We start from the raw sequence: 179,674 nt of genomic DNA on the forward strand, positions 1-179,674 counted from the left end.
CATTATTGCGATCATAAAGCACCCCGTGCGGATGGATACTAAAAGGAAAAGAAGCTTTGTTTTTAAAGACAACTTTAATACTATCACCAACTTCCGCCCGGATTACGGGCCCGAGCAGCCCCATGTCTACTGATTCCTGTGGTTTCAGTCTTGTGAAAGTTGCATCAGTGTATTCCCGGTAAATGGCTTTGATATTCTTTTTACCTATACGGTCTGTATCGTTTTGAAGATAGGTATTTTCTTTACTGCCAAATACATTCCCGGTGATTTGGTTCAAGCCCGTCGGCGCATAATCCCATTCCACTTCTTCGGCAGCAATATAATAGGTACGAAAGATTATCGGGCTGTTTAAAGTTGAGGTCGTTAAAATATCCTTATCTTTTTTGCAGGCTGCAAAGAACGCAATAAAAAGCAAAAGGACGGATATATTGAGTTTAGGGAGTATTTTTTGAAATAACATATATAATTGTTTAATAAATGACTAAAATTTTGCGCCGATCCCAAAGTAGAAACTTCTGCCTATGGCAGGGATAATTCCCGGCCCCGGATATTCATTCGTGCGAATGGTAAAATATCGCTTGTCCGCAAGATTATTTACACCGAACTTAAAACTATAGCGATACAGGGTCAATTTGCCGGACCAGTCTAATACCTGATAGGCAGGAATCAGGCCTACAGCGGGATCAGTACTGGTTAAGGCATTAGTGGCATCAGCATAAGATTTCGCCGTGTTACTGATTAAAAAGGTCGTAGAAAATGGTTTGTACGCATAAGTGATACCCAACCGGTTAATGGTCCGCGGGGCGTACTCGACATACTTGTCTTTAAATTCGCCTGTCGTATAGCGCGCATCTACAAAAGAAAAAGAATTAAAAAAACTGATCTTGCCAAAAGTAGTACCGGGGAAGAAGGCCCTGGTCACATTCAACTCTAGATAAGTTTCCAGTCCCCGGTGAACGCTATTGGCCACGTTAGTGCGCAAGGTATATTCATTTCCCTGCGTATCTGTTTTTTGTATGATCCCAATCCGGTTATTGTAGCGCAAATAAAAACCGCTAACATCAAAATTAAAATAGCTTTTGACCGACCCGCGCCAGCCCAGATCAGTGTTATAACCGTCAGCGTCTTTCATATTGGGGTCTATAACCGCGGTACTTGCAAATGGCGTAAGCTGGTCGTAAGTTACCGGTCGGTAAGCCTGAGAGATATTACCATAAATATTGGTGCTATTGGTGGTTTTATATTGAAGACCTATTCCGAACAAGGCTATATACCTGCTTTTAGACCGATCAGAAGTCAGCACATCATTTCCGTCTGTAACATAGCCTTTCGCCGTGGAATTGATATATTCGTAACGAAGTCCTGGTGTTATGTTAAATCTTTCGCTGAGCTTAAAGGTGTTTTCAACAAATGGGGCGATATTTAAAGTGGTAAAATCAAGATCATATTCATATCTTGGATCTAATAAGGTGAGGTCAAAATCGCTACCTGTCGTTCCTTCTCCGCCGCCTTGCCTTTTCATTTTACCGGTGAACACCCTGATTCCTGCTGCGAGTATATTTTCTTGTTTAAATAATTGATAAGTATGCAATAAGCGTACCTCGGTCGTCCAGTTTGTAAACCGCTCCCTTTGGACTTCACGGTTTACATAATTATTGGTTATCGGACTGATGCTGTCTAACTCGCCGGGCCCGCCATCCTCATTTTTCCAAACAAGGTCGCGGGCACTTAACAAGACGGAAGATTTTAGGTACAGGGCGGTATGACCCGTAAATTTATATTCCCCGGTTGCAGCAAAGATATTCCACGGACTGCGCAGCCAGTTCCTGGCACGGTAAGATGCCCGGCTGTCAAAATTGAATTGCATATCATCGAAACCACCCGGCATTTGGATACGGTTTCTCAAAATTGAATATTCTAGTCCTACTTTTAGCTTGGCATTAGCCTGGTAATTAACACCTGCAAGGCCTGAAACCTGCTGTACTTCGGAATTTGGCCGCCAGCCTTGTATATTTTTATATTGGATAAATCCATAATAATTAAATTTCCCGATAGTACCCCCTGCGGAGGTAAATGCATTAAATAATCCGAAGCTTCCGCCGGTCTCCTGAACATTGATCTCCAGTGGTTTGTCTTTTACTCCCTGTTTGGTGATATAATTGATCACTCCGCCGAATTGCGGCCCAAATTGCAAAGACGAAGCGCCTCTCGTAACCTCTATCCGTTCTACAGCTTCTAAAGGAGGCAAGTAATAAGCCTCCGGATAGCCATAAATATCCGCGGCTACATTATAGCCGTTCTGTCTTGTGTTGGTTTAAACAGATTGTGTTGGGTTTAACCCCCGGAAACCTATACCGTTCGATGGGAAACCGCCGCCTTCCGTCTCCGAATAATTGGCACCAGGAATACGTCCGAGAACCTGCCGCGGATTATTTTGCGCGGTATTCGCATCCAGACTGTCCAGCAAGATAACCTCCGTTTTTTTACCGGCATAAATTACCCCGTTATGCACATCATTCAGATATCCCATACCGGTTATCGCTTTATAGCCCTTAACGATTACTTCTGTTAATTGCCTTGTTGCCGCTTTAAGCTGGAAATTAAGGTGTAATCGTTCCATCCCCGTGACTGTAAATGTCATTTGCTGGGGTAAATATCCTTCCCGGCTTAATTTGATCAGATGACTTCCACTCTGAATTTGATCAAACGCAAAAAATCCATTTTTGTCAGTCGTAATTGTTAGCGTGTCCAATTGAACAGTTACGGTGGATAGGCCTACCTCATTTTCACCGGTAACCTGCCCATAAATCTGATGCCGTATGGTTTGGGCAGAAATGGAAAATTGGATTATGAAAGAAAACATAAAGAGGACTGATGATTTTGTTTTAAAAAGGAAAAAATTTAGAAACGCTGGATTCATTTTTATTTAGACTAATTATAAATAAGTCGCAATGATACAAGGAATCCCATAGAAAGTAAAATTTAATTTAAAAAATTATGCTATGGGTTATAAAGAAATGAGTGAAATGCTGTTATTTGACTATTTCAACACCATTAAATATTCAACAGAAATATTTCCATGAGGTTGAATTGAGACAGGTTTTCTATCTTAAAAGTAAACTTATTCATAAAAGCTGGTGATAAAGTCGTTGTTAGACTTGCGACCTAATTGTTGAAATTAAGTGGGTGTTGCTTAATCATCTATGTGTTTGCTAAGTCTTTAATACGATTAATCAGAAAAGTTATTTATCAATAATCCTGTGTCCTTAGTCGATGATCATCTTAAAGAATTATATTGCTGTATCGTTTTTCTAATGACCTTAAAATTGTATTTATTCTGTTGCTTGAAAGCAAGGTAAACCGCCTGTTTATCATTGATCAGCTCAGTAAAGTGCCGGACTAATTGTTTGTCTGTTCCAAACAAACGATTTTGACTATAAATTTCAACCAGGGGCATATTTTCTTTATTTGCATACCAATACCTGGTAGTAGCTCTGTAACGATGAGATATCAATTCATATAAATTAATTTGCCCTCGTTCCAGCAGGCCAACGAAAGTAGGCTTATCGTCACCCGGTAAAACTACGGCCATAAATGTCTGGGGGTCCATTTTTGACCAACGATATTCCTTTATCTTACCTTCCCGTACGGATGTAGCCTTCGTACTTCCGGGTAATTCATATACAATATTTCCCAACCAGTTATATTTTAGTTTTACGGCAATGGTATCACCTTGTTTTGTAATAATATAATCGTTGACCAGCTTTTGAGCGTGAACAATGTTTAGCGACAAAAAAAGCACAACAAAGAAAGCGACGATCCTGGTCATGATCAAAAGAGCTTAATAAACGAAATTATTATTTAATAGTAACGTTATGAATTTGGCCATATTGTAGATGGCGGTGTACTTATTCAGGACGTTATGAAAAAAAAACAATTCGGGGACTTGCCGTAGATGATGAATATGCCTCTTTGGAATCGTATACATTATACCAAGGACATTCTTTTCTCGATTTGATAGGTACTTTTAATAATGGAGCAGATTCTTTGTTTTTTTTAATCAATACTCGGTTGATCTCGTGTTTACTGACCTGGACATACCGAATATGTCAGGCGCAGAGTTGATCCTTCAGTTGCCTTCAGAATTGGCCAACTGGCTAAAGCTGTATTCTATTAAGTTAATCGCCATCAGCACCCTATTTATAGTTTCTTAATAAGCATTGCGCGATCTAATATGAAAAGAAAAAACGATGCGGCAATCATATTGCCCGGTTTAAAACCTTTATTGTGGCGGCTTTTAGATCCGCTCTTACCTGCAATACCGGTAAAGCCGCGATCGCCCCAATTTCTTCCTGGTCGAATAAGCCCTGCTGTTTTAAGGCCAGGATGATCTGTTGCTCAGTCGACAAATCGTACAGGACAGCTTCCGGGTGCCTTTTTAAAAAGGCATGGCTGCGCTCAACCGCCAGCCGAAATAGTAACAGGTCAAGCCGGTCGCCCGGTTTTAGCGTATTTAGTTTTTTCCAGAATCCTGCAAACAGGTCCTGTACATATTCATCCGCATTCTCATGCGCTAAATTTATGGCCCGCAATAAAAAATACATTTTACGCAAGTATTTCTGAAGCAATTGTTGGAAAGCCTCCTGCCTGGTCGCCACGTTCAATAGCCCTACTACAATCTCCCGGTCATCCGCGGTTTCCGTGTACATGTTCATTGCTAATTAGGTTCTTTTTTTATTTATTATTACCAGGCTAAGTTTAATTATAACGCCGGAAATAAAATGAAAGTATTCATCTGATCTAACACATGACCGATAACCAACTATATTTCAGTAAGTTTTGGTAATTTACTTATCGTCGAAGATGAGACGGGCACGATGGTAAATGGCAGTGGCTTATGCTTGTAAAATTCTTTGTATCTTGGTTAAAGCAAAAAAATTTGTAGCCAAGCACGAATCTGATGACCAAAACAGGCAACTTTTCCGCCTTCAGCGCATTCGGCCTGCCCCTGGCCGGTTTGATTTCAAAGGCAACCCGGCGGGTAATAATTGTTACGCTGTCCCTGTACGGTATCCTGATCTTCGGGTTGAACCATATACCTGCACTGCAAAATATTTGGACTGACTGGCCGATCAGTGCCACAAAAATAAATATTATATGCGAGGGTACGGCCCTGAACAACCCGGTTCGTCAACCCGCAAGTGCCTTTAGCGGGATCGTTTACTTGTTGTTGGCGATCATTATTTTCAGCAACGCCGGATACAAAAAGAGCGTGGCCGGTGACCCGCTACGGAAAACCCGCTTGTTTTATGAATTGCTTTTGGCCATTGTACTTGTTTATGTTTTTGGGTGCAGTTTATTTTATCATGCTTCCCTGACACGGGTTGCGGTTCAGCTGGATTACTCGGCCGTCTATGCCATTGCAGCTTTCCCCTGCCTGTATATCGGGCAAAGCATTTTTTTAAAGGCCAACGGAACAGCGCAGTCCCGGCTGCAATTCATCTATTTCCCTTTAACTATCGCTATTTTAGCTGCAATCGCAGTTTTTGTCCCCTTACGGGAAAAGGGACTGGCGGCCTTTATCTTTATCATGCTGTTTTTCGCCTTTTCTTTTGTAGCGGAGATGGGCAAAACCGGCAGTCAGGCCCGGAAATGCCTGGCAATAAGCAATATATCTGTTATGTTGGCGTTAATCTGGTTTGAACTGGATAAATATAGGATATGGTGTATTCCCGGAGATTACTTATCACTACATTCCCTGTGGAACCTGTTTATCGGCCTGTCCATCTTTTATTTTTATATTTACATGAGCGGATATGTTCAGCCCGTTACGGTAAAGGGATGACAGCTCTTGTTAAAATATGCACTTAAAAACAAACGCCCATGAAAACCAAAATCATTATTCCAGCCCTGTTGCTGTTGATCGTTATCGGTTGCGGCACAGCTTATAAGCTAGCTTACAGCGATGCAGACCAGACGGTAGATTTTCGCAGATACAAAACTTTTTCATGGCTGCCCCACCAGGATAACGATAATACCCCGTATCATAACCAGATCATTTTTAATAATACAATTAATTATTTTTCGCATGAGCTTTCCGCAAGGGGCCTGAGGGTTGACAACGACAACCCGGATGTCCTGCTGGAGCTGAAAGTGACCGAAAGCAAGAAAAGCCGCACTGAATCTGTGGCGTCGGCCGCACCTGTTTATAATTATAACAACGCTTACCAGTACCGGGCGATCTCACCGCATAATCCCTACTATAATGTAAACCCACGGGCCTACTATTATAACCGGCCTTACAACTATAACGCCTATACCTATGGTTATACGAGCCGTGTGGTAGAATATACAAGGGGAGGGATCACACTAAATGTGATCGATAAAAATCAGAATAGATTTGTTTACACCGCTACGGTAGAAGCAGACTTATACGATCCCGCTACCATTCAAAAAGACCTGCACCCGGCGGTACATTCCCTGCTGGAAAACTTTCCCGTGAAAGCGGCAACTGCGGCTAAATCGTCCCGGTCGCAAGACACGGAAGTCATCAGAGGCAATACTAATCACTAATACTTGATAAGAGAAAACGGAGTTTATTAAATATCAATTTAGGCAAGTTTGACATCCTTGCAATCACAGCAATCAATTTGGTGGCATTGGATGTATTTCGAAGGCTCCGTCTTTGGGTCAAACAAATTTTAGCGGGTAATCTTATAAGATATTATGGAAAATCATTTTTTTATTAAAGCGCCATTGTGTTTTAACACGCTGTCCAAAACCCTCGAAATCCATCACGAAGGGGAAGTTTTCAAGGTTTCTCTGAATGGAACAACAATAGGCGCTGTTACCAGTAACGAAGATAAAAGCTGGGATTTGGCCGGGGGTGAACTTGATCAGGAAACAGTGAATTTGATTGGCGAAGGCATTGAAAAATATTATGATGAACATTACAGTTAATTTTTAACTTCTTCTTGCGCTCTCAACCGGAAATGCCCCGCCTACTTTCGTTTCATAGGAAAACCCTTTTAAGAAGCTGCCTTTTCATTACCTGTCAATATCCGTTCCAGTCGGGTAATTACCCGGCTTAATAACAGGATAACAATGAAAAAAAGGAAGTTGATCCCGAGTAAAACGTATACCATCAGGCTACTTTCGCTTTCATCTTTCGCCCTCGTTTTATTAAGGGGCGCAGCCGGCACCTTTCTTCCGCCTTCCTGAATGGTTTTATATTCCGATCTGACGTAAGCGAGGATATTTTTTACATCCTGATCAGCGAGGTTAGTAAAAACAGGCATGGGCTGCTGGTTAAATTTCTGATATATTTCCATCGCTTCAGGATCTTTCTTTGCGATCAGCGCTTGGTTATTTTGTATCCATCGGATTAGGTATTCCTCTTTATGTCCCATGGTAACCATCGGCCCCAGGGCGGGCCCTACCAGCTGCCGGTCAATTTTATGACAGGTGCCGCAATTATTGGTCACATATAAAGCTTTTCCTTTAACCGCATCCTGCCCATTTACAATGCCAGTTATCGTGGTCATTAAAACGGAAACAATTAATAAAGCTTTTAGCTGTGGCCTAATTTTAATAGGTTTCATTGTTACGCTTTGTGCCATGGTGCCGCTGTTTAAAAAATATATCGGTTAAATGTTCCGTATTTTTCCTCTACCCTCCCTTTCGGTAAGCTAAAGGCGATCAGTATCAGACCGGACACAATGGCGTTCCATAAAGCAAGAGCCGGTACGCCCTTTATCAAAAGAATGGCTGCGATCAACCAAAGGGCGAAAATAAAATTAACGAACCGTAAAGTCCGGCCCACTTCCGCGATAGCAATCACCGAAAAGGTGATCACCAAGGCCCCAAGCGTTGTAAAGTAATTAGCGGCTTTACCGGTTATATTGAAATTTCCCGGATAAAACATCCACCACAACCCTATAGCTGTACACAACAGCAAATTCCAGGGCAGGTTCATTCCCCAACCCATAGCCGGAAGCGTTTTAAAAATGGAATCCGTAAATAGCGGAGTGCGCACATCTTTACTGCCGCCTTTAACCGTGTCCCCCATCCAGAAAGTACGCCAAAACGGTTTTCCTTCCTTTACACGCCTGCTCAAAAACTGGATCATAGCTACCACTTCATCCAGTGTAAGCGGTATCATAATGACCATAGCTATGGCAGTTATCAAACAGATGGTGCACCAGTGTCCGACGGAAACCGGCTGTAAAGTGATCAGCACGATACTGATCACACCCAGCGGAATGACCAGTATACCAAAAAAGCTGACCATCCAGGGCATCGTACGCCAGCGGTTGGACATACCCATATATCCCATTAGCGCTTCGATGGTATAGGAAAGGTTACCCAGACCCGCATCAGAAATAGGAAATGACTTGGAAACAGCGGAGGTTAAAACCTTTTCAGTTCCCATGCTAAAGAACGGGTCCCAGGCGTGATGAATATAGCCTAACTGATAAGCGGTCAGATAGCGGGAACAAAAAAAACCGATCCAGCCCAGTATGATAATGGGGGTGCGTTGCAGCCAGGTAGAAGGGTTGTACGACCAGCCCGGAGGAGTATCGGGTCCGGAAGGCATCGTCATCATCATCTGCATCATGCCGGGCATCTCCGGGATAAGCACCGATAAACCAATAGCAAAGATACCGGCTATACTGTCGGTTATATAAGCTGAGGCATCCGGTGACCAGAAAAGCAACGGGGCGAATAAGAGCCATAAACCAACCATCGTAGAAGCCCAGGGTGCCCAAAGCCGGAAAGGGTTGGCCGACAATAAACTAAATACAACCAATAACACGCCGCTCAGGAGATCGCTATAGGTCATCGCGATACTTTGATAGCCAAAGGTAAAGGGTGCTGCAATAAGAAAAAAACCGAGCAGTATGTTCGTAGCATGCGTCCAGTACAGGCCATTGTAATGCTCAATGATCATTTTTCTTTGATCTGCCACTTGTTTTTTGGAGGATGGTTCACCTTGCGGTGACATAGAAGAGTGATCGTGCTGATTCATATAAATTGGATTTGGTTATAACATTTGACCCGCTATTATTTAAGTTTATTCACCTTATAGAATTTCTCAGGATTCGCTTTCAGGTTTTTGACGATTTCAGGTAAAGTTTCCCTTAGTCCATGTCTGGGCTTCCAGCCGAGTAATTTTTTTGCTTTGTCACTGTCCAGCTCAAAATGATCGTCGGCTAAATCGATCATCCAGGGTTTGATAAATGCTTTACCAAAAAGATTTAACATAAATGCCCCGGCTTTGGCAAACCACTTTGGTATCGGGATAATCTCCGCTATTTTTCCGCTAAGCTGTTTACTGATGATATCCTGCAATTCCTGGTAGGACAAGGTTTCATCATCACCGATATTTAAGGTAAGCTCCGCAGGCAATTCTTTCCTGTTGCCAATCGTATGAACAATAGCATTTACCAGATCGTCAAGGTGAACATATGTACTTCCGTGTGTAATATCACCGGGATACAGCCTTGCGGTAATTTGCTTCTCATAAATGCGCTGTATCTGGTTGACTACAGGTATAGAATTACCTTGTCCATTGTATACACCCGCAATACGCATAGTCACGACCGGGATTGTACCTCTCTTGTCATGCAGTATTTTTTCCGTGGCTACTTTCGATTTTGGATAGTCCCACTTGGGTTCCAGCGGCCATTCTTCATCTATCTTTACCCCCGGTGACGAGGGTTTGTAGACAAGCATGCTGCTTGAAAATATAAACTGGTCTACCTTAAACTTTTGCAGGTTCTTTAATAACCTTTCCGTCCCCTTAACCGTTATTTGATCATATAAATCGGAAGGTTTTCCTAAAAAATCGTAGTACGCAGCCAGGTGTACTACAGAGGCGATCCGGTTTCCATAGGCATAGCGGATCCGATCCAAAGCAAACTCAACACTATTGTCGCTGGTCAGGTCCACACAAATACATTCCGCTTCAGCAGGGGGAAAAGGATAACCCGCATTATCCAGTCCTGCAATAAGAAATTTGGACGCCAGCTTTTCAATCAGCGCAGTCCCTATCAAGCCGCTGGCACCTGTTACCACGACCAGCTCTTTTTGTGCTCCGCGGGATCTGCTTTCGGGTTCTCTTTTTTCCATTTTTAGATGATTTATTACCTTACATCCTTTATAAACAGTTCTTTACCTAATGCATCAAGTCAATGTGGCCATCTGCTGACAGGCTTCTGCGCATTCATAACAAACCTCACTGCATTCACCGCAATGTGCTACGCCGATACCGGCAAGTCTTTCAAATTCTTCCCCGCAGGACCTGCAAATAAACATACATACCGGTCGCAAATAAATAGCATAAATGTCGTCTGACGTCAATTCTGCCGCCATTGCGCGGCATACCGATACACACTCCAGGGCCAACCGGATGCTTCTTTCAGTAAGGCCATTAAAATTGTGTTTTAGATTTTCAACAGCACAGTATTCGCAAGCCGTTGCACACTTTTCAAGTTCCTGAACTAATTCATGGTCATATATATTTTCCATCGTTTGCATCTAAAACATTAAAAATTGCAGCTGAACAATGTCACTTTTGCTGCGTATTCGTAAATATGACTACTTGTCTTTAGCAGATAGATTTCGTCTTTTAATAGTAGGGAATGCGGAGAATTAACACTGTGTTGCAAAGGCCTGCGTCTTCAGCAGGCCTTTGCAACAAATCAAACGGCAGTAGCCATCTGTTCACAAGCTTCCGCGCATCTGCGGCAAGCGTCCGCACATTCTTTACAGTGCTCCATACCCATCTGCGCATGTTTCTCGCATTCTTCTGCACAGGCCTTACAGGCATCTGCACAAACACGGCAAAGATGCTCACTATATTCACTGCCTAAACTCATGAGTTCGGTGGCCGCTCGGCAAACGGCTGCACATTCCAGGTCCAGTTGAATACACCTGCTCATCATTTTTACATTTTCCTCTTTTAAACATTCAGTAGCACAATGGCTACAGGCAACTGCACAGGCCACGCAGGCATCGATGCAATCTTTAAATTTTTGATGTGACATAATTTACTTTTAATAGTTAACGTTCGGTGATTTTCTATTTATTGCCATTAGCAAGCAACCAATCCTGGAACTGGCCTATCTCTTTGGTTTGGCTGTCAATGATACTTTGCGCCATGGTTTTCATGGCAGGTTCCGAGCCTTTTAGCAGTTCCAACCTGGCGTTTTCTGTCGCGGTCTGATGATGGCCGATCATCAGTATAGCGAAGTCATGGTCAATTCGCCCATTAATGATTTGAAGATCAGCTTGTTTCATCCCTTTTTGCATAGCCATCATTTGTTGCATATCAAAATCTGGGTCGTTCCCATGAGCGGGATGAGCCTTTAAAAACGCGTTTAACTGGGCGATCTCCGCCTGTTGTGCTGTAATAATGGACTGTGCCATTTGTTTCATGGTTGCATCACTTCCGCTTTGCAGTTCCAGGTTGGCCATATCAATAGCGCCCTGGTGATGAATGCGCATCATTAAAGCAAAATCATTATCAGGGTCTTTGGTCATTTTCAGGGTGTCCATTTTCGCCATCGTGGCGTGCATAATAGCCATCATCTGGTTTTGATCATGTGCCTGCAATTGTAATTGGCTGCTGTCTTTTTTGCATGCGCTGAATATGGCCACAAAGGCCGTTAATACAGTAATTTTTAACACATTTTTCATGGTAGTCTATTTTTTGTTTATGTATTTATTAGCCTTTGTGTTGGCTCGTCCATTGTTTAAATTCCCTAATTTGAGTGCCTTGTTCAGGAATCGATTTCTGCGCCATCGACCGTAGTTTAACGGCCTTGCTGTAGGTGATGATACTTTTGGCCATTATAATCCCATCGCTATGATGTTTGATCATCATATCTGCAAATTCATGGTCGACTGAGCCCATGGACATATGCCCCATTTTTTTCATGGTCATCATATTATCCGCCATCGCTTTCGCCGGCCCCGCAGTTTTATTCATCGGGTCATAATTTTTAGGGGCACTTTGCAAAGAAGCGATCAGTTGATCCAGGTTGGCAACCTCTTTGGTCTGCATATCAATGATTTTTTGGGCCATCTTTTTCATCGACCCATCCTTGCCATCCTGCAGTTCAAATTTTGCCATATCTATAGCGCCCTGATGATGAAGCTTTAGCATAGAGGCAAAGTCAAGATCCACATTGCCTTTCATGGGTTGTGCTTCCATGTCCTTCATCATTTTATTCATGATCTCCATGAGCTCGTCCCCATGAAAAAAATCACTCCTTACCGGGTTTGTAAAAGCAATAGCGGATACGCTGTTTGAAATTTCGGAATGCCTGGCCATCCCGGTGCTGTTGTTGATGCCGGTCGCACCCAGTGCGATCAGCGGGATCATTAAAATTGTTGTTTTCATAGATTCATTGATTATTATTTATAATTTATTTTAGTAAATGATGGTCAGTCCGCCGCCGAAACCATACTGGTTGTCATAACTTGCGGAAACAGCAAAGTATTTCGTAAGAATATAACGCGTATCCACCTGGAATTCATTATCCGTATTGTACGATGCCCCCATATATAACCTGGTAGAAAGCGGGATATCTTCGCGGCTGACCGTCAACCGAAATTGCCCTTTACTGCTGATCCTGGCATCGGTTTGCACAAAGAGCGGAAGAAGGTAACGCAGCCCGACTACGGCACTATTATCTCCCTTTCGGCTAAAGAGCCGTCCCTTTTCGGTTTGCTCAAAATTTCCGCCGACATAAGCTGCCAAATATTGATTGTTGTCCAGGTAGCGCTGAAAGCGGGGATCAATTTCATACCGCCCGTCATAGCTGAACCTGTAATTGGCATTGAACTCATACCGAGTATTGGATATAAAAACAGAACCTACACTTGTTTGTGAATGAAAAGCCGCCATTCCCCAAGTGTACCATTGGCGGTCATCTTTTAATAAAGGATTGTTTTTTTGATATGGTGCGACCTGCGGATTGCTTGGAGCATCCTCATACCGTACGACCCTTGCCATTCCGGACATCATATGGTATAAGGTATGGCAATGGAAAAACCAGTCATGCGCTTCATCGGCTAAAAACTCGATTGTTTTTACCTGCATGGGTTCGATGCTGACCGTGTGCTTTAAAGGCGCAGAATCGCCTTTTGCGTTTAATACCCTGAAAAAATGGCCATGTAAGTGCATAGGATGCTCCATCATGGTCGTATTATGTAAAACGAAACGGACAATTTCGCCTTTTTTAATCAGCAGTTTATCGGCTTCTGATAACGCTTTATTGTTAATCAGCCAGGTATAACGGATCATGCTTCCCGTCAGGTAAAGGTGATAAGTTCTGACCGTGTGTGTGCCTTCAATCGCCGTCGAACTATTGGCCTGAAGCATATCGTACGTTAGTATTTTGCCTTCACCGCCTAATCCCAGCAACATGGAACCTCCGGGCCCCATTTTCGTGCCCCTACCGTCATCTGTCATATTCATTCTCCCCATGCCACCCATATCCATATTGCCCATATCTTTTTGCTGGTCAGCCATATCAGGATTCATTCCCTTCATGGACATTTTTTTTGATTTGCTGCCGCTCATTTTCATACTGGAATCGCCTTTCATGTCCATTCCCGCCATTTTCATGTCTCCTTTATCCGGTACAGGTTTATTTTCTTTCCCATCCATTTTCATCCCGCCCATATCCATGCCATCCATTTTCATTTTACCCGTACTTTTGCTGAATTCCAAACCATCGTTCTTCACTTTCGAGCTGGGCACTGCATTCATGGGCATATTCATCTGGCCCATCATCCGGTTAAAAGTATGGGTCAGTTTATAATAGGGGACGGGGGGAATGTCTTTAGCTTTGACCTCGGCACCTGAACCCAGCCAAGCCGACACTTTCCCGGATACATCCTGATAGGTCGCCCGGAATTCATATTTGCCTTTTAAGGGTATTTTGACGAGAACATCATAAGTTTCTGCTGTGCCAATCAGGATCTTGTCAACTGTTACCGGCTTTACTTCCAGGCCATCTGCCGCGATTACCGTCATTTGACTTCCGGCGTAGTTTAACCAAAAATAGCTTGATGATGAACCATTAATGATTCGCAGTTTTACTGTCTGCCCCGGCTTAAATTTCGATAGTTGCTGATCCGTATAACCGTTGACCAAAAAACGGTCATATTTAACATCCGCCAGGTCCATGGCCGGCATCCGCCTCCAGTCCAGCTTTAATTTATCGCCCAAATAGCCTTTTGAAATAGCTCCGCCATAACTGAGCACGCTTCCCTTTTGTATGGAAAACCAGTCTGTACCACGCTTTAGCATCCGCTGCACCTCTTTCGGTTTATAATCGGTCCAGTCAGAAAAAAGCATCACTTGCTCCGGATAGTCATTTTTCTTGATCTGCGGGTTGATTACAATTGATCCATAAAGCCCCGACTGTTCATCCAGTTCGGTATGGGAGTGATACCAGAACGTTCCGGTTTGCCTCAGCGGAATGATAAATAGGTGAGTTGAATCAGGCAGGATAGGCACGGTAGTCAGATAGGGCACGCCATCGTACTGATTGGGTACCAGAACACCATGCCAGTGGATGGATGTTTCGGTATTCATCCTGTTATGAACTTTTATATATGCCGTGTCGCCCTCAGTGAACGTAAGCGTAGGGCCCGGTATATGGCCGTTGATCGCCATCGCTTTTACCGGTTTGCCCGTATAATTCGCTACGGTATCCGTTATATAGAGATTATAGGTTACCCGTTTGCCCGCATGTATAAAATGATCATTAAGCGTTGAGGACGTGCTGGCAATGGTGTCTTTCCCGCTTTTCGCCATTCCGCTCATATTCATCCCGGGCATCATACCTTCCTTGTTCATATCCATTTTCATCCCGCCCTGCTTTTGCATGTCCATAGGTTTCGTGCCCGTATCCGGCATTTTCATTCCGGGCATAGCATCCTTTTTTCCATTCATATCCATTCCCTGCATCTTCCCCTTGTCCATTTTCATTCCTGGCATGGCCGAATTGCCCTTTTTTTTCATCGGCATTTTTTTAACAGCCTTGCCTTTCATTTTCATTCCGCTCATTCCCGAAGCAGCTGTAGCGGGCATTCCCTGTTTGGTTCCCTCTTTTATAACCATGGGTGAGGTTTTCTTTTGGTTTAAATGGTCAGGTGAAGTTGCTTTTTTATTTTTAACCAAAGGTTTCTTCGTGGCGGGCATTTTCATTGGCATGGTGGTATCGCCCATTTTCATTTCTTTCTGCTGGCCATAAGCTGAAAGGCCCCATCCGAGCAGCATGATCATTATTATGGTGATGATGTTTTTCATAGTTGATTTATATTTTATCCAGCGGCCTCCTGCCATTTTTATCAATCAGTTTATATTGACTTGGGGTGAAACCGGTCACACTCTTAAATTGATTAGTCAGATGGGCGTTGCTGCTATATCCCATAGCATACGCGATCTCATTAACATTCAATTCACCATACTGAAGGAACTCCTTTACCTTTTCTATCTTCTGCTGTATGATGAATTTTTCGATGGTCATATCCTCGTGATCGGAGAATATTCGGCTGAGATAAGTATAATCCTTTTGCAGGTACTCGGCCACCAGGCTGCTAAGGGTCTGACGAAGGTCCGTTAGGTCCGAATGATGAATTAACTGAATCACCGTTGCTTTGATCTGTTCTACAAGCCGGTCACGTTCTTTATCGATAATTTCAAATCCCAGTATTTTTAAAGAGGAAGAAACTTCCTGCAACTGTTCCGGGGTTGGTTCAGGATGAAATTGAACAGTGCCGAGCGTGATATCAGAGACGAGAAAATTATGGTTATCTATCTGTTGTTTCACAACCATAATGCAACGGTCGCAAACCATATTTTTTATATGAAGGATCATAAGTAAATTTTAAGCTGTTGATTAATAAAAGAGCAATCCGTCCGCAGGTTGCGGCAGCTTAAATCAGATAAGGAAAGAATTATTTAAAATGTATAAAAATGGTTTTGAAACACCAGGCGGTCCTTTAGCTATAGGCCATTTGAATTGATCTGTGCCTACCTGGATAGCAAAATCCTCGTAATATGCAAGCCGATGAAGTGGAGGTTGGTGTGCCTCTAACTGGAACTCTGACGATGCGGCAATATTTTCCTTGATCACCGATAAGTTCTGCTGGTTGCAGCAAGAACAATGTTGACTTTTTATTTGATAAGCGGAATCTTCCGAAGACTCGTTACAGCAATGATCGTCGTCACAAGAATCTGTTTTAGACAAAGCGGACCCATAGTTAACATGGCCGGCTTCGGCATCAGTACAACAATGAAAAAAGCAGGCTGATACCCCTGATGTTAACATCAGGTATAAGGCCGCCAAAATCAATGCACTAAACTTTTTCATTCATTATTACTACATAAAAAAGTTACAATTGTTCTTGAGTATATATTTTTCCTTAAAATTAAAATCCTGCTGACATCGCAGCAGGATTTCTGTCTATAAATTTGCTAATCAATTCTTTGTGCAAAATAGCCTTTTGCCGTCACGCTTTCGATGATCTGTTCGGCAGTCAAACCCTCTGCCTGTACGGTAAGCACCTTGTCGCGGTTTTTCGTATCTACCTCCCATTTATCTATGCCCTTTAAATTGTCTAATGACGGGGTTACAGCTGCTATGCAGCCACCACAGTTGATATTGGTTTTGAATTTGAAAGTTTCCATGTTGTTTGATTTATACTAAATATTAATTTTTGATAATTTCAGCCTAAGGCTATTGCTCACCACAGATACGGAGCTTAGTGCCATAGCCGCCCCGGCGATCATTGGATTCAATAAAAATCCGTTGATAGGATATAGCAGTCCCGCCGCGATAGGTATGCCGATCAGGTTGTAAACAAATGCCCAAAACAAATTTTGTCTTATCGTACGTACTGTCAGCCGCGAAAGCTTCAACGCTTTTGCGATCTGTGTAAGGTCCGGGGATATCAGTGTGATCTTAGCAACATCCATTGCGATATCTGAACCGTGCCCCATCGCGATGGAAAGATTAGCTTGGGCGAGTGCCTGGCTATCATTGATACCATCGCCGACCATTGCTACGACCTTTCCGCTGGCTTGCAATTGTTTCACAAAGTCTGCCTTATCTGAAGGTAATGCTTCTGCTATGACATGATCGATTCCTGCTACAGCTGCAATGTGGTTCGCCGTTTGCCGGTTGTCACCCGTGACCATATAGACTTCAATGCCTTGTTTTTTCAACTCTTCTACTGCCTGTGCAGAATTGCTTTTAAGCTTGTCCTGAATGCCGATAATACCCAGTACCGACGTATGATCTGCAAAATAGATAACAGTTTTAGCGGAATTCAGCCACAAATCCTGTTGCTTTTTCAAATCATTTGGTATTTTGATGTTAACGCTGTTAACCAGTTTGGGGCTCCCGGCCAAATAAGGCTTTCCATCCCGCAAGCCTTCTACTCCGCGTCCGGTAAGACTTTTAAAATAACTCAAGGAAACAGGCTTTACGTCAAGTTCTTTAAGGTGTTCAACAATAGCCGCCGCCAAAGGATGTTCTGATTCCTGTTCTAATGACAGCAAAATTCCTGCAAGAAATGACTTGTTCTCTTCAGCCTGTTTTGTCCAGAGCAGATCTGTTACTTTTGGTTTGCCCTCTGTTAATGTTCCGGTTTTATCAAGAATAACAGCGTTCACACGGTAACCAAGTTCCAGTGCTTCAGCATCTTTAACAAGGATGCCGTTTTCCGCTCCTTTACCGATCCCTACCATAACAGCGGTAGGTGTCGCCAGTCCTAAAGCGCAAGGGCAGGCGATCACCATCACCGTTACCATAGCTAATAGGCCCTGGGTAAGGGCGTGCTGCCCGCCAAACAAGAGCCATGTTCCGAAACTCAGCAGCGCAATTAACATGACAACCGGCACAAACACCCCGGCAATTTTATCGACAAGTTTTTGAACCGGCGCTTTTGATCCTTGCGCCTCCTGAACCAATTGAATGATCTGGGCCAACATAGTGGCGCTTCCCACTTTTTCAGCCGTAAAACGAAAACTGCCTTTTTGATTTATTGTTCCTGCAAATACTTTATCACCTGCTTTTTTTTCAACCGGAACAGGTTCACCGCTGATCATACTTTCATCAACAAAAGAGTTCCCTTCAAATAAGGTGCCGTCAACGGGAATTTTTTCGCCTGGACGAACCAGCAAACGGTTACTTACCTGAACTGCTGCAATCGGCGTTTCTATTTCTCCCCTTTCAGTGATCAATAAAACGGTTTTTGGTTGCAACCCGATCAATTTTTTGATAGCTGAAGATGTATTCGATTTTGCCCGCTCTTCCAGTAGCTTGCCCAGCATAATAAAGACGATCACTACAGCGGCGGCTTCGAAATAAACATGGGGCATCAGCCCCTGACGATACCAAAATTCGGGATATACCGTATTGAAAAAGCTAAACGCAAAAGCGATTCCCGTGCTCATCGCGACAAGCGTATCCATATTGGCCCTGCCGTGCCAGGCCTGTCTCCAGGCATTGCTAAAAAAACTCCTGCCTGCTATGAATAAAACGGGCGCTGTCAGTATTAGCATGATGTAATTTCCATAAGGTACATTCATGAACAACATCCCAATCAATACAACCGGAACTGTTAATATCCCGGCCCAGATGATATTCTTCTTTAATTTTTTCAAATGGCTTTGCTGGGCGTCTTCTTGTTTTTTTCGGCCGTTGACCGTATCAATAATTAAATCATACCCTACAGATTGTACAGCCTGTTGCAAGCTTGATGGTTGTACCAAAGCTGGATGAAAGGCTACTTTTACCGACTGTGTAGCATAATTAACTTCCGCCTTTTCTACACCTTTCTGTGCATTGATCATTGATTCTACACTAGCTGCGCATCCGGCGCAGGTCATGCCGGTCACTGGGAAAATAAGTGTTTGGGTTGATGCCGTCATTCTTAAATTAAATATATTGTTACAAAGCTACGCCTCATTATTTTATCACGATTACATAATTCCGGGAAAGAATTACATAATTAGTTAAGTCCAACTCACTACTTTTGTCATAACGGCCTAAAGGAATTGGTATCGTCCCGCCATAATTAGTTCTCTTTAACGCAAGTGCGTATGGAATGCCGCCCATAAAACAGCAATAACACCCGCCAGGCTTAACAAGAATACAAGCGTATAGATAACTTCTTTAAATATTCTGCCGGCCGTCCAGGGCCTTTTCTTTTTAGGGGCAGACTTTTTAAGTCTTTGCTTTTTAGGAATTGGCATAAACAGTAATTAACAGGGTAGTGTAATTGAATTGTCCTTGTCTGTCACTTTAACGAATTATGCATCAATCAAAAATGTTCCGGTCTGGTTACGGCAGGTCTGCCGCTACGATGATAATAACCTAATAATTCAACCATTTCGGCACGTAGTCGCTTTCTAATTATTTTGGAAAAAGCGACCAGTTCCTTATCAGTCCCATACTTCGATAATGCCTTTGCCATTTTTAAGCCTTGTTGGTCTAGATCAATCATCTGCAGCACAAATTCCTCGTCGGTTGTTGACCTACTTGGGAAAGTCGTTTTTTTATGTTGGGACAACAAAGCAATTTGACGGCTTACACCGGTTTCTTTATGTATGAGATCATAGTTTACAGGGAAATTCACTTTGACCAGGAAATTATTTAACTCTAAAGTTTCATGGATACGGACAGTTATCATTTTTCGGACATTCCGGGCCAACCGGTTATGTTTTCCCTTTTGCATCTCCAGCATTTCCATGTCCACAGCACCAAGATTGTTCACGATAATTAACATGACGATATCCCGGTCAGTATTACCCGTCATGAGCAACTGACCGAGTTGCACATTCATCTTATCAATAATACTATTGAAACTAACCGTGGTATCCTGATTGTCGAAAAAATTGGACGAAACGTATATATTCCTGCCATGACCATGAACGGTCACGGCAAAAAATAAATATAACGCATAAAGTCCAAGTGTCTTGCGCATCATGGGAATTGATATAGTTAGTTAGAGATTCTGCATAATTACCGGAAAAGCCGGTTATTTCATGGTGGAATCCATTTTCATCAGGCTATCTGGTTTGCCAGGTTTAGCATGCTCTTTACCCATATCATCCTCTTTCATCAAATATCTGCCCATTGGCCCTACGCCGGCGATGTGCGTTAACCGTGCGCCGTGATGACCGGCAATTGATAAACAGACGGCAGCAAGCGTAGCGGACACCAAAACTAAAGCATTATATGACCTGGAATAAAATTTTGCAAAAACGCCTATTGCTTTTAAAAGCAACGTGATGCCCGATAACCATAAGGTATACCGTGCATACTTCTCGTGCTCTGCAAATATCGCCATAGCAGCCTTAGGCGTGTTGTCTGCCGGATCAGCATGAAACAAAGTGCTGGCCGCTAATGCGGAAAGAAAAGCGGCGGCCATAATGGCCAATGTGGCCCATCTTATTTGATGCCATTGCGGTTTGGCTACGATAATTACCTGGAAAGCAAATGCCATTAAAATCAATACAATAGGAAAATGTATAATTAATGGGTGTAAAGAGGGAAATCCTGAAAGCATAGTCTTAATATTAAAGATTTGATATTTGACCGGTACAAAACCATACTAAATTTCATAATAAAACAAGCAATGCATTTTTAAATACAATGATGGTTTACTAATACCCTTCTCGGCATTCTATTAAAAATCAACTGTAACCTAATGGACCGTAAAATGGTCAAAAATGTCACGCGTCAATTATTCCTTTGAATGATGAAAAGGAAGAAAAAAAATATTGGAATTGATCAAATCTGGAAACGTTGAATAGCTATGCGCATCGTCCAGGATGGTGGCCACTGGGAAACCTTTTTACTATTCTTAATCCCGGTCAAAAAATGGGTAAACTTGACGATATGTGGATTACAAGAAAAAAATATATTTTGAGGTGCCTCTAATGAAACCCTGTTACCTTGGGGTGTTTCTTTGGCCAGGGAATTAAAATGAGTTGTACTGTTCTGACAGCATGCCTCATCCTCGTTTTGCAGAATAGAGTGATTGTTGTTTTTTTCGGTAAAAGAGGGGGTGGCATCATCATAATTAACCAAGGTATGAGTTATAAATTGATGTTCATTATGATGAGATAGAATATTAGGTTGGTCTTGAAAACTCTCGTGCAAAGCACAACCGAGCCCGATCAAAGAGTTGAGCAAAAAGATAAATAACAGAAATACCGCTTTTTTTCTCATTGAATATCAAAGTTAACATTTTTATTATTATTTTGTTTCGTGAACCTATATTATATCGGTATTTGCTGTAGCTGCTGATTATCAGTTGTTAAAGGTCGGGCAATTCACACTCATGTTAACACTTATTACTGCTCACAAATTAGCCTCATTTCAGCCAAGCATCTAAAGGCCTGCTTGGTTAATTTAAAGCATTAGAGCGCAGTACTGCAAATTATTATATTAAGCTAATGCTGGCATTGTAAATCGGCAGATAGTTGTTACTTTACATACAGCGAGTAATACAGGTGCACTTTAGCGAATAAATAAATATATTTACATTTAACGTTTATTTTACGAAGCATGAAGAAAAAAATCCTTGTGATGGAGAATGACCAGGCCATAATCGAAATTGTGTCCCTGATACTGGAAGATGAAGGCTATGAAGTTAAAGCATTAAACACGGAGAGCCGGATATTAGATGTGATTAATGAGTATAAACCGAATGTCATTATACTGGATATCATCAGGCCGAGTGAAGCAGGTACACTTTTATGCCTTACGCTAAAGGAAAACCCCAAAACAAAACACATCCCCGTAATCGTATTTTCGACCCATCCCAAAGTCCTGACCGCCCTTAAAGAAGTTTGCGCAGATGACGTTGTACCAAAGCCCTTTGATGTTGCTGAATTGATAAACGCGGTTGAAACGCAATTACATTGATAACACCAGGGATAGGCTGATTTTACAGACACGAACTTATTAACCTGTCTGGCAGCTCAATAAGTTATATATTCTTAAACTTGATCATATTATCCTGCTCCCAGACACAGATGACTTTGTTGTTTGGCAGGATGGCAGATTTCAAGAAGCTGCCATTTCCTACTATTTGTGTTTTTTTAGTTTGTAGCGACACTAATTTTACGGTATCACTGTTTTGGTAAGTAATAAAGCTGCTGGTACCGCTTATGGCGATAGCGCAGCTTCTGCCGTTGCCGACATACATTTCAGGCTGGCCCGGCTGGCAATAATATACCGCACCCTTTCTCTGCCAGGTGGTTTGAACAGTATTTGAAGTGTCGATGACAAGTCCGCCGCCATCCATCGGGCAGCCGTTCAACTTCCAGGTATCCAGTCCTAACTTTTGTGCGGCTGAAAATGTCTGCCCGCTGTTTGATGATCTGGTTACATACAGATCCCTGGAACCATTCAGCCAATTCCTGAACATGATAGCGACTGAAGAACCATGTACCGCTATGCTTGGTTTACAGCATTCGCAAACATGCTGATCAGGTGACTGGTAGGCCAAGCTATTTTTTGACCACTTAAGGGACTTGCCTGATAAGGAGGAAAAATAGATCTGGTTATGTTTGCCGGTTCTGATGTCCAGCCAGGCTGCATAAAAATGATCCTCATCATCAGCCGCGATACTCATCAGCCCCTCTGGAGCGGAACCTTTCAGATCATTGATAATCCCCATATCCTGCCATTTCTGGCTGGTGTTACGAAGTTTAAACCAATGGATATTCCCTGCCTTGTCCATAGCGGAGATCACCGAATAGTTTTTAGAGCTGGCTAATTGAGGGCCTCTTGACATCCCCAGGTGCATGTCCTTTACTTCAGCGACCATAACCGGTTTGGAAAAGGTCAGGCCATGGTCATTTGAGGTAACACACCATATTTTATCGGCCGTACCATAGACGATCCGCGCTACCCCGCTTTTGTCCACGCTGATCTGTGGCTGCGCTCCTGCACCAATTACGCCCGTGACGCTATTCGATAGCGAGGTCAAAGAAAAAAAAATAAGGGTCAATAGCAGAACGGGTAGTATGCGCTTCATGTTTATGATTTTTTAATGCTTGAAAATTAACAAAATTAAATGATAATCATTTCAAAAGTTGCCTGTCAGCCATTGTTACAAAGAAACTTTCCCTTTATCGGGTGATGTTTATGCCCGATTTGGCACATCAGTGAACCGATCACTGCGTTACTACAATTTGTAGCCGGCAGATAATTTTTATACTTCCAATAATTATAAAGACCTTTAAATAAATAGGCAGTTAAAAGATGAAAGAAAATAAAAAAGCACATTGGGACCAAGTTTACCGGAATAAAACTGAGGAGCAGTTAAGCTGGACACAATTCATTCCCCGAACATCGCTTAACTTCATCAACAGCTGTAATGTATCAAGAAACGCCAGGATCATCGATGTCGGTGGCGGTGACAGCAACTTGGTGGATTTTCTTTTAGCCGATGGTTACCGGAATATAACCGTCCTTGATATATCGGAAGCGGCTTTGGAAAAAGCAAAAAAAAGATTAGGCAGAAAGTGTAAACAAGTTAAGTGGATCGTTTCAGATGTTACGGAATTTCAGCCTGCAAATCAATACGATATCTGGCATGACCGGGCCACCTTTCATTTTTTAACTACGCAGCATCAAGTCTCTGCTTACCTTCATATTGCAGCGGGGGCAATTGCGAACTATATGATCATTGGAACCTTTTCAGAAAACGGGCCGCAGCAATGCAGTGGCTTACCCGTGAAACAATATTCGGAAAAGGAATTACAAAGCCGGTTCGACAATGGTTTTAGAAAGATTCGCTGTGTCAATGAGGATCATTTAACGCCTTCTCAAACTAAACAGAATTTCCTCTTTTGCAGCTTTCAAAAACTTTCTGTCAGCCAAGTTTAACTCGGTGAATTAAAGCGTGAAATGAATGGAAACATAGCCGACGAGCCGGTTAATTTTAGCACGTCTTGTAGCGGTTTTTGCAACTCCTGTCCTTTGGCCCCCGCCCAATAAAAAAATGCAGTAAGCGCCGGGTACTCCTGGTAAGATCGCCGGAACTTACTGCCCACATATTTTCGATACATCCATAGATTTCCTGATCAGTCTTTTTTCAGAAAACTACCGTTTTCATCAAAGATCAGGTCACCACCTTTTATTTCAGCTTCGTACATGGTCTTACCGGCCGCATCTGTCACCCTTCCTGCTTCTTTGATCCTGGCGCCTTTATAATGTGCCGCGACATACGGAGCGATGTTTTTGGGAAGGTCGCTCACAGCGATAGCCTTTACGATTTCTACAAATGTTCCCGAGGGAGTAAACACCACTGAATTGTCCTCCCCGGACTTTCCGCCCCAGTTGGCTTCATAATTTCCTTTTTCTTTCTCCCAGCTAACTTTAGCAGCTTCCGGATATTTTTTTTCCAACGCGGTTTTAACCACCGAAGGTACAGCGGAACTTTTTAAGTCCTGTGCCATGACATTGCCGGTGACCACCAGCGCAATGCCTGCAAATACTAATTTCTTCATCATGATTTCTATTTTTTTACCAACGTTAAAAAATCATTCTGTAGGAAAATGGTGCGATAAAGCGTTCAGAAAAAAATGGTATTGCAGCCGGATGCCGTGGCCCTGTTCCTGCCAAAAGATCAGTTCTATGTATATTTTATTAGAAATGGCCAGGCCTGCTCTTTTCTTTTCCAGCTGTTGGTTTTATTCTTCTTTACCCAGATCCGCTTTTAAGGACAGATAAGCGATAATATTGCCTGTTTGGGAGTTAACAAATTCGTAATAAATAAATTCCTTTTTCATGAACTTGTCTTATAAAAGGAGCATTTAGCGGATTCGATACCCGAAGTAATGACGGCTAATAGTTTTTCATCCATAACTTCACCCAAAATCAGCCGCCAGCCCTGCGGCGAGGGCATTAGCCAGTACATGCAGCATTGATCGGGGAGCATCACTTTATAGAGGCAGCTTTGGTCCCTGTAGGTAATTTTCAATACTTTGATGCACCAGGATCGCTGCGAATAGTGAATAGTTATAGCGAATATCTCCGGCAAGCAAAAAGAGTTGGCGTTTTTTACCCGTGCGTTTTCCGGCATTAAAGCATGTTCCGTTTCTATGACAGGTTTTGTAAATGCGCCATTACCAGAAGATGCGAACTTCTTTTGATGACTTGCCGACCGCGCCATAGGTGGTTTGCGGGCTATTTTAAGCGGGGTGGTAATTTCTTTTTCAGAAATGGCAGTTGACATTTTAAGATAATTTAGTTTACCAGCCGGGACCAACGGAATGACCTGATTGTAAATTTCCAATATGGCCACAGAACCTCCATAACGTCGATGCCCCACTATAAATTAAGAACTCATTTTTTTTCAATTGGTTTTCTGAGGAGTTAAATAATTGCCGGGCCTGAAAAACACAAGCCGTCTGCAGATATTTGTTTAGACGGCCTTTTTATCTATATATCGGATCGCGAAGGCGATATAAAAAATCTTATTGCGGTTAACTGCGGATTTTTATACTCCTGTACTTTTTTCTGGAACTTCCGGTCTGATAAAGGCAAAATAATAAATAAACAAATGCTGCAAGTGACAGAAGTCCCATCAGTATCGATGCGGGTAGATACAATACTATTTTGCGGGATAATTGTGTAACCCGCATCATAATTCAAAAATTTGAAATAAACAGCAAAAACAATTTGCTGTTTATTAGCTTTTAACTTGATTTTAAAGTATTTATATATTTGAAGTCAAATTGAATGTTCTAATTGACTTTATACTACAGTTTTATTAAAATTATTATTTCATCATTGATCACACGAACGGCTGTGATTTAATGATTTTGGAAGGCGAAAACGGTTACAGGAATGGATATGTTTTCTTCCCATTTTTAGCAACGAAATACCTAATTCTTCCTGTTAAACCTAAAGAATGACCATACAGCAATACATAGAAACAGACTACCAGCTTGTGTCTCTCCATGACAAGGTAGAACAGATCCGCGCAAGGTTGAACCTTTGCGGGTTTTTGCTTGTGTTAAACTTACAGGCTATTCCTGTTGGCCTGATCACTTGCCATGATATTCCGGGTGGTGCTATTATAGTCGGCGATTGCCAGTACCAAAAACCATTTGTAGCCCCTGGGCAAAAGATAATTGACATTGCTAACCTCATGCAAAAGAATGGTTTTGAAGCGTTGCCGGTAAAAGAAAATGACAAGGTCATCGGGGTAATTCGATCCAAAGATCTGCTATATGCCCTTGCTAAAGAAGTAAAAAAATACCGGTTACTGTTTCAGCATGTCGTCCATGACCTGAGAAACCCTGTCGGTAACATTTCCGGGATACTGACATTATTGAAGGAAACGCTGACTGATGCGGAAAACCTGGAAATCGTTGGTTTTGGGCATGAGTCCTGTAACCAGGCGATGGATATGCTCAATGAACTTCTACTGATCGAAAAAAAGGAAAATCACCACACTGGCTTCCAAATTATTGAATTATCGCATTTTATACCCAAATGCATCAATTTATTGAAAGGTACAATTGCCATTAAAAATATCAGCTTTCAATGTGATCTATCTCCGCTTGAATTTTTCGCAAAAATCGATCAGAACCATTTCAAAGGGTATTGCACAATATCCTGTCAAATGCTGTAAAATTCTCACCGAAGAACGGATTGATAAGAATTTCCAGCAAGATTGTAAAAGGTGAGTTTCACAAGCCTCAGTGGCTTCTAGCTATCAAGGACGAGGGGATTGGCATCCCGTTTGAAATTCAGGGTTTCGTTTTTGACCAGTTTTCAGAAGCGCAGCGGCCAGGTACTGAAGGCGAAACGCCGACCGGCCTTGGTTTATATTTCGCAAAGAAAACTATCGAACAGCATGCCGGCAGGATCTGGTTTGAAAGCGTTGAAAATAAAGGCACCACTTTTTTTATCGAACTCCCATCTTATTAAGTCGTCTATTTCTTAATGGTCAAGCTCATCCAGCTTTTTTTGCTCTTCAGGTGAAAATTGAACATGTTCGGACAAGTCTTTAACCATTTTCCTGGCAAAAATGGCACCTTCTGAATTACTTTTCATGACGTCATCGTCCCCTAAATCAACGTTTTCTCCATATATCGCTTGCTTTAACTCTTTCCGGTTATTGAGTTCGTCCATCTTTCCCCTTAATTTTTCGACCATGGCGAAATCCGGCTGACCATGCGCCATCAAATCCGCAAAATCCTTATAAGGCGCAAGATTGACTTTGATCACTTTTTGCATCACTTCTCCCCATTGCAATACCTCCCGCACTGAAAATTCCTTGTTATTTCTCGATTGCATTTCCATAACCATCGCCAGGAACATCTCCGGCGTTCCGTTCCATATTGGCTTAAACTTGAACAGCTTTATAAAAAATGACAGTAATCCCATCGCTTGCTTAATTGCATTCGTCCCACTTATGGTAAATATAAAGAATGCCCGCGCTTTTTGTCAACCTCAATACTAAAATCTCACGCTAAATGGCATCCCCTGCGGGCCGGGCTTTCCGCTGTATCTTCTATCGAAGGATGCCGCTGCAATCCCATGATGCGGAAAAGTGGATGGTGATCATTTGGTTATTGTCGGAGATCATTTTACTTGTTGATTTTTTACTCCTTCCTGTTGCCGGAGGTCTTTATCGCCTGCGGCTCCAATGGCATTTTTTTATTTAATCAATGAATATTTTTAGGCGAAACGGGTAAAAAGCGCAGCTAAAATCAATCCCGGAGTTGTCGTGGGATTTGCAAAAGACTACGGCATAAACGGTTTCCTCCCCGCCTCCTGGGCGGGTCCCCTCCAATTATTCCGTTTCCTTTTGCCCGCTGCCGGGCTTTACGATTTGCTTTCTTTTTTCCCTTTTTCTTTTAAAAATAATCAATCAGGGCAAGGCGGCGAAAGGAAAAGCAAACAACAAAATTATTCATTATTAAACATTTAAAATTATGCTATTCACAGGAAGATTAACCGCAAACGCAACAGTAAATGCGATCAAAGGGGACAAACAGGTAATCAATTTCACCGTGGCCATTAACCAAAAATGGAAAAACAAGGCGGGCGAAAAAAAGGAAAAAACAGCGTTCGTTGACTGCGCTTACTGGCGCAATTCCGGCATTGCCGAATACCTTACCAAAGGCGCAGTAGTGGAAATTTCGGGTTGGATGGAAGCGCAGGGCTACCAAAGCAAAAAGGACGGAATCCGTGCAAGGCTGATTTGCACCTGCGACACCATCAAGCTTTTTTCATTGGTCGCAAAGGCAGCCGACCCCACCGACAGCGCAGAGAAAAGAGCAGTAACCGCAGGAGCAAACGCAAAGGATGACGACGACCTGCCATTCTAAGCAAACCCATTCATTAACAAATTTCAAAACACTTAAAAATTACCATCATGGCACATAATATCAATTTCAACGAGCAAACAGGACAACACAGTTTCTTCAGCGTAAAGCAAAAGGCATGGCACGGATTAGGACAAATCGTAGAAGATTACCCCACCAGTAAAGAAGCATTGCAATTTGCAGGGCTTGACTTCAATGTAGTAAAAATGCCGAATATCCACCGCTTGCAGGATGGCACAGAAACCATATCAAAAAGTTCATTTTTTACCTACCGTACCGATAACGGCGCAATATTAGGCGATAAAGTAGGCACTGATTATAACATCGTTCAGAATGCTGATGCATTCGGCTTTTTTGATGCCATCGTAGGCGGGGACGGGATGCAGTACGAAACTGCAGGGGCTTTAGGCAATGGCGAAAAGATTTTCATCACCGCAAAACTCCCCGGCTATATCAAAGTTGGCAACGATGATTATATCGAAAAATACCTTTTCCTGACCACCTCGCACGATGGTTCGGGCAGTATCACCGCAGCATTTACCCCCATCAGAATTGTTTGCCAGAATACACTAAGCGCTGCACTCCGTAACAGCTCCAATACGATTAAAATACGCCATACTGCAAGCGCAGAGGACAGGTTAAAGGAAGCCCACAAGGTAATGGGTATATCCAACAAAATGGCTGATGAACTGGACGGCATCTTTAACCAATGGACAAAAGTGCGCATCACCGATAAGGACGTCATGAAGCTGATACAACAGGCAATGGCACCGAGCAAAGAAGTTTTAAAGAGCCTGAAAACTGGCGAAGAACTGTCAACCGTGTTCAAAAACATCTGCGATAACGCCTTTATGTACGCCATGTCAAGCCCGACCCAACAGACCGAAACCACCAAAGGCACTTTGTTCGGAGCGTTCAACGCCATAACAGGCTATTTCCAGAATGTAAAGGAATACAAGGACGATGAAGCCAAAGTAAAATCCATTATAGGCGGTACTGGACAGTTACGCACACAGGCTGCATTTGATTTATGCCTCGGCTATGCCAAAAACGGAACAGAAGCATTAACCCTCAATTAATCACCAACGGGGGGAGCAATCCCCCCTTAAATTAAAATCAAAGAATATGACACGCTCAAATCTTTATATCACCCTATCCAATGGCGAGGCCATTATCTGCGTTTCCGACAGCAGTAGCTCACCTGAACAAGGCTACATTGTAGAAGAACTATTGCTCCCGCTTTTAACGCTGAACGATGCGGATGAGGAACTGGCGTTATTAGGAGCGCATTGCGCCATGAATGAACTGCGCACCAATGCGACCTATCGCTATGAGATTGATCTCCAAACCAAAACGGTAGGCTTTTTTGACGAGATATATTTCTATAAAACGGACATTTTCCGTAAAGGCGAAAACCTTACCCGCAGGTACACCGCCTATCTATCGTCAATTGAAAATAAAACCCTTTGAAGCCATGAAAACGATAACACTCAAATTGTACAGTTTTAACGAACTGGAAAAAACAGCCAAAGAAAAAGCCCTGACAACGTATCGGGATTTGAATGTGAATTTTGATTGGTGGGACGATGAATTTGAAGACTTTATAGAACTGTGTTCCTATTTAGGTATAGCGGTAATAAAAGACAGTATCAAATTCAGCGGGTTTTACTCACAAGGGGACGGTAGCGGTTTTTCCGCCACGGTTGACCTACCCAAACTGCTTATCGCAGTTGCCAACCAGTCATGGAAAGACTATGCCCCGATGCAGGAATTTCAATTCAGCGTCCCGCCGATTGACCGCAAGGTAATAGCATTGGTTGCGGACGGAACGTTGCCCGCCGAACCGCAAATTATCAGCAGGTCAAGGCAATTCGGCATAGTGACCGATTTGGGCATTTCGGAAGTTATCAAAAACGGCAAAACGCACGATAACATCTTTGAAGAACTGGACAAACTCGAAGAATGGCTACGCTCGGTTGCTGAAATTCTAAACCGCCACCTGTACAAATCCCTCGAAAATCAATACGAATTTCTGACCAGTGATACCGCTATCAAGGAAAGCATTTTAACCAATGAATACTTGTTTACCGCAGACGGCAGGTCGGCGAACCACTTAATTGAATTGAACAAACGCACATCAAAAAAATAAACATCATGACAACGAACTTTTTTCAAAATATAGCAAGCCTTAATCTTCCCGGTACGTGGAAGTTAGTGATACAAACTGATGCAGACGGCAATATGACCGTTTCCGAATTATTTAACGCCACCTGCGGGGACAAAGCGGTAAAGCTGATTATTCCTTATACCCTTACTGGCACGGCGCAGGATTTAGATGAAGCTTTTTTTACGAAGATTACCGAGCCTGTAGCAAAAACCGCAGAACTGCAAACCAATTTGGAAGCCCACTTAAAGAGTGTGGAACAGGCAAAAGCAGCTTCTAAAATGGAACAGGACAAAAAGAACAAAGAAAAACTGCAAGCCACAGCCACGCCCAAAAAGACCGAAGATGCGGAAATACCTGAACCAAAAATCAGTAAGGAGGACAAGAAAAAAGCCTACGATACCGCAATGGAAAATGTAACCGAACTGATTAAAAAGTTGAAGTTTTCCGAAGCCCTTGCCATCCTGCCCGATGTTGCCGAATATCCCAACAAGGAAAACGAACTGAAAAAGAAGCGCCAGTATTTGGAACAGCAAGCCAACTTCTATGAAAAAGCACTTCAGAATTTTAACGCAGAATAAAACATAAAGCCATGTTAGAAACGAAATTATTACCAAGAGTTTTTGTCCATACCGAGAACGGACAAAAGATACGCCTTACCGACCCCAACGAGGATTTTAGCCCCGAAGCGGTATGCAACTATTACAGCAACCTGTACGCCATATTGACCACCGCCAAAATCACAGGGCCGGAGTTTGTAGACGACCATAGGGAATATGAATTTGTATCCACCATAGGAGTGAAAGGTTAAGTTATGAAAGCGAATAAGGAAAAAGGATTAATCAAAGAACGAAATCAACAGCAATGGAAACTACATCAGCAACTCGCACACTTTATAAAAGACCTCGACAGGCTACCCGATGCACAGGAAGCAAGGCTCAACCGCCCCAAGTCATCACCACAGAGCCTGTTACCAATGATTTTTTAAGGCACAGCTTTATGCCCATGTACCAGCCTGCAACAGAATTGCCAAAGCGGTCATCGGTAGAGGGGGATTTTTTTAAATCCCTCTCCCACCTGACGAAACACTATGGTTTAACCCTGACCAATTACCGCTCCCTGCCATACCCCTACAATATCCTCATGGCGGAAAGGGAAGCGAACCGCAAGCTGAAAAAAAAGGGCAGGTACAGGGAACTGCTGATTGTTGAACAGGAAGATAATCATACCTGTCTGACCGTTAAGGAAACGTTTAAAAACGACTTCGGGCTGTACTATATCCCTGTAATGCCGATTTATGACCTGTGGCAAAGGCCGGATTTTGCGCATTGCGCCGAATTGATTACCGCTGTTTGTGCTTACCTGTATATCGAAGCGGATGTAACCTATTACCGTGATGAAGAAACCTATATGTTTTATAACTATGAGATTTTGGAAGAATGGATAACCGAGGGCAGGGACGACATGGACGAAGAAGATTATACGAGGCAAAAAGCCGCTTATGATAACGCCCTGTCACAGGGTGACTTTATACAGGAAAAAATGATGGCGACAGGTTTTCGGCAACGCTTGGATAGCCTCATAGCCAATTTTAATGCGAAAAGCGATTTTGAAAAGGAATGTCTCAGCGTAGCCCAAGACTGTTGGGGATTATGGCAAGCTTTTCCCGGTATGAACCTGTTTAAACACGCCAGTTTGCAGGATTACGAAGTGGAGGACTACGAAGATAATTATGTGGCCATGCACGAGTATTTTTCTTTTGTCGGGAGCGTAAACGACAGCGTTAGCGACACGTTGCGGGATATGGTGAACAACGATTTTAACGAACGTGCCCGTTATCAGGAGCCGGAAGTCATTACCTTTTTTAATGAAGCCAAACCACCCTATGCCGATGAACTGGCCTATGAACACAGGCTGTTCGCCCTGATAGATGATTTATGTACCCTTTTATACCACAAGCCATGAAAGACTTAACCACCACTTTTGGGAATTTATACCAGCCTGTAAAAGCCCTGCTTATCCTGCAAAAAACGGGAAGCGACTATCAATCCGATTTTTACATCGAAAGCTATGATATGGATAGTACGGGTTGCCCCATCAATGGCCATCCCTTGTCCATTACCGAAAGCCATAAGTTAGCCAAAGCATTGCAGGTGAATGAAAAAAAGGCGCAGGGGTTTTTAAATCCAAAGGGCTTAATGCCGCCCAATGTTTTAACCATTAACAGTGGTTCATCAGGCTATGCGATATGGCATACGCCACCGCAACAAATCAAATTGTTATTTACGGAGAACCTCGGTATTCCATCAGGCATAGCTGCTATTCCTGCAATGGTTTGGAAAGCAGGGAAAAACAGTATTCAGGTTTTTGCGGTGGCCGATAATAATTTTTCCGAAAATACGCCCTTGTATCATGCGCCGTTTTTTAATGTCTATCCTGACGGCAGGGTATGTATGGGCAACGTGCGTATCAGCATACCCAAAGATTGCGGACTGGAGCAGTTTATGGAACTATGGCAAACCTATTTTTTTAACAGCTATTTCAGTCACCTGTTTGGCGGTCATCAGCCCGTTAAAGGAGATATCGTTCAGCTATGGCAGCACCTGACCGTCAGCGGGGAGCAATTCCCAACCGATGTATTAATTCCCAACAACTATCAAATTAAAAATCTACTCAAATGAAAACGCTCACCCCCATACATATCACAGACAATTACCTGATCAATCCGACCAATCCCATTACGGTTAACCTCATTGGCTGCGGTGGAACGGGTAGCCAGATGCTCACCAACCTTGCCCGGATGAACCAGGCTATGCTTGCGCTTAATCATCCGGGCTTAATGGTTATGGCCTACGATGATGATACGGTAAGCGAAGCCAACCTCGGCAGGCAGTTGTTTGCCGAAGCAGAAATAGGGCTGCACAAGAGTGTCGTACTGATTAACCGCATCAACCGTTTTTTTGGTACGAACTGGAAAGCGGTCACCCAACGTTATGATACCGACTATGCAGAGGCACAGCCGAACGATGGAAAAGCCAATCTGTTTATCACCTGCGTGGACAATGCTGTTTCAAGATTTGAAATTGGTACGATACTGGCAGATTTTAGGGACTATCGTAGTTACGAACGTAACCGCCCCTTATACTGGATGGATTTAGGCAACAGCAAGGACACCGGGCAGGTGGTTTTATCAACTATTGGCGACCACAAACAGCCGGAATCCAAAAAGTATGCGCCCGTAGGAAACCTGCCCTTTGTTACCGAAACTTTTAAGGAACTATTGGAAACGGCAGACGCCACCGACAATACGCCAAGTTGTTCATTAGCCGAGGCCCTGACCAAACAGGATTTATTTATCAATTCCACCTTAGCCAACATGGGTTCATCCCTGCTATGGCAACTGTTTAAGGAGGGCTTATTGTTTCACCGTGGTTTTTTTATGAACCTGCATGATTTTCGGACACAGCCCTTAAAAGTAGCGTAAACAACCATGACAATAACAGATCAAAACGGTAAAATAATTACCATCGAAAATTTGGAGTTGGCAATTCTGCAAGCAGATGATTACCGCCATTACAGGCACATTGACCCCTCATTAAAACTATTGGATGAGGGCTTGCAAGCCTATTGGGAAGATGTCTATCAAAAATTATTGGAGTTAAGAAGCGAATAAAAATTCGCGCCAGCCGGCCACTTGCTGCTTTCATCCGCAACAGGCCGTCTGGCGTGTTGGGTCGCCTGACTTTCCTAAAATCAACGCCTGTCTCCGGCCACTGTTGCTTTTAGGAAAAACAGGCCTGTTTCAAATCAAGATTATGGTAAAGATCAAAGAGGGCTATGTGATGAACGCCCGTGAAAAAGCTGAATTTGACAGAGTCAATGCACTGTCACGCAAAACATCCGGGGTGGTGGCTTATTACTTCAAACCGCAAACGAAATACCCGCCACGCATTTATGTTTTTATGCACGCTGAAATTTGGTGTGACCGTAACCGCCGCCCAATGGGGTTGTTTCACGCTATTTCGTTTTTATCCCGGCCAATGAACCGCGAGGAAATAGAATACCATCATTTTGACATCCGGCTTTGCTACCACCAATATGAGGATTGGGATAAGCTCATTTATGCTGAGGAACAGGAAGCGGAAGAACTGGATAAGGAAAATCCCGGTACAGGGAGCGCTTTTTTGGAGAAGCTAAAAAGTTACAGGAATGATTACCCCGTAGGACAGCCTAAAAATTCGCAACCCCGAATTAAAGAGCAGTTAACGGAAAGCGGGGAAAATATTTTAATGGCAGAACTGATTACCAACGGGCAGCACTATTCCGTTCAGCAAATCAGCGAATTATTGAATATAGAGCAGCAGGGTGAAAAAAGGATGACCATTCTTATTCTTTTGCGGGAGCTCTACAAAAGCAAGGCAACAGGGCAAACTGGAGGCTTTAATGTTACCATTGCGCAAATAGAACGTAAGGCGTTGATGTCACAGCAACTTACCCGCAGGAATTATGTTAGGAGGGTTTACCGAAAAAACAAACTATTTGCGTTGGAAGAGGTAAGCGCCAAATATCCTGACTATACCGAAGCGATGCTTCAAGCCGACCTTTTGGTAACGAAAACAAAATTACGGAAGAAAAAACGTAAGCCAATTGTGGATTTGCGCCGCTGTCAGTTGGAGAAACTGGCTCGAAAACTTAGCCTTGAAGATTTAACCGAACAGGACTATCAAAGTACCTGTTGCCGGATAGTAATGCTGCAAAACGCCCACAATCTGAGATTACCGATCCCGTTAACCGTGACCTTAAACAAGAAAACACTTGTCTACTCCTTTGGTTGGCGCACCAGGGAAAGCGTGGTGAAGTCCTTTGTCGACCTGGCCAATACACCGGGAATTACCCATGAATGGTTAGGGCAACGTTATAAAGAAATGTGTTCCTCAAATTATAGTTTTTGAAAATCCTTTGGGACGGCCCGGGCTTTGCCGGGGCTCATATTGCCGACTGTTTATTTATCCTTTAGGATTTTTTGAACAGCCGGTATTTTTATAGTGAAAAGTAAAATTACTTTTAGAGCCGAAAAAAATTCCCTACATTAAATAAATTCATATAAATATTATGTTCAAAGAGATTCAACAGCAATCTGTACTAACCTGCCCGAAATGCGGCCATCAGAAAGAAGAAACAATGCCTACAGATGCTTGTCAGTTCTTTTATGAATGTGAAAAGTGTCATATCAACTTGAAACCACTCGCTGGTGATTGCTGTGTATTTTGTAGTTATGGAACGGTAAAATGTCCTCCTATACAACAGGGAACTTCTTGCTGTAGCTAACTTTGTGCTGTAATTTTGTAAAATTGCGTAGGTGATAATAATATAAAATATCTTCCCGGCCTTTTACGGGACAAGCCTGGTTTGTTTCTTAATCTAATTCATAATTAAATTCCTGTTCCTTTTTAGGCGTAATTTATGCTGTAATAAGTGTATATCTTGTTTTTTTTAAGATCAAATTTGCATGAATTTTAAATAAATATTCTTGCATTTTATAATAATTTTATACCTTGATTTAATCAATGTGTTATGGCCAAGCTGGATGAACTAAAGAAACACCTGAAAAGAGGAAAAGTATATCGCCGGACGGACTTAGTCGAATGGTCTAAATCGGTTGACCGGCATTTGGATATATTGACCAAAGACGGAACGCTGCAAAAACTTTCGCAAGGGGTATATTACTTTCCGAAGGAATCCGCATTTGGTAAAACGCCGCCAAAAGAAGAAGACCTGGTGCGCACTTTCCTGAAAGACGACCGCTTCTTGCTCACTTCACCGAATGCGTATAACAGCCTCGGGGTAGGTGCTACCCAACTCTATAACAAGAGAGTGGTTTATAACCATAAACGGCATGGTGAATTTAAACTGGGCAACCGCAAGTTCGATTTTCAGATCAAACACCATTTTCCTGAAAAACTGACTGAGGAATTTCTGCTGGTGGACATGGTGAATAACCTTGATAAAGTAGCAGAAGACCAGGACTGCCTTTTGAAAAATATAATGTCTAAAGCGTTTTCCATGAACAGGAAAAAACTCCAACAGTCTTTGGTTGCCTATGGCAATGCTAAAGCCAAAAAAATGCTCAGTTCCATATTAGCACCTAATATGTTAAATGATTATGCCGGATAAATATCTTCATGACCATAAAGATTTTCCTGACCTGCTGCGTATTTTGGAAGCAGAAAAAAGCATACGCAGGACTAATTGAAAAAGATTACCGGATCATGTACATTTATTGCACAGTAATTAAAGAGTTGCAATGGATAATAGGCAAATAAAGAACAGGAAAATCAGCCCTGAAGAGGCGGTTCGGATTCTTGCACAAAGTGGGATGGAAGTGAGTATAGAAGAAGCTAAAAACATCTTGGAACTGCTATATATTTTTGCTAAATTAGAGGTGGATCATTATGTAACACAACGGGAATAGCCGATTTATTATCAGGGTGAGTGGGACCGCTTCAGCAGGAATGCCGGTGATGCCTAAAAGATGAGTAGTATACTGGCTGATTTAAGGATTGAAGCGCAAGCCATCTTATAGCCACTTGATATTACTATACCGGAAAATAAATTAATGCGGGCTATTTATCTTACGCAGGCGGAAGTAGAAAATGACCGCAGGGCGTTAAATCCGCGCCCTAACCATCTGAGCTACCCCGACGTATATGTTCTGCTTTATTTCGGTTATATTTTTATGGTTCCCAAAAGAGGTTTGCAAAAACAGTAGAAATTCGTTTCCTTTAAAAAATGTTAACTTTTACACCCTGATGGTTGCTAACGATTCAAAATAAAAAAGCGATTTAGTTAATAAAGTTATGAAGAAACCGGCCATTGATTACCTGAGATATCTGACTGAAGTTAGGATCAAAGGAAAATTTTCAGTCCAGCAAATCTATGCAGCCCTGCTTCTGTTATTGTGGCTTTTGGTTTTTTTAGTAAAGAGTTAAAAGCAATTATTACAACTGACAGCAAAGTCCGCTATACCTGATTAGTTGGATACTCAGTTACTGCCATATTTTCTGTCGAGCCACTTTATAAAAATCAAAGCCCTTACTGGGATTGAAAACCCTTGAACGCCTATTAAAAAATTACAACAATAAATTAAATGAAGAACCGCGCCGATAACTTAAGGGACTTTTATCTCTTCACCCTTCTTTTTGTCTTTGACCCACTGTAAAGCCCTGTCATAGTTTTTCTAAAGTAAATGTCATGACCGGGTTAGTCGTAAGGCTTTTCACTTAACTGGGTAGTATTAGCGCTGTTAATGAGCTTGTTCTTGACCTCTTCTTCGCACCCATGAAAACCAATGATCAGATTTGGCCTGGAATCATAATTAGGTGGATTTAACAAGTTTATTTAAGATGGCATAAGGTTCGGTGAACTCCCCTTTGTCGTTCTTGATGCCTGCCGAAATAAAGGATTGAAGCGCCTGTTCCTTTGTAGGAATGGTTTTAAGTTCTTCTTTAACTAAGTCGGTCAATTTTTTTAAATTTTTAGCGCTCATGATTGCAATAACTGATAATAAATATCGAAAAATTATTTTAATAACCCAATGATTATAACACATACACCAAGCCTGGTAATATTTATCGACATATATAATGGTAAATAACCAACTAACCTTAATGGTTAGCAACATTGTTAATTAGCAACGTTATTTGTAGGAAGAAGACCCTTATTGCTTCTCGGGCGTTTAAATATTTAATACAAATCCTCCAAGTTAAAGGTCATGTTTCCGAATTAAATGGACGGTACAGATACCGCTTAAATTGGCAGTATCTAATCAATTCTTTTTTTTGATGCTCGTCAATTCCCCGGTATATTTCTTTTGCATTAGCCCTGAAATCTTTGACATTGACGTAAAACCCGTTTCGCTCGTCCTGATCTGTTAAGCCTTCGTCAATCAACAATTGTATCAGTCCAATAATTGTCTGATAAGAGAGCGTACTAAATATAGCTAGGTGATCATGAACGCCACCGCTATCCTTGTCGATTTTCTTTTGCATCGCTGAAATTAAAATTACTTATAAAATCACTTCTTGTTGTGCTATCAGACAACAGATTTTTTTATACTAACTGGGGTATAGGGGTAGTAGTAAATTACGCCGAAAGAATTATTTAATAAGCAATATAACGTACGGCTTCGGTTCACTGCTTGCTTGCATCGATCTATTTTTCTGATAAACGGTTTAATTCTTAAGAAAAAAGTTACTATCCTTTTACTACTGTTTTAGAGCTGCTGGTTGTGTTTACTTTGCTGGTGTATTCCCATAATAATACGATTACCATGAAAATGATTCTGACCCAAATTTGTCTATTGCTTCTTTGTCTGCTTTTTGTCTATACATCGGCCAGTAAATTTTTAGATTATGATAAGTTTGTCTTTCAAATGCGTCTCGCCCCTGTGCCGCTGGTGAAAATAGTGGCACCCGTTTTAGGGTGGCTGGTACCTGCGGTCGAATTTACTCTTTCCATAGTATTAGCTGTAGGAATGTTTGTTCCATCGATAAAAATTAAAGCGCTTAAGGCATCTGCTTTCCTGCTGGTTGCTTTTGAAATTTACATAATTATTTTGTTGTTGTCCGGATCTCATCTTCCCTGTACCTGTGGAGGTATAATCTCTACAATGGGCTGGAAGCAGCATTTATTCTTTAATGCATTTTTTATTCTGGCAGCTTACTTTTCAATCAAATATTTAAAAAAACATAAAACATCCCCGGCCATTGACCGCGGCGATGATGAATATAAAATACTTTCACGCGCGTAAGAACAGGTAGTGCCGTTGCCTGTAATTTTAATCAATGGCGTAACTATTAAACTTAATACATTAATATCATGAAAAAATTAAAAATTAGTATGTTAGCCTTAGTCTTCGCCGTTGGTGTTGGCGGAGCGTTTGTTCAAAAAATCCAGGCCGCGCCTAAGGCTAATGATCCAACTTATAATTGGACACACTTTAACCAATCTGGATCTCCAATAGGAAGCCTTCCAAATGCAACAGTGGATCAGGCAAGAGATGATTTGGGTTGTCCTGGTTCAACTTCTGTTAAATGTGCCACCGCAACAGGTGCTCCTACTATTTACTACAATTAACACAGTATAAGCAACAATCAGAATTAACATCTGATTGTTGCCTTTTTATTGGTCGGCAAGAATCAAAAATGGATAATTGTATTTATTTAAATTTATATCAAGGCCTATGCGGTTAAAATAATCTTTTAACATGGACACTTTCAATCCTTCACTTAGATCGGCAAAATCTTTCTTCAAACTTATCCTTTCTTTAATTCCGGTTAAATTTATAAACGGGGGCTCGTTACCGTACATTTCTGAAAGTTGCTCCGCAATTTCCTTTAATGTCTGATTTTTTACAACCATCGAAGTTCCAACAATCTGTAAAGGTTCTCGATTCGTTTCTTTAAAATCACTCCCTTTAAATTTCGATGGCAATTGAGTAATGATCCAACAATCCGTTGGTTTCATTTCGACCCTTGCTTTAACATTAAAATATAGCGATAGTTCATTTGCCATTAGAAGATAGAACTGTGATATATTAATTTTTTTTGAAAATGATAATTCATAGCACAATAGATTCCTTTCAGACCATTCATTAAACATTGTCATCCCATATCTTTTCGTCCAATTGAGCTCGTTAGTATAAGCCGGGTAGAAGAAACTAGAAGAATCTTTCGTGTGAATTTCTACAAAATTCCAATCTCTTTTTTGCATTGGTTTTTTCATGTATGCAGCCCAAAATAAGTCTGTTTTACTTCTGTTCCATGCAAGAAACCTGGTTGAATTCGCATTGCTGTCAGGCAGCAATACTCCGCCATTACCTATACTGCCTTTTTGCGGTGTAATTATTGATCGATGAACAAATTCTGTATCCGCCACTTTTAAGGGCTTTCTCCAATCAAATTCCAAATCGTCATGCTTGGTAGCCAGACTTGTGTTACCATTAATAAAGGAAAGAATGTTTTTTTCATTGAGTTGTTCATCATCAGTTATTGCTTGAACTATTCCATTTTTATCTATCCAAATATTGTGCGGCACAATGGTATGAGGAAAGTATTTTTTAAGTAAAGTGTCACGTGCCGAAAAAGTCAGATAGGCAAGTTCCTTATGATTTCCCAAAAATGTAGTCAAAACCATATCTGATTGATTAGTGATGCTAATAATATGTAACTTATCGCCATATTTCTTTTGGAGCTCATCCAAACTAGGCATTTCTCTGACACATGGGACACACCACGTTGCCCAAAAATTAATGATCAATAGGCCGGAACGATACAAATCAGATGCCTGTTGAGTAGACTTAGCAGTGTTTTTTAGGTTTTGGAAAAGAAAGTCTGGTACATGGTCCCCGATCTTTAGAGGTTTAACAGTTTTTTGCTGACCAATAACCAAAAAATGATTGCCGGCAAAAAGATATATTATTATTATAATTATTTTAAGTTTCATACTAATTGTTTTAAAAAAGGATTAATGATACCCCGGATTTTGCACAAGGTTGTGATCGTATGTTAGTTCGTTAAGAGGAATTGGTAACAGCGCGGCAGTGGACAGCCATGTAGTTTTATACATTCCAATCACCGGGTTTAATTGTCCGGTCCGTTTTAAGTCGAGAAAACGACTTCCCCATTCGTCGAACAATTCAACTCGTCGTTCTTGTAATATGGCAGTGAGCATTCCACTTTGAGTAGTAGCAGTGGTATTTGCTATTCCTGCGCGTTTTCTGATAAGATTTAAATCATCCGCCGCGCTTCCTACTCCTGTGACTTTTGCTTGCTGCGATCTTGCTTCAGCTCTGATCAGGTAGGTTTCTGCCAAGCGCAGCGCCATTAGATATTCAGGGCTGGTGGTATTTGGTACACGGTTTTTATATTTGGATAAATAGTGATAAGTTGTTGTAAGACTTCCTGATTTCACATTGCTGGTGCCGATCCAGGCATTTTTTCTTAGATCACCACTTTCGAAGGCATTAAATAAATTTGTGGACATCGGATATCTCGGTAATGAAGTATTTGACGATGGAACGAGATTTGTTGCACTGGTAACAAACCCGTTTTGTGTCCAGACCTGCAATATTGCCTCGTCACTCCCTGCTAAAAAAACATTATTGGGCGTACTTAATAAGCTATAAAGGCCGCTGTTTATTACCTCGGTAGCTTCAGTTTCTGCGGCGGGCCAGTTTTTTTGAAAAAGATAAACCCTTGATAACAGGGCGGCAGCAGCCCACTTATTTGCTCTTACCTTGCCATTCCCTGGATAGTTAGCAGGTAATCCCTGTTTGGCATCGGCTAAATCTTTGATGATCTGCTGGTAAATGGCTGAGATCTCACTTTGCGGCGCTTGTGAGCTTAAGTTAATATCCGTGCTCAATACTAGTGTAACCTTGCCGTATAGGTTAATCAGGTAGAAATAAGCATAAGCTCTTAGAAACTTGGCTTCGTTGCTTAATAGGTTAATATTAGCCACAGGCAGTTTAGTGGATTTTGGCAGGTGTTCTATAAGGTCGTTGCATTGGTAAATAATAAAGTAAAAGTTTTTCCAGATCGCCAGATCTGTTGAATTGCTGACAGAAATAGTACTTTTAAAAAATTCAAGATCTTGTGGAGTGGAGCCTGTGTAATCCAGATTATCAGTATACATATCCAAATATTTTGAATAATTGACCTCAATTGTTCTGTCCAGTTGCGCATAGATATTACCCAATGCAGCAACTGCCGATGTTGTATCCGAAAATACATCAACCGTGGTTAATTGATTTTTAGGACTATTCACCTCGATTAGCTTTTTACAACTGGAATAGACCAGTGTAATAAATAGCAGAATTATAATTTTTTTCATTTTTTCGATCTAAAGGGTAATTTGAAAGCCGATAGTTATTATTCTTAGTGGTGGCACATTAGCAGATGCGCCACTTTCTGGATCATATAATGCTGTATTATTGCTCCACCATGTTGCTATATTCTCTCCCTGGGCATATATCCTTAATCTGTCGATCTTTCTATATTTTGTCCAGCTCTCAGGGAACGTATAGGAAAGCGAAACATTTTTTAACCGGATATACGAGGCATTAAAGAAATTAGCAGAAGAAAGTGTATAGTAATAATCGTCTGTCCCGGTTGTAGCTTTAGGTATGTTGGTGCTGTTGCCGGGCGTTTGCCAACGGTTTGAAGCAACGGCGAAATTGTTGGACAAGGAACCTGGTGGAATAAGACTACCTGGTAAAGATTGTCTGGAGAACTGCGCAAACAGGTCCAACTGAAAATTCTTATAGGCGATAGCATTATTCATTCCTCCATAATAGCTGGGGTTTGTATCGCCCATAGTATAATAGAAGTTTTCGAATGCCGGAGAAGAACTCGTTCCTCCCGTTTTAACCTGATATAAAGATGCCCCTGTTTGTGGATCGGCACCAGCGAATCTGAAACCGTATGCCCTTGATATACTTTCACCAATAATATAAACGTTCGCATAGCTGGACGTGGCCAGGTTAGGAAAGCTTTTTAGTATATTTTTACTGGTGGTAATATTAAAATTAGTGGACCAAGTAAAATTTGGCTTTTGAATATTTCTCGTGCTTATTTCCACTTCCCAACCCTGATTTTGGATTAAGGCAGGTAAGTTTGCCTGGTAACTGTCAAAGCCCGTAATAAACGGAATAGCGTAATTCACCAGTTGGCTGCCACTGCGATTTTGAAAGCGGTTTATGGTGAGAAGTACCCTATCCCCAGCCAGTCCAATATCTAGACCGATTTCAAATTTCTTATTTGATTCCCAATGAAAATTATCGTTCGCAATTCTTGCAGGAGTTAGACCTGTGATATTCTGATATACATAATTTGAGGCCTTATAGGTTGAAAGGTATTGATAATCTGCTATCTGATCATTTCCTGTTATGCCATAGCTTGATCTGATCTTACCAAAACTAAGCCAGTTTAAATTACTTTTAATCCAACCTTCATTACTAAAGATCCAGGCCGCACCAACGGCACCAAAATTTCCAAATTGGTTCCCTGGCCCGAACCGCGATGATCCGTCCCTGCGGACACTCGCGTTGATCAGGTATTTTTCATCCCAGTTATAAGTTACTCTTCCAAAAATAGATACGTATTTATAATCAATATAGGAGTTTGACGGTCTTAGCGTCGCGGCAGAAGCAAGATTTTCGAGTTGGCTTTCGCTATTGAAGTTGGTCGCATAAATGATCTCGCTCTTATTTTCTGTTTTTTGAAATGTCCCGCCTAAAAGCACATCAAAATTTGATTTATTCTTCTTTAAAGAATAATTGATCTGAGGCTCGACAATGAAGGATTTGGTGGAGTTATTGCCAAAGTAGGTAAAACTTTGCGGAGAGGTACTTGGGTCCTGAGCTGATTTTGGATTAACCATTACTTGATTCATATTTAAATAATTCATTCCAGCGCTGGTTTTGATCTGTAGGCCGGGAAGAATTTTATAACTGACAACCGCGTTAGTAATAATGTTATTAGTTTGAATATCTGACGTGTTCTGCACAGATGCCGTCGGATTAATCCCATTTAAAAAGTTGAAGTTTCCATTTTGGTAATAAATAGGAAAATTGGGAGGCAACAAAATATTACTGGACAATGCTATTGCCGGGTTAACAAGCTTATTATTATCCTGGGTATATGAAGTTGACATCAGGACATTAAACTTACGGTTTGAGGAAATATGTTGGACATTCATATGTATACCACCGCGTGTATAGCGGTTATTTCCGGGTAACACACTAGTCTCCGTTCTGTAATTAGTTCCTAAAGCAAAAGTAGTTTGCTCGCTCCCGCCGGAAACATTTGCCTGGAAATTGGTTACATGTCCGGTACCCCCTAAAATATATTTTGCCCAATCTGTTGATTTGTTGGGGTCCCACACTGTTAAGTCAGGCGCATAGCTTGGTGATGTTGGATCTGATGATGGAATCAGTCCGTCATTTTTAAAGGCTTCTTTGCGGATCGTTAAATAATCCTGCAAATTTAAAAGCTTTGGCAGGTTAGCTACTTGCGATATACCCTGATATAAATTAATGTCTGTTTTAACTTTTCCAGATTTGCCTTTTTTAGTGGTGATGAGCACGACTCCGTTTGCGCCGCGACTACCGTAAATTGCGGTTGCGTCAGCATCTTTTAAGATACTTATATTTTCAATGTCATTAGGATTTAAAGAGTTCAGGGGACTAATTGCTCCGTTAATACCTGCCGCAAGTGCTGTGTTATATACTAATGAGGTAGACGCAAATGGAACGCCATCAATGATGTATAAAGGATTCGTACCCGCTGTTAGAGAGCCTTTACCACGAATCTGGATGCTAACATCACCTCCGGGAAGCCCGTTTGTGCTTTGCACATTAACACCAGCAGCCTTACCAGAGAGAGCCGATAAAATATTAGTAACAGGTTGTTTCTCAATATCCGTAGCAGTTATTGTTGATACGCTACCGGTGTTAAGCCGTTTAGTTGTCGTTCCATAGCCAATAACCTGCACCTCATTTAATGAATTAGCATCTGCTTTTAATTGGATGATAAACTCGTTATCTAAATTGAGTGGTATGGGAATATTAGTTGTTTGAAAACCAATAAAACTTACCGTTATTACACCATTTTTGGGGGTATTGGTCAGCGTAAATTTGCCATCTTTATCAGTAATACTTATACTGCTTTCGTTTTGAATTTTAACTGTTGCACCTGGCAACGGTAATCCTTGTTCATCGGTTACTTTCCCGGTAATTTTGATGTTAGGTGGCCGTGAATTAATTTGAGCCGAAGCATTAAAAAAAAAGCAAAGTGCGGCCAGCACTATAAAAAGTATAGTTTTTTTCATTTAAAATCTAATTAAGTATTCGTTAAAAGACCAGTTAGTAAGAACTAAAATGGAAAACGGCAACCGAAAATAAAATTAACTACAACTGATCTTGGGTTGCCGTTCCATTAGCAATCAATCGGGGGACTTAATAATGTTTTTAAAGCGATTTTTGAAATTGAAAAACCAACCGAAAGTATAAAGATCATAGTATGCCGAGTCTGTTGGAAAAACAGTTTGGGATGCTATACTGATTATATTATTTTTTCGCGGTTTCATTACTTGTTCTATAAAACAAGTCTTGGGAGGGATGAGCTTTTTATATTCAATAAGTGTGGGAGCTGCATCACGTGACCCCATATTGGTTCTCAGGCCTTATGTTACCACGTGTAAACAGCAGCGCCCCACACTTATCAAATTAATGCTAATGTAGCACTTTTTTGAAAGTGATGGGGTATCAATCTGCTGCCCTGCGGTAACGGCCTGAGATGGGTCGCAAGACTTTTTATTAATACCTTTTAAATATTTTTTATTCTATAATTTATTAATTGAACGACTTTACTATCACAAATATAATAAATCACTTCAAAAAAAGCAAATACTTATTGAAAATGTCACGATTTGTCGGTGTCCATTTGTTTTATGGACAAATCAAGTTTAATTATTAGTGCCAACATTATTGAAATTAGGGATGCATTGGGGCTTTCACAAAAAGATTTTGCATTGTTAGCGCACCTGTCTACATCGACTTTAGTTAACATTGAGTCTGGAAAAAAATCGTTTAGAATTAAGTCCTTAGATGGGATTATCAATTTTACGACAATTAAATTAGAGGATTTGAGTAAAAGTAATTTTGCCCCTCCTAATAATTTGCGTGAAATACTTACCAAAAAATACAAGGCGGTAACTTCGGTATATGTTCTTTTACGACAGGAACCTTCAATTCCATATTGCATTAAGTACAAAATGTTACCCACTAATTTTCTCAATACTCCTAAAGAAACAAATGAGGTTAAGCGTTTCTTTTTAGATATGGGCTGGAATTTCAAGGCTAATTCACTTCATACGGCTTTAAAAAGGATGTCCCATTTAATTAAAATCAGCCCTCATCCGGAAAAGAATGGTACAAATTTGTATTCTAAAAAATAATAATATTACCGTAAGGCTTGCGGAATACCAAGTCATTATTATTCCCAAAACCGAGTGGGATGAATTTCTTAACGCCACTATTATGGCCCGCCACTCCATCAACAGATCCACTCTATTTATGATTTGATAGGATAGTCGCCTTCTACTTTTAGTCGTTGGTAGTCCCAGGCATTGTTTTCGTCTTCCTTTGCCAATTCATCATAGTATTTGTTTGCCAGGTCTTTATAGGTATTATACAATGTTTTTCGATCAGCAACCTGCTTTTTATTAAACATCCATGATTCATCGCCGGTATATCTATAGGCAATATCACTATATATTTGAGCACGTAAGACTCTTGTTTTGAAACTCGACATGCCCAGACTGATCGCTTTTTCAATTTGACCTTTCCCAATGAGTAGATTTTCCAGGGGGGCGTTTTCTTTTTGGTAGGGTTTAGCCATTAAATTATTACTATGTGAATAAAATAAAGCGCGATAGAACAAACTGGTGGTGTCATTGGGATTAATTTTAAGAATTTTATCCAGGCTATTTATCGTGGATTTATATTTTGAGGCCGTAAATATCATGCTCCCATCATTAATCAATACTTTTCCGGCAATAATCCTGATCGGTGGTTGAGCCATCACGGAAACTTTTACAAAAAATAAAGATGCAAGTATAAATAAGGAGGTTACAAATGCTTTCATAATTGGTAATGTTATAAAAAGTTAAACGCCCATCGTTGATAATAATTATCAATTGTTCCTTAAAATTTATTCAATTGATGATTCGACAATGTTACGCTTAATGTGCCTGATTTTGCCAGGTATCTAATAATGCCTAAGTTTGTCGCTTTGCCGTAGATGAAAACCAATATAAAACAAAATATTGTAAATTAACTTATAAGTGAATATCTTTGCATTGGAAATTTGGGATGATGAAGGAAAAAAGTGTACTTTTTATACAGTACGCTGGGAAGATGCCAGGGAAAGTGAAACAGATAAGTTCTTTAATAAATACGATGCCATCCCTGAACTAAAAACAGCAACCCAGCAAATGTTAAGTTTTGTGCTGGATAGCTTGGGGGATGATCACGGGGCTATTGACGCTTTGTTTAACCGGCCGGAAAATGCGGTGACCGGTTTGCCTAACACCGGTAAGGTAAAGGTGAAACAAGTAATGTTTACTTATCCTAATTTTCCGCTTCGCTTATATGCGTTGCGAATTAATAACCGGAACGATATCGTTATATTATTTAACGGAGGTGTTAAATCCTCCTGGACAAATCAGGAAAGTAAAGATATTCATCTTAAATGGGTGGAAGCCTGCCAGTTTGCAAAGCGTATTGAAGAAGCACTACGAGATGGTGAAATCATAATTGATGAGGGTAAAAGAAAAATGCTGTCGGCTAATAACGGCGAAGAAATTTTTCTATAAATAAGTACGGTCATGAGAAGTAAAGTTGCACAAAGGATACAGGATGAAACGCCGCAAGAGGTTCGCATTTTCGTTCGCCAGTACACCGATATCGTAGTTCGGATTAACGAGCTTATGCAGGAGAAGGGTTATAGCCAGAAAGACCTGGCAGCGAAAATGAATAAAAAACCTTCCGAAATTAACAAATGGCTAAAAGGAAATCATAATTTAACCCTTAAAACATTGGCAAAACTGGAAGCGGAATTAGGTGCTCCATTAATTTATACCGCCCGTGAGCATGCACATGCATAACATTCCCACTTTTAATCTATATATAGATCATGATGCAAGAAGTCTTTAACGAACATTATATTATAGGCAACGATACTTTTAAAGTGGTATTCCTGATCAAAGAGGGAGATAAATTGGACGGAGGTATGATGCCTTACCATGTTTTTGAAATACAAAAGCTGGGTGACAGCGTTAAATTCTCCTTTCACAAGGCCGAAGTGGGTTTTGCGGGGAAATACGGCCTAGTCAAAGCCGATGATAAGCAACAGTTAACCTGGTCTTCAGAAATTCATAAAGAGCTGTTGAACAAAATTTCACATCAAAAAATTCCAAATAGTTTCTATCTCTGGCCTGAATTGGGAAGCCGTTTTATTGAATAGCAATAGGATTGATAATAAGTATTACTGCCAAAATCCAATACGTTTGGATATAAAACTATCGCGAATAGATATCATTCTTTTTTAATGAATCATCACGTTTAGTAATAATCGTAAAATACTCCTTTTTTGCGTCCAATAGTGTCAGGATCATGTAACCAGGCCTCCAATAGCCAATGCCAAATATTTTGACTGGTTGAGAATGTGCTTGAATCACCGAGGAATCTGTGACGATAGATTTTTGTGTCGAACAGCCAAACGGAAGAAAACAAAGAAATAACAGTAATCTTCTCATCTCATGACGCAATTGTATGACTTTGTTGATAAATCAACACGCTTTAAAATTATATATTATTCTGCTCCTTTACCTGAAAAACTTTTAAATTAAATATATTAATTTCAATTAAACATTATTGGCAAAGCATAATCCTAAATCGGTGGAGAATTCTCGTTTCCTTTCTTAGAGGATAGTAATTATTAAGGATCAGGATTTAGAATGGACTTAATTACAATCAGATCTATTAAACTAATACTATATTTGATAGTTAATAACGCTATAATTTACCCCCCTCTTATTAACTGAATTTGCAATTTTAACAATTACCCCATTAATTTGACCAACAATAAACAGGTCTTCACCGTAGTTTTGTTTTTTGATCAACAGTTGTTTTAACTTAAATTTAATGGTATAATCTACAATTTGATTTCGCGGTACCCATTGGAATATTTTTATTTACCTAAATACCTACCGCGATGAATGATTATGATTTTTTAAATGATCTGTTACTCAGGTGCCCGCTTTATGATTATGATCAATACTCGCCTGATCAACGTGCGAAGATTCTGCTCGATTCCTATTTTCAGGTTGCATTGTATCTGGCCAGTCCTCAATTGTTCGAAATAGTAGCAGCAAAAGGGTTTGATTTTAAAGCGCTTAATTCACGTGAGCGGTTAAGCTTCATGCGGTACTACAACCGCATGAGTTTCCGGCCGACACCCTTTGGAAGCTTCTCTTCTTTTTCTATGGCTGTATGGGGGGGAGCGGCGGCAATTATCTTAGGCAATAAAAAGGATGCAAAGTTACATTTGAACATTGACCAGGAAGTTACCTTACGTTTATCCGAGGGTTTAATGGGCAATAAAAAAGAAGATTACACTTATATCTGTAACCCGGCATTATATAAATCTGGCAAAGACTTCCGATTTATTAAAACATCTTATTCGCAAAATAAAAAAAACATCTTTTTTGACCTGGAATCTATCGAAGGAAATACGTTAACCAACGCATTATTCGGTTACTGTGCGGGAGAAATCAAGCAAGGAAAAGAAATTATTTCCTATATGGTAAAAAAAACAGGATGTGACTGGGAAACCGCCAGTGACTATCTGAATTTCCTGATAGATGCGAATATTGTTATACCGCACACGAACACAAACATCATTGGGGAAGATTATCTGCAAAGACTTTTGCATCACCCTGAAACGCCATTGACTGCAATTCGGCAGGACCTGTCGGCGATTCAGGATCAACTGATAGCCTACAATTTCCCTGATGCAAGCCAATTGGTCAAAATTTCCGGGCAGGTAAATAATTTATTATTTTCCTTGAAACATGAAATAGAAAAACAGGTATTTTATGCTGGATTGGAAAGAAAAGCTGTTAATGGTAATCTTTCAATACAGCGCCAGCAGCAAATTAAGGAGGGGCTCAGGGTTTTGGAATTGCTTGTCACGCCTGTGCAAACATCACTACTACAGCAATTTATTTATGATTTCAAAGCGAGGTATGATTTGCGAAAAGTTCTCCTTTTAGAGGCTGTTGATCCAGAGATCGGCATAGGATATGGCCCCTTGGTCTCTACAGCTGCTGAAACCGATTTGTTGCGTCATGTGAAATTTGCAGATCAGCAGAACAAGAAGGTAAACCTGGAATGGTCAATGGTTCACCGGTTATTATTTAAAAAATGGAATGAAAATTTTAAAAGTACTGCCCCGATCCAATTGAATGACTCCGATTTATCACAACTTTCACCCGACCAAACTTTCACATCCCCGCCTACGTTACCTGTCGTTTTTCGAGTACTTGGTGATCATATCTATTTGGAAACCATTGGAGGAGCTTCAGCAACAGCCTTAATAGGGCGCTTTACAGCCTGGAGTAATAAGGTCCATGAGCTTGGTCGTGAACTTGCTTCAAAAGAACAATTAGCAAATCCAAACGTTATTTTCGCTGATATCGGGCAGTTGTCCGACACACATGCAGATAATATCAATAGAAGGCAGCATATCTATGATTATGAAATACCTATAAATTCAATCTCTACCTTTCCGGTTGAACAACAGATTGCCCTTTCTGATCTTTGGATTTCAGTAGTTGGGAATGAATTGGTATTGGAATCGAAGTCACACGACAGAGTAATAGTACCCCGCTTGACCTCTGCTTATAATTTCAGCCGCAACAATCTGGCACTTTTTCGCCTGCTTTGCGATTTACAATACCAGGGTTTAAACGGGAATTATTCCTTTGATTTGGAACAATACTTTCCGGGTATGGCCCACTACCCCCGTGTGGTTTATAAAAACACTATCCTGTCTGCGGCAAAATGGTATCTATCCGCTCAGAATTTAAAGGAATTAAAAGAAGCAGCTGAAAGTGAAGCTATTATTCGATTTAAAATAATGCGGGAAACGTTACAGCTTCCGTCACTTATTGCACTAAGCCAATTCGATCAACAACTCATTTTCAATATCGATAAAGAAAATGAGATCGTCTTTTTATTGGATTGTCTGAAATCTATGGTAACCGCGGTTTTCCAGGAGTTTTTTTTACCCGCTGAACCAATTGTCACCAGTGAAGGAAAACCGTTGGTCAATCAGTTCATTGCTTTTTTATATAAAAATCAGGAGGTTTATAAAGGCAACCGAATACCAGATGTGATGATTAGGCCCAAGGTTCAGCAGGATTATATCTTAGGCGGCAAATGGCTTTATTTAAAATTGTATTGTGCCCCTGCTATTGCTAATGACCTGCTCGTTAAAAAGCTGCTTCCTCTGTTAAACCAGTTAGGCGAAACAGAATTATTATTATGGTTTTTTATTCGTTATAGGGATTCCGGCTATCACATTCGTTTGCGCCTAAAAATCAACGAATCCGCTGTTGGTAATATTTTAGCACGCTTGAAAAAGCGCCTTGCTGATACTGTGCATTATCATTTGATCAGGGAATACCAGGCAGATACCTATCGTAGGGAGATGGAAAGATACGGTCCGGACATCATCACATTAGTAGAATCCTTTTTTTGTGGTAGCAGTGAACTTGTCTTGCGGTATATTAGAATAGCAACCCTGAAATCCCTACCCTACAGTTATCATAGCCTGGCCTTTGTTTCAGTTGCCTGTTTGTTAAACTGTTTTATACCGGAAATTAATGATCAGTTAATTTTTCTTGAACAGATGGTCAATACGTTTTATGCTGAATTTTCAACTGATAAATCGTTAAAAATAGACCTCGACCAGAAATTCAGGGAGTTGAAAACAGAGATAAGCAGCCTGCTCACCAACGAGGAGTATTATTTGTCTTTAAAATTGACTGTATGGGCAAATCTTTATAAAATGAGAATTGATGCGCTACAAAAAAAAACAATCCCTTTTCCAACTAAACGTCGGAATCAGCTCCTCGCTGACTTAATACATATGCATTTGAACCGTTTATTCATTGACCGGCAACGCAATCAGGAACTGATAATTTATTATTGTTTTTATAAATACCAGCTATCGGTGAAAGCTAAAAAGAAAATGAGTGGTTAAAACTTTCTTCTCGACCTCAACAACAATTCATTCATTTTTTCAAGAAAAGCGTCCTTGTAAAACCGGCCTAAGTTTAAAGTAATATCTTTTTCTAAGGTAACCCGTGTTTGCTCAACAGATTTAATCCGGTCATTGTTAATGATGAAGGATTGATGAATTCTCGAAAACTGGTCCATCGGAAGATATTGTTCTGTTTCATTAATGGTCAAATAAGGCATAATATCACCGGAGGTCAAATGGATCTTGATGTAATTTTGAGCACCTTCTACATAAAGAATTTCATTAATAATCACTTTGACCATCTTGCCTCTGCTTTCTGTTTTCACAAAAAAGAAATCTCTTTTTTCTTTTTGAGCCGGCCGAGCTGCAATTCCCGTCCGTTGTATGTGCTGAATACATTTGCGAAACCGTGCATAGCTGATCGGTTTTAAAAGAAAATCGAATGCCTCCTTTTCAAATGCTTCAAGTGCAAATTCCTGGAAAGAGGTGGTAAATACAATCGTAGTATGCAGGTTTACTAATCCGGCAAACGCCATGCCTGATAATTCAGGCATTTCTACGTCTAAAAAAGTAATATCGGGCGGATTAGGTCCGGTCACTTCGTTAAGCGCTGTAAGCGGATTGGTAGAAAATCCCTGTAATTCAAGTCCATCAGTCCGTTCTATATATTCAATCAGCATTTCTATAGAATGATATTCATCATCTACAATATAACATCTTAAATTCATAATTTCACCCTCAGTTCCAATCCGTAACTTTCTTTCTCGTCTTTGATAATTAAATTATATTGATCTTTGTAGCTGAATTCTAAACGTTTGATTACATTTTTTATTCCAATTGACCTCGTTCGTTTGTAATCTGGTTGATCTCCTTTTAAATTCCAGCTTATAAAACTTAACTCATTTTGGTCGTTGAGCGTAATATGCAATTTGGCCGCGCCCTGCTTTTTTTTAAGGTAACCATGTTTAAAAATATTTTCGGTAAGCGTTAACAGCACCAAGGGAATAATTTGATAAGCTTCAAAATCACCTTCAGCTTCAAAATCAATAAACAATGCGTAGTCATAGCGAAGCTGGTTGATTTCAATGTAATTTTGGATTTGTTCGATTTCCTTATCCAATGATGTTTTGCCATTAATACTGACCTCGTTTAACGAAAAACGCATTATATCAACCAATAGTAATACACATTGAGAGGCCTCGCGTGAATGTTTAGCATAAGTATTGTGAATAAAGCTTAGCGTATTAAAAAGCAAATGTGGATTGATCTGTTGCTGTAAATAAGCATTCATAGCTTCGGCCAGGTTTCTTTCTAACTCCGCCTTTTCCTTGAGTGTTACTAACTGCACCGTTTCTGTTTCATGCACACGTTTCCTGAACGAAATAACACGTAGAACAGACCAATAAAGGGTGCTAAAGCCTATAAAAGAAACTCCTCTATAAATATTCGGTACAAGCAGCTTTTTAACGTATACAATTTGGCTTGGAACAGCATTTTGGGGAAATGCCAGAAAAAAATCAAGTAAATATTTCAAAATTAAATATACCAGCACTTCGAATAACATCAATACAGGAATCACCAGGTATGATCTGTCCGATTTAATTGCTGATGCAAGCAATACATGCGCATTGAAATAAAATAGTAAAATATTTAATCCATAATAACAAATGTAATTCTCTAATGAAGCGAAAGTGTCAATGCTAAACCATACAAAGCTAATTTCATAGGCTATAAAAATAGCCCAGCCCGCAAAATGCTTAAAAAGCAATTTGCCATCCAACTTGCTGAAAAATGCGAATTTGGATTGTAATCCCATTGTCATAGCCGGTTATCTTTCTACCGCAAACTGTCGTGCGTGTAACAAAGTTGTTGTGTACCCTTTTGTACTCCTAATTTGACTGAAAAGTTATCGCTATGAAAAATTTAATTGTAAAAAACTTCAAAAAGAAAACAAATAAGCTATACAGCTTTACTCATTTGTCGGGTATCAATTCAACCGGTACTCCAACTGATACCATAATTGGAGATCCTACCAATACGACAATCACGGTACTGACTACTGTCAGCGGGCCAACACATTTTAATAACCGACAAAATGGGGATAAGCTAAGAGTGTAAAGGATGATATTTTTTAGATAATCAAAGTAATATGCTAAAGGATGAAATGAAGCTCTTGGCGCAATTGGCGGCTGAGTATCTATTGGAGATGGAAAATGGAAGCGGACGGTCTTTGGAATACGAGAATGAGCAGAAAGCTCGCATAAGTACGGAATGCTTTCGGATAAAAAAAAGCTGGACTGACCTGTTGTTTAGTCCGGTTAAAGATCATGTCATGAGACGCTATATCGGGTTTCAACAACAGATCATATTGGAACTAGCAGACAGCCTGTATCAGCAGATTGAAAACAGCAGAAAAACATCAGCGCAGGAAATTTATCCTTTACTAAATGTTTCTGCTTTTATGCTGGAATGCCTGTTGGGATTAAAAGATTTTCAGCTCCAATATTTTAATAATTATATTGATGATGAGGGAAAATTACCTGACGCAGCTATTCCCACCGAAAGAAAGAGAATGACCGAAGCCGCAGAAAAGGTCAGCGCCACACTGCAAAATGTGGAATTGGATGTTAAATTAAGGGCTTGCATCTGCGATTATTTAGGGGACATTATTATGATGGAGCCTGATTCTCGCCTTAGGTACCGATCTGTCGAATATCTCATTTCTTTTACCGAAACGATAGCGGTAATGGCTAATTTTTCAGACAACCGGGATCTAACCCAAATTGTTACAGAAGCGCTATTCTATATGAATTTCAATCATCACAATTTTTGTCAGTGGTACCAGGAAACTATTGAAGTGATAAAATCATCACTTCGGCCAAAGGATCAGCTGCCCATGCTAATGAAACAATTGCTGGTCCTTAAATCCATGCCGGTAATGACATCTATGAGTTTCGATCCGAAGGTGCAACCGATAAATAGCCAATTGGAAAGCTGGCTAAGTGAATATATCAGGCACGAAACGGTCCATCTTGAGATGTGTGAGATTGAGCCACCAGATAAAATCGAGTTAAAGCTGACGGTAGCCCAACTGGCATTACTAGTAAGACTTTTGTATGAAGAGGATGTTTTTGCTATGAAAAACATTGCCGCGTTACTAAGGTTTTTTTCAAATCACTTTATGAGCAAAAAACAAGAACATATTTCCTATGGAAGTATGAACAAGTTATATTACAGTGGAGATCAATTTACAGGCTATGCAGTCCGGGAACTTTTATTAAAAATGGTCGCAAAAGTCAACAAGATGTTTTTCCCAACGTAATATAGAATAATAAAACAAATCAGCTATGATTAAAGCAACAAGCAAGGAAAAATCTTTGGTCGTTCGATTACTGACACAATCTTTCATAGACAACCAAAGTGTAAATTATATCATACAGCAAGATGATTATAAAATAAAACGCGTTCGTGCGCTTATGGAATATTCTTTTGAAATGTGTTTAAAGTTTGGAGACATTTGGATAACTGAACAAGAAAATGGCTGCGCTTTAGTTTTATACCCGCATTTAAAGAAATTCTCTCTTTTAGCGATTTGGTTAGATGTTAAACTAATCTTCCAGGCTATTGGCATCGCTGACATTTTCAAAGCGCTGAAACGTGAAAGCCTGATCAAAAAGGTCCAGCCAAAAGAGCCCATGGCTTATTTGTGGTTTATTGGCGTTGATCCAAGGGCACAGCATGCGGGGCAAGGGAGCCTGCTTTTAGATGATATTATCGAATCGGCAACAAAAAACGGTCTGCCTTTATTTCTGGAAACGTCCACAACTAGCAATCTTGCCTGGTATAAAAAATTCGCTTTTGAGATTTATGACCAATTGGATTTAGGTTACACGCTGTATTTTCTTAAGCGAACAATCCAATAATATTGACATGCTGGTATTCGGGACGCAAATTCATATTGTTACTTTCCTATTTATCGTCCTGGAAACGGGCATGTTCTTTTTTCAACTGTTTTATTATCTCTTCCGTCCGCAGGACGAGCAGCGCAAATGGTACCTGATCTTGCTTTTCCTCATGCTGTTTTATAATATCACAGGCGGATTGTTTCCTGACCCTAACATCGGTTTTCCGGTAAGCGTACAACTCATGATAGCTTACGGCAGTGGGTTCCTGATGGCCTCTTATTTCCCTTTTTACTTTTACAAGGCCTTTGCATTGCCTTCCCTTCGCTGGCATGCTTATTTTGGAGTGCCCCTGTTTCTTTTTTTGCCTTATATTATTTTTTTTATCGTTGACTTCGCCATAAAAGGCCATCTTAACCTAAAATATGGGATGATCGTACCTTTCATTTATGCCATGGTTCTGCTATATGTCATGTTTTGGGCGATCAGGCGTAAATACAATCAGGAACGCAACGCGCATCAATACCTGGAAGAAATAGCCATGTATTGCGCCATAACACCATGGGCATCGTTATCGTTTTTTGGCCTGGTCGAAAGCAGTCAGTTGGTAGAAGTCGTGTGTACCAATACAGGAATAATCGGTATAACCATCCTGGTCATCTGGCGTTCTATTAAAAATGCCCGTCTGGAATATACTCGTTTGTTAGAACTGGTGAGGGTTGGTGAGGGCACACAGGTTTTTGAGGAAATGTGCTGCTATTATAAATTGACCAGCCGGGAGATCGAGATTGTGCTGCTCGTTCGTCAGGGACTAACCTACAAAGAGATTTCCACCAAGCTCTTCATCGCAGGCAAAACAGTTGAAAACCATATCCAACACATCTTCGAAAAGACAGAGGCTAATAACAAGATAGCGCTGCTGCATAAACTATTTAATGCCTGATATTTTAGTATAGTGGTTTCTACTTATTATGCCAAATGAGGGAATTTACCTATTGTTAGCCAGCCACTTTTCTGCCCAAATTTGCGGAACAAATAATAATTTTTGCAATGAGCTAGAATAGAGCGTGGTTATGGAAAAGGCATTATTTACAAATAAATACCCATATGCGTGGTTAGACGAGATCATCGATTTTACCCTCAACCCGCAGCAAACTGATGTTGCTGCTTTACAGGTTCAGCAATTGATCACGATAGAATTGCGATTCCGGGAAGATCTCCAGGAAGTGTTTCGCCAATTAAAAGCGGGCACATTTTTCCTTTTATCTTCCAAAAAATTAAACGTTGTTGTCAACCATTATTATGATGCGCTCCTCTTACTGGAACGCCAGGCAATGGTTAACCTCGCCGCCTATCCGGGCGATCAGCCCTTAACGGTTACCGGCGAAAATATCCTGATGGCTATACAGGATTTGAAAGCTGCCATTATCAAGCGCTTTGGCTTGATTGTTACTGGCGATGGAAAAGATAGCCCTGCCGCTGAGGGCAATGTGCTAACTAAAATATTCTGTAAGTTGAGCGTCGACCAGATCGGCATCATTTTAAAAGCTGCCGACGACACCCGGCTGATTATTGCAAGCTCGCTAAGTCTGATCTTCCGTTCAATTGTTCCCTTTCTCTCCACCGAGAAGTCCAAACGTATCTCCTGGAACAGCATGCGAAAAAGCACCTACCACATGGAACAGCATGATAAAGATGTTGCCATCGAAGCCCTTGAAAAATTGATTGCCACAATCAGGGGGTATTAATTAACCACTACATTGACAGGATAGGTCAGCGAGAAATCGCTGGCCTTTTTTTGTAAAATATACATTGGTAAATATCTGATTATCAATAGAGTGCAAGGGGTGCAACAGGGGTGCAATAAAAAGTTGAACTTTTTGGCCATCCCAAAACGCTGTTGTTTTGCTCTCACCAAATCATTGATACTATAATCAAAATGAGATGGCACGAACGTTATTTGACATACAGGAATGAAACATTATCCGGCCAACAACCGGAAATTTCGCGAAGGTGAGCGTAAAGCCGCAATACCCGAAAGCGCGAAGGCAGGCGAGGGCCCGGATCGTAGGATCCGACGCGAGTAATTCCGACTCTTTACATATATCGGCAGAAATGAATTATCGGGATCGATACCCGCTGCCGGTACTCAGAAAAATTATTCCTGGACTATTTTCATGATTTTTTTGTAATCGTCTTTTATTTTTTGCCGGCAAGTGTGATTTTTTTCTAAAGCACCGCTTACCTCCGGCTACTTTTTTTACTTCAAAATAATCATTTATGGCTAATTTATTAACAGCGAAAGAGCTCAAAGAGCAGGCCTCCCTGGTTGACCTGCTAAGCCGTTTGGGCTACCAGCCCGTTCCCAAACGCGGGCGGGAAAAAATGTACATCAGCATGCTCAGGGACAACGATACCCAGCCATCTTTTAGTGTAAATGACGACCTGGGCGTATGGTTTGACCATGGCGCAGGGAAAGGCGGCAACATCATTGATTTCGGCCTGGCCTACTGGAAAAACCTGGGGTTTAACGAGGTCGTTAAAAAGATACAGCAGGTTTGTTTACTGGAACAGGTTCAGCATAGATTGCCACGTCCACGAAAACCAATGAAAGTTCATCATGTCGTCGAACGGGTAAAACCTCTAGGTGTTCATCCGGCCATAACAGATTACCTGAAAAGCCGTGGTGTTTACGATGTAGCAAAATTCTACCTGAGCGAAGTATATTACTACATAGAAGATGATAGCGATGTCCGCAAGCATTATTTCGCAGCGGGCTGGCTCAACGAAAATAACGCATGGGAAGTGCGGAACCGCTACTTTAAAGGGTGCATGGGCCACAAAGGAATAACTATTATACCCGGTCACCCCAAAAAGGCAGCTGTTTTTGAAGGTTTTATAGATTTCCTAAGCTGGCGTTTTGAAAACCCGGACGCTGACCACAGCATTATTGTGCTTAACACCTTAACTTTATTACAGCAAGGGATCGTCAGGGCAAAAGCCTTTTCATCGCTTGATATCTATTTTGACCGGGATAAGGCGGGTAAAGCGGCCAGCCGTGATTTTATCAAAGCACTGCCTTATGCGACTGACCGTTCGGCGATTTATGAGGGCTTTAATGATTATAACGATAAGATCAAGGCACAGCTAAAAGTGTCTGAAATGCCGCAAAGAACTCAAGTAGATTTCTTTGCAAACGTTAGAGTTCCTTTTGAAAGGTAAGTTTCATGAGTTTAACGCTTGACCAATACCTGAATACTGTAATTGAGGGCGATTGCCTGGAGGTCATGGGTTGGTTTCCCGATAATTCCATCGATCTGATATTATGTCACCTACCATATGGAACAACTATTAATCCCTGGAATGTCTCGATTAATTTTGATCGTCTATGGCAACGTTATCGGCGCATCATCAAATCTAATGATCTTATCGCAGCATTGACCGGGGCAGAGCTACCCAATCTACGGTGTCATGGGTGAATCACCGATTTGCTTATGGATAATTCCGTTGCTTTTGCAACGGCAAGATGTCTTTTTGTTTCACAAAAAGTCTCTTGCCCTCCCGGGGGGAGTTAAAAAAATTCGCAACTCATTTTTTCATGGAACGCAAAAAGAAATTGATGGGCAGGCCACAATTGGCGGCAGGTAAGCGAACTAAGTTCATCAATGTCAGGTTCACCGAAGGCGAGTTCAGGGAGGTAACTGCACTGGAAAAAGAGTTGGGTGTCTCCAAAACCGAATTGATCCGTATGCGGGTCCTGTCTAATGCGAAAAAAGCGGTAATAAATGCCAGGGAATTGATCAAAAATATGGACGGGGTCGGCGCCGAGATGGGTCGAATCGGCAACAATATCAATCAATTAGCCAAGCATGCCAATACTTTGAAACTAAAAGGCCAGCTATCACCACAGGTCATCCAAAACTTTAACGACCTGTTTGAAGAATATATCCAAATCCAGCAATCCCTGGAAGCCGCACTTCGAAAAATCATCAGAGCTATGGCAATTTGATGGGACGGTGATATAGGGGTAGCGTGTTATAGTGTTATAAAGAACTAAAGATATCGGGTTATGAGGTTACCGTGTTAAGCCGGTATAAAGTTATTCAGTTAGAACGGTACATCGTTATCTTGTTCAGGTGGTGTTATAATGTTACCGTGATATCATGTTACGTCGTTATAATGTTACAACGTTAGCGCGTTATCCGGATCGGTCGATCCTTTGGTATTGCGTTATACAGCCCGGCTGATATCGCGTTATCCAGTTCCCCGGTAATAGCGTTATACTGCTAGCCGTTCAGCCGTTACAGCGTTATAAATGCCCGCAGCCATGATCGCTCATATTTTTAAAAAACCTTCCAGGGTATTTGCCGGCGTAAAATACAATACGAATAAAGTTGACCGGAATACCGGGGAGCTGATGCTGATCGCTAACTTCGGAATACTTCAGGCGCTAAACAACCCGCGGCCGCAGGACCTGGTCAACTACCTGCTCATGGTATCCGCGCAAAAAAAAGGCATTAAAAACACGCAGTTTCATGCAACGATCTCCGCCCGTGGCCGCAATTATAACAAGCAGGAATTAACAAAAGCTGCTGTAATGTGGTTAAAGGAAATGAAATATGGCGATCAGCCTTATCTCATCGTCTTTCACAAAGATACGGATAACAATCACGTGCATATTGTGAGTTCGCGTGTCGGAAAGGATGGCAAACAGGTAGACCGGGATTATGAACAGGTCAGAGCGGTCAGAAATATCAACAAGGTATTGGGCTACACTTTCGCCATGCAGTACCGCTTTAGTACCAAAGCACAGTTTTATCTCATCCTGGAGAACCAGGGTTATCTCGGCAGGGATTACGTCGAGGAAGAAAAATTACAGAAAAAGCTTAATGCCTTTATGCCTGATAAGGTAAGGATAGCCGAGATTCGAGACCTTTTCAATGACCTCAAGTCTGACCCGAACTTTGTGAAAATGATGCGGGTAAACTATCAGCTTGATCTTGTTTTTCATTCCTCCGAAGGTAAAAAGCCTTACGGTTATTCGGTCATAGATCATGCCACCAAACAGGTATTCAAAGGAAGCGAGATCCTCAACCTCAAGTACCTGCTTAATGAAAACATCAAAACTGAAAATAATTACCAACCTCGAAGCATCGAACTGAATGATTATTTAGCCGAAAATGCGATCACTTATTATTCAGAATACGCGCCGGAGCCCGTGCATATAAGCCCTGTGATGATCGCCGACGATGTCGATGACCAGCAGGTACTGGGGATGAAACGCCGCCGGCAAAAGAAGGCCAGGACAAATACCCGTTAAGAAGCTGGCAATACGGTTTGGTTCGCCATTCATAATGGCTCTCTATCATCTTTAAACTAATAACTCCATTGCAAAATTATGATCTGTTTATATGGCAACCAAAAAGGCGGCGTCGGAAAAAGTACGCTCACCGTTTTATCCGCGAATTACCTGAGCCTGGCTAAAGATTGGCCCGTGACCATCATTGACATGGATTACCAGCAATCCATTTCACAGAAATTTGAAAAGGCCAAGGTGCTTGAAAATGATGAGCCCTATGATGTATTACCGGCAACCCTGGAAAACTTCCCGATGCTGGCCAATGTCCTGACCAAAAATAAGAAGGATGTTGTACTTATCGACCTGCCGGGTAAATTGGATGATGACGGGTTGATCCCCGTCTTTAGATACGCCGACCTGGTGATTTGTCCTTTTGCCTATGATGAATTCACTTTTGAATCGACGGTATTGTTTACGGTGGTTCTTGAAAAGGTAAACCCAAACGTGCAGGTGTTTTTTATCCCTAATCGGATCAAAGCCAATGTAAAATTTGAGATCATGAGTGAGGTCAACGAACAGCTGTCAAAATTTGGCACCATCACCGCAGCCATCCCGGACCGCATCGACTTTCAACGGATCACCACCTTTCAAACGCCCTTATCGCTTTACGGCGTGATCACCCCGGTATTCGAACAAATATTTGCCGACCGCTTATGGAAAAAATGAAAACCTTAGCCGACCAGCTGCGCGAGCAAATGAGCAAGCCTGCCGACAAGTTGACAAAAGAAGTCAGGATTACCGGGTCAAAGAAATCAAAAACGACGGCCAAGAAAGCGGCAAAAACAACAGAGGTCGCCATTCTCACCGCTTTGATCGGCTATGATAACAGCGGCAACAAAAGCATGGTGCACGCCAGGTTCGATAAGCAGACGGTAGATGTCATGAATAAATTCAAAATGGCTACGGGTATCGAGGTCACGAAGTTCGTCTCGTTTGCGGTTAAACATTTTCTGGAAACCTATCCTGAACTCAAAACGATTATCAAAGAATACATTCAAAATACTGACTTATGAATTTAACAAAAGTCTCTGCTTTACTGGTTGGCGGCTTACTGACCCGCTATGCGTTCCGCAGGTGGCAAGACCATTTGAACCGGACTCAAAAGACCGTTGGGTCAACCTGCTTTATGTTGAATAAGTCGGTGGCACCTGTGCAATCAATCCATAAAAGTGCTAATGATCAGGTGCCTGATCGCGGCATCAAAAAAGCACTTTTTGCCTATGACACCAGCGATCACAAAACGCTGATGCATGTAAGGTTCGACCGGCAAACGGTCGATACGCTTAACAAGTTCAAACTGGCTACCGGTGTGGACATGTCCAAGTTTGTGGCTTTTTCCGTCAGGCATCTTTTGGATACCAATCCCGATTTTAAAAACATCATTAATAACTATTTAAACAGAACCCAATTATGACCTGGATGAAATTCGCCTTGTGGCTGCTTGGAATTTATAGTACCTATTATGCTGCCCTGATCCTTTGGGACTACCTGCGACTAAGTCGCGGCGAACCCGCAAACGATAAACATGAACTCACCTTTGTGGAGGACATTGAGCCCGTAAAATCATATTTCGAAGAAATAGTCGGGTCCGGCAAGGAATCGCCGGTCGCCTTTTCGGGGGGTGTCAGCCTTAAGCAGCTTTTTAATCTCGCCCGTGAAGAATCGGTCGAGTACATCAAATCTGTAAGCTTTTAAAAGCATGAAATTTTTACTGTCTGTTGGTTGCTGCCTGTTAACGGAGGTAACTTTTGCCCAACCCGGCATTGCCGAAATGCAGCAGGCCAAGCAAGACCTTTCAAGGTCGTTCTTTTCCGCCTTTGACTGTTGCATGGTGCTGGCCGTCCTTTTCGGCCTCTTTGGCGGACTGAGGATATACCACAACTGGCAAATGGGCAAAGACCATATCGATTCGGCCGTTGCCGGCTGGTTCTTTGCTTCGTTTTTTATGATCCTTGCGGGTCCTTTCCTGCGGGCATTGTTCGGAATCTGAATGCCTGTTTTTTATTGTTGCTTCCTCCCGGAAGCCATAAAAGATTCCTGTCTTAACCTTCTTCAATTTACACATCCTTATAGGATTTGTCAGGCAGTCTTTAAACTGCCACCCTAATGGGTGAAATAATCGGGGCGTTGTTCGTGATCTGAACGCTCTTTTAGCATAACCGGCCTGCACTCAGCAGGCTCTAAAAGATCTCCGCCTTTATTTTTTCTCCAAAATTAATGTTCTCAAAAACAAAAAAGTTATGGGCTTCAGCCGTATTGCTGGCGCTATCCATTCCTGTGTTCGCTCAAAGCGGGGTTAACGGCCTGAACACAGCAACCTCCACCTTAAAAACCTATGTGGCACCCGTAACCAATATTACATTGGTGATCGGTGGCATCGTTGGTATCGTAGGTGCCATCCGGGTCTACTCCAAGTGGAATTCGGGTGACCAAGATATCAATAAAGAATTGATGGGCTGGGGCGGCTCCTGCGTCTTCCTTGTCGTTTCCGCGTTGATCATCAAAGCGTTCTTCGGCTTGTAATTATGGCCAGGAAGTATCCTGTTTATAAGGGGCTCCAACGGCCCCTTATATTCAAGGGGTTTAAAGGCAAGTTCATCTATTGGGGAATTGCCTCCCTCTTAACCGGTCTGGTTTTCGGCGCGTTGACGATGTCATTAGTCAATATGTGGCTTGGCGCCATGGTATTGATCGGCTTTATTGTCGGTGGTTTGCTTTTTACCGCCAGCAAACAAAAAGGCGGCCTGCATTCTAAAAGCCGCACCTCAAACATTTACATCCTTAATCATTATGGCCGTAAAAACCTTGTTTAACATTCCCTATGCGGGCGTGGATAAAGATGGGGAATACGACCTGCTCATCGGACTGAATGGCGAATGCTCCGTGGTCATCCAATTGATAAACCCGGTCATCCGTTATTCCGCTTATCCTGCAGGCTACGAAGAATTTCACCATCTGCTCAATAATGTAATCAAGATCCTAGGTGATGGTTATCTTCTGCAAAAACAAGATATCATTAGCCGATCACCTTATAAAGGTCCACCTGCCAGCGAATATCTCCAAAAGAAGTATAATGCCCACTTCAATGGACGGGAATGCCTGCAGGTTGTCACTTATTTAACTGTTACACGCCAAGTAAAGAAAGGGGCATTTTATGTATACGATGCCCGGATACTGCGGGATTTCAGGCAAGCGATCGGCAAGGTATTAGACGTGCTTCCTTCAGCAAGCACACTAAGCGAGGGGCAGCTCAACCGCTTGATCTTACAGCTGCTCAGTATGGACTTTGGCAGGTCCAATATCGTTTTGAACAACCTGTCCCCATCCGATACAGAGATCAGGATCGGTGACCGATCGATACGCAATATCAGCCTGGTCAATATTGACAGCATCGATCTTCCCGCCGATGTTTCTACCCATATAGAATTGAACGACAAGGAAAGTATGCGTGGGTTCCCGGTTGATTTCCTGTCCTTTCTCTTTAAGGTACCCGGCGTGGAGGTAATCGTTTATAACCAGGTCATTGAAATACCAAATCAGGTCGTAACACTCCGCAAGCTGGAGCAGAAAAAGAAACGGCATGCAGGTATCCCTGATCCGGCAAACCAACTATGTGTCGAAGACATCGACCAGCTTTTGAATGACGTCGCCCGTGAGAACCAGTTACTGGTTAATTGCCACTTTAATATTCTGGTATCAGCACCGCATAACGCGATTCAAAAGGCGGTCAATTTTATAGAAAGCTCCCTCTTTCAGTTAGGGATTATCCCGAGCAAAAACGCTTATAACCAACTGGAGCTATTTCGCACAGCCTTACCCGGCAATGGTGTAGAATTAAAAGAATACGATTGGTTCCTGACCACCTGTGATGCCGCGATCTGCTTTTTTTTTAAGGAGTCTCTGCCAAGGGATGAACCCTCCGATTTTTTGCTGCGGTTTACCGACCGCCAGGGCATTCCAGTTGGCATGGATCCCGCTGACCTGCCGCTTCGAACAGGTCGCATCAATAACCGGAATAAGTTTGTTTTAGGACCCAGCGGTTCGGGGAAAAGTTTCTTTATGAATGCCATGATCGAGCAATACATGCTCTACAATATGGATATGGTCATCGTAGACACGGGGCACTCATACTCAGGACTTTGTTCTTATTACCAGGGAAAATACATCACCTACACGGACAAAAACCCGATCACGATGAACCCTTTCCGTATTACCGAAGCGGAATACAACATTGAAAAAAAGGACTTCCTCTGCACGCTGATCGGTGTGACCTGGAAGGGTGCCGAAGGAACGCTAAGCCCCGTTGAACGGGATGTGGTCGCCAATGTAATCTCGGCTTATTACAGCAAATTCTTCGCTGAAGATGGTGATTTAAGCTTCAATAGCTTTTATGAATTCGCTTTGGAGAAGATCCCTGAAATCAAGGTCGAAGAAAAGATCATGTTTGATTTCGACGAGTTCCGTTATGTTCTGAAAAAGTTCTATAAGGGCGGTGAGTTTGCCCCCATTTTAAATAAGGACGCTGATAAATCTTTATTCTCGGAACGCTTCATCGTCTTTGAAATTGATTCCATCAAGGAGAACAGGACCCTCTTTCCAATTACGACCCTAATTATTATGGATGTATTCATCCAAAAGATGCGGTACCGGTCCGACAGGCGAAAAGCCCTGGTGGTCGAGGAAGCATGGAAGGCCATTGCCAGCCCATTGATGGCCGGTTATCTTTTGTACCTCTACAAAACTGTTAGAAAATTTTGGGGTGAGGCAATTGTAGTTACCCAGGAACTCGGGGATATTATTGGAAATGCGGTAGTTAAAGATAGTATCATTAACAACTCGGATACCATCTGCCTGCTTGACCAAACCAAGTTCAAAGACAACTATAATGATATAGCCGCATTGCTTTCCATCAATGAAACCGAGCGAAGAAAGATATTTACGATCAACCAGCTGGATAATACCGAAAATCGCGGCCGGTTTAAGGAGGTGTATATCCGTCGCGGGGCAGTTGGTGAAGTTTACGGTGTTGAAGTTTCGCTTCAGCAATACCTTACTTACACCACCGAAAAACCGGAAAAAACTGCGGTAGAAAGTTATACGGATCGCTTCGGTTCTTACCAGGACGGTCTGGATGCCTTTGTCCGGGATTTTGACGAAAGCGGCAAGTCTTTGCCTGCTTTTATTTCACAGGTTAATCAAAACCAGCAATCATGAATATCAAATTTATCGCAAGATCTCTATTCCTTTACATGTTTCTGACCCTAACCGTTGGTCATTCCTTCGCACAGACGTTAACTGTTGATCCACTCGTATCTGGTGCGATCGCCATCAATGCCGGCGTTATCAACGGTCAGCTGAATACCACTAATAATAAACTGGACCTGATACAAAAAGGCCAGCTCGCCGTTACCGGCCAGCTCGTTATCGTCAATAACCTGCAAAATAAGATCTATCAAGGCCTGAGTCAGGTCGCATCCGTGATCAATAACCTGAACACGGTAAAGGAGATCGCACAATGCGGCGTCGATATTATAGGCGACGTCGAGGAATCTGTCAGGCTGGCTAAATCCAACCCGGCACTGTTACTGTTTGCAGAGCGAGGCGCAAGGGATTTTCAAACAAGGGCGACAACCCTCGCCGCCGAGGTCAGCGCCTTTGTCCTGCAAGGGGGAACCAAAAATCTCATGGATTCCGGCGAGCGGGGCAAGCTGCTCAATCATATTGCCGATGAGATGCGTATCCTGCGTGGAATCGCCTATGGCATGAGCCGGGCCATGTACTGGGCAAAGATCAACGGCATTTTTCGTTCGCTCAATCCCTGGGCAGAATGGCAAAACCAGGATGTCAGGATCGCCAATGATGTAATAACGAATGCTAAATACCTGAGACAATGAAGTATGAACTATTCATGATCTGTCCGCCTTGGAGACAATACAGAACTTATAAAAGATATCAACAGGTACTGACCGATAGTATTCCTGCCCGGATGTGGCGGGCATTGCGGGCCTTTAACTTTATGGAATCATGTTTGGCCGAACTGGCCTCAAAAGAACATGTTATTGTGGTTTGGGTCACTGATAAATTTACCGAAGAATGCCGGGAATACCTGGCAGGCCTAGGTTATCAGTATGACACCTTTCTTCTATGGAAACGGGCAAAATGGAAGCGAGGCGATACAAAGGCGGTTTTTGAATATCTGATGGTGTTTCAAAAAGATGGGTACAAAGTACCTGCTACTGATTTTCCAGCCCCTTTAAAAGCACCCTTTTTAGGCAAAGTAAAGTTTCGGGGCCAAAAGCCGGATGACGCATATGCCATGATCGAAGCATTATATCCCACCCGGTCGAAGGTACAGATATTCGGCACCTGCCATCGTCCGGGCTGGGACATTTTTCAACGTAATGACACTTAATCTATTATTTATGAAAAATATTATTGCCATTTTTCTCATATGGGCAGGCTTCAGCTTTTCCGCTTTCGCCCAGCAAAAAATACTGAATATTCCGGCACTGCATCAATTGGTGAACGAATCGGAATCAGAAAACAAACTACAGGTGAAAGCTAAAAACCAACAGGGTCTGGCTACCTCGAATGAACAGGCGAACCTGACCTTACTGGAAAAGACGAAATCGATGTACCGGACCTTGCAGCAGAGATACAATACTTTAGGAGCCGCTATCAATATCGCGGAGATAGGCATCTATGCGACACCGATGGTAGAACGTATCGTGAGCAACCAGGCGCAGATCGTTCAGTTGGCTCAGAAAAATCCCGCATTAATTGCGATTGGTTATCAGTCTGCGTTGCAATTCACTTCCCAGGCAAAAAGCCTCGTAGCTTATGTAACAGGACTCACGCTTTCGCTTGGCGATATAAACCAGATGAGGGCATCCGACCGGAAAATGCTGTTCGACTACGTGATCTCCGAATTAAGTAGCATCCAGGATCTGTCGGGAAATATGCTGAACATGATGCAATATTCCAGCCTGGGTTCACTGTTAAAGGCGGCAAACCCCTTTCAGAATTTTATTGACGCCGATAAGGCTATCGGTCGCGAGATCATTCAAAACGCAAAATATTTAAAATGAAATGGATTTTTATTATTCCGCTATTGCTCATACAATGTTACCGGGCAAAAGCACAGCAATATGTGATCGACTACCAACACCTCATCGCGGTTTCACAGAATGCCGCTGTCAGGAGCAGTGCGGAGCTGACCCATGACCAATACCTGGGTAAGATCAATTCCAATATCAATGACCTCAACACCAATGTTGGTTCCGTGGTATTGGCACAGACAATGATCTATGAAGGGCTTTCCAATGTGAACTCTGCTTTAAAGGATGGGTTGGCTGTTAAAAACATGGCAGTCATTATCGCTGATATGACCGGTTATATTAACCAGGCACTTGCCATGGCGAAGAACCAGCCCTACTTGTTATTATTTGCTGAAAGTATCGCTTCTGAAATGCGGGAGCGCTCGCTTGCTTTGGTTTCGGATGTGTCCGGTTATGTGCTTAAAGAAGGCAATAATGTATTAGCCGACTATAATGCGCGGGACCAGTTACTGCGCAAAGTCATCACGCAATTGCACATACTGGATGGGTTAGCCTATGGCACCTGGAAAGCGATGTATTGGGCGAAGGAACGCGGAGTGATTGCCTCGCTAAACCCCTTTGCAAATTTTATCAGTCAGGATACCCGCCTGGTCGGCGAGATCATTCAAAACGCAAAGTACTTACGACAATGAAATTTCTAATTCCGCTACCATTTATATGGTTCTCCCTGATGCAGCAATGTTTTAGCCAGAGCCTCGCACAGGATAAAGCTGTTAGATATCAACAGGAACGTATGGTTTACCTCCAATGGGATAAAAATAAATTTGAACCCAAAGCCGGCTTTCTTAGCCTCAATCCCTATTACTGGCTAACCTGGGGTTTGTTTCACCCCAGTTATCACAAAAATGATCTACGGCCGCTTAGTGCAACCGGGCCGCAGACACAGCGTCTGGCATTGGTTGGTGTGATGAACAACACGGATAATAAATACAAGCTTCAGTCCGATACAGTACGCAATACAGCATTATCTGAAATAGCCAATCAATCCGGTTTTGTTTCCGTATTAGACCCTTTATGGCAGCTCTATTACAGTAAGGAACTGAACCCAGTACTTGATCATTCTATGTCCTCTATTCTGGCAGGGTTATCACCACAGGTGAGCGCCAGGCTAGTTAACGAAGGTTTGTACAGTTGGTACAAAAACGAGTTGGACATGCTCAAGGAGCGGCTCGATGCCGCGCTTAACACGACAATGGACAGGGGCTCGCGTATTATCGCTTATCACCGTTTGCTGATGGAATACCGAACCCTTGCCAGTGTTTGGGCGATCAGGACCTCTTCAGCAAAAGCCACCATAGATATGACTGCCCGGCAGCAGAGATTAAAGGCTGGCGAAGTAACGGTCAGCAACTGGACACCTCAGTCGGATATCCAGATCGCCAAAGACGTTTTAAAAAATCTGCAATGAAAAAGAAATTCATATTAGTCATATTGTTGTGCTTTTGTTTAAGCAACTTATTCGCCCAAACGGCACCCGCACCTGACAATGGAAAAACTTTGCAGTTTCTACAGGGTGACGGCGTTTACGAAACTGGCGTGATGGTGTTTTTAAAAGAGCTGAAAGGGTCGGTATGGACACACTTTGACATGTTTATCAATGATGCGAAGGCGCTTGCTGCCATTTTTATGATCATCTTCTTCGCGATCAAGTCGTACGAAATGATGGTCGGCGACAAGCAGCTGGAGATCATGCCGTTGCTGCGTCCCTTTGGTTTGGCCATGGTGATTCTCTGGTGGGGTGTTTTCGTACAAATGATCGCATTTCCAACGGAGGTAGTGGCTAACCGTACCGAGCAGATGTTTAAGAGTGAGCAGACCATCGTTAACAACTTACGGCTGAACAGGTCCAGCCTGATGCTGGCTGTTGCCAATTCGTTATACACTTACCAGGCACAGGCGGAAGTCGCAGAAAAGGAAAGCGATACATGGTACGGGCAAGCCTGGGATTCTGTAACCAGCACCGTTAAGGAGGGGATCAGCTCGGTAGTCTCGCCATTGCTGGAATTAAAAAACCGGCTGACCGTGGGCATGCAACTGCTATTTACGCAGTTGCTGGAATTGTTAGGGATCTGGATTCTGCGCATAGCCGTTTATATTATCTTTATGATTCAAATCATCTATTCCACCATACTGATCATTCTCGGGCCTTTCGCCGTTGCCGCGAGTATTTTACCGGCCTTCCGTGATAGCTTCAGTACCTGGATCGCCCGGTTTATTTCCGTTAATCTCTACAGCGGCATCGCTTACCTCATCATGTACCTGTGCGGTTTGATGCAGGAATATGCATTAAAGTCGGAGATCAGTAAATACAAGGAGCTAGTCGGTGAGAACGGCTTGAGCGCCAATTTAGAAAAAATGGCCTGGTTTGCAGGCAATGGTGTCCTGTCCTTTGGTACCGTCATCATTGTATTCCTGATCGGTGCCATCTGTATGTTCACCGTGCCCAGCATCTCCACCTGGATCATCTCAACTTCCGGTATCAGTTCGGCAACATCAACGTTTGGCCGCAGCGCCGGAACAGTGACCAGTATGGCCCGGAAAGCAGCCGGAAGCTTCTTTTAGTTCCTTTTTCTTTTCTTCCTTTTTATGTCAGGCTGACCCGTAAATGCGGGCCGGCCATTTTTATTTAATCGATAACCATGATCATCAAAAATATTGAAGCAAAGGTCAGGCTGGCAACATTTATCGCGGCCGGTAGCCTGCTGACATCGCTGGTCATCGTAGGCATGAATTGCCTGTATGCTTTTAAGCTGGTATCCAATGCCCAGAAAAACATTTATATCCTGGATAACAATGTTCCCATACTGGCCAGGCAGACGGACGTGCAGATCAACCGGCCGGCCGAGTACCGGGCCGATGTCAACCTCTTTCATTCACTTTTTTTCTCCCTCACACCCGATGATAATTACATGGAGTATCAGATGAAAAAAGCCATGTATCTGGTAGACGAATCGGGCATGCAGCAATATAATAACCTCAAGGAAAATGGCTTTTTTAATTCCATTTTATCCTCCAGTTCTGTGCTAACACTGCAAACCGATTCCATTTCGGTAGACGTCCCCAAACATTATTTCCGTTATTACGGAAAACTGAAAATCGACCGGCGTAGCTCAACTGTCGTCCGCTCCCTCATTACCGAAGGTTACCTGAAAGACATCCCCCGAAGTGATAATAACCCGCACGGCGTATTAATCTGTGCCTGGAAAACCCTTGAAAATAAAGACCTCCAAGATGTGGAAAAGAATTCATTCTAACAGGGATCCCAGGGATACCCTGTACAGCGAGATACAAAAGGAGTTTAGTAGCTATTTCACTGTTGCCGGTAACGCCTTTAAGAACCTGGCATCGGCATATCCAAAATTCTTGTTCGGGTGCATGATCTTCTTAATGGCACTTTCGATCGTACTGTCGTTCACCATTTTTCGCCACCCGGATAAGAAACAGCCTGCCGAGGTTAAAAAGGTCAGCCCGGTGGAAGATGGCTTCAGCCAAATATTGCAAGCTGCCGGCAATATCCGTGCAACGATGCAACTCAAACAAATGGTAGACAGCCTCACAGCTAAAAAACAGCTATCAGGCCGGGACAGTATCCTGCTGGACAGCGCGCTCAGTCGCCTAGCGAAAATCCATCAAACATTAAAGTAAATATGCTATGAAAATTGATTTTAAACAGCCAAAATATGTGCTGCCGGTCATCCTATTGCCGTTTTTGTGCCTGTTCTTTTATGCCTGGCAAAGCGGGTTTTCTTCCAAGCCAAAGGAAACGGTCAAGGAAACAGTAGGTCTCAATGGTTCGGTTGGGCAGGTTTCCGCCGATGTACGAAAAAAACAGCTTGTCGATAAGCTGGACGCCTACCGCAATACCTATAAGGAAGCCGATGGTTTAACCGCGGTTAATGTGATCCCGCGCGAGAATTCCAGTAACCCGGCCTTCAATAATGATTATTCCGACCCGCAGAAAAAGAAACTGGATTCCATTCGCCAGGCGATGAAGCTGAAATTCTGGACGGGTAATAACCTGGTTATCGGGAAGGGGCGGACGGCAGGTAAGTCACATGACCAGCAAGTCGCGATGGCCGTTGAAGCGATGAGCCGCCGGCAGGCAAACGCCGTTCGTCAGGTTGAGCCTATGCCAAAAGAGAAAGACCCCATGGACGTATTCAGACAGCAGATGGCGATCATGGATAGTGTCAGTAAGCAGAACGATCCCAGCTACCGGGAAGAGCTAAAGAAAAAAGATCTTGCCGACAAAGCTGCCAAGTTGAAGGCCAGCCAGGTTAAACTAATTGTTGAGAAAGCGAATGCCCTTTCTGATGCTTTTAATACCATCCTTCCCGAAAAGAAACCGGCTTTTATCAGCGCGGTAATAGACGAGAATGTGACGGGTTACGCGGGATCCAGGCTGCGGCTGAAATTGCTGGAGGATATCAATGCTGGGAATAACCTGGTCAAAAAAGGTACTTATGTATTTGCCCAGATCAGTGGCTTTTCAGAACAACGCGTAACGTTATCCATTACTTCTATCTTATTTGAAGGGAAGATCCTTCCGGTCAAACTCGATGTGTATGATATGGACGGATTACCGGGCCTTTATGTACCCTCATCTGCCTTCCGGGATTTCACCAAAGATCTGGGCAGCAATTCAGTTCAGGGCGTAACGATCGACGGCAGTTCAGGCAACAACCAATTTATCATGAGCTCCCTCGATAAAGTTTTTCAATCCACGTCCTCTGCCATTGCCTCGCTGATCCGCAAAAACAAGGCAAAGCTTAAATACAACTCTTACCTCTATTTAATCGACACCGATGCGTTGCAAAACGCTCAAAAAAACTATTAACATGAAAACGATTTTTTTCTTTTTATTGGTGCTCTGCGCCCCAAGGCTTTATGCCCAAAAGCCATTACCGGTTGTTTACCTGCCGGAGAATCTGACCATACACTTTATTTCACCCGAGCCGATCCAGTACGTGGATATTTCCGCGAAAGAACTGACTGGTGACCTTCCGTTAAAAAACGTACTCCGGTTAAAGTTGCGGGATTCGCTTCAGTCCTTTAAGGGATCGGTCATCACTGTTGCGGGTGAAAAATTTATTGCACAGTACCGACTGCTTCCGGGTTATACCGGAGTTGCGACAGAGATCAATATAATGCCGGAGGACATGCACCCGCTTGATATTTCTAATATTGGACTTTCCCAGAACCAGTTGAAGGGCCTGGCACTTAACCTGATCGCCAAAAGCCCTGATAAACGGATGGAAAAGGTAAAAGCCTTTGGTATAAAAGGGCAATTGAACCATGTTTACACAGTTGGCGACTATATTTTTCTCGATATCAGCTATCGCAATAAAACCAACCTGAAGTATGATATCGCTGAACTGCGGTTCAGGATAGATGATAAAAAAGTAACCAAAGCCGCCAACAACCAATCCGTGGAGATCAAGCCAGAGTTTGTGCTATTTACACCACCAGCATTTACAAAGAACTACCGGAATATTTTCGTCTTTAAAAAGATGTCTTTCCCGGGTAATAAAGTGCTTCGTATTGAGCTGAGCGAGCAGCAGCTTTCCGGCCGGATCATAACGTTATCGATCTCCTACCAGGATATCCTTGATGCGGATATCCTGCCAAATTAATACTCAACCCATTTTTATGACTGATTCCATAGCCTATGATTACGTAAAGCTGGTGTTGGAGGAGGAATTCATCCGGGCCTATCTCCGCTTTTCCAATCATGGGATACTCCACTACGAGCTTACTAATATCCTCGAACTCTGTGCGCCTTTGATCAAGGGACTCGACGAGGACGACCGCTTCCTAAAATACGAAGTGATCGGCACCATAGCAGATTATTTACAAGAGGTGTGATATGGCATTTAATCCGGTAAGGAAGATGGCAGATAATATCGCGGCCATCCGGCTCGCCCTGGACTTTAACGGGCAAAAGTTTTCCGATGCAGAGCTGCAAAAATTAAAAAAATACGCGGGCTTTGGGGGGCTTAAGGCTGTACTATTCCCGCCCGGGGAATTAGCCTCCTGGGAAAACTTCGGGGCCTCAAAGGCAGACCTTAAGCTCTATCCCCAGGTAATGGAACTGCATGAACTGTTACAGGAGAAACTGACTGCAAAAGATTATAAAGCGGCCATCGATGCCTTGAAAAGCAGCTCTCAAACGGCTTATTATACGCCTGATTTTTTACCAAGGGCGATCTATACCGCCATGCTGCAAAGCAACATTCTGCCAAAACGCCTGTATGAGCCCAGTGCCGGGGCCGGTGTTTTTATTGAAGAAGCCTCGCTCGCTTTTCCGGGATTGGAGCAGGTTACGGCCGTGGAAAAGGATATTCTAACAGGAAAGGTTCTGACCGCTATCTGTTCAACTTATGATGCGCCGATCGATGTGCAGATCAAAAGGCTGGAAGAAACGGCAGCAACCGAGAAGGGGCAATCGGATCTTATAATCAGCAATATCCCCTTTGGCAAGATCGCCGTTCATGATCCTGCTTATAACAAAAGCGGAATTTCCGCCAAGGTACATACCTACTTCTTTGCCAAAGGATTGGATAAGATCAAAGACGGCGGAATCCTGGCTTATATTGTTACGGATGCTTTCCTGAACAACCCGTCCAACGCCACCGCGCGGAAATATTTATTTACCTCTGCCGATCTTTTGACCGTAGCCGTTTTACCTGCTAACCTGATGAAGGAAAATGCCAACGTCGAAGTGGGTATGCACCTGATCCTGGTACAGAAAAATGATACCAAAGAAACCCTGACCGAAGCAGAAAGCCTGCTGTTGGACACCGTAGAAGTCGAAAACTCATTTGGGAAATATTATATTAATGCCTGGTTGGCCGACAAAAACGAACTGGTTTATGCTGATGAGATCATCGAGGGTACCAATTCACGGGGCAAAGCATCCAGAGTGGCCTGGCAAAACGGTGACATGCTGGACATCATTCCCCAACTCAAAGAACAACTGGTTGCCGGATTCGGTAGCTTTGATTATGCGAAGTGGGAAGCTATTTCTTTTGACAAAAAGGGAAGCCAACTCAGGCAGTTCACTTTTTTACCTGTTCCGGAAAAAGAGAAAGCCACGGAAAAACCCGGCTTAAATTTCGGCCAGTTAGGTTTATTTGACGCCCCGGTTCAACCCGAATCGGACAATAAGGCGCTGGCTTACCTGGATGATCTCGACCGGCAATTTGTCGATGCGGAAACAGCACGTGTTGTAAGTATTATCCGTACTACGCAGCGGCCGTTACATGACAGCGTAGTATTATTGACTGCCCGTGCCAAAGCGAGCAACAGGTTTAGTTATAAACTTTATAGTAACCTTTCAGAGTTATCTTTCCCCGCTAAATGGATGACCGGCGTAGCCCTTGGCCAGGAATTGGATGCCTTATCTGTTAAGCTGAAACAATATGGACATGATTACCGCTATGAAGGCGACAGTACCTTAGAGCCTGCCTTTAGATTAGTAGCCGACCGGCCAAAAGCTTTTACGGACATCAAACCGTTCTACCAAAAAGATACACTGGTAATCTTCGAAGGTAAGGTCGGGCTGATCGGTGAGCCACATAATTTTGAGGCGAAATTTGAGCCCCTTGATCCGCAGCCGGAATTGTTCTTTTTCGAGGACTACCTGACCCTGCGGGATATTTACCTGGAGCTATCCGGCTATGAAAACGAGCACGCTATCCAATTCCCCGAACTGCGCCAATCACTGAACTTTTATTACGAGGCCTTTGTCAGTAAATACGGGGAACTGAACAATTCCGTCAACCGTACCCGGATCCTCAGCGATGCGGCATTAGGCTTTAAGGTGCTCTCCTCCCTGGAGATCAGGGAACTGGATAAATTTGTCCGGTCTGACATCTTTTATGGCCCGCTTTTTCAACAAAAAGAATTGCTGAAGACCGATGATCCTTTAGAAGCGCTCGCGCGATGCCTTAATGATACAGGTCGGGTCGAACTTTCGGTCATTGCCCAGGTCACCGGTTTAACGGAGGACGAGATCATTATTCAGTTGGATAAACAGATCCTGTTAAACCCGCAAACGCTCGGCTGGGAAACTATCGACAATTATTTGTCGGGCAACGTTGTAGAAAAGTTAAAGATCGCGGAAAAGCTTGCCGTTGACGAACCGAATAATTTGCAATTTGCCAGGAGCCTTGCCGCGATCCGCCGGGTTCAGCCCGAACGGATACCTTTCGAACGGCTGGATTTCAACCTCGGGGAGCGATGGGTTCCCATCGCATACTATGAGCGGTTTGCCACAGACCTTTTTAAGCTGGATACGAAGATCAACTACCTCGTTTCCGTGGACGACTATAAGGTAACCTACGCTAAAAAAGGAAACACCATCACCAATGAGGAGTTCGCGGTCGCGCCCAAAGAAAGTAATAAAGTTACCGGCCGTACGCTGCTGGAATATGCACTGCTCAACACCAACCCACACTTCACCTACCCGGTTGAGCAGTACGGAAAGGTTGTAAGAGTGCCTGATACCGAGGCGATTCAAAATGCGCACCGCAAGATCGAACACATCAGGACGCGATACCTGCTTTGGTTGCTGGAGTTGCCTAACGAGGAAAAGCAGTACCTGGAAAAATTATACAACGATACCTACAACTGCTATGCCTTACGCGAGTTTGACGGTAGTCACCTCTCCCTTCCGGGCTTTGATTTTAAAGCATTAAAGATCGAAGATCTCTACCCTTCACAGCGAAATGCTGCCTGGCGGGTGATTCAAAATAACGGGGGGGTGATCGATCACGAGGTGGGACTGGGCAAAACACTGACGATGATCATTGCCGCCATGGAAATGAAGCGGCTCGGTATCGTCCACAAACCAATAATATTGGCGCTAAAAGCTAATGTGCAGCAGATCACCGATACGTTCCGGCTGGCTTATCCCAAAGCAAAGCTGCTGGCACCCGGCGAAAATGATTTTGAACCCGCCAAGCGCAAAAGGATCTTCCACGAGATCAAAAACAATAACTGGGACTGTATCATTCTGACGCATGACCAGTTTGGTAAGATTCCGCAGGCGCCGGAAATTCAACGGCAGATCCTGGAGATCGAGCTGGAGAACACTGAACTGGATTTGTTGACTATCCAGAACGCCGGGGAAGAAATAAGCCGGGAGATGCTCAAAGGGTTGGAGATCCGAAAGGAAAATCTGGAAGCCAAACTGAAAGGTGTGATCGAAGCGATAGAACAACGCAAGGACACCGGTATCAATTTTCGCGAGATGAACATTGATCATTTGTTCATTGACGAATCGCATAAATTTAAGAACCTCACTTTTACCACCCGGCATACTAAGGTAGCCGGCTTGGGTAATATTGCTGGAAGCCAGAAGGCACTCAATATGCTCTTTGCTATCCGCACCTTACAGGATAGGTACAATACCGACCTGTGCGCGACCTTTCTTTCCGGCACCCCAATTTCAAACAGCCTGACCGAGATGTACCTGATTTTTAAGTACCTCCGTCCGAGGGAACTGGAGCGGCAGCGTATCTCCAACTTTGATGCCTGGGCTGCGGTTTATGCACGAAAGACCGTGGATTTTGAATTTACGGTTACTAATGAGATCCGGGCAAAAGAGCGCTTTCGCCACTTTATCAAAGTTCCTGAACTGGCGCTGTTTTATAATCAGATTACCGATTACAAAACAGCGAAACACATCAACCTGGATAAGCCCGAGATCGATGAAACTCTGGTCAATATTAAACCGACACCTGACCAGCAGGATTTTATCAAAAGGTTGATGGCTTTTGCCAAAACAGGGGATGCAACCCTGATAGGCAGGCGTCCGCTGACAAGGGATGAAGACAAGGGCCGGATGTTGATCGCCACCAATTATGCCAAGAAAATGGCAGTGGACATGCGCTTGGTCAACCCGGAAAAATATGATGACCATCCCGAAAACAAAGTCAATGTCTGTGCGCGGAACGTAGCATCGATCTATCATGAAAGTACACCGCATAAAGGAACGCAGATCATTTTCAGCGATATCGGCACACCAAAGCCCGGTGAATTCAACGTTTATGATGCCCTGCGGGATAAGCTGGTAACTGATTTTGATATTCCCGCAAACAAGATCACTTTTATTCATAATTGGGCGACGGACAAACAACGCAAGGAACTGTTCAGAAGGATGAATGCCGGAGAAATCCGGATCCTGATCGGCAGTACTGAGAAAGCCGGAACCGGATTAAATGTGCAGGAGCGCATTGTTGCTATGCATCATTTGGACATTCCCTGGAAACCGTCGGAACTGGAACAACGCGACGGCCGAGGTGCCAGGCAAGGAAACTGGCTTGCCAAAAATTTTTACGGCAATAAAGTCAGGAACTTTATTTATGCCGTGGAGCAATCTCTGGATAATTACAAGTTCAACCTGCTCAAAAACAAACAGATCTTTATTAGCCAGATGAAGAACAATGAGTTGTCCGTGCGTACGCTCGATGAAGGCGCTATCGATGAACAAAGCGGAATGGGCTTTTCTGAATACATCGCGATTTTATCAGGAGATACTTCATTACTTGAAAAGACCCGTTTGGAAAAAAAGGTGGCCGAACTGGAAGGTTATAAAAGTGCGCATTTCAAGGAAGTGTCCAGGAACCGTTACCTATTAGAGGATTTGGAAAAAAAAAGCCGGGAAAACGGACAAACGCTGGAACTGGTGCGTAAGGATGAGCAGGCATATAAAGCTGTCCTAAAAAAAGACGCTGATGGCGTTAAACTCAACCCCTTAAAGCTTCCGGATTCCGTTCAGCCACAAGCCATTGCCATTGGGAATTATTTTATCGAACTCTACAAAACCTGGCAACCTCCTGAACTCAGCAAGCCTGAACTACATTTGGGCGAACTGTACGGCTTTGATCTCTTTATCAGGCGAAAGATACAGTCGGTTGACACCGGGTTTTCCAGCCGTATCGAACACGTTACCTCTTTGTACGCGGAAAGCCGGACTACTGGAATCAAATACCTGCAAAACGGGGGTGCGCCTAATATCGATAATCCCAAACTGGCCGCCCGGTACTTTCTGGAAGCGATCAACCGGGTGGTTGGCATGGCGGAACGTTATGAAAAGGAACTGGCGGGTATCAATCAGCAGATTCCGGAAGTGCGGGAACTCACCCAACGTCCGTTTGAACAGGAGTATGAACTGGCATCCCTGAAAAAGGATTTGTCAAAGCTGGAAATGGAGATCAGCAATAAAATTGCTGAACAGGATAAACTGGCGCTGGCGCAGCAGTCGCTTGATGTAGATCCCACACAACAGGAAGAGGTTGTTGAACAGGAGGCGGAGGTTGTGCCTATTATAGTGAAGCGCTAGTAACGTTTAAACCGGATAACTCAATAGTGTTGCCGATTTATCAAGCCACCCGCAAAAGCCGGTGGCTTTTTCATTTCAAACATTCCTGATTATGGAAGAAACCAGAGAGCAGCAAAAACTCCATGGGTTTCTGCAATGCGCCATCTATATATCCATAGGCTTAGAAGCTGCCATTTTTATTTACCATGATGCCCCTTTCTGGGGCATTTTCTTTACCCCACTGGATAAGATCAGCCACCTGGTCATTTACTCCGCCCTGGTCTATAGTAAGCTGGCCACGTTTGGCCTGATCTGCCTGGTCAGCATCGGTACGCTGGCAAAAAAGAAAACAGACCTCGACCCTAAAAAACATATCATCTATCCGCTTACCATCGGTCTGTTTTTATTTTTCGGCAGCCTTATTTTTGCGGGTCGTGCCTCCCCGGTAGCATTTGCCTATACCACCTGGTATAACCTGCTTTACCTGGTTTGCTCCTTCGCCGGGGCGCTTATGGTAAGCGTGTCTATGGATAATATTTCCAAGTTCATCAAATCCGGTTTGGGCAAGGACAAATGGAATACCGAGGCCGAGAGCTTTATGCAGCCGGTTAAAAGGGTAGATACACCTTATTCGGTCAACATTCCCATGCTTTTCTATTACAAAGGAAAGGTGAGAAATGGGTGGATCAATATCTGCAATGTTTTTCGTGGTACGATGGTGATCGGTACACCAGGTTCCGGAAAATCGTTTAGTATAGTCAATCCCTTTATCCGTCAGCTGATTGCTAAAGAGTTTGCAGTATGTCTGTATGATTTCAAATTCCCGGACCTCGGCCATATCGCTTACTACCATTATTTGCTGGCCAAACAAAACGGCAAATTGAAAGGCTTTGCCTTTCATGTCATCAATCTTAATGATATTGAAAGAAGCCGCAGGATCAACCCCTGGAAGGCGGATTATATCCGCTCACTGGCCGATGCGGCAGAAACTGCCGAAGCTTTGGTGGAGGCATTGAAAAAAGGCGACCGCTCAGGTGGCAGTGACCAGTTCTTTACACAATCTGCTATCAATTTTTTAGCCTCATGCGTTTACTTCATGAGCAAGTACAAAGGGGGCACCTATTCCAGTTTTCCCCATGTGTTGGCCTTGCTTAACCGCTCTTACGAGGAAATATTTAACGCGCTGACCTCCGAGCCGGAACTGCGTTCCCTGCTATCACCCTTTATGACCGCGTATAACGCTAAGGCATTCGACCAGTTGGAGGGACAGATCGGCACCCTGAAGATATTTATAAGCAGGCTGGCCACAAAAGAAACCTATTGGGTCTTTTCCGGCAATGACTTTGACCTGAAAATTTCAGCAAAGGAAAATCCCGGAATGCTGGTATTGGCAAACGACCCGAACACCCAAAATATCAATTCGGCCTGCTATTCGATCATCATCAACCGCCTGACTAAGCTGATCAACACCAAAGGCAATTTGCCTTCGGCCCTGATCGTGGATGAGGTGCCCACCTTATTTGTTCACCGGGTGGAGAATCTCATTGCAACTGCCCGTTCAAATAAGGTGGCGGTGTTAATGGGGTTACAGGAATTACCTCAATTCAATCAGCAATATGGTAAAGATACCGCTGCCACCATCACGGCCGTAGTAGGTACCGTGCTTTCTGGCTCTGTAAGAAATAAGGACACATTGGAATGGTTGGAGCGCCTATTTGGTAAATCCAAACAGATCGGTGAAGGCCTGTCTATCGACCGCAATAAAACTTCTACGTCCCTGAATGAAAAACTGGAAGCCCTTATCCCGGCAGGGAAAATCGCATCACTCAATTCCGGCGAGATGGTTGGCGTAATTGCCGCCGATGCACAGGAAAAGTTTACCGGCCAATTTGAAACTTCCGCCATCAACTGCCGGATCAATCTCGATATGGAAGCCATTAAAAGGGAGGAAAAAGGCTATAAAACTTTGCCGTCCTTTTATGATTTTGGCGGGAAGCTCGATGAAAAACTCCGGCAGAACTTTAACCATATCAGCCAGGAAATACAGGAAATGGTATTGGCATTCAAGCCACCTACACCGGTTATACCAGTTAAAGCCACCATGAGAAAATGAAAGAAGAACCTAATGAAATACAATTACCCCACTATTTGCTGGTACACCCTGATTTGAAAGATGACCCAGTACAAAAACAAGGTGAGATCGGGTTTATTACGGCAGCGATCCTGAACACCGATGAGTTTTATGTGGGTTTTGACGACCACCTGATTGGTTTCTATGGTGCTGACGCGCTGCTCACTTTTAAAGAGCCGAGCGAAATCTATGATTTTATGCATCAAAATGCGCTGACCTTATCCGTGGATGATTTTAAAGACTTGAAAAACATCGCGCTGTTGTTAGATCATGGAACGCAAAAACATATCCGCACTGCCATGGAATTGGTTAAAAAGAACGGTAACATTCACGATGCGGTAACCATTGGTTTAGACAAGTTTCTTGGAATAGATCAAACCAGGGGCTTGAAAAGATAGCGACTTACAGGCAGAACGGCCATTTATAAATCAAACAAACATTTAAAGCAATAAACATGAAACAGGAAGAAACCATGGGATTAATGGTCATGGTCAGCCCGGTCCTCTGGACTTCTGACCATTGTGGCAAAATCGGCCTCATTGAATTTACAAACTTTGAGGCTGATAAAATATGGGTAGGATTTGAGGACGAGGAAGTAGGTTCTTTCAGCGCTAAAACACTGTTTGTCCTGAAAACTACCGAAGAATTAAAGGAATTGGCGGAAAAGTTCAAGTCTGTGCAATGGCCGCCTGTAGCTCAAAATCTGCAAACCCTGGCTTTGCTACAGGCATCCGGGGCACCCGAGCAACTGAAAAAAGCCTATATACTTATACAGGATGACCCGGAACTTCATCGCGAAGCTACCATCCGGTTAAACGAGGTCATGGACTTAACGCCGACACGAAAAGTTGGCAGGTAATCATTAAACAATTAAACATCATGGAAAATCAAACTTTAGCCGGTACACTCGTTTTGGTGAAGCCGGATTTAGAAATTGGCCCCGATGCAAAACGGGGCCAGATTGGCGTGTTAACCTATGCCAGGTCTGAAACAGAAAACTATGTAAAGTTCCCGGAAGGTGGGGAGGCCTATTATCCTGCGGAGCAGGTGTTGATGCTCAAGGATAAACAGGAGATCTTTAATGACCTGACCAGCAACGGCTCGTCCATGCCGCTCAATGATTTTAAGGGTATGTATAAGATTATGCTGTTGCAGGACAGGGGCACATCTCAGGCCCTGTACGCTGCTTTAGCTATCGCCAATGATCATCCCGGTTTACAGGAAAAAGTGTTGGACTCCATCAGTCCAGCACAAAAACAGGAACTGGCCAAAACGTATAGCCGATGAAACTACTGATCAGCTTTTACCTGGTCTGCCTGCCCCTCAAACATCTTAAAATAAATTCAGAATACGGTTGCCGCATCCACCCGCTTACCGGCAAATATGCCATGCATGCGGGTGTTGATCTCAAAGCCCGCCATGATACCGTCTACGCTATCCTGAGTGGTTTGGTCAGATCCACCGGCTATGATAATGGCCTGGGTATAAACATTCGGCTGACCCATGGCGCGGTTGAATCCATATACGGTCACCTCAGTCAAATTTTTGTAATACCCACCGATAGCGTAACCGCTGGTGAGCCTATCGGCATCACCGGGGCTACCGGACACGTGACCGGCGAGCACCTGCACTTCAGCATTTGCTACGGGCATCAATACATCAATCCAATCAAATTTTTATATGAACTGCTAATTAAACAAGAACATGAGCAAAAATTTCAAAGCACTTCCCGTTCAGCTTTCAGATAAGCTGATCGCGGAGATCAAGGAGGGTAATTCCCTGTTTCAAAAATCGATTAAAGATAATGGCATGCCCGCTTTTGTCAAGCCGATAAATCCAACCACCGGGAAAGGCTATAGCGCAATGAACGCGCTGATCCTGGGCATGCAACGTCACGACGACCCGCGCTGGATGTCGGCCGATGCTGCCCGCTATGCAGGTAATTGGGTAAAAAAGGACGAAAAGGGCACCCTAATCGAGTTCCCGAAAACAAGCGATATTCAGGCCATCCGTACAGCGGAAGGAAAAACGATCAAGGATGATCAAGGCGTCACCCAAACTAAAACAGTAGAATTTGACAAGCCACAGCGCGGCCAGGCCTTCCTTTTTAACGCGGAACAGATGAAGGACATCATGCCTTTAGACGAATTTTTTCAGAAACAGGAAGCGGAACAAACGCTGGACCCGACAGAGCGGGCCATGAAACTTGTTCATGATAGCAAAGTGGAGATCATTCATGGCGGTCAGGAGGCTTATTATGATAAACAACATGATGTGATCTTCCTGCCCGAGCCTGAGACTTTTGGCAACGAGGTGAAATATCTGCAAGCCGCTATTCATCAATTAGCCCATGCGACCGGGCATGAAAGCCGTCTGAACCGCCCTATGGAAGGCAAGTTCGGTTCAATGGAGTATGCACGCGAAGAATTACGCGCGGCGATTGCCGGCGTTCTGATTGGCGGTGAGTTAAAGATCGGCCACAATTTCGGACACCAGGCGGCCTACATGAATAGCTTCGCCAAGATCTTAAAAGATGAGCCTTTTGAAATCGCCAAGGCTTCCAGGGATGCGCAAAAGATCGCGAATCTCCTGTTAGGTGTAAATCAGAAAAGGGAGCAGAAGCAGGGTGCGGAAGCGGGTTTTAAAAAAGGGGACGAGATCGCCTATATGGATACAACCTACAAGGTGCTGGAGACATACAAAACCAAAAGCATCAAAGTGGAAGATGCCGAAGGTACCCGCAAAGTATTAAAACCCGAATATGGTCTTTATAAATCCTTGCTGGAAGCCAAAACAAATCCGCGCGAACCAGAGATGGTGCTGGAAGAAGAACAGGGCCAGTCCGAGGAGCAGGGTCAGCAACATAAAATAGGCCGTTAGTATGAATCCGATAATGTTTCAAGAAAATGAACTCCCGGTCAAGGACCTGGAGACTATAGGGCTGGCAACAGGCGGTCAACTCCTGTTAAACGTCGATGACCTGAAGGCTTTGCTTTCAGGTCGCCGCACAAGCTTAATGGAACTGCATGACCTGGAAGCCGAAAATGTCAAAATCAAATCGATCAATGCCAAAATATCACTGAAGCCAAATGAAAAGGGTCAGCTGGATCTTTTGATCCACCCGATTTACCGGAATGCGGAGATACCTGATCTGTTGACCAATGATGAAGCCCTGCAACTGCAAAAGGGTGAAGTTGGCAGCGTGCTGAGAATTGCCCTCGATAACCATGGCAATAAGAAGGAAATGCTGGTCGAATATGACCCGGAAACAAAGGAGTTTATTGTTTCGGATACAGAGAAGATCTTAGCCCCTGATATGGTCAATAATGAATTCCTGACCCAGGCTCAAAAAGAGAATTACCGGAAGGGCAAGGAAGTGCAGATACCTGATGGCACCCGCTTCAGCTATTCGGCAACAGATAAGCACGGCATCCGCTCCAATAAACTGGCACTGGTTGCATCCATCCTGATGGATGGCGGTTTATCCTATATGGTATTTAAGGGGCTGAATGCCTTATTCAACCAGAAGCGTGACCAAAAGGCTGCTGAGAAATTGAGTCCCGGTTATTACCAGGCGATCAAGGATATTGAAAACCAGCATGGGTTCAAGCCGCATGAGTTTGAGCGCTCGCAATCCCGAAAAGGACGGTAAGGTCAATGAATCCACTTTTAACAGGGCTTGGCATTTCTTTGGAGATCCAGGCTTTTTTTGGGGCAGCAAGTGAAATAACCTTTAGCTATGGCGATCAGTTTGAGCGATATGGCTCAGATTATCATATTGTGCCCTCCACCCATAACCTTTGGGTGGCCGGCCTGCCTAATGCAACCCATCTGATCATTACTTATTCAGTTATGGAAGCGATGGCGTTTATCACGCTTAATCGCCATCGTTTTCCACGGCTGGAGCAACTGGCATTTGTGGCTATCGGCAATAGGCTGCATGTAGAACAGGGAGATTGGCTTAGGGAGAATTTTCCTGGGCGAAAAGTTACCCTGGTTTTCGGCAAAGACATGATCGGGCATATTACCGATATCAAATTAGCTGCGGCTATCAAGGGTATATTGCTGAGGATAACTTCTAAGGATAACGAAATCCATATTTACCGTGATAAATGGTTACAGATATTTACGCAGGAGCAAATTTCCCTGCATGCTTTTCAGGAAGCTTTCGGTATTCGCCCTCGCTTCCGAACCGGCAAGCCGGTTCAATCATTAACTTTTTTAGACCAATTAAAATATGACTCAGAACGATGATATTTTATTAAGGCCGGCCATGCTGTTCGCCTTTTTCAAAGCGTTCCCGCTTATCCTGTTAGCGCTGACTTTTCTACTGCTGGCTTGGTACCTCTCGCCTTATTTTGTTCTATTTAGCCCCGCCGTATGCGGCGTTGCCTGGTACCGTCTGCTATACATCCGGAGTTTTAAGTATTTGGTTAGCGCGGAGTATATCCTGATCACAAAAGGAATATTCTTTAAACGCATTGACCAGGTGGAAATGTTTCGGGTGAAGGATTACATTATCACACAGCCTTTCATTTTACAAATTTGCAGGCTAATGTACCTCACCTTAAAAAGTACAGATGAAGAAAACAAGGTTATCCGTTTGGAAGGTATTCCTGAATCCGGCATCCTTGATACCATCCGCGATAGGGTTTTGAGCGCCCGTAAAAACAATAATATTTACGAAATAAATTAACTAAACGCTTGGATATTGCTAACTTATTTAGTAATTTTAATTAATAAATGAATGTCATGAAAGCGATTGTACGTAACATCTTATTAGCCTGTATCATTTCCATGTTTGCCTTTTTTGGGGCAGTTGCACGGAAGCATACCAAGGCTGAAATGACTGAAGCACAAAAGGCAGAGGCGAGAAAGGAGACTTTAACCTGTTTGGCGGTTGCCTTCATTGCCTGCGGTGCCTGTGCATGGAGGTGTAACGTTCTTTATAAAAGAATTAATGAAGAGCGGGAGTACCAGCGCAGGTTTAACGATTACATGCGTAATTCTGCGTTTAACAGGCATTATTAAATTTAATTATTAATTTAGCAGCATCTTAAAAGCCGGCATTCCTGCCGCGCAATTGTGATAAGGTTTAGGTTGAAAGTCTCCGGCAGCGAGTGTTTGGGGACTTTTATTTTTAGCCCAATCCCAATTATCCCGGCCATACAAGTCCCGGCCAGGACAGTCTATCCCATTAATTGACCCTTTAATTATCGTTATGAGAAATCCATCGATGGGTATCGTGCCGTTAAGGCCGTCTATCCGATATATGTTAATTTGTACAGCCCCCTGGCTTATTCTGTTTTATGGACTTCTACTTGCCACTCTTCTGGTAAGTCCTTTTGCCCTGATCGTATGCTGGCTATCATTGCTGGCCTTCTTTTATCACCTGTTCTTGCTTTGCGCGGAATCTTATGTGATGAGCCCCGATCTTTTTATAGTGAACAAAGGCTTGTTGCAAAAATCGGTAACCTGCCTGCCGCACCTTCAATTAAAAGATTATCGCGTTCATCAAAGCAGGCTGATGAACTATCTTGACATTGTTACCATTTCCTTTGTTACCAAAGATGATCAGCAACTGATGATCAAATTAAAAGGTATTGATCGAACCGCTTTACAAAGCGCTTATCGAAATATCATTGATCAACTCGAAAGCAGGCAGGCCGGTTGTAAATATCTCCTTGATTTATTCGAAAAACTCACACATCATCAATAGCAGTATGGAAACGTTATCAGTGCTATTGGTCATTGGTTCGACTCCCTTTATGATTGAACCGGAAAATTTACAGCTGAGGCAATTTAACAAACAGGATAATGTTATCGCCTTCGATAGCCTCACACAGCAGAAAGGGTATTATTCCGCTACGTTTGATACAAGCCGCCACAAGGTCATCGTGAAGGAAAAAAAATTTGGCGAACATCATGCGGATACGATCGACGTTGTTCTTCCATCACAAATACTCCATTCACCGAACTCTTTAACCGACGATCAGGTGAGTGATTTGAACCTGTTAAGTAAAGGCAAAGAACTCGGATTTTTTCTTGCTGATCGGGATACGGCGCTTAGATTATCGGGAGTACTTCTGAATATTGACTTGGCAGGTACAGATTTTACCATTGACTGGCGTCTGAAAGAGCTGAGAGAAACGGAATTTCCATGGAAGAACATCAGTTTACGGGATATGGAAATGTCGGATAACGGAGAAGAATATCTTTGCTTTTATCACATAGATACCCACGAGCTGTATATACCCGGCGAAGACCTTTTTGAACTTCCTCAAAACGTAGTGCTGCTGGAAATACCCAACGAAATCAAGCTCGATCCGGTGGCCGTGGCCAGGGAATTTGGTATCGGTGAAACAGACCTTTTACCGGATCATCCCTTTCAGATGAACATTGCTGCCAGGGTAACCCCGCTATCTGAAACCGGGTTGTCCGCTTTTATTGCAGAATACATCAAAAGGCGAGACCATTTAACAGCGGATGATAGTCTTGTTCGCAGACGGGGACGATAATGCGTCACTTTTGTTAACCGATCTACACGACAGTCGGCTGCCGCATTCGCAGCTGCACATCTTTATTAAATCTTACCCAATCATGGCATTACAGGTATTAACCGTTGATGACCTGGAAAAATTCCGGGTACAACTTTTGACCGATATTGAAAACCTGCTCAACACCAAACAACCTAAAAAATGGCTTAAGACCCAAGACGTCATGGAGTTGCTTGGAATATCAGAAATCACTTTGCAGAATTTAAGAAACCGCGGCCAGATACCCTTTAGAAAATTAGGCGGCACCTGCTATTACAGTGCGGAGGAGATTGACGATTACCTGACTAAATCAAAATATACATCTTTGTGAGCTACCCGAATGCAAAACTGAATGGTAGATCTGCACTTTAACTTGAACCGGACTCAGCTGCTTCAGTTTATAGGAAAAAGCCTCAGATCTTTAGGTCTGAGGCTTTTTCCGTCATCAAGCTATTTGCAATTGCTTTTCATAATCATATTTGTTGTATTTCTCATCAGCTTCTTTCTCTCTTTGTAACGTCAGCAATTCATTCTTGATCTGTATTTTTAACCACAAGTCGGCCGAAGTATGGAAGAAATGCGCAAACTTTAAAGCCAGTTCAGTATTAAACCGCCGGTCACTACGATAATACTTATTTAAGTTTGCTCCGTCCACTTCTATAAACCGCGCAAAAGCTGTCTTATTGATTCCCAGTACTTTAAGAAAATCATTTGCGAATTGTTCGATCGTACAAATATTTTCAAATGAAACGAGATCGTCCTGTAGATAATGATCCATGCGGTATTGCACAGCCAACATGGCATTTTTCAGTAAACGCCCGGGCGAGCGTTTACTGTGATGTAATTTGGCTAATTCAGCCATTTCTGCCTTCTTCTTCGGATCCCTGTTATACCCGTCATTAGGCCCTATAGTCAGCTCTGCTGACAACGTGCCCCGGCGTTCCCTAAGTTGTTTAACTACTTTTGTCCTGTCCATCTTTACTATCTTTTGGTGGTGTAAGGTATTCCGCAATAAGTGCGTCCCCGTCTTCATCTGCAATTACCATGGTCGTATCTCCAAAGCGCTTCGCATAATATTTGGATGAATAAACACTCATCAATTTCTTCTCATCTTCTTTCTTCTCTTCCATGACATCAAATTGAAGGTAGCCTTTAAAATGTCCCACCCCTTAAATAAGGCTGAGCTGATAGGCATAGGCTATCAGGCAACCCGCCACCCGGTCATATTTCTTTTTATCTTTTCTATTATGAGGGGCAACCTCAACAAAAGCCATATACGGCTCTTTTTTATCTATCAACTGGAAAATCATACATCCTTCGATAACCGAAGGAGTCTCTTCCGTTATTAAAAGGTAACCTGTTGCATTCGGTAGCCTTTTTAACTCTTTATCGAAATTAAATCTCCAGCCCTGTTGTATGGAGGGCAACTCTGCAACCTTGCCTTTTTTAATCAGGGCAGCCACTTCTTCCATAGTAGCAGCCTTTATTATTTTAACCTTCATGCTACCGCATATACTTCATATCGTTCCGATTTTATGATCTTTAATAAAGATACGAAAATTATTTTATTGGTACAAATCGTACCAGCTCTCGTTTTTTAATGTTAGCTCTAACTAAGCAACCTCTTTATTTATGGCATTGAATTTGGTCACAGGCTGATCTGCCGGCTCTTTCTTTTTGCCACCCCGCGTAATAAGCGCCCCGTTTATAGCATTGGTGATGATACTATCCTCTAAGTCTGCTAAATATATACGGGTATCAGCCTGTGTTTCGTGCCCCATAGCTTCCTGGATGATCTTGATATCGACATCCGCCTCATTTAAATGGCTGGCGAATCCATGACGCAAGGCATTTGATGTAAACTGTTTATTCCATCCCACAGCCTCCGCCATAGCTTTTGCATCTTCGTTGAAATCCTTTAACGCGGAATCGATTCTCACATCAATTTTCTTTGCCGAATCATGTTCTTTCATGACGAACGGAAAGATGTAACCCGCATCTGACTGCTCGTGAAAGTCTTCAAATAAATTAATGATCCGTACAGCCTCCGGGTGCAATTCGAAATCATAATTTCGTTTGTTCTTGGAACGTTTATAAACAATGCCGTTATTGACAAACTGTTCTTTTTTCAGCTTGATCATGTCATTGAAGTTCATTCCCCTTGCATAATACATAAATTGCATAAGCAGGTGGGAGCGGTAAATCCGCGTATCCTTGGCAGGCTTGAGGTTAAGCAACCGTTCCCAATAATCCGATTTGATCGACCTCTTTTTTGTTCTGATCCTTTTATAGGCTTTAAATTTAATATACTTTTTGGGATGGTGATCCTTGCTGCACAATCCATCCTCAATGGCTAGGTTCCAAACCCGGTAATAAGTTCTTAGATAATGACTTCTGGTCGATTCGCTTGTTCCGGAGATCTGCCGTTCATAAGCTTCGTGATCTGCTTTCGTAAAAGCAAGAAACATCTTATCCTTATCCTTCAGCAATTTTTTTACGGTGAGTTTGTTGTTATAAAACACATTTGCATATCCCGGATTGTCAATGGCGTCATAATGATCAACAAGGGACTGGATATAAGCCAGTATCCTATTTGGCTTTTCAGCAGCAGGGGTTAAGCTTACATTGGAAGTAAGGGCGGCTTTAATCTCTACATGGGTGATCAAACGACCAGCCTTTTCAGCGGTTTTAATCTCATAATGTATATCATCCTCCATCTTTTTGATCTTGGAAACTAAGGCTTTGTACTTAGGATGAGACGATCTTGGGCTATTGTTTTCGCTATTCCAATTTGCAATAGAACTACTATAACCCGTAGACATGTATTTAGTATCACGGTTCTGCGTCATTCTGATCCTAACTTCATGCTCACCCATGACGTAGTTATTTTCAGTGTCTAAAATTGTCCGATACGTCCATAGTACCGCTTTAACTGCAATTTCCATAGCAATGTATTAGATATATTATCTTTAAAATGCATGCTACCCTGCATGCAAGTGGTCAGTTAAATTCACAGCTGTGATAAACCTGTGATAAAACAAATGTAGTGATATCGGGTCTAAAATACCAAATAAATTAGTAAATAAATTTTGATAAAATGTTTATTATCAGACATTTGATTGAAATGTATAATTATGTATAATTAGTAAAAAGCCGTATGGCATGCAAGAGGTCATCGGTTCGACTCCGATATTCTCCACTTAAAAAACCGTTTACTGTAGTAAACGGTTTTTTGCTTTTCCGGCACCCAACAAGCATCAATTAAAGCAGGTTTTGTATTAATACTAATGATACGTATTAGCTAAATTAATTGATACCGTTACTCAGTATTCGCTTGCATCTTAAAAAAATGTAATACACAATAATACAATGTTTTACATCATAAAAATTTATATTACCGGGCTGCATAAACAGTATAAAATTCTTGTTTAAGCAATTTATGTGTACTAAATTTATCTTAATAATTTTTTACCCGATACCTGCTTAAAACTGGTGTTGGGAAATTAAATATTCATCTAAACCACACACACATGAAACCTTTTGCAAAAGCCTACGCAAACAACGACGTAGCAATTATCAGTTGGAAGTATTTTTCAAAAATTGAATCATGCCTCGGTTTTGGAATTCAACGGGAAGACCAACAGACCGGAGAAAAAATAAACCTCCCTGCATGGGTAGGTTTTGAAGGACAACAAAACCCCGACTGGGAAATGAAGGACACCTTTATCTGGCCTATTCAAAAATTTAGCTGGAAAGACCTTACCGCCCCTAAAAATAAATCTTATTTGTATCACATCATTCCACTTATTGGCACCGTGGACAATCTGGCCCCTACCCAGGATACTTCCCTCCACCTAAAAACCAACGCCGTGCAGATTTCGCCGGGAACAAGACCAATAAAAGTGTATTTTAACAGGGGTATTCTTTCTACCCAATTTATAGCAAGGCAATTACCACATAATAGCGCCGAAAGCCCTCAATTAGGTACGCTTAAAGACCACATCGCTACTCCCGGCGACGCTTTGAGAAACGCACTGTCGGGAGATATTAGAACAGCCTTACCCTCATTGTTAAGAAAAGCAGTTGCTAAAAACGGCAAATGCTACCTGGCTTTATACGAACTTACCGACCCTGAACTCATAAATGAGTTAAAATTAGCCAGGAACAACATCGAAATAATATTATCCAATGCCGACGGATCTAAAACTACGACCGATGCAGACGGGAAGAAACATACCACTAAACTTCTTGATGACGAGAATAAGCAGTTCCGCAAAGAGCTAAAAAATGCCGGGGTTATTGTTCATGACCGTTTTGTTCCGGCAACACATATTGGCCACAACAAATTTGTATTGTATGCAGACCATACAGATAAGCCGCTAATTGTACTCACGGGCAGTACCAACTGGACTTCGACCGGATTATGTGCACAATCTAACAACACAATTATACTGGAAGATGCTGCCCTGGCACAATCATACAAAGATTACTGGAACCGTTTATTAAAAGACACTAACGATAACAATAGCCAACAAGGTAAGGAACTCAGGCAATCCAATCAGAAACGCTTCCCATCAGCCGATGCCAATCCCGGGGTATGGTTTTCACCAAATACAAACAGTGCAACCAAACCACCTGCAGGTACAATAAATGTAAACAACGACCCTACCCAACCATTGGACCTAAAAGAAATGTTTGATGCGATAGAAACAGCTGAGAAAAGTATTTTATTCCTGGAGTTTCAGCCGGGCTCGCCAAGCGTACTGGACAAAATCCTTAGTGTTCAACAACGCAAACCCCATTTATATATTCGCGGCGCAGCTACAGATTCTAAAGCTATAGAAGACTATAATACAACGTTATATAGCGGTAGATCTGCCGAACCAGACTTTTATAGCGTTGTTGCCGCATCGGCAATAAAAGATCAGTTTTCCTACTGGGAAGCTGAATTATTGAGTGCCGGTCACGCTATTATCCATAACAAGATCGTAGTAATAGATCCTTTCACTGATAATTGCAAAGTGTTTACAGGCAGTCACAACCACGGTTATCGCGCATCAGCATTTAACGATGAAAACCTGCTTTGCATTAAGGGAGACAAGCAGGTTGCAGCTGCTTATGCGGCGCACGTTATTGATCTGTACGACCATTACAGGTGGCGATACACGATCATCGCTCAAGGTAAAGACGATGGAGGGAACAGGGCTTTTCGGGGTTTAAAAACCACTGACGTATGGCAAGACAAATACTTTGATAAAGCTACAGGGCAGGCGTTTGAACATATTACCGTGCCGCACCCTTAAAACACTGAAGATTAAAGAGCAGATAGAAGCAAAACCGCTTATCTTCAAGTAAGCGGTTTCCTTTTTATTCCATCTTGAAGCATTATTTTCATCTCGCAAATGTCAACTTCAGTTTTTATTTAGAATTGATACTTTATTTCGCATAAAAAATAGAGGATGTTGTACGCGCTTTTTTTTATAGTTGCTATAGTGGCTTTTGGCCTTAGCGCCGTATGCGGTGGCGGCGCCAGCTTTATATTGCTACCTTTTCTGGGCATTATTTTACCTGCGGCCCAGGTGCCGGCTGCTATGTCTGTAGGGTCGGCGGCAAGCAGCGTTTCGCGGCTTTTGATCTTTAAAAAGCACATCCGGTGGGATATTGTTATGCGTTTTGTACCGCCTGCATTACCCGCTGTTTGGTTAGGGGCCAAATTGTTAAGCAGCATTAACCCCGCTTGGATGGAATTTGTGATCGGGCTGTTTTTGGTCATCAACATTCCGTTTATATTTAAAAAAGACGCCCCATCCCAAAAAAAGCGATCTAAGTGGATACTGCCTGTAATTGGTTTAGCCACAGGTTTTATTTCAGGATTAACTGGCGCTGTCGGTCTATTATTTAATCGCTTTTATCTTAATTACGGCCTCAGTAAGGAACAAATTGTTGCTACACGCGCGGCAAATGAATTATTACTGCATTTGGTTAAAATTATATTGTATGGAGCTTTTGGCCTGCTCACCCCGCAATCGGCCTGGGCAGGCTTGCTCATTTCTGTTGCAGCGGTAGTTTCGGCATGGTGCACAAAAAAACTCTTGCTGCTGTTTACTGAACAAAGTTTCAGGCGTACAGGCTTTACAGCCATGGTACTATCTGGTGTATTGATGCTTGGCAGTTCGGTAAAAACTTTGCGCACCAAAGAAAATGTAAAACTGGGGTTTACCTGGATTGAACATGGGATGGAGGCCCAATTGGCTACAAAACAGCAGCGCTACGCTGTTGAACTGGGCCTTGATGAAGGGATAGAACTGGAACGTGCTGTTAAACTTACAGACTTGCCTTACACAAGGCAATTACATATTTCGCGACTCGCACAAAACGCGCACATACTTCTTATAGAAGAAGTTTTGGGCTGGGGCAGCCGCTCCTATGAGCTATATGTAAAGAGAAACGGACGATTGCTCAAATATGAGTTTTAATAACCAATCTTTTGAAAAAGAAGTGCTTAGTTTAGCATAATCTTTTCGAAATAAATTTCGGGCAGCATTAGGATGCCTTTCTCCCCGCAGTCTGTTTCAATAATATGGATGTACTGATAATTATTACATAACTGGTCATAAATCTGGTCAACCAGTTTAACGGTAAAGGAAGTTTTGTCGGCAATGGCGTTGCTTTGTAAACACATTACTGTGTTTTTACCTTTAAGGGCAAAATCATAAATATAGCCCTCAGAATGCAATTGGGTAAGCCTGCTGGTGAGCATACCACTCACTCTTTTCTTTGTACTGTTCATGATGTAAAACGGATTTATTAAGTATCAGCAAATATCAATCCAATAATACATTAACGAGCTAACAATCAAACTATTGCCGTATCTTCCAAAAAGCCCCTATTTTTTATTTTCTCTGTTTTATAAAAAAAGCCATCCCTGCTTGGATGGCTAAGAAAAATTATAATTTATATTTCAAATGGACTAATGACAATTCAATATATAATTACATATTGCAAAACTTAACACCGCCATTTTCATCGCAAACATGCGACGCCGGGTCACATGCAGGAGATTTCATTTCAATTGTCGTCCCGTCATTACAGGTATAAATAACTGTATGAAAGGCACCGCCTGTTACATTTTTCATTTCTTCCCTGGTAAGTTTTTTTAAGTCTTTCATGTTTTTAGTTTTATTTTTAACTGAAGTTAAATGTATTTATCAAGAAACGCAAATGTTTATTTTCGCATAACTACATCTTTACCAACAAGAAAGGGCGCTAAAAGCGCCCTTTCTTGTTACTTAAATATTAGCATCAGGATTGTATAAACGCTAAAATATCAGCGTTAATAGTAGCAGCCTCCGTAGTAGGCATGCCATGCGGAAAACCCGGATAAGTGATGAGCTTACCGTTTTGTAATAATTTGATCGCTTTTTTTGCCGAGTTATCAATAGGCACTATCTGGTCGTCTTCGCCGTGTAATACTAATACCGGGATATCTACGCTTTTAAGGTCTTCGGTAAAATCAGTTTCGGAAAATGCCTTGACGCCATCATGATGAGCAAGCACGCTGCCCATCATACCCTGTCTCCACCAGTTTTTACGGATACCTTCAGAAACCTTTGCTCCTTCGCGGTTATAGCCATAGAACGGGATGGTAAAGTCTTCAAAATACTGCGGTCTGTTAAACGCGGTACCCTGGCGTATCTCATCAAAAACCGACATCGGTACACCATCCGGATTGGCTTCCGTTTGCAGCATCAGCGGGGTAACCGCGCTGATCAATACAGCTTTACTTACAATGCCTTTACCGTATTTGGCTACATACCTGATCACCTCGCCCCCACCTGTTGAGTGGCCTACATGTATGGCATCCTTAACGCCCAAAAAATCATAAAGCTCGGCCGCGTCATTCACATAAGTTTCCATATCGTTACCGGTTGCCGTTTGTGTTGAACGGCCGTGACCGCGGCGGTCATGCGCTATTACCCGGTAACCTTTTTGTGAGAAGAACATCATTTGCGCGTCCCAGTCATCGCTGGATAATGGCCAGCCGTGGTGAAAAACAATAGGTTGCCCTTTGCCCCAGTCTTTGTAATAGATCTCGGTGCCGTCTTTAGTTGTAAATTTCATAGTTTTTTGTAGTAAGTGAGTGGAAAAATAAACTGATTGAGGTGATAGATAAAGTTTAAAACTTCTGGCAGCAACATATAGTATACATGCTTACCTCCTTTAACTATCCCTTAAAGGTTCTAATTTAGCGAAAAAAAAGAAAGGCCTTACGACCTTTACATTATTAAATTATAAACTTTTTAACCAGTCTATTAATCCCTCACGGGTTTTGCCGGTTTTTTGCTGCAGGCGCCCAAGCGTTTCGTCGTCCTTACCTTCTTCCCATTTCAGATCATCATCAGTAAGATCTGCATACGCTTGTTTAACTTTTCCTTTCAGCTCATTCCAGCTGCCTTTTAATTCTAATTTATCCATGGCTTGTTTCTCCTTAATTTAGATGTATAAAAGGAACGCTAAATGGGCTATTTGGTTTGAAGGTAATAAATAAGAGAGGTACTAAATCCTGATTCTTTTCTACAGTGCCCCCTCTTTTATTTCATCTACCACTCCTGGGTCAAGCAAGGTTGAAGTATCGCCCAAGTTAGACGTATCGCCCTCGGCTATTTTCCTTAATATACGGCGCATGATTTTACCTGAGCGCGTTTTAGGCAGCCCGCTTACAAACTGGATCTTGTCCGGCTTGGCAATTGGGCCAATAATACGCGACACCGTCATGATGATATCCTTACGTGTTAAATCCTCATTGCCATGTTTATCCGGGCTCACCACAAAGGCATAAACGCCCTGACCCTTAATATCATGCGGATAACCCACCACAGCGCTTTCTACCACAGAGCTGTGCATGTTTATAGCATTTTCTACCTCGGCAGTACCTATACGATGGCCCGATACATTCAACACATCATCTACACGGCCGGTTATGCGGTAGTAACCATCCTCATCGCGCAGGCAGCCGTCGCCGGTGAAATATAGGTTTTCATAAGTAGCGAAGTAAGTTTGTCGGCAGCGCTCATGATCGCCATAGGTGGTACGCAACATGCCCGGCCATGGGAATTTGATACACAGGTTACCGCTAACGCCATTACCTTCAATCTCTTTACCGTTCTCGTCTACCAAAATTGGTTGTACGCCCGGTAATGGCAGTGTGGCATAACCCGGTTTAGTTGGTGTAACACCTGCGATTGGTGATATCATAAAGCCACCCGTTTCGGTTTGCCACCAGGTATCCACAATAGGGCAATTACCGTGACCAATCTTTTCATCAAACCAGTGCCAAGCTTCCTCGTTAATGGGCTCACCTACCGAGCCTAATTTAGTTAACGAGCTCAGGTCCTTACCCGCAACTACTTCATCGCCAAAACTCATTAGCGAGCGGATGGCTGTAGGTGCTGTGTATAATATATTTACTTTGTATTTCTCAACAATGTCCCAGAAACGGCCGGCATTAGGCCATGTGGGTATACCCTCAAACATTAGCGTAGTAGCACCCTGGCTTAGCGGACCATACACAATGTAAGAGTGACCGGTTATCCAGCCAATATCGGCCGTACAGAAATAAACCTCTCCCGGCTGGTATTGGAAAGCATTGCTAAAGGTATATCCGGTGTACACCATATAGCCTCCGCAAGTGTGTACCACACCTTTCGGCTTACCGGTTGAGCCCGAGGTATATAAAATGAACAGCATATCCTCTGCATCCATCTCCTCCGCAGGGCACTCAGGGTTGCCTTGCGTTTCTACTTTCTTCACTTCATCTTCCCACCAAACATCACGACCTTTTATCATGGATACCGGGGTATGGCTACGGGTGAGTACAATTACGCGTTTAACTGAAGGGCACTGTACCAGGGCATCGTCAATGGTTGATTTTAGTGGCACCTCTTTAGTACCACGGTAACTGCCATCGGCCGTAACGATGATATTGCAATCAGCATCTTTTATACGATCAGCAATGGATTGCGCTGAAAAGCCCCCGAACACCACCGAGTGGATGGCACCTATACGGGCACAAGCCAATACAGCTATGGCCAACTCCGGCACCATAGGCATATATATACATATGCGATCGCCACGTTTAGCGCCATTATTTTTCAGCACATGAGCAAATTGGCAAACCTTGTCATGCAACTGCCGATAGGTTAAAATACGATGATCTTCTGTAGGATCATTAGGCTCCCAGATAATGGCAGGCACATCGCCATTTTTCTCCAGATGGCGGTCTAAACAGTTCTCGGTTATATTCAGTTTGGCGCCTTTGAACCATTCAATTTTAGGTTCCTTAAAATTCCAGTCCAACACGCTATCCCACTTTTTGCGCCATTGAAAGTTGCCGGCTATTTCTGCCCAAAACTGCTCAGGCTGCTCCACGCTTTTGCGCCAGGCCTGCTGGTACTCCTCAAATGATTTAACTTGCATAATATGGTTATAATGGTGGCGTAAATTAATTATTTTTGATAGATGATACTACCCTTAACTAAACTTTTAAAAAAAATTTAATAAGTATATTCAACCAGATGCCCATACTCACGCAGGGCCGTGTATAAATTATGTTGATAATATTTTTAAATATTTTATTTACACTATTGCCTTTTTCACTTAAAAGCCTGATATTTGCAAACTCTTTTTAGAAGAAGGGTAAATAAAAAATATTTGTCATGTCAAGAATTTGTGATTTAACAGGAAAAGGCTACATGAACGGTCATAACGTTTCTAACTCAAACGTTAAAACCAAACGCAAGTTTTATCCTAACTTAAAACTTAAGAAGTTTTATATACCTGAAGAAGATAAATGGATCACTTTAAAAGTATCTACTTCTGCTATTAAAACAATCAGCAAAAACGGTATAACTGCTTGTATCAACAAGTTTGTAAAAAAAGGTTCAATATAATTGCAGCCAGCGATTCGGAGAGCAGTGATGTTCACCCCGAGACCTGTAGCAGATTAAAAATACATCAAGATGGCTAAGAAAGGTAACAGAGTTCAGGTAATTTTAGAGTGCACAGAGCACAAAACCAGCGGCATGCCAGGTATGTCTCGCTACATTACCACCAAGAACAAAAAAAATACAACTGAGCGTTTAGAGTTGAAAAAATTCAACCCTGTATTACGTAAAGTAACAGTTCACAAAGAGATTAAGTAATTTGATTGAAGTATAAACGTTATAGATTTACTATTTCGATTTACACTCCAACATAAAAACATAATAACATGGCAAAGAAAGTAGTTGCAACCCTGAAAACAGGTAAAGGAAAAGAATTTTCAAAAGTTATTACAATGGTTAAGTCGCCACGTACAGGTGCTTACTCATTCAAAGAGCAGATCGTTCCAAACGATAACATTAAAGATGCTATTGCAGGTAAACTGTAATCACTTTTGATAAAAATATAAAAGCCGTCTTGTTTAAAACGAGAGGGCTTTTTTTGTTACAGGCAGATTGGTGTGCGAATATGCAGATGTGCAAATGTGCAGATGCTTTTTTTCGGGTATTAGGACAACAATCTGCACATTTGCATATATACACATCTGCATATTAACATGGGATTATTTGATTTTTTTAAAAAGAAAGAAACCACTCAGGAAGAGAAGCAGGTATTGGATGCCGGCCTCGAAAAAACCAAAGACAGTTTCTTTTCTAAAATAACCAAAGCTGTTGCAGGCCGCTCTACCGTTGATGATGACGTATTGGACGATCTTGAAGAAGTGCTGGTAACGTCAGACGTAGGTGTAACCACTACTCTAAAGATCATTGAGCGTATACAGGCACGTGTAGCACGCGATAAGTATGTAAGTACTTCGGAGCTTAATTCGCTGTTAAAAGACGAAATACAAAAACTGCTTGCCGAAAACAACAGTAACGACTTCCGCACCCTTGAGTACGGCGACCACAAGCCTTACGTAATTATGGTGGTGGGCGTAAATGGTGTAGGTAAAACCACTACTATTGGCAAACTGGCGCACAAGCTTAAACAGGCAGGCAACCAGGTGGTGTTAGGCGCGGCGGATACCTTCCGTGCGGCAGCTGTTGACCAGATCAAACTTTGGGGCGAGCGAGTTGGTGTTAAGGTTGTAGCCCAGGCTATGGGCAACGACCCTGCTTCGGTAGCTTATGATACCCTTCGCTCCGCAGTAGCCAATGGCGACGATGTGGCAATTATTGACACCGCCGGCCGTTTACATAATAAGGTAGGCCTCATGAACGAACTCACCAAGATCAAAAACGTGATGCAAAAGGTAATACCTGGCGCACCTCACGAGATATTACTGGTACTGGATGCATCAACAGGGCAAAACGCCATTGAGCAATGCAAACAGTTCACAGAAGCTACCGCGGTAAATGCCCTGGCTTTAACCAAACTGGACGGCACAGCGAAAGGCGGCGTGGTAATAGGTATATCAGACCAGTTTAAGATACCGGTAAAATACATCGGCGTTGGTGAAGGTATAGATCATTTACAGCTGTTCGACAGGCAGGAATTCGTCAACAGTTTGTTTAATTGATATAAAATATAAGGTTGTCATCGCGAGGAGGTACGACGAAGCAATCTCGTCGCTTGTAGATAATAAACGCGAGGAGATTGCCACGCTATCGCTCGCAATGACATAGTGAGATATAATGAGGACTAAGGAAATAAGTAAGCAAGTAAAGCCAACAGCAAAACCAAGAGTAAACGTTGTCACTTTAGGTTGCTCAAAAAATATTTACGACAGCGAAGTACTGATGGGCCAGCTTAAGGGCAATGCCTTTGATGTGGTACACGAGGCTGATAAAGTTGGCCAGAACGACATCGTAGTGATCAATACATGCGGGTTTATCGATAACGCCAAGCAGGAATCTATTGATACCATACTTCAATATAGCGAGCTTAAAGAACAGGGTAAGGTAGGTAAGGTGATTGTTACCGGCTGCCTTAGCGAACGTTACAAGCCCGAGCTGGAAGCTGAGATCACCAACGTTGATGCTTATTTTGGCACTAACGATCTCCAGAATATCCTGCAAAACATTGGCGCCGATTATCGCCACGAGTTGATCGGCGAACGCTTACTAACCACTCCTTCACACTTTGCTTATTTTAAAATTGCCGAGGGCTGTAATCGTCCCTGCTCTTTCTGCGCTATTCCTTTAATGCGCGGCAAACACGTAAGCACACCAATAGATCAACTGGTTAAAAATGCCCAAAGCCTGGTTGCTAACGGCACCAAAGAATTAATATTAATTGCGCAAGACCTCACCTACTACGGTTTAGACCTATACGGCAAACGTAATTTGGATGAGCTGCTTCGTCGCCTGAGTGATGTGAACGGTGTGGAATGGATAAGACTACAATACGCCTACCCTGCAGGCTTCCCGATGGAAGTTTTGGACGTGATGAACGAGCGTGATAACATCTGCAAGTACCTGGATATGCCCTTACAGCACATTACTGATAACATGCTGAGATCTATGCGCCGTGGTACTACCAAGCAAAAAACTATCGACCTGGTAAATGAGATAAGGGATCGTGTGCCGAACATCGCTATGCGTACCACGCTGATAACCGGTTACCCCGGCGAAACCCAGCAGGACTTTGAAGAGATGGCACAATGGGTGGAAGATACCCGGTTTGACCGTTTGGGTTGTTTCACTTACTCGCACGAGGAAAAAACCCACGCCCATACTTTAGTTGACGATGTACCTGAAGAAGTAAAGCAGGAGCGCGCCGATGCTATTATGGAGATTCAGCAGGGCATATCTTATGAAAAAAACCAGGAAAAGATCGGCAACACCTATAAAGTATTGATCGACAAGAAAGACGGAGGCTATTTCGTAGGTCGTACCGAGTATGACTCCCCCGAAGTAGATAATGAGGTTTTGATAGATGCCAGCGTGAATTATGCGGCAACGGGTACGTTTGTTAATGTAAAGATCAACAGCGCGGAAGACTTTGACCTTTATGGACAAATTGTAAAATAAAACCGTTTGCAGCGGCTCCGTGTTGCTATTCAAATATTAAAATCTAATTTCGACATTGTTATTTTAGAAATTTCGATGTTCGTTATTCGAAATTCAATGTTCGATATTACTCAACAATAAATGGAAGCTGCCTGTATTGACTATAAAGACACGGGATTCTTTTCCCAAACGGTGATCGATTACCTGGAAGATGTTCCGGAATTACGTTCCTTTTACTGTTACAGGCCAACGCTTCAAGGCTTCGCTGAGTTTTTCAATAATAAAAAGATTGTAGCAAACCGCCCTCTCCTTACTCAAGTTTTAACCGAACAATACTTTGGCAAAGGCGCTGATTTCCCGCAATTAGAATCGCAGGAGTTTGTTAAAGCGCAAATAGAGCTGCTGAAAAACGACAACACCTTTACCATCACTACCGGCCATCAGCTAAACATTTTTACAGGGCCTCTTTACTTTATTTATAAGATAGTAACCGCCATAAAGCTTTGCAGGCAGCTTAAAGAAGCCTTCCCTGATAAAGACTTTGTACCGGTATACTGGATGGCCTCTGAGGACCATGATTTTGCCGAGATCAACTACACCAATATCGGTGGTAAAAAAGTGCATTGGTGGTATGAAGCTGCCGGTGCTACAGGCCGTATTAATCCCGATACTATGCGCCAGGCGATTAACCAATACAAAGGTGTTTTGGGTATTGATGGGCACTCGTCTGAACTGGGCGAAATGGTGGAGACTGCTTATACCAAATTTGATAAACTGGCTGATGCCACCCGTTACCTGGTAAATGCCTTATTCGCGCAGTATGGTTTGGTGATCATAGATGCAGACGACCGCAGGCTAAAAGCCGAATTTGCACCAATTATAGAACGCGACATTATTGAGCAAAACAGCTTTAAAAACATCAGCGAAGCCAATTCCAAATTGCAGCAGTTGGGCGTACACATACAGGTTAATCCGCGGGAGATCAACTTTTTTTACCTGAAAGATCAGCTTCGTGAACGTATTGTGTTTGAAAACGGCCGCTACGCCGTGATGAATACTGACATATCGTTCACCGAAGATGAGCTAAAACAGGAGATACAAGCAGCGCCCGAACGCTTTAGCCCCAACGTAGTGATGCGCCCTTTATACCAGGAATGTATCCTACCCAATGCGGCTTATATTGGTGGTGGTGCCGAGGTAGTTTACTGGCTGGAGCTAAAATCTAACTTCGACTTTTACGGCATTGATTTTCCGGTGCTGATACTGCGCAACTCCGGTTTAGTGGTCCGCAAGGAAACCGCTGCCAAGATCAAAAGCATGGAGCTTTCTCCGGCTATGTTGTTTAAAAGCACCGATGAGATCAAGAACGACTGGGTGAAAAAACATAGCAACCATGATTTGAGCCTTACCGAAGAATGGCGCGAATTTGAGCGTACGTTTGAAAAAATAAAACTCGCTTCGCATAAGATAGACCCTACCCTGCCACCATCGGCAGCAGCCATACAGGCAAGGTTAAAACATGCCGTAGATAATTTTCAAAAGAAACTGGTAAAAGCCGAAAAGCGCAATTATCAAACCCGTCTTGAGCAGATAGAACATATTAAAGAAGACCTTTTCCCCAAAAACAGCCTGCAGGAACGTAATGAAAATTTTGGCCTCAGCTACGTAAAATGGGGACAGTTATTTATTGACGAACTGATACGTAATTTTGAACCGCTGGATTTTAAATTCACGGTATTAACAGAATAGATATTTGCAAGAAATCTAATCTTATGCATACTCAAAAAATCACCTTCGGCAGTGGTTGCTTCTGGTGTACCGAAGCCATTTTCCAAAGTGTTAAAGGAGTACTCTCGGTAACATCGGGCTACATGGGCGGTACGGTTCAAAACCCTACCTATATGGAAATTTCCAACGGCCAAACCGGTCATGCCGAAGTGGTTGAGATAGAATTTGATGCCGATATAGTTTCGTTGGATGAGCTGTTGCTCTTTTTCTTTAAAACTCACAATCCAACCAGCCTTAACCGCCAGGGCGGCGATATCGGCACCCAATACCGTTCCGTTATCTTTTACCATACCGATGAACAAAAACAAAAAGCGGAGGCTATGATCAAACGGCTTACCGATGAAAAACTTTTTGATAAACCCATCCTGACCGAACTCAGCCCTGCATCAGCATTTTATAAAGCTGAGGACCATCATCAAAATTATTACAGCACCAACCCGCTAAAGCCATACTGTAACGTTGTTATTCATCCCAAATTGAATAAGTTTGTGAAGGAGTTTACAGACAAAATAAAGCCCGAATTATTGTAAGGGCTAATTAGCTTTCCTTATGAAAAAAATCATCGGTATCATATTCGCAGGCACCGCTTTATTGGCTGCCTGCTCTGCGCCAAAACAAACGCAGCAAAGTGTTTCATTAGCAAACGGTGGCAAGGTATGGGCCTCGCTGTGGCAGCAGCGCGCGGCAGAATATAAAGCGCTTTGTTTCCAGGCATATAATTTGGCTAAGTTAAGATTGGATGAAGCACTGGCTAAACCATCAGCAGATGCCAAACCCATGGCCGTAGTGACTGATATTGACGAAACCCTGCTCGATAACAGCCCTTACGATGCTATGCGTGCTTTAAATAATCACGAATACACCTTAGATACCTGGAAGGCCTGGACGCAAAAGGCCGAAGCGGATACCGTACCCGGCGCGCCTGCGTTTTTTAAATATGCGGCATCAAAAGGAGTACAAGTCTACTATATTACCAACCGCGACGAAAGTGAACGCGAAGGCACCACTAAAAACCTGCAGAGATACGGCCTGCCATTTACCGACGCGGCACATATCTTTTTAAAGAATGGCCCATCGAGCAAGGAATCCCGCCGCCAGCAGGTATTGGCCAAATGTAATATTGTTTTGCTATGCGGAGATAACCTACCCGATTTTGACAAGGCTTACGATAATAAACCATCCGAAGCAGACCGCACAGCTGCAACCGAGCGTTTGAAAAAGGAGTTCGGGAGCAGGTACATTGTAATACCTAACCCCTCCTACGGAGATTTTGAAGCCGCACTTTTCAAGTACAATTACAAACTTAGCGGCGCTCAAAAGGATTCCGTGATCAAAGCGAACATTAAGACAGATAAACAATAATTCCTTTTTTAATATAGCCTCGGGCGATTTCAGCAAATTGAAACCGCGCGAGGCCTTATTTGTTAATAGCTCTTAAACGCTCATACCAACATGACCATTCTTGAAAATGAATACCTAAAGGCAACCATAGATGCCAGGGGTGCACAATTAACGTCAATTATAAATAAGCAAACCGGCGTTGAACACCTATGGCAGGCCAACCCGGATATTTGGGCTTATCATGCACCTAACCTTTTCCCTATTGTTGGTGGTTTACTAAATAATGAGTTGCATGTAGATGGCAAAACCTACAACATGAACAGGCATGGCTTTGCCCGCCAATCTGAGTTTTTGGTATTGGAAGGCGATAACGAGCATGCCGGATTTTCTCTGCCATATTCAGACCATACTTTGGAGGTTTACCCTTATAAATTTGATTTCCAGGTACTGTACACGCTGATCGAAAATGCCCTGCGTATTACTTATAAATTGATCAACCGCGACACCCAAACTGTATATTTTTCGGTAGGCGGCCATCCTGCTTTCAACGTTCCGTTTAACAGTGGCGAAGCCTACGAAGATTACTACCTTGAGTTTGAAGGCCAGGAAGACCTGCACTCACACTTACTGAACAGCGACGGCCAGTTTACCGGTGAAACTACACTTATCCCGTTAAATAATAAACAACTGCATTTAAACCGTGATTTGTTTGCGAATGATGCTTTGGTATTTAAAAATCTAAAATCGAGATTGGTGACCATTAAAAGCACTAAGCACGACCAGACATTAGCCGTAGAATTTCCGCATTTTAATTACCTGGGTATATGGTCAAAACCCGGTGCCGATTTTGTTTGCATAGAGCCCTGGCTGGGTTGCGCCGACAAAGCCGGTGAGCCTGTAGACATTAAAGAGAAAGAGGCTATACAAAAAGTAGCCGTTGGTCACGTGTTTGAAGCATCGTACTACGTAAGTATCTGATTAGGATTTTTTTAATATTTAGAAAACATTTACATCACTTTGGCACTTTAATACATACTCAACAATAATTAAAGCTATGAAAAACAAATTTTATCTATTCGCCATCGCTCTTTTACTAACTGTGTTTTCTTTTAACGCCAATGCAGCTACCGTTATCGACACTAAAGATATGTACAAAGAGGCGGCTGCCAATATGACCAAAGAACAGCGCATTGCCCGTTGCGAGGAAATTAAAGAACGCGTTGAAGAAATTAAAGCGATGGACAAATCTCAGCTTAACAAAGCCGAGAAAAAAGAGCTTAAATCTGAGCTTAAAGAATTGAAAAAAGAAGCTCAGGCTATGGGTAGCGGTGGTATTTACCTTTCATTAGGTGCTATCATCATTATTATCCTGGTTCTTATCCTGATCCTGTAATCAGCGATAACACCAAAAAGTAAAGCCTCCTCATGTACATGAGGAGGCTTTACTTTTTAAGGCTGTACCATATTAGTAATGGTAACGTACAAAAGCCTCCATAGCGGCATATTCGGCCATACCTAATTTATCGTAGGCCTGTGCTGTTTCGCGGTTGCGGTCTTCGGCACGTACCCAAAACTCGCGCGCGTCGTCACCAGGGAAAACAGGGCGGTCTTTTTGCGATTGATGTTTAAAGATAGCGTTGCGTTTGCGTAACACCTCTGCCGGTGATAGCGGAACCGCCATCTCAATTTCGTGCGTTGGGAATTCCTGCCATGCACCACGGTACATCCATACCCAGCAATCCTTTACCCAGTCTTCTGTCTGGCGCAAGCGGCGCAACGATTCAATGATGATATTGAAACATACTACGTGTGTGCCATGCGGATCGGCAAAGTCACCTGCGGTAAATACCTGGTGCGGTTTCACTTTTTGCAGCAACTCCATTGTCAGCCTGATATCTTCCTCGCCAACCGAATTTTTTTGCGTTTTACCGGTTTCGTAAAAAGGCAGCGCCTGAAAATGTATATTACTATCAGGTACCCCCGCGTAACGCGCACCGGCAATCGCTTCGGTTTTACGTATAAAGCCCTTTACATCACGTATCTCCGGCGTATCTATCTGGTTAGGCTTTTTGGTGACCATAAATTTGCGCATATCTTCATATATGCCTTTCATTTTAGCAGTGTCCTCTCCTACGCTTTCTTTAAAGTCTATAGCAAATTCCATAAAGCGTAACACATCATCGTCCCAAACAGCAGTATTGCCTGATGTTTGATATGCCACATGCACATCATGCCCTTGGTCAACCAGGCGGATAAACGTACCACCCATTGAGATCACATCATCATCGGGGTGCGGAGAAAATACAATAGAGCGTTTGCGTGCAGGTTCTGCGCGTTCCGGGCGCTGGCTATCGTCAGATCCTGGTTTACCACCCGGCCAACCGGTAATAGTATGCTGTACCTGGTTAAATATATCAATATTGATCTGGTAAACCGGGCCCTTTTCTACCGCCAGTTGGGCCATACCATTGTTGTTATAATCCTCTTCGGTAAGTTTAAGAATAGGCTTACCTACCGCGGTTGATAACCATATCACCGCTTTCTTGATCAGTGTTTCATCCCAAACACAGTCTTTAACCAACCATGGCGTATCAAAACGGGTTAAGCCCGACGCGGCATCAACATCCAGCACAAACTCTACGTTGTCTGATAGCTGCAGGTAAGTAGCAGGCACATCACCTGATATTTCGCCCTCCACAGCCTGACGAATAATAGGCGCTTTTTTAGCGCTCCAGGCCATCAGGATAATTTCGCGCGCTTTAAAGATGGTGCCTACCCCCATTGTAATGGCCTTAGTAGGCACATTTTGCTTACCACCAAAATCACGCGAGGCATCGCGGCGGGTAAGGTCGTCAAGGGTTACCAGGCGTGTACCCGAGTTTGGCGCTGAGCCCGGTTCGTTAAAACCGATGTGACCGGTACGACCTATACCTAATATTTGCAGGTCAAGCCCGCCCAGTTCTTCTATCTGTCTTTCATACTCCAAACAAAACGCGGCTACATCATCAGCCGCGAGTGTACCATCAGGTATGTGTACATTGGCCTTGTCAATATCTACATGGTTAAACAGGTTCTCATTCATGAAGGTCACGTAGCTCTGGTCGGCATCCGGCTTCATGGGATAATACTCATCAAGATTAAAGGTGATCACATTTTTAAAAGATAACCCCTCCTGTTTGTGCAGCCTTACCAGTTCGGCATACACCTGTATAGGGGTAACACCTGTAGCCAGGCCCAACACTGCCTGCTGTCCTGCTGCCTGTTTGCTGCGTATCAGATCGGCTATGCGCTTAGCAACAGCCACCGAAGCCGCTTTCTGGTCTGAGTAGACCGTTACCGGCAGCTTCTCATACCGGGTTTCTTCTAATAAATTTAATCGTGCCATAAAAGGTTATTTAATTGTTCAATATCTAAAAAAATCAGGGCAAAAAAAATCCCCACCTAAAAAGTGAGGATTTACAACCAATTAACTAAATAAATTAACTCCCTATGCAGGAGCAAGTTTGATTTTATATCTGATGTACCTAAAATCATTACACAAACTTAGTAAATAATTATTCAGTAGCAAAATACTTTTTAAAATTATTTAAAAAGATAATTTATCAAGTGCCTGCTTAATATCGTCTGTCAGGTAACCGGCATCCTCCAGCCCAATGTACATCCTTATCAGTTGTTGGCGTTCATTTGAAGTTTCATAATCAGACGGCTTAACACCGGCAATAGCCGGGATAACCAAACTCTCGTGCCCGCCCCATGATACGGCCATTAAAATATGTTTCAGGCTATCACAAAAGCTTTCTATACGCTGCCATGTGGAGTTTTTTAGTGTAAAACTGAATAGCCCCCCGCAGCCACTCATTTGCCGCCGGGCTAACTCTGATTGTTTAAAATCTGCATCAAAAGGCCATAAAACCTTATCAACCTGCGGTTGCTGTTTTAACCACGCTACCACCTGTTTGGTTGTTTCAAAACTCCTGCCCAGGCGTAATGGTAAGGTACGTAAACCGCGTATGAGCAACCACGCCGAATGTGGCGACAATGCCGCGCCGATATTGAGGAATTCCTGTTCGAATATGCGTTTAATAAGCGATTTACTACCTGTTACTACCCCGGCTACCACGTCAGAATGACCACCTATGTATTTAGTGGCTGATTGCGCCACCAGGTCTATCCCCAGTTGAATAGGCTGCTGGTAAAGCGGTGTACAATAGCTATTATCAATCATGGTAATGATACCGTGTTGCCCGGCTATAGCTGCTACAGCAGCCAGGTCCTGCAACTCGTAGCTAAAGGTGTTGGGGCTTTCAAGGTATATCAGTTTGGTGTGGGGCTGTATAGCTTTCGCTATATGCTCAGCATCCGTACCATCGACAAAAGTAGTGCTGATGCCGTATTTAGGCAGCAGGTGGTCAAATAACTTCACTGTCCAGCTGTAGGGGTTACGTACCGATATTACATGGTCACCCTGCTTAAGCAAAGCCAGTACCGGTATAGTTATGGCGGCTATACCGCTGCTAAAAACCAAAGCGTCTTCTGCACCATCAAGGGCGGCCAATTTTTGCCGTAAAATGTTAAGCGTTGGGTTTTGCCCCCGCGAATAAAGTGTAGCTTCAAACTCATCACTGAGCGCCTCGCGAAAATCATTTACCGTATTAAAGGTAAAATTGCTGCTTTGCATAATTGGCGGCGATACCGAGTTAAAATATTGGTCGCGCTCTTCGCCAAGTTCGTTCAGGATGTAAGATAAGTCCATTGTTTACTCAGGTTGTATAGTTTTGGGTTTACGCGCACCGAGATAATAAATACCTAAACCCAAAGCGTAAGCCGCAAGGCACCAAAAGGCGGCAAAAGGATCTTCCTTAAAAGTTATAAAGATGTTAACGGTAACAAACCAGTAAGCCAGTATAAAAATCACCGGGATAAGCGGGAACCATTTAATGACATAGATGCCACTGGTGTCCAGGTCTTTTGTACGCTTTCGCAAAATAAAAATGGTTAAAGCGCAAAGCGAAAGCCCGATAGTATCAAAAAACATTACGTACTTAAGCATCTGGCTAAAAGAATCTACAAAGAACAAAATGATAAGTGCGGCCGCCACAAACACCGTCATCCCGAGTTCCTGTACCTGCGTTTTGGGGTTTACACGTTTAAATATCGGTGGCAATATACCGTCTTCGGCCATGGCATAGTATACCCGCGGGTTAGCCAGGATGTTCACGTTTACATATCCCAGTACCGATACAAACATGAGTATTGAAGTTACCTTGTAACCCGTAGGACCAAAAATTACACCTGCCAGTTTTGCCGCCAGTGTGTGGGTTTGCTGTATGCCCCCTATGCCTAAGACCGCGTAGTACGCGTAATTAATGGCCAGGTAAAGCGCAATAACGGTGCTTATGCCAAATACGATGGCTTTAGGAATATTAGCTTTGGCATTAATAATATCGCCGCCAAAGTTGATGGTTTGCTGATAACCGCCGTAAGTAAAAAATACCGCCACCAGGCTAAGGCCGAAAGCTGATATCATGTTACCACCCTGTGCAGGAACCGCGGTAGCTACATGGGCTGTAGCATCGCTTTTAAATATAGCCGTACACAAAACCAGTATGGCCACTACTTTAAATATAGTGAGTACGTTTTGGGCGCGTGCACTCAATTTTATGCCTAAAAAGTTAATTACATATAAGATAAGCACGGTTAAAATGGTGGTAATTTTAGTACCCGCCTGGTTTTGCAAACTTGCAGGCAGCAATATGGGGTTAATGTACTCGGCACCCAGCAGGGCAACAGCCGCAACTGATGAGGCGTTACTGATCACCAGCACCCAGTTGATCATGAATGCGAAAGCAGGGTGATAGCAATACGAGAAAACTTTATAAAAGCCACCTGTAGTTGGGTAACGCGCGCCTATCTCGGCAAAAGTTAGTGCACCGCACAAAGTAACCAATCCGCCAAATATCCATGCGCCAAAAAACACCCACGTGTTACCGGCCTTAACTGCTACATCGCTTGGGCTGCCAAATATGCCCATGCCTATAACCAGGCTAATCACGATCATGCTGAGGTCGAAGCGGTTTAGGCGGGGCTGTATACTCATGTTATATTTTTAAATAAAAATTGTATTTTAAACTTGTTGTAATTGAAATAGAAAAGTGTTTAATTCGTTTGGAAAACTAAACCGCCCTATTAAAATTATTTTGAAGCAATTTAAACAAATATTACTTACAGGTATATGGATGTTTGCTTTTGTACCGGCTCTGTTTGCGCAAAGCGGTAAAGAGCACAAAGCTTCGTTAAAAACCCGTAAAGTAAAATTTGCTTCCGCGCAGAAAAACCTTATAACAAGCCAGCAGCTTAAAAATTTTTTACAACTGGTAGCTGATGCCAATGCCACATTCAGCTTTCCCAAAGGCTTTAAAGAAATAAAGGCGCCCAATAACGAGGATGTTTCTTTCGATTATGCCATGGAGATGCCTGGTAAAGATTTTGAGTTATGGCTGCAGGTACGCTCACAAAAAGAGAACTGGGCAGCCTATGAAAAAACGCTTAACGATAAGGCTAACCAGCAGGCTAATCCCGATTCATTATACTACGAAATAGGAAAAGCGCAGGCGCTGGCCTTCTCGGGTGATAACGCTCCGCTTGAGCGGGTACTACCCGCCAGCATAGCCGACCGATACAACGCCGATGCCGGCCGTTCCTTTATGATTAACCTGCCCGACGAGAAAATAACCAAGCATTACCGCTATGCATTGCTTATAACGCTGCAAAAATTCCACACAGGTACCATAATGGCTGTTTGCTTTTCTAACCAAAAAGGACCCGAGTTTTTCCGGAATATTGTTGGCGCCAGCAATTGCATAAAGTTTAAGCCCTGATAATAAGTGGTGTGGATATGTTAAGATTTTTAAATGCTCATTTAAAAATCAGTATGTTTATTTTTGCAAATAGGGCCTTCCGCGCCCGTAAGTACTACTGAGAAATTATGGCAGAGAATATAAATTACAACGACGATAGTATCCGTTCGCTCGACTGGAAAGAACACATCCGTTTAAGGCCGGGTATGTACATTGGTAAGCTGGGTGATGGCTCGGCTTATGACGATGGTGTATACGTGCTGTTAAAGGAGATAGTAGATAACTCTATTGACGAGTTTGTAATGGGATCGGGCCGTACCATTGATATCAACATGAGCGACCATAAGGTTTCTGTACGCGATTACGGCCGTGGTATACCTTTGGGAAAGGTGATCGATTGTGTATCAAAAATTAACACTGGTGGTAAATATGATAGCAAAGCCTTCCAGAAATCTGTTGGTTTAAATGGTGTGGGTACCAAGGCAGTTAATGCTTTGTCGACCTCTTTCACGGTGCAAAGCTACCGCGATAACCGCACTAAAATTGCCGAATTTGAGAAAGGCGAACTGGTACGCGAAGAACCTGAGAAAGATACTACTCAGCGTAATGGTACAGCCATCAACTTCACGCCCGATAACAGCATTTTCCGTAACTACCGTTTTATACCGGAGTTTGTGGAGAATATGATCTGGAACTACGTGTTCCTCAACTCGGGGCTTACCATCAATTTTAATAACCAGAAATATTTTTCGGAGCGCGGCCTTTATGACCTGCTTACCCGTAACGCTGATGCCGAAAACCTGCGCTACCCTATCATCCATCTCAAAGGCGAGGATATTGAAATAGCCATGACACACGGCCAGTCATACGGCGAAGAATATTACTCATTTGTAAACGGGCAGCACACTACCCAGGGCGGTACGCACCAGGCGGCCTTTCGCGAAGCAGTGGTTAAAACCATAAGGGAATTTTATAAAAAGGAGTTTGACGCTGCTGATATCCGGGCATCTATTGTGGCCGCCATCGCAGTAAAAGTGCAGGAACCGGTTTTTGAATCGCAAACTAAAACCAAATTAGGATCACAAAATATCGGGCCTGATGGGCCGTCGGTACGTGGGTTTATCAACGATTTCCTGAAGAAAGAGCTGGATAATTACCTGCACAAGAATCCCGCTACCGCTGACGCCCTGCTGAAACGCATCCTGCAATCGGAACGCGAACGTAAAGATATTGCCGGCATTAAAAAGCTGGCTAATGATCGCGCCAAAAAAGCATCTTTACACAACCGTAAACTGCGCGATTGCAAGCTGCATTTTGATGATAACCACGAACGTAAACAGGAAACCACGTTATTTATTACCGAGGGCGATTCGGCCAGTGGTTCTATCACCAAATCGCGAGATGTAATGACCCAGGCTGTATTCAGCTTAAAGGGTAAACCGCTTAACTGCTTTGGCTTAACCAAAAAGGTGGTTTACGAGAATGAAGAGTTTAACCTGCTGCAACACGCCCTGAACATTGAGGATGGCATTGATACGCTACGATACAACAATATTGTGATAGCTACTGATGCCGATGTGGATGGTATGCACATTCGCCTGCTGCTCATGACCTTCTTCCTGCAGTTCTTCCCTGACCTGGTAAAGGCCGGTCACGTATCTATACTGCAAACACCATTGTTCCGTGTGCGTAATAAAAAGGAAACCATTTACTGCTACAGCGACGAGGAACGCCGCAACGCCATAGCCAAACTGGGTAACAAGCCCGAGATAACCCGCTTTAAAGGTTTAGGTGAGATATCTCCGGAAGAGTTTGGTTTGTTCATTGGCAAGGATATGCGACTTGACCCGGTGATATTAAAGAACGCCGACATAAAATCATTACTGGAATATTTTATGGGCAAGAATACGCCAACCCGTCAGCAACATATTGTAAACAACCTGCGCGTAGAGAAGGACGACGAAAGCGTTAACCCGCTGGTTGCCGAAAAACTTGATGATGTAGAGCTCCCGGTAGCTGTGTAACAGAAATGATAGTAGCTTGAACCCGTAGTAACTATTGTTTTTTAATAAATTAAACTTACCTTGTATCCCCCGTTCTAAAAAGTGCGGGGGATTTTTGTTTATTACTAAAATAATACCCTCTCATTTGGAGAGGGTTGGGAGAGGCTTTATGACAAACCACGAGATCAACATATCCTTCAAAGAATATAATACTGTTGAAGATTTAAATATATCGGATAAACTGCTTTGCGAAGAAGCCGTTAAGGCTCTTGAATCATCACATTCGCCCTATTCAAAATTCAAGGTTGGTACCGCAGTATTACTGCAAAGCGGAACCATTTTACATGCCAGCAACCAGGAAAATGTGGCCTACCCATCCGGGCTTTGTGCCGAGCGGGTGGCGCTGTTCCATTGGGGAACGGCACATGCCAACGACCCTATTGTGGCTATGGCTGTTACCGCCCATACCAACGAATTTGAGTTAACAAAGCCCATTACCTCGTGCGGGGCCTGCCTGCAGGTAATGGCCGAATGTGAGAAAAGGCAACATCAACCTTTCAGAATATTGTTACATTGCAGTAATGGTCCAATTTGGGAGGTTAATGGTGTACAAAGCTTTTTGCCTTTCATGTTTTTTGAGGACCGACTTATACAACAACCATTACTATGAAAAAATTAATTCTGCTTTTTGTACTTGCACTGGCAAGCTTAGGTGCCTACGCCCAGAAAGGCTTTCCGTTTGATAACGAGATCCGCGATTTTAAACACGAGGATAGCCTAAAATTTCCACCTAAAAACGGCATTCTTTTTATCGGCAGTTCATCCATCCGGAAATGGACGGACCTGGAACAACGCTTCGCCGACAAACCCATCATTCGCCGTGGCGTTGGCGGTTGTACTATTGAACAACTGGTTAACTATTACATGCCTTACATTATGTACCCATACCACCCGCGTAAAATATTTATTTACGCCGGCGAAAATGATATAGCCGCAGGCAAAAGCGGGGAGTTTACAGCACGTGAGTTTTACCAGCTATGGGCCATGATCAAACAAAACCTGCCCAATGCCGAGATTTATTACCTATCTATAAAACAAAGCCCCAGCCGTGCTAAGTTCCTGCCTGAGGTACTTAGAGCTAACAGCCTTATTAAAGCGTTCATCAAAGGCAAACGCAAAACCCATTTTGTGGATGTAACTACAGTAATACTTGACCCCAACACGCAAAAACCTGATGCCAGCCTCTTTGAAAGCGATATGCTGCATTTGAACAGTAAAGGCTATGACAAGTGGCAGGCGGTACTTACGCCTTTGGTTAAATAAACTAATTGATGTCATTGCGAGGTACGAAGCAATCTTACACTACAAGCATTCATGCAACACGCCTGTGAGATTGCCACACTATCCCTCGCAATGACACTATATTTCCCTAAAACAGAAAAGCCCCTTTACAGGGGCCCATCTCACACTAAACACTAAAATAAAACTATTTGAAAACGCTGTAAACGTTGGTTATTTTCCAGCCTTTGCCGGTGTTGGCTATGGTTACGTAATTGCTGCGTGTAAAGTCGTGATATTTCATATCAACTTTTACTACCGCTATATTCAGGTTGCTTTCAACCACCTCTGTGTTAGTGGTGCAGGTCTGTTCAACGTTTTTTTCTGCTTTTAAAAAGTCGGTCATTTGCTTTTTATCAAAGCTCATTATAGTGTTGCCGCGCAACATGTTAAACTTGGCCGAAGGATCAACCACCTGGTTTAGTCCGTCAACTTTGCCGCGCGTCATGGCATCAAGATATACGTTTATGGCATGTACACGTGTAAGGTTTGCGGTAGGTTCATCGGCGGCTTTTGCAAAGCTGCAGGTAATTAACAAGGCTAATGCTATGGTTACTGATTTTAAGGTTTTCATGGTATTGATTTTTTTGATTTGAAGATTGTTTATTTATCTATAAGATGCAATAACCATATCGCGCGTTACAGCCTGAAATGTTAAAACGGCTCATTTAACAAACATTTAACATTTGGCGCTTCAAAAGATATCTTTGATACATGATCGATTACACCACCATTATACACCAATACGGAGAAAACGGTGAGAAGACCGGTTGGACGTATGTAATGGTTCCGTTTGATGTGGCGCAGGAGATATTACCCGGCAACAAGAAGGCCATGCGTGTGTGCGGATGGCTTGATGATCTGCCTGTTTCAGGCATGGCCTTACTCCCTGCCGGCGAGGGCGATTTTATACTGGCGTTACGTGCAGAAATACGAAAAGCTCTGCGTAAAGAAAAAGGTGCTATGCTCCGTTTAAGGCTGGAACATGACAAGGACTTTAAACTGGAAATGCCGGCCGACCTGCAGGAATGTTTTGAGTATGAACAACCTGAAGCACTTGCTTGGTTTTATAGCCTGTCTAAATCGCACCAGGGTTATTTCTTTAAGTGGATAAATGGTGCCAAAACCGAACAAACACGCGCTAACCGCATAGCGGCTACCATTAACGCAGCTAACCAGCGTATGGATTACGGGGCAATGATAAGGGAATTGAAAAAATTGAGGGAGTGACAATTTAAATCATTGCCATCACTTACAAATACCGTTGCCTAAAGGCATCGGCAATGATAAAGCAATCCCAAAAGAACAAGTTAGATTATATTAATATCATTAATTTCTGTCAATGGGTTACAGGCAATCCTATGGAACCAAGATAGGAACATACCCAATCATTGCTGTTGACTTCAGTCAACGGATTACAAAGCAGTACTGAAAAGATCAAGTTAGCATATCCCAATCATTGCCGTTGGCATCAGCCAACGGATCACAAAGCAGTACTAAGGAAACTCAATTACAACAAGCCCAATCATTACCGTTGGCTTCAGCCAACGGATCACTTACAAACACCGTTGCCTGAAGGCAACGGCAATGAGAAATCAGCCTGTAAAAAGTCGAAGCCTTGCAAATCAATAAAGTGTTAAAATGTGCATAAAATATGCTAATTCGCACCTTATCATATCTGCACATTCTCTTATCTTTACCCATCCGCATTAATTTTATAGCTGTATAAATGAGCGAAGATATTAGCCACACTGATACTCCCGAAAACAACGAAGATAACGTACTTCATAATGTAACCTCACTCAACGGGTTATACGAAAATTGGTTCCTGGATTATGCCTCTTATGTAATTCTTGACCGTGCCGTGCCGCACATTAACGACGGCCTAAAACCCGTGCAGCGCCGTATATTACACTCGCTGAAAGAGATGGACGATGGCCGCTATAACAAAGCCGCCAACGTTATTGGTAACACTATGAAGTACCACCCGCATGGCGATGCCTCCATTGGCGATGCCATGGTACAGATAGGACAGAAAAACCTGCTGATAGATTGCCAGGGTAACTGGGGTGACCCCATAACCGGCGACTCCGCAGCGGCACCGCGTTATATTGAGGCCAGGCTTTCAAAATTTGCACTGGATGTAGTGTTCAATCCTGACACTACGGTTTGGCAGGCCAGTTATGATGGCCGTAACCGCGAGCCTATTACCCTTCCGGTTAAGTTCCCTTTATTGTTGGCGCAGGGTGCCGAAGGTATTGCCGTAGGCTTGGCTACCAAGATTTTGCCACATAATTTTGTGGAACTACTGGATGCTTCGGTCGGCGTATTGCGTGGCGAACGCCCGAATTTATTTCCGGATTTCCCTACTGGTGGCATGGCTGACGTATCTGCTTACAATGACGGGCAGCGCGGCGGCAAAGTGCGTGTACGCGCCAAAATTATCGAGCGTGACAAAAAAACACTGATCATTAATGAGATACCTTTTAGTACTACCACCGGCAGCTTAATTGATAGCGTAATATCGGCTAACGACAAGGGTAAGATCAAGATCAAGAAAATAGAAGATAACACCGCCAAGGATGTAGAGATTGTAGTGCACCTCGCGCCGGGTATTTCTCCCGATGTTACCATCGATGCTCTTTACGCATTTACCGACTGTGAGGTTTCCATATCGCCCAACACCTGCGTAATACAGGACGATAAGCCACGCTTTATGAGCGTGAACGATATGCTTACCGAAAGCACACACTTTACCAAGGACCTGCTGAAACAGGAGCTGGAGATAAAGCTGAAAGAGCTGATGGAAAAGATATTCTTTAGCTCACTGTTAAAGATATTTATACAGGAAGGGATGTATAAACACCCCGACTATGAAAGCTCTACAGATTTTGAAACGGTGGTTGGTGTGCTTAATCGCTTATTCGAGCCGTTTTTCCCTCAATTCTATCGCCCCATTACGCCTGAGGATTATAAAAAGCTCATTGATAAGCCAATGAGCAGCATCACCCGCTTTGACGTAAAGAAAACGGATGAACAGATCAAAAATCTCGAGGCGGAAATAAAAACAGTTAAGCACCATCTTAAGCACCTGGTTGATTATACCATTGCCTGGTTTGAAAAACTGAAAGAGAAATACGGTAAAGGCCGAGAACGTAAAACCGAACTACGCACTTTTGACCGTGTTGAAGCGGCGCAGGTTGCGTTGGCAAATGTTAAGCTTTATGTAAACAGAGTCGACGGCTTTATCGGCTCCGGCTTAAAGAAAGACGAGAATGTAGAACTCATTGGCGAATGCTCTGATATTGACGACATTATCGTGTTCCGTAATGATGGCCGCTTTATTGTAACCAGAATGCAGGATAAAGTTTTCGTAGGTAAGGATATTGTACACGTAGCCGTTTTCAAGAAAAACGACGAGCGCACCGTATACAACATGATCTACAAGGATGGGCAAAGCGGTGTAGCTTATATTAAACGTTTCTCGGTTACCGGTATCACGCGTGATAAGGAGTATGACCTCACCAAAGGCTCAAAAGGCTCCAAAGTATTGTACTTCACTGCCAACCCTAACGGTGAGGCCGAAGTAGTGAACGTGCAGCTGAAACCTCATTCCAAACTTAAAAAGCTCCAGTTTGATGAAGATTTCGCGCAGATAGCTATCAAGGGCCGCGCCTCAATGGGTAATATCGTTACCAAATATCCTATCAAAAAGGTTTTACTGAAAAGCAAGGGTATTTCTACCCTTGCCGGCAGAAAAATATGGTACGATGATATCCTGAAACGCCTCAATGCCGATGGGCGCGGCAAATACCTGGGCGAGTTTGATGGCGACGATCGCATCCTTACCGTGATGGCTAACGGCGTTTACGAGCTTACCAGTTTCGATCTCAATAACCACTTTGATGATAAGATGATCCTGATCGAGAAATATGACCCTGCTAAAGTATTCGCGGTGGTACATTATGACGGGAAATCTAAGAATTACATGGTAAAACGCTTTGTGTTCGAGGCAATAGCTATAGGTAAACAATCCGGCATCATCAGTGATGAGAGTGGTTCTAAACTGGTCATTATATCCGGCGCGGCACAGCCGGTGGTTAAGGTAGAGCAATTAAAGGGCAAAACCGCAGTAGAAGAAACGGTAGAGCTTAACCTTACCGATCTGATAGATGTTAAAGGGATGAAAGCGATGGGTAACCGCCTGTCGGTACACCAGGTAAAAGCTGTTGAGCTGATTGCCGAACATGATGATGAGGAAGACGTACCCGACCCTGCACCCGATTCTGTTGAAGATACCGAGATCATCATTACCCCTGAAGAAAAAGAGGTAAAAGACGCGGCTCCCGTAACTGAGGAGACCGAAAGTAGTCCTGAGCCGGCAGAGCAGCCCAAGAAAAAAATAGACCTGGAAATCACCAATCCGGACGATATAGATATAGATGATAAAGGCCAGTTAGGATTATTTTAAACTAAATTATATATGCTGAAACGTATTGTACTATGTGCCATGCTTGCTTTTGCCGGCAGCGTCACTTCTATCGCTCAAACTGCTACTCACACATTCGCCCTGGGTGATAAAGACTTTTTACTGGATGGAAAACCGCTGCAAATGATATCCGGCGAAATGCATTATGAGCGCATTCCGCGCGAATACTGGCGCGAGCGTATCAAAATGGCCAAAGCAATGGGGCTTAATACTATTGGCACCTATGTTTTTTGGAACGCTCATGAGCCTTTACAGGGGCATTATGATTTTACCGGTAACAATGATGTGGCCGAATTTGTACGCATATGCAAGGAAGAAGGTATGTGGGTAATTATGCGCCCCAGCCCTTATGCCTGTGCGGAATGGGAATTTGGCGGCTACCCATGGTGGCTGCTTAAAGACCGGAACATGAAGGTCCGCAGCAAAGAGCCCTCTTTTATCAATGCTTATCGTGCTTATATGATGGAGGTGGGTAAACAATTAGCCGCACTCCAGGTGAACCACGGTGGTAATATCCTGATGGTGCAGATAGAAAACGAGTACGGCTCATACAGTAACGACAAAGAATACCTGGCACAAAACGAAAAGATCTTTAGGGATGCCGGTTTTGATGGTTTGCTGTTTACCTGCGATGGACCAAGCCAGATGCCTGCCGGCTACCTACCCGGTTTTTTACCTGCCGTAAACGGCGAGGATAACCCGGCCAAGGTTAAAGAACTCATCAACAAGTATCATAATGGTAAAGGGCCTTATTACATAGCTGAATGGTACCCGGGCTGGTTTGATAGCTGGGGCAAACCGCACAGCGGGAGTAATGCCGATGAGGATGCTAAAAAGCTGGATGAGGTATTAGCGGCAGGTATATCTATTAACATGTATATGTTTCATGGCGGTACCACGCGCGATTTTATGAATGGTGCCAATATGAGCCGTAACGAGCCCTATTCGCCGCAAACCTCCAGCTATGATTATGACGCACCATTGAACGAAGCAGGCGACCCTACACCAAAATTCTACAAGCTGCGCGATGTAATTGCCAAACATTTACCGGCAGGGCAAACCTTACCGGAGATACCGCAAAAACGCCGTCGCACCTATGCGCTGGAAGTAACAAAGGTTTCGGGCGTGGCTAATTTGTTCAATAACCTTGGCCTGCCTACAGAAAGCGAACACCCTAGGAGCTTTGAGGATCTTGACCAGGGCTATGGCCTGGTGCTTTACCGTACTACTTTAGCGAATGCTTCAAACGGCCTGCTTAAAATTAAACAATTGAGAGATTACGCTACTGTTTATGTGAATGGTAAACGCTTAGCCGTTTTAGACAGACGCCTGGGCCAGGATTCGGTACAATTAGCGGGTGTTAGCCCCAACAGTACCCTGGATATTTTGGTAGAGAACAATGGCCGTATTAACTATGGTCCTTATTTAACCGATAACCGCAAAGGTATAACCGAAGCGGTAATCCTTAACGGGCAGGAATTGCTGGGCTGGAAGATGTATAAATTCCCGCTTAACAGCACATCGGGCTTTAAATATATCACATCACATGGAGAGGCTATACAACAACCGGTATTATACCGGGGTACTTTTTCGTTACGCGGTGTGGGTGATACCTACCTGGATATGCGCGCGTTTGGTAAAGGTATAGCATTTGTTAACGGACATAACTTAGGCAAATACTGGTATATCGGCCCCCAGCAAACCTTGTTTGTACCGGCTGCATGGCTCAAAAAAGGCACCAATGAGATCGTGATATTTGATGAGCTGCATAATACAGATGTCAAAGAGATCACCACCATTGACCACCCAATATTGAACGAATTACATAAATAAACACTTAAAAACAAGAAGAGCCGCATATGCGGCTCTTCTTGTTTTGCTCTCTGTGTCATTGCGAGGAGGAACGGCGAAGCAATCTCATAAGCATGTTAAGGTGCTTGTTCTGTTAGATTGCCACGCTATCGCTCGCAATGACATATATTATTTTTTCACTGCAGCCTGTGCTTTTTCAGCAGCTTCTAAGTGATGTTGCAGTATAGGTACATGTTTGGCGGCAAAGGCTTTAATTTCCGCGTCCTTGCCATCCTGCGCTTCCTTCTTAAACTCTTCGATATCCTCTTTATGGTCTTTAACCATGTATTCGGTGTATTTTTTATCGAACTCTGCACCGCTTAGTTTAGCCATATCGTCAACGTCTTTTTGCTTATCGTTTGACAGAATGGCCGGCAGGGTGATCACTTTAGTACCTGCCAGCGTTTTTAATTCAGCGTTGGCCTTTGAGTGGTCGTTAACCATCATCATACCAAACTCTTTCACTTGCGGCGATGAAGCTTTTTGCTGAGCCAGTTTGCCCAACGTAACTTCCAGCATGCCACCATTTGCGGCGTTCACCATAAACTTAGCATCATCCTTGAGTTCAGTAGAATCTTTAGATGCCAGTTCCTTTTTGTTGCTGTCAATAGCGGCATCGGTACTATTGCTCATTACGCTTTTTGAGCTGTCGGTATCCGCACCGCCTTTGCTTCCATTGCCGCTACATGCCGCGGCGGCAATCATAATTGTTCCTAATAGTAATTTTGTTACGTTTTTCATGATAGATTTTTTACTTATTAGTTAACCAACAATTATGCCACGGAGTTTGCTTAAGTATCAATTTATCAGTCACGCAAATATTTGAATTTAGACTTTATCCCTTTGAGGATAATCTTCTCATTTGCCATGTATACAATCTATTGTACGCTTCAATTGATGTTGCATGATACCAGACCTTCTCTTATTCGTAAAATCACACATTAAAAGACCTGGTATCAGCTTTATTCTTTAACAAATATTCAATAATCCTTTCATGCGGATTAAAGGGCGCCAGCTCATCTAACCCCATGGATTTAATGGCAATTTTAATTAACTCACTTTCGCTTACGCCTACCGATCTCTTTTGCTTACGCAGAAAGTATTTACCTGCCTCCAGCATTGCTTTTAAGGGTATCAACCCTATCAGTTCGCTGCCGGTGACACGGATGCCGCGTTCATTGGCTTTCTTGCAAACCTCGTCGAAGGCCACATGTACCGGCGTAACTTCAATGTTGGTTATATTCATGGACACCTGGGCAATGCCGTATTCCTTAATAAACCAGCCTATCGCCTTAACACTTTTGAGTGAACCGGCGATTCTCTTTAATTTACTGTTATTATCGGTTAGTACTTTACCTGTTATGGGGTCGTTTTCGCGTAAGCTGCGGCCGCTTTCGCGTACATCAAATGCTATAGCATTGGCTAGTTGGGTAGAGGTGGTATTTAGATTAATATTGTAAGCAACTAAAAAATCGCGTGCACCAATAACGGTAGCCCCACGCTTAACGTCATTCTCCGCCGGGCCAAAATCAGGTACCCATTCCGGCTGTTTTATTTTCTTAAAGAAACCTTCGTACTCACCTGCGCGGATTACAGATAAATTGCTGCGGCTTTTATTAGGCTGTGCATGTTCGTACAAGTAAGCGGGTATCTGCAATTCTTCCCCAACGCGCCTGGCCAGCTTTACGGCAAATTCTGCTGTTTCTTCCATACTGATATTGGCAATCGGTATCAGCGGACAAACATCTGTAGCGCCCATGCGTGGATGTTCGCCTTTTTGCTTACTCATATCAATCAACTCTCCGGCTTTTTTTATGGCCCGAAAAGCGGCCTCTATCACCTGCTCCGGTTCGCCCACAAAGGTTACCACTGTACGGTTGGTGGCCTTGCCGGGGTCAACATTTAACAAACGTACACCATCCACAGCTTCCACCACATCAGTGATCTGCTTGATAATACCCATGTTTACCCCTTCGCTGAAGTTGGGTACGCATTCAATTAACTTCTTCATATTTTGATTCCATTGAGTCAGCTTATGTCATTGCGAGAACGACAAAGCAATCTCATATACATCAATACCTGACCATTAAGATTGCTGCCGCTGCTAATATAACACGGTTACAAAGTTTTCAGAGCTTATAATAAGGGTATATTAAATTAATAGTAGCAAAGGCAGCTTATTGAATGCAGTTAATTACCGCAGGTATCAATATATCCCGAACTGGCCATCGTTATTTAAATTGATGTTGTGGTTTTGGGCGGTTTGGTTAGCTAAGGCTAAAAACTGCCCGCTGGTGATCAGTTTATGCAGGGCATTTATATCCGTAGCAAATATCCTGTCTTCCTTTATGGCTGGGACATGCTCGCGTACCAATTGATAGCAAGCCTCTATCATACCGGTAGATTGTAAAGGCCTGCGGAACTCCAAAGCTTGTGTGGCATATAGCAATTCAATCGCCTGTATGTATTCAATGTTATTGATGATCTGGTGAAGTTTTCGCCCGCTGATAGATCCCATGGAAACATGATCTTCCTGGCCTAATGATGTTGGCACACTATCGGCACTCGCCGGGAAACAAAGCGTTTTGTTCTCGGTAACCAATGCCGCTGTGGTATATTGCGGTATCATGAGGCCGGAGTTCAGGCCTGCATCGCTGGTCAATAATTTAGGCAATCCGTAACGCCCTTCACTCATCAGGTAGCAACGCCTGTCGGCAATGTTGCCCAGTTCTGCTGCCGCTATGGCTGCATAATCGAGCGGGATGGCCATTGGTTGCCCGTGAAAGTTACCACCGCTAATAGTATCATCAGCGTTAAAAACAATAGGGTTATCAGTAACAGAATTAAGTTCGATCTCCGTCATTTCCTTTAAATGTAGCCAGGCATTGCGAGAAGCGCCGTGCACCTGCGGCATGCAACGTAACGAGTATGGATCCTGCACTCGGTCGCAGTCGGCATGTGAGCTGCCTATCTCCGATCCCTGCAACATAGCTGCCAGGCGTTTGGCTACATGTTTAGTGCCTTTATACGGACGAATCGTATGCAAACGCTCATCAAATGGTTTCGCGGAACCCATCAGCCCTTCTAAGGATACCGCACCGATAATATCAGCTGTATCCAAAATATTTTTGAACCGCTCCACACCATTTACGGCGAAGGCAAGTATGAATTGCGTTCCATTAATTAAAGCCAAACCTTCTTTTGGTCCCAGCGTAAGTGGTTTAAGGTTATTGTCTTTTAATACCACATCAGCGGGGTGGTGTTGCCCATTAACTGATACCTCGCCCAAACCTATCAACGGCAGGAACAAGTGCGACAGCGGCGCCAGATCGCCCGATGCACCTACGGAGCCTTTCTCCGGCACAACCGGTATCACATTATTTTCGATATGCCAGATAATACGCTCTAAAGTTTGTAACGCGATACCGGAGAAGCCCTGCGCCAAAGCGTGCACTTTGGTGATGAGCATCAGTTTGGCAATTTCTTCTGGAATAGGGTTACCTATGCCCACGCTATGGCTTTTCAGGATGTTACTTTGCAACATGCTGGTATCCTGTTCAGATATACGCGTATCGCACAGCGGACCAAACCCGGTATTGATGCCATAAACAGCTTCAGTTCCATGCGCTATCTTCCCCACTTCGCGCCATGAGGTATCAACACGATTTTTGGCCTCTTCATTAATAATTCCTTTTACTTTACCCGCAGCTATGTCAAGGCATAGGCCAACACTTAAATGATCTGTACCGTAATTAAATGTTTTCATTAGAGGTGGCGGCTTTAAGTTTATCTCCTACACGTCCAGACAGGTTGTAAGCGCGGAAAGTATCTTCCATAGCGGTAATGGCAGGCAGTAATTGCTGTAACTGTTCATTACCGCCGGCAAGCTCAGTCATGCTGGTGCTGATAGCATCCCAAATAGGCAGTATTTGTTGCAGCAAGGCTTTGCCCTTCTCTGTGAATTGTACCATTTGGCGACGGCCGTCATCTGCACTTACGGTAGTCTCTACCAGGTTGCGGTTCTTTAAATTAGTGATCAACTGACTGGCGGCAGGGTGCGATACTTCTGTTTTATCGCTCAACTCTTTTATGGATAGTGAGTCGTTCTGCGAAAGCAGGTAAAATACCGGGAACCAACTGGCATCAAATTCGATCCCCTCATTCTGATAAATGCGGTTGATCTCACTCAGGAAAGCTTCACTTAATCGCCTTAACCGACTACCTAATACCAGATAGCCTAAATTTTGATACAAATTCATGTATGCAATTTATATAAGTGCTTATATAAATGCAAGTCACATTTTTTCTGGTTAATTTCTCAATGTAAATGTATCAGCCTTTTTACGCAGTTCGGAAGCATTTATACCTGTATCTTTTACATTTGCGATATGAAAAAACTATCATTACTATTTCTAATAAGCCTTATCTGCGGTACAAGCTTTGCATCTGCGCCGGATACAATTAAACGTGCCGGCTATACACTTATCATATCCGGTAACGATGAGCACTTTGATAAGGCTATCACTGATAAACTGATCAGCACCTTTTTTACGGTTTATCCTAAAATTGTGAACGAATACAACAAGAAAAGCCTAAAAACGGTTAACTTTTTTATTGATACCGCTTACCATGGCGTTGCTGCTACTGATAATGGCCGTGTAGTATTCAGCCCCGCTTACATGACTACTCATCCTGATGATATCGACGTAGTGACCCATGAGGTGATGCACATTGCCCAGGATTACGGCGACTTTGATGGCCCCGGATGGTTAACCGAAGGTATTGCTGACTATGTACGTAACGAGCATGGCGTAGCAAACGCCGCTGCCAAATGGAATCTGCCGGATTTTAAACCAACACAAAACTATAATAATGCTTACCGCGTTACCGCCCGCTTTTTAGTTTGGGTAGAAAAAAAGGTAAAAAAAGGAACTGTTAAAAAGCTTGACAGCCAAATGCGTGGCCGCACCTACACTGCTGCATCCTGGAACAAACTCACCGGTAAATCTGTAGATGACCTGTGGAGAGAATATGCGGCTAATCCCGCGCTGTAAGTTTCAAAGCAATTGCCATAAACAAGAAAGGCTTGCCAATTGGCAAGCCTTTCTTGTTATTATATTTGAACAGATTACGAGCCGCTTAATGCTGCCGCACCGCTTACAATCTCGGTTAATTCTGTTGTAATGGCTGCCTGGCGCGCCTGGTTATATGAAAGCTTAAGTGATTTCAATAACTCACCAGCGTTTTCAGTCGCCTTATCCATGGCGGTCATACGTGCACCGTGCTCAGAAGCGTTTGAATCTAACACTGCGCGGTATAACTGTATTTTAATATTCTTAGGGATCAGTTGCTCTACTATCTCTTCCTTTGAAGGTTCAAGAATATAATCCACCTGGCTTTCCGGAGTAGCGTCTTTTTTAGCAGCTTCTTTCTCGTTCTTTTCAGGTTTTGGCACAGGTAGCAGCTGCTCAGTGATCAGGAACTGCATTGCCGCGTTCTTGAAGTGGTTGTACACCAGTTCAACACGGTCATACTGGCCATTAACAAAACCTTTCATTATCTCATCAGTAATTTTTGATGCGTTAATGAAGTTAAGGTCAAGGTAAAGATCATTATGGTTACCTACCACATTAAACTTGCGGCGGGTGTAAAAGTCATGACCTTTTTTACCAATAGCTACGATAGATACATTACCCGCTTTCATTTGGGCGCTGTATTTTTCACTAATGAGGTTATTGGCAGCTTTTATAGCATTGGTGTTAAATGCACCGGCCAAACCACGGTTTGAGGTTACTACAACTACCAGTACACGCACGGGCTCACGCTCCTGCAGGTAAGGTGATGCACCATCCTCAAGGCTTGCAGAAAGGTTAGCCAACAAGTCCTTCAATTTACTGGCGTAAGGGCGCAATTGTACAATAGCATCAGTAGCTCTGCGCAACTTTGCCGCCGAAACCATTTTCATGGCCTTGGTGATCTGTTGCGTTGAGTTCACAGACGCTATCCTGTTTCTTACTTCTTTTAAATTAGCCATTCGTTGTTTTGAGTATCAAGTCTCGAGTATCAAGTATCAAGATTTTTGCCTTGCTGCTACCCTACTTTCAAAAAGTTTATTTGTATCAGGTATCAAAAACGGGTCTTGATACCTGATACTTGCTACTAAGTACTAATTAATAGTTCGCTGATATTTCTTTAGCTACGGTTTCTAACACACCGGTTAGCTGATCGTCAAACTTACCTGCTTTAAGGGCTGCAAGCACCTCAGGGTGGCGCACCTCTAACTGGCTGGTAAATTCTTCTTCAAACTGGCGTACTTTGTTAACCGGTACGTTACGCATTAAGTTCTTGGTACCAATGTAAATGATAGCAACCTGCTTTTCTACTGATACCGGAGAGAACTGACCTTGTTTAAGGATCTCAACGTTACGTGCACCTTTATCAATTACTGATTTGGTTGAAGCGTCAAGGTCCGAACCGAATTTAGAGAAAGCCTCTAACTCGCGGTACTGTGCCTGGTCAAGCTTTAAGGTACCTGCTACTTTCTTCATTGATTTGATCTGCGCGTTACCACCTACACGAGATACCGAGATACCTACGTTGATGGCCGGGCGGATACCGGCAAGGAACAAGTTAGACTCCAGGAATATCTGACCATCGGTAATGGAGATTACGTTCGTTGGGATATATGCTGATACGTCACCTGCCTGTGTTTCAATAATAGGCAGCGCGGTTAATGAACCGCCACCTTTTACGATGCCTTTGATAGACTCCGGCAGATCGTTCATTTGCTGAGCGATGCTGTCGTTAGAGTTGATCTTAGCGGCACGCTCTAATAAACGGCTGTGCAAGTAAAATACGTCACCAGGGTAAGCCTCGCGGCCTGGTGGGCGACGAAGTAACAATGATACTTCGCGATAAGCAACAGCCTGTTTTGAAAGGTCATCATAGATAATCAAAGCAGGGCGGCCGGTATCACGGAAGTACTCACCGATAGCTGCACCCGCAAACGGAGCAAAGAACTGCATGGTAGCAGAGTCTGAAGCGTTTGCAGCAACTACGATAGAGTATGGCATAGCGCCGTTCTCTTCTAATGTACGTACGATGTTAGCTACGGTAGAAGCTTTCTGGCCGCAGGCAACATATATACAGATCACAGGTTTACCTGCGTCATAAAATTCTTTCTGGTTGATGATGGTATCGATACAAACCGCAGTTTTACCTGTTTGGCGGTCACCGATAACCAACTCACGCTGGCCACGGCCGATAGGGATCATCGCGTCGATAGCTTTGATACCGGTTTGTAATGGCTCGGTAACCGGCTGGCGGTAGATAACGCCGGGTGCTTTACGTTCCAAAGGCATCTCGTAAGTTTGACCGGTGATTGGGCCTTTACCATCAATAGGAGTTCCTAAAGTATCAACAACACGGCCAAGCATACCTTCGCCTACGTTGATAGATGCAATACGGTTGGTACGTTTAACGGTGTCGCCTTCTTTAATATCGTCTGATTTACCTAACAATACCACACCCACGTTATCTTCTTCAAGGTTAAGTACGATACCCTGTAAACCGTTACCAAACTCAACCAGCTCACCTGATTGTACTTTGCTTAAACCGTAAACACGTGCAATACCGTCACCCACCTGGAGTACAGTACCCACTTCTTCTAATTCAGATTCTGACTTAAAGCCGGCTAATTGCTGACGCAGGATAGCTGATACTTCGTCCGGTCTTACCTCTACCATTTTAAATTTATTTAGAGTTTATTTTTCTGTTATTAAACTGCCTTAGCGGCAAAATCTTTTCTTAATTTATTGAGGGCGCTTTGTACGCTGGTATCCAGTTGTCTGTCGCCAACGGTAAGTACAAAACCACCTATTAAAGCTGCATCAACCTTAGCGTTAAGCTGTATGGTACCGCCAATGGCTTTCTGCAACTCATCAGTAATAACCTGTTTATTAGCGGCAGATAGCGGTGTTGCTGATACCACGGTAGCCTTAGTGATGTGTTTAGCTATATTGTACAAATTGATATACTCTTTAGCCGTTACATACAAAACATCGCCGCGGCCTTTATTCACCATCAACTTAAAAAAGGCAATGGTTAATTTATCAACCTTACCGCCAAATACGCCATCCAGTATCTGCACTTTTTTGTGTTGCGGAACAATTGGGTTGCTCAATACCGCTTTAAGTTCAGATGATGCCTTAACTGTTGCAATAAAGGTATCCATATCTGCTTTAATGGCATCAACAATATTTTGTTCCTGCGCAAGCTCTATAAGCGATTTGGCGTACCTGATCCCTATGGTTACTTCTGACATAGTATTTTAGTAGTGAGTGGTGAACAGCGAGTGATGATCAGTTAACTAATCTCTAAACTCTGATCACTAATCTCTAATTATAATTTCACTTCTTTTAACAGTTGCGATACAAGCTCGTCCTGCTTTTGCTGATCTTGCAGCTGGTTTTGTAAGATCTTTTCGGCAACCTGTATAGATAGCGTAGCCACCTGGTTTTTAACATCAGCCATCGCTATAGCTTTCTGGTTGTTTATTTCAACACGTGCAAGCTCAATCTGGCGCGCGCCTTCTTTATGGGCAGCATCTTTAGCATCAGCAATGATCTGCTCTTTTATTTTCTTGGCTTCAGAAAGGATCAGGTCGCGCTCGGCACGGGCTTGTTTTAACAAGCTTTCGTTCTCGTTGGTAAGGCGGCTCATTTCCTCTTTAGCTGCTTCAGCTTTCAGCAAAGCATCTTCGATAGAACGCTCACGATCATCAATAGCGCCCATGATGGGTTTCCATGCAAATTTAGCAAGCAGGAAAAACAGCACTAAGAACGATACGGTGGTCCAAAAAACTAAACCAATCTCAGGAGTTACTAATTCCATGTTTTGTTTTATATATGAGTTTAAATGTCAAATTTTAATAACCTTACCTGCCGCCAACCGCTGCAGGTAAGGTTAAAATTTTTCTCCGGGTTGAGATTATTTCAAGCCCAGGAATGATACCACCACACCGAACAGAGCAGCACCCTCAATAAGGGCGGCAGCAATGATCATCGCAGTTTGGATTTTTGAAGCAGCTTCAGGCTGGCGAGAGATACCTTCCATCGCTTTACCACCTACCTGACCGATACCGATACCAGCACCGATAACCGCTAAACCTGCACCTAATGCAGCAATACTTCCAATCATTGTTTTAAATTTAAAAGTGAATATATATTATATGGTTATTTACAATTATTAATGGTGATGCTCTTCAATAGCAGTACCAATGAACAGGGCGGTCAACAACGTAAAGATAAAGGCCTGCAACGCGGCAACCAGCAACTCTAACACATCCATAAACACTACGAACGCTACCGATACAGGTGCAATAGCTACGCTCTTGAACACAAATATCAATGATATTAAGCTCAGTACGATAATGTGACCTGCGGTGATGTTAGCAAACAAACGGATCATTAACGCGAAAGGCTTGGAGATGATACCCACCAGCTCTACCGGCCACATAATTGGATACAACCAAACCGGTACATCCGGCGCGAAAATGTGTTTCCAATAGTATTTATTACCGTTTACATTTACAATGATCAGGGTGATAACTGATAGTACAAAAGTTACCGCGATGTTACCGGTTAAGTTTGAACCACCCGGAAAGAACGGAACCAAACCTATAAGGTTGTTGATCCAGATAAAGAAAAACACGGTTAACAGCAACGGCATAAAGCGCTGGTATTTGTAACCAATGTTTGGGCGGGCAATATCATCACGTACAAACAGGATGATAGGCTCCATAAAAGACTGCAAGCCTTTTGGCGCTTTACCTACACGCTTTTTGTAAGCGGCAGAAACGCTAAAGAAGATGATGATCAACAACAAAAAGGAGATCCACATACTTACCACGTTCTTGGTGATAGAGAAGTCGATCAGTTTTTTGTGCATATTAAGCATATTAGCGCCTGCAGTAAGCTCCTCACCCGGGCCTACAATACTAATTTTGTCCTTTACCAGGCGATAAGTATAATATTTACCGGTATAATCGGCATGGCCGTGCTCAAAATGAGCCGAAGAGAATACTTCAAAACCTTTGTCGGTATATAAAATAACCGGCAGCGGGAAAGTGGTAGTACCCCACAGATGCCAGCTATGCGAATCGGCAATGTGTTCAAGTATTACCTCACTTGGGCTAAACTCCTCCTTATTGTGGCTTTCTGCACCGGTAGCGGCATGTTCCTCATGTTGTATAGCAAAACTTTTACAAGTGAAAAACGTGAGAAAAACGCCTAAAATGAGGCTTAAAGCTATTTTTTTGAATTCAAAATATGGCTTAAATACATTGAATGGGTGTTTTTTGCTTTTAATTTTGGTTGCGCAAGTTACACAACAAAACGTAAACTTCAAAGGCGGTATTTAAGAAATATAAATAACAGAAATTGGCTAAAAAAACGCCGTGATCCGGGTGTATTTTTGACACAAAAACCAAGGCGAAAGCCATGCATCCAAGCATCTTTACCACGGTTGTGGCCAGGAAGGTTTGGGCATATAAACCGGGTTTAATGCGCTGTATGACCCCTAACGCGGCAATTACCATAAAAGTGAACAGGGTGATCAGGAAAAAAAGCGCCCAGAATTTTGGCACCAGCCACGCGGTTTTTCCAATACTTTGCAGCACATAAGGTGGCGCGGCCAGCAGTAAAATAAATACTACAAAACGCAGGTATACAGTTATTTTTTTCAATTTCTTACCGCCCTTATCACCAGATATAATGAAACAAAAACACCAATTAATGATAAAACGGCAGTCACCCACTTAGTGGCATGGCCCGCAGTTTCATCAATTTTGTAACCGGCAAAGGCAAATACACCTATAACCACAATCATCTGGAAGGCCACGCCGGTATACTTAGCATAGGCGTTTACTTCAGTTTTACCACTGGTATTTTCCTTTTGTTCATTTTGTGCCATGGGGCAAATTTATTAAACCTATTGCATTATGTTTAGTATTTTAGCGAGGCATTTATAAACAGCCTGCAACCTTGTCTAAACCATTAACGAATAACCGCCAATTGAGGGATATTTTCACTTTAAACAGATGGGTATCGGCCCAGTATACGGTACTTGCCACTATTTTAATAATGGCAGGATGCTCGCTTGAAAAAAAAGCACCCTTAACCGGGGGCTGCAAAACCTTACCGCTAAATATAATATCCTGTTTAATGCTAACGAGCTATTGCGGCAAAAGCAACAGGCATATGAGCAAGCCTATGTAGACGATTACAGCGAATTGTTGAGTGTTTACCGCGATACTATTGCCGGTATGGTAGACCAGCCAGACAAAGACCTTGACGCCGTTAAGGCACGTGCTAACACCATCATCAGCGTTAAGGAGCAAAGCCACTATCTGGGTGATGCTTACCTGCTGCTATGCAAAGCCGATTTTTATGATGGTGATTATTTTGATGCGATTGAATATGCCAATTATGTGGCACGTTCTTACGGCGATAAGCAACCCGATCTAAAACAGGAAGCACTGGTATACAAAGCCCGCGCGCTATTGTACATTAAACAACCCGCGGATGCCAAAGTAACCTTAGACACCGCGCTGCAAAACATCAACCCAAAAAAAAGTATAACCGCCGATGTGTATGCCAGCAAACTGCAATATGACATTAATGTACAGGATTACGCCGATGCCGAAAACATGGCCAAGCTGGCCATACAGTATGCCAATAGCACCGAGCGAAAAATAAGATGGACGTTTATACTTGGGCAGTTGCAGGAACTTAACAACAAGCCCGTTGATGCCATACAAAGTTATAGCCGGGTGGCCAAAAGCAACGCGTTGTTTGATATGGCTTTTAATGCCAACCTTAACCGCATACGTATTGAGGAAGGCCGCAATGGTGTTAAACTTACCCGCCTGGCCCGGCTGCGATCGTTATTAAAGAACCAGAATAACCGTGAATTTAATGACCAGATCTATTACCAGATCGCGGAGCTGCAGTACACCGGCGGCGATATAGACGATGCTTTAAAGAGTTACCGGCAGTCTGCAAGAGCGACTACGCGTAACCAAACGCAGAAAGGCCTTGCTTACCTGCGCATGGCCGATATTTATTTTAAAGATAAAGCGGACTATATAAAGGCCAGTAACTTTTACGACAGCACGCTCGCTAACCTGCCCCCTACTTACCCCCGCTACGCCCTTATCAGGAAAAAAAGCGAGAACCTGCAGGTACTGGCCGATAGGTTACAAATAATAGCCCATGAAGACACGCTCCAAATGCTGGCCCGGATGGATGAAGCTACACGCATGGCCCGTATAGATAAAATGGTTGAGGCTCGCACCCTGCAGCAATCCCAGGCCGCCAGCATAGTAACGGCCGCTCAGGCGCGTACTGCTGTAAATGTGAACGAGCCGCCTGCGGAAAGCCTGCCAACCGGCAGCGCCTTCTATTTTAATAATGCAAACGCTGTAAGCCAGGGTTTCAGCAGTTTTAAACGGGTATGGGGCAACCGTAAACTGGAAGATAACTGGCGCAGGGCCAATAGGGCAAGCAGTAACATCACTCAAAACAACAGCATTCCTATTACCGCTACCGACCCTGACCTGGTAACAACCAACTCCGACAATCCTGCTAACCCTGTAAATATTAACGCCGCCAGCTATCGCCAGCAACTCATGCAGGACCTGCCACTTACACCACAGCTAATGGCACAATCAAACAAACGCATGTTTGATGCCTACATGGATATCGCCAATTTTTACCGTGATATACTGGAAGATAAAAAAGAAGCAATTGCCGCATATGAGAAGATATTGATCCGTTTTGAGGGTAATGATAATACACCGGCCATCTACTATAATCTGTATCGTCTGTATACAGATTCAAATGAACCAGCTATGGCTAACAAATACAAGGATATGCTGGTGAAAAATTATCCTCAAACGCCATTCGCCAAAACCATACTTGATCCTGATTACGCAAGGCATATGAATGAGGAGGATACCGGTTTCAGCAATCTGTACAATAATGTCTATCAACTTTACGCTACAAAGCAATACCCACAGGTGGTTACCGCGGCCGATGCATTGATAATGCAGTACCCTAACAATCGTTATGCGGCCAAGCTATATTACCTGCGTGCCTTTGCTGCGGCGCATAGCGAGCCACTGGCTCCTTTTAGCGCCGAATTGCGGCAGATCGTTTCCCGCTTCCCTGACGACAAACTGATCACCCCGCTGGTTAACCAGCATCTGGCCTACATCGCCGCTAACCAGCAGGAACTGGCACAACGCAAGGTAGTACTTACCGACCGCGACGCTACAGAGCCTTTATTTACCATACCTGTGGTTTATCAGCAAAATACAGAGTATCGCGTACCTGCCGAAAAAATTGAAATTGTGCCCGATGTACGCAAGCCCGAAGAAAAGCCGCTGATTGCGCAACAACCCGTGGTAAAAGAAACGCCAAAAGCAGAAACCAAAGCGGTTGATATTCCCGCAACTGCACAGCAGCCAGTTTTAACCAAACCTGCTGACGCAGGAGTTAAAACTGCTCCCGAGGAGCCAAAGAGCACTACAGTTATAACCGAAAAGCTAACGCCATCCATATTTAACCTACGCGATAGCACTAACTATTACTTTGTTATTAATGTGAGCACAGGCACAACAGATCTGGCTTCTTCACGTTTTGGCATTGGGCAATTCAACAGGGTTAATTTTGAGAAGGGCGCTATCAAACATCAGCTAAAAGCGGTGGGGGCTAACAACCAGTTAATTTATGTTGGCCGCTTTACCAGCCTTAGCAATGTTAAGGACTACGCGAGGGCCATTATACCGCTGCTGCCTGATATTATGAACATCCCAAGGGATAAATACAGCTTTTTTATCATAACAAAGGAAAATCTGGATAAATTAGCCGACCGAAAAACATTGGATAGTTACATTGACTATTATCAGAAAAATTATTGAAAAGCATGAAAGCTAAGCTATCGCAACAAGATATAAAACGTTACAACTGGTACATATGGCGCTTCTTTATTGCCTGCTTCGCTATATTCGCGGTTATTCTTTTCCTCATAGCCTTCCAGGTATTCGGGCCGCTGCCCTCATTCAGGGAATTGGAAAATCCTAAAAGCGACCAGGCATCAGAAGTAATTTCATCTGATAAGCAGGTTATAGGAAAATACTACATAAAAAACCGCACCAGCGTTACCTATAAGCAAATTTCACCCAATGTAATTAACGCGTTGGTTGCTACAGAAGACGCGCGCTTTTTTGAGCATTCCGGTATTGATTTCCAGCGTACGTTTACCATTGTATTGTATAACCTGGTAGGTAAAAAACAAGGTGGTAGTACCATAACGCAGCAGTTGGCACTTAACCTGTTTTCCGAGCGTTCGCACAACCCCTTTAAACGTGTTGTTCAAAAATTACAGGAATGGATAACTGCCGTTAAGCTCGAAAGAAATTATACCAAAGAGGAGATCCTCACCCTATATTTAAATACCGTTGATTTTGGCGCTTACAACACCTTTGGTATTAGCTCGGCATCGCGCACGTACTTTAATGTCACACCAGATAAGCTAACACCCGACCAGGCTGCTCTGCTCATCGGCATGATCAACGGCCCGGGCATCTACTCGCCTATCAATCACCCGGATAACGCGCTTAACCGCCGTAATTTTGTTTTACGCCGCATGGCTGAGGAAAATTACCTGAGCGCAGGGCAGGCCGAAGAATTTAAGGGCAAACCACTTGGGCTTAAATTTAATCCCATTGACCACAATGACGGTATTGCCACCTATTTCCGAGCGGTATTAAAAAAGGAAGTGCAAAAGATAATGGTAGATAAAGCCATTTTTAAACCGGACGGCGTTACCCCTTACGACCTTGACCGCGATGGACTGAAGATCTATACTACTATTAACGCTACTATGCAGCAATACGCCGAAGATGCTCAAAAAGAGTATATGCGTAACCTGCAAGCTCAGTTTAACGCGCACTGGAAAGGTATCAGCTTGTGGAAAACCATCCCTACCTTTAAATCACTGCTGGATAAGGGTATGAAACGTTCTGACCGTTACATTGCCGCCAAGCAGTTAGGAAAATCTGACGAGGAAATAAGAGAAGAATTTAATACGCCGGCCAAAATGAACCTGTTTACCTGGCGTGGTGACATTGATACGTTGATGAAACCCATTGACTCTATTGTGTACTGCAAAATGATGCTGCGCAACGCTATGATGAGTATGGATCCTACTACGGGTTACATTAAAGCCTGGGTAGGCGGCACCAACTTTGAACACTTTAAGTACGACCAGGTAAAAATGGGTACCCGGCAGGTAGGCTCAACTGCCAAACCGTTCACGTATACAGTAGCTGTGGAGAATGGTTTTTCGCCATGTATGCAGGTACCTAACGAGCCTATTACTATTACGGGTTATGGTACACCATGGTCGCCCCGCTCATCCCCGAGCGAAACCGTACCCGGGGTAATTACCTTACGCACCGCGCTGGCACGTTCACAGAACTGGGTTACCGCCTATGTAATGAACGAGGTTAAACCACAGCCCGTTGCCGACCTGATCAAAAAGATGGGAATCACCAGCCCTGTGCCGCCATACCCATCCATCTGCCTGGGTACTTTTGACGCCTCGGTATTTGACATGACAGGCGCTTACTCGGCATTTGCCAACCAGGGTGTTTGGACCGAACCTACTTACCTGTTACGCATTGAGGATAAGAACGGTAACGTATTATACAACAATTCGCCCCGTGTAGTGCAGGCTATTAACGAGCAAACCGCTTACGTAATGACCTACATGCTAAAGGCCGTTATTGACGAAGGAACCGGCTGGCGCATGCGCGGTACTTATAAGCTTATGAACCCTATAGGCGGTAAAACCGGTACCACCAATGATAACTCTGATGGGTGGTTCATTGGCATTACCCCACAATTGGTAACCGGCGTTTGGACTGGCTGCGAAGACAGGGATATCCACTTCCGCTCTACCCGCCTGGGCGAGGGTGCCAATACCGCGCTGCCTATATTTGCGTTGTATATGAAGCGGGTATATGCCAACCCTGAACTGGGCATCAAAAAGAACGTCGACTTTGTTCCGCCAAAGTCCGGTTTATCTATCACGCTTGATTGCAACGCCTACAGCCAGCAACAAACCGGGCAAACAGAAGTGGAGAAGAAGTTAGATTTTTAAGAATCTGTTGTAACGTTTGAGTGTTGTAAGGTTTAAAAGTTTTGCTTTCTAACAAATCCAACATTACAACATTGTAACGTTGCAACCTTCCAACAACAAATGGAAAAATTCGATTACCGAGAAGCGTTAAAAAATATCCCGCATAAACCCGGTGTATACCAATACTGGGATGTGAATAACGAGCTGATATATATTGGCAAGGCAAAGGACCTGCGCAACCGCGTGGGCTCTTACTTTAACAAGGATACGCAGATAAACGCCAAAACACGCGTGCTGGTATCTAAGATACGCAAGATCACCTTTACTATTGTTGATACGGAGGTGGACGCCTGGCTGCTGGAAAACAGCATGATCAAGAAGCATCAGCCCCGTTACAACGTAATGCTTAAGGATGATAAGACCTACCCCTGGATCATCATTAAGAACGAGAATTTCCCGCGTATTTACTGGACCAGGCGCATTATCAAAGACGGCTCAAAATACCTTGGCCCTTATGCCTCAGTAAGCATGATGCATACCATATTAGGGCTTATCAAAGAAACCTATCCGCTGCGCACCTGCAACCTGGCACTCACGCGCGAAAACATTGATAAAGGCAAGTTTAAAGTATGCCTGGAATATCAATTGGGCAACTGTAAAGGCCCTTGCCAGAATTTTCAGTCTGAACAAGATTATGACCGCAACATCAGCGAAATTACCGATGTTTTGAATGGCAAAATAGGCAATGTGGTGCGTAACCTTAAACGCGATATTGACGAAGCCGTTGCCGACCTTAACTTTGAACTGGCCCACCGTCTTAAACGCAAATCGGACCTTTTAGAAAACTACCAGAGCAAATCAACAGTAGTAAACTCGTCAATTACCGATGTGGATGTATTCAGCATCGCATCCGAGGAAAAATATGCCTTTGTTAACTACTTAAAGGTGATGAATGGCACTATTATCCAAACGCAAACCATTGAGCTTAAAAAACGGCTGGATGAAAGCGACGAGGAACTGCTGGAGATAGCCATAAGCGAGTTCAGGAGCCGGTATAATAGCACGTCGAAAGAGATCATTGTGCCGTTTAACATCGACCTGGAAGATACCCGTATTAAATTTACCGTACCAAAACTGGGTGAGAAAAGGAAACTGCTGGATCTGTCGCAAAAGAATGTGCAGTTCTTTAAAAAAGAAAAGATAGACCAGTACGAAAAACTTAACCCCGAAGTGCGTACCGAGCGCCTGCTTTCGCAGATGATGAAAGATTTGCGCATGAACCAGTTGCCCCGCCATATTGAGTGTTTTGACAACTCCAACTTTCAGGGTAAATACCCGGTATCGGCCATTGTGGTTTTCAGGGATGCGAAACCTTCAAAAAAGGATTATCGCTTTTTTAACGTAAAAACGGTTGAGGGACCAAACGACTTTGCCACCATGGAAGAAGCCGTTTACCGCAGGTACCGCCGTGTACTGGATGAAGATACCGGCCTGCCCCAACTGATCATTATTGACGGTGGCAAGGGCCAGCTTTCATCGGCTATGAAAAGCCTTAAACTGCTGGGTATTGATAAACAGGTAACCGTGATAGGCATTGCCAAGCGCCTGGAAGAACTATACTATCCCGGCGACCAATACCCGATGTACCTGGACAAAAAATCTGAAACCTTAAAGATCATACAGCAACTGCGTGATGAAGCGCACCGCTTTGGTATTACGGCCCACCGCAAAAAACGAGACAAAGGCACTTTAGCCACCGAACTGGAACTGATAGACGGCATAGGCAAAACCACCGCCGAAAAGCTTTTAAAATACTTTAAATCGGTAAAGAAGATACGGGAAGCTTCTGAATCGGAATTACAGGAGGTAGTAAATCTGAAACAGGCCAAAGCCATAACCGCCTACTTTAATCCTGCTGTAAGCGAGCAAAAAGCAGGCGGCTTATTACCTTAAAATTTCATTATAACAAAAGACCCGCTTATTTCGGTAAGCGGGTCTTTTTTATTTCTAACTGATGCGATTATTCACCGTATCTCCAAAGATTAAGTTCGTAATCAAGCAATGTTTTCTTGATACGATCCGATTCATATAGCTTATCTATGCCTTGCATGTAATCACGTATACGCTCATCCTTATCGTTTGATTGTTTTACAATGTAGCTGGTAAAAATGCGCTTTACAAAGCAATCATCAAAGCTTAATCCAGTAGCATCATTATTACGGCTCACCGCCTCTTTGGTAGCCAATATGGGGCGGGCTTTAGGGAAGTAAATCCAGAAAGCAGGCTGATACTCGAGGTCTAAACCTGCGGCTTTAGGTTTAATAAGCGGCGCTATACCAATAATACGCGGCTCAAAAATAGAGCGTTGCTTATCAAACACCCAGTCTTCCTTGATCCTGAATTTAATTACGCTATCGGGGTTAAACTCTCCGGCACGTACTTCAGAGCCTATCTTGTTACCGTCCTTATCAAATTTATCTACCACAGCGCTGTCAGCCATTCTGCTTTGAGCTTGTGCGGCCGAAAGCGGCTTGCTGAAGCTGTCGCCGTTAGGATCATCTTTGCTCGGAGTAGGGTCGTAAGCGGTCAATTCACCATCGGCAATAGCCGCCATCAGCACATCTATAAGGCGTTGTTTAGGCGAAGCCAGATATTGGTTCATTTTCTCGCGGAGGTCAATCTCTCTCCATATACGCCTTGCAAACATTACGTCGGCCTCGCGCAGGTTAGCATAAGGTGTTACGCGCGCGCTCAGGATATTATTTTTTTTGTAATAGCCATCAAGCGGACGGTCAAAAGCCTTACGAGAAGTATCGGGCTGTACTACAGCACTTGTAGTTGCACCGGCCTGCGAAACACCGCTGTTAGGGGCGGCCTTTACCGCCGCAGGTTTAGCAGCTCTTTTTGTGGTCCTTTTCCTTTGCGCAAAAGTAACGCTGCAAGCCAGGCAAAGTAAAATGATCAAATAGCTCTTTTTCATAATCTCTATTAATTAGCCGTTAACACAATAGCGTCCAAACCGCGCTGTGTACCATCAGGGCCAACAGCCACAATATCTTTAAACACTACGGTTGAACCCGGCGTTATACCGTTCATTGCCGCTTTCATTGCGCCTGAAAGTTCGCCGCCTGTTGTTGTGTTGATAATAGCGTCCTGGCGGGGCTTTATAACGATCAGCGTGAAGCGTGTTACGTTAAATTTAGCGTCAAAATCAAAGTTCTCCAATTTGGCAAATACCCTGTCTTGAGCGCGCAGGTTAGCCGCGCTGGTGTTACCACCGCTTTTGCCCGCGAACATGGCTTTAGGGTCAGGTATACGCTTCACACGGAACTCTGATGTGCCGAGCACCATACCTTTATCACCTGTTACGGTAACTTTAGCCGTACCTACAGAACTTACTGTAGCCGTATAGTGCCCGTTAGAGCCGCTAATAGAACCGCCGCTCATGCTCACCTTCATGCTTTCTTTGGAAACACCCGGTGCAGATACCGATAGCGGGTTAGGCACACCGATATACAATACATTCATTTTATCAGGCGATACTACTGCCGATGGTTTGGCTACCATATAGCTGCCACTTACAGGATAAGTTTTTGGCGGCCCATCAACCTGTTTTACAGATAAGGTACCTGTCCAGGTGCGTAAACCCTCACCACTGGTTGTCACCGTATAAGTACCTACACCATTTGAAGTTGGCACCGTGGAGCCGCCTACCGTAATACTTGGATTAGAATTGGCGTCATAAGCAGTAAGGTAAATTTCTGCTTTGTAAGGTTGCCCGGCCAAAACATAGCTGCTTGGCGCAACCGCTACAGCCCTGAATTGGTTAAGCGTTACCTGCGCTTCATCAACTTTACCTAATAGTTTTTTAACCACTTCGTTTTCGGCATTCTTGTTATCAGCCTGTATTTTGGCTAATGTAGTTAACGCCGCACCCAGCGGGATGCCCTCACCGAAGTAAGCCTCCTGCCAGGTCTTTTTGACATATCCCGGGCGAGATGGCAGATCATCAGCATTAAGCGAGAAATTAACACCCTGGGCATCCTTACCCAGTAATGCCAATAACTTTTCTTTGGTTGCCTTTATCTTTTCTTTCAGTACATCGGCCTTTTTACCGTTGATCATCACTTCTGATGATATATCCAAGCTTTCGCGTGCATTTACATCATCAATGTCCGTGTTAATGCCGCCGCCTTTCTTTATCAGCTCGGCTTTCAGTTCTTCTACGTAACTGTTCAGCTCATCTGTAATTTTAGTAGCTTCTTTAGCTTTGGCCAATAGCTGGCTCGCCTTTTCGGGCTGTTCTTTTAATTTGGTGGCCTCAAATGCGCTGTAAGTAGTTTTTAAACTGTTGGTTACATTGCTTCTTGAGGCATCTAAACTGCGCGTAATATTCTTAAATGAATCAAGCAGACTATCCGGTACGTTAAGGGCTATTAACCCTAATAATACCAGGTAGAGTATACCTATCATTCGCTGTCTTGGGGTTTCTTTACCTCCGGCCATCCTATGGTGTATTTATTGCCTGGTTATTAAAATTATTAGCTAACGCGGGGTTGGTTCATAGCGGTAAGCATGTTACCGTAAATTGCATTTAATGATGCAAGGTTTTTAGCCAAGCGGCCCACTTCGTCTTTAAATTGTTTTGAATCTTCAAGCGACTCATTGAAATTACTCATGGTTAATGACAGGTTCTGGTAAAACTTGTTCATTGATTTTAAGTGCGCGCTTGAATCCTGCAATTCCAGTTCATACACCGCATTAAGTGATGACAGGTTTTTAGCCAGGTTATTTACCTGCTCATGATAGGCTTTGGTATCAATATTAGTGCTGGCCATTTCGGCAAGATTAGCTGATGCACGATCAAAAGCGTTGCTCAGGTTATCGTAGCTGGCTGTTGCCTGTTTTACCTTGTTGGTAAAAGCAATGGTAGCATCGCCCGCGTCAGTAACACGTGAGATAGCGTTCACTTTATCGCCAAATGTTCTTAAACCCTCGCCAAGGCTACCGATAAGTTCGGGGCCTATTTTAGCGTCTTCGAGCATTTTATCCAAAGCAGCTGTGTTTGAAAAACCTGCGCTCACCGGAGCGGCTACAGGGCGTGCAGATACTTTTGGCAACTCGCCGTTGTAATCTTCATTTAATTCAGGATACGCACGTGTCCAGTCGATCTCTTTTTCCTCTCTCTGGAAACCAAGTATAAAGAATAACAGTGCCTCGGCCAATAAGCCTATTGAGATAAAGGTACCACCATATGGCCAGTGCTGTATTTTAAATAACAAGCCTATGATAACCACCGTTGCTCCCCATGACACGATATTACTAATTCCGAAGGGTTTCTTTTTACCAGCCATAAATTTGTTGAGATATTTGTTTTAGTATTTGTTTTTAGCGTTTGTCTCTGATGTCTCTGCCCATATAATCTGTTACGCAACGGAAACCGATGTATGATTTGGCAGTGTCCTGGTACTCAAAAGTACGGGTTGAGTTTTGAAGGAAGTAGCCGATATCTTTCCATGAACCGCCACGTACCACCTTGCGTTTCAGCACTTCAGGGTCGGTAGCTTTGGCTTCATAGTTAAAGGTTGGGCTAAGATCGTGCACAAAGGTTGAAGCGGATTCATCATAGGCTGATGAGGTCCACTCGGCCACGTTGCCTGCCATATTGTATAAACCAAAATCATTAGGAAAATACGAGCGTACGTTAACGGTATATGCGCCACCATCATCGGTATAGTTACCGCGGCCGGGTTTAAAGTTGGCCATCAGGCAGCCTTTGGCGTTTTTAATGTAAGGGCCGCCCCATGGGTAATCGGTACCTACACGGCCACCACGTGCAGCATATTCAAACTGCGCCTCGTTAGGTAAACCGTAAGGGTTATTGTGTGGTAACTTGCGTTTATCTTTTGCGCCATCGCTAAGGCGTGTACGCCATACGGTAAAGGCACGTGCCTGGCGCCAGGTAACCCCAACCACCGGGTAATTACGGAAAGCCGGGTGAGAAAAATAACCCTCAACCATAGGCTCATTTGCTGCGTACGAAAAATCGCTCAACCACACCAGCGTATCCGGGTATACACCCACGGTATCGCGGATAATGAAATCTGAACGGCGTTTGTTTTTATCATTACGGTAATTGGATGCCTCACGTAACGACATTACAGAGTAATTATATTTAAGCAAACGGATATCGATCTCGTTGCGGTCAAACACGCGGTCATCACCCTGGTAGTACAGTCCCTGTAGTTTTTGCTGGTTGGCCGAAGCATTTTTACCACGGGTACTGAAAACAGGATTTTTAGCTACATAATCCCAATTAATGTATTTACGGCCGTTTGGATCAGCCGCTGCACCCTTTTTAGGCTGATAGTAATACTTAGGATCGTTAAGGTAATTGGTGATGGCTATTGAATCGCGTACCCAGAATACAAACTGTTTGTATTTGGTATTCGATATCTCCGTTTCATCCATAAAAAATGGCGGAACAGTCACCTGCTTGGTTTGCGCGGTTTGCGAAAAGGTAACATCCTGGTCGGTTTGCCCCATTAAAAAGGTACCGCCTTTAATGTATACCATCCCATAAGGTACTGTAGATCTGAATGAACGTTGTTTAACACCGGTTACCTCACCGCTGTTGCCTCCTCCTCCAATTCCACAGCCGGTTAATACAGTACCGGCCAAAACTGCTATTACAAAGTAAATTTGTTTCATTGTATATACCAATCAGTAATATGCTTCAATCTTCAAGTAAACGAAACGCCCCGAATATATTAATTTTTAACGTATACAAGGCCAAATATTCAATTTTAAAGTGAGCAAAATATCCGCGTTGATCGAATGAATTCCAAGTCGTTACACTCAAAAAAAACGGTGAAATATTTAATCATTTTGATAAAATATTTCACCGTTATACGCTTGATGAAACAGAAAGTTGCAATTAACTACTGTTTATTTTATTTATTCGCTTGTTTTACGTACTGCTCAATGGCCATTGTCATGGATGGTGCGCCGGGTGTAGGTGCGGGTATGTCCAGTATAAGACCGGCTTCAAGCACGGCTTTATGAGTGGTTGCGCCAAATGCGGCTATACGGGTATTATTCTGCTTAAAGTCAGGGAAGTTCTTGTATAATGATTGTATGCTCGACGGACTAAAGAACGCGATGACATCATAAAACACTTCAGCAAGGTCGCTCAGGTCGCTACAAACTGTGCGGAACAATACCGCCGGGGTAAAATTATAACCGTTGTCCAAAAGGAACTTTTGCGTTTCCTCGGCGGCTACATCAGAGCATGGATAAAGAAACTTTTCGGATGAGTGCTTTTTTAACACTTCGGCCAGATCGGCAGCGGTTTGCTTTCCGAAAAATATTTTGCGCTTACGGTACTGGATATACTTTTGCAGGTACAGGGCAATGGTTTCTGAAAGGCAGAAATATTTCATCTCAACAGGTACTTCAAAACGCATTTCTTCGCAAATGCGAAAAAAGTGATCGGCTGAGTTGCGGCTGGTAAAGATAACAGCAGTAAAATCGGCCAGGTTGATCTTTTCTTTGCGAAAGTCTTTCGCGGGCACCCCTTCAACATGAATAAAAGAACGAAAATCGATCTTTAAGTTCAGTTTTTTTGCCAGTTCGGCGTAGGGGTTTTTATCACTTTCAGGTTTGGGTAAGGTAACCAGTATACTTTTTACCTTTTTCTTTCTGTCTTCCAATGCCATTTTATCTACCTAAATCCAATATTAAGCGCCTTTATTAGTATTAATATAGGGCAAATTTCGAGGGCACAAAGATACATAAATAAATAAAACTTATGAAACCTGAAATTTGCTACGATGCTTACACTGCTGCGCAGATATTGCCAAATAAAAATAATAATGACCAGCAATAACGTTACAACCAGCAGGAATGGAATAAATTTATCTGCTATGAGGCTAAAGCACACAGCTACAGGCAAAAACACAAATGTGATGTTAAAGTAAGTAAGCGCAAGTGTGTTGATATATTCGTTAACCAGTTTGTTGATATCAAACACGAAACCCAGGAACTTAATTACAAGAAATTTAACAGCAAATAACGCAATGATGACAAACGACAGGGTTAAAAACAGTTGAAAGCCTGCAATGGTATAATAAACCTTGTAATAACCGGTGGTAAGCAGGTAAAGGAACATGCCCGATGTTAGCCCGAACAACCCGAAAAGGCCGATAAATGTCCAGGCGTTTATGGGGCTATCTTCCTTACCGGCGGGACCGGCACTGCGGCGCTGGTAAAATGACTGGAATACATTACTTACATCTTTACTGGAAGCAATGTTTAAGCCTGCCGCGAAGAGCAGCAAAACAAAAATAACCCCTATTACCCAAATATCACGTGAGGGGCGGTTGCGCCCGTAACCTTGCTGAATGGTTGTTTTTGATGATAGGCTCAGAAAAAAATCGCCTTTGTAACGGTTCGTCCTTAATATGCTGTCAACAAACGCATTAGGGCGGTTAGGGTCGGGCTTGGCTATGTAGCGCTTAGCCAGCGAGTCGGAAACAAACTGTTCATGCAGGGCCGTTGCGCGGGCTACCGAGTCGAGAAACGGCAGTGGGCCATTATATCGCGGCCGGGGCTTTACTGCTGTAGTATCCGTTGTTGTAACGGCGCTATCCTGCGTTACCTGCGCCTGCGCCATTGCGCAAGTGCAAAAGGTAATTAATAAACATACAATCAGCCAGCGCGTTTTTGCCATCCGCCGCAAAGTTATTGTATTTGGGCGAAGTTTAAATAACAGATATTTACACGGCAATTAAATTATAACCTACTTTATCAAGTTAAATCCACCACTTATATTTGGAAGATACGTGCAGTTAAAAACTACAGCGATGACAAGACGATATTTATTAGTTCTTATTTGGTTTATACCTGCCTTTTTGTATGCTCAAAAAAGAACATTAACCGCTAATCAAATCATAGATTCTTCGATAGTTTTTTGCGGTGGCGAAGCAAATATTTCAAAGATTAGTTCAATTGAAACTACTTACAAAATCAACGAACCAAATGATTCCACTGGAGTGGTTGACATTAAAATAAAGGCCGGAGAAAAGTTTGTGCAATGCATTTTATCAAGAGTATATGTTCCACAGACCACATTTTTCAACGGAAAAAAATTTTGCAGAGTCAACGGAGATTCAGTGACTAACATAACAAACATTGATAAAATAGAGGAAGTAAAACTTAAAACCTACAGTCTGGTCCAATATGGTTACAAAAAACTTAAATATCAATTCTCGCGACTTCCTGACCATAAATTTACAAACTTTGACTGCTTTGTGATTAATGCAAAAGCGAAAAACGGATATACTACTAAAAATTTTTTTGACAAAAAAAACTACAGGCTAATAATGGTGATATATCCTAACGGTAACAGGTCAATCATGATGGATTATATTTTTAAAAACGGCGTTCTTTTCAATTCCAGAATAGGGAATTCGTCAGCTAATTCCGATAGCGTACAAACATTAGACTTAATATCAGTTAATTTGAACAAGAATATTTCTGACACGTGGTTTAACTCACCGTATACCAACAAAGTCTTTGTACCCGAATATATTAAAACTGGAAAGTTTGTTTCAACGAATGGAGAACAAACTACATTTATCAGGGATAAAATATCAATGAATTATATTGATAATAACGGAAAAGTTGATTTAAGAAGATTTTTAGCATGGTTTTCGCCAGATACATTTGCCTTAATTGATGAAAAGGCATATAAAAGCAATAACCAGTCTTCTTCGGCACAAATAATTGTTCGAGTAGTGTCTTGGGATGACCAAGGATATGTATGTCAATGGATCACTGACCAGGATACCGATACTCAAGATTATAAAGTCATTAAATAATATCAACTTCGGCCTACAACTATCTATTAACTTTGCTTTTTATTCACTCATGGCAGGTATTTACATCCATATCCCTTTTTGCAAGCAGGCCTGCCATTATTGCGACTTCCATTTCAGTACTTCCTTGAAATATAAGGATCAAATGCTGGAAGCTATACACCGCGAATTGGAACTGCAAAAAAATTATCTGCAAGGCGAAAGTATCGAAACTATTTATTTCGGTGGCGGCACACCATCTGTTCTGTCACCAATAGAAGTAAATAAAATAATTGATCATATAACTCAACTGCATACGGTAAGTAGCAACTCGGAATTCACCCTTGAGGCCAATCCCGACGACCTGGACCGTGAAAAAATTAACGGTCTAAGGCAAACGCCCGTTAACCGTTTCAGTATCGGCATACAATCATTCTTTGATGAGGACCTTGCGTGGATGAACCGGGTACACCGCGCCCAGGAGGCAGAAGCTTCCGTGAAACGCGCGCAGGACGCCGGCTTTGAAAATATCACCATTGATCTCATATACGGCTACCCCCTGCTTACCGACAGCAAATGGAAACACAACCTTGATACCGCATTTGCACTTGGCATCCCCCATATATCTGCCTATAGCATGACGGTTGAGCCACAAACAGCCCTCGCAGCGTTCATTAGCAAAAAGAAACAGCCGCCCATGAATGAGCAGCAAAGCGCCGAACAATTTGCCATGTTGCTTGATACCATGCAGTTACATGGGTTTGAGCAATACGAAATATCAAACTTTTGCAAACCGGGGCATTACAGCCGTCATAATTCTAATTATTGGAAAGGTGTAACCTATTTGGGTATTGGCCCATCGGCACACTCATTTAATGGCGATACCCGCCAGTGGAATATAGCCAACAATGCCAAATACCTGGAACATTTAAGTAATAACCACATCCCCGCCGAAACGGAGATACTTACCGAGGCCGACCGGCTTAACGAATACATCATGACCTCGCTCCGCACTATATGGGGGCTCAACCTTGGCAAACTGAATAGCATCGCCAAAGGTTCGTCATCTATTCTGATGAAAACAGTCGAAGAATACATAGCGCAAGAGAAAGTGGTTTTAAGCGGGAACACACTTACCCTAACCGCAAAGGGTAAACTTTATGCTGATGCTATAGCAGCAGCATTATTTTTTGACTGATTGCACGGCCTGTATTATCCGCCTAATTTTCTGAGAAGAGAGGCAGGATATCTTCTGCACTAAAGCCACTCATTTATAAACCGCTTGTAATCAAATACTTTATCCTCATAACAACTTTTAGTTGTTTAAGATAGCTATTGGTTGTTCAAAACAAAGCGTTGTTTAAAAACCGCTAAAGCACCACGGGCGTATTTCTTATAAATAAAAACTTGCAGAAATTTAAAATGAAAAAATTAATCATCGCGGCCTTAGCTATAGTAGCTACAGCTATTGCCCCAAGTACTTTCGCTCAAACTAAAATGGTTGGCGGTGCGCCAATGTATCCAACAAAAGACATTGTTGATAACGCTGTTAACTCTAAAGACCACACTATCCTAGTAGCTGCTGTTAAAGCTGCCGGCTTGGTAGAAACTTTAAAATCAGCTGGTCCGTTCACTGTATTTGCGCCTACCAACGAGGCTTTTAACAAACTACCTAAAGGTACTGTAGAAACTTTGTTAAAACCAGAGAACAAAGCTACGCTGACCAAAATTTTAACTTACCACGTAGTTGCAGGTAAATTAAACGCTAAAGACATAGCTGCCGAAATTAAAGCTGGCCATGGTGTTGCCGAACTTAAAACCGTTAGCGGTGGTACGTTAAAAGCCATGATGAAAGGTAAAAAATTATACCTGGTTGATGAAAAAGGTGGCAAAAGCTGGGTAACTATTGCTGATGTTAACCAAAGCAATGGTGTTATCCACGTAGTAAACACGGTGTTAATGCCTAACTAATTTGATTGGCAGAAATTAATTTGCAGATACTTTAATGAGCTTAAGCCGTTACTGAAGACTGCTAATTCAAAGATGAGCCCGGATGGTTTGACCATCCGGGCTTTTTTGTCAGCCGAATTTAAAATTGAGTTAAGCTGATGTTTGCTCTTTATTAAATAATTAATTTTGCGTGAATTATTATAGTAAGAAATGAGTTTGTCCCTTACCCCTATAGACAGAGTTGACAATATCTCTAAAGAAGATTTTGTTAACAACTACCTAAAGCCCCGTAAGCCCCTGGTAATTAGCAAAGCTACCGAAACGTGGCCTGCTCTGCAAAAATGGACCTTTGATTACCTGAAGGAAGTTGTTGGCGATAAGGTAGTACCGCTGTATGACAGCTCTAAAGCCGACCCGTCAAAACCTATTAATGCATCGGCCGCGCAAATGAAGTTTGGCGACTATATTGACCTGATACAAAAAAGCCCCACCGACCTGCGCATCTTTTTATTCGACCCTATTAAACATGCGCCGGGCTTGCTGGAAGACTACCGTTCACCATCTGACCTGATGGGCGGTTTCCTGGATAAATACCCTAATATGTTTTTTGGTGGCCAGGGTTCGGTGACTTTTCTGCATTACGATATAGATCTGGCGCATATCTTCCATACGCACTTCAACGGACGTAAACATATTATCCTGTTCGACTATAAATGGCGCGAAAGACTGTATTGCATACCTTTTGCCACCTACGCACTGGAAGATTACGATATTGCCAATCCCGATTTTGAGAAATTCCCCGCACTTAATGGCATTGAAGGGCAGGAAACCATTTTGGAGCATGGGGAAACACTATTTATGCCTACCGGCTTTTGGCACTGGATGAAGTACCTGGATGGTTCTTTTTCCATATCGCTGCGTGCCTGGGATAAATCATGGGCCATTAAGGCGAAAAGCCTGTATAACCTTACTATACAACGTAAGTTTGATGATATCATGAAAAAGAATTTTAAGAGCCGCTACATGGACTGGAAAGAGGAACTGGCCATTAAACGCGCTAACAAGGCTCTTGCCGAAGGTAAACCGTATTGATTTAGATTTAAGATTTTAGATTTACTTAGCCCCTGATGCTTTGCATTGGGGGCTTTTGTTTTACCTTCTTTTCGTATGGTTAGGCACAAGGCTAACAAACTTAACACGCTTTTAACTGCAACCCAACATTTAAAACCGTTATTTGGCCCATTGGGATGAGGTGTCTCGCTTCATCATTGTATTTCAATGCCAGCATTATGAGCTTTAAGCTATCCCCAATTGATACTGTTGATACCATTAGCGCACAGGATTTTCAAAACAACTACCTTAAACCCCGCCGCCCGCTCATCATCAAGGGGCTCACAAATAACTGGCCCGCCCGTGAAAAGTGGACACCGGAATATTTAAAAAGTGTAGTGGGCAATAAAATTGTCCCCCTATATGATAATTCCAAGGCCGATCCGGCGAAGCCTATTAACTCTGCAGCTACAGAGATGGCATTTGATGAGTATATCGATCTGATCCGCTCACAACCTACCGAACTGCGCATTTTTTTCTTCAACATATTTAAGCATGCACCCCAGCTGTTAAATGATATTATTTTGCCTAAAGACCTGATGGGTGGTTTCATAGAAAGCATGCCGGCCATGTTTTTCGGCGGTTCGAATTCCGAAACGTTTTTGCATTACGATATCGATCTGCCGCATATTTTCCATACTCATTTTGGCGGCCGCAAGCATGTCATACTGTTTGAATATAAGTGGAAAGAGCGCTTGTATTGCCTGCCTAACGCCACTTATGCACTGGAAGATTATGATGTTCTTAATCCGGATGTAGAAAAATACCCATCGCTAAACGGCATCCCCGGCACAGAAGCCTATTTGGAGCACGGGGACACCCTGTTTATGCCCACCGGCTACTGGCATTGGATGAAATACCTGGACGGCTCCTACTCGCTTAGTTTGCGCGCATGGGATAAGTCGTGGGCCATTAAAGCCAAAAGCCTGTACAACCTTACCATACAGCGCAAATTTGATGATGTGATGAAAAGGAGCTTTAAAAGCCGCTACATGGATTGGAAAGAAAGCGTAGCCATTAAACGCGCTAACCAGGCATTGGCAGAAGGAAAACCGTATTGATTTTAGATTTTTTGATTTTAGATTTTAGATTTACTTAGCCCCTCTTTTAGTAAAGCGAAGAGAGAGGGGTTAAAAAGCGTAGCGACGGACGTCTGAGCCTATCTCCCATTCCTGCAAACCGCCCTTCCAAAATGGAAAGCTTTTCATATACACCTTTCCTAATTCAAAACAAAAAGCAGTCCCTACACTGTTTAAAACCGCTTTTTACAAAAATTATGCGATAAGGCATCCTTTTAGTGGCATAGCTAACAACGGGTATAACCGTTTGTAAACAATACTAAAATGGAAGATGAACGAATAATTGTGAGACTTGCCCAATCGGCTGATTGTATTTACGCGCAACAAATTTCTGAAGAAACCGAACGCTCTGCCATCGCGCGGGGTTCCGGTATCTCTAAAAGATCAATAGCATCCATACTTGATAAAATGAACAACGGCCGTGCCGTGGTGGCCGTTTCTGCCGACGGCAAATGGGCGGGTTTCTCTTACTTCGATGTTTGGGATAACGGCAAATTTGTATCAAACAGCGGCCTCATTGTGTCGCCCGAGTTCAGACAGCATGGCGTGGCACATCAGATAAAAGAAATGGTGTTTAACCTTTGTCGCGAGGCTTATCCCGAGGCTCAGGTATTCTCCATTACATCCGGTTTGGCTATCATGAAAATGAATACCCACCTGGGTTTCGAGCCTGTAACCTACGCCGAAATAGCACAAGAAGAAGCTTTTTGGCAGGGCTGCAAAAGCTGTGTTAACTACAACATCCTAACGAGCAAACAAGGCCGCAACTGTTTGTGTACCGCTATGCTTTACAACCCATCAAAAAACTAAACGCTAACCAATCATGATCTCAGCATTAACAGACTATACCGGCAAAAGCGCTCACGGCGATTTAAGCCATCAGGCCATTTTGCTGCTTAAAAAACTCATCAGCATACCATCACCAAGCGGCGACGAATTTGAAACCGCGGATATTATACAAGCTTATTTAGAAAACTATGATATTACTACTCACCGCCTGCACAATAATGTTTGGGCTTTTAACCGCTACTTTGATAAAAGTAAACCAACTATACTCCTTAACTCGCACCATGATACCGTTAAGCCAAACGGCGCATACACTAAAAACCCATATTTCGCGCAGGTAACAGATGGCAAGTTATATGGCCTCGGCAGTAATGATGCCGGAGGCTGCCTGGTTTCGCTAATGGCTACCTTTGTACATTTTTACAACGAGAAAGACCTTTGCTATAACCTTTGCCTTGTCGCCAGCGCCGAAGAAGAAAACTCCGGCAAGCATGGCCTAAGCGAGGTACTGCCACATTTAGGCGACCTTAGTTTTGCCATTGTTGGCGAGCCTACCCAAATGCAAATGGCCACTGCAGAAATGGGTAATATGGTGCTCGATTGTACGTGTTACGGCGTTGCGGGGCATGCCGCACGAAACGAAGGGACCAATGCACTCTACAAGGCTTTAACCGATATACAATGGTTTGCCAGCTATCACTTCCCTAAGCAATCGGCATTTATGGGGCCGGTTAAAATGACGGTAACGCAGATCAATGCCGGCATGCAGCATAACATCATCCCGCATGAGTGCCATTTTACCGTTGATGTTCGTTTGAGCGACTGCTACCAACCCAACGAAGTTTTAGCCATCATTAAACAAAACACCACCTGTAGCGTGTGCGCCCGCGAGGGTATTTTAACCGCATCCTGTATAGATAGCATCCATCCCATAGTACGTACCGGGGCAGCAATGGGGTTACGTAGCTATGTATCGCCCACCAGCAGCGACCAGGGTTGGCTGTCCATCCCTTCACTCAAGATAGGGCCTGGCGATTCGGCCCGCTCACACATGGCCGATGAATATATTTACCTGGATGAGATACATCAGGGTATCGACACTTATATCAACCTACTTAACGGGATGATCTATTGTTTGGTGAATAACCCTGCTTAATGTTTTGCGTAATTGTGAGTACGAGGCAATCTCCGAACTATAAAGGTTCGTTCTGTAGAGCAAAGAGATTGCTTCGGCCTTTGCAATGACGTATTATTTGAAAACTTATATGGAGTAGAAGATTCTATCGAATCCTACAATATTGTCGATCTTGATTTAGCCTACTCAACTCGAATGGTCGCAAACGATTAACCATTTGCCATTTATCTTTTTAAACCAGAGCGTAAAATAACCACTAGGGTTATCCTTTTCGCGAGCAAGGTGCCAGGCACCCATTACAAAAGCGTCGGTTTTGCCGAGCAATTGTATCTTATCCAGCCTGAAGGTGAGCTTCCCCATAGCGGCCTTACCCGGGTAACCTTTCTTATAATTATCCAACGCCTGCTGCCACCCATATACCGGGCCGCGCTTGCCAATAAAAACCAGCGAGTCCGATTTCCAGTAACTTTGCATAAAAGCATTGAGGTCGCCGTTGCTCCAGTCTATCTGCTGTTGGTGCATCACTTTGGCAATAGCTTGTTTGTCTTGCGCAATGCAGTAAAAAGATAAAAAAAGCAGTAATGATAAGAGGGTAAGTTTCTTCATAGCCTAAATATAAGTTTTACCATGAACTTTATTGGAATGATAACAAATAATGATTAAGGCTTACAGGCTTTAAACAATTGTTAAGTATTTATTAAGTCAATTATCATAAATTTAACACTGCATACGGTAAATCCTTTATAGCTTTACGCAAAATTTCAAAATCACGATATGAGAAATAAGGTATTATGCTTTGGTGAGGTTTTATGGGATGCTTTCGGCGAAGAAAAAAAGGCCGGTGGCGCACCTATGAATGTGGCCAGGCATTTGGCACAACAACATGTAAGTGTGGTATTTGCCAGCCGTGTGGGAAAAGATGAATCGGGTAAAGGGCTTATCAATTTTTTAAAAGAGAACAAGCTTTACACGGCTAACCTTATCCAAAAAGATAACACCTTACCCACCTGCGAGGTAACCGTTGAACTGGATGAAAAAAACCAGGCCACTTACATTATACCTGAACCGGTATCATGGGACAATATACAATCGGATAAAAACCTGCTGGAAGAAGCTAAGACAGCTACCATAGTAGTATTCGGAAGCCTGGCCAGCCGTGGCAAAACCACCCGCGATACGCTATTGAACATGCTGGAAGAAACACCTGCATTAAAGGTTTTTGATGTAAACCTACGTGCGCCTCACTACACCGTAGCTGATATTGAAACCCTCGCTGCACGTGCTAATATTATTAAAATGAACGAAGAGGAAGCGGAATTGCTGATACATGGCAGCAATGGCTTACTCAGAGAAAAAATGGTAGAATTCCAGAAAAAATACCATACACAAACCATTTGTGTTACCCGCGGCGAAAACGGCGCCATTGTATGGCATAACCACGAGTTTTTTGAGCACCCGGGCTTTTCTGTAGAGGTGGCTGATACCGTTGGTGCCGGCGATGCCTTCCTAGCTACTTTTATAGCCGGTATTATTGAAAAGCAGCCTATGCAAAAAATATTGGTTGATGCCTGCGCTATAGGTTCATTTGTGGCAAGTAAACGTGGCGCTAATCCTGTTTATGTGAGAGATGAAATTACCGGCATAAAAGAAAGCGTACAGGTATAATTGTCATTACAGCCTAACAATTGCGCTTTATTGGTGTAGTTATTAAACTTTTAAGCCGGATAATCCGTTACTTTATATCAGAAAGGGTATACTATGCGTGGTTTCGGATTTTCGAAGTTTACACCAAATCAGATCCCAAAAGGCGGGTTTGAAGAATTGCTAAAACTATTTCTCGAATTATTAAATTATACGGCCGGCGATGCCGGAGAAGCCTTGGCATGGCTCAACGAACTGGATAAGCAATATAATATCACCAATGACAATTATGGCATGGGCGATTTTATTGATGAATTGAAGCAGAAAGGCTATCTGGACGAAAACAAGCAGGATGGTAGTTTCAATATTACGGCGAAGGCTGAGCAAAGCATCAGGCAATCAGCACTGGAAGAGATCTTCGGTAAGTTAAAGAAATCTGGTAAGGGTAACCACCGCTCGCCGCAAAGCGGGCAGGGCGATGAGCGCAATGCCGAACGCCGTGAGTTTGAGTTCGGCGACAGCCTGGACCAGATAGACATGACACAGTCTATCCATAACGCGCAGATCAACCATGGCATCGGTGGCGATTTTATGATGACCGAGCGCGACCTCGAGGTAGAGGAAATGGACTATAAAACCCTTACCTCAACTGTACTCATGATCGACATTTCGCACTCCATGATCTTATACGGTGAGGACAGGATAACACCCGCTAAAAAAGTAGCGATGGCCCTGGCCGAGCTTATTCGTACCAAATACCCTAAGGATACTTTAGATATTGTGGTTTTTGGTAATGATGCGTGGCCTATATCCTTACAGGATTTGCCTTACTTACAGGTTGGCCCCTACCATACCAATACCTACGCGGGCTTAGAGCTGGCTACTGACATGCTGCGCCGCCGCAAAACGCATAACAAGCAAATTTTCATGATAACCGATGGTAAACCTACCTGCTTAAAGGAAGGCACCAAGTACTATAAGAACAGCATAGGGCTGGATAGAAAAGTGGTGAATAAAACGCTGAACATGGCGGCACAATGTAAGCGCTTAAAGATCCCTATCACCACGTTTATGATAGCCAAAGACCCTTACCTGCAACAGTTTGTACGCAAGTTTACCGAAACAAATGGAGGCCGGGCTTTCTACAGTTCCCTTAATGGTTTGGGCGAATACATTTTTGAGGATTACATAAAAAACAGAAGAAGAACGGTACGTTGATGAGCTGATGTGCTAATTTCAGATATGCATATAATGTACTCACAGATACCCATGAATAATTGAACAAATGAACCATACAGAAATAAAAACCCTTGGTCAGCTCAAAGAATCAGGCTATGTAAGCCGCTCGGTAAAGGATGAATTGAGGGCCAACCTCATCAAACAATTACAAAAAAAAGAGGGCGGCTTTGAAGGAATAGTTGGTTTTGAAGATACCGTTATTCCCGATCTGCAAACGGCCATCTTATCGCGACATAATATATTATTACTGGGCTTGCGCGGCCAGGCAAAAACACGTATTGCCCGCCTGCTGGTAAACCTGTTGGACGAGTATATACCTTACATAGAAGGATCAGAACTGTTTGACGATCCCCTGGCGCCCATCTCCTGGTATGGCCACGAAACGGTGGAAAAACACCGCGATGCCACACCTATTGCCTGGTTGCACCGCAGCGAGCGCTATACCGAAAAACTGGCTACGCCTGATGTTACCGTTGCTGACCTCATAGGTGACGTTGACCCTATAAAAGCAGCCACCCTGAAATTAACCTACAATGACGAGCGCGTTATCCACTTCGGATTGATCCCGCGTGCGCACCGTGGCATTTTTGTGATCAACGAATTGCCCGATCTACAGGCGCGCATACAAGTATCGTTATTTAACATACTACAGGAGCGCGACATACAAATACGTGGTTTTAAACTACGTTTACCGCTTGACCTGCAATTTGTATTTACGGCTAATCCGGAAGACTATACCAACCGTGGTTCTATAGTTACCCCGCTTAAAGACCGTATAGAAAGTCAGATATTAACGCACTACCCTCGTTCTGTAGAGATCTCGCGTAAGATAACCCAGCAGGAGGCTTTGCTCACACCTGAGCAACGTACTACTATTGAGGCAGATGGCTTAGTGAAAGACCTGGTTGAACAAATAGCCTTTGAAGCACGTGCATCAGAGTACATCGATAAAAAGTCGGGCGTATCTGCGCGTTTAACCATCGCGTCATATGAAAATTTGATCAGCAACGCCGAGCGCCGCATGATCATCAATGGTGAAAAATCAACCTTTGTACGCATCTCCGATTTCCTGGGTGTAATACCAGCTATTACCGGTAAAATTGAGCTGGTGTATGAGGGCGAACTGGAAGGCCCGGGCAAAGTAGCCAACATCCTTATTGGCAAAGCTATTAAAAGTCTGATGCTGCAATTTTTCCCTGATCCGGAGAAAGCTAAAAAGTCTAAGGCGCCAAATCCTTATGCCGAGATCGTCAACTGGTTTGGCGATGGTAACACCATTTCGCTGATAGATGACCTGCCACTTGAGCAATATAAAAAATTGCTTAACAGTGTGCCGGGCCTTAAAAATTTGGTAAAAACTTTCCATCCGCGCCTAAGCGAAAACCAACACTTGTTATTAATGGAATTTGTGCTGCATGGCCTGGCAGAGTTTTCGCAATTAAATAAAGGTTTCCTGGATAACGGCTTCGCCTTTTCAGACATGTTCAACAGTCTGTTTAACCTGGAGCCGGACGATGATGACGAAGATTTTGATATTGACGACAGATATTAACCCCAACCAAACCCTCCCCTAAAAGGGAGGGTTTTTTGTTTGTAATATGAGCCTGTCGAAGACCTTTACACGACGGGTGAGTGGTTCGATAAGTTCATCATGACAGCGAAGTGAGGAAATTTAGAGAAGCTACAGCCATTTAATTAATACCTTTGTCATTTCTATGCTGCAGGCCTTTTATATCATTACCCTACCACTGGTACTTTTAGCCATTGACTATTATATATTGCAAGGGCTGCATGCGGCTTTCCGCAAACGGCCCTTTACGCGTAAAAGGTGGTTTGCCATTATCTATTGGTTTTATTCGATTTTCCTGATCACCATTATGATGCTCAGCATCTATGGCAACCTTTCCGTTGGCGCACGGGGAGCCTTTTTGTTCCTGTTTTTTATTACCCTGCTCTTTAAGATATTTTATGCGCTATTTATTATAACTGACGACATACGCAGGGCAATAAAACGTATTATCAAAAGGCGAAAAAAACGTCCTGAGCCAACTCAATCAACATCTGATGATTGGTATTTCGAAGAAATCCCACGCTCAGATTTTTTGATGAAGGCAGGCATATTAGCAGGCGCCGTACCCTTGTATTTGCTAAAACATAATATGTCTAAAGGCATTTACGATTATCAGGTTAAAAATGTAAAACTTTATCTGCCTAATCTGCCTAAAGCGTTTGATGGATTACGTGTTGGCCAAATTTCTGATATACACTCCGGCAGCTTTCATAGCGTACATAACATGCGCGGCGGTGTTGACCTGCTGATGCAGCAAAAAGCGGACATGATTTTTTTTACCGGCGACCTGGTTAATAGCCGTACCGAAGAGGTAAACCGGGTAGTTGATGTGTTTAAGAAAGTACGTGCGCCATTGGGTGTATACTCCATATTAGGCAACCATGATTACGGCGACTATGGCAACTGGCCAACCCCTGCTGCCAAGGAAAAAAACATGCAGAATATGTATCAGGCGCATAAAAACCTTGGCTGGGACCTGTTGATAGATGAACACCGCCGTATTAAAATTGATGGGCAGGAACTGGGCGTACTGGGTATTGGCAACTGGGGCGAGTTAAGCCGTTTCCCCAAGTATGGCAAAATGGAAAAAGCTGTTGCAGGTACCGATGATTTGCCCGTTAAGCTGCTCCTATCACATGATCCTTCTCACTGGCGCGCGGAAGTAATACCTAAATATCCGCAGATAGATGTGATGTTCTCGGGCCATACGCATGGCATGCAGTTTGGCGTACGCACAAATGATTTTCAATGGAGCCCTATTGAATATGTTTACCAGGAATGGGCAGGGCTTTACCGCGAAAAGCACCAGCAAATTTACGTAAATGTAGGCTACGGCTTTTTAGGTTACCCCGGCCGAATTGGAATATTGCCGGAGATTACGATATTTGAGCTCAAAGCTGCGACCGATCCGAATTACAAAGCCTGAAAAGCGGCTGCTAAAAAATGAAGAAAACACTTTTAAGCGCTTTTGATTTTTTGCTTTTTAGCAACCTGTTTATGGCGATTTGCGCGGTAGCGCAGGCGTTGGTTACTTTTCATTTAATTGATACCAAACCCATCCATACGGTTACCGGCCTGTTGTTTGCCTCAACACTGGGTATATACAATTTCAGTATTTTGCTTAGTAAGCCTAAGCACCCCGAAAAGTCGCCATACCGCCGGGTAAGATGGTTCTTTGCACACTACCGGCTCATGGTTACCTTTACCATGATATCGCTGCTCTCTCTGATACCGCTTTTCTTTTTGCTCTCCATGGAATCGCGCATATTGCTGGTATTCCTTTCGGTATTATCATTTTGTTACAGCCTGCCACTGTTTACCGTTGGTGAACAAAAGTTCGGATTAAGAAATATTCCGGGGTTGAAGCCTTTTCTCATAACCCTGGTATGGACATTAAGCTGTGTTTTACTTCCCATATTGGAGGCCCAGGATATGCACCTGGCAGATATATCCACCCGTGATATTACCATTTTAATTGCTAAACGTTTCCTGCTCATTGGCGCGCTAACCGTACCCTTTGATATTCGCGACCTTTTCCAGGACAGGCAATATGGCTTAAAAACCATCGCCGTTTCATGGGGCGAAAAAAATGCTTACCTGTTTTGCCAGCTATTACTTGCAGGCTATATTGTGCTGCTGTTCATGTTCAGGAACAACGGTTTTAATGTAGATTTCTTTGCCTTGGCGTTAACCGCTGTACTGATGGGCTGGCTCATCTTCAGGTCTAAATGGGAAAAGAACGAATATTACTACTTCTTTTACCTTGATGGCGTGCTGGTGTTGCAATATGTAATGCTTATCGCGTTTACCCTGATATTTGGTAACCACTAATGGCAAAAGGTAATTATGATAACGCCGCGCCATTTTATGACCGGCTCTCCCGCCTGGTATTCGGTAAGGCGCTTGTTAACTCGCAGGTCTATTTACTAAGACATATCCCGCCTAATGCCACAGTATTAATAGTTGGCGGCGGTACCGGCTATATTCTTGAAGAAATTACTAAACAGCACCCTGATGGTTTAAAGATTACCTATGTAGAAATATCGGCTAAAATGATGGCTTTATCCCAAAGACGTAATTTCGGCCACAACGAGGTTAACTTTATCAACAAGCCTATACAGGAAGCCCGGCTTTCTCAAGCATTTGATGTGGTGATCACCCCCTTTTTGCTGGATAATTTTACCGATAAGAACCTGCCGGCAATATTTACGCTCATACACCAGGCACTTAAAATTGGCGGGGTGTGGCTCTATACCGATTTCAGGCTTACAGGAAAACTTTGGCAAAACCTGATGCTGAAAAGTATGCTCTTGTTCTTTAAAATTTTGTGCGGGGTAGAATCATGGCGATTGCCTAACGTGGCGGGGCTTTTTGCACGGCATAAGTACTCCATTATAGATGATAAAGGCTTTTATGGCAATTTCATTATCAGCAGAGCTTATCAAAAATAAACGGGGAGAACATAGTTAATACTATACCTCTCCCCGGTAAAAGATTTTCCTTTTTATCGACTAATAAACAAAACGGTAGCCTATTCCCCTAACCGTTTGCAGGTAGGTAGGCGAGTCGGGATTGTTCTCTATCTTTTTACGCAGGCGTACAATGTGCATATCAAGTGTACGCGTATTTACGTCGGCATTGTAGCCCCAAACTTCCATCATCAGTTCCTCACGGTTAATTACCTTGTTCTTATTTTTCAGGAAGTAAAGTAAAATACGGTTCTCCAATATGGTAAGCTCGGTTTTACGCCCATCACGTATAAGCAGGTGGGTGTTGGGCTGGTGCTCCATATTGCCAAACCTGTGCGATTCGGTTTTCTCGCTATTCAGCGAAAACTTGATCTTGCTTTCTATCATTGCTACCAGCACATCCATGTTAAAAGGCTTGGTGATATAATCGCTTACGCCAAAATTATAAGCGTCGATCTTATCAATGTCCTGCGCCTTGGCTGTCATCATAATCACCAGCTTATCAAAACCGTTTTTACGCAATTCTGCGCATACTTCGGAGCCTTGTTTACCGGGCAGCATCCAATCCAACAGTACTATATCAGGCTGTTCTGCCAGTATCATTCTTTCGGCATCATCGCCATTATTGCTTTCCAAAACCTTATAGCCCTCACTTTGCAGGCGCTCTGCCACCAGGAACCTTAGATTTTCATCATCCTCAACCAGTGCTATCTTAATTTCCTTATTCATTATTTAATTATAATTGCTAATTGTCAAAAGGCAATATCACGGTAAAAGTCGATCCTTCTTTCACCTTACTGGTCACCGTAATTTCGCCACCCATAAAGTTAACCAGTTCTTTACAAAATGCAAGGCCTAAACCCACGCTTCCGTTTTGGTTATACTGGTTCTCAATCCGGTAAAACTTTTTAAAAACATCACCCATTTCAGGCCGTGCAATTCCTATGCCTTTGTCAGCAAACTTAAAAATCAAATTGCGTTTCTCCGGCCTGATGTCGATATGCAACTCCTTACGGCCCGGGTGCGAATACTTATACGCGTTTTCCATCAGGTTCTGGAAAACGCTCCCTAACAATACAGGATCGGTATTAAATTCGTTTACACCAGTGGCGATGGTATGGCTCAGTGCAAAATCCGGATATTTTATTTTAAACGTATTTACATAGCCCTGAACAAAATCGCGTAGCGCCACATTTTCTTTATTGATGTTGATAGACCGGTTTTCGAGTTGGGTAAAGGATAGCAGCCTGTTCATCAGATCGTTCAGTTTATCTGCTTCTTCATCCAGTATCTTTCCGTAATGCTTGCGCTGCCTTTCGCTGAGTTCGGCATCGCCTCGAAGGTTTGAGCCTGCTATTTTTATAACACTTACAGGCGTTTTAAACTCATGCGTAAAATTGTTAATGAAATCATACTGTAGCTTAAAAATCTTAAGGTTAACGTTTAGGTTACGGTAAATAAGCCATATGATGAGTATCATAAACAAGTAAACCAGCATCACTATAGCGCCTATGGGCAAAAATCGTCGGTCTATCTCCTTTTTAAGATGCTCGTTGCTTGAGGTAAAATACAGTTTGTAATTAGAGAACGCGCCGGTTAAAGCGGCTTCTGTCACCTTTCGGCTTCCGTCAACATCAAGCGGGTCATACACCACCGGCTCTATGCTTACCTGCTGGTAAAGCTCGGGGTGGGTATTTTTTACCCGCAGAAAATGTGCGTCAAGCAAAAACGTCATCATATTTTGCTTGTAAAAGGTTTTACCCGCGCTGTTGCGCAATAACGACTGGTAAATCTTTACATCCTCTCTTCGGGGTATATTCAAGTAGCTGATCTTATCAGGGCTTACATCGTAAAACGTGCGGAAAATCTCATCCTGCGTGGGTAGTTTAGTCGTATCTGCTACGCTGATGAAATTACTAAGCTTGTAAGCCATGCGTTTAAAGTCTTCCTGGTTGGCAAAAGCCATATCCTTTAATCCCCTAACCGTGTTACGCTTTAATTTATACTGGTAAATAGCCTTTACAGATATACCACGGCTATTGGTAAAATGCACATTGGTTGGCTTATTGCCTATCTGCAAGTCGTAAAATAATATGCGCCGAACAAAGGGGTACGTTTTAAATACCGTTGCCGAATAGTTAGCGGCTGACGCGGAGTCCAAAAAACCCTGGTAAGAGGTGATCTCGGGTATCTTGAGCGAAAAAAAATCGTTATAGGGTTTTGAAGTTTGATCGAGCACTTCCACCTTTTTGGATGAGAACTCGTTTTCAACATACTTGGCTGTAAGGTTGTATGAAATAATAACCGCTATTACAAAGCTTACGGTGATCAGCACCAGGAAAACCGTTAAAAGCGTAAAGTTTTTGCGGTAGATATTCTTGGGCGCTTTCATAACAGGCTAAGGTTTAACCTGCATATTAGTATTCAGGAATTTCTCTATCTCGGCGTACATTTCCATACGGTTATGCTCACTCTTAAAATAGGCTCTTTCATTTTCCTTAAGGCGATAGATAACGGGCACGTTCCGTTTTTTTAATTCGCGCACAAACTGGTTAAGCTCGCTAATATTTGCCCGGGGGTCTTTAGCTCCCTGGAATATCAATAAAGGGCTTTTGATCTTATCGGTATGGAAAACCGGCGAAATGGCCCGTAGCTGGTCGGCATCTGTTTCAGGGTTGCCCACCATTTCATACGTCATTTTCAGAAAAGGTTTAAAAAACGGCGGCGCATCTTTTAAGTAGGTAAAGAAATTGATGAGGCCATATTTTACAATAGCACAGTTATACATTTCCGGATGGAACGATACACCATAAAGCGCCGAAAAGCCTCCAAAACCACCGCCAAATATGGCTATCTTTTTGGGGTTGGCCACTTTTTGGGCAATGAGCCATTTTACACCATCGGTAATGTCCTGCTGTATTTTGCCGCCAACCTGTTTAAAGCCCGCCTTACGGAAAGCCTTGCCATAACCTGCGGAGCCGCGGTAGTTCACCTGGAAAACCGCATAACCCCTGTTGGCCAAAAATTGCACCTCAGCATCGTATCCCCATGAGTTACGGCCCCAAATATTATCATGCGGCATTACTACCACCGGCAGGTTTTTTGCCTCTTTGCCTTGCGGTGTGGTTAAATAACCATTGATCAATGTACCGTCGCTTGCGTTAAAGGTAACAGGTCGCATATCACATAATTCTGTGCTATTGATCTCGGGGTTAACATCACCCAATTTGGTTAGCTTGTCCTTATTACGCTCATACAAATAGTAAGTGCCGGGGTTCTTATCCGTATAACCTACAATAACAAACTTGTTCTCGTTACTATCACGGTCAACAATATCTACCTTATAATCTTTAATTACAGCTTCCAGTTTGTTATACATGTGAGCAATAGCCGCATCCAGATAATGCTTTTGCGGCTTGGCCTCGTCCCAGCCAACATACTCAATACGCTGCTTGTTTTTTGAGTAGCCTACATCCATCAGGTCGGCCTTGTCGCTGGCAAAAACAACCCGTTCCTGCTGTCCGTTCTCGGCATCCATCTCTACCAGGGCGGTCTTATCGCGATTAACGTTTGACAGTGCGTAAAAACTGTTGGTTTCGCCCGCGAAAGCTATCGGTTCCACCCTATCGTTAAAATTATTAGTGATGATGGTTTTAAAAGGCGAGCTATCATCAGGCCTGAACATCAGGCTCTCATTAACCCCGTCAGATACCTTTACCAGTCTGATGCGCCCGTCGGCATCAGGGTACCATTTAATAATATTGCCGGGATTTGGCAAGTATAACTTCAGCTCACCGGTTTTCACGTTAAGCCTGTACACATCAAAATTCACAGGGTCGCGCTTATTCATAGCAACGGTAACCATATCAGGCTGCTGGCGGTTACGGTTAATGATGCGCATACGCGTATTGTTGAGCGTAAGCAGGCTATCATACTTCATGGTAGCTACATCAAGCGTGTACACCCTGAATTGGTCTATAGCGATGATATCCTGGGTGAATACAATACGGTTATTAAATGTCCAGGTGTAGTCTCTAACCGAATAATCAGTAAACTGAGTAGCTCTACTTTCGGCGCCATTAACCAGCGACCGTATGAATATATTTTGCTTACCTTTATAAGGCTTTAAGTACGATATATAATTACCGTCGGGAGAAATCTTAAAGTTGGTTTTTTCGGGCGTTTTAAAAAATACCTCAACCGGTATGGGACGTACCTTATTTTGCTTACAGCCGGTAATTATTACTGCTGCAACAATCAAAAGTAAATATCTTAAGCGGATCGGCATTTGTATTATTATAAATATTAACGGAGGTCAAAATAACTAATTTAGTCAGAGTTTTATAAATATGTCACTACAATTTTACCCGGCTGGTACGTTATATAGGCAGCGGCAAATTACCTCATCGGCACTTATGAAATACCTGTATAGCTTGCTTTTTATGCTTCTGGTTTGCTTTACCATGATGGCTCATGCGCAAAGCAATGATGCAGAATTAGCCCGTGAATATTCTCTTAACGGCGAGCACCAAAAAGCCGCTGATATTTACCAGAAACTTTTTAAACAGGATAAACAGGCCTACTTCCAGTTGTATGTTGGTGAACTTATTGCCCTTAAGAAATTAAACGAAGCCGAAGGTATTACCCGTACAATGGCGCGCAACTACCCCGAAAATTATGAGTACGTAATTTCGTTGAGTAACATCTATACCCAACAGGGCAATCCTGGCAAAGCCGAAGCTTTGTATACCGACCTGATCAAAAACCTGCCTGCGAACCGCAACGCGGTAAATATGCTGGCATCGCAGTTTTACCAAACAGGCAATGCCGACCTTGCCATACGCGTTTTTAAGCGCGGTCGAGAATTATTAAAAGATGATAAGGCCTTTTCATATGAGCTTATGGCGCTTTACCGTTACAGGCACGATAAAGTATCACTTACAGAAGAATGCCTTAATTTTTTACCTGCAAACCCTCTGTTCATTGGTCAGGCTAAAAATGCTTTAGCTTCTGTTTACGAAGGTAACCCCGATTATGATATGCTGAAGGGTGCCTTACTTAAACGCTTACAAAAAGACCCGCAAGAAGTGGTTTACACCGAAATGCTTACATGGGTATTTATACAACAAAAGGAATATGACATGGCCCTTAACCAGGCGCTTGCGCTAAGTCGCCGACTGAATAATGGAACTACTCAAATTGATGACTTATGCCGCATACTGGTTGCCAATAGCGCTTATGACGCCGCTATACGCGGATATGAATTCATCATTGAAAATACTGACAAGGCAAGCGGCGATTATATTGCCGCAAGGATAAACCTGATAGACACGCGTAACCTGAAGATCACCACTGGCCGCTATAACCCTGCTGATCTTCTTAGTCTCGAAAGTGATTATAACAGCCTGTTGACTACTTATGGGCACAATAAAACCACAGCATTTGCCATGCAAAAGCTGGCCAACCTGCAGGCGTTTAAATTGCATAAACTACCCGAAGCAAAGGCGTTACTGGAAGAAGTGGTTGGCATGGCCGGTGTTAATCCAACCCTCATTGCCGCCTGTAAAATTGACCTGGGCGATGTATACCTGTTGAGCAACCAGCCGTGGGATGCCACCCTGCTTTACAGCCAGGCCGAAAAAGATAACCCCAACACGCCAGTTGCCCAGGAAGCCATGCTGCGTAATGCCAAACTGGCTTATTACACCGGCGACCTTGCCTGGGCAAAAAGGCAACTGGATGTTTTAAAAGCGGCCACCACACAACTGATCGCTAATGACGCGTTGAACCTTTCCTTATTGATCAGCGATAATCTGAATGCCGATAGTACCGGTAAGGCGCTAAAAATGTATGCCCGGGCTGATCTGCTCATATCTGCCGAACAACCGGCTAAAGCCCTGCAAACGCTGGACAGTATAGCGAGACAATTTCCTGGCAATACACTTGAAGCCGATGTACTAATGGCCAAAGCACGCATCAGGATTCAGGAAAAAGACTTTGCAGGCGCCGTTCTTTTATTAAAAGACATTACGGAAAAACATAGTACCGACCTCTGGGCCGATGATGCTGTTTTTATGCTGGGCGATATCTACGAGAACCAGCTAAATGATAGCCCTACGGCCATGCAGTATTACCAGAAAATTATTACAAATTACCCCGGCAGCCTTTGGATAAATGATGCCCGTAAACGTTTCAGAGCCTTGCGGGGGGATAAGGTTAGTTGATTAGAGATTGGTTAATTAGAGATCAGTTAACCGGGTTATGCAATTGGAGATCAACCAATCACCGGTCTAATGATCTAATCACATCAGTGTGATCCAAAATGCAAAATCAGTGCAATCCCAACAAAACAAATTGTAATTTTACCACATGATAGTTTACAATGACACTGTAATTTTAGATGACACAGCCGAGCAGGAATGGCTTACCTGGATGAAAGAGGTACATATACCGGCCATTATGGCTACCGGCTGCTTTAGCTCATACCGTATACTCAGCATAGTTGATTCGCCTAACGACGGGGTTACCTATTGTGTACAATATAACGCCGACAGCATGGAGCAATTCCAGGAGTTTTACAGCAAACACCTATTTAGGTTTAAAGACGCGCATGAACAACAATTTGCCGAGCGTTTTGTATTGTTCAATACGTTAATGAAAACAGTTGAATAATAATGACCATTACAGATACCATCATCCCCGGAGCATACATTTTTGAGCCCAACGTTTATGCCGATGATCGCGGCTACTTTATAGAAACTTTTAATAAAAAGCATTTTATACAAAAAGGAATTGATGTTGACTTTGTGCAGGATAATCAATCGGTTTCGCATAAAAATGTAGTACGAGGCTTGCACGCCCAAAAAGGGCCTTTTGAGCAGGGTAAACTGGTACGGGTAATAAAAGGTGCTGTTTTGGATGTTGCGCTTGATGTACGTTTTGGCTCGCCCACTTATGGAAAGCATGTTACTGTTGAGCTTACCAGCGCGAACAATAAGCAATTTTACATACCACCAGGTTGCCTGCATGGTTTTGTATCGTTAGAGAATGACACCATATTTGCCTATAAGGTAACCAACTACTTTGATAAGGCTTCTGAGACCGGTTTAATATGGAACGATCCCGAATTAGCCATTGGATGGGGCATTAATGAGTTCGATGCTATCGTATCAGAAAAAGACCAGTTATTGTCCGACTGGAAATCATACCAAAGTCCCTTTGTCTATTAAAGCATAGATACGTTTTTCCTTATAAAAAGCCGTAACATAAATGTTACGGCTTTTTCGTTTAACAATAAAACAACAACCAAAAGGAATATTTAAGAAATTCATTAATTATTTGTTAATACCTATAACTTTATTTTCCTATCTTTCGTATACCATGATAGCTGGCCGGCTACATAACTAAACTATTTAATTCAGTAAATACTAAACACGTATGAAAACTAACTTTATGTTCCGAACCGGCGCAGCAGCCGTGTTCGCGGCCACCGTATTATTTGCTTGTACTAAAGAGAACAACAAAACCGCTACAGCCGACACCCCACAAAACGGTATATCCTCAGCGGTATTGAAAAACATCTCCGACCTCGGCTTTAGCACCGACCAGGTGAGAAAGGTAAGCAACGGTTACCTGGTAGAAGGCGATATTGTATTAACTAACGAAAACTTAACAGAAGCCAGCACCAGCCCTAATGTACGCATTGCCGAAACTGAGCAATACCGTACTACCAACCTGGTAAAAAACCTTCCGCGTACCGTTACGGTATCTATTTCTAACCTGCCAACAGTTTATGCAACCGCAACGCAAAACGCTATTGCACGTTATAATGCTTTAAACTTAAGGCTTAAATTTCAGTTCGTTAGCAGCGGTGGTCAAATACAGATCATTGGCTTTAACGAAGGCCCAAGCGGTGGCTACATTACTTTAGGCTCATCAGGTTTCCCAACCAAACAGGGTAACCCTTACAGCCAGATACAAATGAACACCAACTCACAGGCTTATGGTACAAACCCGGATGTTAATTACCTTACCTCTGTGCTGCAGCATGAAATGGGCCATTGCATTGGTTTCCGCCATACCGATTACTTTAACCGTGCATTTAGCTGTGGCGGCACCGCTACTAATGAAGGCGCGTCAAACGTAGGCGCGATACTTATCCCGGGCACACCATCAACCGCTGATGCAGGTTCATGGATGCTGGCCTGCTCAAACGGGGGCGACAGAACCTTTAACGCAAATGATAAAATTGCTTTAGATTACCTTTACTAAACCAAAATATAGCTTTGATTAATGTAAGCAAGTGCTTTATTTTAAAGGGGAATTTTATTCCCCTTTATTTTTTACCTTATGTTTAAACTTTTTGCCTGTTTTCTCTTGTTATTTATTTCCGCGTTCGCTTTGGGTCAGCAGTTACCTAAAGACGCGGTAATGAGCAAAACTTTCGGAGCAGCAGGCATTAACAGTAAGTTTAATGGTGAAACTGTATACCTTTTAAAAACTAACGGTTCCGGACCGGCTATACCGGGAACTAAAATTTTAAGGCGCCTGGCCTATAACTATTACATTGTATCTGCTAAAGGCACACTTAACAGTACCTATGGGGTTACAGTAAGCCCTGCAAATCCTATCTGGAAAGCCGACGACAACCTCATTTACGCTTACCAACACTCACCGCAGAAAAAGGTGGAGCTGACGCTGGCAACCAGGCAAAAAAATACAACGTTGGCATATACAACTGTTAAAGTAAAACTCGCAGATCTTCCGCAGGTATTAAGCGATACCACCATTGCAGCGGCCACATTAGTAAGAAAACCCCATACCGAACTCACTATTAATGATCTTGATTTGGGCGAAAACAACATTGATGCTATAGCTGCTTTGTACCCCACTATCAATGGCAGCGGTGTAAGAGTAAGTGTTAAAGAAGAGCAATTTGATAAAGAAGACCTTGACCTGCTGGGCCGCACTTTTAAATCTATCGACCTGCCCGAAAACAGCTCTGCCCACGCTACCATTATGGCTACGCTCATTGGTGGCAGCGGTAATTCTTTCATTAAAGGCAAAGGAGCTGCTCCTGAAGTAAGACTGACCTCATCAGATTTTTCCCGCCTGTTACCTGATACCATTACCGCTTTCAGGAATTTCGGTATTGGCTTACAAAACCATTCTTACGGAACGGGTATTGAAAATTTTTACGGCATAGAAGCCGCCGCTTATGACCAGCAAACCTATGAAAACGACACCCTGATGCATGTTTTTTCGTCGGGTAATATCGGCACCACTACGCCTAATACGGGTGTTTATTCAGGCATTGATAATATGGCCAACCTCTCGGGCACATTTAAACAGGCAAAAAATGTATTGGTGGTAGGCGGTACCGGCTTAACCGGCATACCTGAAGACCTTAGTTCATCCGGTCCGGCTTATGATGGCCGTGTGAAACCCGAACTGGTTGCCGACGGCGAAGATGGCACATCCGGCGCGGCCGCGTTGGTTACCGGCAGCGTGGCATTACTAAAACAAGCTTACCAATCAAAATATCATCAGCCCGCGCCATCGGCACTGATCAAAAGCATACTCATCAATACTGCCGATGATGTTGGTAATCTCCATGTTGATTTTAAAACAGGCTTTGGCAAACTTAACGCGCTGGAAGCACTTCGGAGTTTAAACGCCGGAGATTTTAAGACTGGTATATTACGTCAGGATATAGTAGCCAGCTATCAAATAACCGTTCCTACTAATACTTACTCATTTAAAGCTACCCTTGCCTGGGCCGACCCTGCCGCAGATCTTAATGCGGCTGCCGCGCTGGTAAACGATCTTGATCTCACCATCACCGGACCTGATGGAAAAACATATCAGCCCTGGGTTTTGAGCAATTATCCATCAGCGGATTCACTGCGTGCACTGGCAAAACCGGGCCGCGATTCGCTTAACAATGTAGAACAGGTAACGCTGCAATCGCCGCAGGCGGGTGTTTACACCATCAATATTTATGCAAAAACGATAAAGAACGGTAACCAGTCATTTTTTGTCAGTTACCAAACCCGTGCAGCCGGCCAGTTTGAGTGGATTGCGCCAACAGCATTAAGGCCATTAATTCCCGGTGAAGATGCCTATATAAGGTGGCAACATACCTTCACCAATGTAAACGGCATACTTAGTATCAGTTATGATAAAGGGCAAACCTGGCAGCAGCTTTCGGGCGCGGTTAATCTCAACCAGGGTGACTATAAATGGCAGGCACCCGATGCCTTTACCCAGGCAAGGATAAAAATGCAGATCGGTAGTAATATCTTTACCAGTACCGATTTTGTGATCTCGGCCCCGCGTAGCCTGCAGGTAGGCTTTAACTGCACAGATGGGCTACTACTGCACTGGAACCCACAGCCAAATGCAATGGGTTATCATATCTACACCATTAACAATAATCGTTTACAACAGCTTTCATCCGTTACAGATACCTCCATTATTATCCCGCCACAATTGCAAACTTCAAAATACTACGCTGTAAGCGCCGTAGGCAATGGCTTTGAAGGTATAAAAAGCTATACCATAGATGCTACCGCGCAGGGAGTAGGCTGCTATGTTAAAACCTTACTGGCTGCACCGCTCAACAAAACTCAAATTACACTTGACCTATCTATAGCCAGTACCCAGGGACTGGCATCGGTAACATGGCAAAGGCTTACCGGCAAGGATAATTACACTACCATCGGCAAATCCAACATAACACCTGGTGCTTTTAATTACAATTTTGTTGACACCAGCCCCCAGGCAGGTCTTAATTATTACAGGGCGGTTTTAAATAAAACAGATAACAGTACCATAACTACAGATACGGCAAGTGCCGTACTATTACAAACCGACCAGTTTACCCTTTATCCTAACCCTGTAAGTACCCAACTCAATATCCTCGCCGGCGACTCAAAACCGTATACCTTCACCTTATATGATATGGCTGGCAAAACGGCTTTTCATACCACTTTCAATAATTACGAAAATCACCTCACTATACCAGTTATCCCCGGCATATACGTTGGAGTTATCACGCTTAATGGTAAAACTTTACTTACAAACAAAATTGTTAAGTTACCGTAACATAATATCGTCACAGTTAGTCTAAACTGTAATTTTAACACTTTTTAACATGTCGTAATTTTTTATTACTAAAACTTTAGTTATATATTGCGACATCAAATCCTAAGTAATGAAAATCACAATTACGGCACTGGTATTATTCCTGTGCTCTTTAACCGCGCTTGCGCAGCAATCGCCCTATGCTATTAAGGGTATAGCTGCAGACAGCGTTGCCAATGCCAAGTTGGCCAACACCTCCATCAGCGTACTTAACGCTAAAGACTCCACCCTCCGAAAATTTACCCGCGCCCGGTCTGACGGCTCTTTCAGCATCAACGGACTTGGTAAAGGCAAGTTTATCCTGCTGGTAACCTACCCTGGCTACGCCGATTACGTAGAGCCGTTCTCGCTTGATTCGGTAAAAACTACCCGCAATTTCGGTAACATTAATATGAACCTGAAATCGCGCTTGTTAAAAGAAGTAATTGTGAAGGGTACCGTAGCGGCCATTAAAATTAAAGGCGATACTACAGAATTTAATGCCAAAGCATTTAAAATAGAACCTAACTCAAAAGTAGAAGATCTGCTTAAACAGCTGCCCGGTATACAGGTAGATAAAGATGGGAAAATAACTGCCCAGGGGCAATCAGTCCCTAAAGTATTGGTTGACGGGGAAGAATTTTTTGGTGACGACCCTACCCTTGTTACCAAAAACATACGTGCCGATATGGTTGATAAGGTGCAACTCTATGATAAAAAGAGCGACCAAGCTACTTTTACCGGGATTGACGACGGCCAAAAAACCAAGACTATCAACATTAAATTAAAAGAGGACAAAAAGAACGGATATTTTGGTAAAGTTACAGGCGGTGTCGGTACAGACGATTTTTACGAAACCCAGGCTTTGTTTAACAAATTCAGGGGGAAAAAGAAATTCTCTGCCTATGGCACTATAAGTAATACAGGAAAAATAGGTTTAGGATGGGAAGATAATAATAAGTTAGGTACCCAGGAGGGTATGAGCTTTGGTGATAACGGGGACATCTATATTTCGGGCAGTGGCGATGATCTGGATTCATTCGATGGGCATTATAACGGCCAGGGTATACCAATTGCCCGTACCGGAGGGGTACATTATGATAATAAATGGAATAGCGATAAACAGTCTATCAACTTTAACTATAAGATTGGTTCATTAACTGTTGATGGCCAGCGTACTTCACTTTCCCGTAATACCCTTTCAGATTCGCTTGTCATTGGCAACAATTCTGACGAAACCAGTCATAACTTCATGTTCAGGCAAAAGGCTGATGCTACCTACCAGGTTAAACTGGATACTACTTCAAATTTAAAAGTAACGGTTGACGGCACCCTGAAAAACTCTGAAACCAACACCACAGATAAATCATCTACTTTCAGGAACGACACCCTGGTAAACAACCAAAACAGAAGGCTGGATAACAAACTCGACGGTAAAATTTTCAACGCGACAGTATTTTATAACAAGAAGTTCAAAAAACCGGGCCGCACTTTCTCCGTAAACATCACTGGCGGTGTTAATGAAAGTAAGGCACACGGTAATCTTTACTCACAGATCAATTATTTTAATTCAACCGGTACAGGTAAAGACAGTACCAAACTGATCGATCAGTTTAAGACCAACGATCTCAGGGGATCTAACTTCCTTACTAACATTACTTATACAGAACCTTTAAGTAAAGCGCTATCATTAGTATTTAATTATGGTATTAGCATTAATAACAGTAACGCCGACCGTAAATCATACAGTCAATCGGCCCCGGGGAACTACAATGTGCTGATAGATTCTTTAAGCAGCGATTACAAATTTAACCAGTTTAGCAACCAGGTGGGTGCCATATTTAATTATAAGAAGGGTAAACACACCCTTAATTTTGGTACGCGTGTGGCCGATCTGCGCTTTAAGCAAATTGCCACCTTTATGCAAAGTGGTTCATCGGTTGATAATATTCTGGAGCGGCATTTTACCAACTGGAATCCGCAGTTAACCTATCAGTTCCGTTATGCGTCACAAGGCTCATTCAGGTTTAGTTATAATGGAAGCCAAAATCAACCAAGTATTGACCAGATACAGCCGGTACGCATTAACAACGACCCGCTGAATATTACTATCGGTAACCCTAACCTTAGCCCGTCTTTCAATCACCGCTTTAACGTTAACTTTAATAATTATAAGGTATTAAGCGAGCAATATGTGTCATTATATAGCGGCTTCACTTTTACTCAAGACCCTATTGTAAATAACATCACCACCAGTACAGCTACGGGTAAAAACACTTTTGAGTATGAAAATCTTTCAGGTAAAACACCGCTCAATTACTATGGAGGCCTGTACATGGGGCGTAAAACCGGTGTTTGGGGCATTAACGCAGGAGCTTCGGCAAACGTGAATGGCGCAGTGTATTATAGCTTTAAAACCGATGATCTTTCGGGGAAACGCTTAAACCGCACTTCATCTAACACCATCAACACACAGTTACAGCTAAGTAAATACGTGCAAAAGAAATATTCTTTTGATCTATCGGCAGGGCCGATGTACAACACAGGGCAGTCATCATTAAGCCCGAATATTAATAACAACGGCTATGGTTTTAGCGCTAATGGCAGCATGAGCTTTTACCTGCCTTTTAAATTTCAAATTGGAACGGATGGTAACTATAGCTACCAGGCAGCCACGCAATCCTTGCCTGACGATTTCAGGCAGTTTATCTGGAATGCACGGATCAGTAAATCATTCTTCAAGTCTGAAAACTTAAAGTTGATGCTTTCAGGCAACGACCTTTTAAACCAAAATTCGGGCTTTAATCGTAATTCAAACGGTACCAATTACAGCGAAACTCGTTCGGTTACTATTAGAAGGTACTTCCTGTTTTCGGTAATATGGGACTTTAATAAAATGGGCGGCGGAGCGCCTGCAAAAAAATAACATGAAAAATTTAATACTAACCATTATAGCTTCGTTGTTCTGCAGCAGCATATTCGCCCAAACCAACGCGCATTTCACCACCTCGGGCACTATTGAATATGAAAAACGCGTAAACATGTACGCGATCATTAAGAAACGTATGGGGGATGACGAAGGTAGCTTTGGCGCGCAGGCGTTTGAGAACTACAAGAAAACTCAACCACAGTTTAAAGTATTAAAGAGCACCCTCACGTTTAGTAATAACAAGACTTTGTTTACGCCCGCAGCTCCTGCTGAAAGCAACAACAGCTGGTTTAGCGATGTCCCGGAGGGTTTGCAGGGCAATACCGTTTATACCGATTTGAGCACCAACATTAGTACCAGCGCAAAGCGTGTTTTTGAGGAACAGTTTTTAGTAAAGGATACCGTGCGTAAGATCAACTGGAAAATTACGGATGAAACCCGCGAAATTGCCGGCTATAATTGCCGCAGGGCCAACGCGGTTATTATGGATTCTGTTTATGTGGTCGCTTTTTATACAGATGAGATACCCCTATCTGGCGGGCCGGAATCATTTACGGGTTTACCAGGGATGATATTAGGGGTAGCCATGCCACATGATAATATTACCTGGTTTGCTACCAAGGTAACCGACCTACCCGTATCTGAAAATCAATTAAAAATACCTGCCAAAGGTAAAGCAACGGATTACAAAGGCTTTGTAGCTACCATGAAAAAAGTGATGAAAGATTGGGGTACCTGGGGGCAATCATACCTGAAGAGCTTTTTATTATAATTCCTATCTCCTATTCCTTATAACAGCCGCATGCTTTTTAAGTATGCGGCATTTTTTTGCGCGCTTTGTAAAGGCGTTTCGTTATGATAGCGGCTCTGTTCCACAAAGAAAAATTCCATGCCATTATCCTCGCCTGCTGCAATAAACTTAGGGAAGTTAATAATACCTTCTCCCAGGTCACAGGCAGATTCTTCTTTGCTGCCGGCGGGTAAGCGCTTCTTCAGCACATCGCGCATATGTGCCAAGGTGAAACGGCCCTTATATTTTTGCATGTAGGCATAAGGGTCGGCACCCTCTGTAATGGCATAGTACACATCCATCTGGTAATCTACAAGTGCTTTATCGGTATTATTTAATAATACATCAATAGGTAATTGTCCATTAACCGCTTTGTACGGATAATCATGCGGATGGTAACCGAACCGCAATCCGTGCTTTTTACAGATAGCTCCCCGTTGATTAAAATCTTCCGCAAATCGTTTAAAGGCGTCAATATCTTTCTGCGGGCCTAACCAGGGGCACACCAGATATTTCATACCGATTTCTGCCGCCTGCCCGGCTAATCTGTCAAACTCCTGTAGACTGCAGGGGTTATAGTGACTGCTGATCAACTCTAAACCAAAACTACCGGCAAGTTTCTTGAAATCTTTATGGCTATATCCCCAAAATATTCCCTTATCGCTACCATAACTTTCTATTTGCTTGTAACCCATAGCACCAAGCAGCTTAAGCGTACCAGCCGGATCGCGCTCCATATCTTCTTTTACCATGTATAGCTGCATACCTAAGGCAGGCTTCTTATGGGTAATATTCGCCATGGTCGGTGATACTGCCAGTGCAGCTAACATGCCGCCGGTTTGGATAAAGTTTCTTCTGTTCATGCGTTAATCTTTTAGGGTCCTTAAAAGTTATATTAATCAGAATTACAGGTCCCTTACAATTACTTCACCGGTCTTTTTATCCTTGAGAATAAGTTTACGGTCGCCGTGGGGTAGTATTTCTTCCTTAATGAGGTAGTATTGCTCATCAAACTCAGCAAATTTATTACCGCTGTTATCTTCTTTTCGTCCCCTCCAGTCATCAATTATTACCGGCTCCCATAACCCACTTTTGGTTGATGCGTAGGCTGCATCGATGATGGCATTCACCACGTAACCATCATAAAAAGTTTCAAAAGCTTCGCGCTTTTGCTCAATGGCTTCAAACATATCGGTAAACATGTGATTGTAGCCCAGTTCGTTTACCTCATCGCCGACAGGGAATAACCACCCAGTGTTACTTTCCGCTTTTTCGGCTACATAACCACCCTCTTTACCGGTGCTAAACATGTCAAACCCAGTACGCAGAAAGTTATTGATCCATATGGTGCCTTCTGTACCCATTACCTCATCGCGCAAGTCCATACCACCTCTAAAGCACCAGCTTACCTCAAACTGGCCAATAGCACCGTTAGCATATTTCACCATACCTATAGCGTTATCTTCGGCATCTATTGGATGTACCTGCGTAGCTGCCCAGCACATCACCTCAACCGGGCGAACATCCTTACCAATATAGTTGCGGGCAATTTCAATACAATGGCAACCCAAGTCCACAATGGCACCACCGCCACTCTGCTCTTTATTCCAAAACCAATTACTATGAGGGCCGGGGTGCGCTTCGCGGCTTTTGGCCCAAAGAACGCGGCCAAGGCTGCCGCCTTTAACACTCGCTAAAGATTTGTTGAACTTAGGCGTATAACAAAGATCTTCCAGGTAACCGCCCATAACCCCGGCCTGCTCCACCATATCCAGCATTTGTTTAGCTTCGGCAGCAGTACGGCCCAATGGTTTGGTGCATAACACGTGTTTACCAGCTTTAGCGCAAGCTTCAACCGCGGTAAGGTGAAGGTCATTAGGCAGCGAAATTACGACTACATCTATCTCCGGGTGATTTACTACCTCTTCCAGGTTATCGCTATAAATAGGTAGCCCATAATCGGCTGCGAATGTCTTAGCCTTTTTAATATTGCGTGAATAAACCGCATGAAGCTTATCAATACGCCTATGACCGATCAATGAATCCGCATAAAACCTGGCAATAAAGCCCGAGCCGAGCATTGCAATTTTCATAAAATAAAAGGGAATGGTTTATGCCGTTAAGATAACGGTAGCAGGGCAGATATGCAAGTATGGGGCAAAGACTTAATCCTGGATATTAAGTTTGTTACTTTCAATAAAATCTTTAATAGCTGATACAGCTTCATTGCTTTTATTATCCAGGTCTAAGTCGTTTATTGATTTGAGGTAACCAACCAGTTTTTCTGTTTTATTCGCATCTGTTACGGCGAACCCCATAAGCCATTGCTCAAAACTTTTTTCGGGCGTAGACCGATCAACCAACGTGATGATATTCTTGTGCCTTTCATCGGCTTGTATACGCTTGTACAACGCATCAATAAAATTATCCTTACCTTCTAATAATTGTATAAATGTACCTTCAGAATAAAGTAATACGCCTGAAATCTTGAGTGCTGCATTATGTATACGCGAACTGTGCAGAATATCAAGCAGCTGATTTTCGTGCATAGGATATGCCGATTTACTTACATAGACAATAGTTTTCATGGTATACGTAGATGCCTCAATATTAATAAAAATATTTTGGCAGGCAAACTTTTCTTGGCAGGAAGAGCAGCAAATCACCTATTTGTGACAATCAGATATCTTCTAAAATAGCTTTATCAGATATTGGAGAAATATAGTCCTACGTATGATGGGGTTATGGTTTGAATTTTATCGAAGGATATGCGTGCAGTTAGTAACTGAAAAAAGTTTCTGACGCAAAAAAGCCC

The 179,674-nt window shown here is 43.0% G+C and carries 184 protein-coding genes and 1 pseudogene (1 of these 185 running past the window's edge); 114 read left to right on the forward strand and 71 right to left on the reverse strand.

The annotated features are described in order from the left end of the window. The 5 genes from CKK33_RS18430 to CKK33_RS18450 form a co-directional block, all read right to left on the reverse strand. A protein-coding gene (locus tag CKK33_RS18430) for a multicopper oxidase domain-containing protein (protein WP_095705523.1) crosses the window boundary here: on the reverse strand, nt 1-460 show its beginning. 638 nt of this gene lie to the left of the window's left edge; 460 of the gene's 1,098 nt are visible here — the first part of the coding sequence; its start codon is at nt 458-460; its stop codon lies off the left edge, out of view. Nucleotides 461-481: 21 nt separating this feature from the next. Beyond that, nucleotides 482-2,248 carry a TonB-dependent receptor domain-containing protein gene (locus tag CKK33_RS18435; protein ID WP_143822998.1) on the reverse strand — a complete coding sequence of 589 codons (1,767 nt, stop codon included), beginning with the start codon at nt 2,246-2,248 and terminating at the stop codon, nt 482-484. Between the two features lie 66 nt (nt 2,249-2,314). Next, nucleotides 2,315-2,920: a carboxypeptidase-like regulatory domain-containing protein gene (locus CKK33_RS18440; protein ID WP_095705525.1), complete on the reverse strand. Its 606-nt coding sequence runs from the start codon at nt 2,918-2,920 to the stop codon at nt 2,315-2,317. A gap of 357 nt (nt 2,921-3,277) precedes the next feature. Continuing rightward, nucleotides 3,278-3,829: a hypothetical protein gene (locus CKK33_RS18445; protein WP_095705526.1), complete on the reverse strand. Its 552-nt coding sequence runs from the start codon at nt 3,827-3,829 to the stop codon at nt 3,278-3,280. Nucleotides 3,830-4,259: 430 nt separating this feature from the next. Continuing rightward, on the reverse strand, nt 4,260-4,715 hold the full coding sequence (locus tag CKK33_RS18450) for a sigma-70 family RNA polymerase sigma factor (RefSeq protein ID WP_095705527.1): 456 nt from the start codon (nt 4,713-4,715) through the stop codon (nt 4,260-4,262). Between the two features lie 245 nt (nt 4,716-4,960). Between CKK33_RS18450 and CKK33_RS18455 the strand changes: the two genes are divergently transcribed. The 3 genes from CKK33_RS18455 to CKK33_RS18465 all read left to right on the forward strand — a co-directional run bounded on the left by CKK33_RS18455 (nt 4,961) and on the right by CKK33_RS18465 (nt 6,960). Further along, nucleotides 4,961-5,845: a hypothetical protein gene (locus CKK33_RS18455; protein WP_095705528.1), complete on the forward strand. Its 885-nt coding sequence runs from the start codon at nt 4,961-4,963 to the stop codon at nt 5,843-5,845. 38 nt (nt 5,846-5,883) lie between these two features. Further along, the gene (locus CKK33_RS18460) at nt 5,884-6,573 is read left to right on the forward strand and encodes a DUF4136 domain-containing protein (RefSeq protein WP_095705529.1); all 690 of its coding nucleotides are present in this window, start codon (nt 5,884-5,886) and stop codon (nt 6,571-6,573) included. Nucleotides 6,574-6,726: 153 nt separating this feature from the next. After that, entirely contained in the window at nt 6,727-6,960 is a 234-nt protein-coding gene (locus CKK33_RS18465; RefSeq protein ID WP_095705530.1) for a hypothetical protein, read from the forward strand. Between the two features lie 68 nt (nt 6,961-7,028). Here CKK33_RS18465 and CKK33_RS18470 read toward each other — a convergent pair whose 3' ends face one another. From CKK33_RS18470 to CKK33_RS18540, 16 genes are all read right to left on the reverse strand, one after another. Beyond that, nucleotides 7,029-7,544, reverse strand: coding sequence for a c-type cytochrome (locus tag CKK33_RS18470; RefSeq protein WP_158223478.1), 516 nt, complete (start codon nt 7,542-7,544; stop codon nt 7,029-7,031). Between the two features lie 86 nt (nt 7,545-7,630). Further along, entirely contained in the window at nt 7,631-9,028 is a 1,398-nt protein-coding gene (locus CKK33_RS18475; RefSeq protein WP_198952502.1) for a vitamin K epoxide reductase family protein, read from the reverse strand. A 35-nt stretch (nt 9,029-9,063) separates the two neighbouring features. Further along, nucleotides 9,064-10,131, reverse strand: a complete 1,068-nt coding sequence (locus tag CKK33_RS18480) for an NAD(P)-dependent oxidoreductase (protein ID WP_095705532.1) — start codon at nt 10,129-10,131, stop codon at nt 9,064-9,066. Between the two features lie 54 nt (nt 10,132-10,185). Then, nucleotides 10,186-10,539 (reverse strand): four-helix bundle copper-binding protein, encoded by a 354-nt coding sequence (locus CKK33_RS18485; RefSeq protein ID WP_095705533.1) that lies wholly within the window; start codon nt 10,537-10,539, stop codon nt 10,186-10,188. 164 nt (nt 10,540-10,703) lie between these two features. Beyond that, a complete protein-coding gene (locus CKK33_RS18490) occupies nt 10,704-11,048 on the reverse strand; it encodes a four-helix bundle copper-binding protein (protein ID WP_095705534.1) in 345 nt (114 codons plus the stop codon). Nucleotides 11,049-11,082: 34 nt separating this feature from the next. Next, complete coding sequence (locus CKK33_RS18495) at nt 11,083-11,700, reverse strand: DUF305 domain-containing protein (protein ID WP_095705535.1); 618 nt, start codon at nt 11,698-11,700, stop codon at nt 11,083-11,085. Between the two features lie 28 nt (nt 11,701-11,728). Next, complete coding sequence (locus CKK33_RS18500; RefSeq protein WP_095705536.1) at nt 11,729-12,406, reverse strand: DUF305 domain-containing protein; 678 nt, start codon at nt 12,404-12,406, stop codon at nt 11,729-11,731. A 30-nt stretch (nt 12,407-12,436) separates the two neighbouring features. After that, entirely contained in the window at nt 12,437-15,328 is a 2,892-nt protein-coding gene (locus CKK33_RS18505) for a multicopper oxidase domain-containing protein (RefSeq protein WP_158223480.1), read from the reverse strand. Nucleotides 15,329-15,335: 7 nt separating this feature from the next. Next, entirely contained in the window at nt 15,336-15,899 is a 564-nt protein-coding gene (locus CKK33_RS18510; protein ID WP_095705538.1) for an AraC family transcriptional regulator, read from the reverse strand. Nucleotides 15,900-15,962: 63 nt separating this feature from the next. Further along, the gene (locus tag CKK33_RS18515; RefSeq protein ID WP_095705539.1) at nt 15,963-16,394 is read right to left on the reverse strand and encodes a hypothetical protein; all 432 of its coding nucleotides are present in this window, start codon (nt 16,392-16,394) and stop codon (nt 15,963-15,965) included. A gap of 104 nt (nt 16,395-16,498) precedes the next feature. Beyond that, complete coding sequence (locus CKK33_RS18520) at nt 16,499-16,711, reverse strand: heavy-metal-associated domain-containing protein (RefSeq protein ID WP_095705540.1); 213 nt, start codon at nt 16,709-16,711, stop codon at nt 16,499-16,501. Between the two features lie 15 nt (nt 16,712-16,726). Next, a complete protein-coding gene (locus CKK33_RS18525; protein WP_198952503.1) occupies nt 16,727-18,958 on the reverse strand; it encodes a cation-translocating P-type ATPase in 2,232 nt (743 codons plus the stop codon). A 156-nt stretch (nt 18,959-19,114) separates the two neighbouring features. Continuing rightward, on the reverse strand, nt 19,115-19,282 hold the full coding sequence (locus CKK33_RS19575) for a hypothetical protein (protein ID WP_158223481.1): 168 nt from the start codon (nt 19,280-19,282) through the stop codon (nt 19,115-19,117). 68 nt (nt 19,283-19,350) lie between these two features. Continuing rightward, nucleotides 19,351-20,016 (reverse strand): DUF305 domain-containing protein, encoded by a 666-nt coding sequence (locus tag CKK33_RS18530; RefSeq protein WP_095705541.1) that lies wholly within the window; start codon nt 20,014-20,016, stop codon nt 19,351-19,353. Nucleotides 20,017-20,067: 51 nt separating this feature from the next. Next, nucleotides 20,068-20,598, reverse strand: coding sequence for a DUF2231 domain-containing protein (locus CKK33_RS18535; protein WP_369803582.1), 531 nt, complete (start codon nt 20,596-20,598; stop codon nt 20,068-20,070). Nucleotides 20,599-20,822: 224 nt separating this feature from the next. Next, complete coding sequence (locus CKK33_RS18540; RefSeq protein WP_095705543.1) at nt 20,823-21,263, reverse strand: hypothetical protein; 441 nt, start codon at nt 21,261-21,263, stop codon at nt 20,823-20,825. A gap of 339 nt (nt 21,264-21,602) precedes the next feature. On the opposite strand from CKK33_RS18540, the gene CKK33_RS18545 reads away from it, so the two are divergent. Continuing rightward, nucleotides 21,603-21,962, forward strand: coding sequence for a PleD family two-component system response regulator (locus tag CKK33_RS18545; protein WP_095705544.1), 360 nt, complete (start codon nt 21,603-21,605; stop codon nt 21,960-21,962). Nucleotides 21,963-22,026: 64 nt separating this feature from the next. Here the strand turns inward: CKK33_RS18545 and CKK33_RS18550 are convergent, their stop codons facing one another. Further along, nucleotides 22,027-23,079, reverse strand: a complete 1,053-nt coding sequence (locus CKK33_RS18550; protein ID WP_198952504.1) for a hypothetical protein — start codon at nt 23,077-23,079, stop codon at nt 22,027-22,029. A gap of 227 nt (nt 23,080-23,306) precedes the next feature. On the opposite strand from CKK33_RS18550, the gene CKK33_RS18555 reads away from it, so the two are divergent. Further along, nucleotides 23,307-23,933 (forward strand): trans-aconitate 2-methyltransferase, encoded by a 627-nt coding sequence (locus CKK33_RS18555; protein WP_095705546.1) that lies wholly within the window; start codon nt 23,307-23,309, stop codon nt 23,931-23,933. A gap of 197 nt (nt 23,934-24,130) precedes the next feature. Here CKK33_RS18555 and CKK33_RS18565 read toward each other — a convergent pair whose 3' ends face one another. Continuing rightward, nucleotides 24,131-24,559 (reverse strand): PepSY-like domain-containing protein, encoded by a 429-nt coding sequence (locus CKK33_RS18565; RefSeq protein ID WP_095705548.1) that lies wholly within the window; start codon nt 24,557-24,559, stop codon nt 24,131-24,133. A 275-nt stretch (nt 24,560-24,834) separates the two neighbouring features. Then, complete coding sequence (locus tag CKK33_RS18570) at nt 24,835-25,284, reverse strand: hypothetical protein (protein ID WP_143822999.1); 450 nt, start codon at nt 25,282-25,284, stop codon at nt 24,835-24,837. 678 nt (nt 25,285-25,962) lie between these two features. On the opposite strand from CKK33_RS18570, the gene CKK33_RS18580 reads away from it, so the two are divergent. Both CKK33_RS18580 and CKK33_RS18585 read left to right on the forward strand, forming a co-directional pair. Continuing rightward, nucleotides 25,963-26,688 (forward strand): CBS domain-containing protein, encoded by a 726-nt coding sequence (locus CKK33_RS18580; protein WP_095705551.1) that lies wholly within the window; start codon nt 25,963-25,965, stop codon nt 26,686-26,688. Beyond that, nucleotides 26,661-26,987, forward strand: a complete 327-nt coding sequence (locus CKK33_RS18585; protein ID WP_158223482.1) for a sensor histidine kinase KdpD — start codon at nt 26,661-26,663, stop codon at nt 26,985-26,987. Before CKK33_RS18580 ends, CKK33_RS18585 begins: the two co-directional genes overlap by 28 nt. A gap of 12 nt (nt 26,988-26,999) precedes the next feature. Here the strand turns inward: CKK33_RS18585 and CKK33_RS18590 are convergent, their stop codons facing one another. Next, nucleotides 27,000-27,446: a hypothetical protein gene (locus CKK33_RS18590; protein ID WP_095705553.1), complete on the reverse strand. Its 447-nt coding sequence runs from the start codon at nt 27,444-27,446 to the stop codon at nt 27,000-27,002. Nucleotides 27,447-27,789: 343 nt separating this feature from the next. On the opposite strand from CKK33_RS18590, the gene CKK33_RS18600 reads away from it, so the two are divergent. From CKK33_RS18600 to CKK33_RS19770, 17 genes and pseudogenes are all read left to right on the forward strand, one after another. Then, complete coding sequence (locus CKK33_RS18600) at nt 27,790-27,993, forward strand: hypothetical protein (protein WP_095705555.1); 204 nt, start codon at nt 27,790-27,792, stop codon at nt 27,991-27,993. Nucleotides 27,994-27,997: 4 nt separating this feature from the next. Further along, on the forward strand, nt 27,998-28,393 hold the full coding sequence (locus CKK33_RS18605) for a single-stranded DNA-binding protein (protein WP_095705556.1): 396 nt from the start codon (nt 27,998-28,000) through the stop codon (nt 28,391-28,393). Between the two features lie 47 nt (nt 28,394-28,440). Further along, nucleotides 28,441-29,469 (forward strand): DUF932 domain-containing protein, encoded by a 1,029-nt coding sequence (locus CKK33_RS18610; protein ID WP_095705557.1) that lies wholly within the window; start codon nt 28,441-28,443, stop codon nt 29,467-29,469. 46 nt (nt 29,470-29,515) lie between these two features. Continuing rightward, the gene (locus CKK33_RS18615) at nt 29,516-29,860 is read left to right on the forward strand and encodes a penicillin-binding protein (RefSeq protein ID WP_095705558.1); all 345 of its coding nucleotides are present in this window, start codon (nt 29,516-29,518) and stop codon (nt 29,858-29,860) included. Nucleotides 29,861-29,864: 4 nt separating this feature from the next. Continuing rightward, entirely contained in the window at nt 29,865-30,539 is a 675-nt protein-coding gene (locus CKK33_RS18620; RefSeq protein WP_095705559.1) for a hypothetical protein, read from the forward strand. Nucleotides 30,540-30,544: 5 nt separating this feature from the next. Next, entirely contained in the window at nt 30,545-31,135 is a 591-nt protein-coding gene (locus tag CKK33_RS18625; RefSeq protein WP_095705560.1) for a PRTRC system protein E, read from the forward strand. Nucleotides 31,136-31,146: 11 nt separating this feature from the next. Next, nucleotides 31,147-31,365, forward strand: coding sequence for a PRTRC system protein C (locus tag CKK33_RS18630; protein ID WP_095705561.1), 219 nt, complete (start codon nt 31,147-31,149; stop codon nt 31,363-31,365). 3 nt (nt 31,366-31,368) lie between these two features. Continuing rightward, entirely contained in the window at nt 31,369-31,542 is a 174-nt protein-coding gene (locus tag CKK33_RS19580; protein WP_158223483.1) for a hypothetical protein, read from the forward strand. Nucleotides 31,543-31,553: 11 nt separating this feature from the next. Continuing rightward, a complete protein-coding gene (locus CKK33_RS18635) occupies nt 31,554-32,519 on the forward strand; it encodes a hypothetical protein (protein WP_143823000.1) in 966 nt (321 codons plus the stop codon). Beyond that, nucleotides 32,516-33,235: a PRTRC system protein B gene (locus CKK33_RS18640; protein ID WP_095705563.1), complete on the forward strand. Its 720-nt coding sequence runs from the start codon at nt 32,516-32,518 to the stop codon at nt 33,233-33,235. The genes CKK33_RS18635 and CKK33_RS18640 overlap by 4 nt, the downstream gene beginning before the upstream one ends. After that, nucleotides 33,232-34,038 carry a PRTRC system ThiF family protein gene (locus CKK33_RS18645; protein WP_095705564.1) on the forward strand — a complete coding sequence of 269 codons (807 nt, stop codon included), beginning with the start codon at nt 33,232-33,234 and terminating at the stop codon, nt 34,036-34,038. The genes CKK33_RS18640 and CKK33_RS18645 overlap by 4 nt, the downstream gene beginning before the upstream one ends. A gap of 6 nt (nt 34,039-34,044) precedes the next feature. Then, nucleotides 34,045-34,227 carry a hypothetical protein gene (locus tag CKK33_RS18650; RefSeq protein WP_095705565.1) on the forward strand — a complete coding sequence of 61 codons (183 nt, stop codon included), beginning with the start codon at nt 34,045-34,047 and terminating at the stop codon, nt 34,225-34,227. Nucleotides 34,228-34,369: 142 nt separating this feature from the next. After that, nucleotides 34,370-35,506, forward strand: coding sequence for a hypothetical protein (locus tag CKK33_RS18655; RefSeq protein ID WP_095705566.1), 1,137 nt, complete (start codon nt 34,370-34,372; stop codon nt 35,504-35,506). A 160-nt stretch (nt 35,507-35,666) separates the two neighbouring features. After that, entirely contained in the window at nt 35,667-35,882 is a 216-nt protein-coding gene (locus tag CKK33_RS19855; RefSeq protein WP_095705567.1) for a GDCCVxC domain-containing (seleno)protein, read from the forward strand. A 246-nt stretch (nt 35,883-36,128) separates the two neighbouring features. Then, complete coding sequence (locus tag CKK33_RS18665; RefSeq protein ID WP_095705568.1) at nt 36,129-36,728, forward strand: DUF6088 family protein; 600 nt, start codon at nt 36,129-36,131, stop codon at nt 36,726-36,728. A gap of 130 nt (nt 36,729-36,858) precedes the next feature. Then, the gene (locus CKK33_RS19660; RefSeq protein ID WP_198952505.1) at nt 36,859-37,026 is read left to right on the forward strand and encodes a hypothetical protein; all 168 of its coding nucleotides are present in this window, start codon (nt 36,859-36,861) and stop codon (nt 37,024-37,026) included. An 18-nt stretch (nt 37,027-37,044) separates the two neighbouring features. After that, a pseudogene (locus tag CKK33_RS19770) lies at nt 37,045-37,227 on the forward strand (recombinase family protein); the annotation flags it as partial. A gap of 702 nt (nt 37,228-37,929) precedes the next feature. Here CKK33_RS19770 and CKK33_RS19585 read toward each other — a convergent pair. Together CKK33_RS19585 and CKK33_RS18675 are read right to left on the reverse strand one after the other, a co-directional pair. Continuing rightward, nucleotides 37,930-38,100, reverse strand: a complete 171-nt coding sequence (locus CKK33_RS19585; protein ID WP_158223484.1) for a hypothetical protein — start codon at nt 38,098-38,100, stop codon at nt 37,930-37,932. Between the two features lie 223 nt (nt 38,101-38,323). Continuing rightward, a complete protein-coding gene (locus CKK33_RS18675; RefSeq protein WP_095705569.1) occupies nt 38,324-38,602 on the reverse strand; it encodes a hypothetical protein in 279 nt (92 codons plus the stop codon). 281 nt (nt 38,603-38,883) lie between these two features. On the opposite strand from CKK33_RS18675, the gene CKK33_RS18680 reads away from it, so the two are divergent. After that, nucleotides 38,884-39,363 carry a MauE/DoxX family redox-associated membrane protein gene (locus tag CKK33_RS18680; protein WP_095705570.1) on the forward strand — a complete coding sequence of 160 codons (480 nt, stop codon included), beginning with the start codon at nt 38,884-38,886 and terminating at the stop codon, nt 39,361-39,363. Between the two features lie 68 nt (nt 39,364-39,431). Then, nucleotides 39,432-39,689: a hypothetical protein gene (locus tag CKK33_RS18685; RefSeq protein WP_095705571.1), complete on the forward strand. Its 258-nt coding sequence runs from the start codon at nt 39,432-39,434 to the stop codon at nt 39,687-39,689. 45 nt (nt 39,690-39,734) lie between these two features. Here the strand turns inward: CKK33_RS18685 and CKK33_RS18690 are convergent, their stop codons facing one another. Genes CKK33_RS18690 through CKK33_RS18700 form a run of 3 tightly spaced genes read right to left on the reverse strand, consistent with a single transcriptional unit; the run spans nt 39,735 to nt 45,443 of the window. Beyond that, nucleotides 39,735-41,057 carry a TlpA disulfide reductase family protein gene (locus CKK33_RS18690; RefSeq protein ID WP_095705572.1) on the reverse strand — a complete coding sequence of 441 codons (1,323 nt, stop codon included), beginning with the start codon at nt 41,055-41,057 and terminating at the stop codon, nt 39,735-39,737. Between the two features lie 21 nt (nt 41,058-41,078). Beyond that, nucleotides 41,079-42,446, reverse strand: a complete 1,368-nt coding sequence (locus CKK33_RS18695; protein WP_095705573.1) for a RagB/SusD family nutrient uptake outer membrane protein — start codon at nt 42,444-42,446, stop codon at nt 41,079-41,081. Between the two features lie 9 nt (nt 42,447-42,455). Further along, nucleotides 42,456-45,443, reverse strand: a complete 2,988-nt coding sequence (locus CKK33_RS18700; RefSeq protein ID WP_095705574.1) for a SusC/RagA family TonB-linked outer membrane protein — start codon at nt 45,441-45,443, stop codon at nt 42,456-42,458. Between the two features lie 621 nt (nt 45,444-46,064). Here CKK33_RS18700 and CKK33_RS18710 point away from each other — a divergent pair. Beyond that, nucleotides 46,065-46,571 carry a helix-turn-helix domain-containing protein gene (locus CKK33_RS18710; protein WP_095705576.1) on the forward strand — a complete coding sequence of 169 codons (507 nt, stop codon included), beginning with the start codon at nt 46,065-46,067 and terminating at the stop codon, nt 46,569-46,571. 116 nt (nt 46,572-46,687) lie between these two features. Here CKK33_RS18710 and CKK33_RS18715 read toward each other — a convergent pair whose 3' ends face one another. Further along, nucleotides 46,688-47,260 carry a hypothetical protein gene (locus CKK33_RS18715; protein ID WP_095705577.1) on the reverse strand — a complete coding sequence of 191 codons (573 nt, stop codon included), beginning with the start codon at nt 47,258-47,260 and terminating at the stop codon, nt 46,688-46,690. A gap of 199 nt (nt 47,261-47,459) precedes the next feature. On the opposite strand from CKK33_RS18715, the gene CKK33_RS18720 reads away from it, so the two are divergent. From CKK33_RS18720 to CKK33_RS18735, 4 genes are all read left to right on the forward strand, one after another. Then, nucleotides 47,460-47,990, forward strand: coding sequence for a hypothetical protein (locus CKK33_RS18720; RefSeq protein ID WP_143823001.1), 531 nt, complete (start codon nt 47,460-47,462; stop codon nt 47,988-47,990). A 12-nt stretch (nt 47,991-48,002) separates the two neighbouring features. Then, nucleotides 48,003-48,281 (forward strand): helix-turn-helix transcriptional regulator, encoded by a 279-nt coding sequence (locus CKK33_RS18725; protein ID WP_095705579.1) that lies wholly within the window; start codon nt 48,003-48,005, stop codon nt 48,279-48,281. 29 nt (nt 48,282-48,310) lie between these two features. Further along, nucleotides 48,311-48,640 (forward strand): hypothetical protein, encoded by a 330-nt coding sequence (locus tag CKK33_RS18730; RefSeq protein WP_095705580.1) that lies wholly within the window; start codon nt 48,311-48,313, stop codon nt 48,638-48,640. Nucleotides 48,641-49,390: 750 nt separating this feature from the next. Then, on the forward strand, nt 49,391-52,444 hold the full coding sequence (locus CKK33_RS18735; protein ID WP_095705581.1) for a lantibiotic dehydratase: 3,054 nt from the start codon (nt 49,391-49,393) through the stop codon (nt 52,442-52,444). On the opposite strand, the gene CKK33_RS18740 is transcribed toward CKK33_RS18735, so the two are convergent. After that, a complete protein-coding gene (locus tag CKK33_RS18740; protein WP_095705582.1) occupies nt 52,441-53,172 on the reverse strand; it encodes a LytTR family DNA-binding domain-containing protein in 732 nt (243 codons plus the stop codon). The genes CKK33_RS18735 and CKK33_RS18740 overlap by 4 nt on opposite strands. Continuing rightward, nucleotides 53,169-54,266, reverse strand: a complete 1,098-nt coding sequence (locus CKK33_RS18745) for a sensor histidine kinase (protein WP_095705583.1) — start codon at nt 54,264-54,266, stop codon at nt 53,169-53,171. Before CKK33_RS18745 ends, CKK33_RS18740 begins: the two co-directional genes overlap by 4 nt. Before the next feature lie 327 nt (nt 54,267-54,593). Here CKK33_RS18745 and CKK33_RS18750 point away from each other — a divergent pair, with 327 nt between their 5' ends. From CKK33_RS18750 to CKK33_RS18950, 40 genes are all read left to right on the forward strand, one after another. Then, on the forward strand, nt 54,594-55,766 hold the full coding sequence (locus tag CKK33_RS18750; RefSeq protein ID WP_095705584.1) for a hypothetical protein: 1,173 nt from the start codon (nt 54,594-54,596) through the stop codon (nt 55,764-55,766). Between the two features lie 25 nt (nt 55,767-55,791). Further along, nucleotides 55,792-56,367, forward strand: a complete 576-nt coding sequence (locus CKK33_RS18755; RefSeq protein ID WP_095705585.1) for an N-acetyltransferase — start codon at nt 55,792-55,794, stop codon at nt 56,365-56,367. Nucleotides 56,368-56,374: 7 nt separating this feature from the next. Next, complete coding sequence (locus tag CKK33_RS18760) at nt 56,375-57,289, forward strand: response regulator transcription factor (RefSeq protein WP_095705586.1); 915 nt, start codon at nt 56,375-56,377, stop codon at nt 57,287-57,289. 130 nt (nt 57,290-57,419) lie between these two features. Then, nucleotides 57,420-58,094, forward strand: coding sequence for a hypothetical protein (locus CKK33_RS18765; protein ID WP_095705587.1), 675 nt, complete (start codon nt 57,420-57,422; stop codon nt 58,092-58,094). Nucleotides 58,095-58,626: 532 nt separating this feature from the next. Continuing rightward, nucleotides 58,627-59,568 carry a toprim domain-containing protein gene (locus tag CKK33_RS18770; RefSeq protein WP_095705588.1) on the forward strand — a complete coding sequence of 314 codons (942 nt, stop codon included), beginning with the start codon at nt 58,627-58,629 and terminating at the stop codon, nt 59,566-59,568. Between the two features lie 376 nt (nt 59,569-59,944). After that, nucleotides 59,945-60,355, forward strand: a complete 411-nt coding sequence (gene mobC, locus CKK33_RS18780; RefSeq protein WP_095705915.1) for a plasmid mobilization relaxosome protein MobC — start codon at nt 59,945-59,947, stop codon at nt 60,353-60,355. Nucleotides 60,356-60,673: 318 nt separating this feature from the next. Further along, entirely contained in the window at nt 60,674-61,666 is a 993-nt protein-coding gene (locus tag CKK33_RS18785) for a relaxase/mobilization nuclease domain-containing protein (RefSeq protein WP_158223485.1), read from the forward strand. 78 nt (nt 61,667-61,744) lie between these two features. Beyond that, nucleotides 61,745-62,371 carry a ParA family protein gene (locus tag CKK33_RS18790; protein ID WP_095705591.1) on the forward strand — a complete coding sequence of 209 codons (627 nt, stop codon included), beginning with the start codon at nt 61,745-61,747 and terminating at the stop codon, nt 62,369-62,371. Then, nucleotides 62,359-62,718, forward strand: coding sequence for a hypothetical protein (locus tag CKK33_RS18795; RefSeq protein ID WP_095705592.1), 360 nt, complete (start codon nt 62,359-62,361; stop codon nt 62,716-62,718). The genes CKK33_RS18790 and CKK33_RS18795 overlap by 13 nt, the downstream gene beginning before the upstream one ends. Beyond that, the gene (locus CKK33_RS18800) at nt 62,715-63,119 is read left to right on the forward strand and encodes a hypothetical protein (RefSeq protein ID WP_095705593.1); all 405 of its coding nucleotides are present in this window, start codon (nt 62,715-62,717) and stop codon (nt 63,117-63,119) included. Before CKK33_RS18795 ends, CKK33_RS18800 begins: the two co-directional genes overlap by 4 nt. After that, entirely contained in the window at nt 63,116-63,400 is a 285-nt protein-coding gene (locus CKK33_RS18805) for a hypothetical protein (protein WP_095705594.1), read from the forward strand. Before CKK33_RS18800 ends, CKK33_RS18805 begins: the two co-directional genes overlap by 4 nt. 4 nt (nt 63,401-63,404) lie before the next feature. Continuing rightward, nucleotides 63,405-63,695, forward strand: a complete 291-nt coding sequence (locus CKK33_RS18810; RefSeq protein WP_095705595.1) for a DUF4134 family protein — start codon at nt 63,405-63,407, stop codon at nt 63,693-63,695. A gap of 227 nt (nt 63,696-63,922) precedes the next feature. Continuing rightward, nucleotides 63,923-64,228: a DUF4134 domain-containing protein gene (locus CKK33_RS18815; protein ID WP_095705596.1), complete on the forward strand. Its 306-nt coding sequence runs from the start codon at nt 63,923-63,925 to the stop codon at nt 64,226-64,228. 128 nt (nt 64,229-64,356) lie between these two features. Then, nucleotides 64,357-64,518 carry a hypothetical protein gene (locus CKK33_RS19775; protein WP_233138263.1) on the forward strand — a complete coding sequence of 54 codons (162 nt, stop codon included), beginning with the start codon at nt 64,357-64,359 and terminating at the stop codon, nt 64,516-64,518. After that, a complete protein-coding gene (locus CKK33_RS18825; RefSeq protein ID WP_095705598.1) occupies nt 64,496-66,919 on the forward strand; it encodes a TraG family conjugative transposon ATPase in 2,424 nt (807 codons plus the stop codon). Before CKK33_RS19775 ends, CKK33_RS18825 begins: the two co-directional genes overlap by 23 nt. Continuing rightward, complete coding sequence (locus CKK33_RS18830) at nt 66,916-67,599, forward strand: hypothetical protein (protein ID WP_233138264.1); 684 nt, start codon at nt 66,916-66,918, stop codon at nt 67,597-67,599. Before CKK33_RS18825 ends, CKK33_RS18830 begins: the two co-directional genes overlap by 4 nt. Next, nucleotides 67,596-68,117: an MT-A70 family methyltransferase gene (locus tag CKK33_RS18835; RefSeq protein WP_095705599.1), complete on the forward strand. Its 522-nt coding sequence runs from the start codon at nt 67,596-67,598 to the stop codon at nt 68,115-68,117. The genes CKK33_RS18830 and CKK33_RS18835 overlap by 4 nt, the downstream gene beginning before the upstream one ends. After that, nucleotides 68,107-68,793, forward strand: a complete 687-nt coding sequence (locus CKK33_RS18840; RefSeq protein ID WP_233138265.1) for a hypothetical protein — start codon at nt 68,107-68,109, stop codon at nt 68,791-68,793. Before CKK33_RS18835 ends, CKK33_RS18840 begins: the two co-directional genes overlap by 11 nt. Then, nucleotides 68,790-69,455, forward strand: coding sequence for a hypothetical protein (locus tag CKK33_RS18845; protein ID WP_095705600.1), 666 nt, complete (start codon nt 68,790-68,792; stop codon nt 69,453-69,455). Before CKK33_RS18840 ends, CKK33_RS18845 begins: the two co-directional genes overlap by 4 nt. Continuing rightward, a complete protein-coding gene (locus tag CKK33_RS18850) occupies nt 69,452-70,231 on the forward strand; it encodes a hypothetical protein (protein WP_095705601.1) in 780 nt (259 codons plus the stop codon). Before CKK33_RS18845 ends, CKK33_RS18850 begins: the two co-directional genes overlap by 4 nt. Then, on the forward strand, nt 70,228-71,385 hold the full coding sequence (locus tag CKK33_RS18855) for a plasmid transfer protein (RefSeq protein ID WP_095705602.1): 1,158 nt from the start codon (nt 70,228-70,230) through the stop codon (nt 71,383-71,385). The genes CKK33_RS18850 and CKK33_RS18855 overlap by 4 nt, the downstream gene beginning before the upstream one ends. Before the next feature lie 77 nt (nt 71,386-71,462). Then, nucleotides 71,463-72,077 (forward strand): conjugative transposon protein TraK, encoded by a 615-nt coding sequence (traK, locus tag CKK33_RS18860; protein ID WP_095705603.1) that lies wholly within the window; start codon nt 71,463-71,465, stop codon nt 72,075-72,077. After that, complete coding sequence (locus tag CKK33_RS18865; RefSeq protein WP_095705604.1) at nt 72,055-72,468, forward strand: hypothetical protein; 414 nt, start codon at nt 72,055-72,057, stop codon at nt 72,466-72,468. The genes traK and CKK33_RS18865 overlap by 23 nt, the downstream gene beginning before the upstream one ends. 7 nt (nt 72,469-72,475) lie before the next feature. Further along, complete coding sequence (gene traM, locus CKK33_RS18870) at nt 72,476-73,660, forward strand: conjugative transposon protein TraM (RefSeq protein ID WP_095705605.1); 1,185 nt, start codon at nt 72,476-72,478, stop codon at nt 73,658-73,660. Between the two features lies 1 nt (nt 73,661). Continuing rightward, on the forward strand, nt 73,662-74,456 hold the full coding sequence (locus tag CKK33_RS18875; RefSeq protein WP_158223486.1) for a DUF4138 domain-containing protein: 795 nt from the start codon (nt 73,662-73,664) through the stop codon (nt 74,454-74,456). Nucleotides 74,457-74,472: 16 nt separating this feature from the next. After that, nucleotides 74,473-74,688: a hypothetical protein gene (locus CKK33_RS18880; protein ID WP_095705607.1), complete on the forward strand. Its 216-nt coding sequence runs from the start codon at nt 74,473-74,475 to the stop codon at nt 74,686-74,688. Between the two features lies 1 nt (nt 74,689). Continuing rightward, on the forward strand, nt 74,690-80,170 hold the full coding sequence (locus tag CKK33_RS18885) for a helicase-related protein (RefSeq protein ID WP_095705608.1): 5,481 nt from the start codon (nt 74,690-74,692) through the stop codon (nt 80,168-80,170). Nucleotides 80,171-80,261: 91 nt separating this feature from the next. After that, nucleotides 80,262-82,262, forward strand: a complete 2,001-nt coding sequence (locus CKK33_RS18890) for a type IV secretion system DNA-binding domain-containing protein (protein ID WP_095705609.1) — start codon at nt 80,262-80,264, stop codon at nt 82,260-82,262. Then, nucleotides 82,259-82,678 (forward strand): hypothetical protein, encoded by a 420-nt coding sequence (locus CKK33_RS18895; protein WP_095705610.1) that lies wholly within the window; start codon nt 82,259-82,261, stop codon nt 82,676-82,678. Before CKK33_RS18890 ends, CKK33_RS18895 begins: the two co-directional genes overlap by 4 nt. A 56-nt stretch (nt 82,679-82,734) precedes the next feature. Continuing rightward, nucleotides 82,735-83,139, forward strand: a complete 405-nt coding sequence (locus CKK33_RS18900) for a hypothetical protein (protein ID WP_095705611.1) — start codon at nt 82,735-82,737, stop codon at nt 83,137-83,139. A gap of 20 nt (nt 83,140-83,159) precedes the next feature. After that, nucleotides 83,160-83,567, forward strand: a complete 408-nt coding sequence (locus CKK33_RS18905; protein WP_095705612.1) for a hypothetical protein — start codon at nt 83,160-83,162, stop codon at nt 83,565-83,567. A 101-nt stretch (nt 83,568-83,668) separates the two neighbouring features. Then, complete coding sequence (locus tag CKK33_RS19920) at nt 83,669-84,028, forward strand: M23 family metallopeptidase (RefSeq protein WP_369803594.1); 360 nt, start codon at nt 83,669-83,671, stop codon at nt 84,026-84,028. Beyond that, a complete protein-coding gene (locus tag CKK33_RS18915) occupies nt 83,985-85,160 on the forward strand; it encodes a zincin-like metallopeptidase domain-containing protein (RefSeq protein WP_095705614.1) in 1,176 nt (391 codons plus the stop codon). The genes CKK33_RS19920 and CKK33_RS18915 overlap by 44 nt, the downstream gene beginning before the upstream one ends. Before the next feature lie 13 nt (nt 85,161-85,173). Continuing rightward, nucleotides 85,174-85,932 (forward strand): DUF4099 domain-containing protein, encoded by a 759-nt coding sequence (locus CKK33_RS18920; RefSeq protein WP_158223487.1) that lies wholly within the window; start codon nt 85,174-85,176, stop codon nt 85,930-85,932. Between the two features lie 5 nt (nt 85,933-85,937). Beyond that, nucleotides 85,938-86,534, forward strand: a complete 597-nt coding sequence (locus CKK33_RS18925) for a hypothetical protein (protein ID WP_095705616.1) — start codon at nt 85,938-85,940, stop codon at nt 86,532-86,534. Beyond that, on the forward strand, nt 86,518-86,976 hold the full coding sequence (locus CKK33_RS18930) for a PH domain-containing protein (protein ID WP_095705617.1): 459 nt from the start codon (nt 86,518-86,520) through the stop codon (nt 86,974-86,976). The genes CKK33_RS18925 and CKK33_RS18930 overlap by 17 nt, the downstream gene beginning before the upstream one ends. 56 nt (nt 86,977-87,032) lie before the next feature. After that, a complete protein-coding gene (locus tag CKK33_RS18935; RefSeq protein WP_143823002.1) occupies nt 87,033-87,311 on the forward strand; it encodes a hypothetical protein in 279 nt (92 codons plus the stop codon). A 190-nt stretch (nt 87,312-87,501) separates the two neighbouring features. Continuing rightward, entirely contained in the window at nt 87,502-87,999 is a 498-nt protein-coding gene (locus tag CKK33_RS18940) for a PH domain-containing protein (RefSeq protein ID WP_143823003.1), read from the forward strand. 4 nt (nt 88,000-88,003) lie between these two features. Next, nucleotides 88,004-88,798, forward strand: coding sequence for a hypothetical protein (locus tag CKK33_RS18945; protein ID WP_095705620.1), 795 nt, complete (start codon nt 88,004-88,006; stop codon nt 88,796-88,798). Nucleotides 88,799-88,880: 82 nt separating this feature from the next. Further along, complete coding sequence (locus CKK33_RS18950; RefSeq protein WP_095705621.1) at nt 88,881-89,147, forward strand: helix-turn-helix domain-containing protein; 267 nt, start codon at nt 88,881-88,883, stop codon at nt 89,145-89,147. A 114-nt stretch (nt 89,148-89,261) separates the two neighbouring features. Here CKK33_RS18950 and CKK33_RS18955 read toward each other — a convergent pair whose 3' ends face one another. The 4 genes from CKK33_RS18955 to CKK33_RS18965 form a co-directional block, all read right to left on the reverse strand. Further along, entirely contained in the window at nt 89,262-89,792 is a 531-nt protein-coding gene (locus tag CKK33_RS18955; RefSeq protein ID WP_095705622.1) for a hypothetical protein, read from the reverse strand. Beyond that, on the reverse strand, nt 89,770-89,946 hold the full coding sequence (locus tag CKK33_RS19665; protein ID WP_198952506.1) for a hypothetical protein: 177 nt from the start codon (nt 89,944-89,946) through the stop codon (nt 89,770-89,772). Before CKK33_RS19665 ends, CKK33_RS18955 begins: the two co-directional genes overlap by 23 nt. 39 nt (nt 89,947-89,985) lie before the next feature. Continuing rightward, nucleotides 89,986-90,318: a hypothetical protein gene (locus CKK33_RS19670; RefSeq protein WP_198952507.1), complete on the reverse strand. Its 333-nt coding sequence runs from the start codon at nt 90,316-90,318 to the stop codon at nt 89,986-89,988. 111 nt (nt 90,319-90,429) lie between these two features. Beyond that, nucleotides 90,430-91,761: a tyrosine-type recombinase/integrase gene (locus CKK33_RS18965; protein WP_095705623.1), complete on the reverse strand. Its 1,332-nt coding sequence runs from the start codon at nt 91,759-91,761 to the stop codon at nt 90,430-90,432. A 585-nt stretch (nt 91,762-92,346) separates the two neighbouring features. Here CKK33_RS18965 and CKK33_RS18970 point away from each other — a divergent pair. After that, nucleotides 92,347-94,119: a phospholipase D-like domain-containing protein gene (locus CKK33_RS18970; RefSeq protein ID WP_095705624.1), complete on the forward strand. Its 1,773-nt coding sequence runs from the start codon at nt 92,347-92,349 to the stop codon at nt 94,117-94,119. 156 nt (nt 94,120-94,275) lie between these two features. Continuing rightward, nucleotides 94,276-95,292: a sulfite exporter TauE/SafE family protein gene (locus CKK33_RS18975; RefSeq protein ID WP_095705625.1), complete on the forward strand. Its 1,017-nt coding sequence runs from the start codon at nt 94,276-94,278 to the stop codon at nt 95,290-95,292. 26 nt (nt 95,293-95,318) lie between these two features. On the opposite strand, the gene CKK33_RS18980 is transcribed toward CKK33_RS18975, so the two are convergent. The 5 genes from CKK33_RS18980 to acs form a co-directional block, all read right to left on the reverse strand. Beyond that, nucleotides 95,319-95,606, reverse strand: coding sequence for a hypothetical protein (locus CKK33_RS18980; protein ID WP_095705626.1), 288 nt, complete (start codon nt 95,604-95,606; stop codon nt 95,319-95,321). A gap of 202 nt (nt 95,607-95,808) precedes the next feature. Next, on the reverse strand, nt 95,809-95,985 hold the full coding sequence (locus tag CKK33_RS19590; protein ID WP_158223488.1) for a hypothetical protein: 177 nt from the start codon (nt 95,983-95,985) through the stop codon (nt 95,809-95,811). 133 nt (nt 95,986-96,118) lie between these two features. Beyond that, entirely contained in the window at nt 96,119-96,937 is an 819-nt protein-coding gene (locus CKK33_RS18985) for an alpha/beta fold hydrolase (RefSeq protein ID WP_095705627.1), read from the reverse strand. Nucleotides 96,938-97,105: 168 nt separating this feature from the next. Then, nucleotides 97,106-97,291 (reverse strand): CsbD family protein, encoded by a 186-nt coding sequence (locus CKK33_RS18990; RefSeq protein ID WP_095705628.1) that lies wholly within the window; start codon nt 97,289-97,291, stop codon nt 97,106-97,108. A gap of 99 nt (nt 97,292-97,390) precedes the next feature. Continuing rightward, entirely contained in the window at nt 97,391-99,292 is a 1,902-nt protein-coding gene (gene acs, locus CKK33_RS18995; protein WP_095705629.1) for an acetate--CoA ligase, read from the reverse strand. Nucleotides 99,293-99,531: 239 nt separating this feature from the next. Here acs and rpmB point away from each other — a divergent pair, with 239 nt between their 5' ends. From rpmB to CKK33_RS19045, 10 genes are all read left to right on the forward strand, one after another. After that, the gene (gene rpmB, locus CKK33_RS19000; protein WP_095705630.1) at nt 99,532-99,765 is read left to right on the forward strand and encodes a 50S ribosomal protein L28; all 234 of its coding nucleotides are present in this window, start codon (nt 99,532-99,534) and stop codon (nt 99,763-99,765) included. Nucleotides 99,766-99,834: 69 nt separating this feature from the next. Then, nucleotides 99,835-100,017: a 50S ribosomal protein L33 gene (gene rpmG, locus CKK33_RS19005; RefSeq protein ID WP_022830075.1), complete on the forward strand. Its 183-nt coding sequence runs from the start codon at nt 99,835-99,837 to the stop codon at nt 100,015-100,017. Nucleotides 100,018-100,085: 68 nt separating this feature from the next. Beyond that, nucleotides 100,086-100,244, forward strand: coding sequence for a DUF4295 domain-containing protein (locus CKK33_RS19010; RefSeq protein WP_095705631.1), 159 nt, complete (start codon nt 100,086-100,088; stop codon nt 100,242-100,244). A gap of 168 nt (nt 100,245-100,412) precedes the next feature. Continuing rightward, nucleotides 100,413-101,375 (forward strand): signal recognition particle-docking protein FtsY, encoded by a 963-nt coding sequence (gene ftsY, locus CKK33_RS19015; RefSeq protein WP_095705632.1) that lies wholly within the window; start codon nt 100,413-100,415, stop codon nt 101,373-101,375. Between the two features lie 115 nt (nt 101,376-101,490). After that, complete coding sequence (gene rimO / locus CKK33_RS19020) at nt 101,491-102,828, forward strand: 30S ribosomal protein S12 methylthiotransferase RimO (protein WP_095705633.1); 1,338 nt, start codon at nt 101,491-101,493, stop codon at nt 102,826-102,828. A gap of 120 nt (nt 102,829-102,948) precedes the next feature. Further along, the gene (bshC, locus tag CKK33_RS19025; protein WP_095705634.1) at nt 102,949-104,556 is read left to right on the forward strand and encodes a bacillithiol biosynthesis cysteine-adding enzyme BshC; all 1,608 of its coding nucleotides are present in this window, start codon (nt 102,949-102,951) and stop codon (nt 104,554-104,556) included. Between the two features lie 23 nt (nt 104,557-104,579). Beyond that, on the forward strand, nt 104,580-105,125 hold the full coding sequence (gene msrA, locus CKK33_RS19030) for a peptide-methionine (S)-S-oxide reductase MsrA (RefSeq protein WP_095705635.1): 546 nt from the start codon (nt 104,580-104,582) through the stop codon (nt 105,123-105,125). Between the two features lie 19 nt (nt 105,126-105,144). Next, nucleotides 105,145-105,957 carry a 5'-nucleotidase, lipoprotein e(P4) family gene (locus CKK33_RS19035; protein ID WP_095705636.1) on the forward strand — a complete coding sequence of 271 codons (813 nt, stop codon included), beginning with the start codon at nt 105,145-105,147 and terminating at the stop codon, nt 105,955-105,957. A 90-nt stretch (nt 105,958-106,047) separates the two neighbouring features. Beyond that, a complete protein-coding gene (locus CKK33_RS19040; RefSeq protein WP_095705637.1) occupies nt 106,048-106,914 on the forward strand; it encodes an aldose 1-epimerase family protein in 867 nt (288 codons plus the stop codon). Between the two features lie 76 nt (nt 106,915-106,990). Then, nucleotides 106,991-107,329: a hypothetical protein gene (locus CKK33_RS19045; protein ID WP_095705638.1), complete on the forward strand. Its 339-nt coding sequence runs from the start codon at nt 106,991-106,993 to the stop codon at nt 107,327-107,329. 72 nt (nt 107,330-107,401) lie between these two features. Here the strand turns inward: CKK33_RS19045 and nagB are convergent, their stop codons facing one another. The 3 genes from nagB to CKK33_RS19060 form a co-directional block, all read right to left on the reverse strand. Further along, nucleotides 107,402-109,321 carry a glucosamine-6-phosphate deaminase gene (gene nagB / locus CKK33_RS19050; RefSeq protein WP_095705639.1) on the reverse strand — a complete coding sequence of 640 codons (1,920 nt, stop codon included), beginning with the start codon at nt 109,319-109,321 and terminating at the stop codon, nt 107,402-107,404. A 201-nt stretch (nt 109,322-109,522) separates the two neighbouring features. Beyond that, nucleotides 109,523-110,689, reverse strand: a complete 1,167-nt coding sequence (locus CKK33_RS19055) for a PLP-dependent aspartate aminotransferase family protein (protein WP_095705640.1) — start codon at nt 110,687-110,689, stop codon at nt 109,523-109,525. A gap of 3 nt (nt 110,690-110,692) precedes the next feature. Next, a complete protein-coding gene (locus CKK33_RS19060; RefSeq protein WP_095705641.1) occupies nt 110,693-112,033 on the reverse strand; it encodes an APC family permease in 1,341 nt (446 codons plus the stop codon). Between the two features lie 100 nt (nt 112,034-112,133). Here CKK33_RS19060 and CKK33_RS19065 point away from each other — a divergent pair, with 100 nt between their 5' ends. The 4 genes from CKK33_RS19065 to CKK33_RS19080 all read left to right on the forward strand — a co-directional run bounded on the left by CKK33_RS19065 (nt 112,134) and on the right by CKK33_RS19080 (nt 116,119). Beyond that, nucleotides 112,134-112,814 carry a hypothetical protein gene (locus CKK33_RS19065; RefSeq protein ID WP_143823004.1) on the forward strand — a complete coding sequence of 227 codons (681 nt, stop codon included), beginning with the start codon at nt 112,134-112,136 and terminating at the stop codon, nt 112,812-112,814. 107 nt (nt 112,815-112,921) lie between these two features. Continuing rightward, entirely contained in the window at nt 112,922-114,817 is a 1,896-nt protein-coding gene (locus CKK33_RS19070; protein ID WP_095705643.1) for a DNA topoisomerase IV subunit B, read from the forward strand. Nucleotides 114,818-114,941: 124 nt separating this feature from the next. After that, a complete protein-coding gene (locus CKK33_RS19075; protein WP_369803583.1) occupies nt 114,942-115,466 on the forward strand; it encodes a cytidine deaminase in 525 nt (174 codons plus the stop codon). Continuing rightward, nucleotides 115,463-116,119: a GDSL-type esterase/lipase family protein gene (locus CKK33_RS19080; protein ID WP_095705645.1), complete on the forward strand. Its 657-nt coding sequence runs from the start codon at nt 115,463-115,465 to the stop codon at nt 116,117-116,119. The genes CKK33_RS19075 and CKK33_RS19080 overlap by 4 nt, the downstream gene beginning before the upstream one ends. 163 nt (nt 116,120-116,282) lie before the next feature. Here CKK33_RS19080 and CKK33_RS19085 read toward each other — a convergent pair whose 3' ends face one another. Beyond that, a complete protein-coding gene (locus CKK33_RS19085; RefSeq protein ID WP_095705646.1) occupies nt 116,283-116,708 on the reverse strand; it encodes a nuclear transport factor 2 family protein in 426 nt (141 codons plus the stop codon). A 140-nt stretch (nt 116,709-116,848) separates the two neighbouring features. Here CKK33_RS19085 and CKK33_RS19090 point away from each other — a divergent pair, with 140 nt between their 5' ends. From CKK33_RS19090 to CKK33_RS19100, 3 genes are all read left to right on the forward strand, one after another. After that, nucleotides 116,849-117,364: a YdeI/OmpD-associated family protein gene (locus CKK33_RS19090; protein WP_095705647.1), complete on the forward strand. Its 516-nt coding sequence runs from the start codon at nt 116,849-116,851 to the stop codon at nt 117,362-117,364. Nucleotides 117,365-117,863: 499 nt separating this feature from the next. Then, nucleotides 117,864-120,605: a DNA gyrase/topoisomerase IV subunit A gene (locus tag CKK33_RS19095; RefSeq protein ID WP_095705648.1), complete on the forward strand. Its 2,742-nt coding sequence runs from the start codon at nt 117,864-117,866 to the stop codon at nt 120,603-120,605. A 12-nt stretch (nt 120,606-120,617) separates the two neighbouring features. After that, nucleotides 120,618-122,456: a glycoside hydrolase family 35 protein gene (locus tag CKK33_RS19100; protein ID WP_095705649.1), complete on the forward strand. Its 1,839-nt coding sequence runs from the start codon at nt 120,618-120,620 to the stop codon at nt 122,454-122,456. A 147-nt stretch (nt 122,457-122,603) separates the two neighbouring features. Here the strand turns inward: CKK33_RS19100 and CKK33_RS19105 are convergent, their stop codons facing one another. The 4 genes from CKK33_RS19105 to CKK33_RS19120 form a co-directional block, all read right to left on the reverse strand. Continuing rightward, nucleotides 122,604-123,215 carry a DUF4142 domain-containing protein gene (locus CKK33_RS19105; protein ID WP_095705650.1) on the reverse strand — a complete coding sequence of 204 codons (612 nt, stop codon included), beginning with the start codon at nt 123,213-123,215 and terminating at the stop codon, nt 122,604-122,606. A 193-nt stretch (nt 123,216-123,408) separates the two neighbouring features. Further along, a complete protein-coding gene (gene ftcD, locus CKK33_RS19110; RefSeq protein ID WP_095705651.1) occupies nt 123,409-124,485 on the reverse strand; it encodes a glutamate formimidoyltransferase in 1,077 nt (358 codons plus the stop codon). A gap of 195 nt (nt 124,486-124,680) precedes the next feature. Then, on the reverse strand, nt 124,681-126,240 hold the full coding sequence (gene hutH, locus CKK33_RS19115; protein ID WP_095705652.1) for a histidine ammonia-lyase: 1,560 nt from the start codon (nt 126,238-126,240) through the stop codon (nt 124,681-124,683). Then, nucleotides 126,227-126,733 carry a MarR family winged helix-turn-helix transcriptional regulator gene (locus tag CKK33_RS19120; protein ID WP_095705653.1) on the reverse strand — a complete coding sequence of 169 codons (507 nt, stop codon included), beginning with the start codon at nt 126,731-126,733 and terminating at the stop codon, nt 126,227-126,229. Before CKK33_RS19120 ends, hutH begins: the two co-directional genes overlap by 14 nt. 129 nt (nt 126,734-126,862) lie before the next feature. Here CKK33_RS19120 and CKK33_RS19125 point away from each other — a divergent pair, with 129 nt between their 5' ends. Continuing rightward, nucleotides 126,863-127,528: a basic secretory protein-like protein gene (locus CKK33_RS19125; protein ID WP_095705654.1), complete on the forward strand. Its 666-nt coding sequence runs from the start codon at nt 126,863-126,865 to the stop codon at nt 127,526-127,528. A gap of 74 nt (nt 127,529-127,602) precedes the next feature. On the opposite strand, the gene atpG is transcribed toward CKK33_RS19125, so the two are convergent. From atpG to CKK33_RS19165, 8 genes are all read right to left on the reverse strand, one after another. Next, nucleotides 127,603-128,508: an ATP synthase F1 subunit gamma gene (gene atpG / locus CKK33_RS19130; RefSeq protein ID WP_095705655.1), complete on the reverse strand. Its 906-nt coding sequence runs from the start codon at nt 128,506-128,508 to the stop codon at nt 127,603-127,605. A gap of 136 nt (nt 128,509-128,644) precedes the next feature. Then, the gene (atpA, locus tag CKK33_RS19135) at nt 128,645-130,219 is read right to left on the reverse strand and encodes a F0F1 ATP synthase subunit alpha (RefSeq protein WP_095705656.1); all 1,575 of its coding nucleotides are present in this window, start codon (nt 130,217-130,219) and stop codon (nt 128,645-128,647) included. Between the two features lie 32 nt (nt 130,220-130,251). Continuing rightward, on the reverse strand, nt 130,252-130,797 hold the full coding sequence (gene atpH / locus CKK33_RS19140) for an ATP synthase F1 subunit delta (RefSeq protein WP_095705657.1): 546 nt from the start codon (nt 130,795-130,797) through the stop codon (nt 130,252-130,254). A 77-nt stretch (nt 130,798-130,874) separates the two neighbouring features. Beyond that, on the reverse strand, nt 130,875-131,366 hold the full coding sequence (gene atpF, locus CKK33_RS19145; RefSeq protein WP_095705658.1) for a F0F1 ATP synthase subunit B: 492 nt from the start codon (nt 131,364-131,366) through the stop codon (nt 130,875-130,877). A 96-nt stretch (nt 131,367-131,462) separates the two neighbouring features. Then, nucleotides 131,463-131,672 (reverse strand): ATP synthase F0 subunit C, encoded by a 210-nt coding sequence (gene atpE / locus CKK33_RS19150; RefSeq protein ID WP_022830206.1) that lies wholly within the window; start codon nt 131,670-131,672, stop codon nt 131,463-131,465. Between the two features lie 48 nt (nt 131,673-131,720). Then, the gene (gene atpB, locus CKK33_RS19155) at nt 131,721-132,881 is read right to left on the reverse strand and encodes a F0F1 ATP synthase subunit A (protein ID WP_233138267.1); all 1,161 of its coding nucleotides are present in this window, start codon (nt 132,879-132,881) and stop codon (nt 131,721-131,723) included. Further along, nucleotides 132,838-133,218: a hypothetical protein gene (locus CKK33_RS19160; protein ID WP_095705659.1), complete on the reverse strand. Its 381-nt coding sequence runs from the start codon at nt 133,216-133,218 to the stop codon at nt 132,838-132,840. Before CKK33_RS19160 ends, atpB begins: the two co-directional genes overlap by 44 nt. Further along, nucleotides 133,215-133,445 (reverse strand): AtpZ/AtpI family protein, encoded by a 231-nt coding sequence (locus CKK33_RS19165; RefSeq protein ID WP_095705660.1) that lies wholly within the window; start codon nt 133,443-133,445, stop codon nt 133,215-133,217. The genes CKK33_RS19160 and CKK33_RS19165 overlap by 4 nt, the downstream gene beginning before the upstream one ends. A 265-nt stretch (nt 133,446-133,710) precedes the next feature. Here CKK33_RS19165 and CKK33_RS19170 point away from each other — a divergent pair, with 265 nt between their 5' ends. The 3 genes from CKK33_RS19170 (at nt 133,711) to uvrC (ending at nt 140,633) form a co-directional block, all read left to right on the forward strand. Then, nucleotides 133,711-136,455 carry a hypothetical protein gene (locus CKK33_RS19170; RefSeq protein WP_095705661.1) on the forward strand — a complete coding sequence of 915 codons (2,745 nt, stop codon included), beginning with the start codon at nt 133,711-133,713 and terminating at the stop codon, nt 136,453-136,455. Nucleotides 136,456-136,460: 5 nt separating this feature from the next. Further along, the gene (locus CKK33_RS19175) at nt 136,461-138,701 is read left to right on the forward strand and encodes a penicillin-binding protein 1A (protein ID WP_095705662.1); all 2,241 of its coding nucleotides are present in this window, start codon (nt 136,461-136,463) and stop codon (nt 138,699-138,701) included. 99 nt (nt 138,702-138,800) lie between these two features. Then, nucleotides 138,801-140,633 carry an excinuclease ABC subunit UvrC gene (gene uvrC / locus CKK33_RS19180; protein WP_095705663.1) on the forward strand — a complete coding sequence of 611 codons (1,833 nt, stop codon included), beginning with the start codon at nt 138,801-138,803 and terminating at the stop codon, nt 140,631-140,633. Nucleotides 140,634-140,700: 67 nt separating this feature from the next. On the opposite strand, the gene gldN is transcribed toward uvrC, so the two are convergent. The 6 genes from gldN to CKK33_RS19210 all read right to left on the reverse strand — a co-directional run bounded on the left by gldN (nt 140,701) and on the right by CKK33_RS19210 (nt 147,354). Next, on the reverse strand, nt 140,701-141,660 hold the full coding sequence (gldN, locus tag CKK33_RS19185) for a gliding motility protein GldN (protein WP_095705664.1): 960 nt from the start codon (nt 141,658-141,660) through the stop codon (nt 140,701-140,703). 8 nt (nt 141,661-141,668) lie between these two features. Then, a complete protein-coding gene (gene gldM, locus CKK33_RS19190) occupies nt 141,669-143,186 on the reverse strand; it encodes a gliding motility protein GldM (protein WP_095705665.1) in 1,518 nt (505 codons plus the stop codon). 35 nt (nt 143,187-143,221) lie between these two features. Next, nucleotides 143,222-144,034: a gliding motility protein GldL gene (gene gldL, locus CKK33_RS19195; RefSeq protein WP_095705666.1), complete on the reverse strand. Its 813-nt coding sequence runs from the start codon at nt 144,032-144,034 to the stop codon at nt 143,222-143,224. 34 nt (nt 144,035-144,068) lie between these two features. Continuing rightward, on the reverse strand, nt 144,069-145,391 hold the full coding sequence (locus tag CKK33_RS19200; protein ID WP_095705667.1) for an SUMF1/EgtB/PvdO family nonheme iron enzyme: 1,323 nt from the start codon (nt 145,389-145,391) through the stop codon (nt 144,069-144,071). 242 nt (nt 145,392-145,633) lie between these two features. Further along, a complete protein-coding gene (locus CKK33_RS19205; protein ID WP_095705668.1) occupies nt 145,634-146,398 on the reverse strand; it encodes a uroporphyrinogen-III synthase in 765 nt (254 codons plus the stop codon). Nucleotides 146,399-146,403: 5 nt separating this feature from the next. Next, a complete protein-coding gene (locus CKK33_RS19210; protein WP_158223489.1) occupies nt 146,404-147,354 on the reverse strand; it encodes a DUF4271 domain-containing protein in 951 nt (316 codons plus the stop codon). Between the two features lie 190 nt (nt 147,355-147,544). Between CKK33_RS19210 and CKK33_RS19215 the strand changes: the two genes are divergently transcribed. The 7 genes from CKK33_RS19215 to CKK33_RS19245 all read left to right on the forward strand — a co-directional run bounded on the left by CKK33_RS19215 (nt 147,545) and on the right by CKK33_RS19245 (nt 154,618). Then, complete coding sequence (locus tag CKK33_RS19215; RefSeq protein WP_095705670.1) at nt 147,545-148,561, forward strand: hypothetical protein; 1,017 nt, start codon at nt 147,545-147,547, stop codon at nt 148,559-148,561. Nucleotides 148,562-148,610: 49 nt separating this feature from the next. After that, nucleotides 148,611-149,735, forward strand: coding sequence for a radical SAM family heme chaperone HemW (gene hemW / locus CKK33_RS19220; RefSeq protein ID WP_095705671.1), 1,125 nt, complete (start codon nt 148,611-148,613; stop codon nt 149,733-149,735). Nucleotides 149,736-149,959: 224 nt separating this feature from the next. Beyond that, nucleotides 149,960-150,508, forward strand: a complete 549-nt coding sequence (locus CKK33_RS19225; RefSeq protein WP_095705672.1) for a fasciclin domain-containing protein — start codon at nt 149,960-149,962, stop codon at nt 150,506-150,508. Between the two features lie 189 nt (nt 150,509-150,697). After that, entirely contained in the window at nt 150,698-151,579 is an 882-nt protein-coding gene (locus CKK33_RS19230; RefSeq protein ID WP_095705673.1) for a cupin-like domain-containing protein, read from the forward strand. Between the two features lie 197 nt (nt 151,580-151,776). Beyond that, nucleotides 151,777-152,658, forward strand: coding sequence for a cupin-like domain-containing protein (locus tag CKK33_RS19235; protein ID WP_095705918.1), 882 nt, complete (start codon nt 151,777-151,779; stop codon nt 152,656-152,658). A gap of 282 nt (nt 152,659-152,940) precedes the next feature. Continuing rightward, the gene (locus CKK33_RS19240) at nt 152,941-153,486 is read left to right on the forward strand and encodes a GNAT family N-acetyltransferase (protein ID WP_095705674.1); all 546 of its coding nucleotides are present in this window, start codon (nt 152,941-152,943) and stop codon (nt 153,484-153,486) included. Between the two features lie 13 nt (nt 153,487-153,499). Then, on the forward strand, nt 153,500-154,618 hold the full coding sequence (locus tag CKK33_RS19245) for a M20 family metallo-hydrolase (RefSeq protein WP_095705675.1): 1,119 nt from the start codon (nt 153,500-153,502) through the stop codon (nt 154,616-154,618). A 165-nt stretch (nt 154,619-154,783) separates the two neighbouring features. On the opposite strand, the gene CKK33_RS19250 is transcribed toward CKK33_RS19245, so the two are convergent. Continuing rightward, nucleotides 154,784-155,203 carry a DUF4440 domain-containing protein gene (locus CKK33_RS19250; protein ID WP_095705676.1) on the reverse strand — a complete coding sequence of 140 codons (420 nt, stop codon included), beginning with the start codon at nt 155,201-155,203 and terminating at the stop codon, nt 154,784-154,786. Nucleotides 155,204-155,371: 168 nt separating this feature from the next. On the opposite strand from CKK33_RS19250, the gene CKK33_RS19255 reads away from it, so the two are divergent. The 6 genes from CKK33_RS19255 to CKK33_RS19280 all read left to right on the forward strand — a co-directional run bounded on the left by CKK33_RS19255 (nt 155,372) and on the right by CKK33_RS19280 (nt 161,998). After that, entirely contained in the window at nt 155,372-156,262 is an 891-nt protein-coding gene (locus CKK33_RS19255; protein WP_095705677.1) for a carbohydrate kinase, read from the forward strand. Between the two features lie 93 nt (nt 156,263-156,355). Next, complete coding sequence (locus CKK33_RS19260; protein WP_095705678.1) at nt 156,356-157,456, forward strand: VWA domain-containing protein; 1,101 nt, start codon at nt 156,356-156,358, stop codon at nt 157,454-157,456. A gap of 67 nt (nt 157,457-157,523) precedes the next feature. Then, complete coding sequence (locus CKK33_RS19265; protein WP_095705679.1) at nt 157,524-159,029, forward strand: sigma 54-interacting transcriptional regulator; 1,506 nt, start codon at nt 157,524-157,526, stop codon at nt 159,027-159,029. 163 nt (nt 159,030-159,192) lie between these two features. Next, a complete protein-coding gene (locus CKK33_RS19270) occupies nt 159,193-160,473 on the forward strand; it encodes a metallophosphoesterase (RefSeq protein ID WP_095705680.1) in 1,281 nt (426 codons plus the stop codon). A gap of 17 nt (nt 160,474-160,490) precedes the next feature. Further along, nucleotides 160,491-161,378 (forward strand): hypothetical protein, encoded by an 888-nt coding sequence (locus CKK33_RS19275; RefSeq protein WP_233138268.1) that lies wholly within the window; start codon nt 160,491-160,493, stop codon nt 161,376-161,378. After that, nucleotides 161,378-161,998: a bifunctional 2-polyprenyl-6-hydroxyphenol methylase/3-demethylubiquinol 3-O-methyltransferase UbiG gene (locus CKK33_RS19280; protein ID WP_095705681.1), complete on the forward strand. Its 621-nt coding sequence runs from the start codon at nt 161,378-161,380 to the stop codon at nt 161,996-161,998. Before CKK33_RS19275 ends, CKK33_RS19280 begins: the two co-directional genes overlap by 1 nt. 60 nt (nt 161,999-162,058) lie before the next feature. On the opposite strand, the gene CKK33_RS19285 is transcribed toward CKK33_RS19280, so the two are convergent. From CKK33_RS19285 to CKK33_RS19295, 3 genes are read right to left on the reverse strand one after another with little or no spacing between them, the layout of a single operon-like run. After that, nucleotides 162,059-162,745 (reverse strand): response regulator transcription factor, encoded by a 687-nt coding sequence (locus CKK33_RS19285; RefSeq protein ID WP_095705682.1) that lies wholly within the window; start codon nt 162,743-162,745, stop codon nt 162,059-162,061. Between the two features lie 16 nt (nt 162,746-162,761). Further along, nucleotides 162,762-164,408, reverse strand: a complete 1,647-nt coding sequence (locus CKK33_RS19290; protein WP_095705683.1) for a sensor histidine kinase KdpD — start codon at nt 164,406-164,408, stop codon at nt 162,762-162,764. 6 nt (nt 164,409-164,414) lie between these two features. Beyond that, entirely contained in the window at nt 164,415-166,304 is a 1,890-nt protein-coding gene (locus tag CKK33_RS19295) for a S9 family peptidase (RefSeq protein WP_095705684.1), read from the reverse strand. A 127-nt stretch (nt 166,305-166,431) separates the two neighbouring features. Here CKK33_RS19295 and CKK33_RS19300 point away from each other — a divergent pair, with 127 nt between their 5' ends. The 7 genes from CKK33_RS19300 to CKK33_RS19330 all read left to right on the forward strand — a co-directional run bounded on the left by CKK33_RS19300 (nt 166,432) and on the right by CKK33_RS19330 (nt 176,841). Continuing rightward, nucleotides 166,432-168,240, forward strand: coding sequence for a tetratricopeptide repeat protein (locus tag CKK33_RS19300; RefSeq protein ID WP_158223490.1), 1,809 nt, complete (start codon nt 166,432-166,434; stop codon nt 168,238-168,240). 145 nt (nt 168,241-168,385) lie between these two features. After that, nucleotides 168,386-168,688: a DUF4286 family protein gene (locus CKK33_RS19305; protein ID WP_095705686.1), complete on the forward strand. Its 303-nt coding sequence runs from the start codon at nt 168,386-168,388 to the stop codon at nt 168,686-168,688. Between the two features lie 2 nt (nt 168,689-168,690). Next, complete coding sequence (gene rfbC, locus CKK33_RS19310; protein ID WP_095705687.1) at nt 168,691-169,245, forward strand: dTDP-4-dehydrorhamnose 3,5-epimerase; 555 nt, start codon at nt 168,691-168,693, stop codon at nt 169,243-169,245. Nucleotides 169,246-169,453: 208 nt separating this feature from the next. Further along, nucleotides 169,454-170,287: a M57 family metalloprotease gene (locus CKK33_RS19315; RefSeq protein ID WP_198952508.1), complete on the forward strand. Its 834-nt coding sequence runs from the start codon at nt 169,454-169,456 to the stop codon at nt 170,285-170,287. 78 nt (nt 170,288-170,365) lie between these two features. Continuing rightward, complete coding sequence (locus CKK33_RS19320; protein ID WP_095705688.1) at nt 170,366-173,122, forward strand: S8 family peptidase; 2,757 nt, start codon at nt 170,366-170,368, stop codon at nt 173,120-173,122. A gap of 109 nt (nt 173,123-173,231) precedes the next feature. Next, on the forward strand, nt 173,232-176,066 hold the full coding sequence (locus CKK33_RS19325) for a TonB-dependent receptor (RefSeq protein WP_095705689.1): 2,835 nt from the start codon (nt 173,232-173,234) through the stop codon (nt 176,064-176,066). Nucleotide 176,067: 1 nt separating this feature from the next. Next, entirely contained in the window at nt 176,068-176,841 is a 774-nt protein-coding gene (locus tag CKK33_RS19330; RefSeq protein WP_095705690.1) for a GLPGLI family protein, read from the forward strand. Between the two features lie 17 nt (nt 176,842-176,858). Here CKK33_RS19330 and CKK33_RS19335 read toward each other — a convergent pair whose 3' ends face one another. From CKK33_RS19335 to CKK33_RS19345, 3 genes are all read right to left on the reverse strand, one after another. Beyond that, nucleotides 176,859-177,722, reverse strand: a complete 864-nt coding sequence (locus CKK33_RS19335) for a sugar phosphate isomerase/epimerase (RefSeq protein ID WP_095705691.1) — start codon at nt 177,720-177,722, stop codon at nt 176,859-176,861. A gap of 42 nt (nt 177,723-177,764) precedes the next feature. After that, the gene (locus tag CKK33_RS19340; RefSeq protein WP_095705692.1) at nt 177,765-178,952 is read right to left on the reverse strand and encodes a Gfo/Idh/MocA family protein; all 1,188 of its coding nucleotides are present in this window, start codon (nt 178,950-178,952) and stop codon (nt 177,765-177,767) included. A gap of 72 nt (nt 178,953-179,024) precedes the next feature. After that, nucleotides 179,025-179,447, reverse strand: a complete 423-nt coding sequence (locus CKK33_RS19345) for a BLUF domain-containing protein (protein WP_158223491.1) — start codon at nt 179,445-179,447, stop codon at nt 179,025-179,027. Between the last annotated feature and the right edge of the window lie 227 nt (nt 179,448-179,674).

It is taken from the genome of Mucilaginibacter sp. MD40 (assembly GCF_002288635.1).
In the GTDB taxonomy this organism is placed as follows: domain Bacteria; phylum Bacteroidota; class Bacteroidia; order Sphingobacteriales; family Sphingobacteriaceae; genus Mucilaginibacter.

Bases quoted from the DNA above. Each gene is read 5' to 3' on its own strand.
- CKK33_RS18590 (WP_095705553.1), bottom strand. From the start codon at position 27,446: ATGGGATTACTGTCATTTTTTATAAAGCTGTTCAAGTTTAAGCCAATA.
- CKK33_RS19285 (WP_095705682.1), bottom strand. From the start codon at position 162,745: ATGAATAAGGAAATTAAGATAGCACTGGTTGAGGATGATGAAAATCTA.
- CKK33_RS18875 (WP_158223486.1), top strand. From the start codon at position 73,662: ATGAAAACGATTTTTTTCTTTTTATTGGTGCTCTGCGCCCCAAGGCTT.
- CKK33_RS18940 (WP_143823003.1), top strand. From the start codon at position 87,502: ATGAGAAATCCATCGATGGGTATCGTGCCGTTAAGGCCGTCTATCCGA.
- rpmB (WP_095705630.1), top strand. From the start codon at position 99,532: ATGTCAAGAATTTGTGATTTAACAGGAAAAGGCTACATGAACGGTCAT.
- CKK33_RS18745 (WP_095705583.1), bottom strand. From the start codon at position 54,266: ATGACAATGGGATTACAATCCAAATTCGCATTTTTCAGCAAGTTGGAT.
- CKK33_RS19230 (WP_095705673.1), top strand. From the start codon at position 150,698: ATGAGTTTGTCCCTTACCCCTATAGACAGAGTTGACAATATCTCTAAA.
- CKK33_RS18695 (WP_095705573.1), bottom strand. From the start codon at position 42,446: ATGAAAAAAATTATAATTCTGCTATTTATTACACTGGTCTATTCCAGT.
- CKK33_RS18545 (WP_095705544.1), top strand. From the start codon at position 21,603: ATGAAGAAAAAAATCCTTGTGATGGAGAATGACCAGGCCATAATCGAA.
- CKK33_RS18765 (WP_095705587.1), top strand. From the start codon at position 57,420: ATGGAAAAGGCATTATTTACAAATAAATACCCATATGCGTGGTTAGAC.
- CKK33_RS18855 (WP_095705602.1), top strand. From the start codon at position 70,228: ATGAAAAAGAAATTCATATTAGTCATATTGTTGTGCTTTTGTTTAAGC.
- CKK33_RS18950 (WP_095705621.1), top strand. From the start codon at position 88,881: ATGGCATTACAGGTATTAACCGTTGATGACCTGGAAAAATTCCGGGTA.
- CKK33_RS18755 (WP_095705585.1), top strand. From the start codon at position 55,792: ATGATTAAAGCAACAAGCAAGGAAAAATCTTTGGTCGTTCGATTACTG.
- CKK33_RS19240 (WP_095705674.1), top strand. From the start codon at position 152,941: ATGGAAGATGAACGAATAATTGTGAGACTTGCCCAATCGGCTGATTGT.
- CKK33_RS18580 (WP_095705551.1), top strand. From the start codon at position 25,963: ATGACCATACAGCAATACATAGAAACAGACTACCAGCTTGTGTCTCTC.
- CKK33_RS18945 (WP_095705620.1), top strand. From the start codon at position 88,004: ATGGAAACGTTATCAGTGCTATTGGTCATTGGTTCGACTCCCTTTATG.
- CKK33_RS19225 (WP_095705672.1), top strand. From the start codon at position 149,960: ATGAAAAAATTAATCATCGCGGCCTTAGCTATAGTAGCTACAGCTATT.
- CKK33_RS18975 (WP_095705625.1), top strand. From the start codon at position 94,276: ATGTTGTACGCGCTTTTTTTTATAGTTGCTATAGTGGCTTTTGGCCTT.
- CKK33_RS18520 (WP_095705540.1), bottom strand. From the start codon at position 16,711: ATGGAAACTTTCAAATTCAAAACCAATATCAACTGTGGTGGCTGCATA.
- CKK33_RS19255 (WP_095705677.1), top strand. From the start codon at position 155,372: ATGAGAAATAAGGTATTATGCTTTGGTGAGGTTTTATGGGATGCTTTC.
- CKK33_RS18715 (WP_095705577.1), bottom strand. From the start codon at position 47,260: ATGAAAGCATTTGTAACCTCCTTATTTATACTTGCATCTTTATTTTTT.
- hutH (WP_095705652.1), bottom strand. From the start codon at position 126,240: ATGAAAACATTTAATTACGGTACAGATCATTTAAGTGTTGGCCTATGC.
- CKK33_RS18865 (WP_095705604.1), top strand. From the start codon at position 72,055: ATGTGGAAAAGAATTCATTCTAACAGGGATCCCAGGGATACCCTGTAC.
- CKK33_RS19585 (WP_158223484.1), bottom strand. From the start codon at position 38,100: ATGAGCGCTAAAAATTTAAAAAAATTGACCGACTTAGTTAAAGAAGAA.
- CKK33_RS19300 (WP_158223490.1), top strand. From the start codon at position 166,432: ATGAAATACCTGTATAGCTTGCTTTTTATGCTTCTGGTTTGCTTTACC.
- CKK33_RS18930 (WP_095705617.1), top strand. From the start codon at position 86,518: ATGACTCAGAACGATGATATTTTATTAAGGCCGGCCATGCTGTTCGCC.
- CKK33_RS19080 (WP_095705645.1), top strand. From the start codon at position 115,463: ATGAAAAAATTAATTCTGCTTTTTGTACTTGCACTGGCAAGCTTAGGT.
- nagB (WP_095705639.1), bottom strand. From the start codon at position 109,321: ATGGCACGATTAAATTTATTAGAAGAAACCCGGTATGAGAAGCTGCCG.
- CKK33_RS18800 (WP_095705593.1), top strand. From the start codon at position 62,715: ATGAATTTAACAAAAGTCTCTGCTTTACTGGTTGGCGGCTTACTGACC.
- CKK33_RS19100 (WP_095705649.1), top strand. From the start codon at position 120,618: ATGCTGAAACGTATTGTACTATGTGCCATGCTTGCTTTTGCCGGCAGC.
- CKK33_RS19040 (WP_095705637.1), top strand. From the start codon at position 106,048: ATGACCATTCTTGAAAATGAATACCTAAAGGCAACCATAGATGCCAGG.
- CKK33_RS18810 (WP_095705595.1), top strand. From the start codon at position 63,405: ATGAAATTTTTACTGTCTGTTGGTTGCTGCCTGTTAACGGAGGTAACT.
- CKK33_RS18925 (WP_095705616.1), top strand. From the start codon at position 85,938: ATGAATCCACTTTTAACAGGGCTTGGCATTTCTTTGGAGATCCAGGCT.
- CKK33_RS18760 (WP_095705586.1), top strand. From the start codon at position 56,375: ATGCTGGTATTCGGGACGCAAATTCATATTGTTACTTTCCTATTTATC.
- CKK33_RS18470 (WP_158223478.1), bottom strand. From the start codon at position 7,544: ATGACCACGATAACTGGCATTGTAAATGGGCAGGATGCGGTTAAAGGA.
- CKK33_RS18710 (WP_095705576.1), top strand. From the start codon at position 46,065: ATGGACAAATCAAGTTTAATTATTAGTGCCAACATTATTGAAATTAGG.
- CKK33_RS19295 (WP_095705684.1), bottom strand. From the start codon at position 166,304: ATGCCGATCCGCTTAAGATATTTACTTTTGATTGTTGCAGCAGTAATA.
- atpF (WP_095705658.1), bottom strand. From the start codon at position 131,366: ATGGAATTAGTAACTCCTGAGATTGGTTTAGTTTTTTGGACCACCGTA.
- CKK33_RS18455 (WP_095705528.1), top strand. From the start codon at position 4,961: ATGACCAAAACAGGCAACTTTTCCGCCTTCAGCGCATTCGGCCTGCCC.
- CKK33_RS19335 (WP_095705691.1), bottom strand. From the start codon at position 177,722: ATGAACAGAAGAAACTTTATCCAAACCGGCGGCATGTTAGCTGCACTG.
- CKK33_RS19045 (WP_095705638.1), top strand. From the start codon at position 106,991: ATGAAAAACAAATTTTATCTATTCGCCATCGCTCTTTTACTAACTGTG.
- CKK33_RS18605 (WP_095705556.1), top strand. From the start codon at position 27,998: ATGCTATTCACAGGAAGATTAACCGCAAACGCAACAGTAAATGCGATC.
- rimO (WP_095705633.1), top strand. From the start codon at position 101,491: ATGAGGACTAAGGAAATAAGTAAGCAAGTAAAGCCAACAGCAAAACCA.
- CKK33_RS19290 (WP_095705683.1), bottom strand. From the start codon at position 164,408: ATGAAAGCGCCCAAGAATATCTACCGCAAAAACTTTACGCTTTTAACG.
- gldM (WP_095705665.1), bottom strand. From the start codon at position 143,186: ATGGCCGGAGGTAAAGAAACCCCAAGACAGCGAATGATAGGTATACTC.
- CKK33_RS18830 (WP_233138264.1), top strand. From the start codon at position 66,916: ATGAATATCAAATTTATCGCAAGATCTCTATTCCTTTACATGTTTCTG.
- CKK33_RS19580 (WP_158223483.1), top strand. From the start codon at position 31,369: ATGAAAGCGAATAAGGAAAAAGGATTAATCAAAGAACGAAATCAACAG.
- CKK33_RS19590 (WP_158223488.1), bottom strand. From the start codon at position 95,985: ATGAAAGACTTAAAAAAACTTACCAGGGAAGAAATGAAAAATGTAACA.
- CKK33_RS18570 (WP_143822999.1), bottom strand. From the start codon at position 25,284: ATGTCAACTGCCATTTCTGAAAAAGAAATTACCACCCCGCTTAAAATA.
- gldN (WP_095705664.1), bottom strand. From the start codon at position 141,660: ATGAAAAAGAGCTATTTGATCATTTTACTTTGCCTGGCTTGCAGCGTT.
- CKK33_RS19010 (WP_095705631.1), top strand. From the start codon at position 100,086: ATGGCAAAGAAAGTAGTTGCAACCCTGAAAACAGGTAAAGGAAAAGAA.
- CKK33_RS18990 (WP_095705628.1), bottom strand. From the start codon at position 97,291: ATGGATAAATTAGAATTAAAAGGCAGCTGGAATGAGCTGAAAGGAAAA.
- CKK33_RS19330 (WP_095705690.1), top strand. From the start codon at position 176,068: ATGAAAAATTTAATACTAACCATTATAGCTTCGTTGTTCTGCAGCAGC.
- rpmG (WP_022830075.1), top strand. From the start codon at position 99,835: ATGGCTAAGAAAGGTAACAGAGTTCAGGTAATTTTAGAGTGCACAGAG.
- CKK33_RS18500 (WP_095705536.1), bottom strand. From the start codon at position 12,406: ATGAAAACAACAATTTTAATGATCCCGCTGATCGCACTGGGTGCGACC.
- CKK33_RS18685 (WP_095705571.1), top strand. From the start codon at position 39,432: ATGAAAAAATTAAAAATTAGTATGTTAGCCTTAGTCTTCGCCGTTGGT.
- CKK33_RS18920 (WP_158223487.1), top strand. From the start codon at position 85,174: ATGTTTCAAGAAAATGAACTCCCGGTCAAGGACCTGGAGACTATAGGG.
- CKK33_RS19210 (WP_158223489.1), bottom strand. From the start codon at position 147,354: ATGGCGCAGGCGCAGGTAACGCAGGATAGCGCCGTTACAACAACGGAT.
- CKK33_RS18730 (WP_095705580.1), top strand. From the start codon at position 48,311: ATGATGCAAGAAGTCTTTAACGAACATTATATTATAGGCAACGATACT.
- CKK33_RS18740 (WP_095705582.1), bottom strand. From the start codon at position 53,172: ATGAATTTAAGATGTTATATTGTAGATGATGAATATCATTCTATAGAA.
- CKK33_RS18540 (WP_095705543.1), bottom strand. From the start codon at position 21,263: ATGAGAAAAAAAGCGGTATTTCTGTTATTTATCTTTTTGCTCAACTCT.
- CKK33_RS18840 (WP_233138265.1), top strand. From the start codon at position 68,107: ATGACACTTAATCTATTATTTATGAAAAATATTATTGCCATTTTTCTC.
- CKK33_RS18620 (WP_095705559.1), top strand. From the start codon at position 29,865: ATGAAAACGATAACACTCAAATTGTACAGTTTTAACGAACTGGAAAAA.
- CKK33_RS19095 (WP_095705648.1), top strand. From the start codon at position 117,864: ATGAGCGAAGATATTAGCCACACTGATACTCCCGAAAACAACGAAGAT.
- CKK33_RS19250 (WP_095705676.1), bottom strand. From the start codon at position 155,203: ATGAAGAAACTTACCCTCTTATCATTACTGCTTTTTTTATCTTTTTAC.
- CKK33_RS19325 (WP_095705689.1), top strand. From the start codon at position 173,232: ATGAAAATCACAATTACGGCACTGGTATTATTCCTGTGCTCTTTAACC.
- CKK33_RS18530 (WP_095705541.1), bottom strand. From the start codon at position 20,016: ATGATGCGCAAGACACTTGGACTTTATGCGTTATATTTATTTTTTGCC.
- CKK33_RS18665 (WP_095705568.1), top strand. From the start codon at position 36,129: ATGGCCAAGCTGGATGAACTAAAGAAACACCTGAAAAGAGGAAAAGTA.
- CKK33_RS18515 (WP_095705539.1), bottom strand. From the start codon at position 16,394: ATGAAAAAGTTTAGTGCATTGATTTTGGCGGCCTTATACCTGATGTTA.
- CKK33_RS18445 (WP_095705526.1), bottom strand. From the start codon at position 3,829: ATGACCAGGATCGTCGCTTTCTTTGTTGTGCTTTTTTTGTCGCTAAAC.
- CKK33_RS18980 (WP_095705626.1), bottom strand. From the start codon at position 95,606: ATGAACAGTACAAAGAAAAGAGTGAGTGGTATGCTCACCAGCAGGCTT.
- CKK33_RS18475 (WP_198952502.1), bottom strand. From the start codon at position 9,028: ATGAATCAGCACGATCACTCTTCTATGTCACCGCAAGGTGAACCATCC.
- CKK33_RS18645 (WP_095705564.1), top strand. From the start codon at position 33,232: ATGAAAACGCTCACCCCCATACATATCACAGACAATTACCTGATCAAT.
- CKK33_RS18640 (WP_095705563.1), top strand. From the start codon at position 32,516: ATGAAAGACTTAACCACCACTTTTGGGAATTTATACCAGCCTGTAAAA.
- CKK33_RS19660 (WP_198952505.1), top strand. From the start codon at position 36,859: ATGGATAATAGGCAAATAAAGAACAGGAAAATCAGCCCTGAAGAGGCG.
- CKK33_RS18490 (WP_095705534.1), bottom strand. From the start codon at position 11,048: ATGTCACATCAAAAATTTAAAGATTGCATCGATGCCTGCGTGGCCTGT.
- CKK33_RS18635 (WP_143823000.1), top strand. From the start codon at position 31,554: ATGCCCATGTACCAGCCTGCAACAGAATTGCCAAAGCGGTCATCGGTA.
- acs (WP_095705629.1), bottom strand. From the start codon at position 99,292: ATGCAAGTTAAATCATTTGAGGAGTACCAGCAGGCCTGGCGCAAAAGC.
- CKK33_RS19265 (WP_095705679.1), top strand. From the start codon at position 157,524: ATGAACCATACAGAAATAAAAACCCTTGGTCAGCTCAAAGAATCAGGC.
- CKK33_RS18735 (WP_095705581.1), top strand. From the start codon at position 49,391: ATGAATGATTATGATTTTTTAAATGATCTGTTACTCAGGTGCCCGCTT.
- CKK33_RS18970 (WP_095705624.1), top strand. From the start codon at position 92,347: ATGAAACCTTTTGCAAAAGCCTACGCAAACAACGACGTAGCAATTATC.
- rfbC (WP_095705687.1), top strand. From the start codon at position 168,691: ATGACCATTACAGATACCATCATCCCCGGAGCATACATTTTTGAGCCC.
- CKK33_RS19090 (WP_095705647.1), top strand. From the start codon at position 116,849: ATGATCGATTACACCACCATTATACACCAATACGGAGAAAACGGTGAG.
- CKK33_RS18725 (WP_095705579.1), top strand. From the start codon at position 48,003: ATGAGAAGTAAAGTTGCACAAAGGATACAGGATGAAACGCCGCAAGAG.
- CKK33_RS19085 (WP_095705646.1), bottom strand. From the start codon at position 116,708: ATGAAAACCTTAAAATCAGTAACCATAGCATTAGCCTTGTTAATTACC.
- CKK33_RS18460 (WP_095705529.1), top strand. From the start codon at position 5,884: ATGAAAACCAAAATCATTATTCCAGCCCTGTTGCTGTTGATCGTTATC.
- CKK33_RS18550 (WP_198952504.1), bottom strand. From the start codon at position 23,079: ATGAAGCGCATACTACCCGTTCTGCTATTGACCCTTATTTTTTTTTCT.
- CKK33_RS19120 (WP_095705653.1), bottom strand. From the start codon at position 126,733: ATGAATTTGTATCAAAATTTAGGCTATCTGGTATTAGGTAGTCGGTTA.
- msrA (WP_095705635.1), top strand. From the start codon at position 104,580: ATGCATACTCAAAAAATCACCTTCGGCAGTGGTTGCTTCTGGTGTACC.
- CKK33_RS18480 (WP_095705532.1), bottom strand. From the start codon at position 10,131: ATGGAAAAAAGAGAACCCGAAAGCAGATCCCGCGGAGCACAAAAAGAG.
- CKK33_RS19260 (WP_095705678.1), top strand. From the start codon at position 156,356: ATGCGTGGTTTCGGATTTTCGAAGTTTACACCAAATCAGATCCCAAAA.
- CKK33_RS18655 (WP_095705566.1), top strand. From the start codon at position 34,370: ATGGTAAAGATCAAAGAGGGCTATGTGATGAACGCCCGTGAAAAAGCT.
- CKK33_RS19060 (WP_095705641.1), bottom strand. From the start codon at position 112,033: ATGAGTATACAGCCCCGCCTAAACCGCTTCGACCTCAGCATGATCGTG.
- CKK33_RS18440 (WP_095705525.1), bottom strand. From the start codon at position 2,920: ATGAATCCAGCGTTTCTAAATTTTTTCCTTTTTAAAACAAAATCATCA.
- CKK33_RS18835 (WP_095705599.1), top strand. From the start codon at position 67,596: ATGAAGTATGAACTATTCATGATCTGTCCGCCTTGGAGACAATACAGA.
- mobC (WP_095705915.1), top strand. From the start codon at position 59,945: ATGGAACGCAAAAAGAAATTGATGGGCAGGCCACAATTGGCGGCAGGT.
- CKK33_RS19855 (WP_095705567.1), top strand. From the start codon at position 35,667: ATGTTCAAAGAGATTCAACAGCAATCTGTACTAACCTGCCCGAAATGC.
- CKK33_RS18750 (WP_095705584.1), top strand. From the start codon at position 54,594: ATGCTAAAGGATGAAATGAAGCTCTTGGCGCAATTGGCGGCTGAGTAT.
- gldL (WP_095705666.1), bottom strand. From the start codon at position 144,034: ATGGCTGGTAAAAAGAAACCCTTCGGAATTAGTAATATCGTGTCATGG.
- traM (WP_095705605.1), top strand. From the start codon at position 72,476: ATGAAAATTGATTTTAAACAGCCAAAATATGTGCTGCCGGTCATCCTA.
- CKK33_RS18895 (WP_095705610.1), top strand. From the start codon at position 82,259: ATGAAAGAAGAACCTAATGAAATACAATTACCCCACTATTTGCTGGTA.
- CKK33_RS19340 (WP_095705692.1), bottom strand. From the start codon at position 178,952: ATGAAAATTGCAATGCTCGGCTCGGGCTTTATTGCCAGGTTTTATGCG.
- ftcD (WP_095705651.1), bottom strand. From the start codon at position 124,485: ATGAAGAAGTTAATTGAATGCGTACCCAACTTCAGCGAAGGGGTAAAC.
- atpH (WP_095705657.1), bottom strand. From the start codon at position 130,797: ATGTCAGAAGTAACCATAGGGATCAGGTACGCCAAATCGCTTATAGAG.
- hemW (WP_095705671.1), top strand. From the start codon at position 148,611: ATGGCAGGTATTTACATCCATATCCCTTTTTGCAAGCAGGCCTGCCAT.
- CKK33_RS19920 (WP_369803594.1), top strand. From the start codon at position 83,669: ATGCATGCGGGTGTTGATCTCAAAGCCCGCCATGATACCGTCTACGCT.
- CKK33_RS19270 (WP_095705680.1), top strand. From the start codon at position 159,193: ATGCTGCAGGCCTTTTATATCATTACCCTACCACTGGTACTTTTAGCC.
- uvrC (WP_095705663.1), top strand. From the start codon at position 138,801: ATGGAAAAATTCGATTACCGAGAAGCGTTAAAAAATATCCCGCATAAA.
- CKK33_RS18885 (WP_095705608.1), top strand. From the start codon at position 74,690: ATGGCATTTAATCCGGTAAGGAAGATGGCAGATAATATCGCGGCCATC.
- CKK33_RS19275 (WP_233138268.1), top strand. From the start codon at position 160,491: ATGAAGAAAACACTTTTAAGCGCTTTTGATTTTTTGCTTTTTAGCAAC.
- CKK33_RS19055 (WP_095705640.1), bottom strand. From the start codon at position 110,689: ATGGACTTATCTTACATCCTGAACGAACTTGGCGAAGAGCGCGACCAA.
- CKK33_RS18785 (WP_158223485.1), top strand. From the start codon at position 60,674: ATGATCGCTCATATTTTTAAAAAACCTTCCAGGGTATTTGCCGGCGTA.
- CKK33_RS18630 (WP_095705561.1), top strand. From the start codon at position 31,147: ATGTTAGAAACGAAATTATTACCAAGAGTTTTTGTCCATACCGAGAAC.
- CKK33_RS19245 (WP_095705675.1), top strand. From the start codon at position 153,500: ATGATCTCAGCATTAACAGACTATACCGGCAAAAGCGCTCACGGCGAT.
- CKK33_RS18615 (WP_095705558.1), top strand. From the start codon at position 29,516: ATGACACGCTCAAATCTTTATATCACCCTATCCAATGGCGAGGCCATT.
- CKK33_RS18845 (WP_095705600.1), top strand. From the start codon at position 68,790: ATGAAATGGATTTTTATTATTCCGCTATTGCTCATACAATGTTACCGG.
- CKK33_RS19070 (WP_095705643.1), top strand. From the start codon at position 112,922: ATGGCAGAGAATATAAATTACAACGACGATAGTATCCGTTCGCTCGAC.
- CKK33_RS19315 (WP_198952508.1), top strand. From the start codon at position 169,454: ATGAAAACTAACTTTATGTTCCGAACCGGCGCAGCAGCCGTGTTCGCG.
- atpE (WP_022830206.1), bottom strand. From the start codon at position 131,672: ATGATTGGAAGTATTGCTGCATTAGGTGCAGGTTTAGCGGTTATCGGT.
- CKK33_RS18700 (WP_095705574.1), bottom strand. From the start codon at position 45,443: ATGAAAAAAACTATACTTTTTATAGTGCTGGCCGCACTTTGCTTTTTT.
- atpA (WP_095705656.1), bottom strand. From the start codon at position 130,219: ATGGTAGAGGTAAGACCGGACGAAGTATCAGCTATCCTGCGTCAGCAA.
- CKK33_RS18565 (WP_095705548.1), bottom strand. From the start codon at position 24,559: ATGATGAAGAAATTAGTATTTGCAGGCATTGCGCTGGTGGTCACCGGC.
- CKK33_RS18915 (WP_095705614.1), top strand. From the start codon at position 83,985: ATGAGCAAAAATTTCAAAGCACTTCCCGTTCAGCTTTCAGATAAGCTG.
- CKK33_RS18935 (WP_143823002.1), top strand. From the start codon at position 87,033: ATGAAAGCGATTGTACGTAACATCTTATTAGCCTGTATCATTTCCATG.
- CKK33_RS19105 (WP_095705650.1), bottom strand. From the start codon at position 123,215: ATGAAAAACGTAACAAAATTACTATTAGGAACAATTATGATTGCCGCC.
- CKK33_RS19775 (WP_233138263.1), top strand. From the start codon at position 64,357: ATGTCATTAGTCAATATGTGGCTTGGCGCCATGGTATTGATCGGCTTT.
- CKK33_RS18905 (WP_095705612.1), top strand. From the start codon at position 83,160: ATGGAAAATCAAACTTTAGCCGGTACACTCGTTTTGGTGAAGCCGGAT.
- CKK33_RS18955 (WP_095705622.1), bottom strand. From the start codon at position 89,792: ATGGACAGGACAAAAGTAGTTAAACAACTTAGGGAACGCCGGGGCACG.
- traK (WP_095705603.1), top strand. From the start codon at position 71,463: ATGATCATCAAAAATATTGAAGCAAAGGTCAGGCTGGCAACATTTATC.
- CKK33_RS18535 (WP_369803582.1), bottom strand. From the start codon at position 20,598: ATGCTTTCAGGATTTCCCTCTTTACACCCATTAATTATACATTTTCCT.
- CKK33_RS18985 (WP_095705627.1), bottom strand. From the start codon at position 96,937: ATGAAATTTACAACTAAAGACGGCACCGAGATCTATTACAAAGACTGG.
- CKK33_RS18890 (WP_095705609.1), top strand. From the start codon at position 80,262: ATGGAAGAAACCAGAGAGCAGCAAAAACTCCATGGGTTTCTGCAATGC.
- CKK33_RS18770 (WP_095705588.1), top strand. From the start codon at position 58,627: ATGGCTAATTTATTAACAGCGAAAGAGCTCAAAGAGCAGGCCTCCCTG.
- CKK33_RS19175 (WP_095705662.1), top strand. From the start codon at position 136,461: ATGAAAGCTAAGCTATCGCAACAAGATATAAAACGTTACAACTGGTAC.
- CKK33_RS18650 (WP_095705565.1), top strand. From the start codon at position 34,045: ATGACAATAACAGATCAAAACGGTAAAATAATTACCATCGAAAATTTG.
- CKK33_RS18465 (WP_095705530.1), top strand. From the start codon at position 6,727: ATGGAAAATCATTTTTTTATTAAAGCGCCATTGTGTTTTAACACGCTG.
- CKK33_RS19125 (WP_095705654.1), top strand. From the start codon at position 126,863: ATGAAAAAACTATCATTACTATTTCTAATAAGCCTTATCTGCGGTACA.
- CKK33_RS19205 (WP_095705668.1), bottom strand. From the start codon at position 146,398: ATGGCATTGGAAGACAGAAAGAAAAAGGTAAAAAGTATACTGGTTACC.
- CKK33_RS18880 (WP_095705607.1), top strand. From the start codon at position 74,473: ATGACTGATTCCATAGCCTATGATTACGTAAAGCTGGTGTTGGAGGAG.
- CKK33_RS18510 (WP_095705538.1), bottom strand. From the start codon at position 15,899: ATGATCCTTCATATAAAAAATATGGTTTGCGACCGTTGCATTATGGTT.
- CKK33_RS19235 (WP_095705918.1), top strand. From the start codon at position 151,777: ATGAGCTTTAAGCTATCCCCAATTGATACTGTTGATACCATTAGCGCA.
- CKK33_RS19670 (WP_198952507.1), bottom strand. From the start codon at position 90,318: ATGAAGGTTAAAATAATAAAGGCTGCTACTATGGAAGAAGTGGCTGCC.
- CKK33_RS18525 (WP_198952503.1), bottom strand. From the start codon at position 18,958: ATGACGGCATCAACCCAAACACTTATTTTCCCAGTGACCGGCATGACC.
- CKK33_RS18965 (WP_095705623.1), bottom strand. From the start codon at position 91,761: ATGGAAATTGCAGTTAAAGCGGTACTATGGACGTATCGGACAATTTTA.
- CKK33_RS18850 (WP_095705601.1), top strand. From the start codon at position 69,452: ATGAAATTTCTAATTCCGCTACCATTTATATGGTTCTCCCTGATGCAG.
- CKK33_RS18805 (WP_095705594.1), top strand. From the start codon at position 63,116: ATGACCTGGATGAAATTCGCCTTGTGGCTGCTTGGAATTTATAGTACC.
- CKK33_RS19320 (WP_095705688.1), top strand. From the start codon at position 170,366: ATGTTTAAACTTTTTGCCTGTTTTCTCTTGTTATTTATTTCCGCGTTC.
- CKK33_RS19215 (WP_095705670.1), top strand. From the start codon at position 147,545: ATGACAAGACGATATTTATTAGTTCTTATTTGGTTTATACCTGCCTTT.
- CKK33_RS19035 (WP_095705636.1), top strand. From the start codon at position 105,145: ATGAAAAAAATCATCGGTATCATATTCGCAGGCACCGCTTTATTGGCT.
- CKK33_RS19165 (WP_095705660.1), bottom strand. From the start codon at position 133,445: ATGGCACAAAATGAACAAAAGGAAAATACCAGTGGTAAAACTGAAGTA.
- CKK33_RS18795 (WP_095705592.1), top strand. From the start codon at position 62,359: ATGGAAAAAATGAAAACCTTAGCCGACCAGCTGCGCGAGCAAATGAGC.
- CKK33_RS18900 (WP_095705611.1), top strand. From the start codon at position 82,735: ATGAAACAGGAAGAAACCATGGGATTAATGGTCATGGTCAGCCCGGTC.
- CKK33_RS18485 (WP_095705533.1), bottom strand. From the start codon at position 10,539: ATGCAAACGATGGAAAATATATATGACCATGAATTAGTTCAGGAACTT.
- CKK33_RS18790 (WP_095705591.1), top strand. From the start codon at position 61,745: ATGATCTGTTTATATGGCAACCAAAAAGGCGGCGTCGGAAAAAGTACG.
- CKK33_RS18675 (WP_095705569.1), bottom strand. From the start codon at position 38,602: ATGCAAAAGAAAATCGACAAGGATAGCGGTGGCGTTCATGATCACCTA.
- CKK33_RS18680 (WP_095705570.1), top strand. From the start codon at position 38,884: ATGAAAATGATTCTGACCCAAATTTGTCTATTGCTTCTTTGTCTGCTT.
- CKK33_RS19305 (WP_095705686.1), top strand. From the start codon at position 168,386: ATGATAGTTTACAATGACACTGTAATTTTAGATGACACAGCCGAGCAG.
- CKK33_RS19575 (WP_158223481.1), bottom strand. From the start codon at position 19,282: ATGCCAATTCCTAAAAAGCAAAGACTTAAAAAGTCTGCCCCTAAAAAG.
- CKK33_RS18495 (WP_095705535.1), bottom strand. From the start codon at position 11,700: ATGAAAAATGTGTTAAAAATTACTGTATTAACGGCCTTTGTGGCCATA.
- CKK33_RS18610 (WP_095705557.1), top strand. From the start codon at position 28,441: ATGGCACATAATATCAATTTCAACGAGCAAACAGGACAACACAGTTTC.
- CKK33_RS18625 (WP_095705560.1), top strand. From the start codon at position 30,545: ATGACAACGAACTTTTTTCAAAATATAGCAAGCCTTAATCTTCCCGGT.
- CKK33_RS18825 (WP_095705598.1), top strand. From the start codon at position 64,496: ATGGCCGTAAAAACCTTGTTTAACATTCCCTATGCGGGCGTGGATAAA.
- CKK33_RS19665 (WP_198952506.1), bottom strand. From the start codon at position 89,946: ATGGAAGAGAAGAAAGAAGATGAGAAGAAATTGATGAGTGTTTATTCA.
- CKK33_RS19345 (WP_158223491.1), bottom strand. From the start codon at position 179,447: ATGAAAACTATTGTCTATGTAAGTAAATCGGCATATCCTATGCACGAA.
- ftsY (WP_095705632.1), top strand. From the start codon at position 100,413: ATGGGATTATTTGATTTTTTTAAAAAGAAAGAAACCACTCAGGAAGAG.
- bshC (WP_095705634.1), top strand. From the start codon at position 102,949: ATGGAAGCTGCCTGTATTGACTATAAAGACACGGGATTCTTTTCCCAA.
- CKK33_RS18555 (WP_095705546.1), top strand. From the start codon at position 23,307: ATGAAAGAAAATAAAAAAGCACATTGGGACCAAGTTTACCGGAATAAA.
- CKK33_RS18450 (WP_095705527.1), bottom strand. From the start codon at position 4,715: ATGAACATGTACACGGAAACCGCGGATGACCGGGAGATTGTAGTAGGG.
- CKK33_RS18505 (WP_158223480.1), bottom strand. From the start codon at position 15,328: ATGAAAAACATCATCACCATAATAATGATCATGCTGCTCGGATGGGGC.
- CKK33_RS18690 (WP_095705572.1), bottom strand. From the start codon at position 41,057: ATGAAACTTAAAATAATTATAATAATAATATATCTTTTTGCCGGCAAT.
- CKK33_RS19280 (WP_095705681.1), top strand. From the start codon at position 161,378: ATGGCAAAAGGTAATTATGATAACGCCGCGCCATTTTATGACCGGCTC.
- CKK33_RS18815 (WP_095705596.1), top strand. From the start codon at position 63,923: ATGTTCTCAAAAACAAAAAAGTTATGGGCTTCAGCCGTATTGCTGGCG.
- CKK33_RS19200 (WP_095705667.1), bottom strand. From the start codon at position 145,391: ATGAAACAAATTTACTTTGTAATAGCAGTTTTGGCCGGTACTGTATTA.
- atpG (WP_095705655.1), bottom strand. From the start codon at position 128,508: ATGGCTAATTTAAAAGAAGTAAGAAACAGGATAGCGTCTGTGAACTCA.